Source organism: Ramlibacter albus, assembly GCF_014297445.1.
GTDB lineage: Bacteria > Pseudomonadota > Gammaproteobacteria > Burkholderiales > Burkholderiaceae_C > Ramlibacter > Ramlibacter albus.
Window position 1 is genome coordinate 55,556 of sequence record NZ_JACORU010000002.1, and the last position, 225,976, is coordinate 281,531.

At 68.1% G+C, this 225,976-nt stretch carries 209 protein-coding genes and 2 tRNA genes (2 of these 211 cut by a window edge); 116 read left to right on the forward strand and 95 right to left on the reverse strand.

Annotated features, from left to right (window positions below; translation table 11 throughout):
* Positions 1–908, reverse strand: the 5' portion of a protein-coding gene (locus tag H8R02_RS07070; protein ID WP_435531264.1) for a DUF1501 domain-containing protein. It extends 247 nt beyond the left edge of the window; only the first 908 of its 1,155 coding nucleotides appear in the window; it begins with the start codon at positions 906–908; its stop codon lies off the left edge, out of view.
* Complete coding sequence (locus tag H8R02_RS07075; protein WP_187080681.1) at positions 905–2,284, reverse strand: DUF1800 domain-containing protein; 1,380 nt, start codon at positions 2,282–2,284, stop codon at positions 905–907. Before H8R02_RS07075 ends, H8R02_RS07070 begins: the two co-directional genes overlap by 4 nt.
* Positions 2,285–2,361: 77 nt before the next feature.
* Between H8R02_RS07075 and H8R02_RS07080 the strand changes: the two genes are divergently transcribed.
* The 3 genes from H8R02_RS07080 to H8R02_RS07090 are packed head-to-tail and all read left to right on the forward strand — an operon-like array spanning position 2,362 to position 4,881.
* Positions 2,362–3,063: an SIMPL domain-containing protein gene (locus tag H8R02_RS07080; protein WP_187080682.1), complete on the forward strand. Its 702-nt coding sequence runs from the start codon at positions 2,362–2,364 to the stop codon at positions 3,061–3,063.
* Between the two features lie 46 nt (positions 3,064–3,109).
* Positions 3,110–4,069 carry a diacylglycerol/lipid kinase family protein gene (locus tag H8R02_RS07085; protein ID WP_187080683.1) on the forward strand — a complete coding sequence of 320 codons (960 nt, stop codon included), beginning with the start codon at positions 3,110–3,112 and terminating at the stop codon, positions 4,067–4,069.
* Positions 4,066–4,881: a metallophosphoesterase family protein gene (locus H8R02_RS07090; protein ID WP_187080684.1), complete on the forward strand. Its 816-nt coding sequence runs from the start codon at positions 4,066–4,068 to the stop codon at positions 4,879–4,881. The genes H8R02_RS07085 and H8R02_RS07090 overlap by 4 nt, the downstream gene beginning before the upstream one ends.
* Here the strand turns inward: H8R02_RS07090 and H8R02_RS07095 are convergent, their stop codons facing one another.
* The gene (locus H8R02_RS07095; protein WP_187080685.1) at positions 4,882–5,652 is read right to left on the reverse strand and encodes a 3-hydroxybutyrate dehydrogenase; all 771 of its coding nucleotides are present in this window, start codon (positions 5,650–5,652) and stop codon (positions 4,882–4,884) included. It abuts the gene before it with no gap.
* A gap of 82 nt (positions 5,653–5,734) precedes the next feature.
* On the opposite strand from H8R02_RS07095, the gene H8R02_RS07100 reads away from it, so the two are divergent.
* Positions 5,735–6,673 carry an alpha/beta fold hydrolase gene (locus H8R02_RS07100; RefSeq protein WP_187080686.1) on the forward strand — a complete coding sequence of 313 codons (939 nt, stop codon included), beginning with the start codon at positions 5,735–5,737 and terminating at the stop codon, positions 6,671–6,673.
* Positions 6,645–8,849: a RelA/SpoT family protein gene (locus H8R02_RS07105; RefSeq protein ID WP_187080687.1), complete on the forward strand. Its 2,205-nt coding sequence runs from the start codon at positions 6,645–6,647 to the stop codon at positions 8,847–8,849. The genes H8R02_RS07100 and H8R02_RS07105 overlap by 29 nt, the downstream gene beginning before the upstream one ends.
* Before the next feature lie 7 nt (positions 8,850–8,856).
* On the opposite strand, the gene H8R02_RS07110 is transcribed toward H8R02_RS07105, so the two are convergent.
* Genes H8R02_RS07110 through H8R02_RS07150 form a run of 9 tightly spaced genes read right to left on the reverse strand, consistent with a single transcriptional unit; the run spans position 8,857 to position 18,707 of the window.
* The gene (locus H8R02_RS07110) at positions 8,857–10,239 is read right to left on the reverse strand and encodes a DUF3131 domain-containing protein (protein WP_187080688.1); all 1,383 of its coding nucleotides are present in this window, start codon (positions 10,237–10,239) and stop codon (positions 8,857–8,859) included.
* Positions 10,233–11,618, reverse strand: a complete 1,386-nt coding sequence (locus H8R02_RS07115) for a DUF3131 domain-containing protein (RefSeq protein ID WP_222622391.1) — start codon at positions 11,616–11,618, stop codon at positions 10,233–10,235. The genes H8R02_RS07110 and H8R02_RS07115 overlap by 7 nt, the downstream gene beginning before the upstream one ends.
* Positions 11,615–12,955, reverse strand: coding sequence for a DUF3131 domain-containing protein (locus H8R02_RS07120; protein WP_187080689.1), 1,341 nt, complete (start codon positions 12,953–12,955; stop codon positions 11,615–11,617). Before H8R02_RS07120 ends, H8R02_RS07115 begins: the two co-directional genes overlap by 4 nt.
* A complete protein-coding gene (locus tag H8R02_RS07125; RefSeq protein WP_187080690.1) occupies positions 12,952–14,754 on the reverse strand; it encodes a glycosyltransferase family 2 protein in 1,803 nt (600 codons plus the stop codon). Before H8R02_RS07125 ends, H8R02_RS07120 begins: the two co-directional genes overlap by 4 nt.
* On the reverse strand, positions 14,751–15,170 hold the full coding sequence (locus tag H8R02_RS07130) for an ATP-binding protein (protein ID WP_187080691.1): 420 nt from the start codon (positions 15,168–15,170) through the stop codon (positions 14,751–14,753). The genes H8R02_RS07125 and H8R02_RS07130 overlap by 4 nt, the downstream gene beginning before the upstream one ends.
* A 20-nt stretch (positions 15,171–15,190) precedes the next feature.
* A complete protein-coding gene (locus tag H8R02_RS07135; protein ID WP_187080692.1) occupies positions 15,191–15,529 on the reverse strand; it encodes an STAS domain-containing protein in 339 nt (112 codons plus the stop codon).
* A 42-nt stretch (positions 15,530–15,571) separates the two neighbouring features.
* Positions 15,572–16,540 carry a hypothetical protein gene (locus H8R02_RS07140; protein WP_187080693.1) on the reverse strand — a complete coding sequence of 323 codons (969 nt, stop codon included), beginning with the start codon at positions 16,538–16,540 and terminating at the stop codon, positions 15,572–15,574.
* Positions 16,541–16,545: 5 nt separating this feature from the next.
* Positions 16,546–17,508 carry a glycoside hydrolase family 16 protein gene (locus tag H8R02_RS07145; protein WP_187080694.1) on the reverse strand — a complete coding sequence of 321 codons (963 nt, stop codon included), beginning with the start codon at positions 17,506–17,508 and terminating at the stop codon, positions 16,546–16,548.
* Positions 17,509–17,510: 2 nt separating this feature from the next.
* Complete coding sequence (locus H8R02_RS07150; RefSeq protein WP_187080695.1) at positions 17,511–18,707, reverse strand: PP2C family protein-serine/threonine phosphatase; 1,197 nt, start codon at positions 18,705–18,707, stop codon at positions 17,511–17,513.
* Positions 18,708–18,759: 52 nt separating this feature from the next.
* Between H8R02_RS07150 and H8R02_RS07155 the strand changes: the two genes are divergently transcribed.
* From H8R02_RS07155 to H8R02_RS07185, 7 genes are all read left to right on the forward strand, one after another.
* Positions 18,760–18,836, forward strand: a tRNA-Val gene (locus H8R02_RS07155).
* 78 nt (positions 18,837–18,914) lie between these two features.
* Positions 18,915–19,166: a type II toxin-antitoxin system ParD family antitoxin gene (locus tag H8R02_RS07160; RefSeq protein ID WP_187080696.1), complete on the forward strand. Its 252-nt coding sequence runs from the start codon at positions 18,915–18,917 to the stop codon at positions 19,164–19,166.
* Complete coding sequence (locus H8R02_RS07165) at positions 19,163–19,480, forward strand: type II toxin-antitoxin system RelE/ParE family toxin (RefSeq protein ID WP_187080697.1); 318 nt, start codon at positions 19,163–19,165, stop codon at positions 19,478–19,480. The genes H8R02_RS07160 and H8R02_RS07165 overlap by 4 nt, the downstream gene beginning before the upstream one ends.
* A gap of 75 nt (positions 19,481–19,555) precedes the next feature.
* Entirely contained in the window at positions 19,556–20,110 is a 555-nt protein-coding gene (gene phaR, locus H8R02_RS07170; protein WP_187080698.1) for a polyhydroxyalkanoate synthesis repressor PhaR, read from the forward strand.
* Between the two features lie 76 nt (positions 20,111–20,186).
* The gene (locus H8R02_RS07175; RefSeq protein ID WP_187080699.1) at positions 20,187–21,344 is read left to right on the forward strand and encodes an ATP phosphoribosyltransferase regulatory subunit; all 1,158 of its coding nucleotides are present in this window, start codon (positions 20,187–20,189) and stop codon (positions 21,342–21,344) included.
* 34 nt (positions 21,345–21,378) lie between these two features.
* Positions 21,379–22,710 carry an adenylosuccinate synthase gene (locus tag H8R02_RS07180; RefSeq protein WP_187080700.1) on the forward strand — a complete coding sequence of 444 codons (1,332 nt, stop codon included), beginning with the start codon at positions 21,379–21,381 and terminating at the stop codon, positions 22,708–22,710.
* A gap of 11 nt (positions 22,711–22,721) precedes the next feature.
* On the forward strand, positions 22,722–23,246 hold the full coding sequence (locus H8R02_RS07185; RefSeq protein WP_187080701.1) for a phosphoribosyltransferase: 525 nt from the start codon (positions 22,722–22,724) through the stop codon (positions 23,244–23,246).
* Between the two features lie 8 nt (positions 23,247–23,254).
* Here the strand turns inward: H8R02_RS07185 and H8R02_RS07190 are convergent, their stop codons facing one another.
* Both H8R02_RS07190 and H8R02_RS07195 read right to left on the reverse strand, forming a co-directional pair.
* Positions 23,255–23,554 carry a hypothetical protein gene (locus H8R02_RS07190; RefSeq protein WP_187080702.1) on the reverse strand — a complete coding sequence of 100 codons (300 nt, stop codon included), beginning with the start codon at positions 23,552–23,554 and terminating at the stop codon, positions 23,255–23,257.
* Between the two features lie 10 nt (positions 23,555–23,564).
* Positions 23,565–24,656 carry an ATP-binding protein gene (locus H8R02_RS07195; RefSeq protein WP_187080703.1) on the reverse strand — a complete coding sequence of 364 codons (1,092 nt, stop codon included), beginning with the start codon at positions 24,654–24,656 and terminating at the stop codon, positions 23,565–23,567.
* Between the two features lie 142 nt (positions 24,657–24,798).
* On the opposite strand from H8R02_RS07195, the gene H8R02_RS07200 reads away from it, so the two are divergent.
* Together H8R02_RS07200 and H8R02_RS07205 are read left to right on the forward strand one after the other, a co-directional pair.
* Complete coding sequence (locus H8R02_RS07200; RefSeq protein ID WP_187080704.1) at positions 24,799–25,830, forward strand: ADP-ribosylglycohydrolase family protein; 1,032 nt, start codon at positions 24,799–24,801, stop codon at positions 25,828–25,830.
* Between the two features lie 31 nt (positions 25,831–25,861).
* Positions 25,862–27,040, forward strand: coding sequence for a PLP-dependent transferase (locus H8R02_RS07205; protein ID WP_187080705.1), 1,179 nt, complete (start codon positions 25,862–25,864; stop codon positions 27,038–27,040).
* Here H8R02_RS07205 and mnmH read toward each other — a convergent pair.
* On the reverse strand, positions 26,996–28,057 hold the full coding sequence (gene mnmH, locus H8R02_RS07210; protein ID WP_187080706.1) for a tRNA 2-selenouridine(34) synthase MnmH: 1,062 nt from the start codon (positions 28,055–28,057) through the stop codon (positions 26,996–26,998). The genes H8R02_RS07205 and mnmH overlap by 45 nt on opposite strands.
* Entirely contained in the window at positions 28,054–28,695 is a 642-nt protein-coding gene (locus tag H8R02_RS07215; protein ID WP_187080707.1) for an arylesterase, read from the reverse strand. The genes mnmH and H8R02_RS07215 overlap by 4 nt, the downstream gene beginning before the upstream one ends.
* On the opposite strand from H8R02_RS07215, the gene H8R02_RS07220 reads away from it, so the two are divergent.
* A complete protein-coding gene (locus H8R02_RS07220; protein WP_187080708.1) occupies positions 28,694–29,377 on the forward strand; it encodes an ABC transporter ATP-binding protein in 684 nt (227 codons plus the stop codon). The two genes, H8R02_RS07215 and H8R02_RS07220, sit on opposite strands and share 2 nt — an antisense overlap.
* On the opposite strand, the gene exaC is transcribed toward H8R02_RS07220, so the two are convergent.
* Positions 29,374–30,894, reverse strand: a complete 1,521-nt coding sequence (exaC, locus tag H8R02_RS07225) for an acetaldehyde dehydrogenase ExaC (RefSeq protein ID WP_187080709.1) — start codon at positions 30,892–30,894, stop codon at positions 29,374–29,376. The two genes, H8R02_RS07220 and exaC, sit on opposite strands and share 4 nt — an antisense overlap.
* A 181-nt stretch (positions 30,895–31,075) precedes the next feature.
* Between exaC and H8R02_RS07230 the strand changes: the two genes are divergently transcribed.
* Positions 31,076–32,995: a sigma-54-dependent Fis family transcriptional regulator gene (locus tag H8R02_RS07230; protein ID WP_187080710.1), complete on the forward strand. Its 1,920-nt coding sequence runs from the start codon at positions 31,076–31,078 to the stop codon at positions 32,993–32,995.
* Here H8R02_RS07230 and H8R02_RS07235 read toward each other — a convergent pair.
* Complete coding sequence (locus H8R02_RS07235; protein ID WP_187080711.1) at positions 32,992–35,187, reverse strand: protein kinase domain-containing protein; 2,196 nt, start codon at positions 35,185–35,187, stop codon at positions 32,992–32,994. The genes H8R02_RS07230 and H8R02_RS07235 overlap by 4 nt on opposite strands.
* A 13-nt stretch (positions 35,188–35,200) precedes the next feature.
* The gene (locus tag H8R02_RS07240; protein ID WP_187080712.1) at positions 35,201–36,076 is read right to left on the reverse strand and encodes a c-type heme family protein; all 876 of its coding nucleotides are present in this window, start codon (positions 36,074–36,076) and stop codon (positions 35,201–35,203) included.
* Positions 36,077–36,148: 72 nt separating this feature from the next.
* On the opposite strand from H8R02_RS07240, the gene rlmB reads away from it, so the two are divergent.
* From rlmB to H8R02_RS07255, 3 genes are read left to right on the forward strand one after another with little or no spacing between them, the layout of a single operon-like run.
* Complete coding sequence (rlmB, locus tag H8R02_RS07245; protein WP_187080713.1) at positions 36,149–36,889, forward strand: 23S rRNA (guanosine(2251)-2'-O)-methyltransferase RlmB; 741 nt, start codon at positions 36,149–36,151, stop codon at positions 36,887–36,889.
* Positions 36,890–36,893: 4 nt separating this feature from the next.
* Complete coding sequence (locus H8R02_RS07250; RefSeq protein WP_187080714.1) at positions 36,894–37,628, forward strand: SIR2 family NAD-dependent protein deacylase; 735 nt, start codon at positions 36,894–36,896, stop codon at positions 37,626–37,628.
* A complete protein-coding gene (locus H8R02_RS07255) occupies positions 37,625–37,957 on the forward strand; it encodes a hypothetical protein (RefSeq protein WP_187080715.1) in 333 nt (110 codons plus the stop codon). Before H8R02_RS07250 ends, H8R02_RS07255 begins: the two co-directional genes overlap by 4 nt.
* A gap of 4 nt (positions 37,958–37,961) precedes the next feature.
* Here H8R02_RS07255 and H8R02_RS07260 read toward each other — a convergent pair whose 3' ends face one another.
* Genes H8R02_RS07260 through H8R02_RS07285 form a run of 6 tightly spaced genes read right to left on the reverse strand, consistent with a single transcriptional unit; the run spans position 37,962 to position 44,298 of the window.
* On the reverse strand, positions 37,962–38,522 hold the full coding sequence (locus H8R02_RS07260; RefSeq protein ID WP_187080716.1) for a chromate transporter: 561 nt from the start codon (positions 38,520–38,522) through the stop codon (positions 37,962–37,964).
* Positions 38,519–39,100 carry a chromate transporter gene (locus H8R02_RS07265; protein ID WP_187080717.1) on the reverse strand — a complete coding sequence of 194 codons (582 nt, stop codon included), beginning with the start codon at positions 39,098–39,100 and terminating at the stop codon, positions 38,519–38,521. The genes H8R02_RS07260 and H8R02_RS07265 overlap by 4 nt, the downstream gene beginning before the upstream one ends.
* Positions 39,101–39,107: 7 nt before the next feature.
* Positions 39,108–40,037: a DMT family transporter gene (locus H8R02_RS07270; RefSeq protein WP_255429245.1), complete on the reverse strand. Its 930-nt coding sequence runs from the start codon at positions 40,035–40,037 to the stop codon at positions 39,108–39,110.
* The gene (locus tag H8R02_RS30325) at positions 39,989–40,915 is read right to left on the reverse strand and encodes a bifunctional helix-turn-helix transcriptional regulator/GNAT family N-acetyltransferase (RefSeq protein ID WP_187080718.1); all 927 of its coding nucleotides are present in this window, start codon (positions 40,913–40,915) and stop codon (positions 39,989–39,991) included. The genes H8R02_RS07270 and H8R02_RS30325 overlap by 49 nt, the downstream gene beginning before the upstream one ends.
* Positions 40,916–40,954: 39 nt before the next feature.
* Positions 40,955–43,096: a 3-hydroxyacyl-CoA dehydrogenase NAD-binding domain-containing protein gene (locus H8R02_RS07280; RefSeq protein ID WP_187080720.1), complete on the reverse strand. Its 2,142-nt coding sequence runs from the start codon at positions 43,094–43,096 to the stop codon at positions 40,955–40,957.
* Positions 43,093–44,298 carry an acetyl-CoA C-acetyltransferase gene (locus H8R02_RS07285; RefSeq protein ID WP_187080721.1) on the reverse strand — a complete coding sequence of 402 codons (1,206 nt, stop codon included), beginning with the start codon at positions 44,296–44,298 and terminating at the stop codon, positions 43,093–43,095. The genes H8R02_RS07280 and H8R02_RS07285 overlap by 4 nt, the downstream gene beginning before the upstream one ends.
* Positions 44,299–44,354: 56 nt before the next feature.
* On the opposite strand from H8R02_RS07285, the gene H8R02_RS07290 reads away from it, so the two are divergent.
* Together H8R02_RS07290 and H8R02_RS07295 are read left to right on the forward strand one after the other, a co-directional pair.
* Positions 44,355–45,440 carry a dipeptidase gene (locus H8R02_RS07290; RefSeq protein ID WP_187080722.1) on the forward strand — a complete coding sequence of 362 codons (1,086 nt, stop codon included), beginning with the start codon at positions 44,355–44,357 and terminating at the stop codon, positions 45,438–45,440.
* Positions 45,437–46,591 carry an acyl-CoA dehydrogenase family protein gene (locus tag H8R02_RS07295; protein WP_187080723.1) on the forward strand — a complete coding sequence of 385 codons (1,155 nt, stop codon included), beginning with the start codon at positions 45,437–45,439 and terminating at the stop codon, positions 46,589–46,591. The genes H8R02_RS07290 and H8R02_RS07295 overlap by 4 nt, the downstream gene beginning before the upstream one ends.
* A 3-nt stretch (positions 46,592–46,594) precedes the next feature.
* Here H8R02_RS07295 and H8R02_RS07300 read toward each other — a convergent pair whose 3' ends face one another.
* The 3 genes from H8R02_RS07300 to H8R02_RS07310 are packed head-to-tail and all read right to left on the reverse strand — an operon-like array spanning position 46,595 to position 47,581.
* Positions 46,595–46,939: a type II toxin-antitoxin system PemK/MazF family toxin gene (locus H8R02_RS07300; protein ID WP_187080724.1), complete on the reverse strand. Its 345-nt coding sequence runs from the start codon at positions 46,937–46,939 to the stop codon at positions 46,595–46,597.
* Positions 46,936–47,178, reverse strand: coding sequence for an AbrB/MazE/SpoVT family DNA-binding domain-containing protein (locus H8R02_RS07305; protein ID WP_187080725.1), 243 nt, complete (start codon positions 47,176–47,178; stop codon positions 46,936–46,938). The genes H8R02_RS07300 and H8R02_RS07305 overlap by 4 nt, the downstream gene beginning before the upstream one ends.
* Before the next feature lie 37 nt (positions 47,179–47,215).
* Positions 47,216–47,581, reverse strand: a complete 366-nt coding sequence (locus tag H8R02_RS07310; RefSeq protein ID WP_187080726.1) for a hypothetical protein — start codon at positions 47,579–47,581, stop codon at positions 47,216–47,218.
* A gap of 154 nt (positions 47,582–47,735) precedes the next feature.
* On the opposite strand from H8R02_RS07310, the gene H8R02_RS07315 reads away from it, so the two are divergent.
* The 3 genes from H8R02_RS07315 to H8R02_RS07325 all read left to right on the forward strand — a co-directional run bounded on the left by H8R02_RS07315 (position 47,736) and on the right by H8R02_RS07325 (position 52,567).
* Positions 47,736–48,137 (forward strand): VOC family protein, encoded by a 402-nt coding sequence (locus H8R02_RS07315; RefSeq protein WP_187080727.1) that lies wholly within the window; start codon positions 47,736–47,738, stop codon positions 48,135–48,137.
* An 83-nt stretch (positions 48,138–48,220) separates the two neighbouring features.
* Positions 48,221–49,405, forward strand: coding sequence for an efflux RND transporter periplasmic adaptor subunit (locus H8R02_RS07320; RefSeq protein WP_187080728.1), 1,185 nt, complete (start codon positions 48,221–48,223; stop codon positions 49,403–49,405).
* A gap of 9 nt (positions 49,406–49,414) precedes the next feature.
* Positions 49,415–52,567, forward strand: coding sequence for an efflux RND transporter permease subunit (locus H8R02_RS07325; protein WP_187080730.1), 3,153 nt, complete (start codon positions 49,415–49,417; stop codon positions 52,565–52,567).
* A gap of 2 nt (positions 52,568–52,569) precedes the next feature.
* Here the strand turns inward: H8R02_RS07325 and H8R02_RS07330 are convergent, their stop codons facing one another.
* Positions 52,570–52,974, reverse strand: coding sequence for a J domain-containing protein (locus H8R02_RS07330; RefSeq protein ID WP_187080732.1), 405 nt, complete (start codon positions 52,972–52,974; stop codon positions 52,570–52,572).
* Between the two features lie 73 nt (positions 52,975–53,047).
* Positions 53,048–53,380, reverse strand: a complete 333-nt coding sequence (locus tag H8R02_RS07335; protein ID WP_187080733.1) for a hypothetical protein — start codon at positions 53,378–53,380, stop codon at positions 53,048–53,050.
* 147 nt (positions 53,381–53,527) lie between these two features.
* Here H8R02_RS07335 and H8R02_RS07340 point away from each other — a divergent pair, with 147 nt between their 5' ends.
* From H8R02_RS07340 to H8R02_RS07370, 7 genes are all read left to right on the forward strand, one after another.
* Positions 53,528–54,484, forward strand: a complete 957-nt coding sequence (locus H8R02_RS07340) for a Bug family tripartite tricarboxylate transporter substrate binding protein (RefSeq protein WP_187080735.1) — start codon at positions 53,528–53,530, stop codon at positions 54,482–54,484.
* Positions 54,481–56,223 (forward strand): L-arabinonate dehydratase, encoded by a 1,743-nt coding sequence (gene araD / locus H8R02_RS07345; protein ID WP_187080736.1) that lies wholly within the window; start codon positions 54,481–54,483, stop codon positions 56,221–56,223. The genes H8R02_RS07340 and araD overlap by 4 nt, the downstream gene beginning before the upstream one ends.
* Before the next feature lie 10 nt (positions 56,224–56,233).
* Positions 56,234–57,208, forward strand: a complete 975-nt coding sequence (locus H8R02_RS07350; protein WP_187080737.1) for a Bug family tripartite tricarboxylate transporter substrate binding protein — start codon at positions 56,234–56,236, stop codon at positions 57,206–57,208.
* A gap of 4 nt (positions 57,209–57,212) precedes the next feature.
* The gene (locus tag H8R02_RS07355; protein WP_187081106.1) at positions 57,213–57,923 is read left to right on the forward strand and encodes a ribonuclease activity regulator RraA; all 711 of its coding nucleotides are present in this window, start codon (positions 57,213–57,215) and stop codon (positions 57,921–57,923) included.
* 92 nt (positions 57,924–58,015) lie between these two features.
* Positions 58,016–59,158: a hypothetical protein gene (locus tag H8R02_RS07360; protein WP_187080738.1), complete on the forward strand. Its 1,143-nt coding sequence runs from the start codon at positions 58,016–58,018 to the stop codon at positions 59,156–59,158.
* A 59-nt stretch (positions 59,159–59,217) separates the two neighbouring features.
* Positions 59,218–59,634 carry a hypothetical protein gene (locus tag H8R02_RS07365; RefSeq protein ID WP_187080739.1) on the forward strand — a complete coding sequence of 139 codons (417 nt, stop codon included), beginning with the start codon at positions 59,218–59,220 and terminating at the stop codon, positions 59,632–59,634.
* Between the two features lie 244 nt (positions 59,635–59,878).
* Positions 59,879–62,041 carry an AAA family ATPase gene (locus H8R02_RS07370; RefSeq protein ID WP_187080740.1) on the forward strand — a complete coding sequence of 721 codons (2,163 nt, stop codon included), beginning with the start codon at positions 59,879–59,881 and terminating at the stop codon, positions 62,039–62,041.
* 6 nt (positions 62,042–62,047) lie between these two features.
* Here the strand turns inward: H8R02_RS07370 and H8R02_RS07375 are convergent, their stop codons facing one another.
* Both H8R02_RS07375 and H8R02_RS07380 read right to left on the reverse strand, forming a co-directional pair.
* A complete protein-coding gene (locus H8R02_RS07375) occupies positions 62,048–62,584 on the reverse strand; it encodes a DUF2059 domain-containing protein (RefSeq protein ID WP_187080741.1) in 537 nt (178 codons plus the stop codon).
* Between the two features lie 84 nt (positions 62,585–62,668).
* Entirely contained in the window at positions 62,669–62,884 is a 216-nt protein-coding gene (locus H8R02_RS07380; protein WP_187080742.1) for a hypothetical protein, read from the reverse strand.
* Positions 62,885–63,105: 221 nt separating this feature from the next.
* On the opposite strand from H8R02_RS07380, the gene H8R02_RS07385 reads away from it, so the two are divergent.
* Positions 63,106–63,285 (forward strand): DUF3606 domain-containing protein, encoded by a 180-nt coding sequence (locus H8R02_RS07385; RefSeq protein WP_187080743.1) that lies wholly within the window; start codon positions 63,106–63,108, stop codon positions 63,283–63,285.
* Between the two features lie 85 nt (positions 63,286–63,370).
* Positions 63,371–63,610, forward strand: a complete 240-nt coding sequence (locus tag H8R02_RS07390) for a hypothetical protein (protein ID WP_187080744.1) — start codon at positions 63,371–63,373, stop codon at positions 63,608–63,610.
* 52 nt (positions 63,611–63,662) lie between these two features.
* On the opposite strand, the gene H8R02_RS07395 is transcribed toward H8R02_RS07390, so the two are convergent.
* Positions 63,663–63,989 (reverse strand): hypothetical protein, encoded by a 327-nt coding sequence (locus H8R02_RS07395; RefSeq protein WP_187080745.1) that lies wholly within the window; start codon positions 63,987–63,989, stop codon positions 63,663–63,665.
* A gap of 61 nt (positions 63,990–64,050) precedes the next feature.
* Positions 64,051–64,353, reverse strand: a complete 303-nt coding sequence (locus tag H8R02_RS07400) for a DUF2917 domain-containing protein (RefSeq protein WP_187080746.1) — start codon at positions 64,351–64,353, stop codon at positions 64,051–64,053.
* A gap of 65 nt (positions 64,354–64,418) precedes the next feature.
* Between H8R02_RS07400 and H8R02_RS07405 the strand changes: the two genes are divergently transcribed.
* Positions 64,419–65,441 carry a LysR substrate-binding domain-containing protein gene (locus H8R02_RS07405; RefSeq protein WP_187080747.1) on the forward strand — a complete coding sequence of 341 codons (1,023 nt, stop codon included), beginning with the start codon at positions 64,419–64,421 and terminating at the stop codon, positions 65,439–65,441.
* Here the strand turns inward: H8R02_RS07405 and H8R02_RS07410 are convergent.
* Positions 65,383–66,114 (reverse strand): hypothetical protein, encoded by a 732-nt coding sequence (locus H8R02_RS07410; RefSeq protein ID WP_187080748.1) that lies wholly within the window; start codon positions 66,112–66,114, stop codon positions 65,383–65,385. The genes H8R02_RS07405 and H8R02_RS07410 overlap by 59 nt on opposite strands.
* On the reverse strand, positions 66,111–67,076 hold the full coding sequence (ku, locus tag H8R02_RS07415; RefSeq protein ID WP_187080749.1) for a non-homologous end joining protein Ku: 966 nt from the start codon (positions 67,074–67,076) through the stop codon (positions 66,111–66,113). Before ku ends, H8R02_RS07410 begins: the two co-directional genes overlap by 4 nt.
* Positions 67,077–67,233: 157 nt before the next feature.
* Between ku and H8R02_RS07420 the strand changes: the two genes are divergently transcribed.
* A complete protein-coding gene (locus H8R02_RS07420; protein ID WP_187080750.1) occupies positions 67,234–67,599 on the forward strand; it encodes a VOC family protein in 366 nt (121 codons plus the stop codon).
* Here the strand turns inward: H8R02_RS07420 and H8R02_RS07425 are convergent.
* Both H8R02_RS07425 and H8R02_RS07430 read right to left on the reverse strand, forming a co-directional pair.
* The gene (locus tag H8R02_RS07425; RefSeq protein ID WP_187080751.1) at positions 67,596–67,769 is read right to left on the reverse strand and encodes a hypothetical protein; all 174 of its coding nucleotides are present in this window, start codon (positions 67,767–67,769) and stop codon (positions 67,596–67,598) included. The genes H8R02_RS07420 and H8R02_RS07425 overlap by 4 nt on opposite strands.
* A 42-nt stretch (positions 67,770–67,811) precedes the next feature.
* Positions 67,812–68,258, reverse strand: a complete 447-nt coding sequence (locus tag H8R02_RS07430; protein ID WP_187080752.1) for a hypothetical protein — start codon at positions 68,256–68,258, stop codon at positions 67,812–67,814.
* 84 nt (positions 68,259–68,342) lie between these two features.
* Here H8R02_RS07430 and H8R02_RS07435 point away from each other — a divergent pair, with 84 nt between their 5' ends.
* Positions 68,343–68,582 carry a hypothetical protein gene (locus tag H8R02_RS07435; protein ID WP_187080753.1) on the forward strand — a complete coding sequence of 80 codons (240 nt, stop codon included), beginning with the start codon at positions 68,343–68,345 and terminating at the stop codon, positions 68,580–68,582.
* Positions 68,583–68,594: 12 nt separating this feature from the next.
* Positions 68,595–69,434 carry an exodeoxyribonuclease III gene (xth, locus tag H8R02_RS07440; RefSeq protein WP_187080754.1) on the forward strand — a complete coding sequence of 280 codons (840 nt, stop codon included), beginning with the start codon at positions 68,595–68,597 and terminating at the stop codon, positions 69,432–69,434.
* Here the strand turns inward: xth and H8R02_RS07445 are convergent.
* The gene (locus tag H8R02_RS07445; protein WP_187080755.1) at positions 69,370–70,521 is read right to left on the reverse strand and encodes an aromatic ring-hydroxylating oxygenase subunit alpha; all 1,152 of its coding nucleotides are present in this window, start codon (positions 70,519–70,521) and stop codon (positions 69,370–69,372) included. The genes xth and H8R02_RS07445 overlap by 65 nt on opposite strands.
* Before the next feature lie 155 nt (positions 70,522–70,676).
* Between H8R02_RS07445 and H8R02_RS07450 the strand changes: the two genes are divergently transcribed.
* Complete coding sequence (locus H8R02_RS07450; RefSeq protein ID WP_187080756.1) at positions 70,677–71,333, forward strand: nucleotidyl cyclase domain-containing protein; 657 nt, start codon at positions 70,677–70,679, stop codon at positions 71,331–71,333.
* Here H8R02_RS07450 and H8R02_RS07455 read toward each other — a convergent pair.
* Positions 71,330–71,863 (reverse strand): DUF924 family protein, encoded by a 534-nt coding sequence (locus H8R02_RS07455; protein ID WP_187080757.1) that lies wholly within the window; start codon positions 71,861–71,863, stop codon positions 71,330–71,332. The genes H8R02_RS07450 and H8R02_RS07455 overlap by 4 nt on opposite strands.
* Before the next feature lie 67 nt (positions 71,864–71,930).
* Positions 71,931–72,104, reverse strand: coding sequence for a hypothetical protein (locus H8R02_RS07460; protein ID WP_187080758.1), 174 nt, complete (start codon positions 72,102–72,104; stop codon positions 71,931–71,933).
* Between the two features lie 181 nt (positions 72,105–72,285).
* On the opposite strand from H8R02_RS07460, the gene H8R02_RS07465 reads away from it, so the two are divergent.
* Genes H8R02_RS07465 through H8R02_RS07475 form a run of 3 tightly spaced genes read left to right on the forward strand, consistent with a single transcriptional unit; the run spans position 72,286 to position 75,237 of the window.
* Positions 72,286–73,263, forward strand: a complete 978-nt coding sequence (locus tag H8R02_RS07465; protein WP_187080759.1) for a tripartite tricarboxylate transporter substrate binding protein — start codon at positions 72,286–72,288, stop codon at positions 73,261–73,263.
* A gap of 1 nt (position 73,264) precedes the next feature.
* The gene (locus tag H8R02_RS07470; RefSeq protein ID WP_187080760.1) at positions 73,265–73,735 is read left to right on the forward strand and encodes a tripartite tricarboxylate transporter TctB family protein; all 471 of its coding nucleotides are present in this window, start codon (positions 73,265–73,267) and stop codon (positions 73,733–73,735) included.
* 2 nt (positions 73,736–73,737) lie between these two features.
* Positions 73,738–75,237, forward strand: coding sequence for a tripartite tricarboxylate transporter permease (locus H8R02_RS07475; protein ID WP_187080761.1), 1,500 nt, complete (start codon positions 73,738–73,740; stop codon positions 75,235–75,237).
* Here the strand turns inward: H8R02_RS07475 and H8R02_RS07480 are convergent.
* Positions 75,234–76,133 carry a crotonase/enoyl-CoA hydratase family protein gene (locus tag H8R02_RS07480; RefSeq protein WP_187080762.1) on the reverse strand — a complete coding sequence of 300 codons (900 nt, stop codon included), beginning with the start codon at positions 76,131–76,133 and terminating at the stop codon, positions 75,234–75,236. The two genes, H8R02_RS07475 and H8R02_RS07480, sit on opposite strands and share 4 nt — an antisense overlap.
* 81 nt (positions 76,134–76,214) lie before the next feature.
* Between H8R02_RS07480 and H8R02_RS07485 the strand changes: the two genes are divergently transcribed.
* From H8R02_RS07485 to H8R02_RS07500, 4 genes are all read left to right on the forward strand, one after another.
* Positions 76,215–76,499 (forward strand): hypothetical protein, encoded by a 285-nt coding sequence (locus tag H8R02_RS07485; RefSeq protein WP_187080763.1) that lies wholly within the window; start codon positions 76,215–76,217, stop codon positions 76,497–76,499.
* 67 nt (positions 76,500–76,566) lie between these two features.
* Positions 76,567–77,025: a CHRD domain-containing protein gene (locus H8R02_RS07490; protein ID WP_187080764.1), complete on the forward strand. Its 459-nt coding sequence runs from the start codon at positions 76,567–76,569 to the stop codon at positions 77,023–77,025.
* A 115-nt stretch (positions 77,026–77,140) separates the two neighbouring features.
* Positions 77,141–79,300 carry a YgiQ family radical SAM protein gene (locus H8R02_RS07495; RefSeq protein WP_255429221.1) on the forward strand — a complete coding sequence of 720 codons (2,160 nt, stop codon included), beginning with the start codon at positions 77,141–77,143 and terminating at the stop codon, positions 79,298–79,300.
* Positions 79,301–79,432: 132 nt separating this feature from the next.
* Positions 79,433–80,251: a beta/gamma crystallin-related protein gene (locus H8R02_RS07500; protein ID WP_187080766.1), complete on the forward strand. Its 819-nt coding sequence runs from the start codon at positions 79,433–79,435 to the stop codon at positions 80,249–80,251.
* 7 nt (positions 80,252–80,258) lie between these two features.
* On the opposite strand, the gene H8R02_RS07505 is transcribed toward H8R02_RS07500, so the two are convergent.
* The gene (locus H8R02_RS07505; RefSeq protein ID WP_187080767.1) at positions 80,259–81,155 is read right to left on the reverse strand and encodes a CoA transferase; all 897 of its coding nucleotides are present in this window, start codon (positions 81,153–81,155) and stop codon (positions 80,259–80,261) included.
* Between the two features lie 92 nt (positions 81,156–81,247).
* Here H8R02_RS07505 and H8R02_RS07510 point away from each other — a divergent pair, with 92 nt between their 5' ends.
* Positions 81,248–82,222, forward strand: coding sequence for a tripartite tricarboxylate transporter substrate-binding protein (locus H8R02_RS07510; protein ID WP_187080768.1), 975 nt, complete (start codon positions 81,248–81,250; stop codon positions 82,220–82,222).
* Here H8R02_RS07510 and pobA read toward each other — a convergent pair.
* A complete protein-coding gene (gene pobA, locus H8R02_RS07515; protein WP_187080769.1) occupies positions 82,219–83,394 on the reverse strand; it encodes a 4-hydroxybenzoate 3-monooxygenase in 1,176 nt (391 codons plus the stop codon). The genes H8R02_RS07510 and pobA overlap by 4 nt on opposite strands.
* Before the next feature lie 115 nt (positions 83,395–83,509).
* On the opposite strand from pobA, the gene H8R02_RS07520 reads away from it, so the two are divergent.
* The 6 genes from H8R02_RS07520 (at position 83,510) to H8R02_RS07545 (ending at position 88,684) form a co-directional block, all read left to right on the forward strand.
* Complete coding sequence (locus tag H8R02_RS07520) at positions 83,510–84,268, forward strand: IclR family transcriptional regulator domain-containing protein (RefSeq protein ID WP_187080770.1); 759 nt, start codon at positions 83,510–83,512, stop codon at positions 84,266–84,268.
* An 85-nt stretch (positions 84,269–84,353) separates the two neighbouring features.
* Positions 84,354–85,343, forward strand: a complete 990-nt coding sequence (locus H8R02_RS07525) for a sulfate ABC transporter substrate-binding protein (protein ID WP_187080771.1) — start codon at positions 84,354–84,356, stop codon at positions 85,341–85,343.
* Complete coding sequence (gene cysT, locus H8R02_RS07530) at positions 85,340–86,170, forward strand: sulfate ABC transporter permease subunit CysT (RefSeq protein WP_187080772.1); 831 nt, start codon at positions 85,340–85,342, stop codon at positions 86,168–86,170. The genes H8R02_RS07525 and cysT overlap by 4 nt, the downstream gene beginning before the upstream one ends.
* Positions 86,167–87,060 (forward strand): sulfate ABC transporter permease subunit CysW, encoded by an 894-nt coding sequence (cysW, locus tag H8R02_RS07535; protein WP_187080773.1) that lies wholly within the window; start codon positions 86,167–86,169, stop codon positions 87,058–87,060. Before cysT ends, cysW begins: the two co-directional genes overlap by 4 nt.
* Entirely contained in the window at positions 87,057–88,151 is a 1,095-nt protein-coding gene (locus H8R02_RS07540) for a sulfate/molybdate ABC transporter ATP-binding protein (protein ID WP_187080774.1), read from the forward strand. The genes cysW and H8R02_RS07540 overlap by 4 nt, the downstream gene beginning before the upstream one ends.
* 2 nt (positions 88,152–88,153) lie before the next feature.
* The gene (locus tag H8R02_RS07545) at positions 88,154–88,684 is read left to right on the forward strand and encodes a disulfide bond formation protein B (RefSeq protein WP_187080775.1); all 531 of its coding nucleotides are present in this window, start codon (positions 88,154–88,156) and stop codon (positions 88,682–88,684) included.
* Here the strand turns inward: H8R02_RS07545 and argA are convergent.
* The gene (gene argA, locus H8R02_RS07550) at positions 88,671–90,017 is read right to left on the reverse strand and encodes an amino-acid N-acetyltransferase (protein WP_187080776.1); all 1,347 of its coding nucleotides are present in this window, start codon (positions 90,015–90,017) and stop codon (positions 88,671–88,673) included. The genes H8R02_RS07545 and argA overlap by 14 nt on opposite strands.
* Positions 90,018–90,043: 26 nt before the next feature.
* Between argA and H8R02_RS07555 the strand changes: the two genes are divergently transcribed.
* Positions 90,044–91,261: a diguanylate cyclase domain-containing protein gene (locus H8R02_RS07555; RefSeq protein ID WP_187080777.1), complete on the forward strand. Its 1,218-nt coding sequence runs from the start codon at positions 90,044–90,046 to the stop codon at positions 91,259–91,261.
* Between the two features lie 37 nt (positions 91,262–91,298).
* On the opposite strand, the gene H8R02_RS07560 is transcribed toward H8R02_RS07555, so the two are convergent.
* Positions 91,299–93,017 (reverse strand): hypothetical protein, encoded by a 1,719-nt coding sequence (locus tag H8R02_RS07560; protein ID WP_187080778.1) that lies wholly within the window; start codon positions 93,015–93,017, stop codon positions 91,299–91,301.
* A 90-nt stretch (positions 93,018–93,107) separates the two neighbouring features.
* Positions 93,108–94,916 (reverse strand): hypothetical protein, encoded by a 1,809-nt coding sequence (locus H8R02_RS07565; RefSeq protein WP_187080779.1) that lies wholly within the window; start codon positions 94,914–94,916, stop codon positions 93,108–93,110.
* Positions 94,917–95,111: 195 nt separating this feature from the next.
* Here H8R02_RS07565 and hrpA point away from each other — a divergent pair, with 195 nt between their 5' ends.
* The 3 genes from hrpA to H8R02_RS07580 all read left to right on the forward strand — a co-directional run bounded on the left by hrpA (position 95,112) and on the right by H8R02_RS07580 (position 101,227).
* The gene (gene hrpA / locus H8R02_RS07570; protein ID WP_435531268.1) at positions 95,112–98,951 is read left to right on the forward strand and encodes an ATP-dependent RNA helicase HrpA; all 3,840 of its coding nucleotides are present in this window, start codon (positions 95,112–95,114) and stop codon (positions 98,949–98,951) included.
* A gap of 49 nt (positions 98,952–99,000) precedes the next feature.
* On the forward strand, positions 99,001–99,687 hold the full coding sequence (locus H8R02_RS07575; RefSeq protein WP_187080781.1) for a Rieske (2Fe-2S) protein: 687 nt from the start codon (positions 99,001–99,003) through the stop codon (positions 99,685–99,687).
* 67 nt (positions 99,688–99,754) lie between these two features.
* Positions 99,755–101,227, forward strand: coding sequence for an ATP-binding protein (locus H8R02_RS07580; RefSeq protein ID WP_187080782.1), 1,473 nt, complete (start codon positions 99,755–99,757; stop codon positions 101,225–101,227).
* Position 101,228: 1 nt separating this feature from the next.
* On the opposite strand, the gene H8R02_RS07585 is transcribed toward H8R02_RS07580, so the two are convergent.
* Positions 101,229–102,392 carry a pyridoxal phosphate-dependent aminotransferase gene (locus H8R02_RS07585; RefSeq protein WP_222622393.1) on the reverse strand — a complete coding sequence of 388 codons (1,164 nt, stop codon included), beginning with the start codon at positions 102,390–102,392 and terminating at the stop codon, positions 101,229–101,231.
* 13 nt (positions 102,393–102,405) lie between these two features.
* Positions 102,406–103,350: a CysB family HTH-type transcriptional regulator gene (locus H8R02_RS07590; protein WP_187080783.1), complete on the reverse strand. Its 945-nt coding sequence runs from the start codon at positions 103,348–103,350 to the stop codon at positions 102,406–102,408.
* Positions 103,351–103,476: 126 nt separating this feature from the next.
* On the opposite strand from H8R02_RS07590, the gene H8R02_RS07595 reads away from it, so the two are divergent.
* From H8R02_RS07595 to H8R02_RS07605, 3 genes are read left to right on the forward strand one after another with little or no spacing between them, the layout of a single operon-like run.
* Positions 103,477–103,893: a type III secretion system chaperone family protein gene (locus tag H8R02_RS07595; RefSeq protein WP_187080784.1), complete on the forward strand. Its 417-nt coding sequence runs from the start codon at positions 103,477–103,479 to the stop codon at positions 103,891–103,893.
* Positions 103,890–104,291 (forward strand): type III secretion system chaperone family protein, encoded by a 402-nt coding sequence (locus tag H8R02_RS07600; RefSeq protein ID WP_187080785.1) that lies wholly within the window; start codon positions 103,890–103,892, stop codon positions 104,289–104,291. The genes H8R02_RS07595 and H8R02_RS07600 overlap by 4 nt, the downstream gene beginning before the upstream one ends.
* Before the next feature lie 18 nt (positions 104,292–104,309).
* Positions 104,310–105,578, forward strand: coding sequence for a hypothetical protein (locus H8R02_RS07605; protein WP_187080786.1), 1,269 nt, complete (start codon positions 104,310–104,312; stop codon positions 105,576–105,578).
* Positions 105,579–105,601: 23 nt separating this feature from the next.
* On the opposite strand, the gene H8R02_RS07610 is transcribed toward H8R02_RS07605, so the two are convergent.
* Genes H8R02_RS07610 through lptF form a run of 3 tightly spaced genes read right to left on the reverse strand, consistent with a single transcriptional unit; the run spans position 105,602 to position 108,146 of the window.
* The gene (locus H8R02_RS07610; RefSeq protein WP_187080787.1) at positions 105,602–105,955 is read right to left on the reverse strand and encodes a sirohydrochlorin chelatase; all 354 of its coding nucleotides are present in this window, start codon (positions 105,953–105,955) and stop codon (positions 105,602–105,604) included.
* The gene (gene lptG, locus H8R02_RS07615) at positions 105,952–107,052 is read right to left on the reverse strand and encodes an LPS export ABC transporter permease LptG (protein WP_187080788.1); all 1,101 of its coding nucleotides are present in this window, start codon (positions 107,050–107,052) and stop codon (positions 105,952–105,954) included. The genes H8R02_RS07610 and lptG overlap by 4 nt, the downstream gene beginning before the upstream one ends.
* On the reverse strand, positions 107,049–108,146 hold the full coding sequence (gene lptF / locus H8R02_RS07620; RefSeq protein ID WP_187080789.1) for an LPS export ABC transporter permease LptF: 1,098 nt from the start codon (positions 108,144–108,146) through the stop codon (positions 107,049–107,051). Before lptF ends, lptG begins: the two co-directional genes overlap by 4 nt.
* A gap of 30 nt (positions 108,147–108,176) precedes the next feature.
* Between lptF and H8R02_RS07625 the strand changes: the two genes are divergently transcribed.
* From H8R02_RS07625 to H8R02_RS07660, 8 genes are all read left to right on the forward strand, one after another.
* The gene (locus H8R02_RS07625) at positions 108,177–109,670 is read left to right on the forward strand and encodes a leucyl aminopeptidase (RefSeq protein ID WP_187080790.1); all 1,494 of its coding nucleotides are present in this window, start codon (positions 108,177–108,179) and stop codon (positions 109,668–109,670) included.
* The gene (locus tag H8R02_RS07630) at positions 109,670–110,107 is read left to right on the forward strand and encodes a DNA polymerase III subunit chi (RefSeq protein WP_187080791.1); all 438 of its coding nucleotides are present in this window, start codon (positions 109,670–109,672) and stop codon (positions 110,105–110,107) included. The genes H8R02_RS07625 and H8R02_RS07630 overlap by 1 nt, the downstream gene beginning before the upstream one ends.
* Positions 110,107–110,421, forward strand: coding sequence for a hypothetical protein (locus H8R02_RS07635; RefSeq protein WP_187080792.1), 315 nt, complete (start codon positions 110,107–110,109; stop codon positions 110,419–110,421). Before H8R02_RS07630 ends, H8R02_RS07635 begins: the two co-directional genes overlap by 1 nt.
* A 124-nt stretch (positions 110,422–110,545) precedes the next feature.
* Complete coding sequence (locus H8R02_RS07640) at positions 110,546–111,676, forward strand: branched-chain amino acid ABC transporter substrate-binding protein (RefSeq protein WP_187080793.1); 1,131 nt, start codon at positions 110,546–110,548, stop codon at positions 111,674–111,676.
* 159 nt (positions 111,677–111,835) lie between these two features.
* Positions 111,836–118,444, forward strand: coding sequence for a hybrid sensor histidine kinase/response regulator (locus tag H8R02_RS07645; protein ID WP_187080794.1), 6,609 nt, complete (start codon positions 111,836–111,838; stop codon positions 118,442–118,444).
* An 8-nt stretch (positions 118,445–118,452) separates the two neighbouring features.
* A complete protein-coding gene (locus H8R02_RS07650) occupies positions 118,453–120,516 on the forward strand; it encodes a hybrid sensor histidine kinase/response regulator (protein WP_187080795.1) in 2,064 nt (687 codons plus the stop codon).
* A 47-nt stretch (positions 120,517–120,563) separates the two neighbouring features.
* Entirely contained in the window at positions 120,564–121,706 is a 1,143-nt protein-coding gene (locus H8R02_RS07655; RefSeq protein ID WP_187080796.1) for a pre-peptidase C-terminal domain-containing protein, read from the forward strand.
* Positions 121,707–121,736: 30 nt separating this feature from the next.
* Positions 121,737–121,827: transfer RNA gene (locus tag H8R02_RS07660), tRNA-Ser, on the forward strand.
* A gap of 35 nt (positions 121,828–121,862) precedes the next feature.
* Here the strand turns inward: H8R02_RS07660 and H8R02_RS07665 are convergent.
* Entirely contained in the window at positions 121,863–123,665 is a 1,803-nt protein-coding gene (locus H8R02_RS07665) for an acyltransferase family protein (protein WP_187080797.1), read from the reverse strand.
* 205 nt (positions 123,666–123,870) lie between these two features.
* Between H8R02_RS07665 and H8R02_RS07670 the strand changes: the two genes are divergently transcribed.
* The 6 genes from H8R02_RS07670 (at position 123,871) to H8R02_RS07695 (ending at position 130,716) form a co-directional block, all read left to right on the forward strand.
* Positions 123,871–124,731 carry a MotA/TolQ/ExbB proton channel family protein gene (locus H8R02_RS07670; RefSeq protein WP_435531265.1) on the forward strand — a complete coding sequence of 287 codons (861 nt, stop codon included), beginning with the start codon at positions 123,871–123,873 and terminating at the stop codon, positions 124,729–124,731.
* 27 nt (positions 124,732–124,758) lie between these two features.
* Positions 124,759–125,190 (forward strand): ExbD/TolR family protein, encoded by a 432-nt coding sequence (locus H8R02_RS07675; RefSeq protein ID WP_187080798.1) that lies wholly within the window; start codon positions 124,759–124,761, stop codon positions 125,188–125,190.
* 12 nt (positions 125,191–125,202) lie between these two features.
* A complete protein-coding gene (locus H8R02_RS07680; RefSeq protein WP_187080799.1) occupies positions 125,203–125,625 on the forward strand; it encodes an ExbD/TolR family protein in 423 nt (140 codons plus the stop codon).
* Positions 125,622–126,272: an energy transducer TonB gene (locus H8R02_RS07685; RefSeq protein ID WP_255429224.1), complete on the forward strand. Its 651-nt coding sequence runs from the start codon at positions 125,622–125,624 to the stop codon at positions 126,270–126,272. The genes H8R02_RS07680 and H8R02_RS07685 overlap by 4 nt, the downstream gene beginning before the upstream one ends.
* A gap of 209 nt (positions 126,273–126,481) precedes the next feature.
* Complete coding sequence (locus H8R02_RS07690; protein ID WP_187080800.1) at positions 126,482–129,418, forward strand: TonB-dependent receptor; 2,937 nt, start codon at positions 126,482–126,484, stop codon at positions 129,416–129,418.
* 113 nt (positions 129,419–129,531) lie between these two features.
* The gene (locus tag H8R02_RS07695; protein ID WP_187080801.1) at positions 129,532–130,716 is read left to right on the forward strand and encodes a hypothetical protein; all 1,185 of its coding nucleotides are present in this window, start codon (positions 129,532–129,534) and stop codon (positions 130,714–130,716) included.
* Here H8R02_RS07695 and H8R02_RS07700 read toward each other — a convergent pair.
* From H8R02_RS07700 to H8R02_RS07740, 9 genes are all read right to left on the reverse strand, one after another.
* Positions 130,713–132,005: an MFS transporter gene (locus H8R02_RS07700; protein WP_187080802.1), complete on the reverse strand. Its 1,293-nt coding sequence runs from the start codon at positions 132,003–132,005 to the stop codon at positions 130,713–130,715. The two genes, H8R02_RS07695 and H8R02_RS07700, sit on opposite strands and share 4 nt — an antisense overlap.
* Positions 131,987–132,979 (reverse strand): oligopeptide/dipeptide ABC transporter ATP-binding protein, encoded by a 993-nt coding sequence (locus H8R02_RS07705; protein ID WP_187080803.1) that lies wholly within the window; start codon positions 132,977–132,979, stop codon positions 131,987–131,989. Before H8R02_RS07705 ends, H8R02_RS07700 begins: the two co-directional genes overlap by 19 nt.
* Positions 132,979–133,974, reverse strand: coding sequence for an oligopeptide/dipeptide ABC transporter ATP-binding protein (locus tag H8R02_RS07710; RefSeq protein ID WP_187080804.1), 996 nt, complete (start codon positions 133,972–133,974; stop codon positions 132,979–132,981). Before H8R02_RS07710 ends, H8R02_RS07705 begins: the two co-directional genes overlap by 1 nt.
* The gene (locus H8R02_RS07715) at positions 133,974–134,867 is read right to left on the reverse strand and encodes an ABC transporter permease (protein ID WP_187080805.1); all 894 of its coding nucleotides are present in this window, start codon (positions 134,865–134,867) and stop codon (positions 133,974–133,976) included. Before H8R02_RS07715 ends, H8R02_RS07710 begins: the two co-directional genes overlap by 1 nt.
* Complete coding sequence (gene oppB / locus H8R02_RS07720) at positions 134,836–135,756, reverse strand: oligopeptide ABC transporter permease OppB (protein ID WP_187080806.1); 921 nt, start codon at positions 135,754–135,756, stop codon at positions 134,836–134,838. Before oppB ends, H8R02_RS07715 begins: the two co-directional genes overlap by 32 nt.
* Before the next feature lie 76 nt (positions 135,757–135,832).
* Positions 135,833–137,440: a peptide ABC transporter substrate-binding protein gene (locus H8R02_RS07725; RefSeq protein WP_187080807.1), complete on the reverse strand. Its 1,608-nt coding sequence runs from the start codon at positions 137,438–137,440 to the stop codon at positions 135,833–135,835.
* Positions 137,441–137,445: 5 nt separating this feature from the next.
* The gene (locus tag H8R02_RS07730; protein WP_187080808.1) at positions 137,446–139,233 is read right to left on the reverse strand and encodes an ABC transporter substrate-binding protein; all 1,788 of its coding nucleotides are present in this window, start codon (positions 139,231–139,233) and stop codon (positions 137,446–137,448) included.
* Positions 139,230–141,032, reverse strand: a complete 1,803-nt coding sequence (locus H8R02_RS07735) for an ABC transporter substrate-binding protein (protein ID WP_187080809.1) — start codon at positions 141,030–141,032, stop codon at positions 139,230–139,232. Before H8R02_RS07735 ends, H8R02_RS07730 begins: the two co-directional genes overlap by 4 nt.
* A gap of 4 nt (positions 141,033–141,036) precedes the next feature.
* On the reverse strand, positions 141,037–142,866 hold the full coding sequence (locus H8R02_RS07740) for an ABC transporter substrate-binding protein (protein WP_187080810.1): 1,830 nt from the start codon (positions 142,864–142,866) through the stop codon (positions 141,037–141,039).
* A gap of 125 nt (positions 142,867–142,991) precedes the next feature.
* Between H8R02_RS07740 and H8R02_RS07745 the strand changes: the two genes are divergently transcribed.
* The 5 genes from H8R02_RS07745 (at position 142,992) to H8R02_RS07765 (ending at position 149,110) form a co-directional block, all read left to right on the forward strand.
* Positions 142,992–143,930 (forward strand): ABC transporter permease, encoded by a 939-nt coding sequence (locus H8R02_RS07745; protein ID WP_187080811.1) that lies wholly within the window; start codon positions 142,992–142,994, stop codon positions 143,928–143,930.
* Between the two features lie 47 nt (positions 143,931–143,977).
* Positions 143,978–145,033 (forward strand): ABC transporter permease, encoded by a 1,056-nt coding sequence (locus H8R02_RS07750; protein WP_187081110.1) that lies wholly within the window; start codon positions 143,978–143,980, stop codon positions 145,031–145,033.
* A 12-nt stretch (positions 145,034–145,045) separates the two neighbouring features.
* Positions 145,046–146,725, forward strand: a complete 1,680-nt coding sequence (locus tag H8R02_RS07755; RefSeq protein WP_187080812.1) for an ABC transporter ATP-binding protein — start codon at positions 145,046–145,048, stop codon at positions 146,723–146,725.
* Positions 146,722–148,560, forward strand: coding sequence for a S8 family serine peptidase (locus H8R02_RS07760; protein ID WP_187080813.1), 1,839 nt, complete (start codon positions 146,722–146,724; stop codon positions 148,558–148,560). The genes H8R02_RS07755 and H8R02_RS07760 overlap by 4 nt, the downstream gene beginning before the upstream one ends.
* Positions 148,561–148,654: 94 nt before the next feature.
* Positions 148,655–149,110, forward strand: a complete 456-nt coding sequence (locus tag H8R02_RS07765) for a hypothetical protein (protein ID WP_187080814.1) — start codon at positions 148,655–148,657, stop codon at positions 149,108–149,110.
* Here H8R02_RS07765 and H8R02_RS07770 read toward each other — a convergent pair whose 3' ends face one another.
* Positions 149,111–150,028: an SPFH domain-containing protein gene (locus tag H8R02_RS07770; protein WP_187080815.1), complete on the reverse strand. Its 918-nt coding sequence runs from the start codon at positions 150,026–150,028 to the stop codon at positions 149,111–149,113.
* A 14-nt stretch (positions 150,029–150,042) separates the two neighbouring features.
* Positions 150,043–150,468, reverse strand: a complete 426-nt coding sequence (locus tag H8R02_RS07775) for an NfeD family protein (RefSeq protein ID WP_187080816.1) — start codon at positions 150,466–150,468, stop codon at positions 150,043–150,045.
* Between the two features lie 106 nt (positions 150,469–150,574).
* Here H8R02_RS07775 and H8R02_RS07780 point away from each other — a divergent pair, with 106 nt between their 5' ends.
* The 6 genes from H8R02_RS07780 to H8R02_RS07805 all read left to right on the forward strand — a co-directional run bounded on the left by H8R02_RS07780 (position 150,575) and on the right by H8R02_RS07805 (position 156,658).
* Positions 150,575–151,594, forward strand: coding sequence for a MerR family transcriptional regulator (locus H8R02_RS07780; protein WP_187080817.1), 1,020 nt, complete (start codon positions 150,575–150,577; stop codon positions 151,592–151,594).
* 50 nt (positions 151,595–151,644) lie between these two features.
* On the forward strand, positions 151,645–151,983 hold the full coding sequence (locus H8R02_RS07785; protein WP_187080818.1) for a hypothetical protein: 339 nt from the start codon (positions 151,645–151,647) through the stop codon (positions 151,981–151,983).
* A 36-nt stretch (positions 151,984–152,019) separates the two neighbouring features.
* Positions 152,020–154,284 carry an arginine/lysine/ornithine decarboxylase gene (locus H8R02_RS07790; RefSeq protein WP_187080819.1) on the forward strand — a complete coding sequence of 755 codons (2,265 nt, stop codon included), beginning with the start codon at positions 152,020–152,022 and terminating at the stop codon, positions 154,282–154,284.
* Between the two features lie 123 nt (positions 154,285–154,407).
* A complete protein-coding gene (locus H8R02_RS07795; RefSeq protein WP_187080820.1) occupies positions 154,408–154,632 on the forward strand; it encodes a hypothetical protein in 225 nt (74 codons plus the stop codon).
* Complete coding sequence (locus H8R02_RS07800) at positions 154,629–155,867, forward strand: sensor histidine kinase (protein ID WP_187080821.1); 1,239 nt, start codon at positions 154,629–154,631, stop codon at positions 155,865–155,867. Before H8R02_RS07795 ends, H8R02_RS07800 begins: the two co-directional genes overlap by 4 nt.
* Positions 155,864–156,658, forward strand: coding sequence for a LytR/AlgR family response regulator transcription factor (locus H8R02_RS07805; protein WP_187080822.1), 795 nt, complete (start codon positions 155,864–155,866; stop codon positions 156,656–156,658). Before H8R02_RS07800 ends, H8R02_RS07805 begins: the two co-directional genes overlap by 4 nt.
* Here the strand turns inward: H8R02_RS07805 and fabI are convergent.
* On the reverse strand, positions 156,655–157,443 hold the full coding sequence (fabI, locus tag H8R02_RS07810; protein ID WP_187080823.1) for an enoyl-ACP reductase FabI: 789 nt from the start codon (positions 157,441–157,443) through the stop codon (positions 156,655–156,657). The two genes, H8R02_RS07805 and fabI, sit on opposite strands and share 4 nt — an antisense overlap.
* Positions 157,444–157,481: 38 nt before the next feature.
* On the opposite strand from fabI, the gene H8R02_RS07815 reads away from it, so the two are divergent.
* From H8R02_RS07815 to typA, 10 genes are all read left to right on the forward strand, one after another.
* Positions 157,482–159,299, forward strand: coding sequence for an extracellular solute-binding protein (locus H8R02_RS07815; RefSeq protein ID WP_187080824.1), 1,818 nt, complete (start codon positions 157,482–157,484; stop codon positions 159,297–159,299).
* Between the two features lie 7 nt (positions 159,300–159,306).
* Positions 159,307–160,335 carry an ABC transporter permease subunit gene (locus H8R02_RS07820; protein ID WP_187080825.1) on the forward strand — a complete coding sequence of 343 codons (1,029 nt, stop codon included), beginning with the start codon at positions 159,307–159,309 and terminating at the stop codon, positions 160,333–160,335.
* Positions 160,319–161,359: an ABC transporter permease gene (locus H8R02_RS07825; protein WP_435531266.1), complete on the forward strand. Its 1,041-nt coding sequence runs from the start codon at positions 160,319–160,321 to the stop codon at positions 161,357–161,359. Before H8R02_RS07820 ends, H8R02_RS07825 begins: the two co-directional genes overlap by 17 nt.
* A complete protein-coding gene (locus H8R02_RS07830) occupies positions 161,356–162,951 on the forward strand; it encodes an ABC transporter ATP-binding protein (RefSeq protein WP_187080827.1) in 1,596 nt (531 codons plus the stop codon). Before H8R02_RS07825 ends, H8R02_RS07830 begins: the two co-directional genes overlap by 4 nt.
* Positions 162,952–163,066: 115 nt before the next feature.
* Positions 163,067–163,612, forward strand: a complete 546-nt coding sequence (gene rimP, locus H8R02_RS07835) for a ribosome maturation factor RimP (protein ID WP_187080828.1) — start codon at positions 163,067–163,069, stop codon at positions 163,610–163,612.
* A gap of 1 nt (position 163,613) precedes the next feature.
* Positions 163,614–165,110 carry a transcription termination factor NusA gene (nusA, locus tag H8R02_RS07840; protein WP_187080829.1) on the forward strand — a complete coding sequence of 499 codons (1,497 nt, stop codon included), beginning with the start codon at positions 163,614–163,616 and terminating at the stop codon, positions 165,108–165,110.
* A 20-nt stretch (positions 165,111–165,130) separates the two neighbouring features.
* On the forward strand, positions 165,131–168,031 hold the full coding sequence (gene infB, locus H8R02_RS07845; RefSeq protein ID WP_187080830.1) for a translation initiation factor IF-2: 2,901 nt from the start codon (positions 165,131–165,133) through the stop codon (positions 168,029–168,031).
* Positions 168,032–168,034: 3 nt separating this feature from the next.
* On the forward strand, positions 168,035–168,403 hold the full coding sequence (gene rbfA / locus H8R02_RS07850; RefSeq protein ID WP_187080831.1) for a 30S ribosome-binding factor RbfA: 369 nt from the start codon (positions 168,035–168,037) through the stop codon (positions 168,401–168,403).
* A gap of 3 nt (positions 168,404–168,406) precedes the next feature.
* The gene (gene truB / locus H8R02_RS07855) at positions 168,407–169,336 is read left to right on the forward strand and encodes a tRNA pseudouridine(55) synthase TruB (RefSeq protein WP_187080832.1); all 930 of its coding nucleotides are present in this window, start codon (positions 168,407–168,409) and stop codon (positions 169,334–169,336) included.
* Positions 169,333–171,174 (forward strand): translational GTPase TypA, encoded by a 1,842-nt coding sequence (gene typA, locus H8R02_RS07860; protein WP_187080833.1) that lies wholly within the window; start codon positions 169,333–169,335, stop codon positions 171,172–171,174. Before truB ends, typA begins: the two co-directional genes overlap by 4 nt.
* Positions 171,175–171,189: 15 nt before the next feature.
* Here the strand turns inward: typA and H8R02_RS07865 are convergent, their stop codons facing one another.
* Complete coding sequence (locus tag H8R02_RS07865; RefSeq protein ID WP_187080834.1) at positions 171,190–172,308, reverse strand: hypothetical protein; 1,119 nt, start codon at positions 172,306–172,308, stop codon at positions 171,190–171,192.
* Positions 172,309–172,443: 135 nt separating this feature from the next.
* Between H8R02_RS07865 and H8R02_RS07870 the strand changes: the two genes are divergently transcribed.
* On the forward strand, positions 172,444–173,319 hold the full coding sequence (locus tag H8R02_RS07870; RefSeq protein WP_354004882.1) for a DMT family transporter: 876 nt from the start codon (positions 172,444–172,446) through the stop codon (positions 173,317–173,319).
* Here H8R02_RS07870 and smpB read toward each other — a convergent pair.
* Positions 173,316–173,789 carry an SsrA-binding protein SmpB gene (gene smpB, locus H8R02_RS07875; protein WP_187080835.1) on the reverse strand — a complete coding sequence of 158 codons (474 nt, stop codon included), beginning with the start codon at positions 173,787–173,789 and terminating at the stop codon, positions 173,316–173,318. The genes H8R02_RS07870 and smpB overlap by 4 nt on opposite strands.
* 27 nt (positions 173,790–173,816) lie before the next feature.
* Here smpB and H8R02_RS07880 point away from each other — a divergent pair, with 27 nt between their 5' ends.
* On the forward strand, positions 173,817–174,257 hold the full coding sequence (locus tag H8R02_RS07880; RefSeq protein WP_187080836.1) for a type II toxin-antitoxin system RatA family toxin: 441 nt from the start codon (positions 173,817–173,819) through the stop codon (positions 174,255–174,257).
* Entirely contained in the window at positions 174,254–174,583 is a 330-nt protein-coding gene (locus H8R02_RS07885; protein ID WP_187080837.1) for an RnfH family protein, read from the forward strand. The genes H8R02_RS07880 and H8R02_RS07885 overlap by 4 nt, the downstream gene beginning before the upstream one ends.
* Positions 174,584–174,596: 13 nt before the next feature.
* Here H8R02_RS07885 and H8R02_RS07890 read toward each other — a convergent pair whose 3' ends face one another.
* Positions 174,597–175,121 carry a DUF4124 domain-containing protein gene (locus H8R02_RS07890; RefSeq protein WP_187080838.1) on the reverse strand — a complete coding sequence of 175 codons (525 nt, stop codon included), beginning with the start codon at positions 175,119–175,121 and terminating at the stop codon, positions 174,597–174,599.
* A gap of 89 nt (positions 175,122–175,210) precedes the next feature.
* Between H8R02_RS07890 and guaB the strand changes: the two genes are divergently transcribed.
* The 9 genes from guaB (at position 175,211) to H8R02_RS07935 (ending at position 183,217) form a co-directional block, all read left to right on the forward strand.
* Complete coding sequence (gene guaB, locus H8R02_RS07895) at positions 175,211–176,680, forward strand: IMP dehydrogenase (protein WP_187080839.1); 1,470 nt, start codon at positions 175,211–175,213, stop codon at positions 176,678–176,680.
* A 76-nt stretch (positions 176,681–176,756) separates the two neighbouring features.
* Positions 176,757–177,029 carry a type II toxin-antitoxin system Phd/YefM family antitoxin gene (locus H8R02_RS07900; RefSeq protein WP_187080840.1) on the forward strand — a complete coding sequence of 91 codons (273 nt, stop codon included), beginning with the start codon at positions 176,757–176,759 and terminating at the stop codon, positions 177,027–177,029.
* Entirely contained in the window at positions 177,029–177,454 is a 426-nt protein-coding gene (locus H8R02_RS07905; RefSeq protein ID WP_187080841.1) for a type II toxin-antitoxin system VapC family toxin, read from the forward strand. Before H8R02_RS07900 ends, H8R02_RS07905 begins: the two co-directional genes overlap by 1 nt.
* A gap of 7 nt (positions 177,455–177,461) precedes the next feature.
* The gene (gene guaA / locus H8R02_RS07910; RefSeq protein ID WP_187080842.1) at positions 177,462–179,075 is read left to right on the forward strand and encodes a glutamine-hydrolyzing GMP synthase; all 1,614 of its coding nucleotides are present in this window, start codon (positions 177,462–177,464) and stop codon (positions 179,073–179,075) included.
* A 25-nt stretch (positions 179,076–179,100) separates the two neighbouring features.
* Entirely contained in the window at positions 179,101–180,024 is a 924-nt protein-coding gene (locus H8R02_RS07915) for an adenylate/guanylate cyclase domain-containing protein (protein ID WP_187080843.1), read from the forward strand.
* A gap of 65 nt (positions 180,025–180,089) precedes the next feature.
* Entirely contained in the window at positions 180,090–180,713 is a 624-nt protein-coding gene (locus H8R02_RS07920) for an FMN-binding negative transcriptional regulator (protein ID WP_187080844.1), read from the forward strand.
* Positions 180,710–180,928 (forward strand): hypothetical protein, encoded by a 219-nt coding sequence (locus H8R02_RS07925; protein ID WP_187080845.1) that lies wholly within the window; start codon positions 180,710–180,712, stop codon positions 180,926–180,928. Before H8R02_RS07920 ends, H8R02_RS07925 begins: the two co-directional genes overlap by 4 nt.
* Positions 180,929–180,932: 4 nt before the next feature.
* Positions 180,933–182,306: a tRNA adenosine(34) deaminase TadA gene (gene tadA, locus H8R02_RS07930; protein ID WP_187080846.1), complete on the forward strand. Its 1,374-nt coding sequence runs from the start codon at positions 180,933–180,935 to the stop codon at positions 182,304–182,306.
* Positions 182,303–183,217, forward strand: a complete 915-nt coding sequence (locus H8R02_RS07935) for an LD-carboxypeptidase (RefSeq protein ID WP_187080847.1) — start codon at positions 182,303–182,305, stop codon at positions 183,215–183,217. Before tadA ends, H8R02_RS07935 begins: the two co-directional genes overlap by 4 nt.
* A 4-nt stretch (positions 183,218–183,221) precedes the next feature.
* Here the strand turns inward: H8R02_RS07935 and H8R02_RS07940 are convergent, their stop codons facing one another.
* The 5 genes from H8R02_RS07940 to H8R02_RS07960 form a co-directional block, all read right to left on the reverse strand.
* The gene (locus H8R02_RS07940; RefSeq protein WP_187080848.1) at positions 183,222–183,560 is read right to left on the reverse strand and encodes a hypothetical protein; all 339 of its coding nucleotides are present in this window, start codon (positions 183,558–183,560) and stop codon (positions 183,222–183,224) included.
* Between the two features lie 225 nt (positions 183,561–183,785).
* A complete protein-coding gene (locus tag H8R02_RS07945; protein ID WP_187080849.1) occupies positions 183,786–186,740 on the reverse strand; it encodes an ATP-binding protein in 2,955 nt (984 codons plus the stop codon).
* Between the two features lie 58 nt (positions 186,741–186,798).
* On the reverse strand, positions 186,799–188,331 hold the full coding sequence (locus H8R02_RS07950) for an indolepyruvate oxidoreductase subunit beta family protein (protein ID WP_187080850.1): 1,533 nt from the start codon (positions 188,329–188,331) through the stop codon (positions 186,799–186,801).
* Between the two features lie 2 nt (positions 188,332–188,333).
* Positions 188,334–190,472, reverse strand: a complete 2,139-nt coding sequence (locus tag H8R02_RS07955; RefSeq protein WP_187080851.1) for a thiamine pyrophosphate-dependent enzyme — start codon at positions 190,470–190,472, stop codon at positions 188,334–188,336.
* 58 nt (positions 190,473–190,530) lie between these two features.
* Positions 190,531–191,682: an MFS transporter gene (locus H8R02_RS07960; RefSeq protein WP_354004883.1), complete on the reverse strand. Its 1,152-nt coding sequence runs from the start codon at positions 191,680–191,682 to the stop codon at positions 190,531–190,533.
* A gap of 133 nt (positions 191,683–191,815) precedes the next feature.
* Between H8R02_RS07960 and H8R02_RS07965 the strand changes: the two genes are divergently transcribed.
* The 4 genes from H8R02_RS07965 (at position 191,816) to H8R02_RS07980 (ending at position 196,487) form a co-directional block, all read left to right on the forward strand.
* Entirely contained in the window at positions 191,816–192,961 is a 1,146-nt protein-coding gene (locus H8R02_RS07965) for an ABC transporter substrate-binding protein (RefSeq protein WP_255429227.1), read from the forward strand.
* 88 nt (positions 192,962–193,049) lie between these two features.
* The gene (locus H8R02_RS07970) at positions 193,050–193,529 is read left to right on the forward strand and encodes a CesT family type III secretion system chaperone (protein ID WP_187080853.1); all 480 of its coding nucleotides are present in this window, start codon (positions 193,050–193,052) and stop codon (positions 193,527–193,529) included.
* Positions 193,530–193,743: 214 nt separating this feature from the next.
* A complete protein-coding gene (locus H8R02_RS07975) occupies positions 193,744–195,933 on the forward strand; it encodes a regulator of G-protein signaling domain-containing protein (protein ID WP_187080854.1) in 2,190 nt (729 codons plus the stop codon).
* 197 nt (positions 195,934–196,130) lie between these two features.
* Entirely contained in the window at positions 196,131–196,487 is a 357-nt protein-coding gene (locus H8R02_RS07980) for a hypothetical protein (RefSeq protein ID WP_187080855.1), read from the forward strand.
* Positions 196,488–196,532: 45 nt separating this feature from the next.
* On the opposite strand, the gene H8R02_RS07985 is transcribed toward H8R02_RS07980, so the two are convergent.
* From H8R02_RS07985 to mltG, 6 genes are read right to left on the reverse strand one after another with little or no spacing between them, the layout of a single operon-like run.
* On the reverse strand, positions 196,533–197,183 hold the full coding sequence (locus tag H8R02_RS07985; protein WP_187080856.1) for an ankyrin repeat domain-containing protein: 651 nt from the start codon (positions 197,181–197,183) through the stop codon (positions 196,533–196,535).
* Positions 197,180–197,998, reverse strand: coding sequence for a TatD family hydrolase (locus tag H8R02_RS07990; protein ID WP_187080857.1), 819 nt, complete (start codon positions 197,996–197,998; stop codon positions 197,180–197,182). Before H8R02_RS07990 ends, H8R02_RS07985 begins: the two co-directional genes overlap by 4 nt.
* Positions 197,999–198,001: 3 nt before the next feature.
* On the reverse strand, positions 198,002–198,364 hold the full coding sequence (locus H8R02_RS07995; RefSeq protein WP_187080858.1) for a PilZ domain-containing protein: 363 nt from the start codon (positions 198,362–198,364) through the stop codon (positions 198,002–198,004).
* On the reverse strand, positions 198,361–199,386 hold the full coding sequence (locus tag H8R02_RS08000; RefSeq protein WP_187080859.1) for a DNA polymerase III delta subunit-related protein: 1,026 nt from the start codon (positions 199,384–199,386) through the stop codon (positions 198,361–198,363). Before H8R02_RS08000 ends, H8R02_RS07995 begins: the two co-directional genes overlap by 4 nt.
* Positions 199,383–200,024 (reverse strand): dTMP kinase, encoded by a 642-nt coding sequence (tmk, locus tag H8R02_RS08005; RefSeq protein WP_187080860.1) that lies wholly within the window; start codon positions 200,022–200,024, stop codon positions 199,383–199,385. Before tmk ends, H8R02_RS08000 begins: the two co-directional genes overlap by 4 nt.
* A complete protein-coding gene (gene mltG, locus H8R02_RS08010; protein ID WP_187080861.1) occupies positions 200,021–201,016 on the reverse strand; it encodes an endolytic transglycosylase MltG in 996 nt (331 codons plus the stop codon). Before mltG ends, tmk begins: the two co-directional genes overlap by 4 nt.
* A gap of 49 nt (positions 201,017–201,065) precedes the next feature.
* On the opposite strand from mltG, the gene ygfZ reads away from it, so the two are divergent.
* Complete coding sequence (ygfZ, locus tag H8R02_RS08015; RefSeq protein WP_187080862.1) at positions 201,066–201,983, forward strand: CAF17-like 4Fe-4S cluster assembly/insertion protein YgfZ; 918 nt, start codon at positions 201,066–201,068, stop codon at positions 201,981–201,983.
* Here ygfZ and H8R02_RS08020 read toward each other — a convergent pair.
* The 3 genes from H8R02_RS08020 to H8R02_RS08030 are packed head-to-tail and all read right to left on the reverse strand — an operon-like array spanning position 201,959 to position 205,941.
* Entirely contained in the window at positions 201,959–204,163 is a 2,205-nt protein-coding gene (locus H8R02_RS08020) for an O-antigen ligase family protein (protein ID WP_187080863.1), read from the reverse strand. The genes ygfZ and H8R02_RS08020 overlap by 25 nt on opposite strands.
* Before the next feature lie 3 nt (positions 204,164–204,166).
* A complete protein-coding gene (locus H8R02_RS08025) occupies positions 204,167–205,036 on the reverse strand; it encodes a YbgC/FadM family acyl-CoA thioesterase (RefSeq protein WP_187080864.1) in 870 nt (289 codons plus the stop codon).
* On the reverse strand, positions 205,033–205,941 hold the full coding sequence (locus H8R02_RS08030; protein WP_187081113.1) for an alpha/beta hydrolase: 909 nt from the start codon (positions 205,939–205,941) through the stop codon (positions 205,033–205,035). Before H8R02_RS08030 ends, H8R02_RS08025 begins: the two co-directional genes overlap by 4 nt.
* Positions 205,942–206,027: 86 nt before the next feature.
* On the opposite strand from H8R02_RS08030, the gene gbd reads away from it, so the two are divergent.
* On the forward strand, positions 206,028–207,164 hold the full coding sequence (gene gbd, locus H8R02_RS08035) for a 4-hydroxybutyrate dehydrogenase (protein ID WP_187080865.1): 1,137 nt from the start codon (positions 206,028–206,030) through the stop codon (positions 207,162–207,164).
* Between the two features lie 11 nt (positions 207,165–207,175).
* Here the strand turns inward: gbd and H8R02_RS08040 are convergent, their stop codons facing one another.
* The 3 genes from H8R02_RS08040 to H8R02_RS08050 form a co-directional block, all read right to left on the reverse strand.
* A complete protein-coding gene (locus H8R02_RS08040; RefSeq protein ID WP_187080866.1) occupies positions 207,176–208,240 on the reverse strand; it encodes an acyltransferase family protein in 1,065 nt (354 codons plus the stop codon).
* Positions 208,237–209,316: a patatin-like phospholipase domain-containing protein gene (locus H8R02_RS08045; RefSeq protein ID WP_187080867.1), complete on the reverse strand. Its 1,080-nt coding sequence runs from the start codon at positions 209,314–209,316 to the stop codon at positions 208,237–208,239. The genes H8R02_RS08040 and H8R02_RS08045 overlap by 4 nt, the downstream gene beginning before the upstream one ends.
* A 116-nt stretch (positions 209,317–209,432) precedes the next feature.
* Positions 209,433–211,763: a Tex family protein gene (locus tag H8R02_RS08050; protein ID WP_187080868.1), complete on the reverse strand. Its 2,331-nt coding sequence runs from the start codon at positions 211,761–211,763 to the stop codon at positions 209,433–209,435.
* A gap of 117 nt (positions 211,764–211,880) precedes the next feature.
* On the opposite strand from H8R02_RS08050, the gene H8R02_RS08055 reads away from it, so the two are divergent.
* Together H8R02_RS08055 and H8R02_RS08060 are read left to right on the forward strand one after the other, a co-directional pair.
* Complete coding sequence (locus tag H8R02_RS08055; protein ID WP_187080869.1) at positions 211,881–212,477, forward strand: hypothetical protein; 597 nt, start codon at positions 211,881–211,883, stop codon at positions 212,475–212,477.
* Between the two features lie 145 nt (positions 212,478–212,622).
* The gene (locus tag H8R02_RS08060) at positions 212,623–213,357 is read left to right on the forward strand and encodes a DUF1223 domain-containing protein (RefSeq protein WP_187080870.1); all 735 of its coding nucleotides are present in this window, start codon (positions 212,623–212,625) and stop codon (positions 213,355–213,357) included.
* Here the strand turns inward: H8R02_RS08060 and H8R02_RS08065 are convergent.
* From H8R02_RS08065 to H8R02_RS08080, 4 genes are read right to left on the reverse strand one after another with little or no spacing between them, the layout of a single operon-like run.
* The gene (locus H8R02_RS08065) at positions 213,338–213,724 is read right to left on the reverse strand and encodes a hypothetical protein (RefSeq protein ID WP_187080871.1); all 387 of its coding nucleotides are present in this window, start codon (positions 213,722–213,724) and stop codon (positions 213,338–213,340) included. The genes H8R02_RS08060 and H8R02_RS08065 overlap by 20 nt on opposite strands.
* A 48-nt stretch (positions 213,725–213,772) precedes the next feature.
* Positions 213,773–214,321 carry a methylated-DNA--[protein]-cysteine S-methyltransferase gene (locus H8R02_RS08070; protein ID WP_187080872.1) on the reverse strand — a complete coding sequence of 183 codons (549 nt, stop codon included), beginning with the start codon at positions 214,319–214,321 and terminating at the stop codon, positions 213,773–213,775.
* Position 214,322: 1 nt separating this feature from the next.
* Complete coding sequence (locus H8R02_RS08075) at positions 214,323–215,276, reverse strand: glutathione S-transferase family protein (RefSeq protein WP_187080873.1); 954 nt, start codon at positions 215,274–215,276, stop codon at positions 214,323–214,325.
* 7 nt (positions 215,277–215,283) lie between these two features.
* Positions 215,284–216,921, reverse strand: a complete 1,638-nt coding sequence (locus tag H8R02_RS08080; RefSeq protein ID WP_187080874.1) for an isovaleryl-CoA dehydrogenase — start codon at positions 216,919–216,921, stop codon at positions 215,284–215,286.
* A 67-nt stretch (positions 216,922–216,988) separates the two neighbouring features.
* Here H8R02_RS08080 and H8R02_RS08085 point away from each other — a divergent pair, with 67 nt between their 5' ends.
* Both H8R02_RS08085 and H8R02_RS08090 read left to right on the forward strand, forming a co-directional pair.
* Entirely contained in the window at positions 216,989–217,945 is a 957-nt protein-coding gene (locus H8R02_RS08085) for a hypothetical protein (RefSeq protein WP_187080875.1), read from the forward strand.
* A gap of 98 nt (positions 217,946–218,043) precedes the next feature.
* A complete protein-coding gene (locus H8R02_RS08090; protein WP_187080876.1) occupies positions 218,044–219,597 on the forward strand; it encodes a hypothetical protein in 1,554 nt (517 codons plus the stop codon).
* 3 nt (positions 219,598–219,600) lie between these two features.
* Here H8R02_RS08090 and H8R02_RS08095 read toward each other — a convergent pair whose 3' ends face one another.
* The 6 genes in view from H8R02_RS08095 to H8R02_RS08120 are tightly spaced (at most 14 nt apart) and all read right to left on the reverse strand, a layout consistent with a single transcriptional unit that may run on beyond the window.
* Complete coding sequence (locus H8R02_RS08095; RefSeq protein WP_187080877.1) at positions 219,601–220,614, reverse strand: NADP-dependent oxidoreductase; 1,014 nt, start codon at positions 220,612–220,614, stop codon at positions 219,601–219,603.
* 11 nt (positions 220,615–220,625) lie between these two features.
* Entirely contained in the window at positions 220,626–221,036 is a 411-nt protein-coding gene (locus tag H8R02_RS08100) for a PaaI family thioesterase (protein WP_187080878.1), read from the reverse strand.
* The gene (locus H8R02_RS08105; RefSeq protein WP_187080879.1) at positions 221,037–221,825 is read right to left on the reverse strand and encodes an SDR family oxidoreductase; all 789 of its coding nucleotides are present in this window, start codon (positions 221,823–221,825) and stop codon (positions 221,037–221,039) included.
* Positions 221,826–221,839: 14 nt separating this feature from the next.
* Positions 221,840–223,618 (reverse strand): acyl-CoA dehydrogenase, encoded by a 1,779-nt coding sequence (locus H8R02_RS08110; protein WP_187080880.1) that lies wholly within the window; start codon positions 223,616–223,618, stop codon positions 221,840–221,842.
* 4 nt (positions 223,619–223,622) lie between these two features.
* The gene (locus H8R02_RS08115; RefSeq protein WP_187080881.1) at positions 223,623–224,798 is read right to left on the reverse strand and encodes an acetyl-CoA C-acyltransferase; all 1,176 of its coding nucleotides are present in this window, start codon (positions 224,796–224,798) and stop codon (positions 223,623–223,625) included.
* Positions 224,795–225,976: the 3' portion of a M20 family peptidase gene (locus tag H8R02_RS08120; RefSeq protein ID WP_187080882.1), read on the reverse strand. The gene runs 300 nt beyond the window's last position; the window shows 1,182 of its 1,482 coding nt (coding positions 301–1,482); its start codon lies beyond the right edge, outside the window; the stop codon is at positions 224,795–224,797. The genes H8R02_RS08115 and H8R02_RS08120 overlap by 4 nt, the downstream gene beginning before the upstream one ends.

Sequence of the window (225,976 nt, forward strand, 5' to 3'; positions counted from 1 at the left end):
TGGTCCGTTCCGCCGGTGCCGTTGGCGGCCACCGTGCGGCCGAACTCCGTCGCGATGAGCAACGTGGTCTGCGCCCACGCCGCGCCGAGGTTCTCGCGCAAGGCCGCGACGAGGTTGTCGAGGCCGCGCAGCTGCGCCGCGAGCCGGCCGTTCTGGCCGGTGTGCGTGTCCCAGCCGTTCGTTTCGATCATCGCCAGGCGCGGGCCGTCCGGCCGCGCGAGGAAGCTCGCGGCCATGCGGCCGAGCGCCGCGGCATCCTGCCGGGCGCCGCCACCGCCGGCCATGCCCCCCGCCATCTCGCGCGCTTCGAGTGCCGACGACCACAGCGCATGCAGCTGCGCGTCCTTCGCATAGAGCTGGTCGACACGTGTCAGCAGGTCGTCGCTGGCCCGCGGCAGCGCCGTGGGCGCGTACGTCGTGACCTCGAGCGAGCCGCGCAGCGCCATCGGCACCGCGGGCGAGAAGGCGATGGGCTGCTTGCCGCCGCGCGGCAGCATGCCCACGAGGCGGTTCATCCAGCCGTCCTTCAATTGATAAGGGGCGCTGCCGCCTGTTTCCAGCACGTTCTGCCCGTCGAAGTGCGAGCGGTCGCGGTAGGGTGATGCAACGGCGTGGAAGAAACTCGCCTGGCCCGCGCCGTAGAGCCTGTGCAACTCGACGAGCGACGGGTGCAGCGCGAAGCTGCCATCGAGCTTGAGCGCCGCGGCCGGGTCGATCGCAAGCGCGCCGCGCGCCCTTGAATAGGCGGGTTCGGCGTACGGCACGACGGTGTTGAGCCCGTCCGCGCCCCCGCGCTGGATGATGAAGACGAAACGCCTTTCGGTGGCGGCCTGCGCGAACAGCACGCGAGGCGCCGCGAAGATGGCCGCCGTGCCCAGGAAGCTGCGTCGGTCGAGGCTCATGCTCATCTCCTCAGGAACTCGGGGGACACCAGCAGCAGCGCGGTCGCGGTGCTTGCGCTTTCCGCGCGGGCGATGGCGCCGGCGGTGGCTTCGCTCAGCGTGCCGGGCAGCACGCGGGGCGCGAGCGCGCGCGCATCGACGGCGTCGCCGGCTTGCGACGCGACGCGCTGCGCCACTTCCACGCGCCGCAGCAGCGCGTCCGGCGCGGCCCATGTTGCGGCGATGTCGGCGTAGCCGGCGGGCGAACCGGGCCGCCAGACCGGCTGGCCGAGCTGGTTCATCAGGGTGGTGGCCTGCATCGGCGTGAGCTCCTGCCGGCCGAGCGCGCGCAGGCTGGAGACGCCCCAGTCCCACGGCGACTTGAATTTCGCGGCGGTGGCCTGCCAGGCTTCGCGCGCAGTCACAAGCTCGCGATAGACACTGGGCAGGTCGCCGCCCGTGCGCGCGAAGGTATCGGCCAGCCGCTGCACCAGCGCGGGCGGCGGCTCGTCGGCGACGAAGTGCCGCGCCAGCTTGCTCGCGACGTGGCGCGCCGTGGCCTGCGAGGTGACGAGGTCGTGCAGGATCGCGCGCGCCTGCTGCTCGCCGCCCTCGGCATAGGTGCGGCCCAGCACCGTGCGCGCGCCGGGTTCGTGCAGGGCAGGCACGAAGCGGAAGGTGGGCGTGCCGGCCGCGCCCGGGAAACCGTCGCCCGGCAGCGTCCAGCCGGTGAGCGCGCGCGCGAACTCGGTCACGTCCTGCTGCGTGTAGCCGCTGCGAACGCCCATCGTGTGCAGCTCGAGGATCTCGCGCGCGAGGTTCTCGTTGAGGCCGCGGCGGTTCTGCTGGCCCTCGGCACCGCCGCCGCCGCCGCGCATCGCAAAGAAGCTCGTGGGCCCGACCGACTGCGCCTGGTCGAGGAACAGCAGCATCGCCGGGTGCTGCACGACGGCAAGCAGCATGTCCTCGAAGCGGCCCAGCACGTGCGGGCGGATCGCGTCCGCCTCGAAGCTGCCGGCCATGCCGATGACCGCGAGCTTGTCGACGGACACCGCGAAGTGGTTGGACCAGAAGTGCACGAGCCGCTCGACGAAAGGCGCGCTCGCCTGCAGCGCGCTCGTCGCGCGCGCGCCCACGGCGGACACGTACTCGTCGCGTCCCTGGCGCACGTACGCCTCGCGGATGCCGGCGCGCTCGCCCGGCGGCGCGCGGCGCACGGCGCGCTGCTGTGCGAGCCACACCTCCACGAGCGCGGGCGTGCGGGCGCGCGCCTGCCACGGTGCGGGCAGGGCCTCGTAGCGGTCGAACTGCGAAAGCAGCCAGCGCTGCGGGTCGGCCGGCGGCGGCTCGTCGGGCCGCGCGCCCAGGCCGAAGCGGTTCAGGGCGATTGCTGAGGCACTCATGGTGCGTGCTTTGTAACTCTTTCCGTGCGGGTTCAGTTGAAGACTTTGTTTCGCATGGGTAAAGCCGCTTGGCTAGGATGGCACCCATGAACTTGAAGAACCTCCTTGCCGCGCTCGTGCTCGCGCCGGCAGCCGCACTGGCCCAGGTGCCGCCCCCGCAGAACGTGCTCCAGCTTTCAGCCACCGGCACCGTGGAAGTGCAGCAGGACCTGCTCTCGATGACGCTCAGCGTCACGCGCGAGGGCGCGGACCCCACCGCGGTGCAGAACCAGCTGAAGACCGCGCTCGATGCGGCGTTGAACGAGGCGCGCAAGACGGCGCAGCCCGGGCAGATGGACGTGCGCACCGGCAACTTCTCGCTTTATCCGCGCCATGGCCGCGACGGCCGCATCGCGGCATGGAACGGCACCGCCGAACTCGTCCTCGAAGGCCGCGACTTCCCGCGCATCACGCAGGCCGCGGGGCGCATCAACACGATGACGCTGGCGGGCGTGGGCTTCAGCCTCAGCCGCGAGCAGCGCGCGCGCGTGGAAACCGAAGCGCAGGCGCAGGCCATCGAGCGCTTCAAGGCGCGCGCCGCGGAGCTGGCCAAGGGCTTCGGTTTCAGCGGCTACACGCTGCGCGAAGTGGCGGTGAACAGCAACGACATGGGCTTCCCGCGGCCGATGCGCGGCGCCGTGATGTCGATGGAGGCGAAGGCCGCCGATGCGCCTGTGCCGGTGGAGCCGGGCAAGAGTTCCGTCGTCGTCACCGTCTCGGGTTCCGTACAGCTGCGGTAGGCCCCCTCCGACAGGGTGCGGCGCCCCCGGCCCGGATACTGGCCCGATGCTTGCGCCAGCACCCAGGACAGCCATTGCCGAAAGCGCGGAGGAGCCCGTGCGCTCCTACTTCGTCGTGCTCAATCGCGGCTCGGGCCGCAAGAAGGACGAGGAAGCGCGCGAGGCCATCGAACGCGTGTTCAGCGAAGCCGGCCGAGAGGTGCACTTCGTCTGCATCGACCCCGGCGAAGTGGCCGCGGAATGCCAGAAGGCCGCGCGGCTGGCGAGCGAAGCGGGCGGAGCCCTTGTCGCGGTCGGCGGCGACGGAACGCAGAACGCGGCCGCCCAGGCGGCGCTGGCGCATGCCTGCCCTTTGGGCGTGATCGCGACCGGCACCTTCAACCTCTTCGCGCGCGACAACGGCCTGCCGCTCGAACCCGCCGAGGCTGCGAAGGCATTGCTGCGGGCCGAGGTGGAGCCCGTGCAGGTGGGCCTGCTCAACGAACGCGTGTTCCTGGTCAACGGCAGCATCGGGCTCTACCCGCAGCTGCTGCAGGACCGCGAGGTGATGAAGGAGCGGCTGGGCCGCCGGCGCTGGGTGGCGGTGCTCTCCGGCCTGAAGACGCTGCTCGGTTGGCGCCGGCACCTGGACATCGAGCTGGAGCTCGACGGGCGCCTCACGTCCCTGCACACGCCCACGCTGTTCGTCGGCAACAACCGGCTGCAGCTGGAGCAGGCGGGTGTGTCGCCCGAGCTCGCGTCCCACGTGGGGGAAGGGCGGCTCGTCGCGATGGTCGCGCGGCCGGCGGGCCGCTGGGCCAAGCTGCGGTGGATCGCGCGCGCGGTGTTCGGCCAGTTGGCGGACAGCCCGGAAGTGGATGTGCATGCGCTGCGCTCGCTCACCGTGGCCGCGCCGCGCCATGGCACGCTGCATGCCGCCACGGACGGTGAGACAGTGCAGATGGTGCCGCCACTGCGCTTCTCCGTTTCGCCCCGGCCCTTGCTGCTGCTCAAGCCGGTGGAATGAGCACGGTCCTCCACATTTCGGACACGCATTTCGGCACCGAGGACCCGCCGGTGGTCGAGGCCTTGCGCGCGCTCGTGCGCGAGCAGAAGTTCGATGCGCTCATCCTCTCCGGCGACATCACGCAGCGGGCGCGCAGCGCGCAGTTCGCCGCGGCGCGCGAGTTCTGCGACTCGCTCGGCATCGCGAAGCGGCTCACGCTGCCGGGCAACCATGACATCCCGCTGTACAACGTGCTCGCGCGCGTGGCGGCGCCGTATCGCGGCTACATGGCGGCTTTCGGCGAGGAGCTCAACCCGGTTCTGGAACTGCCCGATGCGATCTTCATCGGCGTGAACACCACCCGGCCCGAGCGTCACAAGGACGGCGAGGTGTCACGCGAGCAGATCGAGCGCGTGGCGAACATGCTGCGCAAGGTGCCGCGCGACCACCTGCGCGTGGTGGTGACGCACCAGCCCGCGTGCGTGATGCGGCCGGAGGACGAGAAGGATCGGCTGCACGGCGGTGGCGACGCTGTGAAGGCGTGGTCCGAGGCCGGGGCCGACCTGGTGCTGGGCGGGCACATCCACCTGCCGTACGTGAGCGACGTGTGCGCGGTGGTGAAGGAGACGAAGCGGCCGATGTACTGCATCCAGGCCGGCACCGCGCTGTCCCTGCGGGTGCGGCACAACTCGCCGAATTCGGTGAACGTGATCCGCTGGGTGTCACCGGCGCCGGACATCCCGCGGGTGTGCAAGGTGGAGCGGTGGGACTATGACCTTGCCGACGGGCGGTTCGAGCTCACGCACCCCTACGAGCTGAAGCTCGACGATTGATTACTGCGCCGCCCAGCCCCCATCCATGTTCCACGCCACGCCGCGCGTGTTGTTCGCGGCGGGTGAGCAGAAGAACACGGCGAGGCCGCCCAGTTCCTCCGGCGTCGTGAACTGCAGCGACGGCTCCTTCTCGGCCAGCAGCAGCTTCTTCGCCTCTTCGTTCGACAGGTTCATCGCCTCGGCTTTGGCATCGACCTGCTTCTGCACCAGCGGCGTCAGCACCCAGCCGGGGCAGATCGCGTTGCAGGTGACGCCGGTCGTGGCCAGTTCGAGAGCCGTGACCTTCGTCAGGCCGACGAGGCCATGCTTCGCAGCGACGTAGGCCGACTTCTGTGCGGAGGCGACGAGCCCATGCACCGAAGCCACGTTGATGATCCGCCCCCAGCCCGCCGCCTTCATCGCCGGAATCGCCAGCCGGCTCGCATGGAAGGCCGACGAGAGGTTGATCGCGATGATCGCGTCCCACTTCTCCGGCGGAAAATCCTCCACCGGCGCCACGTGCTGGATGCCGGCGTTGTTGACCAGGATGTCCACGCGCCCGAACTCGGCGGCGGCGTACTTCATCATGGCCTCGATCTCGGCCGGCTTGCTCATGTCGGCACCGTGGTAGCCCACCTTCACGCCCAGCTTCGCCACTTCGGCCCTGGGGCCTTCCACGTCGCCGAAGCCGTTGAGGACGATGCTCGCGCCTTGCTGGGCCAGCGCCTTGGCGATGCCGAGGCCGATGCCGCTGGTGGAGCCGGTGACGAGTGCTGTCTTGCCCTTGAGCATGGGTGTTCTCCGGAGGATCGATTGGTTTAGGATGGTGCTCATCCGAAAACGAACGAAGCAGTATCCGCCACTCGATATTGCCATGGCCGCACCTACGCTGAACTACGTAACCTGCCGCGACGCGGCCGGCAGCCACCGCATGGCTTACTGGCAGTGGGGCGACGAAGCCGCGCCCCACGTCGTCGTGTGCGTGCACGGCCTGTCGCGCCAGGGCCGCGATTTCGACGTGCTGGCGCAGGGCCTGCTGGCCCGCTCGAAGGCGCCGCTGCGCATCGCCTGCCCGGACGTGGTGGGGCGGGGCCGCAGCGACCGGCTGGCCGACCCCGCGGGCTACCAGGTGCCGACCTATGTGGCCGACATGCTGCAGATGATCGGGCAGCTTCACGCGCAAGCGCCCATCGCCACGCTCGACTGGGTGGGCACCAGCATGGGCGGGCTGATCGGCATGGGCATCTGCGGCACGCCCAACCTGCCGCTGCCGGTACCCGTGCGCAAGCTGGTGCTCAATGATGTGGGCCCGGTGATCCAATGGCAGGCCCTCCAGCGCATCGGCACCTACCTCGGCAACACGGGCCGCTTCGAGAGCGTGCAGCAGGCCGCGGACGCGATGTGGGCCATCTCGCAAAGCTTCGGCCCGCACACGCCCGAGCAGTGGCTGGCGCTGTCTCAGGCCATGGTGAAGCCGCATGCCGAAGGCGGCTTCACGCTGCATTACGACCCCAACATCGCGGTGCCCTTCCGCTCGCTGACCGAAGAGGCCGCGGCGCAGGGGCAGGCCGCGCTCTGGGCGGCCTACGACAACATCAAGGCCGACACGCTGCTGCTTCGCGGCGCGCAGTCGGACCTGCTGTCGCCGGAGACGGCGCGGCAGATGACCGAGCGGGGGCCTAAAGCCCGACTCGTCGAATTTGAAGGCGTGGGCCATGCCCCCACCTTGATCGCAGATGAACAGGTCGAGGCCGTGGCCTCGTTCCTCCTGGACAACGCAACCGATGAAAAGCCACGCCGCGGAACAGGTTGAAGTCGCCGTCCCCGAGCTGGTGGCGGCCGCCGAGCAGCAGCTGCCCCAGCAGGCGAACGCGCTTTCCCGCGCACGCACCTTCGCGGAACCCTTCATTGCCCACGAGGCGCTGGACACCGGCGAGAACACGCTGGCGCATGCCGATGCCGTGGCCGGCATCCTCAAGGGCATGGGCGGCTCCGAGGCGATGCAGGCCGCGAGCTACCTCGTCTATGCCGCGCCGCACCTGGCCAAGCCGCAGGAGGTGATCGCCAAGGCGTTCGGCGAAAGCTACGCGGCGCTCGCCATCGAGACCGTGAAGCTCGTGCGCGTGCAGGCGCAGGCGCGCGACGCGGAGGAGACGGCGCACATCGCGCTGGACGTGCGCACCCAGACCGAGAACGTGCGCAAGATGCTGCTCGCGTTCTCGCGCGATTTGCGCGTGGTGATGCTGCGGCTTGCGTCGCGCCTGCAGACGCTGCGCTACTACGCCGCGACCAAGAAGCCGTGCCCGCCCAGCGTGGCGCGCGAGTCGCTGCACGTGTTCGCGCCGCTGGCCAACCGGCTGGGCATCTGGCAGATGAAGTGGGAGATGGAGGACCTGGCCTTCCGCTTCCTCGAGCCGGACACCTACAAGCAGGTGGCGAAGCTGCTCGACGAGAAGCGCATGGAGCGCGAGAACTACGTCGAGCACCTGCGCACCTTCGTCGAGCAGGAACTGAAGGCGCAGGGCATCCGCGCCGAGGTGCACGGGCGGCCCAAGCACATCTACAGCATCGTGCGCAAGATGCGCGGCAAGTCGCTCGACTTCGCGCACGTGTTCGACGTGCGGGCGCTGCGCGTGATCGTGCCCGAGGTGAAGGACTGCTATGCGGCGCTGTCGTGGGTGCACTCGCAGTTCTCGCCGATGGTGGAGGAGTTCGACGACTACATCGCGAAACCCAAGGCCAACGGCTACCAGAGCCTGCACACCATCGTGCGCGACGACGAGGGCCGGCCCATCGAGATCCAGATCCGCACCCGCGCGATGCACGAGCATGCCGAGCACGGCGTGGCCGCGCACTGGGCGTACAAGGAGGCGGGCACCAAGGGCTATGGCGGCGTGGCGGCGAGCGGCGAGTACGACGCGAAGATCGCGGTGCTGCGCCAGCTGCTGGCTTGGGAGCGCGACCTCACCGGCGCGGGCCCGGGCGAGGGCCTGTTCGAGGACCGCATCTACGTGCTGACGCCGCAGGCGTCGATCGTGGAGCTGCCGCAGGGCGCGACGCCGGTCGATTTCGCGTACTCCGTGCACACCAGCCTCGGCCATCGCTGCCGCGGTGCGCGCGTGGACGGCGCGATGGTGCCGCTGAACACGCCGCTGCACAACGGCCAGACGGTGGAGATCGTCGCGGTGAAGGAAGGCGGGCCGTCCCGCGACTGGCTGAACAACGAGCTCGGCTTCCTGGCCAGCAACCGCGCGAAGGCCAAGGTGCGCGCGTGGTTCAACGAGCAGGCGAAGCACGAGACCGTGGCGCGTGGCCGCGAGATGGTCGAGAAGCTGCTGCAGCGCGAAGGCAAGACGGCGATCAAGCTGGAGGACCTGGCGGAGAAGCTGGGGTTCAAGGCGGCCGAGGACTTGTTCTATGTGGTGGGCAAGGACGAGTTCTCGCTGAAGAACATCGAGACCGTCTTGCACCCCCCGGTGGAGCAGCTGCCGCAGGACGAGTTCCTGCTGAAGAAGCCGCGTGCACCGGAGAAGTCGCCCAAGGGCGGCGTGCTGGTCGTAGGCATCGATTCGCTCATGACGCAGCTGGCCAAGTGCTGCAAGCCCGCGCCGCCGGACGCGATCAGCGGCTTCGTCACGCGCGGCAAGGGCGTGAGCATCCACCGGCGCGACTGCGCGAATTTCCGCGAGATGGCGGCCCGAGCGCAGGAGCGCGTGATCGAGGTGGAGTGGGGCAAGCCGCAGAAGGACGGCGGGGCGGTCTACCCGGTCGACGTGTCCGTCGAGGCCGCGGACCGGCAGGGGCTGCTGCGCGACATCTCCGAAGTGTTCGCCAAGGAGAAGATGAATGTCATCGGCGTGCAGACGCAGTCCGTCAAGGGGACGGCGTGGATGACGTTCACGGTGGAGGTGGCCGACTCGGCGAAGCTGGCGAAGGTGCTCGGGATCGTGGGGGAAGTGCAGGGTGTGCGGTCGGCTCGCAGGCGTTGAGGGGCTGTCATGCCCGGCATGACACTCGTTCTTTCGGCCAACACTTGTTCAACTTGGCATAGGGGTCGCTCGACTGCACCCGAAACGGGCCGTCCGCCTGCACCGGTTTCCACAATGGCGCGCCGGTCGCCTTGAACAGCAACGCCTCGAGGATGGCAGCGTTGGTCGAGAGCGTGAGGAACGGGTGCGGCGCGCCCGTCTCGAAGCGGCCTTCGTACCACCCGCGGTCCGGGTCGTAGAGGAACTTCACGCCGTCGATCAAGCGGTCGCCGTACTCGCCGCCCCACAGTGCCCACATGCCGAACGCGGCACGGGTGTTGACGAGGGCGAGCCGCTCGAAGTGGCGCCCGTCGGAGGCGATGGTGTTGAAGGGATAGCCGGAGGCGTAGACCGAGTCGAGGACGACATAAGGCTGGTCCGGCGTCTGGTAATCGCTGCGCGCCGTGAGCACCTTCTCGCGCCGCCAGCGCTCTTCCTGCACCTTGAACAAGGTCTCGGCCAAGGGCTTGAGCGCGGCGCCGCCGGGCTGCTGCCAGCCGAGCTCCACGCCCATCAGCACGAACGGCATCGTGAGCAGCGGCGCCTGCGCGCCGGTCGTGCGCGGGTCGCGCGCATCGTGGCGCACCGGCATGCCGTAGATGTTGAAGACCTCCGTGGCGGGCAGCGACGTCGAGCGCGCCGCATCGAAGCCCCACGCGGCGAAGCCCGCGCCGGCGAGCTGCTCGTAGCCCAGCCGCCCCTCGGCGTATTTCTGCGTCTGGCCGCCGCTGCGCGACGAGCCGAACAGCCGCCCACAGTCGTCGATGACATCGCAGAACGCGAACCGCAGCACGACCTTGTCCGCATACTCCGCGAACTGCGGGTGCCGCTGCGCCACGATCTTCAGCCACAGCATCAAACGGCCCGTGTCGACCGCCGACCAGCCGATGTCCTCCGGCTGGTTGCCGAAGTTCACCATCTTGCCGGTGAACGCGTTGTAGGCCTTGTTGGGCAGCACGCCGCCGGAAAGCTCCATGGTCGCCGCGAAGCCGAGCAGCCGCGACATGCGCAGGTCGAACTCGCGCGCCTCGATGATGCGCAGCTCGCGCGCGGCGACGGTGGCCGCGATCGCGTCGGCGAGGTTCCACGCGGTGAAAACCACGGAGCGGTCGACGCCGTTCACCAACCCGGTTTTCTCGTCGGTATTGTTCTCCACATAACGCCACGCCGTGCGCGCCCATTGCAGCTCGCGCGAGATCGAACTGCCGGCGCGGCGGAAACTGATCGCGGCATCGGCGTCGAGGGGCGACAACGTGTCGGAGGTGGCTCCCGTGCCGCGGGGCAGCACCACCCCGCAGCCGGACACAGCGGACGCGACAGCGGACGCCAGCAACGTGCGGCGGCTCAGCACGGCCGCGCTTCCAGCCCGGTTGGCGTCGGCTTGCGGCAGCGGTCCCACAAACTCTCGTGCGCGGGGCCCCACCGCAGCAGCTTGCCCTGTGCCTTGAACAGCAGCGTGGCCAGCATGATCCCGTTGTTGTTGGCGGTGAAGGCCTTGATCGGCCCCTTGCCGCTTTCGAGCACGCCCTCGTAGAAACCACGGTTCGGGTCGCGCTGGTTCACGATGGCGTTGAACAGGCGGTCGGTGTAGTCCGACTTCCACAACGCCCACATGCCGAGCGCGGCCTTCAGCGAAACGGCCGCGAACTCCGGCACGTACTTGCCCGCCTCGGTGATCGTGTTCCACGCATACCCGTCGGTGAACACGGTGTCGTAGACGAAATACGGGTCCTGCTCCAGTTGGTGCTCCGACCGCGCGGTGAGGATGCCGGTGGCACGGAAGCGGTTCTCCTGCGCCTGGTAGACGCGGTGCGCGAAGCCGGCCATCCACGGGTGGCTGTGCTTCGCGTCGTCGGTGCCGCGGTCGTTCGCGAGGTCCCAGTTGAACTCGATGCCGTCGAGCACGTAGCTTTCGGACACCACGTAGTTGTGCTGGTAGTACTTGCGCGGGTCGCGCGCGTCGTACGGGACTTCCACGCAGTAGATCGGCAGCGTCGAATACGGCTCCGCGCGCGAGGCGAGCTCCGTGTTCACGCCCCACAGCTCGAACCCCTTGGCCGAGTACTCCTCGTAGCCGAGCCGGCCTTCCTGCACGTACTCCGTCTTGCGGTCCTTGCCCACGAGCGCGCCGAACATCATGCCGGTGCGGTCGACGACGTTGTCGAACTTCCAGCGCAGCACGAACTTGTCGATGCCATCGGCATGCTGCGGGTAGCGCTCCTTGACGATCTTCAGCCACACGAGCAGGCGGCCGAGGTCCAGCGCCGAGAAGCCGATCTCGCCCGGCTTGTTGCCGTAGTCCACCTTCTCCAGCGTCTTCGTGTGGTAGACCTTGTTGGGTAATTCGCCGCGAAAGAACGAAAGCGAGCCGAGTGCCTCCACGAGCTTGCCCAGGCGCTGGTCGGCCTGCTGCGCGTTGATGATGCCCAGCTGGTGCGCGGCGACGATCGCACCGACGTACGAGGCCGTGTCCCACATCGTCGACGAGGGGTAGTTGTCGACTGCATTGGCCAGGCCGGAGGGCTGTGTGTTGTTCTCGAAGTACTTCCACGCGATGCGCGCCATCTGCATCTCGGTGTCGGTGAGCGGGCCGATGCGGCGCTCGTAGCGCGCCGCGGGCACGTCGCCGGGCTTGCAGTCGGCCTGGCCGAGGGCTTGCTGCGCGCAGGCCCACGCGGGCAGGGCGACGAGCACCGCGAGGGCGAAAGAACGAAGACTGCTTCTCATCATCTCGGGCTCAGCAACGTGCCGCGGGTGGTGTAGGCCAGGCTTTCGAGGATGACTGCGTTGGTGTTCGCCGCGATCGCCTTGTTCGGCTGCCCGCCTTGCTCGTACAGCCCGGCGTACCAGCCTTTGGCCGGGTCGTTGAGCGGCGCGACCGCGGCCACGAGCTTCTGCGTGTACTCGTTGCGGTAGAGGGCGTGCCACGCGAACGCCGCCTTGGTCGACACGTTGCGCAGCGCCGCCGCCTCCTCGCCCTTGTCGCTGGCGGCTACCCAGTTGCGGCCGTTCGAGTGCACCGCGTTGTAGACGAACCAGGGCGCGCGGTCGACGTGGTCCTCGGTTACGGCCGTGAGCTGCTGCGTCTTGCGCCAGCGAGCCTCCTGCGCGCGGTACACGCGCCACGCGGCCTCGCGCCCGCTGCCGGTGAAGCCCAGCTCCAGGCCGGTGAGCATGAAGGGCTCGCTCACCACGAAGTTCTGCGCGCCGAACTTCGCCGGCTCGCGCGCATCGACGGGTACCTGCACGCCTTCGACGTCCACCAGCTTCAGGTGCGGCCGCCAGTCGAGCGCCTGCTCCACGTCCAGCCCGAGCAGGTAGAACGTGCGCGCGGCGTATTGCTCGTAGCCGAGGCGGCCCTCCTGGAGCGACTGCGGCGCCTGCCCGTCGGTGCCGGCCTGCATGCCGAACAACTGGCCGCCACGCGCGAGCTGGCCGGTCTTCCAGCGCGCGATCACGGCGCGCGCCTGCGGGGTGTGCTGCGGATGCCGCCACGCGATGGTCGTGAGCGGCACCATGAGCCGCCCCACGTCGATGGCCGACCAGCCCACGCCGTTGGGCGAGGGCTTGTTGTTGTAGTCGGTCATCTCCAGCGTGCGGATGTCGTAGCTCTTGTTCGGCAGGCTGGCCGCATACAGCGGCAGCTTCGCGAGCGAGGCGAGGGCGCGCGACATGCGCTCGTCGAACCGGGCCTTGTCGACGAGGCCCAGTTCGTGCGCCGAGAGCAGCGCCATCAACGCGGAACCCGCGTCCCACATCGTCGTGCCGGCGAAGCCGTCGACCGCACCTGTGAGGCCGGTGGTCTTGTCCGTGTTGTTCTCGAAATAGGTCCAGGCGGTCTTCGCGTAGCGCAGCTCGTCGGCCGTGAGCGGGCGCGGCGCCGGGTCCGCCGGAACGTCCTTGCTCGACGCGAGAGTGGGCAGCGGTGGTGCGGCCGTCTTCGCGATCAGCTCCTTGCCGCTCTCCTTCTCGATCCACCACACCGCGCCGAAGGCCACCACGATGGCCAGCATCCACACGATGGAGCTGCGGGCCTTGGCCCAGTTGCTGTCTTGCGCATCCGTCATGCAGGCAATCCCTCAGGCTCCCACACCGCCGCGCGCACGAGCGGCAGCATGGCAAATACGTTGTTCAAACCCCAGGCCACGTTCACCACGAGGTTGGGCAGTTCGTGTTCCGCGCCCTGCACGAAGACGCGGAAGGCGGCGTACGCCAGCCCCGCGAGCGTGAGCACGATGATGGCCACCTGCGGCATCACGAGGTTCAGGAAGTTGCCCTCCTGCCGGTCCTTGGGCGTGACGTGGAACTTGATCTTCTCGCCGCGCAGCACCGTCCACAGCGCGCGGAAATTCACCGGGAAGAACGACAGGTACGAGGACTTGCCGTCCCAGGTGCGGATGCCCCAGGTGCCCACGAGGAACGCGAGCTCCGTCATCAGGATGAAGGGCAGGGCGTGCAGGTAGAACGCGGTGGAATACGCCGAGAGCGGCGCGATGCCGCTGAACAGGTAGATGATCGGCGCGACGAGGAACACGATGTTCCACAGGCACCCCAGGTACGACCAGATCGTGGTGAGGTACATCGCGCGCTGCGCCAGGCTCATGCGGCCCTTGAACAGCGGGTTGTCGTGGAACGCGATGTCCAGCGTGCCGCCCGCGTACTTGAAGCGCTGAATCATCCACGTCAGCAGGTCCTGCGGCGACAGCATCCTGCTTTCCACCTGCGGGTGCAGCACGCTCTTCCAGCGCCGCGCCTCGTCGCTGTGCAGCACGATGGAGGTGTAGATGTCCTCGGACACATGGAACTTGTAGGGCGTGAGTTCCTTCTCCAGCACCACCTGCGTGCGCATCGCGTCGGCGAAGTCGCCGCGCAGCTGCTCGTCCTCGATCTCGCGCGAATAGCGGTCCACTTCCTTGTCCACGGCCAGCCCGAAGCTGCGCAGCGCCGCCTGCATCACGGCCTCGCGGCGGTGAACCGAGCCGGCCCCGCAGCAGAACGAGGCCGAGCACCAGTTGCGGCGGCGCATGATGACGTCGTAGAACATCTGCGGGTCGTTGACGAACGGGTCCTGGCCGATGCGTACGGGGCCGATCACGCGCTCGACGCCTCGGCCCAGGACACGGCCGAAGCCGCCGAGCCGCGAGCCGAGCACTACGGGCAGGCGCCGGCCTTCGGGGATGTCGTAGAACCACTGCGGCGTCTGCACCCACGCGACGTCCTTGTCGCGGAAATAACCCAGCGTGTGCTCGAGGTAGGTCGGGAACAGGCGCGTGTCCGCATCGCAGATCACGATGAAGTCGCCGCTGGTGAGCTCCATGGCGTTGCGCAGGTTGCCGGCCTTGAAGCCGACGTTGTTGCTGCGGGTGATGTAGTTGACGCCTTCCTCGTCGGCCACCGCCTTCATGGTCGGCCGGCGCCCGTCGTCGAGCACGTGCACGCGCAGGTCGACGGGGTGCGGGTAGGTGAGCTTCTTCGCATCGCGGATCGAGATGCGCACCAGCTCCTCTTCCTCGTTGTAGGTGGTGATGAACACGTCCACCGACACCGGCCGCTCGGGCGCGCCGGGCTCGTCCACGCATTCGGCGATGGAGCGGGGCGGCTCTCGCATCGGGAAGTCGCGCACCTGCCAGAGATTGAAGGTGAAGAGCACGAGGCCGATGTAGGCCAGCGTCTCCGCGAGGGCGAGCGGGATCGCGAACCACAGCGCATCGGGGTTGAGCGAATCGGTCCAGCGCCAGCGGATGTAGTTGGCGCCCAGCACGAGCGCGACGATGACGAGGAACTGCCAGGCGAGCTCCAGGCGTGGCGACCACGGAAGTGGAGGGGGCGGCCGGCGATCTTCGAAAGCCTCGAAATAAAAACTCAACGCTTCTTCTCCCGCAAAACCTTGCGCAGGTGCATCACGTTGCGGCCCGACGCGCTGCGGTATTCCAGCGTGTCGAACGCGGCGCGCACGAGCGCCAGGCCCATGCCGCTCTCCGGCAGCGAGCCGACATCGGTCTCGTCGAAGTCGAACACCGACTCGGGCGGCTCCTGCAGCTTGTGCGGCGGGATGGGCCGGCCGTCGTCGATGATCACCACGTCCACCGCGTCGGCGCTGTGCCGGAAGCTCAGCTCCACGTCATGGCCTTCGTGCCCGCCGTGCCCGTGCTTGACGATGTTGGTCAGCGCCTCGGCCAGGCCCACTTCCATCAGGTCGCGCTGTTCGTCGCCCAGCGTGGCAGGCAGGCTCTCGCGCACCAGCGCCGCGAGGCGGCCCGCTTCCTGCAAGGTGAGGGCCACCCGCAGCCGCCGCACCATGCTCAGGCGCCCAGCCGCGCCACGGCCTCGGCGCGCGTGCCCGCGATGGTGAACACCTTGTCCATGCGCGTGAGCTTGAACAGGTTGAGCACCGGCCCCTTCACGTTGCACACCGCGACGGCGCCGCGGCCGCCCAGCGACTTGAGGATGGAGACGAGGGCGCCCAGGCCGCTCGAATCCACGAACTCGACCTGCTCCAGGTCCACCACGAGGCGGGTGGCGCCGGCCTGCACCCGCGCCACCACGTCCTGCTTGAAAGCGGGGGCGACGGCGGCGTCGAGCCGACGCAGCGTCGGCACGATGACGGTCGCGTTGTCCTGTTCGATCACCTGCATGTCCATGCGGCCACCTTCTTCTCGTTCGCCCATCATTCCAACACAACACTAGAAACTTGTGGTCCACCCCAGCAGCAGGCTGCCGCTGCGCAGCCGGCCTTCGCCGGGCGCCGCGTCGCGGCCGGGCCACCGGTTGCCGGAGTAGTTGGCGTACTCCACCACGAAGCCGGGCCACTGCGGCGGCGCATAGCCGAGGCCGTAGGTGAAATCGGGGTCCCACGGCTGCTGCTCGCTGCGCCGCCACGCCAGCGCCGTGAAGTGGCCGAACCAGCCGCTGGGGTGCGTGTATCGGCAGCCCAGGGCGATGGAAGGACGGCCGTCGCGGGGCGCGCCGGTCGCGGCCTCGTTGTAGTGCCCGGTCCACTGCAGGTTGGCGCTGCACAGCGCAGTGTCTCCGTCGCCCGCGAGCAGGAGCGGTTGCACCGCCTCGGGCAAGGCGAACTTGTAGCCCGCCGAGAGCTGCCCCTCGTTGAAGTTCAGGCGCAGCGGGTGCAGGCGCGTGCCGGTGTAGTTGCTGTACACGAGGCTGAAAGTACCCGGCTCGTAGCGCTCGTAGCCGAATGCGTACGCCACGTCCGGGTGCCAGGGCTGGCGGCCACCGGAGAGGTCGCGGAAGAACCGGCCCTGCGCGAACCATCCCGGGTACGCGGCCGAACGCCAGGTGAGCTCCGCCTGCAGCGTCGCGCCGCGGGAGCTGCGCGAGCCCTGGCGGCCGATGCCCACGCCACGTGCGGCGGCGTCGAGCGGAAGCTCGAGTGCGAGGCGCAGCGTGAGAGGGGCGCCGCTGCCGGCTGCCCGCGCAGGAGCGTTCGGGCCGCTCGGGATGTACGCGGGGTCGATCACGGCGGGCGGTTCGACAAAGGTGCCGCCGCGCTGCGCGGCCGGCAGCGGCGCGTCCGTTTGCGCCAGCGCGGGCGCCCCGGGCGCGGCGAAACAGGCGACGACGCAGGCGCGCAATGCAGCGCAGCGCGAAGTGCTGAAGCCGCCGTGCGATGGGCTGCCGGTTCTCGCCGGCACCCGCATCACCGGCCCCACCTCGGCGCCGGTGCGGGTGCGTCCGACAGCGCCGGCGGGCCGCTGCCCGGCACGCCCGCGCCGCCGGGATCGGCATCCGTTTGCGCTGTGAGGGCCGCGGGTGCCGAGGGGCCGGGCGCGCGCAGGCGTGAAGGGATCGTCGGCGGCTCGATCGCCGCCAGGCTCTCGGGCTCCCAGCGCCAGACGCGGACCGAGGCGATGTCCAGCCGCGCGGGCAGCTTGCTGTCGTCGATGGGCCCGCCCCAGCTGCCGCCGAGCGCGAGGTTGATGCGCAGGTGCATGGGTTTTCGCAAGGGGTCGTGCCCCGGGCGCGCCGCGTCGGAGGGGTCGAAGGAGAAGACGGGCCGGCCGTCCACGGTGACGGCGATGCGCTGCGGCGTCCACTCCAGCACGTGCGTGTGCCAGTTGTTCTCGAACTTCGGCAGCAGGAGGCTCGAGTTGCGGTGCTGCCGCGTGCGCGGCTCGCTGCCCCAGTGCACGCCGGCGAAGGTGGTGTCCGGGTGCTTGCCGACGGCTTCGAAGAGATCGATCTCGCCATACACGCCCGCGCTTTCGTGTAGCAGCCAGATCGCCGGCCACACCCCCGCACCCGAAGGCCCGCGGGCCACGACCTCGACGCGGCCGAAGTGCAGGGGCTGCTTCGCCGCGAGCGAGCCGGACGTGTACTGCGCCGTGCGCTTCTCGGTGCGCCACGAGCGGCTGCCGGGCTTGTACGCGGCATTCGGCACTTCCTGCCTGCGCGCTTCGATCGTGAGCATGCCGTTCGCGACCCGCACGTTGTCCGGCAGGTAGTACTGCGCTTCGCGGTTGCGGTGCATGCCTGTCTCTATGGACCAGTACGAGGTGTCCAGCGGTGCGCCGGAAGCGAAGTTCTCCTCGTGCACGAGCCGCCACTGGGCCGCGCAGGGCAGCACCGCCATGGCCGTGACCGCCGCCATCCACTTCGCCATCTTCAGCCCACGTCCACCAGCAGGCACGTCACGTCGTCGTCGAAGGCCGGCGCGCCGCGCCAGGCCTGCAGCGTGGTGCGCAGCAATTGCGACACTTCGCCGGCGGGCCGCCCCTGCGCGGCGGCCAGCAGTTCCTTCAGGCGCTGCTCGCCGAAAAGCTCGCCCTGTGCATTGGTGCATTCGGTGATGCCGTCGGAATAGATCGCGAGGCGCGCGCCCGGCGCGAGCTTCACCGGCAGGGACTCGTAGCCGGGGTCCGGCAGCATGCCGATGGGCACCCCGCCTTCGCCGATCGCGCGAAACGCCGCGCCGGGTGCCGCGGCATGCAAGGGCGCCGGGTGGCCCGCCTGCACCAGCGCTGCATCGCCCGTCTGCATGTCCGCGATCCCGAAGGCCAGCGTGAGGTACAGGCTCGTGTCCTTCATGGCGAGGAAACGGCGGTTGAACTCCGTGACGATGGACTTCGCCACCGCTTCCGGCGCCGCGCCGGCGGCCAGCAGGTGCCCATGTTCCTGCGAAACCGTGTGCACGAGGTTCTGCGCGTTGAAGGCAAGCATCGCGGCGGCCACGCCGTGTCCGCTGACGTCCACCACATGGAACGCGACGTGACCCGTGCCGATGCGGAACCAGTCGAACATGTCGCCGCCCACGAAACTCGATGGCACCAGCAGGCCTTCGAAGCGCAGGTTGCCGAATGCCGCGGGCAACGGCAGTTGCCCGACCTGCAGCTCGCGCGCGAGATCGAGTTCGCGGCTGAGTTGCGCGTACGCCTTGGCGAGGCTTTCGTTGCGCGCGGCCAGGCCCGCTTCCAATGCCAGCACGCGTTCGGCCGCATGCAGGCGCGCGCCGAGTTCGGGCAGGCTCACCGGCTTGCCGACGAAATCGTCCACGCCGGCTTCCATTGCGGCGACGAGGGACTCCTGCTGGCTCGCGGACGTGAGCATGATGCAGTACACGTACGACTTCGAAGGCCGTGCGCGGATCGCGCGGGCGAGGGCAAGGCCGTCCATCACGGGCATCACGCGGTCGGTGACCACGAGGTTGATCGTGTCGTCGCGGTCGAGCGCTTCGAGTGCCGCCTTGCCGTCCGGCACCGTGGCCACGCGCCAGCCGCGCGAGTCGAGGAAGCGCGAGAGGATGGCGAGGATCAGCGGGTCGTCGTCGACCACGAGCGCGTTGACCTGGACCGATTGCGGCATCGTGCGAATCCTGCCACAACGAAGCCTGCTACAATCGCGGGCTCAACACCCCAGGCGCGTAGCTCAGCTGGTTAGAGCACCACCTTGACATGGTGGGGGTCGTTGGTTCGAGTCCAATCGCGCCTACCAATCTCCTGTTTGCCCGCCTCCCCGCGCGCATTCCCGCCCGAGATTGACAACTATTGATAACCGCCCGATCATGGCGTCATGAGCACGACGACCATGAGCTTCGCACTGCCGGACGAGCTGCGCAGCTACATCGAGAAGCGTGTGCGGTCCGGCGAATACGGCAACACCAGCGAGTACATCCGCGATCTCGTTCGCCGCGACCAGGAAGAGCAGGCCAGGAAGCGCCTTCGCGACCTCATCGAAGAGGGTTTGCGATCGGGCGCCGGACGTGCACTCACACCCAAGGTAGCTGCGGAGTTGAAGAAGCGAGCCTTGGGCCCGCGCCATTGAAGCCCGCGCTCCTCCGGCCGCAGGCCGAGGACGATCTCGTGGAGATCGCGCAGTACTACGCGCGCGAAGGCGGTACGCAGCTGGGCGAGCGATTGATCGACGCCGCGATCGCGGCGCTCAAGCCGCTCGAACGGATGCCGCAGCTCGGTTCACCGCGGCTGGGCATCGCCTGCGAGATCCCGGGGCTGCGGGCCTGGCGGGTGTCGGGCTTTCCCCTCCAGTGGTTCTACTTCGAGGCCGCCGAGTCGCTGGACGTGGTGAGGCTGCTCGGAGACAGGCAGGACATCATCGCCATCCTCTCCGGCGCAGAGTGAGCGCGACGGTACGTATTCCTGCTGTAGGGAAAACCTTGGGCCCCCTCAAGGCCCCGCTCCCTAGAATCTGCTGCAATGCAAGATGAGGCGGCCCGCCCGCAGGCCGTGCAGGAGATCCCGGTGACCACCAAGAAAAGCAACGGCACGGCCAAGCCGGCCCAGCGCGTGATCAAGAAGTACCCCAACCGGCGCCTCTACGACACCGACACCTCCACCTACATCACGCTGGCCGACGTCAAGCAGCTCGTGATGGACGCCGAGCCGTTCACCGTGCGCGACGCCAAGACCAACGAGGACCTCACGCGCAGCATCCTGCTGCAGATCATCCTGGAGGAGGAGGCGGGCGGCGCGCCGATGTTCAGCGAGGCGGCGCTGGCCAACATCATCCGCTTCTACGGCCATGCGATGCAGGGCTTCATGGGCAGCTACCTCGAGAAGAACGTGCAGGCCTTCACCGACCTGCAGGCCAAGATGGCCGAGCAGAGCAAGACGATGACGCCCGAGATGTGGTCGCAGTTCATGAACGTGCCCAACCCGCTGATGCAGGGCATGACCGCGTTCGAGAAGATGCAGGAGCAGATGCAGAAGAACACCGAGCAGCTGCTCGGCGCCTTCGGCCTGAAGCGCTGACGGCGGCGCTCGGCCGGCCTGCGGGTTTGTACCGAGCCCAGCCGGTACAATCCCTCTTTTAACAGCCCCCCTTCCCATGTCCGCCTGGGTCCTGCCGGATCACATCGCCGACGTCCTGCCGTCCGAGGCACGGCACATCGAGGAGCTCCGCCGCACGCTGCTGGACACCGCCCGCGGCTACGGCTACGAGCTGGTGATGCCGCCGCTGCTGGAACACCTCGAGTCCCTCCTCACCGGCACCGGCGAGGCGCTGGACCTGCAGACCTTCAAGCTCGTCGACCAGCTCTCGGGCCGCATGATGGGCCTGCGGGCGGACACCACCCCGCAGGTCGCCCGCATCGACGCGCACCTGCTCAATCGCCAGGGCGTCACGCGCCTTTGCTACTGCGGCCCCGTGCTGCACACCCGCCCCGACCGCCCGCATGCCACGCGCGAGCCGCTGCAGTTCGGCGCCGAGATCTACGGCCACGCCGGGCTGGAGGCCGACCTCGAGGCGCTGCTGCTGGCGCTGGATTCGCTCAAGGCCGCGCGGGTCGACAAGGTCACCGTGGACATGGCGGATGCGCGCATCGTGCGCGCGCTGTTCGCCGGGGTGCCTGCGGACGCCGCGCACCTCGCGCGCGTGCACGCGGCGCTGGCGAGCAAGGACGCCACCGAGCTCGCCTCGCTCACGAAGGACTTCCCGAGCGCCGCGCGTGAAGGGCTCGGCGCATTGATCAACCTGTACGGCGACGCCAAGGTGCTCGCCGAAGCCGCGAAAGTACTGCCCGCGAGCAAGCCGGTTGCCACCGCGCTGGAGCAGCTGCAATGGCTCGCGGCGCATGTCGAAGGCGCGGCGGTGAGCTTCGACCTTGCCGACCTGCGCGGCTACGCGTATTACAGCGGCATCCGCTACGGCATCTACACACCCGGCGCGAGCGACGCGCTCGTGCGCGGCGGCCGCTACGACGAGGTGGGCGCCGTGTTCGGCCGCAACCGCCCCGCCGTCGGCTTCAGCCTCGACCTGAAGGAACTGGTGGGCGTGGTCGCCAAGCCGCCGCTCACCGCCGCCATCCGCGCACCCTGGCTCGACGACGCCAACGCTGCCGAACTGCGCGCCGCCGTCGCGTCGCTGCGCCGAGAAGGCGAAACCGTGGTCTGCGTGCTGCCCGGCCACGAAAGCGAAGTGGACGAGTTCCACTGCGACCGCGAGCTCGTGCGCGAGGCCGGCCGCTGGGTCGTCCGCGCCCTCTGAACCGAATTCCCTAGTTTTTTCCGAAGAGCAAGTCATGACGCATACGAGTGGCCGCAACGTGGTCGTGGTCGGCACCCAGTGGGGCGACGAAGGCAAGGGCAAGCTGGTGGACTGGCTGACCGAGATGGCGCAGGGCGTGGTGCGCTTCCAGGGCGGCCACAACGCCGGCCACACGCTGGTGATCAACGGCGTCAAGACGGCGCTGCACCTCATCCCCAGCGGCATCATGCGGCCGCACGTCAAGTGCTACATCGGCAACGGCGTGGTGCTGTCGCCCGCCAAGCTGCTCGAGGAGATCGAGGGGCTGGAGAAGGCCGGCGTGGAGGTGCGCTCGCGCCTGCGCATCAGCGAGGCCTGCCCGCTGATCCTGCCCTTCCACTCCGCATTGGACCTCGCGCGCGAGACGCGGCGCGAGCAGGGCGGCACCGAGAAGATCGGCACCACCGGCCGCGGCATCGGCCCGGCCTATGAGGACAAGATCGCCCGCCGCGCGCTGCGCGTGCAGGACATGAAGGACCCCAAGCGCTTCGCGACCAAGCTCACGGAGCTGCTGGACCTGCACAACTTCGTGCTCACGAAGTACCTCAATGCGCAAGCGGTCGACGGCCAGGCGGTGCTGGATGAAGCCCTGAAGCACGCCGAGCTGCTCAAGCCGATGATGGCCGACGTCTCGCGCGAGCTGAACGAGGCCCACTTTCACGGCGACAACCTGCTGTTCGAAGGCGCGCAGGGCACGCTGCTGGACGTGGACCACGGCACCTACCCGTACGTCACCTCGAGCAACTGCGTGGCGGGCAATGCGTCCGCCGGCGCGGGCGTGGGCCCGGGCATGCTGCACTACATCCTGGGCATCACCAAGGCGTACTGCACGCGCGTGGGTGGCGGTCCGTTCCCCACGGAGCTCGATTGGCAGACGCCCGGCACGGTGGGCTACCACCTGTCCACGGTGGGCGCGGAGAAGGGCGTCACGACCGGGCGTTCGCGCCGCTGCGGCTGGTTCGACGCGGCGCTGCTCAAGCGCAGCGCGCAGGTCAACGGGCTCACCGGCCTGTGCATCACCAAGCTGGACGTGCTGGACGGACTCAAGGAACTGGAGCTGTGCGTGGGCTACGAGCTCGACGGCCACTACACGGACATCCTGCCGCTGGGCGCCGACGAGATCTCGCGCTGCGTGCCGGTGTACGAGACGATGGAGGGCTGGAGCGAGTCCACGGTGGGCATCACCGAGTACGACAAGCTGCCGGTGAATGCGCGGCTGTACCTGCAGCGCATCGAACAGGTGACGGGCGTTCCCATCGATATCATCTCGACCAGCCCCGACCGGGACCACACGATCAAGAAGCGCCACCCCTACCTGGCGGCCTGAGGAGAACACGGATGTTGACGGAAGACGGCAAGCACCTCTACGTGAGCTACGACGAGTACCACAACCTGATCGAGAAGCTCGCGATCAAGGTGCACCAGTCGGATTGGGAGTTCGACACCATCCTGTGCCTGGCGCGCGGCGGCATGCGGCCGGGGGACATCCTCTCGCGCATCTTCGACAAGCCGCTGGCGATCATGTCCACCAGCTCCTACCGCGCCGAGGCCGGCACGGTGCAGGGCCACCTGGACATCGCGCGCTACATCACCACGCCCAAGGGCGAGATCGCGGGCAAGGTGCTGCTGGTCGACGACCTGGCGGACTCGGGCCATACGCTGCACAAGGTGGTGGACCTGCTGCGCAACTCGTACAAGCCGATCAGCGAGCTGCGCAGCGCGGTGATCTGGACCAAGGGGCTTTCCACCTTCACGCCGGACTACTCCGTCGAGTTCCTTCCCACCAACCCGTGGATCCACCAGCCCTTCGAGCACTACGACGCGATGCGCCCGGGCAAGCTGCTGGAGAAGTGGAAGGTCTGAGGCTTCCTTCAGCGGCGCAGGTTGGCCGCGACGCCCCATAGCGTCACCATCAGCGCCGGAAAGGCGAAGAAGAGCAGCCAGTTGACCACCCACGAGTAGCGCGTGGTCGACGGGTCGTTGGCGCGGATCTTCTCGTATTCGCTGCGGCTCGCCGCCTCCCACGCGAACGCCACGAGCAGCGCGGCCGCGACGCCCGTCAGCAGCCAGCCCCACCACTTGCCGGCACCCGCACCGATCGCCAGCGCGAGGATGGGGTGCACCACCATCGAGAAGCCGTAGGGGTAGGAGAAGCCGTGGCCGTTGGGCATGTGGCGCAGCCTAACTGATCCTGCTTTTCAGCCAACCTGCGAATATCGGGTCGACGATGACGTAGCTGCCCCGATGGGGGTTCGCCAGTATGTCGCCCGGCAATCTCGTGAGGGCCTTGCGTACGCCGGCCGGCGTCACGGACGTGCCGAGCTGCTCGACAACCGTCCTGATCATCGACTGGCCAGTCAACTCCGTTGCACCGTTGGCGATATGCGCCAACAGGATGCGCTGCAAAGGCGTCATCGCCGAATATCGCTGCTCGAGCTGGTCGGTCGGGTACCGGGCCTTCAGGAAGGACGGCACCGCGCCAACCACGTCGCGGACGTTGTATGTGGCGACGTGGCCGACGAAGGCTTCGAGGTCCGCGGGGCGATGGTCCATCATGCCGAAGGCTTCCACGAACTCGTCGACCTTGAGCTTGTGGCCCCGCGATCGCGGCTCGTTGGCACGGTGCACGACGTACTCGACGTAGTCGCGCCCCAGGACAGGAAAGTCCTGTCGCTCGGCCAGCCCGAAACTCGGTCTGCCGTGGGCGGCGAAGAGGCGCGCCAGCCCCTCGCGAGACGAACCCGTCATCAGCATCAGGACGCGCCCATCGGCCTTGTGCTTGTTCGCGACCGCCCGCACTGCCTTCATCGTGGCGTCTCCGTCCTTGCTCTGCGCGAGCTCCTGGACCTCGTCCAGGAGAAGGAGGACGCGCTGGACGCCCGGCTGGCGCAGGAGGTCGGCCATGAGGTGTTGAAGCTGCTGGCCCGGGTCGGAGCTGGTTGGCGCCTGTGCAGCAGCCTCGAAGTCGACGCCCACCCCCAGCGCTTTCACCCCGCGCAAGCGCTCCTGCGAGCGGCGCGACTTGAGTGCATACGCGGCTTCGCGCAGTGCTCCGTTGATGGCTTCGAGTTTGTCGACGGCCGCCATGAGGTCGATGTAGACCGGCTGGATCTTGCGTGAGCTCGCCAGCGCGGACAGGTCGCCGGTAATGAAGGTGGTCTTGCCGATCTGCCGCGGACCGAAGAGGCTCAGCGCACCATGAGGCCGGTCGAGCAGCAGTTGGAGATAGTGCGTCGCGAGCTCCCTGCGAGGATAGAGATGGTGGTCGGCCATCGCCGGATTCAACCGGATTTAACCGCTAGAGTTAAATGAGACTGAAGTCTGAAAACCCGGGGAAATCCGCGATCCGCGCCCGGCGAACTGCGGTGCGCCCTCATTGACTCACGTCGGCGGGCACGGCATCCTAGCCCGCACCATGGACGCCCGCGCCGCCACCGGTTGCCTGCTCGGCACCGCCGTGGGCGACTCGCTGGGGTTGCCGTATGAAGGCCTGAGCGCGCGGCGTGCGGCGCGCATGTTCGGCGACCCGATGCGCCATCACCTGCTGCCGGGGCACGGCATGGTTTCCGATGACACCGAGCACGCGTGCTTCACGGCGCGTGCGCTGCTGCTCGCAGGCGACGACGTGGACAAGTTCGGGCGCTTGCTGGCCGCATCGCTGCGCTGGTGGTTCCTCGGCCTGCCGGCGGGGATCGGGCTCGCGACGCTGCGGGCGATCGTCAAGTCCTGCATCGGTTTCCCGCCGGACAAGAGCGGCGTGTTCTCCGCCGGCAACGGCCCGGCGATGCGCAGCGCGATCATCGGCGTGGCCTGGGGGCACGACCCCGAGAAGATGAAGGCGTTCGTGCGCCGCTCCACGTGCATCACGCACACCGACCCCAAGGCCTGCGACGGCGCGCTCGCGGTCGCGCTCGCGGCGCACTGGGCGGAGACCTGCGCGCCGATGTCGCCGGAAGCGTTCATCAACAAGCTCGCCGCGCTCGGGGTTGGCGAAGAGACGGTGACGCTCGCGCGCCATGCAGCCAAGGCCTCGGCGGCCAAGGAGGCCGTGGGCATCTTCGCCGCCGCGCTGGGCTCGCGCGGCGGCATCAGCGGCTACATGCTGCACACGGTGCCCTGCGTGCTGCACGTCTGGTTCCGCCACCCGGACGACATCTCCGCAGGGCTGCGCGAGATCATCGGCGCCGGCGGCGACACAGACACGACCGCCGCGATCTACGGCGGCATCGTCGGCGCGCGGGTGGGCAAGCAGGGCATCCCGGCCGATGCCTTGCGTGGCATCGCCGACTGGCCGCGCAGCGTCACGTGGGTCGAGAGGCTGGGTGACGCACTGGCCACGCAGGGCAAGTGCCCCGGCTACTTCGTGCCGGGCATCCCGGTGCGCAACGCGCTCTTCATGGCAATCGTCCTGGCCCACGGCTTCCGGCGGCTTGTCCCGCCGTACTGACGGGCTGCGGCGGCGCGCTAGGATCGGCGTCATGAGCAGTCCCCCCAAGTCCACCGACCTGATCCACCACCCGTACCAGCCGCCCGCCGGCTTCGAAGCGCCGCAGGTGGGGGTGTTCAAGGCGTCCACCGTCATCTTCCCCAACGTGGCCGCGCTGCGCGCGCGCGACTGGCGCAGCAAGTCCGGCTACACGTACGGGCTGCACGGCACGCCCACGACCTTCCACCTCGAGGAGCGGATCGCCACGCTCGAAGGCGGCACGGACTGCCTGCTGGTGCCCAGCGGGCTCGCGGCCGTGGCCGCGGTCGGCATGGCGCTGCTCAGGACGGGCGACGAGGTGCTGGTCCCGTCCAACGTCTACGGCCCGAACAAGGCCTTGTGCGAAGGCGAGTTCGCCGGCTGGGGCATCACGCACCAGCTCTACGACCCGATGAACCCGGCCGACCTGGCTTCGCGCATCAGCGCGAAGACGAAGCTCGTGTGGCTCGAAGCCCCCGGCTCGGTGAGCATGGAGTTCCCCGACCTGCCCGCACTGGCGCGCATCTGCCGCGACAAGGGCGTGATTTGCGCGCACGACAACACCTGGAGCGCGGGGCTGGCGTTCAGCAGCTTCGACGCGGGGGCGGACATCTCCATGCACGCGCTGACCAAGTACCCCAGCGGCGGCGGCGACGTGCTGATGGGCGCCATCGTCACGCGCGACCACGACCTGCACATCCGCATCAAGCTTTCGCACATGCGCCTGGGCTGGGGTGTGGGTGTCAACGACGCCGAGGCCGTGCTGCGTTCGCTGCCGAGCCTGCAAGTGCGCTACCGCGCCCACGACCGCGCGGCGCGCGAGCTCGCGCGCTGGCTGGGCACGCGCGGCGAAATCGCGCAGGTGCTGCATCCTGCGTTCGACGGCTCGCCGGGCCACGAGAACTGGAAGGCGCTGTGCGGCGAACGCGACCTCGCGGCAGGCCTGTTCTCGGTGGTGTTCGACGGGCGCTATTCGCAGAAGCAGGTGGACGCGTTCTGCGACTCGCTGAAGCTGTTCAAGATCGGCCACTCCTGGGGCGGCCCGATGAGCCTCGTCGCGACCTACGACATGCCTGCCATCCGCAAGAACTGGCCGCACCAGGGCACGCTCGTGCGCTTCTCCATCGGCCTGGAAGACGTGGCGGACCTACGCGCGGACCTGGAGCAGGCGCTCGGCCAGCTCGCGCATTGACCCGGTCGAGCCGTCGCGCGGCGCGATGGCCTCGGCCGTGGCGTACTGCTTGAAGTTGCGCTGGATCGACGCCGAGTAGCCCGGGTCGTAGTGCTTCACGAGCAGCTCGCGCACGACGGGCTCGATCTCGCCCTCGCGCACCTGCGCTTGCCACGCCTCCACCTGCGCCTTGCCGCGCAGCTGCGTCAGCGCTTCGAGCCGCTCGCAGAAGAACCCCGGGTCTCGCACGAAGAAGGCGTAGTCCTGCATCAGCAGCTTCACGCGCTCGTCCTCGGAGAGCTCCAGCTTCAGGCAGGGGCTGGCGCGCATCGCCTCGATCAGCGCTTCGGGCACCGTGACGTTGCCGACCTTCTTGCTTTCGCTCTCGACGAAGACCGGCCGCGAGGTGTCGAAGGTGCGCAGTTTCTCCCACACCAGCGTGTCGAAGCGCTTCTGCGTGGGCTGCGGCTCGCCGGGGATCACGCCCAGCACCGAGCTGCGGTGGCTGGCCAGGCCCTCCAGGTCCAGCACCTGCGCGCCGGCCTCCTGCAATGCATGCAGGAAGCGCGTCTTGCCCACGCCGGTGGGCCCGCACACCACGCGGTACTGCAGGCTGCGTGCGAGCTCGGGCAACTGCGCCAGCACCTCGCTGCGGAAGGCCTTGTAGCCGCCCTCGACGAGGTGCACGCGAAAACCGATCTGGTCCAGCACCAGCGCGAGCGAGCCGCTGCGCTTGCCGCCGCGCCAGCAGTACACCAGCGGCGTCCAGCCCTTGGGCTTGTCCTGCACGTGCGCCGCGATGTGGCGCGCGATGTTGGCCGCGACGAGGCCTGCGCCTTTCTTGCGCGCCTCGAAGGGGCTGACCTGCTTGTAGATCGTGCCGACGACGGCGCGCTCCTCGTTGTTCAGGGACGGCCAGTTCCGCGCGCCGGGCAGGCGGTCCTCGGCGTACTCGTCCTCGCTGCGCGCGTCGATGACGGCGTCGAACCCACCGAGGCGCGCAATGGCATCGGCTGCGGAAATCACTTGCACGGTCACTTGAGGAGCTTCTTCAGTTCGGGCCAGACGTTGTCCAGCATGCGCGGCTGCGCTTCCTCGCGCGGGTGGATGCGGTCGGCCTGGAACCACTTCAGCGGGTCCGCGCCGTCCACCATGCCTTGCAGGAGGAAGGGTACGACGGCGGCCTTGCGCTCCTTCGCCACCTTCTCGAACAGGCCGGCGAAGCGGTTGGCGTAATCGGTGCCGTAATTGGGCGGCACCTGCATGCCCACGAGCATCACCTTGGCCCCGGCTTTCTGCGCGGCCTCCGTCATGGCGCCGAGGTTCTCTTCCGTGCTCTTGAGCGGCAGGCCGCGCAACGCGTCGTTGGCGCCCAGCTCGAGGATGACGTGCGTGGGCTTGTGCTGCTGCAGCAGTGGCGCGAAGCGCGAGCGCCCGCCCGACGTGGTGTCGCCGCTGATGCTGGCGTTGACGATCCGGGCCTTAACCTTCTCGGCCGCCAGGCGCTTTTCGAGCAGGGCCACCCAGCCGCTGCCCCGCCGCAGGCCATACTCGGCGCTGATCGAGTCGCCCACGACCAGGATCACCGGCTCGCCGGCGGCACCGGCCGCGCCGAAATAACTCGCAGCTAAGGCGGCCGCGATAAAGTCACGCCGCGTCCAACCCAGGCCATCCATGTCAGAACCCATCATCTCCGTCGAGCATGTTTTCAAGTCGGTGACGGATTCCACCGGCACCCTCGACATTCTCCGCGATATCGATTTCTCGCTGGCCCCGCGGGAGACCGCGGCCATCGTGGGCGCCTCGGGCTCGGGCAAGAGCACGCTGCTGTCGATCATCGCCGGGCTGGACACGCCCACGCGCGGCACGGTGCGGCTGGCCGGGCAGGACCTCTTCGCCATCGACGAGGACGAGCGCGCGGCGCTGCGGGCGCGGCAGGTGGGTTTCGTGTTCCAGAGTTTCCAGCTCATGGGCAACTACACCGCGCTGGAGAACGTGATGCTGCCGCTGGAGATGGCCGGCCGGCGTGACGCCGCCAAGGCGGCCACCGAGATGCTCGGTCGCGTGGGCCTGTCGGAGCGCCTGGGCCACTACCCCCGGACGCTCTCCGGCGGCGAGCAGCAGCGCGTGGCGCTGGCCCGCGCCTTCGTCGTGCACCCGGCCGTGCTGCTGGCCGACGAGCCCACCGGCAGCCTCGACTTCGCCACCGGCGAGACGGTGATGCAGCTCATGTTCGACCTGAACCGGGAGCAGGGCACCACGCTCGTGCTGGTGACGCACGACCGTGGCATTGCCCAGCGCTGCGAGCGGCGCATCACGATCGACGCCGGCCGGATCGCGGCCGACGCCGAAGCCTAGAAGAACCCCAGCGCCTTCGGGCTGTAGCTCACCAGCAGGTTCTTGGTCTGCTGGTAGTGCTCCAGCATCACCTTGTGCGTCTCGCGGCCGATGCCCGATTCCTTGTAGCCGCCGAAAGCCGCATGCGCGGGGTAGGCGTGGTAGCAGTTGGTCCACACGCGCCCGGCCTGGATGGCGCCGCCCATGCGGTAGGCGCGGCTGCCGTCGCGCGTCCACACGCCGGCGCCCAGGCCGTACTGCGTGTCGTTGGCGATCTGCAGCGCCTCGGCCTCGTCCTTGAAGGTGGTCACGGCGAGCACCGGGCCGAAGATCTCCTCCTGGAAGATGCGCATCTTGTTGTGCCCCTTGAACAGCGTCGGCTGGATGTAATAGCCCTCGGCCAGCGCGCCGGGCAGCCGGGCGCGGCCGCCGCCGGTGAGGACCTGCGCGCCTTCCTCGCGACCGAGGTCCAGGTAGGCCTGGATCTTCTGCATCTGCGCGAGCGACGCCTGCGCGCCCATCATCGTGGCGGTGTCCAGCGGGTCGCCCTGTTTGATGGCCTGCACGCGCTTGATCGCACGCTCCATGAAGCGCTCGTAGATCGACTCCTGCACCAGCGCGCGCGACGGGCAGGTGCACACCTCGCCCTGGTTGAAGGCGAAGAGCACCATGCCTTCGAGCGCCTTGTCGAGGAACTCGTCGTCCTGCGCCATCACGTCGTCGAAGAAGACGTTGGGCGACTTGCCGCCCAGCTCCAGCGTGGCCGGGATCAGGTTGGCGGCCGCCGCCTGCGCGATCAGCTTGCCGGTGGCGGTGCTGCCGGTGAAGGCGAGCTTGGCGATGCGCTTGCTCGTGGCCAGCGGCATGCCGGCCTCCTTGCCGAAGCCGTTGACCACGTTCACCACGCCGGCGGGCAGCAGGTCGGCGATCAGCTCCACCAGCACCAAGATGGAGATGGGCGTCGACTCGGCCGGCTTGAGCACCACGCAGTTGCCGGCGGCCAGCGCGGGCGCGAGTTTCCACGCCGCCATCAGGATCGGGAAGTTCCACGGGATGATCTGCCCCACGACGCCCAGCGGCTCGTGGAAGTGGTAGGCGATGGTGTCGCTGTCGATCTCGGACAGCGCGCCTTCCTGCGAGCGCAGGCACCCCGCGAAATAGCGGAAGTGGTCCGATGCGAGCGGGATGTCCGCGTTGAGCGTCTCGCGGATCGGCTTGCCGTTGTCCACGGTCTCGGCATAGGCCAGCTTCTCGAGGTTGGCGTCGATGCGGTCCGCGATCTTCAGCAGCAGGTTCGCGCGCACGGCGGCGGGCGTCTTGCCCCACGCCGGCGCGGCGGCATGCGCCGCGTCGAGGGCGCGCTCCACGTCGGCCTCGGTCGAGCGCGCGGCCTGCGTGTACGGCATGCCGTTGATGGGCGTGAGCACGTCGAAGTACTGGCCGCCCACGGGCGGCACGAACCGGCCGCCGATGAAGTTGTCGTAGCGGGCCTTGAAGGCAAGGGGCGCGCCGGCGGCGCCGGGCTTGGCGTAGATCATCGCGTGTCTCCTGTGAGGGTTGATGGGCGAGCCTGCTTTGCACCGGGCGTGCCACGCCGCCGTTCGGCCGCGAAGTCGCGGTAAGCGCGCGGAAAGCCATGGGGTTTTCAATGGGCCATGTGCCGTGCGGGGCGTGACACCACGCTGCGCGCTGTACCGAAACGGAACAACAGGAGACAGGATGGCCCCGAATCCCGCGCAAACCCGCCGATCCAGCGGCCGCGACCTGCGCGAGGCGCGGCGCGAGCTTCTCCATCGCGGCAGCGTGCCCGCCGGCCTGCTGCAGCCGCAGGTGGCCCGCTCGTGGGCGCGCAGCTGGCAGGCAGGGCTGCAGCCTTGCGGGCGCATGCCGGGCGCCCCCCACGCGTCGGGCGCGCAGCTGGCGCGCGCACTCGACGAGCAGCGCGAGCTGGTCGCGCATGCGCAGCCGGTGATGCAGTTCCTGGCGGAGCAGGTCGAAGGCAGCGACAGCATCGTGCTGCTGGCCGGCGCCGACGGGCTGCTGCTGCAGGCGCAGGGCGACATGCACTTCGCCTCGCGCGCGGAGCGCGTGGCGCTGCGACCGGGCGCCGTGTGGCGCGAGCAGTACCGCGGCACCAACGCGATCGGCACCGCGCTTGCCGAGGGGCAGGCGGTCGTGGTGCACGGGGCCGAGCACTACCTCGAGCGCAATGCCTTCCTCACCTGCGCCGCCGCCCCGATCTTCAGCGCCACGGGGTCGCTGCTGGGCGTGCTGGACGTGTCCGGGGACCACCGCGGCTTCCACCGGCACACGCTCGCGCTGGTGCGCTCGGCGGCCCGCATGATCGAGCATCGGCTGTTCGACACGCGCCACGAGCCCGGGCGGTGGGGCGGCTTGCGCTTGCGGCTGCACCGGCAGGCCGAGGGGCTGGGCACGATCACCGAGGCGATGCTGGCGCTGCGCGGCGACGGCGTCGTGGCCGGCGCGAATGCGGCGGCCCTCGCCTTGCTGGGGCTGCAGTGGCAGGACATCGGGCGCCTGCATGTGGACGACGTGCTGGCCGACCCACTGGAGCGGCTGCTGCACTGGTGCGTGCAGTCGCCCGGCCTTGCGCGAGTGGTCCACACGCGGCGCGGCGAGGCCCTGTGGCTGCAGGTCGAAGGCAGCCGCATGGTGCAAGGCCCGCGTCCGGCGCCTTCGGTCCCGCTGGAGCAGGACGCACTCGCCGCGCTCGACACCGGCGACGCCGCGATGCACTCGGCGATCGCGCGCGCCCGCAAGCTGCTGGGCAAGCCGATCCCGCTGCTGCTGCAAGGCGAGTCCGGCGCGGGCAAGGAAGTGTTCGCGCGCGCGATGCATGCAAGCGGCCCGCGCGCGGCCAAGGCCTTCGTGGCCGTGAACTGCGCGGCGTTGCCCGAAACGCTGATCGAGGCGGAGCTGTTCGGCTACGAGCGCGGCGCGTTCACCGGCGCCCTGCGCGAAGGCTCGCCGGGGCGCATCCGCGAGGCGCACGGCGGCACGCTCTTCCTCGACGAGATCGGCGACATGCCGCTGGCGCTGCAGGCGAGGCTGCTGCGCGTGCTGCAGGACGGCCAGGTCGTCCCGCTGGGCGGCGGCCGGCCGGTGCCGGTGGACTTCGCGCTCGTTTGCGCGACGCATCGCGACCTGCCGGGCGAGATGGCCGCGGGGCGCTTCCGCGAGGACCTGTTCTACCGGCTCAACGGCTTCGCGCTGCGCCTGCCCGCCTTGCGCGAGCGCAGCGACCGCGCGGAACTCGTCGCCCGCGAGTTGCGGCGGCTCGTGCCGGCGCGCACGCTCGCCGTCGCGCCCGACCTGCTGCAGGCGCTGCTCGCGTACCGCTGGCCGGGCAACATGCGGCAGCTGGCGAGTACGCTGCGCACGGCCTGCGCGCTGCTCGACCCGCTGGACGAGGAGATCGGCTGGGAGCACCTGGCCGACGACCTGTCGCAGGCGCTGCGGGGCGCGCCGCAGGCGCCGCGCGAAGACCTGCGCAGCATCTCGCTCGCGGCAGTGGACCGCGCGCTGGCCGACAGCCGCGGCAACCATTCCGAAGCTGCGCGGCGGCTCGGCGTGAGCCGCAATACGCTCTACCGGAAGCTGAAGCTCAAGGCAGCCTAGAAACTGCGCTTGTGGAAGATCCGCCTGGCGCTTTCGAGGAAAGCTTCGCGCTGCTCGAGGCTGTCCACGTTCTCGCACAGCGCGTTGACGAATTCCTTCAGGCTCCTGGCGCGCCCGAGTTCCTTCTTCACGATCATCTTCGCCAGCGGGCCGATGGATTTGGACAGCGCCTGCTCCAGCGCGGTCTGCTCCTCCGGCGTCACCTCCACCGCCACGCGCGTGACGGTGCCCGGCCGCGACATCGGCTGGCTCATGGGCTGGCTGAGGGGTTGCGCGCGCGAGGGCGCCGCCGGGGCCGCGCTGGGGCGGCTGGGGGCCGTAGGTGCCGCCGCGCTGCGCGGGCGGGTGAACGGCACGCTCATCGGCTTGCTGTTGTGCGCTCCGCTCGTGCCCGTACTGCCGTGGCTGCCGGATATGGGGATCGGCGCGCCTGCGATGAACAGCTCTCGCGCACGCGGGTCCTGGATGGACGGCGCGAGCGCCTCGCGCAGCGCCTGGCCGCTGCGCGCCAGCGGAAACGCCTTGCGCATCAGCACCTTGGCGAGCGGCCCGATGTGGCGTGCAAGCTCCGTCTCGATCTCGTGCGCCTCGTCGTCGCCGACGGGGCGCCCCGCCGGGACCGTGAGCGTCTTCTCCGGGGCGTCTTCCTCCTTCGCGGCCTTCTGCGCCGGCTCGACGGAATACACCTCGTGGGGCCGGCCATGCTTGTCGAGGTACTCGCCAAGGTAAACGAACATCCCCGACGTGTCGTCGGTGATGCGCGAGACCACGTCGTAATACGCCCGCGAGACCAGCACCTGGTTGGGCTGCGCGAAGTCCATCACGCGCTGCGCCACGTTGATGCCGTCGCCGATGACGTTCAGGCGGTCGTTGATGTCCTGGATGATGCGCACCGGGCCCATGTGCAGGCCGATGCGCGCCGACAGCTGCGTGCCGTAGCGCTGGCCGAGCAGGTCGCGCAGCAGCAGCGCGGAGTGCAGCGCCTCCTCGGGGTCGCCCATGAAGCAGATGGCCGCGCCGTCGCCGGTGTCGATGGCGATGCGCGATTCCTCCGGGACACCGCGCAGCGCCTTGGTGACCAGGTCGGTGAACAGCTTCTTCAGCCGCACCTGGTCGTCCACCGACTTGATGGAGTAGCCCACGAGGTCGAGGAAGAGGATGGTGCCCAGCAGGTTGCGCTTCTGGCCCGCGCTCGGGGTGGAGGGAGCGCCCGACGGCGACGCGCCCTGGGCGAACCCCGCCATCGGCGCCGCGCTCGTGCGCTGCGTGCGCGGGTCGCCCTCCGGATGTTCCGCGCCGCGGATGGCCTGCCGGAACTCGGCCACGGTCTGCGGGCGCTTGGACTCGTCGGGCGTCATCGCCCATTCGATCGCGCGCAGCAGCGGCCCGCCGAAGACGCGCGCCTCGGCCAGCTGCGACGCGGGCTCCATGCCGTCCTTCTGCACGCGCGAGGCGGACTCCATCGGCTTCTTGCCGGTGACCATCCAGTACATGACCGCGCCGAGCGAATAGATGTCGGTCCACGGCCCCTGGTTGCCCTGCGAGTGGTATTGCTCGAAGGGTGCGAAGCCGGGCGACACGATGTTGGTCATGTCGCGGTTGGTCTGCACGCGGCGCGCGGAACCGAAGTCCAGCAGCACGGGGCCGCCGTCGGCCCGCACGTAGATGTTGTCCGGCTTGATGTCCCGGTGCAGGAAGCCCGCCTTGTGCACCTGCTCCAGGCCGTCCAGCAGCGGGTAGATGATGGAGAGCACCGCCTTCTGCGACAGCGGCGCGTTCTGCGGCACCCAGCGCTTGAGCGCCTGGCCCGACTCGTACTCCATGACGATGTAGGCGGTGCCGTTCTCGCGGAAGTAGCGCAGCACGCGCACGATGTGCGGGTGGCGGAACGTGGCGAGCGCGCGCGCCTCGTCGAGGAAGCGCTCCAGGCCCCATTCGTAGGTGGCCTTGACGTCGGCGTCCTGCGAGCGCACCTGCACCGAGTTGTCGGGGTTGCGCTGGGCCATGTCGGCCGGGAAGTACTCCTTCACGGCCACCGGCAGGTCGAGGTTGATGTCCCGCGCCAGGTAGGTCAGGCCGAAGCCGCCGCCGCCGAGGGTGCGGTCGATCTCGTACTCGTTGATGCGGCAGCCTGCGGGCAGGGCGGCTGCGTCACTCCATCCCGCCGCCGGGGGTGGGGCGCCGTTGGTCATCGTCGGGATGAGGTCATTCGGCGCCGATCATCTGCATCGCCTTTTCCAGGCTGCGGCGCATGCGGTTGAACGAGCTGCCCAGGACGGCCACTTCGTCCTTGCCCTTCTCGGTGAACTCCGGCACGCCGAAGTCGCCGGTGCTGATCTTGTTGGCGTCCTCGGACATGCGGCGGATGGGCCGCACGATCAGCCACGAGAGCATCACGTTGAGAACGACGAACACGACGCCGAACACCGCGGCCAGCGAGGCCATGAAGGTGGTGAAGGCGCGGTCCGCGTTGCGCAGCGGCACCTCCATGGGAACCGACACGACCTGCGCCCCGACGGTCTCGTTGTGCTTCCAGCCGAAGCCGTTGGCCTCGCCGTAGACCTTGAGCATCGACGGGGGCGCGGCCGAAGGCGTGCTGTGGCACTGCAGGCAGGCGGGGTTGCCGATGTTGATGGGGTGGGCGATGAAGAGGCTGCGGCCGCTGGCTGTCTGGCGCTCCGCGACGATCTCCTTCAGGTTCGTATCGTTGCGGAACTGGTTGACCACGTCGGCTTCCCAATCGGCCGTGCGGTTGCGCGGGTTGGTGGGGTTGAGCGTGGCCTCCTTGTAGCTGTATTCCTTGTATTTCTTGCGCAGCGTGCTCACGGCCTCGGTCGCGGCGTAGGCGGGCACGGTCTGGGGCAGGAACACTTCGTCCAGCTGCTTGATCAGGTGCGGCCGCACCTGGTCCACGGTGTAGGTGCGCACGGCGATGGCCGCTTCGAGCATGAGGCGGGCGTCCCGGATGACCTCCTCGCGCGCGTTCTGCTGCAGCAGCTGGCGCGAAACGAACCCCGCCGCGGCGAACCCGGCCAGGAAGACGACAACGAGAACCAGGTTGAATTTGAGTCGGAGTCCCATACCGCTTGCTCTCCAATTATGTAGACCATTTTATACATCTGGTCACCAAAAACGCCACCGGATAATCCTGTGATGTCTTCCCCCAAAGTGCTGTTCGGCTTTCACGCCGTGGGCGTGCGCGTCAAGACAGCGCCGCAATCGATCGTCGAGATATACGTGGACCCGTCCCGAAAGGATGCACGCATGCGGCAGTTCGTGCAACGGGCGGGCGAGGCCGGGCTGCGCATCGTGGAAGCCGACGGCATGCGGCTCGCGCGGCTGGCGGGCAATGCCGGGCACCAGGGCGTGGTGGCGCGGGTCAACCCGCTCGCGCAGGCGCGCTCGCTCGACGATTTGCTCGACGGCGTCGAGGGCCCGCCCCTGCTGCTGGTGCTCGACGGCGTCACCGACCCGCACAACCTCGGTGCGTGCCTGCGGGTGGCCGATGGCGCGGGCGTGCATGCGGTGATCGCGCCGAAGGACCACGCGGCCGGCATCAACGCGACGGTCGCGAAGGTGGCGAGCGGCGCAGCCGAAACCGTGCCGTATTTCATGGTGACGAATCTTTCGCGCACCATGGGTGAACTCAAGGAACGCAACATCTGGTGCATCGGCCTGGCCGACGACGCGCCGAAGACGCTTTACCAGACGGACCTGAAGGGCCCCGCCGCGCTGGTGATGGGCGCCGAGGGTACGGGCATGCGGCAGCTGACGCGCAAGACCTGCGACGCGCTGGCGAGCATTCCGATGCTGGGTGCGGTGGAAAGCCTGAACGTGTCCGTTGCCAGCGGCATCTGCCTGTACGAGGCCGTGCGGCAGCGCACGAGCGCATGAGCGCATGAGCGGCGACGTCGAACAGGTCGCGGGCTGGGTGCGGGATGCGCGGCAAATCGCGCTGCTTAGCGGCGCGGGGATGAGCGCGGAGTCGGGCGTGCCGACGTTCCGCGACGCGCAGACCGGCCTGTGGGCGAAATTCCGGCCGGAGGAGTTGGCCACGGAGGATGCGTTCCGCGCCAACCCGCAGATGGTGTGGGACTGGTACGCGGTACGCCGCGAGATGATCGCGAAAGTCGAGCCGAATGCGGGCCACCTCGCCGTCGCGGCCTTCCAGCGCAGGCACCCGAACCGCCTCACGGTCGTCACGCAGAACGTCGACGGCCTGCACCAGCGCGCCGGTTCGCCGGGCGTGCTTGCGTTGCACGGCAATATCGCGCAGGACAAGTGGCTCGATGCGCCCGGCGATTGCTGTACCCACATGGAGCCGGTAGCCGGCCGGCCACCGCGCTGTGCGAAGTGCGGCAACATGCGGCGCCCCGCTGTGGTCTGGTTCGGCGAGATGCTGCCGGCCCGCGAACTGCAGGCCGCCGAAGAAGCCGCGCGACGCTGCGACTTGATGCTGGTGGTGGGCACGTCGGGTGCGGTGTACCCGGCGGCGGGGCTGGCCCGCATCGCGCGGGGCAAGGTCGTCGTCGTCAACCCGCACGCGAGCGAACTGGACGACGCGGCGGACGTGGTGCTGCGCGGCACCGCGGCGGCTTTGCTGCCGCAATTGCTTGAGGAGGGACCCGGATGAAGAAGACGCTCTGTGCAATGGCGGCGCTGCTCGCCCTGGGCTCCTGCACGCAGGAGCAGCAGAACAAGCTCAGCCGCGACATCCAGAACTGGACCGGCACCAACGGCGTGCTGGAGGTCTACGCCGGCGACAAGGTGGTGCGCCGGTGGCTGAAGGTGGACAAGCTCTCCACCGCGCTCGGCACCGAGGACCACGCCGCGCGGCCTTACCGCTACGGGTGGGGCGTGCTCGACGAGAACCTGAACATGCAGGTGGACCCCGGCGAGAAGAAGGTGTACTTCGAAGTGTCCGGCTTCTCGAACTACGTGTTCTTCGAGAACCCCCGCTAGGGCGTCAGACCAGCCCGAACCAGCCGAGCACGGCGCCCGCGCCGAGCAGCCAGAGCAGGTGCACCTTGGTGCGCCACACGATCATCGCGCTCGCGAACGCGACGAGCCACAGCGGCCAGTCGCGCACGTCGGGTGTCTTGCCAGTGGCGAGGATGTAGCCGGTGGCCATCATCAGCGCGACCACCACCGGCGCCATGCCTTGCTTGAATGCACGCACGGCGCGGTGCTCGCGGTTCTCGTGGCCCCAGCTGGCCGCGAGGTAGGCGAGCACGCTGCTGGGCACCATGATGCCGGTCATCGTGACCAGCAGCCCGAAGAAGGCGGTGGCGTAGCCGCCCGCGTTGAGGCCGACATTCCAGCCCATCAGGCCGACGAAGAGCACGTTGGGTCCCGGCGCGGCCTGCGCGATTGCGATGGAGGCGTTGAACTGCGCGTCGTCGATCCAGTGGCGCTCCTGCACGAGGAAACGGTTCATGTCCGGTGCGACCGTGATCGCGCCGCCGACGGTGAGCAGCGACAGCACGAGGAAGTGCGCGAGCAGCGACAACCAGTCGGCTGCGGTCATGGCTTGAGCTTCCTCCACGTCAGCACGCAGCCGATGCCGCCCAGGCCGAGCAGCACGCCCAGCAGCGGCAGGCGCAGCAGCGCGATGGAGACGAAGGTGGCCACGGCGAGCACGGCGGCCGCGGGCACGCCCAACGGGTGCTTCTTCAGCGCGGGCACGAGCTTCAGGCCCGTGGCCGTGATGAGTCCCGCGGCGACCGCGCCCATGCCGCGCAGCGCGCCGGCCGCGTGCGGGTTGCTCGCCACCTGCGAGTAAAGCACGGCCAGCGCCAGCACCACCATCAACGGCACGGTGAGGATGCCGCCCAGCCCGGCAAGCGCGCCGCGCCAGCCGAAGTAGCGGTGGCCGAGCATGATGGCGAGGTTGATCACGTTCGGGCCCGGCATGATCTGCGCCACGGCCCATTCCTCCACGAACTCCTCGCGGGTCATCCAGCGCTTCTTCTCGACCAGTTCGCGCTGCACGACCGCCAGCACGCCGCCGAACCCCTGCAGGGCCAGCACGGTGAACGCGATGAAGAGTTCCCTGGGGGACCCGGGGCGGGGACGTTCCGCGGCGTCCGGCGTGGCACTGCTCATGCCCCGATTATCCCGGGGCGGCGCGCGGTTGCCGTGTGGCCAGCCACAATCCCATGGCGATGAGGGCCAACGCGGCATACGTGGCCGGGTGCAGCGGCTCGCCGAGCGTGGCTGCGCCCAGGAGGGCCGCGGTGACCGGGTTGAGGGCGAGGAAGACGGTCACGCGCGTGGGCGACTCGTGCTTGAGCGCGTAGAGCCACCAGTAATAGCCGATGGCGCTGGCGAAGCCGATGAAGGCGACCGCGGCCCAGGCGGCAGCGCCGAGCGTGGTCACTCGTTGCGGCCATTGCTCCGGGATGGCGGCGAAGAGCAGGAAGGCCACCGAGGCGAACATCGCGTACGTCGACACCGGCAACGTCGGGTAGCGCTGGAGGTAAGGGCGGTACAGCACGCTGCAGGTCGCTCCGACGAACGCCGATGCGAGCACTGCCAGCTCGCCCCACCAGTGGCCGCTGCCTGCCGCATGCAGCTTGGGCCAGAGCGACAGCGCCACCCCTGCGATCGACAGGAGCACGCCGACCACCAGCCGCGACGTCACCACTTCGCGCCCGAGCACGGCCGCGATCAGCAGCGTGAGCAGCGGGAACAGGCTGAAGATCAGCGCGGCCTGCGCGGCGCCGATGTGCAGCAGGCCCCAGTTCATGAAGGCGATGAGGATGGCGAACTGGCCGATGCCGAGGCCGGCCATCGCGAACAGGTCGCGGCCGCTCGGGCGCACGGGCGCGGCACGCCACGCCGTCCATGCGAACGGCAGCAGCATGAGCACGCCGATCGCGTAGCGCAGCAGCGCGAGCGTCAGCGGCGGCACCTGCGCAACGACGAAGCGCGTGGCGACGATGGCCGCCCCGACGAGGACACTCGCGGCCGCCGCGGCCCAGAGGGCGCGGTTCAGAGCTTCAACTCCCAGGTCTCGTTCACGAGCGGATGGCGCGGGCAGTAGTCGGTCGGCGTCGTCTCGGTCTCCTTCAGCACGAACCCGCGCGACTGGTAGATGGCCCGCGCCGCCAGGAGGTGCCCGTTGGTCCACAGCACGAGCTTGCGGTAGCCCTTGCCGCGCGCGAATGCGATGCATTCGTCGACCAGCTTGCCGCCGAGGCCGAGCCCGCGTGCTTCGGGCACGAGGATCAGCAGGCGCAGCTTGGCCACGGTGGCGGACTTGCGCACGCAGAACACCGAGCCTGCGCGCTCACCGTCCACCTCCGCAATCCAGCCGCGCTCCCACTCGGGGTCGAAGTCGCGGATGAATTTCGCGGCGATGTCGGCGACCAGCGCCTCGAAGGCGTTCGTGAAGCCGTATTCGCGCGCGTAGAGCTCGCCGTGCTGCATCACCACCCAGCCCATGTCGCCGGGCTGGATGCCGCGCAGCGTGACCTGCCGCTCGCGCTTCGTCGCGGGGTCGAGCAACTGGTGCAGCGTGTCCATCGCCGACAGCAGCTTCGGCCGTTCTTTCGCGGGCAGGGAGGCGAGCAGCTCCGCCGCCTCCTCGCGCGACTTCTGCTGCAGCGGCGCGAAGGCCGCGTAGCCGGCCTCGGTCAGTTTCAGCAGCGACTGGCGCCCGTCGTGCGCCGCGGTCTCCCGCTCCACCCAGCCTTCGTGCGTGAAGCGCCGCAGGATGCGGCTGAGATACCCCGCATCGAGCCCCAGCTCGCGCACGAGGTCGGTCGCCGTGAGGTGCGGGCGGTGGGCAAGCTCGTAGAGGATGCGCACCTCGGTGAGCGAGAAGTCGCTGCCGAGGTAGCGGTCGAGCACGCCGATGCGGCGCGTGTAGAAGCGGTTGAAGGCGCGGACCGCCTTCACCTGGGCGACGTTCACCATCCGGCGAGTGTCCGCCGGATACTTGCCTAAGTCAACTAATCAGTACCTGGGCTCGTGCCGCCGGATCGCGTCCTTCACCTGCGGCGCGACGACGAACCCCGGCCCGTACTTCGAGGCCAGCACCTCGCAGCGGTGAAGGAAGCGGTCGATGCCTTGCCCGTAGATGAACTGCAGCGCGCCCCCGGTCCAGCCCGGGAAGCCGATGCCGAAGATCGAACCGATGTTCGCGTCGTGCACCGTGGTGAGCACGTTCTCGGAGAGACAGCGCGCTGTCTCCACCGACTGGCGATAGAGCAACCGGTCCTTCAGGTCCTGCATGTCCCACTGCACGCCGTCCTTGCCGAACAGCTGCGCGAGCTTCGGCCACAGCGTCTTCTTGCCGCCTTGCGGGTAGTCGTAGAACCCGCCGCCGGCCGCGCGGCCGTTGCGGTCGAACTCCTTGACCATGCGCTCGACGAGCAGTTCGCCCGCCGACGCGATGTAGGTGTCGCCTTGCGCGCGCCAGTCGGCACGGGTCTGGTCCAGCACGTGCACCGACAGCGACAACGCGGTTTCGTCCAGCACGGCGAGTGGCCCTACGGGCATACCCGCCTGGATGCCTGCCTGCTCCACCACGGCGGCCGGGATGCCTTCACCCACCATCGCCGCGCCTTCCATGACGAAGGTGCCGAAGACGCGGCTGGTGAAGAAGCCGCGCGAGTCGTTGACGACGATGGGGATTTTGCCGATGGCCTGCACGTAGTCGAACGCGCGGGCGATGGTCTCGTCATCCGTCTGCTTGCCGCGGATGATCTCCACCAGCTTCATCTTGTCGACGGGGCTGAAGAAATGGATGCCGACGAATTTCTCCGGCTTCGCCGAAGCCTGCGCGAGCCCGGTGATCGGCAGCGTGGAGGTGTTGCTTGCGAAGAAGCCGCCGGGCGCGAGCATGGGCTCGGCTTCCTTCGTCACCTTTGCCTTGAGCTCGCGGTTCTCGAACACGGCTTCGATGATCAGGTCGCAGCCCTGCAGGTCCTTCACGGATTCGGTCGCCGTGATGCGCGAGAGCAGCGCCTTCTGCTCGACTTCGGCCATGCGGCCCTTGTCGACGCGCGGCTGCGTGATCTTCACGCTGTAGGCCTTGCCGGCCTCGGCCTTTTCGAGCGAGACGTCCTTGAGCACCGTCGCCACGCCGCGGCTCGCCTGCGCGTACGCAATGCCGCCGCCCATCATGCCGGCGCCGAGGATGCCCACCTTCTGCGGCTTGAAGCGCGGCACGTCCTTCGGCCGCGACTGGCCCGACTTGATCGCGTTCATGTTGAAGAAGAACGTGTTGATCATGTTCTTCGCAACCGGGCTGGCGATCAGCCTCGCGATGTGGCGGCTTTCGATCCGTGTGGCCGTGTCGTAGTCGACCTGCGCGCCTTCGACCATCGCGGCCAGCGCGGCTTCGGGGGCAGGGTAGAGGCCGCGCGTCTTCTGGCGCAGCATCGCGGGCGCCACGCTCAGCGCACCGGCGACCTTGGGGTTGGACGGGGTGCCGCCGGGCATCTTGTAGTCCTTCGCGTCCCACGGCTGCTGCGCGGTGGGGTTCGCTTCGATCCATGCGAGCGCCGCGGGGCGCAGCGAAGCGGCGTCGGGCACCAGCTCGTGGATGACGCCCAGCTCCAGCCCTTCGCGCGGCGAGAAGAGCTTCGCTTCCATGATGTACGGCTGCGCACCCATCAGCCCGAGCAGCCGCACCATCTTCGTGATGCCCGTCGCGCCGGGGATCAGGCCCAGGTTGACCTCGGGCGTGCCGAACTGGATCTTGGGGTCGTCCACCGCGATGCGGTGGTGCGCCACGAGCGCCACTTCCCAGCCGCCGCCGAGCGCATGGCCATTGAGGCACGCGACCACGGGCTTGCCCAGCGTCTCGAGCGTGCGGAAGTTCTTCTTCATCCGCTCGAGGCGCTGGAACATGAGCGGGCCGTCCTCGGGCTTCAGGCGCATCGTGCCCTTCAGGTCGGCGCCCGCAAAGAAGAGGGACTTGGCCGATGCCAGCACGAGCCCCTTGATCGCATCCTTGTCCTTGAGCACCTGCTGAACGGTGGCCGTGAGGTCCTCCTGCCACTGGTCGCACATGGTGTTGACGGGCGAGCCCTCCTCGTCGAGGAGGAGCGTGGCGATGCCGTCTTTCAGTTCGTACTTGATCGTCTTCACACGCGCTCCACGATCGTTGCGATGCCCATGCCGCCACCGACGCACAGCGTGGCCATGCCGTAGCGCAGCTTGCGGCGGTGCAGTTCGTCGACGAGCGTGTTGAGGATCATCGCGCCGGTGGCGCCGAGCGGGTGGCCCATCGCGATGGCGCCGCCGTTGACGTTGACCTTCTCGTGCGGCACGCCCATCTCCTTCATGAAGCGCATCGGCACCGCGGCAAACGCCTCGTTCACTTCGAACAGGTCGATCTGGTCGATGGTCATGCCGGCCTTCGCCAAGGCCTTGCGCGCCGCGGGCATCGGGCCGGTGAGCATGATGGTGGGGTCGGCACCCGAGAGCGCCGCCGCGACGATGCGCGCCCGCGGCTTCAAGCCGTGCGACTTGCCGGCCGCTTCGCTGCCGACCAGGATCGCCGCCGCGCCGTCGACGATGCCCGACGAATTGCCGGCGTGATGCACATGGTTGATGCGCTCGACATGCGGGTAGCGGCTGATCGCCACCTGGTCGAAGCCCATCGCACCCAGCTGCTCGAACGCGGGCTTGAGCGACGCGAGGCCTTCCATCGTGGTGTGCGGCTTGATGAATTCGTCGTGGTCCAGGATCACCTGGTCGAGGAAGTCCTTCACCGGCACCACGGAGCCGGCGAAGAAGCCGCCTTCGCGCGCCTTGGCGGCGCGCTTCTGCGACTCCAGTGCGTAGGCGTCGACGTCGTCGCGATCGAAACCTTCCAGCGTGGCGATGAGGTCCGCGCCGATGCCCTGCGGGACGAAGGCCGTCGCGGCGTTCGTCTCCGGGTCCTGCGCCCACGCACCGCCGTCGGAGCCGATCGGCACGCGGCTCATGCTCTCCACGCCGCCGGCCACCACGAGGTCCTCCCAGCCGGAGCGCACCTTCTGCGCCGCCATGTTCACCGCTTCGAGGCCGGAGGCGCAGAAACGATTGAGCTGCACGCCGGCGCAGCGCCAGTCCCAGCCCGCCTTGAGCGCGGCCACTTTTGCGATCACCGAGCCCTGCTCGCCGATGGGCGACACCACGCCCATCACGACGTCGTCGACGGCGCCGGTGTCGAAGTCGTTGCGCCGCTGCAGCTCGCCCAGCACGCCGGCGAGCAGGTTCACGGGCTTGACTTCGTGCAGGCTGCCGTCCTTCTTGCCCTTGCCGCGGGGCGTGCGGATGGCGTCGTAGATGAACGCTTCGGACATGGTGGTCTCCTTTGCGGTGCAGTATAGTGATTTCACCAAGCACACGCTCTGTAAAAATGGCGACACCGATCTCCCGCCGGCAGGTCCTTGCCTTCAGCGCCGCATTCGCGGCCGGCGGCGCTTTCGCGCAGCAGCCGGCCGACGTGCGCAAGCCGTACCTCGCGGACATGCACTCGCACTACGGCATGTTCCTGCCGCGCCTGTTCGGGCTGGACCTCGCGAAGCACATGCGCGAGACGGGCACGACGCTGCTCGCGTGGTCCGCCACCGACGACAACCGCTGGATCGGGCTCGGCCCGCTGGGCTGGAAGCAGGTGCGCGAGCCGAAACCGGGCGAGCTGTGGGACCACTTCCGCGCGCGCCTCGCGGGCTACGAGGCGAAGCTGGCCGAGTGGCAGGTCCCCAAGGCCCTCACGCCGGCCGACATCGACGCGGCGCTCGCCGGCGAGCCGCGAGTGCTGCTCGCGACCGAAGCGGCGAACTTCCTCGAAGGCCGGCCGGAGCGGGTGGCGCAGGCGCATGCCTGGGGCATCCGGCACATGCAGATGGTGCATTACATCCAGAGCCCGCTCGGCGACTACCAGACGGCGCAGCCGCAGCACGGCGGCATCACCGAGCTGGGGCGGCAGGTGGTCCGCGAGTGCCGGCGCCATGGCATCGTCGTGGACCTTGCGCATGCCACGCCGGCGTTCATCGACGGCGCGCTCGATGCCGCCGCCGACGTGCAGGTGGTGTGGTCGCACTCGTGGATCCACCGGCAGGACGGCATGCCGTGGAACACGCCGGGCTACCTTGCGCGGTCGCTGCCGCTCGCGTCGGCCCGCAAGATCGCGGCGCGGGGCGGCGCGATCGGGCTGTGGGCGCTGCGCGTCAGCGGCGACCCGATGTACGGGCCGCGCAACGTGGCCACGTTTGCCGACGAGATGATGCGCATGTGCGACCTCGTCGGCCCTGCGCACGTGGCCTTCGGCACCGACATGGAGGGAGTCGGCACGCAGCCGATCCTGAACAGCTACGTCGACCTGCACGACGTCGCGGACAACCTTTCCCGGCGCGGCGTGGCCGAGGCGACGCTGCACGGCATCTTCATCGGCAATTACGCGCGCATCGTCAAGGCGGCGATGCAAGGAGCCAAGGCATGATCGAACGCACCCTCTTCAGCCCCGACCACGAGGCCTTCCGCGACGCCTTCCGCAAGTTCTGCGACAAGGAGATCGCGCCGCACCACGAGGCGTGGGAGGAGCAGGGCTACGTGGACCGCGAGGTGTGGCGCAAGGCCGGCGCCAACGGCTACCTGTGCATGACGATGCCGGAGGCATACGGCGGCTCCGGCGTCGACAAGCTCTACTCGGTGGTGCAGATGGAGGAGCTTTCGCGCGGCGGCTTCAGCGGTATCGGCTTCGGGCTGCACAGCGAGATCGTGGCGCCGTACATCCTGCACTACGGCACCGAGGCGCAGAAGCAGAAGTACCTGCCCCTGCTCGCGAGCGGCGAGATGGTCGGCGCCATCGCGATGAGCGAGCCCGCCGCCGGCAGCGACCTGCAGGGCGTGAAGACGACGGCTCTCGTGCAGCCCGACGGCAGCTATCTGCTCAACGGCAGCAAGACCTTCATCACCAACGGCTGGCACGCGGACCTCGTGATCGTCGTCGCCAAGACGAAACCCGATGCGGGCGCCAAGGGCACGAGCCTGCTGCTCGTCGAGCGCGGCATGAAGGGCTTCGAGAAGGGCAAGCGCCTGAAGAAGCTCGGGCTGAAGGCGCAGGACACGTCGGAGCTGTTCTTCGACAACGTGCGCGTGCCCGCTGAAAACCTGCTCGGCCCGGAGAACGGCGGCTTCGTCTGCCTGATGGAGCAGCTGCCCTGGGAGCGCATGCAGATCGCGCTGGGCGCGGTTGCCGCGGCGCAGGCGGCCATCGACTGGACGCTGCAGTACGTGAAGGACCGCAAGGTCTTCGGCCAGCCGGTCGGCGCCTTCCAGAACACCCGCTACAAGCTCGCCGAACTGCAGACCGAGGTGCAGGTGGCACGCGTGTTCGTCGACAAGTGCCTCGAGCTGGTGGTGCAGGACAAGCTGGACACGGCGACCGCGAGCATGGCGAAGTACTGGTGCAGCGACCTGCAGTGCAAGGTGATGGACGAGTGCGTCCAGCTGCACGGTGGCTACGGCTACATGTGGGAGTACCCCGTGACCCGCGCCTATGCCGACGCGCGCGTGCAGCGGATCTACGGCGGCACCAACGAGATCATGAAGGAGGTGATCTCGCGGGCGATGGGGTTGCCGGGGCGGTGACGCTCAGTCGGCCAGCACGCTTTGCAGGCACATGAGGACTTCCTGCACGATGACTGCAGGTGCGCGCTCGACGAGGCTCGCGCGGCGAGCCGCCCAATCGAGTGACTTGATCTGGTGGGCATGGACCTGCCCATCCGTGCGCAGCCCGAGCCCCATGAGGGACACGAGAAAGCCGCCGCTGCGGGCCGCGGCCGCCTCGCCGCCGGAAATCGGGCAGACCATCGCGAGCTTGAAGCGGGCGTTGAACGCGCGAGGGGAGACGACGAGGCAGAAGTGATTGCCTTTCATCTCCCGGCCGCTCGCCGGGTCGAAAGCAAGGTGAAGGATGTCGCCTCGCTCCGGCGTCACAGCTCGGCCCCCGCGGGCCCGAGTTCATCCCAGCCTTTCGCGCGCCGGGGGCCTCGCGGGGTTGCCTTCAACAGTTCTTCCAGCGACTTGCGCGGCCGATCCGGCCGGATTTTCAACTCGTCGCCGACGATCTCGATGGCGAGCCGGGACCCGGCGTCGAGATGGTTCTGCTCCACGTAAGAAAGGGGAATCGTCATGATGTACGAGCCGCCGGAGCGGCGCAGGGAAGCGTGCAGCATGTCGTACTCCAGTGTTTTACTGGAATATAACATGCGGTCAAGTCGAGGCGAGCACCGCCAGCGCCGCCTTCAGCCGGTCCACCTCCGGGTGCCGGCGGTCCGGGTAGGCCAGCGCCACCTCGAACAGCCGGTGGTCGCTGCAGCGGCTGATGCCCACGGCATGCAGCTGGCGCGGCGGGCTGAACAGGCCGCCCGGGTTCTGCTCGTGCAGCCGTTGCCACCAGGTGGCGCCGTGCTCGAGACCCGCCGCCACGCGGTGCAGCCCGGGGCGCAGCACCTGCAGAATGTGGTCGATGGCTTCGTCGTAGGGGTTGCTGTGCAGGCGGTACTGCACGAGGCGTTCGAGCGCATCGAGGGCGTCGTGCGCGGCGGCGCGGGCGGCTTGGGTCGGGTCGAAGTTCATGGGCAGCAGGTCGGGGCGGGTGCCGCATGGTTCTCCCCGGGCCCGCTGCTGTCAGCTATACGGAAGTCGCGGCAGCTCGTCCGAGGCCGGGCAATTGACAGCGGCGCGCGCGGCATGCAGATTCAGCTGCCGCATGAACCCCAAGGAGAAACGCATGGACCCCGTCGTTCACTTCGAATTCCCCTACGACGACCGCGAGCGCATCAAGCGCTTCTACACGCAGGCGTTCGGCTGGGAGATGCAGCAGCTCGGCGAGGAGATGGGCCACTACGTCCTGGCCACCACCGCCAAGCCGGGCGGCCCTTCGCGGCCCGATGCGGCCAACGGCGCCATCAGCGGCGGCTTCTTCCAGCGGCAGAAGGACTGGCCGGACCAGGTGCCCTCGGTCGTCATCGCGGTGCAGGACATCCAGGCGGCGATGAAGAAGGTGAAGGGCGCCGGCGGCGAACTGCTCGGTGAGCCCATGACGATCCCGGGTGTGGGGGAGTACGTGTCGTTCCGCGACACCGAGAAGAACCGCGTGAGCATGATGCAATTCCTGAAGCCATCCTCCTGACAGCGGTTGTCCATCCTGTAGCACGTGGGTATTCCCGCGCGACTAAGATCGCGCGTCATCCCACGAGGGTGCAGAGGGTACAAATGGACAACAAGATCTGGGGAATCGCCGTTGCGGCCACTTTGGTGCTCGCCGGCTGCGGAGAAAGCAAGAGCGCAGGAGGCGGCCATGGCATGTTCGGCGGGCCGTCGCCGGTGGACACGGTGACGGTGCAGGCGCAGGACCTCCCCGTCACGTTCGAGTACACGGGCCAGACGCAGGGCTCGCGCGAAGTGGAGGTGCGGGCGCGCGTCACGGGCATCATCCTCAAGCGCAATTACACGGAAGGTGGGCCGGTGAAGGCGGGCCAGTCGCTCTTCACCCTCGACCCCGTGCCGTTCCAGACGGCGCTGGCGCGCGCCGAGGCGGACCATGCGTCCTCGCAGGCCAAGCTGGCGAACGCGAAGCGGCTGCTCGATCGCTTGAAGCCGCTCGCCGAAAGCGGGATGGTGAGCAAGCGCGATTACGACGATGCGGTCGCGGGGCATGACGTCGCGATAGCCGAGAGCAAGGCGTCCGCCGCGCGCGTGCAGGAAGCCAAGCTCAATCTCGGCTACACGCAGGTGCTGGCGCCGGTGGGCGGCATCGCGGGCGGTGCGGCAAAGTCGGAGGGCAGCCTGGTCTCGGGCCCCGACGTGCTGCTCACGACCATCGTGCAGACCAACACGGTGAAGGCTGTGTTCGGTATTCCCGACGCGGAGCACGCGCGCCTGCAAGCCGACCTGCAAGGCCGCAAGCTGGTGCTGCCGCCCAACGGCTTCGGCGTGGAAGTGATGGCCGCCGACGGCACGCAACTGGCAAGCGGCGGGCACATGCGCTTTTCCGAGCCGCTGGTGGATGCGGCAACCGGCACGATCAAGTCGCAGGCCGAGCTGCCGAACAAGGACGGGCGCCTGAAGCCCGGCCAGTTCGTGCGCGTGCGCCTCACCGGCGCGACACGGCCCGCGGTCATCCAGGTGCCGCAGCGCGCAGTGATGGAAGGCCCGCAGGGCAAGTTCGTCTACGTGGTCGCGCCGAGCGACAAGCCCGAGATGAAGGGCGCCGAGGTCGCCACGCCGCGCCCGGTGGAAGCGGGCGAATGGGTGGACGGGCCCGGCGGCAAGGGCTGGCTCATCCGCAAGGGCCTCAATGGCGGCGAGCGCGTGATTGTCGACGGCCTGATGAAGATCGGCCCCGGCGCGCCGGTGACCACCGCGAAAGCCGCGGCTTCGGCACCCGTCAAGCAATAAGGAGCGGCGATGTTCTCCCGCTTCTTCATCGACCGCCCGATCTTCGCGGCGGTGCTCTCCATGTTCATCGTGCTCGCCGGCCTGGCCGCGATGCGCACGCTGCCGATCGCGCAGTACCCCGAAATCGCGCCGCCGGTGGTGCAGGTGCAGGCCATCTACCCCGGTGCGAGCGCGCAGGTGCTGGAGCAGACGGTGGCCGCGCCGATCGAGAACGCCATCAACGGCGTCGAGCGCATGCTGTACATGGCCTCCACGTCGGCCGGCAATGGCGTGGTGCAGATCCAGGTGACGTTCGAGATCGGCACCGACATCAACCGCGCCGCGCTCGAAGTGAACAACCGCGTGAAGCAGGCCGAAGCGCGGCTGCCGCAGGAGGTGCGGAGGCAGGGCGTGACGGTGGAGAAGGGCTCCTCGTCCTTCCTGCAGGTGCTGGCCTTCTTCTCGCCCGACGGCCGCTACGACGACATCTACACGTCCAACTACGTCACGCTGAACGTGCTGGACAACCTGAAGCGCGTGCCCGGCACCACCAACGTGCAGATCTTCGGCGCGAAGGACTACGCCATGCGCGTCTGGCTCAAGCCGGACAAGCTGGCGCAGATGCGCCTGACCACCGCCGACGTCGCGCGCGCAATCAACGAGCAGAACGCGCAGTTCGCGGCCGGCAAGGTGGGCCAGTCGCCCACGGGTGGGCCCCAGGAGCTGGTCTATACCATCACGACGCAGGGGCGCCTGTCGGAAGCGGCGCAGTTCGAGGAGATCATCGTCCGCTCCAACCCGGACGGCTCCGCCGTGCGCCTGCGCGACGTCGCGCGCGTGGAGCTGGGCGGCAAGGACTACGACTTCATCGGCCGCATCAACGGCAAGCCGGCCACGCTGGTGGGCATCTTCCTGCAGCCGGGCGCGAACGCGCTGGAGGTGGCGGGCGACGTCAAGAAGACGATGCAGGGCATCGAAAAGCGCTTCCCGGCGGGGCTGACGTATTCGATCCCCTACGACACGACGCGCTTCGTGGAGGTGTCGATCCGCGAGGTGCTGATCACGCTGGCCGAGGCGATGGTGCTCGTGTTCCTGGTCGTGTTCGTGTTCCTGCAGAACTGGAGGGCCACGCTGATCCCGACGCTGGCCGTGCCGGTGTCGCTGATCGGGACCTTCGCGGGCCTCTTCCTGCTCGGGTACTCGATCAACACGCTCACGCTGTTCGGCATGGTGCTGGCCATCGGCATCGTGGTGGACGATGCCATCGTGGTGCTGGAGAACGTCGAGCGGATCATGCACGAGGAGCATCTACCCGCGCGCGAAGCGGCGGTGCAGGCGATGCAGGAGGTGACCAGCCCCATCATCGCCATCGTGCTGGTGCTGTGCGCGGTGTTCGTGCCGATCGCCTTCCTCGGCGGGTTGACGGGCGAGCTCTATCGCCAGTTCGCGATCACGATCTCCATTGCGGTGATCATCTCCGGCGTCGTCGCGCTCACGCTCACGCCGGCGCTGTGCGTGCTGATCCTCAAGAAGGAGCACAAGGGCGACGGCCACCTCTTCGAGTTCTTCAACCGCGGCTTCGACAACGTGCGCGGGCGCTACACCACCGGCGTCGGGTTCCTGATCCGCCGCGGCGGCATCTCGCTGGCGCTGTTCGTAGGGATGGTGCTCGTCACCATCGGCCTGTGGCGCGCGACGCCGGGCTCGCTCGTTCCGGACGAGGACCAGGGCTTCTACATTGCGGCCGTGATCCTGCCCGACGGCGCGTCGCTGCAGCGCACGGACAAGGTGGTCAACCAGGTGCTGGAGGTCATCAAGTCCAACCCGAACAACCTCGACGCGGTTGCTTTTGCCGGCTTCGACTTCCTCGGCGGCGGTTTCCGCAACAACGCGGCCACCATCTTCGTCACGCAGAAGCACTGGGACGAGCGCAAGGTGCCCGTGCAGGCACTCGTGGGCGAGCTGTTCGGCAAGACGGGCCACATCAAGGAGGCGCTGGTGCTGGCCTTCGCGCCGCCGCCGATCTTCGGGCTGGGCATGGCGGGCGGCTTCGAGCTGTACATCCAGAACCGCGGCGACGGCGGGCCGGCGAAGCTGGCCGAGGTGATGCAGAAGTTCCAGGGCGCGGTGATGCAATCCAAGCAGCTCGCGGGCGTGCAGTCGCTGTGGCGCGCCGCCACCCCGCAGCTGTATGTGGACGTGGACCGCTCGCGCGCCAAGGCGCTGGGCGTGCCCGTGGACACGGTGTTCGACACGCTCGCGGCCACGCTGGGCTCCTACTACGTGAACGACTTCAACAAGTACGGCCGCACGTGGCAGGTGCTGATGTCGGCCGACCCGGCTTACCGCAAGCAACCGGACGACGTGGGCCGCATGTGGGTGCGTTCGGACAAGGGTGAGATGGTGCCGGTGTCGTCGCTGGCGACGGTGCGGTACTCGTCGGGGCCGGAGAGCCTGGACCGCTTCAACAACCTGCCGGCCGTCAAGCTGTTCGGGCAGGCCGCGCCCGGTGTGAGTTCGGGGCAGGCGATCGCCGAGGCCGAGCGCATCCTGGCCGAGGTGCTGCCGCCGGACTTCACATACGACTGGGGCGGCGCCTCGTTCCAGGAGAAGCGCTCGGGCGGCGCGTCCATCGTGGCGCTCGGGTTGGGGGCATTGATGGTGTTCCTGATCCTGTCGGCGCAATACGAGAAGTGGTCGTTGCCGCTGTCGGTGCTGCTCGCGCTGCCGTTCGGCACCTTCGGCGCGCTGGCGGCCGTGTGGCTGCGCGGCATGACGAACGACGTGTATTTCCAGATCGGGCTGGTGACGCTGCTCGGCCTGGCCGCGAAGAACGCGATCCTGATCGTCGAATACGCCTCGCTCAAGGTGGCCGAGGGCATGAGCGCGTCGGCGGCGGCGCTGGAGGCCGCGCGCCTCAGGTTCCGGCCGATCGTGATGACTTCGCTGGCCTTCATCCTAGGCGTGGCCCCGCTGGCCTTTTCGTCAGGTGCAGGTGCCGGCGCGCGTGTGTCCGTGGGCACGGGCGTGATGGGTGGCATGCTGGCCGCAACCTTCCTGGCGATCTTCTTCGTGCCGTGGTTCTTCCGCGTGCTGGTGGACAAGCGTTTGCGGGAGAAGCGGTCGACGCAGGAGCTGAGGGAAGAGGCGCGGCTGGCGCACGCCGCGGCAGGCGCGGAATAGCTTCAGCGCGAGGCTTGGACGGTGGTGATCCTGGCTGGGACGGCCGCCTTGGCCGACCCCACGGTCGTCGCCAGCCACGCACACAGCGTGAACGAAATCGTCGCGAACAGCAGGTACCAGGGCCAGCTGCGCTGCCACTTCGTCTGCTGCTTCACCGGCTCCAGCGGCGCCGGCCGGCTTTGCGACTGGCGAATCCACCGGTCGTGCTCGGCGCGCTGCTGCGCATCCGACAGCACTTCATAGGCCTTGTTGACGGCCGCCATGGCCCGGCCCGCATTGGCGTTGCCGGGCATCTTGTCGGGGTGGTACTGCTGCGCGAGCTTGCGGTAGGCACGACGAATGCCGTCGGGCGACGCGGTGCGGTCGACCCTCAGGACGTCGTAGTAGGTGGCTAGCTGCTCGGCCATCGCTACAAATTCTATAGCTGGGCTGCCCGAACCGTGCCTCCCGGGCCCGCGGTTTGTGGGCCCCACGCTACACCTAGACCGTAGCGGCGCGCCGGGCGATCTGCCGCGCGAGCGGGAACACCACCTCGTGCGACTCGTTGAACATCGCGAAGCCGAGCAGGGCGCGCTCGCGGCTCGGGATGCGTTCGATCTGCGCTTCGGCCGCGAGCCGCGCATAGGCGAGGGCGGCGACCTCGGTGTCGTGGTCTTCGCCCGCGAAGAGCTTGAACAACGGGTTCGCGTCCCAGTAGCTGTCGGGGCGCTCCACGCAAACTTTCGCGTAGCTGCAGAAGCGCTCGCCGTCCGCCACGGGTATCGCGTAGGCCGTGATGTAGAACCCGTCGACCGGGCCCCAGACCTTCTCCATGACCAGCTCCCTGTTGCCGTTTGCATCGAGTGTGAGCGCTTGGCGCTGGGGCAGGGCGTGACAAAGTCGCACGTGTCCTGCCACCGACACGTAACCGGGGCGGCTTCCTACATAGGATACTGGCAGGCCAAAAAAAAGGAGACCGGGATGAGACGTACCCTCCTCGCCGCGTTCGCGCTGTTCGCCGCGGCCGCATTCGCCCAGACGGATTACCCCAGCAAGCCTGTGAAGCTGATCGTTGCATTCCCGCCCGGAGGCACGAGCGACGTGATGGCGCGCATGCTCTCCGACGAGCTCGGCAAGCAGTTCAGGCAGCCCGTGGTCGTGGAGAACATCGGCGGGGCCGGCGGCGTGATCGGCATGGACCGCGCGCTCAAGCTGCCGGCCGATGGCTACACGCTCATCCAGACGGGCGTGGGGCAGAACGCGGTGGCGCACGGCATCAACTCGAAGGTGCCGTACGATTCGGTGAAGGACTTCATCCACATCACGCAGGTGCACAGCGGCCCGAACGTGCTGGTGGTGCACCCCTCCACCCCCTTCAAGTCGCTGCAGGAACTGGTGGGCTTCGCGAAGGCCAATCCCGGCAAGCTGAGCTACGGCTACACGCCCGCCGCTTCCGGCCACATGGCCATGGAGCTGTTCAAGCAGACCGCGAAGCTCTTCATGGTCGGAATCCCGTACCGCGGCGGCGGCCCGATGATGACGGACATGCTCGGTGGCACCATCCCGCTGATGTTCATCAACCAGGACGTCGCGCTGCAGCACGTCAAGGCCGGCAAGCTGCGCGCGCTGGCGGTGACGAGCATGGAGCGCAACCCGCTGTACCCCGACGTGCCGACGTTCAACGAGTCCGGCTTCAAGGGGTTCGAGGCGCTGTCGTGGTCGGGCCTGTCGGTGGCCAAGGGCACGCCCGCGCCTGTCGTCGCGAAGATCGAAGCGGCCGTGACGGCCGTGATGACCTCGCCGCAGGTGAAGCAGCGCTTCGACTCGCAGGGCTTCATCGTGCCGCCGCAGGGCCAGGCGCACTACACGAAATTCGTCGAGGCCGAGCGGGACCGCTGGGTCAAAGTCATCAAGGCTGCTGGGATCAAGGAAGAATGAAGAAACCCTACGAAGAACTTCGGTCCGCGCGCTGGTTCGCGCCGGACGACCTGCGCTCGTTCGGGCACCGCTCGCGCGCGCTCCAGATGGGCTACGACCATGCCGACTGGCAGGGCAAGCCGGTCGTCGCCATCGTCAACACGTGGAGCGACATCAACCAGTGCCACTCGCACTTCAAGCAGCGGGTGGAGGAGGTCAAGCGCGGCGTGCTGCAGGCCGGCGGTTTCCCGATCGAGCTGCCGGCGATCTCGCTGTCGGAGCCCTTCGTCAAGCCGACGACCATGCTCTACCGCAACCTGCTCGCGATCGAGACCGAGGAGCTGCTGCGCAGCCACCCGGTCGACGGCGCGGTGCTCATGGGCGGCTGCGACAAGACGACGCCCGGGTTGCTGATGGGTGCGATCAGCATGGGCATCCCGTGCATCTACCTGCCGGCGGGGCCGATGCTGCGCGGCAACTGGAAGGGCAACGTGCTCGGCTCGGGCTCCGACTCCTGGAAGTACTGGGACGAGCGCCGCGCCGGCAACATCTCGCAGGCGGAGTGGGAAGAGATCGAAGGCGGCATCGCGCGCAGCGCCGGCACCTGCATGGTGATGGGCACCGCGGCCACGATGATGGGCATCGCCGAAGCGCTGGGCACCACGCTGCCGGGCGCGTCGAGCATCCCCGCGGTCGATGCCAACCACCAGCGCATGGCCACGCAGTGCGGCCGCCGCATCGTCGACATGGTGTGGGAAGACCTCACGCCCGCGAAGCTGTTCACCCGCAAGCATTTCGAGAACGCGATCACGGTGGCGATGGCCGAGGGTTGCTCGACCAACGCGATCATCCATCTCGTGGCGATGTCGCGCCGCGCGGGCCCGGAATGCGAGATCACGCTCGACGACTTCGACCGCTTCTCGCGCAAGGTACCGGTGATCGCGAACGTGCGGCCGAGCGGCGACAAGTACCTGATGGAGGACTTCTACTACGCGGGCGGCATGCGCGGGCTGATGTCGCGGCTGCGTGACGGCGGCCTCTTGCACCTCGATGCGATGACCGTGAACGGCCGCACCATCGGCGAGAACCTCGAGGGCGCCGCGGTCTACAACGACGACGTCATCCGGCCGCTGTCGAACCCGATCTACAACGAAGGCGCACTGGCGGTGCTGAAGGGCAACCTCGCGCCGGACGGCTGCGTGATCAAGCCCAGTGCGTGCAGCCCGGAGCTGCTCAAGCACACCGGGCCGGCGCTGGTGTTCGACGACTACCCGGCGCTGAAAAAGGCGACGGACGACCCGGACCTGGACGTGACTAAGGACCATGTCCTCATCCTGCGCAATGCCGGCCCGCAAGGCGGCCCCGGCATGCCGGAATGGGGCATGGTGCCGATCCCGACCAAGCTGGTGAAGCAGGGCGTGCGCGACATGATGCGCATCAGCGATGCGCGCATGAGCGGCACGAGCTACGGCGCGTGCGTGCTGCACGTCTCGCCGGAGGCGTACATCGGCGGCAACCTCGCGCTCGTGCAAACGGGCGACACGATCACGGTCGACGTGCCCGCGCGCTCGATCCACCTGCACGTGAGCGACGAGGAGCTCGCGCGCCGCCGTGCGGCCTGGAAGCAGCCGCCCAAGCGCTTCGAGCGCGGCTACGGTGTCATGTTCAGCCGCCACATCATGCAGGCCGACAAGGGCTGCGACTTCGATTACCTCGAGACCTCCTACGGCGGTCCGACGGACGAACCCGCGATATTCTGAGGAGTTCCACATGAAGTTCACTCGCCGCGCCGCGGCGCTTGCCGTCGCCGGGCTCGCCGCCGGCACTGCTTTCGCGCAGACACCGGCCTGGCCCGCCAAGCCGGTCACCATCGTCGTGCCCTTCGCGCCCGGCGGCGGCACCGACATCGGCACGCGCATCGTTGCGCAGAAGCTCACCCAGATGTGGGGGCAGTCGGTCGTCGTCGACAACAAGGGCGGGGCGGGCGGCAACGTCGGCCTCGAGATCGTCTCGCGCGCGAAGCCGGACGGCTACACGCTGATGACCGGCAACGTCGGCACGCAGTCGATCAACCCGACGCTGTACAAGAAGCTCAGCTACAACCCGGACACGTCGTTCACGCCCATCGGCCTGTTCGCCGAACTGCCGTTCGTGCTGGCGGCCACGCCCTCCCTACCCGCGAATACGATCAAGGAACTTGTCGCCACCGCCAAAGCCGCACCCGACAAGCTGACCTACGCCAGCTCCGGCGCCGGCGGCTCGCCGCATCTCTCCGCCGAAACCTTCAAGATCGCGACCGGCACGAAGATACTGCACGTGCCGTACAAGGGCGGTGGCGCGGCGATGACGGACCTCATGTCCGGCAACGTGCACATGATGTTCGCCTCGGTGCTGGAGCTGTCGGGGCACATCAAGGCCGGCAAGCTGAAGGCGCTGGCGATCACCAGCAAGCAGCGCGTGCCGGCGCTGCCCGACGTGCCCACGCTGGAAGAAGCGGGTGTGAGCGGCGCCGAGTCGGGCTCGTGGCTCGGCCTGCTGGCGCCGGCCGGCACGCCGCAGCCGATCATCGACAAGATCTCGAAGGACCTGCAGGTGGTGCTGGCGATGCCCGACGTGAAGGACCAGCTGATGGCGCAAGGCGCCGTCGCGAAGGGCGGCACGCCCGCGGACTTCGCCAACCTCATTGCCGCCGACCGCAAGAAGTACGCGCGGATCATCACCGAGAACAACCTCACCGCTGACTGACATGCTGAACCCGGAAACGAAGCAGAAGCTGATGGGCGTGAGCACGGCGACGCTGTGCACGGCGCTCTTCAAGCGCGGCCTGCGCAACCAGTTCATCCAGGACGTGCGCCCGCTCAACCCCAACCTGCCCAACATGGTGGGCGAGGCCTTCACGCTGCGCTACATCCCGGCGCGCGAGGACCTGAACCCGATCACTGTGTTCCAGGACCGGGCGCATCCGCAGCGCAAGGCGGTGGAAGAGTGCCCGCCCGGGGCCGTGATGGTGTTCGACAGCCGCAAGGACGCGCGCGCCGCGTCGGCGGGCTCGATCCTCATCACGCGGCTGATGGTGCGAGGCTGCGCGGGCGCGGTCACCGACGGCGGCTTTCGCGATTCGCCCGAGATCGCCGAGATGACGTTTCCGGTGTACCACCACCGCCCGAGTGCGCCCACCAACCTCACGCTGCACCAGGCGCTGGACATCAACGTTCCGATCGGTTGCGGCGATGTGGCCGTGTGGCCCGGCGACGTCGTGGTCGGCGACCGCGAAGGCGTCGTCGTGCTGCCGGCACACCTGGCCGACGAGCTGGCCGACGAGGCCCACGAGATGACCGCTTTCGAGGACTTCGTGGCCGGGGAGGTCCGCAAGGGCCGCAGCATCCTGGGCCTGTACCCTGCGACCGACCCGAAGACGAAGGACGACTTCGCCGCCTGGCGCAAGGCCACCGGGCGCTGAACCGCAACTCGTCGCCGCCTGCCGCAGCCCGTCGCAACACCTACGGCAGTGCCGCGGCTGGCCCGTATAACGGGCACCGACCGGGGGTGCCCATGGAGAAGAAGACCATCCTGCTGCTGGCCGCGCAGTTCGCGTGCGCAGCATCCTTGGCGCAGGCGATCGCGCTGCCGCCGGATTCGCCGCGCTGGCAGCTCGAAGGCAACGCGAAAGTCGCCGAAGCCGGCGGCCGGCCCTGCCTGATGCTCAATGGCGCAGCGGCCGCCGTGAAGGACTTCGAGTTGCGCGACGGGGTGATCGAGGCGGATGTCCACACGTCCGCGCGCCGCGGCTTCTTCGGCTTCCAGTTCCGCATGGACACCAAGGGCGACAACGGCGAATGGGTGTACCTGCGCCAGCACAAGAGCGGCCTGCCCGACGCGATGCAGTACACGCCGGTGCTCGGCAGCGGCCTGAACTGGCAGCTCTACAGTGGGCCCGGCTTCATCGGGCCGGTGGACATCCCGCTGGACACCTGGTTCCGCATGCGGCTCGAAGTGAGCGGCGCGCAGGCCCGGCTGTTCGTCAAGGAAATGGACAAGCCCGTGCTCGTGATGCCCGACCTCAAGAGCGGGCGCGAGCGCGGCGAGGTCGGCCTGGCGGTCCTCACCGGCGCCACCTGCTTCGCCAATGTCGAAATCCGCCCCACGCCGGACACGCCGTGGCAGCGGCGCCTGCCGCCGATGCCGCCGGGAGCGATCGAGCGCTGGGAAATCTCGCCGTCGCTCGATGCGCTGGCGCGCGACCTCGACCAGCCCCTCGCGCGCCCGGAGGCTGCGCGCATGCAATGGCAGGCCGTTCAAGCCGAGCCGCCGGGGCTGGTCGCGCTTTACCGCTACCGGGCCGCGCCGCACCTGCCCGTGAGCTTCGCCAACGACGCCAGCAAGCGCCTCGAGCCGCAGAAGGGCATGCAGGTGGTCTATGCACGAACGACCATCGACGCGCAACGCGCCGAAGTGCGGCGGCTCGACATCGGCTACAGCGACGACGTCCGCGTGTTCCTCAACGGCCGCATCCTCTGGCGCGGGCGCAGCGCGCAGTACTTCCGCGACCCCGGCTTCCTCGGGATCGTGGATGCGGAGAACGATGCGGTGTACCTGCCGCTGCGCAAGGGGCGCAACGAGCTGGTGCTGGCGGTGAGCGAGCTCGGCGGTGGCTGGGGGTTTGTCACACGGCTGGACCCTGCAGCTCATCCATGACGAAGACGAGAAATCGTCTTACGCCGCGTGCCCGCGCCCGGTGGCAATCTCGCCGGGCGATGAACCTGATCGTTTCCACCCGGATCGAGGACCGGCACCTGCGCTTCGAAGTGCAGGGGCAATGGCGGTACAACGACGCGCTGAACCTGGCCTACCAGGTCAAGGCCGCGGCCATGCGGGAGGACGTCGACGACGTGCTGATCGACCTGCGCCGCCTCACGCGCTCGCCCCACGCCCACGGCAAGTTCCTGGTATGCGACCGGCTGCGGCGGGCGCTGCCGCCGTCGATGCGCGTCGCGCTGCTCGCGCCCGTGGAGATGGTGGACCTGGAGGCGCGGCAGGACCCGCTGCAGGCGAAGGTGGTTCTTTTCGCGTCCGAGCGCGCGGCGCTCATGTGGCTGGGCGGAATCCACGCCGCCATAAAAAATCCCTCGGTCTTGCGGGCCGAGGGACAAGCAGCCGGGAAAGAAACTTGAAAAGAAACCCGGCCAATCCGTTGGAGTGTGCCGCGTTCGACAGGTTCCCGTAAGTCCCCGGCGACGAACGTCGCTTCCGCCGATCCCTGAAAACCCTGCGTCAAGGCGCGTGAATTTGTCACGCGCGCCTCTGGGCGGGTGCCTCCAATTGACCACGGAACTCGCGTTGAAAAGCGCGACTCTGTAGGATGCATCCGACACGGCGGCGGCTTTGTTTCCGGCGCCCAGCACCCACAGGAAAACCATGTCCGATCTGTCCACGTCCAAGGACAACGCCGAAGCCGCACCCGCCTCCTCCGCCGCCAACCCCTGGCTGGCGCTGAAGAAGGTCGGCGCGCGCCTGTCCGACTGGTTCAGCATCCAGTCCCTGTTCGTCAAGGCGATGCTGGTTGCCGTGGCCGTCATGATCCCCGCCACCGGCATGTACTCGTTCCGCCTCTACCAGAAGCAGGCCGCCGTCGCCGAACAACTGGCGCAGATGGCGAACACGGACGCCGGCAGCGAAGCGCTGTGGACCCTCAACGACAAGCTGCCGGTGGTGTTCGGCAGCGGCTCGGTGCTCGGCTTCCTCGAGACGAAGCCGGTGGACCGCATCACCGTGGTCTACAAGCCGCTGATGTGGAACATCTCCGAGCGCATCATCCTGATCGAGTCGCAGGGCCGGCAGTACGCCTACTACCCGAGCGATATGGAGACCAAGATCTTCACGGACCGCGCCGTCACCGCGCCCTGGGGCGCCAAGATGGTGTTCGTGCCGCGCCAGGAGCTCTCCGAAAAGAGCCTGCAGATGCTCGAGCGCCTCGACGAGCGCTTCGGCAGCGCCCGCCCGCAAAGCGAGAAGGACGGCTGGAAGGCCGGCGTCTCCGGCGTGCTGTCGGCGGCGCTCACGATCGGCCTGCTCGGCTTCCTCGCGTTCCAGCTCAAGGGCCAGTTCAAGTCGCTGAAGTTCATCGAACCCGCGCAGGTGCAGGGCTCGCTCGACGACCTCGTGGGCATGGACGACATCAAGGCCGAGGTCTTCCAGATCAAGGACCAGTACGAGCGGCGCGCCGAGTACGCGGCGTACGGCATCAGCAAGCCCTTCAACGTGATGTTCAGCGGCCCCGCGGGCACCGGCAAGACCAAGCTGGCGAGCTACCTCGCCAAGGAGCTGGGCCTGCCGATCCTGTTCCACTCCGCGGCCAATCTCGAGACCGGCTACGTCGCCGGCGGCTCCAATACCCTGGGCCGCATCTCCGCGATGGCCAAGCGCCGCAAGAAGTGCATCGTGTTCCTCGACGAGGCGCAAGACCTGTTCATGAAGCGCGGCGGCCACCGCAAGTTCGACGACGACACGCAGAACATGCTGCTGGCCATCCTCGACGGCGTGCGCACCAAGACCGAGGGCGAGATCATCTGGATCGTCGCGTCCAACTTCAACAGCGAATCGATGCAGATGGACGAAGCCATGCTGCGCCGCTTCCAGATGAAGGTGGACTTCCGCCTGCCCAACAAGGAAGAGCGCGAGGCCATCATCCAGCACTACCTCGCGCAGCGTGCCGACAAGGTGGAGCCCGAGCTCGACCTGCGCCACCTCGTGGAAGTGACGGAGGGCCGCAGCCCGGCGGACCTGGAGACCATCGTCAACCAGGCCGGCATCACCGCGGTGCAGTCGGGCGAGCTGATCTCCGACGCCACGCTGTTCCAGGCCGCCGAGCGCGTGCTGGTGGGCAACGTCAACACCAACACCACCAAGGAGCGCGAGCGCGACCGGCGCATCATCGCCATCCACGAGTGGGGCCACTTCCTCGTCGACTTCGAGCAGGAGCGCAGGAAGTGCGGCGGCGACTGGGACCAGATCCTGGCTGACATGAAGACGCTGAAGATCTCGCTGAAGGCCAACCCGCGCAACAACGCGCTGGGCTTCGTGTTCCACAAGCAGGGCGCGAACCTGCTGAAGACCAAGTCCGACATCGAGCACGACGTGCGCGTGCTGCTGGGCGGCATGGCCAACGAGGAGCTGTTCTTCGGCGAGGAGGGCACCACCAACGGCGCCCACAACGACATCACGCGCGTCACCAAGCTGCTGCACCACGCGGTGGCCGAGATGGGCATGTACCGCAAGACGCGCCTGAACTTCGGCGCGCTGGCGGCCGAAGGCAACGCCCGGTCCGTCGACGACGAGACCAAGGCCATCATGGAGATGCAAAGCGAGCGCCTCTACGGCGAGACCAAGGCGACGCTCTCGCGCCTGAAGCCGCTGACCGAGCACCTGGCCGGCAAGCTGATGGAAGCGGGGGAGATGAGCCTGCGCGAAGCGCTGGAGGAGATCCGCAGCTTCGAGGCCGCGATGTTCAGCTTCAACACCAAGGTGGGCCTCAACGGCACTGCGCCGGCCACGATGGACCCCGGGTCCAGCCCGGGGTGACAGCCGTTACTTCGCCGGGGTCACGCCCAGGCGCTTGCTGATCGACTCTTCGAGCGCCTTGACCTTCGGCGTCACCGAGGCACGCGTCTCGGCCACGAGCTTCTCGGTCAGCACCTTCTGCATCTCGCCGCCGACCTGCTGGAACTTCTTGTAGGTGGGCGATTCGATGATGCCGGCGAGCTGCTTGAGCTCGTCCTCGCTGAACTTCTGGTCCAGGACGGTGCCGACGGTGGACGGCGCGAGCTTCACGGCCTGGGCGCGCACGACGGGCACCACTTCCTCGGCGTACTTCTTCAGGTCCGCCTCGATTTCCTTGGCCACGGCCTGCTGCTTGTCCTGCGCGACGCGCTGGGGCAGGGCTTCGGCCGCGCGCATCTGCAGTTCGATGGCGGGTTCTTCGGCGAGCTGCTGCGCCATGGCTTCGATGCCGGGCTGCTGCGCCTTCAGGATGCGGTCGATGAGGGCCTTCTTGGAGGCCGATTGTGCTTGCGCGCCGAAGGAGACGGCCGCGAGCGCCAGGATGAGCAAGGATTTCTTGAGCATCCGGCATCTTAGCCGGTCGGCACAGGGCGCCCGGCGCGTTTACCGCGCGGCAATATGCCGTCCGTCAGGCGGCCCCAGAGGGCCTCAATCGGCGCTGGGGCCGTCGCTGCGCTTGCTCCGGCGGCCGCTGCCGCCCTTGCGAGCCGGCTTGACTTGCGAGCTGTCGGACTGCGGCTGGATGCCGGCCGCCATGGCTTCGAGCTCCTTGCGCTCTTCCTCGGTCTGCCGGTTCTTCCAGGCGTCGTAGGCCTTCTTGCCGAGCGCCGCGGTCGCGGCCATGGTGATCAGTTTGCGCAGCATTGCATGCTCCTGGTTTGCCTGACTGTGACCACGTTACTGCGCAGCTTGCACCGGCGCTGTCGGAGCGGCCCGACAGTGGCCGCAGGAGAGGGATGGCGCGGGCATCGCGCGCCCCTACAGCCGCGCGAATGGCTGTCTCACCGCGCAAGGCCGCGTTTTCCTGCGGCGCCGCGCTGGCGCGGGTCCTAACCTGAAGACATTCCATCAAGGAGGACGACACCATGTCCGAAGACCTGAACAAGCATGGCGCCGAAGAGACCCTGATCCACCTGGAGCCGGACTGGGAGCGCCGCAACTGGTGCAAGTGGCTGGGCTGCAGCGAGGAGCAGCTGGAACACGCCGTGACCTACGTGGGCCACGACCCGGACAACGTGCGGCGCTTCCTGCGCCAGGCGCGCTGAAGCAGCGGGAGGGTAGGCGCGCTCCTGAGCGCGCGCGCGCGCCGCACCGACAGCGGCGCGCACACCCCGGCGGCACACTGGCCGCATGACGGACCCGAGGACACAACGAGAAGCCGACACCGTGGTCCTGCCGCGCGAGACCCACGAGCTCGTGGTGCAGGCCCTCGAGGAGGCCACGCGGGCGCTCGAGGGCACGCACCGGCTGCGCGCCACGCGGCACATCTTCGTCGAGGAAGGCATCCGCATGACCGCGGACAACTCCTTCCAGATCAACCACCGCAACCCCATGCTGCTGATGAAGCTCGCGAGGCGGCTGCTCAAGTGAACTCGCCATGAAAAAACCGGCCCGCGGGCCGGCTTCTCCATGGCGGCGCGGCTTATTTCTTGGCCGCGTCGGCAGGCGCCGCGGCCTGCTTCTCTTCGTTCTTTTCCTTGCCGGTCTTGATGTCGACGCTCGGCACCTTGATCGTTTCTTCCTTGACGCCGACCTTCGGCACCAGGACCTCGGCCTCCTTCGTCTTCACGTCGACGCTGGGCGGGGTGACGTCGTACTTGGGCAGGGTGACGTCGCCTTCCTTGGTCTTCGAGACCTCGTACTTCGGCACTTCGAGGTTGCCCTCCTGCGTCTTCTTGACATCGCAGCCCACCAGGGCCACGGAACCGGCGGCCACGAGGCCGGCAATGACGATGCTGACGTTGCGCATAGCTATCTCCCTTACGGTTTGAACGTGAGGAGATTCTGCGCAGCCCGGCGTGGCCTGCCTGTCAGACCGCGACCTGAGCCGTTGTCCGCACCGCGCCAACCGATGGGGTACGCACGGCCCGTGGATCTGCAGGTTGCAGTGCCACGACGGAGACCTCGAAGGCGTACACCACCGTGCGGCGGCCAGCCGGCGCGCGGAAGGTGTCGCCGGTCTCCAGCACGTAGTCGCGTACGTCGTCGTCCAGGGTGACCCACACGCTGCCGCGGGTGCAGGTGATGAGCGTGTCGACGCTTTCCGTGAGGGCGTGCAGGCCGCGGGGGCCGAAGTTGAGCAGCTGGCGGTTCATGGGGGTGCCTCTTTGCATGCGTGGTGCAAATGACTATGCTCGCCGCTGGCTCACCTGACAAACGCAAATCCGGAATCCTTCGCATGCAAGACAGGAATGTGAAGCTGCCCCGCTCGCAGCGCCTGCCGCTGGAGCTGCTGCCCGCGTTCGAGGCCGCGGCGCGGCGGCTGAGCTTCACCGAGGCGGGGGCGGAGCTGTTCCTGTCGCAGTCGGCGGTCAGCCGGCAGATCCAGCAGCTCGAAGCGGCCCTGGGCACGCCGCTCTTCGAGCGCAGGCACCGCTCCCTCGTGCTGACCGAGGCGGGTGCCGTGATGCAGCGCGCGGTGAACGACAGCCTGGAGCGGCTGAACGACGCGGCGGCGCGCGTGCGCACCGCCACGCCGATGCGGCAGGTGGCGATCACGTGCACGGCGGGCTTTGCGTCGCTGTGGCTCATCCCGCGGCTGGCGCGCTTCACGGCGTCGCATCCGCAGGTGGACGTGCGCATCTCCGCCACGTCGGAGATGCTGGACCTGGAGCGCAGCCACATCGACGTCGCGGTGCGCTTCGTGGCCGCGAGCGTGGGCGTCGGGCCGCAGCTGTTCGAGGAAGAGGTGCAGCCGATGTGCTCGCCGGCGCTGCTGCGCGACCCTCGGCGCCCGCTGAAGACGCCTGCGGACATGGTGCACCACACGCTGCTCGCGGTGGAGATGCCGGGCGGCGAGGCGCTGACGGTCGATTGGGAGCCGTGGTTCCGGCTGATGGGGCTGGAAGGCGTGCAGATGGCGCAGAGCATGCGCTTCACGCAGTACGCCGATGCCGTGGGCGCCGCGGTGGCGGGGCAGGGGATCGTGATCGGTCGGCTGCCGTTGCTGGCGGACCTCGTGAAGGAGGGGCGGCTTGTCGCGCCGTTCCGGGGCGCGGCCTTTTCGCGGCGAGGTTATTTCGTGACGCTCTCGAAGCGTGCGGAGGCGAACGCGGATGCGCGGGACTTCCGGGATTGGCTCGTCGCCGAAGCTGAACAGGCGCGCGCGAAAGCCGCCGGCGCCGCCGCGCCTGCGAAGGCTTCTACCGCGCTGCCACGTCCTGCGGCGCGGACCAGCCGCGCCCGGCCTCGTAGCGCGTGACCTGCGCGCTCGTGCCGCCGAAACCGCTGGGCCATTGCAAGGTCACGTTGCCTTCGTTGTCCATCACCAGTTTCGGCCGGACGGCGGAGTTCAGGCGCCGCGGCAGCACGCCGGGGATGACTTCCGGCGGGCTCCAGCCGCTCGCCGGCTGCCAGCGCGCGTAACGCAGGCTCTGGATCTCGCCCAGCGTGTGGCGCCACACCGCCATCGCCTCGCCATTGGCGTTGGCGGCCAGCTCGAGGTCGCTCGGCTCCCCGCGGATCGTGTCGACGTCCTGCGGCGCGCCCCAGCCTGCGCCGGGCGCATAGCGAGAGCCTCGCAGGTGCCCGTCCTGGGTCCATACGGCCAGGGCGGCGCCGCCGGGCAATGCGGCCACTTCCACTTCGGCGCCCGCGGGTGCCGGTGTGCGCGGGAACCCGTTCGCACTCAGCGCCGTGCCGGAGCCGGGGAGCGAGAGCACGGACGAGGGTTGCGGAGTCGGCGTCGTTCCCCCGTACGAGCCGAGCACGGCCGTGTTGTTGGCGGTCGAGGCCATCGCCGGTGCGGGCGTGGTTTGCTCAAGGTCGCCGGGATGCGTGGCGAGTGCGTCGTAGTAACGCCAGCCGACGGCAAACGCCGTCACCGTCAACGCCGTGGCGGCGAAGTAGGCCAGGTTGCGGGAGATCCGCTTCATCGTGCGCGCCTCGCGGGTGCCTTGACGCTCGTGCGAGAGGTGGCCGGCGCCTTGCGGGCCGCGGCCTTGCGCACGGGCGCTTCGGCTTCGTCATTGGCAGCCGTTTCGCGGCGCGCCGCGGACTTCTTCGCCGCCGGCGCAGGCGCCGCAGCAGCGGACTTGCCGCGCAGGCTGCGCTTGAGCAGCTCGGTGAGGTCGATGACCTCCGCGCTCGCCGCACCCACTTCCTCGCCCGGCAGTGGCACCACCTGCTTCAAGCCGCCTTCGCGTGCCTTCTGGTCCACCAGCGCCATCAGCTTCTCGCGGAACTCGTCGTGGAAGAGGTCCGGCTGCCAGTCGCCGGCCATCGCTTCGACGAGTTGCTCCGCCATCTTCAGTTCCGCCGCGCTCACCGTGACGTCTTCACCGGGCCACGTGAGGCCGGCGGTGTCGCGCACTTCGTCTTCCCAGCGCAGCAGGTTCAGCACGAGGCCGTTGCCCGAAGGCATCAGCGCGGCGAGGTGCTGCTTGGTGGAAATGACGACCTTGGCGATGCCGGCCTTGCCCGAGCGGCGCAGCGTCTCGCGCAGCAGCGCGAAAGGCTTCTGCCCCGCGCGCCCCGCGGGCGCCACGTAATACGGCTTGTGCATGAAGACCGTGGGGATCTGCTCCGCGTCCACGAACGCTTCGATGTCGATCGTCTGCGTGGACTTCGGCAGCGCCGCCTTGATCTCGTCGGGCGAGAGCACGACGTACTGGTCCTTCTCCACCTCGAAGCCCTTGACGATCTCTTCCTTCTGCATCGACTCGCCGGTGGACTTGTCGACCTGCCGGTTGCCCACGCGCGTCATCGTCTCCTTGTTCAGGAGGTTGAACTTCATGCGGTTCTCCGCGGTCGCGGAGTGGAGGGTGACGGGGATGTGCACGAGGCCGAAGCTGATCGCGCCTTTCCAGAGCGTGCGTGAGCTGGTGGGGGCTGCCATGGCCTCACCGTAGGGCAGGGGCCGTCGACAAGGTGTAGGACGTGCAAGACAGCACGTGAAAGCGCTCGCAAGGGGTATCCCCGCGTAACGAGCGGTGTCGTCCTACTTGCCGTGCGGGCGCGCCCCGCGATAGTCGCGCCACAGGGAGAAACCACACATGCTGAAGTCCGCGCCGTTCTATGCCACCGTACCCGTGAGCAACCTGGAGCGGGCGCGCCGCTTCTACGAAGACACGCTGGACCTCGGCCCCGCGACGCCCGTGGGCCCCGCGCTGAGCTTCCCGTGCGGCAAGGGCACGACCTGCCTCATGCTGCAGTCGGCCGCGGCCGGCACAGGCTCATGCGCATTCTGGCAAGTCGATGACCTCGATGAGGTCGTGACCTGGCTGCACAGCCGCGGGCTGCAAGTGGAGCGGGAAGGATCGACCGCCTGGTTTCGCGACAGCGAAGGCAACAGGATGGCCGTGATGGGCCATCCGGCGCGCGCCGCGAGCGTTCGCGAGAAGGAACTGGTGGCGGCTTAATGCCCGCCCTTGTGGGCGCGCTTGCCGGGGTTCTTCTTGGTGCGGGTGGCGACGCCACGCGCGCGGCTGATCTTCTGGCCGCCGCCCTGGCGGGCGATCGTGTAGCCCTCCTGGGTGCGGGAGACGGCGGCGCGCTTGCGGTCGGCTTCGGTGACGAGTTTGTTGCCCATGTTCAGGTTCCTTTTGTCCTTGACTGGGCGCAATCATAGTCGCTAGGGGCAACCGGCCGCGCCCGGCGCGATGCCGCACAGCCCGTACGGCGCCATCAGGTTGGGCGTGACGTGCTGCAGGCGATTGCCGTTGTTGACCCAGCAGCCCGCCGCGTCGCACGACGAGATCGTCGGCCCGCGTTCGATCGGGACCGGGGGCGGCAGCGTCGGGATCGGCGGCAGGGGCGCACGCGGTTTCACTTCGATGACCGGTGGCGGCACGCGAATGGGCGCCTGCACCGAACGCGACGGACGCGCGGATGCGGCGGGCACTCCGAAGCAGGCGTTCGAAGCGGCGCGTCGCACGGTCTCGACATTCGGGGAATTCGCGGCGCGCGCCGATTCGAGCTGCGCGAGTGCGGCCGTGCACTCGGGCGACTTCAACGGGTCCTGCGCATTCGCGATCGATGCGAAGGCGAGCAGCGAGAGCAGGGCGATGCGCGGCAACATGGCTGGTTGGAGTCTCGGCCGTGGGGCAGGTTCGCGCGGCGGCGTCCGACATCCCCGCGCACAGTGTCTGCCTAAGCTGGCCGCATGAGCAACCGGAAAGACACGAGCCCCACGCGCGCGCAGCTGGGCGATTTCCAGACGCGCTCCGCGCCGGCCAAGCCCGACCATGGCGAGAACAGCGCGAGCGCGATCATCGAAGCGCCGCTGAAGCCCAGGCGCGGCCGCCTCGATGCACACGACTTCCCCGACGGTGGTGGCAGCGGCGGCGCCGAGGCGTTCAGCCGCAAGCGGCTGGCAAAGGCAAGGCGGGGCCAGGGGGCGTAGCATGCCCCAGCCATGAAGATCGCCACCTTCAACGTCAACGGCATCAAGACACGCCTGCCCAACCTGCTGGAGTGGCTGGCGCGCGAGCAGCCCGACGTCGCGTGCCTGCAGGAGCTCAAGGCGCTCGACGAAGGCTTTCCCGCCGCGGAGATTCGCGACGCGGGCTACCACGCCGTGTGGAAGGGCCAGCGCTCCTGGAACGGCGTGGCGATCCTGTCGAAGGATGAGCCGATCGTGGTGCGCCGCGAACTGCCGGGCGACCCGTCGGACGACCACAGCCGCTGGATCGAAGCGGCCGTGAATGGCGTGCACGTGTGCTGCCTCTACCTGCCCAACGGCAACCCGCAGCCCGGCCCCAAGTTCGACTACAAGCTCAAGTGGTTCGAGCGGTTGATCGAGCATACGCACCCGCTGGTGGACTCGGACCATCCCGTCGTCATCGCGGGCGACTACAACGTCGTGCCCACCGACTTCGACATCTACAACCCGCGCTCCTGGCTCAAGGACGCGCTGCTGCAGCCCGAAACCCGCGAGTGCTATGCGCGGCTGCTGTCGCAAGGCTGGGTGGACGCCATCCGCAAGCTGCACCCCGAGGAAGCGATCTTCACGTTCTGGGACTACTTCCGAAAGCACTGGGAGCGCAACGCCGGCCTGCGCATCGACCACCTGCTGCTCAATCGCCGGCTCGCGCCCGCGCTCAAGGCCGCGGGCGTGGACACTTGGGTGCGCGGCCAGCCGCACGCGAGCGACCATGCGCCGACGTGGGTGCAGCTCGATTTGAAGAAGGTCAAAGCCGCGACGCCACCGCGTCGTGGAACCAGGCCACGGCCTGCTCCATCCGCCCGACGGTGAGGTGCGCGTTCGCGCCGGTGCGCAGGCCCTTCTGGATGTTCACGGCGCAGTGGATGTCTTCCTTCTGGAACACGCCCTGCTCGATGAGCGAGAAGGTCTTTTCCCAGTGCGGTGTCCAGTCCGGCGTGCTCTTGTCCTTCGGCACCAGCATGCGGTGCGTCCAGCGCAGCGTCTCGGGCCCGGTGGGGTAGAGCGTGATCAGGCTCAGGTAGTCCGGGTGGAAGATCGTGATCGTGTTCGGGAAGATCACGTGGCTGGGCGTCGCGAGGCGGCGCACTTCGTCCGTGGTGGACGGCATCGGCCCTTTCGCATCCACCCGCTCCTGCGCCGTGCGCCGCGCGACCAGCGACGAAATGTGCGGGCCATGACGCTCGGCGGCGGTGATGCCGTCGGTGAAGAAAGGCGCGATCGTGTCCCGGTGCAGCACGCGGATGTGGTACGGCTCGAGGAAAGCGTCGACGATCAGTTTCCAGTTGGCCGCGTATTCGGCGTCGATGGTGCGGAACAGCTGCAGCGACTCGATCTCGTGGAACGGCAGTTCGTCGTTGAGGCCGCCGAGGAAATCATCGAGGTCGATGGCCGCGCCCGGTGAAGGCACCACCCACACGAGCCCGTGTCGCTCGGCACAAGGCAGGGCTACGAGGTCGCGTTCGCCTTGAGCGCACGGCCCGAACGCTTCCGCGTGGAGCATGTGGCGCAAAGTGCCGTCGAGGCGATAGGTCCAGCCGTGGTACGGGCAACTGATGGCCGGCTTGTCCTGCGCCTGCGCATGCTGGACGAGCCGCATGCCGCGGTGCCGGCACACGTTGAGGAAGGCGCGTGCGCGGCCGTCGGCATCGCGCGTGAGCAGCATCGGCACGCCGTACGCATCGTGCGCCAGCGCCTGGCCCGGCGCGAGCTCGCTCGAGTGCGCCGCGATGAGCGGCAGCTTGCGGAACAGCTGTTCCACCTCCGCATCGCGGATGCCGCTGTCGTAGTAGCGCTCCACCGGGATGTGCCGCACCTCGTCGCCCCAGCACGGGCTGCGGTCCGCGCACTGGCGGCGGATGCTTTCGAGCTGCGAGGCAAGCGCGGAGGGCAAGGCCATGGCCGCCTTGTAGCGCGAAGCCGCGCAGGGCGCTGTCACCTGCAAACGGCTGAGCCTAGGCAATTTCCCTAAGGACCGGGTCGCAATTGCCTATCGCTTCCCTGCATCCGGGTGGTCTCATCACGTCACCCATAAAAACCGGAGGAGTAGACCGGATGACGACCGCCCGCACGGAAACCGACTCGGCACGGCGCGAAGCGCTGGCCGAGAAGCTGTCGCCGCACCTCACGCCCGAAAAGTGGCGCGCGGTGTTCCATGGCACGGACCCGATCACGTTCGACGAAGCCGTGGTCACGACGCTGTACGCGGAAACGACGCTGATGCCCGGTTGGGGCGACCCCGAGCGCGATGGCTTCGTCGCGGAAGTGGAGCGCCTGGCCGCGCGGCACGGCGGCGAGGTGGACCTGTTCGTCTGGGGCGCGTCGGTCGTCGTGCTCCAGGAGCCGCACGCCGCCGTGCGCATGGCGCTGGACCTGCAGCGCGGCGCGACCGCGTCGAACCTGCGCATCGGCGTCCACACGGGCGAGGCGGTGATCGCGAGCTTTGCCTGCAACGGCATCGCCTGCCGCACGCTCATCGGCGCGCAGGTCGGACGCGCCGCGAAGGTGGCGGCGAGCGCAGCCAAGGGCAGCATCGTCATCTCCCCCGACACCTACGTGCTCGTGCACAAGGAGCTCCATGACGAGGCCGCCGGCTGCCTGCTCACCGAGGAGTTCTTCCACGACTCGCGCATGGCGCAGGCGCTGATCACGCCGGCGCCCGCACGCGGCGCCGCGGACCTGAGCACCTTCGCGGGGCTGGGCCTGACCTAACCGGCGAAGCCGCCTTCCTGCAGGAAGGTCTCCTCTTCGGGCGTGTTCGCGCGCCCGAGGATCGCGTTGCGGTGCGGGAAGCGGCCGAAGCGCTCGATGATGGCGCGGTGGTGCTTCGCGTAGCGCAGCGGCTCGCCACCCACGGCTTCGTTCAGCTGCACGCTCAGGTCGTGGTCCGCCAGCGACTCCGAATGCATGAAGGGCAGGTAGAGGAAGCCGCGCAGCTGCTGCTCGACCTGCTTGTCGAACCCCGCAGCGACCGCAGCACGCGCAACTTCGCGCGCCTTCGCGTCGGTCGCGTACATGCGCGGGGTCGCGCGAAAGCAGTTGCGCGGGAACTGGTCCAGCAGGATGAGGAGGGCGAGGGCGCCTTCGGCGCTCGACTGCCACGCATCGAGTTCACCTCGCGCGGGCGCTTCATGCGCCGAAAGGAAACGCGAGCGGAACTCGGTGTCGAAAGCATCGTCCTTGCGGAACCAGCGTTCGCGGCCGGCGGCGCGCCAGAAGTCGAGGACGTCGGTGGGGCTCATCGGCGCGATTGTGTGGGCAAAAAGAAAAGCGGGGCCGCAGCCCCGCTGTTTTCGAGTGCACGAACGATCAGCGACGGTCCTGGCGCTGCTGGTCTTGCTGGCGCTGCTGGTCCTGCTGCGAGCCGGACTGCTGCGAGCCGCTCTGCTGCGAGCCGCCTTGCTGGGAGCCGCCACCCTGCTGGCGCTGCTGCTCCTGCTGGCGATCCTGTTGTTGTTGACGGTTCTGGTCCTGCTGTGCCATGAGGTCTCCTTTGGGTTGCATTGGCCCGCCCGATGCGGGCCACACAACCAATCTAGGGACGCCGGCTGCCACGTCATGTCGGACAACAGCCCCCAGGCTGTAGGCGGGTTCCCCCTAGTCCCTGCCGAGCCACGCACAGGTAAATTGGCTGAGTTGTCTGACAACTCAGCAGGAGACAGAGATGCCGTTTCGTCGCACGCTCATCAAGTCCGCCGTGGCCGCGCTCGCGCTGGCCGGCGCCGCATTCGGGGCCCTGGCGCAGAACTATCCCGCGCGGCCCATCACGCTGATCGTGCCGTGGGGCGCGGGCGGCGGGACCGATGCGACGGCGCGCATCATCGGCAGCCTGCTCGAAAAGGAAATGGGCCAGCCCGTGAACGTGGTCAACCGCACCGGCGGCAACGGCGTGGTGGGCCACGCGGCCATCGCTTCCGCCGCGCCGGACGGCTACACGATCGGCATGGCCACGGTGGAGATCGCGATGATGCACTGGCAGGGCCTCACGGAGCTCACGGGTGCGTCGTACACGCCGATCGGCCTGGTGAACGCGGACCCGGCGGGCATCCAGGTGCGCGCCGACGCGCCGTACAAGAACGTGCAGGAGCTGCTGGCCGCGATCAAGGCGAACCCCGGCAAGCTCAAGGCCTCGGGCACGGGGCAGGGCGGCATCTGGCACCTGGCCATCGCGGGCCTGCTGCGTGACCAGAAGATCGACCCCGCAGCCGTCCCCTGGGTACCGAGCAACGGCGCCGCGCCCGGCCTGCAGGACATGGTGGCCGGCGGCGTGGAGATCGCGCCGGTGTCGCTGCCCGAAGCGCGCTCGCTCATCGACGCGGGCAAGGTCAAGAGCCTCGCGGTCATGGCAGACAAGCCCGCGTCGCTGTACCCCAACGTGCCGACGCTGAAGGCCGCCACCGGCAGCGACTGGCAGATGGCCGCGTGGCGCGGCATCGTCGCGCCGAAGGGCATCCCCGCCGACGTGCGCGACAAGCTCGCCGGTGCGATCCGCAAGATCGCCGCGAGCAAGGAGTACAACGACTTCATGGCCAGCCGCGGCTTCGGCGTGATCTACGCGGGGCCCGACGACTTCGCGAAGTTCATGGCCAAGGCCGACGCCGACCTCGGCGCGACGATGAAGGCCGTGGGCATCGCGAAGTAAGGTGAAACTCAACGACGCGGTTTTCGGGCTGCTCGTCTTCGCGCTCGGCGCCGCCGTGCTGCTGGGCGTGCAGGGCTTCCCCAAGATCCCCGGCCAGCCGGTCGGCCCTGCGCTGTTCCCGGGGCTGATCGCCGTCGGCCTTTGCGTGACGGGCCTCGTGCTCGTGGTGCAGGGCTGGCGCGGGCGCGTCACGCAGCCCTGGCTGCAATGGGACGACTGGGTGCGCTCGCCGCGCCACGTGCTCGGCTTCGCGGCCGTGATCGTCGGCACCGCGTTCTACATCCTCGCCGCGAACAAGCTCGGCTTCCTGCCTTGCGCCGTGTTCGTGCTCACGGGCCTCTTCTGCATCCTGCGCATGCCCGTCGGCCGCTCCGTGCTGGTGGCGGTGATCGCAGCACTCGCCATCCACTTCGCCTTCTACAAGCTGCTGCGCGTGCCGCTGCCTTGGGGCGTGCTGCCCATCCTGTACTAGCCATGTGGAACGCCGTCCTGCAGGCCTTTGCGATGGTGTTCGAGCCGTACACCATCTTCGTGATGATCGGCGCGTCGCTGTTCGGGCTGTTCGTGGGCGCGGTTCCGGGTCTCACGGCGACGATGGCGACGGCGCTGCTCGTTCCGGTCACATTCTTCATGCCGCCGATCCCCGCGATCGCGGCGATGGTGACGGCGACCGCGATGGCGATCTTCTCGGGCGACATCCCCGGCTGCCTGCTGCGAATCCCGGGTACGCCCGCGTCCGCCGCGTACACCGACGAGGCGTACGCGATGACGCGCAAGGGCGACGCGGAGCTCGCGCTGGGGGCAGGGCTCGTGTTCTCCGCAGTTGGCGGCCTGTTCGGCACGGTGGTGCTGATCGTCGCGGCCCCGGCGCTGGCGGAGTTCGCGCTCAACTTCAGCTCGTTCGAGTATTTCTGGCTGGTGCTGCTCGGCCTGACGTGCGCGGTGTTCATCACGTCCGACCAGCCGCTCAAGGGCATCGTCACGCTGTTCCTCGGGCTCCTCGTGGCGTGCGTGGGCCTGGGCAATCCCGCGGGCTATCCGCGCTTCACCTTCGGCAACGCGGAGATGACCGGCGGCATCGGCATGATCCCGATGATGGTGGGCATGTTCGCGGTGTCCGAGGTGCTGCGCTACATGGTGGACACGACCCCGAAGGCCGAACTGGTGGTCGAGAGAGTCGGCAACGTGATGCGGGGCCAGTGGGAGCTGGCGAAGAAATACCCGGTGCAGATCCTGCGAGGCAGCGCGTTGGGCACGGCGGTCGGGGCGCTTCCCGGGGCCGGCGCCGACATCGCGGCGTGGATGTCGTACGCGATGAGCAAGAAATTCTCGAAGGAGCCGGAGAAGTTCGGCACAGGGCACGTGGAGGGCATCGTCGAGTCCGGCTCGGCCAACAACAGCGCGCTGGCCGGCGCGTGGATCCCGGCGCTGGTGTTCGGCATCCCGGGCGACTCGATCACCGCCATCGTGATCGGCGTGCTCTACATGAAGAACATGAACCCCGGGCCGACTCTGTTCACCACGAACCCGCAGAACATCTACGCGGTGTTCCTGCTGTTCATCGTCGCCAACATCATCATGGTCCCGCTGGGCATCCTGTGCATCAAGGTCGCCAAGCGCATCCTGCAGGTGCCGCGCGAGATCCTGATGCCGGTGATCCTGCTGTTCTGCATCGTCGGCACCTTCGCCATCAACAACACGGTGTTCGACGTGGCGATCATGCTCGTGGCCGGCATCGTGGCCTACGTGCTCGAAGCCAATCGCTTCCCCATCGCGCCGGCCATCCTCGGCGTCGTGCTCGGCGGCATGCTGGAGGAGAACTTCATCACCTCGATGATCAAGTCCAACGGCAGCCTCACCGCGTTCTTCTCGCGCCCCATCGCTCTCGTGCTGGCCGTGATCACCATCGTGGTCTGGCTCGCGCCCGTCGTCATGCGGTTCGTGCGCAAGCCCCCCGCACCCGCCGCCGCTTAATTGGGGTCAGATTCCAATTTCCGCACGAGTTCGCGAGCTTCGTCACCCTCCGGGATCGGCCGGCCGCTGTCGCGCCACTGCACGGCGGCCTTGAAGCCCTCGGCCTGCGCATAGCGGCGGAACCACATCCCCTCGGGGTTGTGGCGGGTGATGCCGTCGAAGATCGTCGCCACCTGCTGGCTCTGCTCGAGGCCCATCGCGAGCATCACCTGGTTGACGACGATCTTGTGCATGGCGAGGTGCCCGCGCGGCACGCCCGCGATGCGCTCGGCGAGCTTCATCGTCGCGGCTTCCAGTTCACTCGCGGGCACCGCCTCGTTGGCGAGCCCCCAGTCGGCGGCCTTGCGCCCATCGATCGTGTCGCCGGTGAACATCAGCTGCTTGGCTCGCGTCGGCCCGAGCCGGTAGGTCCACATCGCGGTGGTGGGGCAGCCCCACACGCGCGTGGGCATGTAGCCGATGCGCGCGTCCTCGGCCATCACGAGCAGGTCGCAGCACAGCGCGATGTCACTGCCGCCCGCCACCGCGTGGCCGTGCACCTTGGCGATCGTCGGCTTCATGCTGCGCCACAGCGCCATGAAGTCCTCGGTGTTGCGCTTCATGTACGCGTAGTCGACCATCGGGTCCCAGGGCTGGCTTTCCTGCTGGCACGGGTGGTCGATCTTCCCTTCGCCGAACTGCGACAGGTCGTAGCCCCCGCAGAAGCCTTTGCCCGCGCCTTCGACCACGATCACGTGGATCGAGTCCTCCGCGTTGGCCCACTCGACCGCGGCGCGGATCTCGCGCGGCATCGCATCGTTGATCGCGTTCAGCCGCTCCGGCCGGTTGAGCAGCAGCCGCGCCACGCGCGGGTTGGACGCATCGGGGCCGATGCGCAGCGTGCTGAACTCGGGCATCGCTCGTCTCCTCGTCAATGGATGTGCAGGCAGTGTAGGGGTCCTACATGCGTGCGCGTGTCGCGTGCGTAGACTGGTTGCATGAGCACATCGACGAGCATCGGCCCCGGTCCCGGCAAGGGCGGCAACGAAGACCACGGCAACGCCGACGGCCTGGGCAACAAGACGCTGGGCGAGCACGCGATGCCAGAGCCCGAGGTCGGCAATGAAGTGACCGACGACGCCGCGCCGGACGTGCCCGCGGGCTCACCCGGCGCGAAGCCGAAGCCCGGCATCGCGAAGGGGCCGAACTCGTACCCCGACGGCCCCAATGTCGAGGCGAGCCCCTGGGAGCTGGACGCGGCGCGCGGCAAGCTGCCCGAGTAAACACGGACGCCACGCGCTCGCGCCGCGCGGCATGATCGGGGTTCCGACAAACCACAAGGAGCCAACGATGCCCACTCGTCGCAGTTCACTCATCCTTGCAGCCACGCTCGCCGCCGCGGCGCTCGCCGGCTGCGGTTCGATGCAGTCGAGCCAGCCCGCCGCTTCATCCTGGATGAACCTCACTGCCCAGCTGACCGGCGCGCAGGAAGTGCCGCCCAAGCAAGTCGCCGGCACCGGCACGGCCGACGTGCAGTTCGACCGCGACACCGGCACGCTGCGCTACACCGTCACGTACAGCGGCCTCACGGGCCCGCTCACCGGCGCGCACATCCACGGCCCTGCCGCGATGGGCGCCAATGCAGGCATCGTGGTGCCGTTCGCCAACGGCGCGTCGCCGATCCGCGGCGAAGCCAAGCTCACGCCCGCGCAAGCCGGCGACCTGATGGCCGGCCTCTACTACGTTAACCTGCACACCGCCGCCAATCCCGGTGGAGAAATAAGGGGACAGCTCGCGATCAAGCGCTGAAGAGCGGTGGAACTTTAGAATGCGGGGCCGGTCCAATCCGGCCCCTCGCTTTTTCCCCAGCCGCCGCCCGGCCGTCCGAAGGCGGCGCATCGAAGGGCGCAGCCCGGAGATTTATTTGACTTACGCCCCCATCGACGTGTCGCAATTCGCGCGTGCCGCGAAGCCGCTGACCAGTTACCGCAAGTACTGGGCGCACCGCTTCGGCCCCGCGCCCTTCCTGCCGATGAGCCGGAAGGAAATGGACCAGCTCGGCTGGGACAGCTGCGACATCGTCCTGGTGACGGGCGACGCGTACGTCGACCACCCGAGCTTCGGCATGGCCGTGATCGGCCGCGTGCTCGAGGCGCAGGGCTTCCGTGTGGGCATCATCGCGCAGCCGGATTGGCAGAGCGCCGAGCCGTTCAAGGCCTTGGGCAAGCCCAACCTGTTCTGGGGCGTGACCGCCGGGAACATGGATTCGATGATCAACCGCTACACGGCAGACCGCAAGACGCGCAGCGACGACGCGTACACGCCCGGCGACGTGGCAGGCAAGCGGCCCGACCGCGCGGCCATCGTGTACAGCCAGCGCTGCCGCGAGGCGTTCAAGGACGTGCCGGTCATCCTCGGCGGCATCGAGGGTAGTTTGCGGCGGATCGCGCACTACGACTACTGGTCCGACAAGGTGCGCCACAGCATCGCGCTCGATGCGAAGTGCGACCTGCTGCTGTACGGCAATGCCGAGCGCGCGATCGTGGAGATCGCGCATCGGCTGGCGGCGAAGGAGCCGGTGCACCAGATCACCGACGTGCGCGGCACCGTGTTCATGCGGCGCGAGACACCGGAAGGCTGGATCGAAGTCGACTCGACCGAGGTCGACCAGCCGGGGCGCGTGGAGGAGCATGTCAGCCCTTACGCGATGATCTCCGAGAAGACGTGCGACGACGGCACCGCGGACGCGCCGAAGACCGTGCAGTTCGCGCCTAACCCGCGCATCAAGCTCAAGCGCGACACGACCGTCATCCGCCTGCCGTCGTACGAGCAGGTCAAGAGCGACCCCGTGCTCTACGCGCACGCCAACCGCGTGCTGCACCTCGAAACCAACCCCGGCAACGCCCGCGCGCTCGTGCAGGCGCACGGCGAGCGCGACGTGTGGCTCAACCCGCCGCCCATTCCGCTCACCACGGCGGAGATGGACCACGTGTTCGACCTGCCGTACGCCCGCGCCCCGCACCCTTCCTACGGCAACGCGAAGATCCCCGCGTGGGAGATGATCCGCTTCTCGGTGAACATCATGCGCGGCTGCTTCGGCGGCTGCACGTTCTGCTCGATCACCGAGCACGAGGGCCGCATCATCCAGAGCCGCAGCGAGGACTCGGTGATCCGCGAGATCGAGGAGATCCGCGACAAGGTCGAAGGCTTCACCGGCGTCATCTCCGACCTCGGCGGCCCCACGGCCAACATGTACCGCATCGGCTGCAAGTCGCCCGAGATCGAGGCGGCGTGCCGCAAGCCCAGCTGCGTGTACCCGGGCATCTGCTCCAACCTCAACACCGACCACAGCGCGCTGGTGCACATGTACCGCCGCGCCCGCGCCCTCAAGGGCGTGAAGAAGATCCTCATCGGCAGCGGCCTGCGCTACGACCTCGCCGTGCAATCGCCCGAGTACGTGAAGGAGCTCGTGCAGCACCACGTGGGCGGCTACCTGAAGATCGCCCCCGAGCACACCGAGAACGGCCCGCTGTCGAAGATGATGAAGCCGGGCATCGGCAGCTACGACAAGTTCAAGGCGATGTTCGAGAAGTACTCGAAGGAGGCGGGCAAGGAGCAGTATCTCATCCCGTACTTCATCGCCGCGCACCCCGGCACGAGCGACGAGGACATGATGAACCTCGCCGTGTGGCTGAAGAAGAACGGCTTCCGCGCCGACCAGGTGCAGACGTTCTACCCCAGCCCCATGGCCACGGCCACGGCGATGTACCACACGACGAAGAACCCGCTGCGCAAGGTGGGCCGCGCAAGCGAAACCGTGGACATCGTCAAGGGCGAGCGGCGCCGCCGGCTGCACAAGGCCTTCCTGCGCTACCACGACCCCAACAACTGGCCGCTGCTGCGCGACGCGCTCAAGAGCATGGGCCGGGCGGATCTCATCGGTAACGGAAAGCATCACCTCATCCCGACTTTCCAGCCCCTCACCGACGGCGGCTATGCGAGCCCGCGGCGCAAGAACTCCACGCCGCGCAAGGGGACGGTGCTCACGCAGCACACGGGGCTGCCGCCGCGCGCCAAGCGCTAAGCACAGCCGTTTCCGACGTAACTGCAGGGCTTGCGCCTACACATGGCGCAACACGTCTTTACCTAAGCTGAGTACGCGGCTGCCATCGTGCGGCCGTTGACCACTGGGACAGCTAGAAAAGGAGCCCTGACCATGAAACTCGTCGCCCGCGCGGCCATCGCTGCCGCTACCGTCGTCGTCGCATCCCAGGCGATGGCATCCATCACGTTCTACGAAGGCGAGGGCTTCCGCGGCCGCGCCGCCACGGTGGACAACGCCGTGCCCAACCTGCGCGAAATCCGCTTCAACGACCGCGCCGGCTCGGTCATCGTCGACCGCGGGCGCTGGGAGGTGTGCGAGCACGCCAACTTCCAGGGCCGCTGCGCACTGCTGCGCCGGGGCAACTACGACTCGCTGCGCAGCACCGGCCTGGAGTGGCAGATCTCGTCGGTGCGCCCGGCGGGCCAACGCCGCTATGACTTCGAACCGCAGGCATCGGTCGCGCCGGTGTACCAGTACCGGCAGCGCCCGGGCGAGCGCACGTACGAAGTGCCCGTCGCCTGGTCGCGCGCCGTGGTGACGCAGCAAGGCAGCCAGCAGCGCTGCTGGGTCGAGAAGCAGCAGGTGCCGGTGGCCGCGCAGTCCAGCAGCAACGCGGGCGGCGCCATCATCGGCGGCATCGTCGGCGGCATCCTGGGCCACCAGGTCGGCAAGGGTTCGGGCCGCGATGCGGCAACCGTCGCCGGTGCCGTCACGGGCGCGGTGGTCGGCAACAACGTCGCCGGCGGCGGCAGCAGCCAGCCGGGCTATGCCACGCAGGACGTGCAACGCTGCGAGAACGTGCCGACGACCGCTGCGCCGGCGTACTACGAGGTGGCGTACAACTTCCGTGGGGCGGAGCACCGCATCCAGATGGCCGCGCCTCCCGGCAACACGATCATCGTGAACGAGCGCGGCGAACCGCGGATGTAACGCAGTTTTAATCTCGCATCGTGTGGATCGGCAGGTCGCGTTCGCGCGCCAGCCGGTCCAGTTCGTCGCAAGTATTCGCGGCGAAGAAAGCCTTGATCGCTTCGTGCGTCGACGGCTCGAACATCGTCTGGCGCGCGTCCTTCATCTCCACGCCCGCCGCTGCACACAAGCCGGCAGCAAAGTGCGGCTCCAGCGCCGCGACGGCCGCGCGCCCGTCCTTGCACTTGTAGACGCGATAGCCTGCGTGCGCACCGCCGACGGAGCCCGTCGGCTGCGTGAGACCCCAGCGGCGCGGCGTCGCGAGATAACCCGCAGCCTCCGACAGCGCCACTTCGATGTACACGCCTTGCGGATGCGGGTCGCCGCTGCCGCCATACGGCTCGAGCCGGCGCACGGCCGCCTGCAGGACGGCTTCGCTCGCCATGAGCGAGCCACCCATGTCCGCATACAGCGTCGCGGGCAACTCCATCCCCGGCACGAGCCCGTTGTCGGCGAGGTAGGTGAGGTCGTGCCCGGGCTCCTCGGCCCGCTCGCCCGGCGCGCCGACGATGGCCACCTGGCTGAGCACCGGGTAGCGCGAATGCAGCGAGTTCCAGTCGAGGCCGAGCTTCGCCAGTGCCGAAGGACGGAACGACGTGAGCAGCACGTCGGCCTTCGCGAGTTCGGCGTGCACCGCGCGTTGGCCTTCCCCGGTCTTCAGGTCCGCCTGCACGACCTTCACGCCTTCGTGCATCTCCGCATACGCCACCTTGTTGTACCAACCCATCGGGTCGCCGGCCGGCGGCTCGATCTTGATGCAGGTGGCGCCCATGCGCCTGCACCGCATCAGGGCGGCGGGGCCGGGCAGGTTGAGCGCGAGGCTGACGATGCGAATCCGTTCGAGCGGTCGAAAGTTCGTTGACATGGTTCAAAGACTAGCAGAGGTGCCGGGTACATCCCGATTCGCGGGCGACAGGCCCACGCTAGGCTGCACCGGCAATTTCGCTGGAGAAAACAATGCAAGCCAAACGAATCCTTTTCGCCGCCTTCGCCCTCGGTGCCGCCTCGCTCTCGTTCGCGCAGGCCAACTGGCCCACCAAGCCCATCACGCTCGTCGTGCCGTTCGCGGCCGGCGGCCCGACGGACGTCGTCGCGCGCACGCTGGGCGCGTCGATGACGAAGTCCCTCGGCCAGACGATCGTCGTCGAGAACAAGCTCGGCGCCGGCGGCACGGTGGCGGCCGCGGCGGTCGCGCGCGGCAACCCCGACGGCTACACCTTCTTCATCCACCACAACGGCATGGCCACGGCGCCCGCGCTGTACCGCAAGCTGTCGTACGACCCGCTGAAGGACTTCGAGTACGTGAGCCAGGCCGTCGACGTGCCGATGACGCTGCTCGCCCGCAAGGACTTCCCGGCCAACAACTTCCAGGAGCTGCAGGCCTACCTGAAGGCCAACGCCAGCAAGATCAACCTCGCCAATGCCGGCCTCGGGGCCGTCTCGCAGCTGTGCGGCCTGATGCTGCAGCACGCCCTCGGCGTCAAGTTCACCGAGGTCCCGTTCCAGGGCACGGCGCCCGCGATGAACGCGCTGCTGGGCGGGCAGGTCGACATCCTGTGCGACCAGACCACGCAGACCATCCCGCAGATCAAGGCGGGCAGCGTCAAGTTCTACGGCGTGACCACGAAGAACCGCATCAAGGTGATGCCCGATGCGCCCACGCTGCACGAGCAGGGGCTGAAGGACTTCGAAGTCGTCGTGTGGCACGGCATCTACGCGCCCAAGGGCACGCCCAAGCCGATCCTCGACAAGATGAACGGCGCCATCCGCGCCGCGCTGAAGGACCCGGCGGTCGTGCAGAAGATGACCGAGCTGGGCGCCGAGATCGTGCCGGACAGCAAGCTCACCTCGGAAGGCCTGCACAGCTGGCTGCAGTCCGAGATCAACAAGTGGGGCCCGGCCATCAAGGCCAGCGGCAAGTTCGCCGATTAAAGCGGCAGGCCGACGTAGTTCTCGGCGAGGGCGGTGGACGCCGCCCTCGAGCCCACCAGGTACTCCAGCTCGGCCTCCTGCAGCTTCTGGCCGATCGCCCCTTCGCCGGGGAATTTGTGCAGCAGCTGCGTCATCCACCACGAGAAGCGTTCGGCCTTCCAGATGCGCTTGAGCGCGCGCTCGGAGTAGTGGTCGATGCCTTCGCTGCTGCGGTCCCTGTAGAACTCGACCAGGCCGCGCGAGAGGTACTTCACGTCGGACGCCGCCAGGTTCAGGCCCTTCGCGCCGGTGGGCGGCACGATGTGCGCCGCGTCGCCGGCGAGGAACAGGCGGCCGAAGCGCATCGGCTCGGCGACGAAGCTGCGCAGCGGCGCAATGCTCTTTTCCAGTGACGGGCCCCGCACGAGGCGCTCGCGCGCCTCGGGGTCCAGGCGCAGCGCCAGCTCGTCGTAGAAGGCGTCGTCCGACCAGTTCTCCACCTTGTCCGTCAGCGGCACCTGAACGTAGTAGCGGCTGCGCGTGGGGCTGCGCATCGAACACAGGGCGAAGCCGCGGTCCGTGTTGGCGTAGATCAGCTCGTGGAAGACCGGCGGTACGTCGGCCAGCAGGCCCAGCCAGCCGAAGGGGTAGACCTTCTCGTATTCGGTGATCGCGCCGCGCGGCACGCTCGCGCGGCTCACGCCATGGAAGCCGTCGCAGCCCGCGATGAAGTCGCACTCGATCTCGTGGGCGGCGCCGTCCTTCATGTAGCGCACGCGGGGGCGCTCGCCGTCGAAATCGTGCAGCGACACGGTGTCGCCCACTTCGTAGATCGTCTGCAGGCCTTCGGCCGCGCGCGCGGCCATGAGGTCGCGCGTCACCTCGGTCTGGCCGTACACCACGACGGTCTTGCCGCCCGTGAGGACGGGGAAGTCGATGCGGTGCCGCTCGCCCTTGAAGAGCAGCTCGATGCCTTCGTGCACGAGGCCTTCCTTGTGCATGCGCGCGCCGACGCCGCATTCGTCCATCAGGTCCACGGCGATCTGCTCCAGCACGCCGGCGCGGATGCGCCCCAGCACGTACTCGCCGCTTTGCCGCTCGATGACGACGTTGTCGATGCCGGCCTTGTAGAGCAGCTGGCCGAGCAGCAGGCCCGACGGGCCCGCGCCGATGATGGCAACCTGGGTGCGCATGATGCAGTCTCCTTGGAGCGGAGCTTAGGTTCGCACGCGGCCCGGCGCCATGCCGTGCATGCGGGCAGTGTGCGATGATCGCCCGTGCTGCGCGATGATCGCGCAGCGCCGAACCATGACGATCGCCCGCGCCGATTTCATCGAAGGCATGGCCAAGGGGCTGGCCGTGCTGGAAAGCTTCGACACCGAGCGGCAGCGCCTCAACGCCACGCTGGCGTCGCAGCGCGCCGGCATCACGCGCGCCGCGGCGCGCAGGCACCTGCTGACGCTCGCGCACCTCGGCTACCTGGAAACGGACGGCAGCTGGTTCTGGCTGGCGCCCAAGGTGCTGCGCTTCTCGGGGAGCTACCTCGCATCGGCGCGGTTGCCGCGCATGGTGCAGCCGACGCTGAACCGGCTCGCCGCGCAGACCGGCGAGTCGTTCTCGGTCGTGGTGCTCGACGGCGAGCAAGTCGTGATCGTCGCGCGCAGCGGCACGACCCGGCTGCTGGCGTACGGCCTGCACCTCGGCGCACGCTTGCCGGCCCACGCCACCTCGACAGGGCGGGTGCTGCTCGCCTCGAAGACCAAGGCCGCGCTCAACGCATGGCTGAAGGGCAGGGAGCTTGCACGCCTCACGGCGCACACGGTCGCCGAGCCCAAGGCCTTCCGCGCCGTCATCGACGATGTCAGGAGCAAGGACTACTGCATCGCCAGCGAAGAGCACGAGCTGGGCGTCCACGCCCTGGCCGTCCCGCTACGCACGCTGCAGGGCGACACGGTCGCGGCGCTCAATGTCGTCGTGCCCACGGCCCGGTTCGACCCGCGCACGGTCGAGCGCGACCTGCTTGCCTTGCTGCTGGACGCCGCCCGTGAGCTTCGGCCGCTGCTGTAGACATAAACAAACAACGATTTATTCGTTTGGGTTTTGAGGGAGCGTCCTCACAATTTCATTCCGCCATAAAGGCCATGATCCCGGAATGAAATACAAGCTCCTCCTCGCCTCCCTCGCGCTCGCTGCCAGCGGCGCCGCCTCCTCGCAGACGCTGTTGAACGTTTCGTACGACGTCGCGCGCGAGTTCTACAAGGACATCAACGCCGCCTTCGTGCCCTGGTACAAGAAGAGCGCGGGCAAGGACGTGAAGATCGAGCAGTCCCACGCCGGCTCCAGCGCGCAGGCGCGCGCGGTGGCCGACGGCCTCGACGCCGACGTGGTGACGATGAACACCACCACCGACATCGACTTCCTCGCCGACAAGGGCCTCGTCGCCAAGGACTGGCGCCAGCGCTTCCCGAACAACGCGGCGCCGACGACGTCCACCATGCTGTTCCTCACGCGCAACGGTAACCCGAAGGGCATCAAGGACTGGGACGACCTCGTCAAGCCCGGCGTGCAGGTCGTGGTGGTGAACCCCAAGACCGGCGGCAACGGCCGCTATGCCTACCTCGCCGCATGGGGCTACATCAAGAAGAAGGGCGGCACCGACGCGCAGGCCGCCGAGTTCGTGGGCAAGCTGTACAAGAACGTGCCCGTGCTGGCGCGCGGCGGCCGCGACGCGACCACGGCGTTCCTGCAGCGAAACATCGGTGACGTGCTGGTGACATTCGAGTCGGAGGTGGAGTCGGTCAACCAGGAGTTCGGCGCGAACAAGGTCGACGTGGTTTACCCGTCGGTGAGCATCGTGGCGAACAACCCCGTCGCCGTGGTCGAGCGCACCGTCGCCAAGAAGGGCACCGCCGACCTCGCGAAGGCCTACCTGAACTTCCTCTATACGCCCGAAGCGCAGGAGATCGCCGCGAAGCACCACATCCGCCCGAGCAATGCCGACGTGCTGAAGAAGCACGCCGCCACATTCAAGCCGATCAAGCTGTTCACGGTGCAGGAGCTGGGCTATCCATCGCTCGCCGAAGCGCAGAAGGTGCACTTCAACGACGGCGGGCAGTTCGACAAGATCTACACGGTCAAATGAAAGGCGGCAGCCGCAGGGTGCTGCCCGGCTTCAACCTCACGCTCGGGTACACGCTGCTGTACCTGGGCCTCGTCGTCCTGATCCCGCTCTCGGCGCTGGTCCTCAAGACCTTCACCATGAGCTGGGACCAGTTCTGGGTGGCCGTCACCTCGCCGCGCGTGCTGGCCTCGTACCGGCTCACGTTCGGCGCTTCGTTCATCGCGGCCTGCGTGAACGTGGTGTTCGGGCTGCTGGTGGCGTGGGTGCTGGTGCGCTACAGCTTCCCGGGCAAGCGCATCGTCGACGCGCTGGTGGACCTGCCGTTCGCGCTGCCCACCGCCGTGGCGGGCATCTCGCTGACGGCGCTTCTCGCGGGCAACGGCTGGATCGGCCAGTACCTCGAGCCCATGGGCATCAAGCTGGCCTTCAACCCCAACGGCGTGGTGATCGCGCTGATCTTCATCGGGCTGCCCTTCGTGGTGCGCACGGTGCAGCCGGTGCTGGAGGAGAGCGAGCGTGAGCTGGAAGAGGCCGCGATGTGCCTGGGCGCCACGCGGCTGCAGACCTTCACCAAGGTGATCTTTCCCTCGATCGCACCCGCGCTGCTCACCGGCTTCGCAATGGCTTTCGCGCGTGCGATCGGCGAGTACGGGTCGGTGATCTTCATCGCGGGCAACATGCCCATGGTTTCGGAGATCACGCCGCTGATCATCATCGGCAAGCTGGAGCAGTATGACTACACGGGCGCGACGGCTGTTGCAGTGGTGATGCTGTTCTTCTCGTTCGTGCTGCTGCTGGTGATCAACGCACTGCAGGCGTGGCAGCGCAAGCGGTCGGGGGCGCTATGACCGATCTCTCGCGCAAGCGCGTCAGCACCACCGAAGCGCCCTGGGTCCGTTACACGCTGATCGGCATTGCGCTGGTGTTCCTGCTGCTGTTCCTCCTCCTCCCGCTCGCGGCGGTGGCCACCGAGGCGCTGCGCAAGGGCTTCGACGCGTACTGGCAGGCGCTGAAGGAGCCCGATGCGTGGTCCGCGATCCGCCTGACGCTCATCACCGCGGCCATCGCCGTGCCGCTGAACCTCGTGTTCGGCATCGCGGCCGCATGGGCCATCGCCAAGTACGACTTCCGGGGCAAGGCCTTCCTCACCACGCTCGTGGACCTGCCGTTCTCCGTGTCGCCGGTGGTCGCGGGCCTGATCTACGTGCTGGTGTTCGGCGCGCAAGGGTGGTTCGGGCCGTGGCTGGCGGAGCACGACATCAAGATCGTGTTCGCCGTGCCGGGCATCGTGCTCGCCACGATCTTCGTCACGTTCCCCTTCATTGCCCGCGAGTTGATCCCGCTGATGCAGGCGCAGGGCACGGAAGAAGAGCAGGCCGCGATCGTGCTGGGGGCGAGCGGCTGGCAGACCTTCTGGCACGTCACGCTGCCCAACATCAAGTGGGGCCTGATCTACGGCGTGATCCTGTGCAACGCGCGCGCCATGGGCGAGTTCGGTGCGGTGTCGGTGGTGTCCGGGCACATCCGGGGCCAGACCAACACGATGCCGCTGCACGTGGAGATCCTCTACAACGAGTACCAGTCGGTCGCAGCGTTCGCCGTCGCCTCGCTGCTGGCGCTGCTGGCGCTCGTCACCCTCGTCATCAAGTCCGTCGCGGAGTGGCAGCACGAACGCGAGATGGCCGCGGCGGCCGCGATGCCGCCCGAATACGTTCCCCCGAAGGCTGCAACATCATGAGCATCGAGATCCGCAACGTCAGCAAGCGCTTCGGCGACTTCCACGCCCTGAAGGACGTGTCGCTCGACATCGATTCGGGCGAACTCATCGCGCTGCTCGGGCCCTCGGGCTGCGGCAAGACCACGCTGCTGCGCATCATCGCGGGCCTGGAGACGGCCGACGCCGGCAGCATCCACTTCGCGGGCGAGGACGCCACCGACCTGCACGTGCGCGAGCGGCAGGTGGGCTTCGTGTTCCAGCACTACGCGTTGTTCCGCCACATGACGGTGTTCGAGAACGTCGCGTTCGGCCTGCGCGTGAAGCCGCGCGGCCAGCGGCCGAGCGAGGTCGTCATCAAGAAAAAGGTGCACGACCTGCTGAACCTCGTGCAGCTCGATTGGCTCGCGGACCGCTTCCCGGCGCAGCTCTCCGGCGGCCAGCGCCAGCGCATCGCGCTCGCGCGTGCACTCGCGGTGGAGCCCAAGGTGCTGCTGCTCGACGAGCCGTTCGGCGCTCTCGACGCGAAGGTGCGCAAGGAACTGCGCCGCTGGCTGCGCCGGCTGCACGACGAGTTGCACGTCACCAGCATCTTCGTGACGCACGACCAGGAAGAAGCGCTCGAAGTCGCCGACCGCGTGGTGCTGATGAATAGCGGCAAGGTGGAGCAGGTGGGCTCGCCCCAGGAGGTGTGGGACCACCCGGCCAGCCCCTTCGTGTACGGCTTCCTCGGCGACGTGAACCTGTTCCACGGCCGCGCCCACCAGGGCGAGGTGCACATCGGCGAATTGCAGATCGACAGCCCCGAGCATGCGCAAGCCCAGAACGCAAAGGCGCTCGCTTATGTGCGCCCGCACGACCTCGACGTGCGGCGGCACACCCCGGGCGCGGAAGGCATCGTGACCCGGCTGGCCCGGGCCATCGTCGTCGGGCCCATCGCGCGGCTGGAACTTATTCCCACCGATGAGTCAAATCCATCGGAAAATGCCGCTCCCGAGTCCCTCATCGAGGCGCAGATCCCTGCGCAGCAGTTCCATGAGCTCGGGTTGAAGGAGGGCGAGACGCTGGTGGTGACACCGAAGCGCGCCCGTGTGTTCGTCGAGGCTTGGGAATAAGAATGATCCTGGAATGGTTTGAGAGGGCTCCCCGCCGCGTACTGGCGGCAACCAGTGCCGCGTGCATCGCGATGCTGGCGTTCGGCGTGTACCTGCAGCAGGTGGTGGGGCTGGACCCATGCCCCATGTGCATCGTGCAGCGCTACGCCTTCATCCTCGTGGCCCTCGTGGCCGGCATCGGCGCCTGCTTCAAGGGGCGCGGCGCGCACGTCACCACCGGCGTGCTGATGGTGCTGTTCTCCGGGTTCGGCGCGTTCGTTGCGGCCCGTCAAAGTTTCCTGCAGTGGTACCCGCCGGAGGTGGTCTCCTGCGGCCGCGACTTCTACGGGATGATCGAGAACTTCCCGCTGCGCCGCGCCATCCCCATGATCTTCCGCGGCACGGGCGACTGCACCAAGGTCGACTGGACCTTCCTGGGCGGCTCCATCGCCAACTGGGCTTTCCTGGTGTTCTGCGCGACGGCCGTCGTCGGCGTCCTGATCGTCGTCAAGCGCTGGGGCGCGCGCGCGCCGGCGCTGGCTACAGCTTCTTGACGAACACCATCGACTTGCGGTCCCAGTTGTACTTGCGCTTGCGGGCCTCGGGCAGCCAGTCCGGGTCCACCTGAACGAACCCGCGCTTGAGGAACCAGTGCATGGTGCGGGTGGTGAGCACGAAGATGCTCTCCAGCCCCATCGAGCGGGCGCGCTGCTCCACGCGCTTGAGCACCTTCTCGCCGTCGCCCTGGCCCTGGCTTTGCGGCGACACCGTCAGCGCCGCCATCTCGCCGGTCTTCGCCTCGGGGTAGGGGTAGAGCGCCGCGCACGCGAAGATCACGCCGTCGTGCTCGATGATGGTGTAGTTGGCGATGTCGCGCTCGATCTCGGTGCGGTCGCGCTTGACGAGCGTGCCGTCCTTCTCGAACGGCTCGATCAGCTGCAGGATGCCGCCCACGTCGTCGGCCGTCGCCTCGCGCAGCTCCTCCAGCTTCTCGTCCACCACCATCGTGCCGATGCCGTCGTGCACGTAGATTTCCAGCAGGATCGCGCCGTCCACCGAGAAAGGGATGATGTGGCTGCGCTCCACGCCGGCCTTGCACGCCTTCACGCAGTGCTGCAGGTAGAAGGCGGTGTCGGTCGGCTTTTCCGCAGGGGGGAGGCTTCGTAGCAGCTGTTCCGCGGCGGCGAGCGGCAGCTCGGTGTCGATCGGGTTGTCCTCGCTTTCGGGTTCCAGCGGTTGGACGCGGATGCCCGGGACCTCCGCGAGGAAGATCAGCTTGTCCGCCTGCAGCGCGATGGCCACGCTGGTGGCGACTTCCTCCATCGCAAGGTTGAACGCCTCACCCGTCGGCGAGAAGCCGAAGGGCGAGATCAGCACCATGGCGCCGTGGTCCAGGGTGCGGCTGATACCGCCCACGTCCACCTTGCGCACCACGCCGGAATGCTTGAAGTCCACGCCGTCGACGATGCCGACCGGGCGCGCGGTGATGAAGTTGCCGGAGATCACGCGCACGGTGGAGCCGGCCATCGGCGTGTTCGGCAAGCCCTGGCTGAAGGCCGCCTCGATCTCGAAGCGCAACTGGCCGGCGGCCTCCTGCGCGGAGTCGAGCGCCACTTCGTCCGTGATGCGCATGCCGTGCGAGTACTTCGCGGCGTGGCCCTTGGCCTTGAGCTGCTCGTTGACCTGCGGGCGGAAGCCGTGCACCAGCACGATCTTCACGCCCATGCTCTGGATCAGTGCGAGGTCCTGCGCGATGTGCTGCAGCTTGCCCGCCGCGATCGCCTCGCCCGCGATGCCGACCACGAAGGTCTTGCCGCGGTGCATGTGGATGTACGGCGCGACGGAGCGGAACCAGGGGACGAAGGTGAAATTGAAGATGGCGGACATCGCGCGCGAAGTGTATCGTGCGCGCCATGGACGTGATTGCGGCGGGGTTCTGGGGGGCGTTCTTCGGGGCAGCCGTGCTCATGTTCGGCGCGTCCCTCTACGCCTTCGCCCGCTCCTTGCGCCGCGTGGCGCTGATGGCGGCGCTGTCCTCCGTGGTCTCCGCGCTCTTCGTCGTCGCTTACCTGGGCTGGCTGCCGGTGGGCGATGCCGATGCACAGGCGCGCCTGCTGGCTCACGTGGCGATGCTCTCGGCGGTGGTGCTGGCGCTGATGCTGCTCTCGATGCTCGGGTGGCTGCGCAGGCGCGAGCTGGCGCGGCCGGCGGTGGCCGCCCTGGTCGCCACGGGCGTGCTGGTGGCGGTGATTGGCTGGTTCCTCGAGCCGGTGCACGCGCTCGTGCTCAGTTCGGCCGTGGCCTTTCTCGTCGGCGCCACCATGCTGGGCATCGCGCTGCGCAGTGCCCTCAACGGCGACTCGCTGGGCTGGGCCGCCGTGGCCGGCGTGTGGTTCATGCTGCTCGCGGTGATCGGGCTCACCTGGATCGCCGTCGACCGCAACGTCGCCTGGCCGGTGCACGCGGTGAGCGCCACAGCCGGCGTGGCCTACCTCGCCGTGATGGCCGCGGCACTGTGGACGCGCTACTCGTACCTGCTGGAGCTGTCCGAGGTGATGGCGCATGGGCCCTCCTACGACCCCGTGACGCGCATGCGTTCGCACAGCGAGACCAGCCAGATGCTCGGCGACATCTTCGTGCGCCGCCCCGGCGAGCGGCAGCCGATCGGCATCGTGGTGGTGTCCATCGCCAACCTCTATGCGCTGGAGAACCTGCATGGCCGTGCGGCTTTCAACCACGCGCTGTTCCTGTGCGCGAGCCGCCTGCGCCGCGTCGTGCCGGCGGGCGTTGCGACCGGGCGGCTCGGCGACGACGGTTTCCTGCTCGTGATGCACGACGTGGCCGACCCCGCGCGGCTCGTCCAGCTCGCGCGGCAGTTGCGCGAACGCCTCTCGCGGCCCGTCATCCTGAGCACCGGCCGCGACCCCGGGGAGCTGGACACCAGCCGCACCGAGTGGCGCGCGGAGGTGGGCGTGGGCCTGCTGACGGTGTACCCGCAGGTGCGGCCGTCGCAGGCGCTCGCGATGGTGCGCGCGATGTCGCGCACGGCGTGGAGCTACGCGAGCCGGATCGCGTGGTTCGACGATGCACGGGGGGAGATCGCGGAGCTGCCGATTGCGGACGCGGCCTGAGTCGCCCCGAAGCTCTCGCCGTCGCCGTGCGTTACTGTCACGGCTCGCAGTCCACGACTGCCCAGTACTGTCCCCCGTCCATGCGTCGACGTTGCAGCCGTTGTGGCATGCCAAGTTCTTCCATCCTGCTTCCCAGGGCAGCCAGGATGCTGGCGGGCTCCTCCTGGCGATGAGCGGCCCAGGCGCACGCCGTCGAAGCCGTGACGGCCCCGTTGGTGTTCATCAGTGCGAGCAGGTCGGCGAGGACGGGGGCCATGGTGCCTTTGAGGACGCCGTGGACGCGCACCTCGACCTGCCCCTTGCTGTCGTCGAGAGGCCCGAGGCTCCATCCCTTGCCGTACACGACGGTCGCGCAGCTGGTGCCGGGCCCCGGGCTGAAACTTGCGGGTCCGCCTTCGGGTGCGTCGTCATTGAACACGTGCTTGTGGACGCAGGCTCCCGATGCATCCACGAACGGGTATTCGAAGCGTGCAGGGCCCAGGTGCGCGACGGTTTTCATTTCCGGGTAGTCTTCTTCGACGTGCGTGTGGTGGTGGACCTGCACAAGCAGCGGGTGGACCCCGGGCGGCGTGAGCGACGACGACCGGCCCGTGGCCTTGCCATGCGAGTACGTGTGGTTGGTATTTCCGGACTGCCTCTCGCGCTCTGCGCCCAGATTGCAGAGAGCCTGCGCAACCATTGCCCTGCGCTTGTCCTTGGCCGCCCCCAGCACCGTGCTCGCTGCAAGAAAGGTCTTGAGCTTGTTCTGGACGTCGCAATCGCGATCGCTCTCGCAGCGGCCCGGGCCGGACGCTTTGTGTTCATCTGCCGGGACCTCGAAGGCTTTCACGGCATCCATCCAGGCCTGGTCTGCCTTGCGCAACTCGGGTGAGTGCAACGCAAGCCGCAGCGACACCCACAAGCCGGCGGAAATCGTTTCGCGTGCCCAGCCTTCGGTGTACAGGTGATAGTGCCCGGCGAGGTCGACGTAGTTCAGGATGATGGCGAGGATGCCGGGGGGAAACGCCGCCGGGTGGATGCGCGTGAGTCGATAGATGAATTCCGCCGGGTGGTCATGACCGTCCAGGCAGACCGGCAACTTCAGCCCGGCCAACGCTTCTTCCAGGCGCCGGCGCAGGCCCGAGACATCCTCGCCGCGGTCTTCGGCCCAATGCGCCAACTCGTCGTGCGTCACGTGCTTGACCGTCAGCAGCGCGAGCAGGTCCGCAAGGGCGCCGTCGATACTGCCGCTGGCGACGCCGTCGATGCGCACCTCGACCGCGCCTTCGGGGCCGTTGCGAGGCCCGAGTGTCAAACCCGTCCGCCCGGGTTCGCCAAGGGGGTGCTCGCCGGCGGGGGCCTCAAGGGGGGGAGCATGAAAGACGACTTCGGGCTCGCACGGCGGGTGCGTGGGGCCTGCAGCCGCCGCAGGCGCCTGATACCGTCGGCCTCGAGCCAGCAAGTCCCGCTGCGACTCGTCGAGGTGCTGCAGCACCTTGGAGTCGAATTCACGGTCCCCGCCGCTCGCGACTGCCATCTCGCGGGCATATCGCTCCTCGAATGCCACGATTTCCTTCAGCAATTCGCGCGCTTCGGCGAGTTCGGCGGCCGCGGCGACAGCCGCGGGGGAGCGTGGCGGCAGCGGGTCCGTACAGACGTGGATGCGGGGATCGGGCGCCTCGTCCGCACTTGCCACCGGCACTTGCAAGTACACAGCGGACGCATGCGTCGTGGTAGTGGTCGTGGTGCGGGTTTCGGTCGATTTTCCGGGGACCATGCGGGCAGCCTTGAAGTGAAACGGACCGCGTTTGAGTAACGCGGACGCAGTCCCCGGTTCCGGGCTCGCAAGGCAGGCCGACCCTGCTGCCTAGCGCGACTTGCTCTCGCCGGCGCTCGCGTGCGCCAGGAGCAACGCCCCGTGATGGAGCACGCGCATGCGCAGCGCGTTCATGACGGGGCGGCCCACCGCCCCCGCGAACTCACCCATGCCGAGCTGCTGCAGCCACGGTGCCACACGCTCGGGCTGTGCGAACGAGGGCGGCCAGCGAATGCCTGCCTCGTCGATCGCGTCGAGCAGCTGCCGTTGAACCGCGAGTGCCCCACCGCCCTCGCGCACCATGCCCTCGACGGCGGCGCGCTGCCACTCGAGGTCCGCCGCGGCCAGCAGGTCCGCAACGACGTACGGTGGCGTGTTGTCGATCCGGCCGGCCCAGCGCTGGGGATCGAGCAGGCTGGTGAGCAGGCTGTTGCTCTCCCACGGTGAGGCGTTTTCGTTCCAGACCTGCTCGTCGCGCGGGTCGCGCCGGATGAAAGCCGCCAGCAGCGGTGCCGCGGGCGGGGCTGCCGGGTGGGCCGGCTGCAACGCGGCGATCGGCTCGAGCCAGAGGCAGCCGGTGCCGCCATCCGACCGGCCGACGCGCAGCTGCACCGGCAGGCGCTTTTCGGCAAGCAACGTGCGCAGCTTCAGGACCATCGAGCCGGGCGTGCCCGCAAGGGCCCGCGCGTCCATCCAGGTCTCCAGCCTGTCGAACGAGATGCGGCCTTCGCCCTGCAGCAGGCCGAGCACGCCGGCGAGGCCGGCGTCGATGGCGCCGCGGTCGACGCCGCCGACGAACACGGAGGTGGAGGCGCCGCGCACCTCCAGGTGCCAGCCGCCGTCGCCCTCGTGCCGCAAGGCCGGCGCCGAGCCGGTGCCGCTGCTGGACGCCGACGCGCCGCCCGCCAGGTCGGCGTTGAACTCGTGCGTGTGGAAGTGGCCCGAGGGCCCGAAGCGCTGGGTGTAGACCCGGCGGGCGCCACCCCAATGCTCGACGGTGCGCGTGTACTGTGCGCCCGTCGCGGGTTCGACGTGCGTGTGCGTGTGGCGCTGCGGCTGCAAACCCGTGCCCGCGCGCGGTGCCGGCGTGGAGGAGTAGCTGTTCTCTCCGCCATAGGAGAACGAGTGGCCGGGATCGGCGCGGCCTTGCGCGCGCAGGCAGGCCAACGCGCCCGTCGCGGGGCCTTCCGCGCCTTTCGCATCCATGCAGGCCTGCCCGAACGCGCTGGCCGCCGCTTGCCAGCCCTCGTACCTGGCCCACAACTGCGACCTGAGCGCGTCGGACGTGTCCCGAGCCTGCAGCCGTGGGTCGAGGCGACGGCTGACCTTGCCCAACCGGGCGGCCTGCGCGGCGCGCGCAAGCCACACGCGCCGGGGTTTCGGCGGGGCCGGTTGAGCGGCCAATTGCGCGGCCCACGCGTCCTGGGCTGCGTTCAAGGCCTTGAGAAGGGTTTCCGCCTTGTCGCGGGCCCAGGACTCGGCGCCGAGCAATTGGGACCAGCGTTCGACCTGTGGGAAGTAGTGCAGCGGCGCGGCGCCACGCGCCCAGTCCTGGCTGAACGCAACCGCAGCCTCCCGGTCGGGCAGGCAGGCCAGGATGATCGCGAGCACGGGAGGCGGGAACAGCGAATGCTCGCCGTCTGCCCGTGGCTGCACGTGGACGACGACTTCGGGTTCCGCGGTTGGGACGCGCGGCGGCTCGGCTGCGGTGCACGCATACGTCGCGGGCCGCTTGTCTTCCGTCGAGGTCTCGGGCTCGGCGCGTCCTGCTGCGGCCGCGTGCGCGGCGGTGGTGTTGGTGTTGGTGTTGGTGTTGGTGTTGGTGTTGGTGAGCCTGTGGGTGCCGGCGGCGTGTTTCAATCGAACGCTCCTGGAATGGGGAGGAAGGGCCCCACCGGTGGGTGCCGCGCACGGTGCGGCGAGTTCCGGGCGCGGACGATACGCAACGGTGAGCGCAACGCGGCCGGCCTCGGCCTTCGCGGGATAATCCCGCCCTTGTCCCTGAAGATTTCTTTCCCCGATTCCCTGCCGGTCTCCGCGAAGCGCGACGAGATCATGGCCGCGATGGCCGAGCACCAGGTGGTGATCGTCTGCGGCGAGACCGGCTCCGGCAAAACCACCCAGCTGCCGAAGATCGCGCTCGCGATGGGCCGCGGCAAGCTGGACGCACCCGACGGCCGCGGCAAGCTCATCGGCCACACCCAGCCGCGCCGTATCGCCGCGACCAGCGTGGCCAAACGCATCGCCGAGGAACTGCAGACGCCGCTGGGCGAAGTCGTCGGCTACAAGGTCCGCTTCAACGACCGCCTTTCCAAGGGTGCCTCCGTCAAGCTGATGACCGACGGCATCCTGCTGGCCGAGACGCAGTCCGACCCGCTTCTCAATGCCTACGACACGATCATCATCGACGAGGCGCACGAGCGCAGCCTGAACATCGACTTCCTGCTCGGCTACCTGCGGCAGCTGCTGCCGCGCAGGCCGGACCTGAAGATCGTGGTGACGTCGGCGACGATCGATGCGGAGCGGTTCGCGCAGCACTTCGGTTCCACCAGGGGCCCTGCGCCGGTGATCTACGTCTCCGGGCGCATGTACCCGGTGGAGCAGCGGTGGCATCCCTTCGAGGAATCGCGCGAGTTCGACCTGAACGATGCCATTGCCGACGGTGTCGACGAGCTGTGGAAGGGCAACGCGCCCGGCGACATCCTGGTCTTCCTGCCCGGCGAGCGCGAGATCCGCGAGGCGGCCGACCACCTGCGCAAGCACCTCTCGCACAGCCCGCTCACGCGCAACGCCGAGGTGCTGCCGCTCTTCGCGCGGCTGTCGCAGGCGGAGCAGGACCGCGTGTTCGACAACCACTTCGGGCGGCGCATCGTGCTCGCGACGAACGTGGCGGAGACCTCGCTCACCGTGCCCGGGATCCGCTACGTGATCGACGCGGGCACCGCGCGCGTGAAGCGCTACAGTTTCAGGAGCAAGGTGGAACAGCTGCTCGTGGAGCCGGTCAGCCAGGCCGCCGCCAACCAGCGGGCAGGGCGATGCGGCCGCGTTGCCAACGGCATCTGCATCCGCCTGTACGACCAGAAGGACTTCGCGGGCCGGCCACGCTTCACCGACCCCGAGATCCTGCGCTCCTCGCTCGCGGGCGTCATCCTGCGCATGAAGTCGCTGCACCTCGGCGCGGTGGAGGACTTCCCCTTCATCGACCCGCCATCACGGCGAGCCATCGCCGACGGCTACCAGCTGCTCAACGAACTCGGCGCCGTGGACGACGCGAACGAGCTCACACCCATGGGCGGCGAGCTCGCCCGCCTGCCGCTCGACCCGCGCGTGGGCCGCATCATCCTCGAAGGCCGCGAGCGCCATGCGCTCGAGGAAGTGCTGGTGATCGCCTCCGCCCTGTCGGTGCAGGACGTGCGCGACCGCCCGATGGAGATGCAGGCGCAGGCCGACCAGCAGCACGCCAAGTTCGACGACGAGAAGAGCGAGTTCTCGGGCTACCTCAGGTTGTGGCAGTGGCTGGACGAAGCGAAGGGCGGGCACGGCACGTCGCGCGCGCAGCGTGCGACAACTCCTGTGACGTCACCTGTGGTGCGGGCCGAAGGCCCACACCACAAGCTCTCGAACCGGCAATACGAGCAGCTGCTGCGCGCCAACTTCATCAACGTGCGCCGCGTGCGCGAATGGCGCGACATCCACACGCAGCTGCACACGGTGGTCGCCGAGCACAAGTGGCGGATGAACACGCAGCCTGCGTCGTACGAGGAGCTGCACAAGGCGATGCTGTCCGGGCTGCTGGGCAACATCGGCGTGAAGATCGAGGACGCGGACGAATACCTCGGCGCGCGCGGCATCAAGTTCTACCGCCACCCCGGCGCGCACCTGAAGAAGCGGCCGGGCAAGTGGATCGTGTGCGCGGAGCTGGTGGAGACCACGCGCCTCTTCGGCCGCGGCATCGCCAACATCGAGCCGCACTGGATCGAGCAGGTGGCGGGGCACCTGCTGAAGAAGCAGTTGCTCGACCCGCACTGGGAGAAGAAGCAGGCGGAGGTGATGGCGCTGGAGCGCGCCACGCTCTACGGGCTCGTCATCTACAGCGGCCGCCGCGTGCCTTACGCGCGCGCCGACATGCAGGGCGCGCGCGACATCTTCATCCGCGAGGGCCTCGTCGAAGGGCAGTGGGAAACGCGATTGCCCTTCCTCGCCGCGAACCTGAAGCTGGTGAAGCAGGTGCAGGACCTCGAACACAAGTCGCGCCGGCAGGACGTGCTGGTGGACGAGGAGCTGATCTTCGCGTTCTACGACCAGCAGCTGCCCAAGGACGTGTACAGCGGCACGACCTTCGAGCGCTGGTACCGCGAGGCGAGCCGCGGCAAGCCCGACCTGCTCAAGCTCACGCGCGACGAGCTGATGCGGCACGAGGCCGCGGGCATCACGACGCAGGCCTTCCCGAAGGTGGTGAAGCTGGGTGGCGTTGACTGCACGGCGACGTACCTCCATGAACCCGGCGATGCACGCGACGGCGTCACGGTGACCGTGCCGCTCTTCGTGCTCAACCAGGTAAACGAGGAGCGCGCCGAGTGGCTCGTGCCGGGCATGCTGAAGGACAAGGTGCAGGCCTTGCTCAAGAGCCTGCCGCAGAAGCCGCGTTCGCGCTTCGTGCCGCTGCCGGAATCGGCGGCGCGCATCGCATCGGACCTGTCCGGCGAGGACAAGTGGGCGCGCGGCTCGCTCACCGACGCGTTGCTGAAAGTCGTGCGCGACGAGACGAGCCTCGACGTCAAGCGCGCGGACTTCAAGCTGGACATGGTCCCGGCGCACCTGTTCATGAACTTCCGCGTCGTCGACGAACACGGCCGGCAGCTTGGCATGGGCCGCAACCTCGGCGCGCTGAAGGCGGAGCTCGGTGCGCAGGCGCGCGGGGCGTTCCAGGCGCTGGCGGGCCTCACGGTCAAACCCGCAGCCGTGGCGGCAGAACCGTCATTCCCGCGGAGGCGGGAATCCAAAGCTTCCAACGCCTTGGATTCCCGCCTGCGCGGGAATGACGGGGAACAGAGGCACACGGCCTGGACCTTCGGCGAACTCCCCGAGCTGATGGAAGTTCGCAAGGGCGGCACCTCGCTCGTCGGCTTCCCGGCGCTCATCGACCAGGGCGACGCCGTCACGATCGAAGTCTTCGACGAACCCGAAGTCGCCGCCGCGAAGCACCGCGCAGGCCTGCGGCGCCTCTTCGCGCTGCAGGTCCGCGACGCGCTCAAGTACCTCGAGAAGAACATCCCCGACCTGCAGAAGATGGCCGTGGCCTACATGCCGCTGGGCACGCAGGAGGAACTGCGCGACCAGGTCATCGACGTCGCCATCGACCGCGCCTTCCTGATGGACCCGTTGCCCGCTGACGAAGCCGCGTTCAAGCGCCGTCTCGAAGAAGGTCGCGGGCGCCTCACCCTCATCGCCAACGAAGTCGCGCGGCTGGCCGCCACGATCCTCACCGACTACGCCACCGCCGCGCGCAAGATCAAGGACACGAAGAACGCGCCCGAGGCCACCGCGGACGCGTTGCAGCAGCTGCAGCGGCTCATGCCCAAGCGCTTCGTCGCCGCCACGCCGTGGCCGCGCCTGCAGCACTTCCCGCGTTACCTCAAGGCGATCGTGCTGCGCCTGGACAAGCTGCGCGCCGACCCCGCGCGCGACGCCCAGCGCCTGGCCGAACTCAGGCCGCAGGAGCAGCGCTACTGGCGCCTCGTCGCCGAGCGCAAGGGCGCTGTGGACGAAAGGATGCAGGAGCTGCGCTGGCTGCTGGAGGAGCTGCGCGTGAGCTTTTTCGCACAGGAACTGCGCACGCCGCAGCCGGTGAGTATCAAAAGGCTAGAAAAGGTGTGGGCTCAGCTAAATAGTTGACGGTAGAAGGCCCAATGCAAGGGGAGGGCGCGCGGATTAACTTGGATGCGTGGATCGAAGAAGTTTCATCGGCTCCTGCGCGCTTGTTTCCGCGGCCAGCTTCGACGCGCTGGCCGGCAACGGCAAGGTCAAGTCGTACGCGCGCGCGGTGCTCGTCGACGAACGCGGCGACCCGATCAAGGCCGCCAGCCTGAAGCCGCACACCAACTACGTCTTCCACTACCCGTTCGAGGCCACGCCCGCTTTCCTGCTGGACCTGGGCAAGCCCGCGTTGCCGCAAGCCCTGAGCACCAAGGACCGCGTGGCCTATGCGTGGCCGGGCGGCGTCGGCAGGCAAAAGAGCGTCGTCGCGTATTCGGCGATCTGCGCGCACCAGCTCGTGTACCCGACGAAGGACGTGAGCTTCATCAGCTTCCGCAAGAAGCGCGCGCAGCGCGGCGTGCAGGACGAGTTGATCCACTGCTGCGCGGACCACAGCCAGTACGACCCGGCCAAGGGTGCCGAAGTGCTGTCCGGGCCCGCGCCGCAGCCGCTCGCGGCGGTGCTGCTGGAGCACGACGCGAAGACCGATTCGCTCACCGCCTATGCGACGATGGGCGGCGAACTGTTCGACGATTTCTTCAAGAAGTACGAGGCCAAACTGAGCCTCGAAGCGCCGAACGCGAAGAACGCGGTGGCCGGCAGGAGCACGGTGCGCGAGCTCGAGAAGTTCTGCCGCAATTCGATCCAGTGCTAGGCCGCTTGACAGGCGGGTGAGTCGCGGAAGAATGGACGCACCGCCGTCGGCGGGCGGGGCCCCTTGGATGACAACTCGCGTGGATGCGGCCACCTTCGAGCGCCTCGGTGGCGAGGAGCGGGTGCTCGCGCGGCTGTCAGGTGTGGACGGCGTCGTCCGCAGTGTTCCTGAGGGCGAGTCGCTGATGTGCGCGCTGGGCGTGGGGCCGTTGGCCGTCGCGGACGTGCTTTCGCTGGCGGCGGGGCTTGCGCGCGTCCTGGCTGCGGTGCACGCTCGCGGCGTGCTGCACGCAAACGTGCATCCGGGCAGCGTCCACCTCGCGGCAGGCGACGCGGCCAGGCCCCTTCTGGGCGACTTCAGCCTGGCGAGCACTTTTGGCGAAGGCCAGCCGCGTTTCACGCACCACCGCGAGATCCGCGGCGAGCTCGCCTACCTCGCGCCGGAGCTCACCGGCCGCAGCGGCCGCGGCGCGGACCTGCGCTCGGACCTCTATTCGCTCGGCGCGACGATCTACCACGCCGCCACGGGGCAGCCACCCTTCGCCGCGGCCGACCCGCTCGCGCTGATCCACGACCACATGGCGCGCGTGCCGCGGGCACCGAACGCGTTGCGCCCCGCGCTGCCACAGGCGCTGTCCGACCTCGTCATGCGATTGCTGGAAAAGGAACCCGAGCGCCGCTACGACCGCCTGGAGCAGCGCGTGCGCGAGCAGACGCGCGAAATCCTCGAAGCGGCACATCGCGCCGGCATGGCGCAGATCGCGACCAACGTGCTGCACAACGTGGGCAACGTCCTGAACAGCGTCAACACGTCGGCGCACATGCTGCGCGCGCAGGTGAGCGAGTCGCGCGCGGCGCGCGTGGCCGACCTCGCGGCCCTGCTGGAGGAGAACGCGGACGACCTGCCGGCCTTCTTCACCCATGCGGGCAAGGGCAGGGTGCTGCCGCGCTACCTGCGCGAGCTGGCCGACGCGCTCGCCGAGGAGCGCGAGCAGTTGCTGGGCGAGCTGCAGCGGCTGGACGCGAGCGTGGACCACATCAAGAACGTGGTCGCCATGCAGCAGTCGTATGCGGGCACCAGCGGCGTGCTGGAGCCGGCCACCCTGGCCGAAGTCGCAGACGACGCGCTGCGCATGCACGAGGACGCGCTCGCACGCCACCAGGTGGCTGTGACGCGCGACTACGGGCCCACCCAGGCCGTGCCGCTGGACCGCACCCGGGTGATGCAGATCCTGCTGAACCTGCTGGAAAACGCGCGCCATGCGATGGAGCACGTGCAGGGCGAGCGGGCGCTGCGGCTGGTTGTGCGGCAGGACGCGCAGGGCGCCACCGTGGAAGTCACGGACACGGGCTGCGGCATCGCACCGCAGGACCTGGCCCACATGTTCGCGCACGGTTTCACCACCAAGCCCGGCGGCCACGGCTTCGGCCTGCACAGCTGCGCGGTGGCGGCGCGCGAGATGGGCGGCACGCTGCGCGCGCGCAGCGACGGGCCGGGCGCGGGGGCCACCTTCACGCTGCAGTTGCCGCTGCAGGCGTGAACTACAGCTTCGCCAGCCGCTCCAGCGCCGTGCGCAGCGTCTCGTCCTTCTTCGCGTAGCAGAAGCGCACCACGCGCTGGTCGAAGCCGTTGCCGTAGAACACCGACAGCGGGATCGCCGCCACGCCGATCTCGGACGTGAGCCACTTGCAGAACTCTTCTTCGGACAAGTCGCTCACCTTCGAGATGTCCACGCACTGGAAATAACTGCCCTCGCTGGGCAGCAGCTCGAAGCGCGTGCGCGCGAGGCCTGCGCGGAACAGGTCGCGCTTGTGCTGGTAGAAGGCGGGCAGCCGCAGGTAAGGCTGCGGGTCGGCCATGTACGACGCGAGCCCGTGCTGCACCGGCGTGTTGACGGTGAACACGTTGAACTGGTGCACCTTGCGGAACTCCACGCTCAGCGGCGCGGGGGCGGCGACGTAGCCCACCTTCCAGCCGGTGACGTGGTAGGTCTTGCCGAAGCTCGACACGATGAACGAACGCGCGGCGAGCCCCGGGAAGCGCGCGGCGCTCTGGTGCTGCTGGCCGTCGTAGACCATGTGCTCGTACACCTCGTCGCTGATGACGAAGATGTCCGTGGGGGCGAGCAGCTCCTCCAGTTGCCGCATCTCGTCGGCCGTCCACACCGTGGCGCTGGGGTTGTGCGGCGAGTTGACCAGGATGGCGCGAGTGCGCGGCGTGATGGCCGCCGCGATCTTCGCGAAGTCGGGACGGAAGGTGTGCGGCACCAGCGGCACGCGCACCACCTTGCCGCCGGCGAGGTCGATATTGGGGACGTAGCTGTCGTAGCAGGGCTCCAGCACGATCACCTCGTCACCGGGGCGCACGATGGCGAGGATGGCCGTGATGATCGCCTGCGTCGCGCCGGCGGTGATCGTGATCTCCGACACCGGGTCGTACTTGCGCCCGTACATTGCCTCGATCTTGTTCGCCACCGCTTCGCGGAGCTGGGGGATGCCCGTCATCGGCGGGTACTGGTTCAGGCCCTTCTGCATGGCCTCGGTCACCGCGTTCACCAGCCTGGGGTCGCAGTCGAAATCGGGAAAGCCCTGCCCGAGGTTCACGGCGCCTTTCTCGGTGGCCAGGGCCGACATCACGGTGAAGATGGTCGTGCCGACGGCGGGCAGCTTGGTTTCGACGGGGGGCGTGCGGGCGATCGTGCTCATGGAAAGGTACTGCTCAGAGGTCGTAGTCGTGGCCGTGGCCGCTCATGGCCTTGGCGATCAGGTTGCGGTCGAGGCGGTCGGAGAGGAGCTCGGCGAAACGATAGACGAAGTTGCGCAGGTACGCCCCACGCTTGAACGCCACGCGCGCGTGGTTGGTGCCGAGCAGTGTGCCGAGCGGGCGCACCGCGAGGTCGGAATTGTTGTCGCCGTCGCGCACGGCCATCTCGGCAACGATGCCGATGCCAAGGCCCAGGCGCACGTAGGTCTTGATCACGTCGGAGTCGATCGCCTCCAGCGCGATGCGCGGCGTGAGCTTGCGCTGCGCGAACGCCGTGTCGATGCGCGTGCGGCCGGTGAACGAGGGGTGGTAGGTCACCAGCGGCTCCGCCGCGATGTCCTCCAGCGTGACGCGTTCCTTCTTCGCGAGCGGGTGCGCGAGCGGCAGCACCAGCACGTGCTGCCATTCGTAGGCGGGCAGGGTGACGAGGTCCGGGTAGTCCGATAGCGATTCGGTGGCCATGCCGATCTCGGCCACTTCGTCGATCAGCATGCGCGCCACCTGGTCGGGCGAGCCCTGGTGCAGGCTCACGCTCACCTTGGGGTACTGCTCGCGCAGCTTCGCCACCGGGATCGGCAGCACGTAACGCGCCTGCGTGTGCGTGGTGGCGATGGACAGCGTGCCGCTGTCCTGCGCGCTGAACTGCTCGCCGATGCGCTTCAAGTTGCCCACCTCGCGCATGATGAGCTCGATGCTCTTGAGCACGTGCTGGCCGGGCTCGGTCACGCGCTTCAGGCGCTTGCCGTGCCGCGCGAAGATCTCCACGCCCAGCTCTTCCTCCAGCTCGATGATGGCCTTGGACACGCCCGGCTGCGACGTGTGCAGCGCCTTGGCGGCTTCCGTGAGGTTCAGGTTGCGGCGCACCGCCTCCTGGACGAAACGGAACTGGTGGAGGTTCATATTCGATTTCTTCTAACGGGAGAAATCATTATGCAACAGCAGTGAAGCCGATCCACAGGTCTGGTCGAGGAACAGAGCCCTGGCCGGGCGGCACGCATGGGATATCCATCGACTGCGAGGTGCCCCATGACGGACGAAAGATTCAAGGCTCTCTTGCTGGAGCTCGCCCACCTGGGCGGCCTGGCTGACCCGTCGCAGCTTGTCGACACCGGCCGCGTGAAGGTGGGCGAGGTGGACGTCACGATCGAAAACGGAAGTTCCGCAGCCGGGGACGTCATGAGGTTCCATGTCCACGTGGGCGACTTGAGTGCACGAGGCGCGCCCGATGCCAAGGCTCTGCTGAAAGCCAACTACACCGCAAGCTACGCCGGCAGCCGCTTCTTCGGCACTGTGCCGCTCACAAGCGAAGCGGCGGCCACGCTCGACGCGCCGCAGGCGTCCGGGATGTCGGCGCAAGAGCTCTGGGCGCATCTTTCGCAAGCCGCCATCGAAGGCAAGCGCCTCTGGGACGAGGCCTGCAGCCAACACGGAGGCCACGCATGACGAGCGAACAATTCCACAGCCTGCTTGGCGAGTTGGCCCGGGTGTGCGGCCATGCGGACCCGGAGGCTTTCCTGGTGCACCGGCAGTTGTGCATCGAAGGCAGGCAGGTGGTCCTCGAACACAACCCACGCCACGGCGAGGACCTGCTGCAGGTGCGCATGACGGTCGGCGACCTGCCGGCGGGCGCGGCGCATCTGGCGGGCGCCATGCTCGACGCCAACTTCATGGGCCGCGGCAGTTGCGTGCTCAGCCTTCACCCGGACGCGGACGTCGTGGTCGCCACCACCTTGCTTCGCCTGTCGAGCACGCCGACCGCGCAGGACCTGTGGCAGGAACTGCAGCAGATGGCCCGGGCGTGCGAGGCGTTCTGGGATTCGATCGCAACCGCCAACGCTTGAGAAAGAAAGGGATATCCCATGCCCGGCCCTTCAGGTCTTCCTCCGCACCACCCCCGCGCAACTGCGCCTTTCCGCGGCGCGCAATCCGACGAAACGAAGGGGCCGTTTCTCCCGCGCACGCCGCTGGGAGTCACGCTGCACCCGCCGCAGGAACGTGCCGGGTCCACCCCGGCCCATCGCTTGCCACTGACGCCGGCCGGCCGGCCGTGTCACCCGGCGGCCGCCGTCGAGCTGCCGATCAACAGCTTGCCCGTACCGCTTCAAGAGATCGTCCTGAAGTACATCGGCCTGTCCAAGGACACGAAAGGTGGGCAGACGCCTGCCAGGGAGACGGTGTTCTTCCTGCTGGACCCGGCGCAGGGGTGGGACATCGCCACGTGGTTCCATGAGCAGTTGCCCGAGGGCGTGCGTCTGGCGAGTTGGCAAGAGCTCGAGAGGGCCGCGGAGGCGGTGGCACATGCAAAGGGCGCGGTTGTGGGTGCAGAGGAAGACGTTGCTGATGCCGGCCGTTTTTGCCGCGAGATGGGCGCACCCATGGGATGTTTCGGGGGACTTGCATTTGCGGGCCTCTCCATTTCCGGAGTCGCCTTGATGGCCACAGGGAGCCTCAAGGTTGGCGGCGGCCTCCTGGGGGGCGCGGGAGCCGTGGCCACTGCCCTTTCCTTGACCTGCACCTGTTGCTGCGCTCCCTGCCGGCTTTACTCGGCAGATGTCCGCCTGGAGAAAGCCGAAGACGAGCTGGACGGGTTGACCCGTCGCTACGCCGACGAGGTCGACAGCTTGTTCGCGAAGGAAGACGCCGTCGATGCCAAGACCCTGAAGGCCACGACGGCCATCTACGAAGAAATGCGTCCACGGCGCCCCGGCCCATCGAGCGGCGATCCTGCCAAGGTGCGCGTGCACCTTCCGCAGGACCCGCCGGCGCATTCGGCTTCGAGCGCCAGTTCCGGCACCGGATCGAGCCCGGGTTACGCGGCCAGCGGCCTGGGTGCCAGGTATCACACCGAAAGGGCGACCGACCTCGAGGGTCGCCAGACGGCGAGAGTCATCAGCCGGGATGGAACGATCTGGGAGAAGATCCCAGTCTCCGTGGCCAAGCAGCTCGACAGGCTGCTGACCCCTGGCCGAATCACCGCGCAGCAGCTTCTGGGCGAGTCGTCGTTGCACCCGAACCAACGCTTCACCGAGTTGGAAGTGTTTCGGCTTTACCTGGCCAACGCCGGTGTGCCGTTGAAGCTTGTGTCCGAGGGTGACCTGTACTGGCTGGAGGAGACTCGGCCCGCGTGAGGGCGGGCGAGTCGCCGGGGCGCTCAGGCGCCCGCGATGCTCGCAAGGAGTTCCAGCACGCGGGGGTCTTCGCCGACGGCAGGGCGCACATGCACCTGCAGGCCGGGCCGCAGGCGCTGAAGGTCTTGCACGAGGCGCGGCAGGTCTTCGCGCGCATGCCGCCCCATGCCGAGGAACATCGGCACGATCGTCAGTTGCGTTGCCCCTCCCTCCGCGAGCTCTGCGGCGGCCGTCGCGAGGTCCGGAGGCTGCAACTCCAGGAAAGCGCAGCGCACGGGCAGGCCCTGCGCAGCGACGCGCTCGGCCACCGCATCCATCGGCGCGCGCCACAGCGGGTCGCGCGACCCATGCCCGAACAGGATCACCGCTCGCGTCATCGCCTGAGCACCAGCCACCCGAACGCGCCCAGCGAGAACCCGGTGTAGATCAACCCCGGCGCCGCCGCCGTGATCCACGGCACCCAGCTGCGCAAATTGCCGATGTAGCCGAACACGTTGTTCAGCATGAAGAAGCTGATGCCCACGAGCACGCCGCCGAACACGTAGGTCGTGATGCCGCCGCTGCGAAAGTGCAGGTACGCGAAGGGCAGGGCCAGCACCACCATCACCAGGCACGACAGCGGGTAGAACACCTTGCGCCAGAACTCGATCTCGTAGCGCTGCGACGTCTGGCTGTTGGCCTCGAGGTGGCGGATGTACTCGAAGAGCGCCAGCGTGCTCATGCGGTCCGGCTTGAGCAGCGCCACCGACACCATCTCCTGCGAGATCTCGGTGGGCCAGTGCAGGCGCGGGTTGAGCGTGCGCTCCACCTTGGCCTGCGTCGAATTGGCCTCGGGGAATTCGGTGCGCTCGGCGCCCTCCAGCAGCCAGCCGCCCTCGACGAAGCGGCCCTTCTGCGCCTGCGTGACGGAGACGAGGAAGCCGCGCGAATCGGTCTCGAAGATGCGGATGGCGCGCATGTTGCCGTCCGGGTCCATGACGCCCACGTTGACGCTGTACGAGTTGTAGCGCTGCCGCTCCTTCAGCCACGCGCCGGTCTGCCCGACCGAGATGCCGCCTTCGAAGCGCGCCTTCAGCAGGCGCCCCGCGCGGTCGGCAACGGGCGCGAGGTAGTCGCCGCAGGCAAAAGTGAGCAGCGTGAACAGCAGGCCCAGCACCATCAGCGTCCGCAGCGCGCGCCACGGCCCGAGGCCGCTCGTGCGCAGGATGGTGTACTCCGAGCTTTGCGCGAGCCGCGCCATCACGAAGATGGTGCCGATCAGCACCGCGATGGGCAGCAGCTCGTACAGGTGGCTGGGGATCATCAGGCTCACGTACACCAGCGCCTGCGTGAGGTGGTAGGGTGTCGTGCCCTTGCCGACGTCGGGCAGCTCCTCGACGAAGTCGAAGAAGAAGAACAGCGACAGGAAGCCCAGCGCCACGAACAGCACCGAGAGCACCACCTCGCGGAAGATCAGCCGGCGGATCGTCCTCATGCCGCTGCACGGCGCCGCCGCAGCATCGCGCGCAGGCTCCAGTTGTTGTGCTGCTTGCCCAGCCAGAACGCCGCGGCGAGGAACACCGCGCCGTGCAGCGCCAGCATGAAGCCGGTGATGCCGGCGCGCCCATTGGCGATCCACGACTGCCCGAGGTTCAGCAGGTTGTAGTACACGACGAAGGCGAAGAGGGCGAACACCAGGTTGCCGCTGCGGCCCACGCGCGGGTTCACGTTGGACACGGTGATGGCCAGCACCACGAAGTTGACGGCGGCCAGCGCGAGGCCCAGGCGCCAGGCCAGCTCGCCGAGGTTCGGCCGCGTGGGTTGCATGACCAGCGCCAGCGTGGACAGGCTCTTGGCCGGCCGGTCGTCGCTGGGCATCAGCGCCGCCGAATTGACGCGGCTGCCGTGCTCCTCGAACTCGCTGATGCGAAGCGTGCGGTCCGCCAAACTCGTCTCCAGCCGCTGGCCGTTGGAGAGCATCAGGAACTGGTCGTCGCCCACCATGTCCACGCGGCCGCTGCGCGCGGAGGTGACCGTCTCCTTGCCGTGTTCGACGGTGCTGATGAAGATGTTGCGGCCCGACTTGTTGTCCGGGGTGTCCTTCTCGAGGAAGAAGACGCGGCGGCCGCTGGCCGACTCCTGGAACTGACCGGGCGCCACGCGTTCGAGGTCGCCACGGCGGCCATAGCGGTCCTTCAGGTCGCGCGTCTGCTGGTTGGCCCAGGGCCAGATGATGAGGGCCAGGATGGCGATGACCACCAGCACCGGCCACGCGAACTGGAACAGCGGCTTGATGAAGGCCGAGAGCCCGCGGCCCGCGGAGAACCAGATCACCATCTCGCTGTCTCGGTACATGCGCGAGAGCGTGCCGACGATGGCGGTGAAGAGGCTGAGCGTGAGCACGAGCGGCAGGTAGCCGAGCATCGTGTAGCCCATCACCATCATGATCTCCTGCGGGTTCACGCTGCCGCGGCTGGCCTGCGACAGCGTGCGCACGAGCGTCATCGTCATCACGATCGTCACCAGCACGACCAGCGTCGCCCCGAAGCTGCGGGCCAGCTCCTTGCGGACGGACGAATGGAATAACATCGGGCGCTTCTATAAAGACAAGCCCGGATTATGGACTTCGAACTCAAGACCCTGAGCCCCGCGCAAGCGGCGGCGCAGAAGTGCGACGTGTTGCTGGTGCTCGTGCCCGAAGGCGCGAAGCAGGGCAAGGACCCCGTGGGCAAGCTCGTCGGCGCGGCCGTGTCCGCGCGCGACCTCGAGCCCAAGCCCGGCAAGATGCTGCACGCGTACCGCGCCGAGGGCATCGCCGCGACCAAGGTGATCCTCGCGAGCGTGGGCGATGGTTCCGGCAAGAAGGTGCAGTCGGCGGTGCAGTCCGCCGTGGGCTCGCTCAAGGGCACGAGCGCGAAGAAGCTGGTGATCCTGCTGCCCGAGGGCGCGGAAGAAGACGCGGTGCGCGCCGCGGTGTGCGGCACGGCCGACAGCAGCTACGTGTATGTCGCGACCAAGTCCAAGCCCGAAGCCCGCGAGCTCAGGAGCGTGACGATCGGCGTCGCGAACGCGGGCCCGCTGCAAGCGGCTTTCGAGCGCGCGCGTGGTGCCGCTGCCGGCATCGAGTTCGCACGCGAGCTCGCGAACCTGCCGCCCAATTACGCCACGCCCACGCGCCTCGGCGAAGAGGCGAAGAAGCTCGCCAAGAGCAACGGCATCACCGCCGAAGTACTGGGCCCCAAGGAAGTGGCCAAGCTGGGCATGGGCTCCTTCATGGGCGTGGCCAAGGGCTCGGCCGAGCCGCTGCGCTTCATCGTCCTGAAGTACAACGGCGGCCCGAAGGACCAGGCACCCGTGGTGCTGGTCGGCAAGGGCATCACCTTCGACACGGGCGGCATCTCGATCAAGCCCGCGCCGGAGATGGACGAGATGAAGTTCGACATGGGCGGCGCGGCCAGCGTGCTGGGCACGTTCCGGGCGCTGGCGGAGATCAGGCCCAAGGTCAACGTGGTCGGCCTCATCCCCAGCTGCGAGAACATGCCCGACGGCGCGGCGTACAAGCCGGGCGACATCCTCACCAGCATGAGCGGCCAGACCATCGAGGTGCTGAACACCGACGCGGAAGGCCGCCTCATCCTGTGCGACGCGCTCACGTATGCCGAGCGCTTCAAGCCCAAGGCCGTGATCGACATCGCGACGCTCACCGGCGCGTGCGTGATCGCGCTGGGCAACGTCCGCAGCGGCATGTTCGCCACGGACGACAACCTGGCCGTGGCGCTGACCGTCGCGGGCGAGCAGGCGCTGGACCCGTGCTGGCGCATGCCGCTGGACGACGAGTACGGCGAGGGCCTGAAGACCAACTTCGCGGACGTCGCCAACGTGGGCGGCCGCGCGGGCGGGGCCATCACCGCGGCCAAGTTCCTGCAACGCTTCGCGGCCAACTACCCGTGGGCCCACCTGGACATCGCGGGCACCGCGTGGAAGGGCGGCCCCGCCAAGGGCGCCACGGGCCGCCCCGTGGGCCTGCTTCTCGAATACATCATGGCGCAGGAAGAAGAGGGCGGCTCGGTCTCCAGGCCCGCGAAGAAGGCCAAGGCCGCTGCGAAAGGCTGATGACCGAGGTCACGTTCCACTACAACGTGGCGGACAAGGTGGGCCACGTCTGCAAGCTCGTGCAGCTGATGGCGGGCAAGGGCAACCGCGTCGTCGTCACCGGCGATTCCGAGGCGCTGCGCCGCCTGGATGTCGCGTTGTGGACTTTCGAGGCCCTGGAGTTCATCCCGCACTGCTACACGCGCGACGCGGCGGACGAGGTTGTCGCGAAATCGCCTGTCGTGCTGGCCGACTCCGCGCGGGGCACGCCGCACCACCAGGTGCTGCTCAACGTCGGCCCCGGCGTGCCGGAAGGCTTCGAGCGCTTCGAGCGGCTGGTCGAGGTGGTGACCCAGGACGAGCAGGACCGCCTGGACGGCCGCGCGCGCACCCGGCACTACAAGGACCGCGGCTATTCGGTGCGGCACTACAACGTCGTCACCAAGGAGATGCGCTAGTGGCGACCGGCCGCAACCCGCCCCGTTTCGTGCCCACCCTGACCGAGGTGGTGCATGCACCGCCCGCGGCCACGCCCGCGCCCCTGGGCGTGCAGGGCATGACCGAGGAGCAATGGGTCCACCGCATCATGCAGCGCGTGGACCAGACGCTGGACCGCCGGCTGCGCGAGGCGGTGGCCGCCGTCATCGTGGACCAGACGCGCAACCTCGCGCCGCTGCTGCGGGCCGAGGTGGAGTCCGTCGTGCGCGAGGCGGTGGCCGACGCGCTGGCCGGCGAGATGAATGCGGCTTCCTTGCGCTCGCCCAAACCCTGATCGGGTTGACCGGGTTGAAACCTAGATTCTTACCCTGATGGATGCGGCCCGCTTTTTGCGATATCGTTCGCGCCCGTTGAGCCACTCGATAACTCAACCTATTTCCAATCCTCTGGAGGTTCACATGCAAATGAAATTGACGGTCGCAGCGGCGATCGCCGCCATCAGCGGCGTCGCCATGGCGCAGGACATGGTGGTCAAGATCGGCCACGTCGCTCCTGTCTCGGGTGCCCAGGCCCACTACGGCAAGGACAACGAGAATGGCGCCCGCATGGCGATCGAAGACCTCAACGCCAAGGGTGTCACCATCGGCGGCAAGAAGGTCAAGCTGGAGCTCGTCGCCGAAGACGACGCCGCGGATCCGAAGCAGGGCGCGGCGGCCGCGCAGAAGCTGTGCGACGCCAAGGTCGCCGGCGTCGTCGGCCACCTGAACTCGGGCACCACGATCCCCGCCTCCAAGATCTACAACGACTGCGGCATCCCGCACATCACGCCGTCGGCCACCAACCCCAACCTGACCAAGCCGGGCTACAAGACCACCTTCCGCCTGCTGGCCAACGACAACGCGCTGGGCGCCGGCCTGGCCCTGTACGCCGCCGACAAGCTCAAGCTGAAGAAGGTCGCCATCATCGACGACCGCTCGGCCTACGGCCAGGGCGTCGCCGAGGTGTTCAAGAAGACCGCGCAGTCCAAGGGCCTGCAGGTCGTCGACGAGCAGTTCACCAACGACAAGGCCACCGACTTCATGTCGATCCTGACGGCCATCAAGGCCAAGGCCCCCGACGCCATCTTCTACGGCGGCATGGACCCGCAAGCCGGCCCGATGCTGCGCCAGATGGAGCAGCTGGGCCTCGCGAACGTGAAGTACTTCGGCGGCGACGGCATCTGCACGGCGGAACTGGCCAAGCTCTCCGGCGGCGCCAAGACGCTGGGCAACGTGGTCTGCGCCGAAGGCGGCGCCTCGCTGGACAAGATGCCCGGCGGCAAGGCCTGGAAGGAGCGCTACGACAAGAAGTACCCCAACCAGTTCCAGGTCTACAGCCCGTACGTCTATGACGCCGTGCATGTGCTGGTGGACGCCATGGTGCGCGCCAAGTCGACCGACCCCAAGGTCTACACCGCTGAAATCGGCAAGTCCAACTACAAGGGCGTGACGACCACGGTGCAGTTCGAGCCCAATGGCGAGCTGAAGAACCCCGCCATCTCCCTGTACCAGTACAAGGACGGCAAGAAGGTCGTGCTGGACACGAAGTAACCCGTTCCACGCGAATGCAGGAAGCCGCCCCCGGGCGGCTTTTTGTTTTGCTTGCTGTCGCGTAGGAGCCGGAGGCCTGCACTTGTCGGCCACGTCCTACAGCCACCGCCACCCGTGGTTCAGCAGACTGTAGGGTCTGGTTACGCACGGGGATATCAAATGGAAGTAGTAGCGAAACTGCCGACGGCGGAGCACCGCGACGCGGACCTCAAACTGGTGCTCAAGGCCCTGTCGGCCTTCCGGCGCGGTGAGGCCGGCGTGACGCTGCCGTCCGAATGGGACGGGGTGATGGGCAAGATCGCGGCGGAGTTCAACGACCTGTCCGCGCAGACGGCGCGTACGAGCCACAGGCTCAAGCAGATCGAAGGCGCGGCCCATGGCGGCGCGCGTGTGAACCGCCGGGTGGCCGACGACAAGCTCACCGGTTTCTGGCAGGACAACGTGGCGTCCATCAACGCCCTGCTGGACGAAGTGGAGCTCGGCTCCGAGCGCACGCGCACCATGCTGGGCGCGCTGACGGACCTGCGCAAGGGCAACCCCAAGGCGGAGATGCCGCACGACTGGCCCGGCTCCTACGGCAAGGTGGCCGATGCCTTCAATGATGTCGTCGCCGAGAACGTGCGCATGTCGCACGAGCTCGCGCGCCTGTCGCGCGTGGTGGGCAAGGAGGGCAAACTCAAGGAGCGTGCCGTGCTGGCGAACGCGACGGGCTTCTGGCGCGATTCGGCCGACTCGATCAACTCGCTGATCGGCGACCTGGTGCACCCGACGTCCGAAGTGGCGCGGGTGATCGGTGCCGTGGCGCAGGGCGACCTGTCCAAGTCGATGGCGCTGGAGGCCGAGGGCCGCGCGCTGGAAGGCGAGTTCCTGCGCACCGCCATGACCATCAACAAGATGGTGCAGCAGCTGGGCACGTTCGCGGCCGAAGTGACGCGCGTGGCGCGTGAGGTGGGTACCGAAGGCAAGCTGGGCGGCCAGGCCGACGTGCAGGGCGTGGCCGGCACGTGGAAGGACCTGACCGATTCCGTGAACTCGATGGCCGGCAACCTCACGGCCCAGGTGCGGAACATCGCGGACGTGACGAAGGCCGTGGCCGCGGGTGACCTGTCCAAGAAGATCACCGTGGACGTGAAGGGTGAGATCCTGGAGCTGAAGAACACCATCAACACGATGGTGGACCAGCTGCGTTCGTTCGCTTCGGAAGTGACGCGTGTGGCGCGCGAAGTGGGTACCGAAGGCAAGCTGGGCGGCCAGGCCGACGTGCAAGGCGTGGCCGGCACGTGGAAGGATTTGACCGAGTCCGTGAACTTCATGGCCGGCAACCTCACCTCGCAGGTGCGGAACATCGCGGACGTGACGAAGGCCGTGGCCGCCGGTGACCTCTCCAAGAAGATCACCGTGGACGTGAAGGGCGAAATCCTGGAGCTGAAGAACACCATCAACACCATGGTGGACCAGCTGCGTTCGTTCGCTTCGGAAGTGACGCGCGTGGCGCGGGAAGTGGGTACCGAAGGCAAGCTGGGCGGCCAGGCCGACGTGCAGGGCGTGGCCGGCACGTGGAAGGACCTGACCGACTCGGTGAACTCGATGGCCGGCAACCTCACGGCCCAGGTGCGGAACATCGCGGACGTGACGAAGGCCGTGGCGGCCGGTGACCTCTCGAAGAAGATCACGGTGGACGTGAAGGGCGAGATTCTCGAGCTGAAGAACACCATCAATACGATGGTGGACCAGCTGCGCTCGTTCGCTTCGGAAGTGACGCGCGTGGCGCGCGAAGTGGGCACCGAAGGCAAGCTGGGCGGCCAGGCCGACGTGCAAGGCGTGGCCGGCACGTGGAAGGACTTGACCGACTCCGTGAACTCGATGGCTTCGAACCTCACCTCCCAGGTGCGAAACATCGCCGAGGTGACGACGGCCGTGGCCGCGGGTGACCTCTCCAAGAAGATCACCGTGGACGTGAAGGGTGAAATTCTCGAACTGAAGAACACCATCAACACGATGGTGGACCAGCTCTCGTCCTTCGCTTCGGAAGTGACGCGCGTGGCGCGTGAAGTGGGCACGGAAGGCAAGCTGGGGGGCCAGGCGGATGTGCAGGGCGTGGCCGGCACGTGGAAGGACTTGACCGACTCCGTGAACTTCATGGCCGGTAACCTGACGTCGCAGGTGCGAAACATCGCGGACGTGACGAAGGCCGTGGCCGCCGGTGACCTGTCCAAGAAGATCACCGTGGACGTGAAGGGCGAGATCTCCGAGCTGAAGAACACCATCAACATCATGGTGGACCAGCTCTCCTCCTTCGCTTCGGAAGTGACGCGCGTGGCGCGGGAAGTGGGTACCGAGGGCAAGCTGGGCGGCCAGGCCGACGTGCAGGGCGTGGCCGGCACGTGGAAGGACCTGACCGACTCCGTGAACTCGATGGCCGGCAACCTCACGGCCCAGGTGCGGAACATCGCCGAGGTGACGACGGCCGTGGCGGCCGGTGACCTCTCCAAGAAGATCACCGTGGACGTGAAGGGCGAAATCCTGGAGCTGAAGAACACCATCAACACGATGGTGGACCAGCTGCGTTCGTTCGCCTCCGAAGTGACGCGCGTGGCGCGCGAAGTGGGTACGGAAGGCAAGCTGGGCGGCCAGGCCGACGTGCAAGGCGTGGCCGGCACGTGGAAGGACCTCACGGACAACGTGAACTTCATGGCCGGTAACCTCACTTCTCAGGTGCGGAACATCGCGGACGTGACGAAGGCCGTGGCGGCCGGTGACCTTTCCAAGAAGATCACCGTGGACGTGAAGGGCGAAATCCTGGAGCTGAAGAACACCATCAATACGATGGTGGACCAGCTGCGGTCCTTTGCCTCGGAAGTGACGCGCGTGGCGCGCGAAGTGGGTACCGAAGGCAAGCTGGGCGGCCAGGCCGACGTGCAGGGCGTGGCCGGCACGTGGAAGGACTTGACCGACTCGGTGAACTCGATGGCATCGAACCTGACCTCCCAGGTGCGAAACATCGCGGAAGTGACAACGGCCGTGGCCGCCGGTGACCTTTCCAAGAAGATCACCGTGGACGTGAAAGGTGAGATCCTGGAGCTGAAGAACACCATCAACACGATGGTGGACCAGCTTCGAAGCTTCGCTTCAGAAGTGACGCGCGTGGCACGCGAGGTGGGTACCGAAGGCAAGCTGGGCGGCCAGGCCTATGTGCAAGGTGTCGCCGGCACGTGGAAGGACCTCACGGACAACGTGAACTTCATGGCCGGTAACCTGACGTCGCAGGTGCGGAACATCGCAGACGTGACGAAGGCCGTGGCGGCGGGTGACCTCTCCAAGAAGATCACCGTGGACGTGAAGGGCGAAATCCTGGAGCTGAAGAACACCATCAACACCATGGTGGACCAGCTCTCGTCGTTCGCTTCGGAAGTGACCCGTGTGGCGCGCGAAGTGGGTACCGAAGGCAAGCTGGGCGGCCAGGCCTATGTGCAAGGTGTTGCCGGCACGTGGAAGGACCTCACCGACAACGTGAACTTCATGGCCGGCAACCTGACCTCGCAGGTGCGCGGTATCGCGAAGGTGGTGACGGCCGTGGCCAACGGTGACCTCGCGCAGAAACTGACCGTGGAGGCCAAGGGCGAGATCGCGGCCCTTGCCGACACGATCAACTCGATGACGGACACGCTCGCAACCTTCGCGGACCAGGTGACCACCGTGGCCCGCGAGGTGGGCGTGGAAGGCAAGCTGGGCGGCCAGGCCAAGGTGCCGGGCGCGTCGGGCACGTGGAAGGGCCTCACGGAGAACGTGAACCAGCTCGCGGCCAACCTCACCACGCAGGTTCGCGCCATTGCCGAAGTGGCAACGGCCGTGACGCAGGGCGACCTGACGCGCTCCATCACGGTGGAAGCGCAGGGCGAAGTGGCCGCGCTGAAGGACACGATCAACGAGATGATCCGCAACCTGCGCGACACGACGCAGGTGAACACCGAGCAGGACTGGCTGAAGACCAACCTCGCGAAGTTCTCGCGGATGCTGCAGGGCCAGCGCGACCTCGTCGCGGTGGGCCAGCTGATCCTGTCCGAGCTCGCGCCCGTGGTGGGCGCGCAGCAGGCGGAGTTCTACGTGCTGCGCTACACGCAGGAGCAGCCGCGCCTGCGCCTGATGGCCAGCTACGCAAGCGACGGCCACGGCTCCTACGGCAAGGAAGTGGACCTGGGGCAGGGCCTCGTCGGCCAGGCGGCGTTCGACAAGAAGAAGCTGATGCTGACGTCGAACATCCCGGACACGCTGAAGATCGCCTCGGGCCTGACCGAAGTGGCGCCGCTGAACGTGCTGGTGCTGCCCATCATCTTCGAGGGCCAGGTGCGCGGCGTGATCGAGCTGGCCTCGGTCGAGCGCTTCAACCCGACCCACCAGGCCTTCCTCGACCAGCTGACCGAATCGATCGGCATCGTGATCAACACGATCGAGGCGAACATGCGCACGGAAGACCTGCTGTCGCAGTCGCAAAGCCTCGCGCAGGAGCTGCAGAGCCGCCAGCAGGAGCTGCAGCAGACCAACGAGGAGCTGCAGGAAAAGGCCCGGCTGCTCGCCCACCAGAACCAGGAGGTGGAGCGCAAGAACGCGGAAGTGGAACAGGCGCGGCAGGAGCTGGAGAACAAGGCCAAGCAGCTCGCGCTGACGTCCAAGTACAAGTCCGAGTTCCTGGCCAACATGTCGCACGAGCTGCGCACGCCGCTGAACTCGCTGCTGATCCTGTCGGACCAGCTGTCGAAGAACCCCGAGGGCAACCTCTCGCCCAAGCAGGTGGAGTTCGCCAAGACCATCCACTCGTCCGGCAACGACCTGCTGATGCTGATCAACGACATCCTCGACCTGTCGAAGATCGAGTCGGGCACGGTGGTGGTGGACGTGAGCGACCTGCGCCTGTCGGACCTGCAGCTGTTCGTGGAGCGCACGTTCCGCCACGTCGCGGAAGCGAAGTCGGTCGACTTCCTCATCCGCACCGGCCTGAACCTGCCGACGTCGATGGTGACGGACGTCAAGCGCCTGCAGCAGATCCTGAAGAACCTGCTGTCCAACGCCTTCAAGTTCACGCACCAGGGCCACGTGACGCTGACGATCGAGGAGGTCTTCGGCGGCTGGACGCCCGACAACGACGAGCTCAACCGCGCGCAGCAGGTCATCGCCTTCAGCGTGAGCGACACCGGCATCGGCATCTCCTCGGACAAGCAGCAGATCATCTTCGAGGCGTTCCAGCAGGCCGACGGCTCCACCAGCCGCAAGTACGGCGGCACGGGCCTGGGCCTGGCGATCTCGCGCGAACTCTCGAAGCTGCTCGGTGGCGAGATCAAGCTCACCTCGGCGCCGGGGCAGGGCTCGACCTTCACGCTGTACCTGCCGCTGGCCTACATGGCCACGCGCAGCTCGCGCCGGGGCACGTCGCAGGCCGAACATCGCGGCGACGCGACGCTGCCGCCCGTGGCACGCCGCCAGCAGCCGCCGCAGGCCCAGCTTCCCGCACCCGAGGTGCAGGAAGAAGAGCAGGTGGAAGGCGACGAAAGCTCCGCCGCGCTCAACCCCGCCAACGACGACCGCGACAGCATCCAGCAGGGTGACCTGGTGCTGCTGATCGTGGAGAACGACCTCGCGTTCGCGAAGTTCCTGCTCGACGCCGCGCGCGCCAAGGGCTTCAAGGGCGTGGTCACCGAGATGGGTGCCGGCGCCCTCACGCTGGCCGGCCAGCACAAGCCCTCGGCCGTGACGCTCGACATGTACCTGCCCGACATGGCCGGCTGGCGCGTGCTCGACCGCCTGAAGCACGACCCCGCGCTGCGCCACGTGCCGGTGACGGTGATCTCCACCGACGATTCGAAGGAGCGCGCGTTCAAGTCCGGGGCCATCTCGTTCCTCGAGAAGCCGATCCGCAGCAAGGAAGTGCTCGACGGCATGCTCGACAAGCTGCACGAGTACGTGTCGCGGCCCACGCGCAGCCTGCTCGTCGCGCTGGACGACAAGGCCGCGCGCGACGAGCTGATGGCGCAGGTGGAAGGCGAGCAGGTCGACGCGACCGTGGTCGAGGACGGCAAGCAGCTGGCCAAGGTGCTGCAGAAGCAGCGCTTCGACTGCGTCGTGCTGGAGGACGGTTTCGCCGGCATGGACGCGCCGCAGCTGCGCAAGGCGCTCGCTTCGCAAGCCGGCGGCCTGGGCCCCGTGCCGCTCATCCTGTATCGCGGCCAGCAGAGCACGGGCCACAGCTCGTGGCATTCGGACGAGTACACGACGGTGCAGGAAGTGCACACGGCGCCGCGCCTCTTCGACCTCGCGCTGATGGGCTTGCACCACAGCCTGTCGCGCCTCCCGGAAGCGAAGCGCTCGGTGATCGACGGCGTCTACGAGTCGAGCAAGCCGCTGGCCGGCAAGCGCGTGCTCATCGTGGACGACGACATGCGCAACATCTTCGCGCTGGCCACCGTGCTGGAAGAGCACGGCATGGACATCGTCTGGGCGGACAATGGGCGCGAGGCGATCAACCGCGTCGCCAACGACCCCAACATCCAGGTGGTGCTGATGGACATCATGATGCCGGAGATGGACGGCATGGCCACGATGAAGGAGATCCGCAAGCTGCCGCAGGGCAAGAACCTGCCGATGATCGCCGTGACGGCCAAGGCCATGAAGGGCGACCGCGAGAAATGCATCGAGGCGGGCGCGTGGGACTACCTGTCCAAGCCCGTGAACACGCCGGACCTGCTGACCGTGCTGCGGGCCTGGCTGCACCAATGAAGCGCTGAATGTCGGAAAAAGACAGCGACCTGCTGGAGCAGGCCAACATCCTGATCGTCGACGACCTGCCGGAAAAGCACGTCGTCTTCCGCACGATCCTGGACGAGCTCGGGCAGAACATCGTCAGCGCGCGGTCGGGCCAGGAGGCGCTCAAGTGCATCCTGGAGATGGAGTTCGCCGTCATCCTGCTGGACGTCAACATGCCCGACATCGACGGGCTGGAGACGGCCGGGCTGATCCGGCAGTACAAGAAGTCCTCGCAGACGCCGATCGTGTTCATCACCGCGTACGTCGACGAGCTGCAGGCGCGGCGCGGCTACGCGCTCGGTGCCGTGGACTACATCCCGTCGCCCGTGGTGCCCGAGGTGCTGCGCTCGAAGGTGAGGGTGTTCGTCGAGCTGTTCCGCATGAACCGGCAGCTGCAGCGGCAGGCGGCGCAGCGCGAGCAGCTCGCGCGCTCCGAGACGGCGCGGCAGGCGGCCGAGGATGCGATCCACCGCGCGGACTACCTCTCCGAGGCGAGCCGCGTGCTGTCGAAGTCGCTCAACCTCGACGACACCATCTCCGCCGTGCTCGATCTGTGCGTGCCGATGCTCGGCGAGCGCGCGATCGTGGGCCTGGCCGACAAGGAAGGCGGCGTGCGGCGCCTGGAGATGCTGCCGCCGCCCAAAGCCGACGATACCGAGGCGTTCAGCGCCGAGCTGCGCGCGGCCGCCGACGACGCCATCCGCCATCGCCAGTTCCGCTTCTGGCAGAACGGCAAGCGCGCGGCCGCCATCGTGCCGCTCATGGCGGGCGACGAGGTGCGCGGCGCGCTCGCGCTGCTGGGCGAGGCGCAGTTCTTCGACCCGCCGCGCGTGTCGCTGATCCGCGAGCTGGCCAGCCGCGCCGCGAGCGCCATGGAAAACGCGCGCCTGTACTCCGCGGTGCAGGAGGCCGACCGGCGCAAGAACGAGTTCCTCGCGATGCTCGCGCACGAGCTGCGCAACCCGCTCGCGCCGATCCGCAACGCGGTGCACATCATGCAGAGCACCGAGCAGCTGCCGCCCAAGCTGGCATGGGCGCGCGACGTGATCGGCCGCCAGGCCGACCACATGGCGCGGCTGATCGACGACCTGCTGGACGTGTCGCGCATCGTGCAGGGCAAGGTGGCCGTCAAGCCCGAGCCGCTGCCGCTGGCCGAGCTGCTGGAGCGCGCGGTCGAGGCCAGCGCGCCGCGCGTGAACGCGCGCGAGCAGGCGTTGCAGCTGGAGCTGCCGCGCGAGAACGTGGTCGTCGACGGCGACTCGGTGCGGCTCGCGCAGGTGCTGTCGAACCTGCTCAACAACGCTTCGAAGTTCTCGCCGACGCGCACGCGCATCCACCTGGGCGCGACGTACCATGACGGCGGCGTGCAGATCTCGGTGAAGGACGAGGGCGCCGGCATCGACGGCGAGTTCCTGCCGCACATCTTCGAGCTGTTCGCGCAGGCGGACCAGTCGCTCGACCGCTCGCAGGGCGGGCTGGGCATCGGCCTCACGCTCGTCAAGCACCTCGTGGAGCTGCACGGCGGGCGCGTGTCCGCGCACAGCGAAGGGCTGGGCAAGGGCACCGAAGTGCTCGTGTGGCTGCCCGCACGGCTGGGCGAGGCACCCGTGCAGGAGCAGCCACCCGCAGCCGTGGGACGCGGGCGCGCGGAGGGCATGCCGTCGCGCATCCTCGTCGTGGACGACCTCGTGGCCTCGGCCGAGACGCTGATGGCGCTGCTGGAAATGGAAGGCTTCGAGGTGAAGGTAGCCAACGAAGGCATGACTGCGCTGAAGATCGCGCGCGAGTTCCGGCCCGAGGTGGTGCTGCTGGACATCGGCCTGCCGGGCATGAACGGCTTCGAGGTGGCCAACCGGCTGCGCGCGCAACCCGAGAGCCGCGACGCGCTGCTGATCGCGCTGACGGGCTATGGCGAGGCCGAGAGCCGCAACCGCTCCGCGGCCGCCGGCTTCGACTTCCACATGGTCAAGCCGGCCGACGTGAACCTGCTGCTGGCAATGATCGCAAACCCCAGCGAGGCCCGCCGGGCGAGTGCTGCTGCCTGAAGATACACTGCTTACGGTTTCGTACTAACCAGTGAGGCAGTGAGAACATGGCAGACGACTATTCCTTCGACACCAGCACCACCGGCTCGATCGTCGCGAACACGCGCATCGGCGGCGGCACGATCGAGGTTCCCGGCGACAAGGACATGTTCAGCGTGTCGCTCACGGCCGGCACGACCTACACGTTCAACCTGGTGCGCTTCGGCGTCAGCTGGCTGAACGACCCTTACCTGCAGCTGTACAACCCGCAGCTCACGCTGGTGGCGCAGGACGACGACAGCGGCAACAACCTGCAGGCGCGCATCGTCTACACGCCCACCACGAGCGGCACGTACTACCTCGGCGTGATGGACGCTGCCTCCGGCACGGGGCAATACCAGATCGGCGCGACGTCCTCGACGAGCATCACGGGCTCCGTCTCGCTCGGTGCGCTGCGCACGCAGGTGTCGGAGGGGGACTCGGTCACCTTCATCGTCTCGGCCCCCATCTCGCTGGCCGGCAACACATATGGGTACGTGCTGCAGGGCGTGAGCGCCACGGACATCACGTCGACCACCATGAACGGGCAGTTCACCATCGGCAGCGACGGCCGCGCGCGGATCACCACCACTCTGGTCAACGACAACCTCACCGAAGGCACCGAGACGCTCACCATCGGCACCGACATCGGCCAGAACCTGTCCGTGACCGTGCTCGACACGTCGCGCCCGATGGTCAACGTGTCCGCCACCGCGCGCAACGTGCTGGGCGTGTACAGCGCCTTCTACGGCAACGCGCCGACATCGGCGACGTATGCGACCGAGCTGGGCGTCTACAACTCCGGCGGCTCGTCCAACTACGCGGCCGACGTGGCGGCGCGTTTCGCGACCACGCCCAACCAGTCGCTGGCCGGCACGGTGCTGGCGAACCTCGGCGTCACCGCGGCCACCACCGGCGGCTACACGCCCTCGGACAGCTTCACGCTGGTGCGCGACGCGCTCACCGTGTATTTCACGGCTTTCCCGAGCGCGAAGGGGCAGGTCGTGCTGAACCTGGTGAACCTGCTCGCGAACCTGGAGCGCGATACGGTGTGGGGGCAGGCCGCGATCAACTTCAACAACACGCTGGCCGCCCGCTACTCGGCCTTGCCTGTGCTGGCGGACACCCCGGCCGAGCTGGTGGGCGTGGCGCACGCGGGCTTCGACGCGTAGGGCGCTGCTACAATGGCGGGCTTGCTTCCCGGAGAGGTGGATGAGCGGTTTAAGTCGCACGCCTGGAAAGCGTGTGAGGGTTAATAGCCCTCCGCGGGTTCGAATCCCGCCCTCTCCGCCAGCACCCAAGTGACGGCCCGCCTCCGGCGGGCCCTTTCATTTGTCGGCCGCCCCCTTCAACCCGCGCAGCAGCGGGTGCTCGAAGATCACCTTCCCCACGAATGCCGCGCCGGGGCGCGTCAGGTGGCTGCCGTCCTGCGAGATGAACTTTCCGTCCGGCGTGAAGACGGGAACGCGCCCATTACCGTCCTGCAGCATGCCGAGCACGTCCACGAAAACATCGGGCGGCAATTCCCTCGCCACCTGCTCGTTGTATAGCCGCACGTCCTGCAGGACCCGTGCGCGGTACCCTTTGCGTTCGTGCGGCGGCAGCCGCATGACGCCGTTCATGTTCCAGCCGAAGTTCTTCGTTCCCACGACGACGACGTGCCCTGCGCCCACGCTGCGGACCACCCGCAGGTCCTGCGCCAGGCACGTGCTCGCGCGCGACGCGAAGATGAGGTAGTCCGCACGCGCCACAAGTGCGCGCAGACGCGGCGGGATGTCCGCCGCCGAGTCGAGGCACTCCGGCAACTCGTTGGAATACACGAGGTCGCTGCCCGCGAAGTAGCCGTTCTCCACGCCCGCGTTGATGAAGTCGCGAGCGAAACTATGCCCGCTGACGAGCACCTTCTGCGCGCCGGTGTCCGCGAATCGGTCCGCCTGGAAGGCGTAGGCCCGCTCGTTGTAGGCTGCGTTCAGCCGCCGTCCCCCTTCGGGCACCGCGAGTTCGTTCCAACGCTCGGGAAAGCCCGAACGCACATGGATCCAGTAGCCGATGCCCGCCGTCACCAGGCTCGCGGCGAACGCGAGCCCGAACAACGCCGTGCGCCCGATGCGTCCGCGGCGCACCGGAAGCTCCACGAATTTCCAGGTTGCGATCGCAAGCACCGAGGCGAGGGCGATCATCGCCGCGTAGACGGCGGCTGGAGGCTCCTCGACGCTGTACAGCCGCGCGAAGGCGAACAGCGGCTGGTGCCACAGGTACAGGCTGTAGCTCACCAGGCCCACGCCCACAAGCGGCCGCCATGCCAGCGCGCGGCCGACGCCCTTTGCGGGGTCTGCGAACGCGATGATCATCAAGGTGCCCGCCACCGGCGCCAGTGCGGGTACGCCCGGCACGGCAGAGGTCCTGTCCAGCGTGATGAATGCGCCAACCAGCAGCAGGAGGCCAACGGCTGCGCCGGCCTCGCGGACACGGCCCGGCAGGGCAGGCGCAGGCCGGCCCTGAAGAACGCAGGCCAGTGCCGCGCCCGAAAGGAGTTCCCAGCCGCGAGCGAGCAGGCCGAAGTACGCCGCAACGGGGTTCGCGGCCACCTGCCACTGGGCCCACCCGAGACTTGCCGCCGCGAGGGCGGCGAGTGCAGCGGGCAGGTAACGGGTTCCCGGCCTGGCCAGGACCATCAGCAGGAGGGGAAACACCAGGTAGAACTGTTCCTCGAGGCCCAGGCTCCACGTATGCAGCAAGGGCTTGAACTCCGCCGCCAGCGCGAAGTAACCGGAGGTGAGCGTGAGCAGCACGTTGTTGGCGAACAGGCTGGTCGCCACCAGGCTCTGGCCATAGTTCTCGAGGTCGTCTGGCAGCATCAGCGCCGGCGCCAGGGGCAGCGTGGCGGCGAGGACGAGGAAGAGCGCCGGGAAGATCCTGCGCACCCGCCGCTCGTAGAAACCCGGGAGGCTGAAGCGGCCCTGAGCGCGCTCGCGCAGGATGATGCCCGTGATCAGGTAGCCGCTGATGACGAAGAACACGTCGACGCCGGCATAACCGCCGGGAAACAGCGGGAACGCGGCATGGAAGAAGATCACGGGGACGACGGCGACCGCGCGCAGGCCATCGATATCCGGGCGGTAGGTCAGCATTGGAACCGCGTTTAGCAAACACCCGCCGGGCCGCCACTAGGGCATGCCCTGACATGGAAAACGATAGTCGGCCGGTCCCGGGCCGTACCCGGCGTCCCCCGTCCCCTATACTTCCGCCCGCTTGACCTCGCGCGCAGCGTCACGAACCCGCGGACGCTCGCGGTGCGTTGCGTCGCACTCCCTTCTTCACCCAGAGGATTGCATTTTGTTGAAACTTGACCTGCGGGCCTTCACGGCCGCCGCTTCCCTGTTTGCGGCTCTCTCCTTCCCCACCCCCGTTCTCTCCCAGGCACCCGCAGCGTCCGCAGCAGCGCCCGCCGCCACCGGCTCCGCACCCGCCGCAGTAGCCCCCGCGGCTGCCGCGCCCGCGGCCAAGCCGGCCGCCGCCAACGGCGAGAAGCCCCTGGACAACCCCTACGGCATCGAAGCCCTGTGGAAGGGCTCCGACATCGTCGCGCGCACCGTGCTCGTCATCCTGGGCATCATGTCCGCGGGCAGCTGGTACATCCTCGTGACCAAGCTGCTCGAGCAGAACAAGATGCAGCGCCACGCCCGCACCGTGGACAACAAGTTCTGGCAGGCCACCACCGTCACCGAAGGCGCCGGCTCGCTCGAGAAGAACAGCGCCTACCGCTTCATCGCCGAGTCCGGCGCCGCCGCCACGCGCGACCACGGCGGCCTGAAGGCGCACATCCCGATGAACGACTGGATCCCGATGAGCGTCACCGCCGCCGTGGACCGCGTGCACGCCTCCATGCAGAAGGGCCTCGCGTTCCTCGCCACCGTGGGCTCCACCTCGCCCTTCGTCGGCCTCTTCGGCACGGTGTGGGGCATCTATCACGCACTGACGGCCATCGGCATCTCCGGCCAGGCATCCATCGACAAGGTGGCCGGCCCCGTGGGCGAGGCGCTGATCATGACGGCCATCGGCCTGGCAGTGGCCATCCCCGCGGTGCTCGCCTACAACTGGCTCGCGCGCCGCAACAAGGCCGTGATGGACGAAGTGCGCGAGTTCAGCGACGAACTCAACGCCGTGATCCTGGGCTCCAACGGCAAAGCGGCTTAAGCGCAAGCCGCCCGAGGGAGATTCCCCATGGCCATGGCCGTCGGCCCCCAGGATGAAGGCGACGACGCCGTCATCTCCGCCATCAACACCACGCCCCTCGTGGACGTGATGCTGGTGCTGCTGATCATCTTCCTGATCACGATTCCCGTCGTCACGACGTCGATCCCGGTGGCGCTGCCCAAGGAACGCGTCGAGGTGCGGGAGACCAAGCCCGAGAACGTCATCATCTCGGTGGACCCGCAGGGCAACGTCTTCTGGTACGACCAGAAGATGGCCACCCCGCGCGACCTCATCGACCGCCTCAAGAAGGTGTCCACCATGAAGCCGCAGCCGGAAGTGCAGATCCGCGGCGACTTCAGCGCCAAGTACAACGGCGTGGGCAAGGTGCTCTATGCCTGCCAGGTGGCGGGCATCACCAAGGTCGCGTTCATCACCGAGCCGCCGCCCCTGGGCGGCTGAAGGATTCCTGCCATGGCTTTGAGAAAACGACGCTTCGGGCAGGGCGACGACGAGGTGATGATGGACATCAACACCACGCCGCTGATCGACGTGATGCTGGTGCTGCTGGTGATGCTGATCATCACCATCCCCATCCAGCTGCACGCCGTGAACCTGGAAATGCCGGTGGGCACGCCGCCGACCAACCAGGAGCCCGAGAAGATCCAGATCGACATCGACGAGAAGAGCACCGTCTACTGGCAGGGCCTGCCGGTCGACGCGGCCACCCTCGAGACCAACATGGACGCCATCGCGCAGCGCAACCCGCAGCCCGTCGTCGCCGTGCGGCCGAACAAGGAGGCGTCCTACGCCGTGTTCGCCAACGTGCTGGCCACGAGCAAGCGCAAGGGCCTGTCCAAGATGACCGTCCTCGGTGCGGAGCAGTTCGTCCAATGACCGCCACCTCCATGCACCGCAAGAAGTACCCGGGCACGGACCCGGGTCGCAAGACGACCGGCATCATCGTCGTCATCGCGTTCCACCTGATCGTGCTGTGGGCGCTGATCACCGGCACGGCCCGCAAGGGGCTCGAGTTGATCAAGAAGCCGATGGAAGCGGCCGTGATCCAGGAAGTGATCATCCCGCCGCCGCCTCCGCCGCCGCCCCCGCCGCCCAAGGAGATCGTGAAGGCGCCGCCGAAGGTGGAGGCACCGCCGCCGCCTTTCGTGCCGCCGCCCGAAGTGGCGCCGCCACCCAGCAACGCGCCGGCGATCCAGTCCGTGCAGACGCCGCCCACGGCGCCCGCCGTGATCGCGCCGCCTGTGGCACCTGCGCCGCCCGCACCTCCGGCACCGCCCGCACGCATCAACGCCGCGGCCGCCTGCCAGATCGTCGCGCCGCAGATGCCGCGCCAGGCGATCCGCGAAGGCACCACCGGCACGGTCGTCGCATCCGCCGTCATTCGCGGCGGCAAGGTCACGGACATCCAGCTGTCCGGGCCGCGCGTTTTCCATTCCGCAATACGCGATGCCATGTCGCAATACACCTGCAACGCCACCGAGGGACAGGCCGTCACGCAGGAGTTCGTATTCAAGCTCGAATAAGAGGCAAAACAGGGAGCGGTACGCTGACGTTTTCTGGCAACAAACCGCGGTAAAGCGGGCAACTGCCAAGTGACCGTCGCGAACTTGTATGTAAGAGTGACCGGCTGGTACGGCGACATGCGCAGAACATGCGTTCGTCGCCACCACCATGCGTGATGAGGGGCCACCGCTCTGAGTCTTTCGGGTAATTGGTTTTGGAGAAGAGATTCATGAAAGAAATGAGGAAATTCCGGCAGACCGACGTGTCTCGCGCCGTCCTCGTGGCGCTGTGCGGCACGGCGTCGCTGTTCGCGGCACCGCAGGTGTTCGCGCAGCAGCAAGGGCAGTCGCTGCAACGCGTCGAGGTCACGGGCACGAACATCCGCCGCACCGACACGGAGACGCCGTCGCCCGTGCAGGTGATCACCCGCGAGGAGATCGAGAACTCGGGCAAGGCGAACGTCGCCGAATACCTGCAGACCCTCACGGCCGACGCGCAAGGCTCCGTGCCGTTCACGTACGGCCGCGGCTTCTCCGGCGCCACGTCCGCCGGCATCTCGCTGCGCGGCCTGGGTGCCAACGCCACCCTGGTGCTGATCAACGGCCGCCGTGCCGCCGCCGCGGTGCTGGCCGACGACGCGCAGCGCACGTACGTCGACCTGAACACCATCCCCCTCGACGCGGTCGAGCGCGTCGAAGTGCTGAAGGACGGTGCGTCCGCCATCTACGGCTCCGACGCCGTGGCCGGCGTGGTGAACATCATCCTGCGCAAGAACTTCCAGGGCACGCAGATCAAGGCGCAGTACGGCGCCTCGCAGAAGGGCGACGGCGACGAGCCGAAGATCAGCCTGATGCACGGCCGCGGCGACATGGACAAGGACGGCTGGAACTGGCTGGTCAACCTGGACGCCAGCAAGAAGGACGCCATCTACTACCGTGACCGCGTGGGCCGCGGCATGGTGGGCGTGTCCGCCATCGGCAACCCCAAGTACACCGACGGGTTCGACCCCAACGGCTCCAGCAACAACCTGGCCCGCATCGGCGGCAACGGCTGGATCGCGAACACCGCGTCCGGCGCGCGCGTGAACAACTCGGTCACGCAGTCGATCATCGGCTCCGTGCGCAACCCCACGACGCTGGATTACTACAGCCGTGGCGAGGCGCCGACGGCCGCCAACGGCTTCACGCGTGCCCAGCCCGGCGCGCAGGCCTTCTGCAACCAGATGGCCAACCTGCCGCAGAACAACCCGATGGGCGGCTGCGTCACGGACATCTGGCAGCAAGTGGGCCAGGTCCAGCCGGACTTCAAGAACTACAACCTGTTCACGCGCTTCGCCAAGCAGATCAACGCCGAGACGGAACTGGCCGTCGAGTTGAGCTACTACCACGCCGAGTCGCGCATCCAGAACACCGGCACCACGCCCAGCAGCGCCGTGAACACGCCTTCCGGCGTGCCCATCTCGCAGGCCGCCACGCTGATCGGCGCGGCGCACCCGGACAACCCGTACTTCGGCACGGCCGCGCGCATCTCCTACAACCCGTCGCTGGAGCCCGGCTTCGGCCCGCTGGTGACGTCGTCGGAGAGCAGCACGTTCCGCGCGCTGGCCTCGCTGAAGGGCCGCGTCTGGAACTGGGACTACGACACGGGCCTGTTCTACTCGGAGGCCAAGCAGACCGACACCGCCGAGAAGCGGATCAACGTCGCCGTCAAGAACGCGCTGCTGAACCCGACCACGGCCAACGTGGACGCCGCGCGCGCCGCCAGCGCCGCCTACGCCGCGCTGCCCGCGGGCACGGTGTGGCGCATCGGCGAGAACGCCGGCCTGAACTCCCCGGCGCTGTACCAGGCGCTGCTGCAGGACCAGACGCGTGACGGCGTCTCGCGCATGTACGGCATCGACGGCAAGCTCACGCGCGAGTTCGGCATGCTCGGCGGCGGCCCGATCGGCGTCGCGGTCGGCGCGGAATACCGCCACGAGATGTCCAACCTGCCGTTCTACACGGGCCTGGGCAACTACATCGGCCTGTCCCTCACCAAGTACGGCGGCGAGCGCGACATCTGGGCGGTGTACACGGAAGGCAACTTCCCGGTCACCAAGCGCATCGAGCTGAACGCCGCCCTGCGTTACGACCACTACTCCGACGCCGGCAGCTCCGTCACGCCGAAGGTCGGCGGCAAGGTCAAGGCGCTGGACAACCTGGCGCTGCGTGCCACGTACGCCAAGGGCTTCCGCGCCCCGTCCTTCACCGAGAACGGCATCCAGTCGATCGCCGCGTTCGGTGGCGCCACCGTCAACGACAACGCGCGTTGCGCGGGCACCGGCGTGCCGTCGTCCAACTGCCTTGGCGTGGCCCCCACGTTCGTGCAGCAGGGCAACCCCAGCCTCGAGGCCGAGAAGTCCACGAACTGGACGGTCGGCGGCGTGTGGGACATCACCCCGAAGTCGAGCGTCACGCTGGACTGGTGGGAGATCAAGCGCACGGGCCTGCCCGTCATCGAAGACCCGCAGCAGGCCATCAACAACGGCCAGCTGACGCGTGACCCCTCGACCAAGGTGACGGCGGCCGACCCCGGCGGCATCCTGGTGGGCTTCGTGCGCTTCCAGAACACGTCGCAGTCCCTCACGCGCGGCATCGACCTCGACGCCAAGCACCGCTGGGACCTCGGCCAGGGCTGGGGCCGCCTGAACTTCGGCCTGACCTGGACGCACCTGCTCAAGCAGCGCGTGACCGACGCCAACGGCACCGTGCACGAGTACGCCGGCACGCACGGCGACTGCCACATCACCAACTGCATCGGCTCGCCCCGCGACCGCATCCAGTTCACGACCGCCTGGGACATGGGCCGCTGGCGCCTGGCCGGTGTCGTGAACTACCGCGGCAGCTTCAACGGCATCGACGAGGAAGGCCAGCCCTGCTGGTCCGCCGCGATCGCCGGTGGCCGCTCGATCCCGGCCGGTTGCAAGGTGGCTTCGTTCTGGACGCTGGACATCTCCGGCAACTACAAGATCAACGACCGCTTCGAGGTCTACGGTTCCATCCAGAACCTGACCGACAAGAAGCCGCCGTACGATCCGGAGACCTACGGCGCCATCGGCTACAACCCGCTCGACTACTCGGGCGCGATCGGCCGCTTCTTCCGCATCGGCGTGAAGGCCAAGTTCTGATCCGCAAGGTTCGGCAACTTCGAAAAGGGCTGCTTCGGCAGCCCTTTTTCCTTGGGGCAAGACGAAGGTCGCGTTGACGCTGCGGGGGTGCCGTGCCCAGTATGGACAGCACCATGACCATCGGGCTGCTCAACTGGGCCGACGCGGAGAACGACCCGTTCACCGCGTTCAACGCGGCGCTGAAGCTCGAGTTCGAAGCGTGCGGGCGCGACGTCGTGGTGATCCCGCTGGGGGCCACGTTCCGCACCGCGCTGGAAACGGCCATGGCCCGGGGCCTGGACTACGTTCTCGCATGGCAGGGTGTCGGCTCCGCGTTTGCACGCAAAACCGGCGGTCCCTGCATCTGGGACGAGCTGGAACTGCCCCTGTTCTGCATCCACGGCGACCACCCCTGCCACATGCCGCCCAACCATGCCGCGCAGTCCACGCACGTGCGTCACTGGTACGGAGCCGCGTCGTTCGCGCGCTATGCGAACCGGCATTTCCCGCGCACCCACCGCGCGGAAACGATCGACCCCGTCGTCGTGTACCGCAAGGCGAGGTTCCTGCCGCCGGAGGGCGACTGGTTCGTGTTCCCGAAGAACCTCGACGACGTCGAGCTCACGCTGCAGCAGTGGCGCGAGCGCTTTCCCAGGCCGCTGTACACGCTGCTGGCGGACTGCGTGGAAGCGATCCGCGCGGCGCTTCGCACCGGCCGGCCCACCGACCATCACGAGGTCATCGACCACGTGCTCGCCGAGCGCGACATCGGTGCGCTGGTCGCGCGCATCCCGGGCGTCGACGCCACGTCCATGGCGCACAGCCTCCACGACGAGCTGGACAAGACCTACCGCAACGTCCTTTCGGAACACGTGCTCGACGAGCTCGCCGACGTCCCGCTGCGGGTGTACGGCCGCGGCTGGGAGCGGCACGCGGCGCGCGGCAACCCGCGGCACCAGTTCCACCCCGCGGGCAAGGCCGCGGACAACGAGCACCTCTACTACTCGGGCTGGGGCATCGTCGACGTCGCGCCCGCGTTCGACTCGGTGCACGACCGCACGCTGCGCGCCATCGCCTGCCGCACGTCGTTCCTCGCGGCGTGCTCATGGCCCTGGCCGGCGGGCGTGCGCAGGCTCTCGGAAGGCCTGCTCTTCAACGGCGCCCTTGGCAACCTGCGGCAGCTCGCCGAGGAAGTCATCGCCGACCCGCAGCGCCACCACGCGCGCTGCGTGGCGTTCGGGCGCAGCCACCAGGAGTGGCGGTCGCACGGGGACTGGCTGCGCACCTTCGACGAGGCGCTGGCCACGGTCGAAGCCTAGGCCGCCTGCAGTTCGTGCGGTTTGGCGGGCAGCTCGCGCAGGTGGCGCAGCGAGCTGAGCGCATAGGCGGCGACCGCGAGCGAGAGCGAACCGACTCCGCCCGCCGCGAGCGCCCAACGCAAGCCGAAGTGCTCGCCGAGCCATCCACCGATTAGGGCGCCGGGCGCGGCCGGGATCAGGATCAGCCACCGCATCGTGCTGGTCATTCGCCCGAGCAGGTGCTGCGGGGTGACGGCCTGGCGCAGCGCGAGGAAGTTGATGAAGATGAGCACGGCGCCCATGCCGAAACAAAGCAGCATGGTCACGAAGGCCATCGTGCCCCAGAACTTCGACTGGATCGCGGCGAGCTGCAGCCAGCCGATGCCGCAGATGGCAAAGCCGAGGAGCAAGGTGTTGCCGACGCCGATGCGCCTCGCGACTTTCGGGCCAAAGGCGCCGGCCGCAACGGTACCCACACCCAGCCCGATGTAGCAGAGGCCGACTTCCTTCTCGTTGAGGCCGAGCTCGCGCGTCGCATACAGGATCTGCACGACCATCGCGCCGTGATGGCACAGCTGCCACGTGCCCACGAGCGCGGCCATCACCCACAGCAGGCGCACGCCGGCGACGAAGCGCACGCCTTCCTTCAGCGATGGCCAGAAGGGCGCGCGCACGATCGCATGCGGCGGCTCCTCGATCTTCAGGCCGCGCAGGATCCACACGCTGGCGCCGAGCAGGAAGGCATCGGCCAGCAGTGCGAGCGGCGCGCCGACGAGGCGGATCAATGCGCCCGCGGCACCGGGGCCAGTCACGTCGGCGATCGCACCTGCGAGCGCGTTCTTCGCGTGCGCATCGACGAGCCGCGCTCTCGGCACCACCTGCGTCAGCACGATCTGCGCCGCGGTGCCCGCCGTCACGAACACGCAGCCGATGACGAACGCCACGAAGTACAGGTACGGCATGTTCAGCGCACCCAGCCACCACACGAGCGGCACCGTCGCGAGGATGCACGCCACCAATGCCTCACCCGCGATGTACACCGGCAGCTTCTTCACGCGGTCGAGCCACACACCCGAGGGCAGCGAGAACAGCACGAAGGGCGCGATCTCCATCGCGGTGAGCAGGCCCATCTGCGTGGGCGTGGCCTGCAGCATCACGGCGGCCGTGAGCGGCAGCGCCAGCATGGTGATCTGCGCGCCGAACGAGCTGATCAGGATCGACAGCCACAGGCGCCGATAGGTACGGTCGCGCAGCAGGTCGTCCTGCGGCAGCGAGAAGACGTTCGCCAGTTTTACGTGTAGAGCAGGCAAGCCGCCTCGCTCCTTTCGTCCACGCGCACGAGCGGCGGCACCTCCACCGGGCAGCGGTCGAACGCCTTGGGGCAGCGCGAACGGAACACGCAGCCCGAAGGCGGGTTGATCGGGGAGGGGATCTCGCCCTGCAGCAGCTGGATGACCTTGGCGCGTTCGAGCTTCGGGTCGGGGATCGGCACCGCCGACTGCAGCGCCTGCGTGTACGGGTGCTTGGGCGCGGCGTAGAGCGCTTCCTTCTCGGACAGCTCCATCACGCGGCCCAGGTACATCACCAGCACGCGCTGGCTGACATGGCGGACCACGGCGAGGTCGTGCGCGATGAAGACGAGCGACAGGCCCATCTCGCGCTGCAGTTCCTTCAGCAGGTTGATGATCTGCGCCTGGATCGACACGTCGAGCGCGGACACGGGCTCGTCGCAGATGATCAGTTTCGGCCGCAGCACGAGCGCGCGCGCGATGCCGATGCGCTGGCACTGGCCGCCGGAGAACTCGTGCGGGTAGCGGTAGAGGTGCTCGTCGTTCATGCCGACGCGCTTGAGCACGGCCTTCACGCGCGCGAGGACCTCGTCGTTCGGCAGGCCGGGCTCGTGCGTGCGCAGCGGCTCCGCGACGACCTGCAGGATGTTCATGCGCGGGTCGAGCGAGGCCAGCGGGTCCTGGAAGACCATCTGCACGTCGCGGCGCATCTTCTGCCAGGCGGCGGCGGAGGCGCCGCGCATCTCGTTGCCGTTGAACTTGATGGAGCCCGACTGCGCCGGCACGAGGTTGAGCAGCGCACGCGCGAGCGTGGACTTGCCGCAGCCGGACTCGCCGACGATGCCCAGCGTCTCGCCGGGCATGAGGTCGAAGCTCACGCCGGCGACGGCCTGCAGCAGTTTGCCGGGGGACCAGGGCGCCTTGCTTTCGCCGCGGACCTTGAAGCCCACGCGCAGGTCGTTGACCGAGAGGAGAGGTTGGCGATCGGCCTGCATCAACGTACTCCAGCCATGTGGACCGCGATGTCGTCGGCCGTCTTGTGGCACGCACGCAGCACGCCCGGGTCGTTGGCCGCCACGAGCGGCGGCCGGTCGGTCCTGCACTGCTCCATCGCAAACGTGCAGCGCTCGCTGAACGGGCAGCCCTGCGGCATGCGCAGCATGTTCGGCGGCGTGCCCGGGATGGCGGTGAGCGTTTCGCCCGTGTGGTCCAGCCGCGGCACGGCGCCGAGCAGGCCGATGGTGTAGGGATGGGTCGGCTTGTAGAAGATCTTCTCGGCGCTGCCTTGCTCCATCACACGGCCGCCGTAGAGGACCATCACGTCGTCGCAAAGTCCCGCCACCACGCCGAGGTCGTGCGTGATGAGGATGATGGCGGTGCCGAACTCCTTCTGCAGGTCGCGCAGCAGCGCCATCGTCTGCGCCTGCACCGTCACGTCGAGCGCGGTGGTCGGCTCGTCGGCGATCAGGAGGTCCGGCTGGCACAGCAGGGCCATCGCGATCATGATGCGCTGGCGCATGCCGCCGGAGAACTCGTGCGGGTACATGCGGATGCGGCGCGCGGCGTCGGGGATGCGCACCTGCTCCAGCGTGTTGATGGCGAGCGAAAGCGCGCTCTTGCGCGAGAGGCCCTTGTGGAACTCCAGCACCTCGGTCATCTGCCGCTCCACCGTGAGATACGGGTTGAGCGACGTCATCGGGTCCTGGAAGATCATGGCGATGCGGTCGCCGCGGATCTCGTTCAGGCGCTTCGGCTTCATCGCCAGCAGGTCTTCGCCGCGGTACGTGGCGCTGCCGGTGGCGCGCCCGTTGGCGGCGAGCAGGCCCATCAGCGCGAGCATGCTCTGGCTCTTGCCGGAGCCGCTTTCGCCGACGATGCCCAGCGTCTGGCCGGGGCGGACGCTGAAGCTCAGGCCGTTGACGGCGTTGACTTCGCCGTCGGGTGTGTTGAAGCGCACGCCGAGGTCGCGCACGTCGAGAAGGGCGCTCATCAGCGTTCCTTGGGGTCCAGCGCGTCCCGCAGGCCGTCGCCGATGAAGTTGAAGCAGTACAGCGTCACCGACAGCAGCACGCCCGGGAAGAGCAGCAGCCATGGCGCCACTTCCATCACCTTGGTGCCGTCGTGGATCAGCACGCCCCAGCTGGTCATGGGCTCCTGGATGCCGAGGCCGAGGAACGAGAGCACGGACTCGGTGAGGATCACGCCGGGGATGGTCACGGTGGTGTAGATCGCAACGATGCCCAGCAGGTTGGGCACGATATGCGTGGAGATGATCCTGCGCGTTGGCACGCCGATGGCGCGCGCCGCCTCGACGAATTCGCGCGAACGCAGGGACAGTGTCTGGCCGCGGACCACGCGCGCGGTGTCCATCCACGAGAACGCCGTGATGGCAAGCACCACGAGGTAGAACTCGCGCCCGAGCAGCGTGACCAGCAGGATCGCGATCAGCAGGTAGGGGATGGCGTACATCATGTCGACGAAGCGCATCATGAAGCTGTCGACGCGGCCGCCGATGAAGCCGGCGGTGGCGCCCCACACGATGCCGAGCGCGACCGAAGCCAGCGTCGCGAGCAGGCCCACCATCAGCGAGATGCGCCCGCCGATCAGGCAGCGCACCAGCAGGTCGCGGCCCGATTCGTCGGTGCCCCACCAGTGCGCGTTCTTCAGCGTCGGGGGAAGCGTCATCGCGTCCCAGTCGGCGGTGTCGAAGCCGTGCGGCAGCACCCAGGGGCCGATGATGCAGGCCAGCGCAATGATGGCGAGGATGATCACGGAAGCCACGGCCGCGCGGTTGCGAATGAAGCGCCGCTTCGCGTCGCTCCACGGGCTGCGGCCAGGAACCGCCGGCAGCTCAATAGCGGATTTTGGGATCGAGAGCTGCATATGCCAAATCCACCAGCAGGTTCAAAGCCACCGCGATCACGGTGATCAGGACGACGAGTCCAAGGACGAGCGTGTAGTCGCGGTTGCCGGCACCGTTCACAATCAATTTGCCGATGCCCGGCAGCGAAAACACCGTCTCGGTCACGAGCGCCGCCGTGATCGAGGAAATCGCAAGAGGCCCCAGCACCGACACCACCGGCAGCAGCGCCGGCTTGATCGCATGCCGCATCACCACCACACGCGTCGGCAGGCCCTTCGCGCGGGCCGTGCGGATGAAGTTGCTGTGCATCACCTCGATCAGGCTGCCGCGCATCACGCGCCCGATGGTCGCGATGTTGATGAACGTGAGCAGCGCCACGGGCAGCACCATGTACGCGGGCGCGAATTCTTCCCAGCCGCCCGCCGGCAGCCACTTCAGCCAGACAGCGAACACGAGGATCAGCACCGGCCCGATCACGAACGACGGCACCACGCTGCCCAGGTTGGAGACGAGCATCAGCCCGTAGTCCGCCACGCTGTTCTGCCGCAGCGCCGCGAAGATGCCCAGCGCCACTCCCAGCACGATCGAGATCAGGAGCGACGTGCCGCCGATCGCGAGCGACACGGGCAGCGCCTTCGCCACGAGCTCATTGACCGACCAATCCGCGTACCGGAACGACGCACCCAGGTCGCCGTGCAGCAGGCCGTTCAGGTAAATGAGGTACTGCTTCCAAAGCGGCTGGTCCAGCCCGTACTTGGCGTTCAGGTTGGCCAGCACGGCCTCGGAGACGACGCGTTCGCTGTCGAACGGCCCGCCCGGCGCGAGGTGCAGCAGCATGTAGGCCGCCGTGATGACAGCCAGCAGGGTGGGCACCGTGATGAGTACCCGGCGTAAGGTATACGACCACATTTCGTGGAGAGTCCCCATGCAAACAGCCCCGCGGGGTAACGCGGGGCTGCGGATGACGCGGGCGTTCGGCCCGGCGTCAGTGCTTGATGATGTACAGGTCCTTGCTGCGGAAGCGGTCTTGCGCGTTCTGCAGCGAATACCCGCCGACGTACGATTTTACCAGCCGGGGCAGCGAGTACTGCACCAGCGGGATCATGGGGTAGTCGTCCATGATCATCTTCGTGGCCCTGGTCAGCATCTCCTTGCGCTTGGCCGGGTCGTCGCTGTGCTCCGCCTCCTTGATGATCTTCTCGGCGTCGCGGTTGCAGTTGTGGTTGTTGTTCTGGTCCGAATCGCAGCGCACGAGCGCCAGGAAGTTGGTGGCGTCGTTGTAGTCGGCGATGAAGCCGTTGCGCGCGATCTGGAACTGGCCGTCGTGGCGGCGCTTGAGCAGCACCTTGAACTCCATCGCTTCCAGCTCGATGTTCAGGCCCAGCTTGGTCTTCCACTCGCTCTGCGCGAAGATCGCCATCTTCTTGTGGTACTCGCTGTTGTTGTACGCGAAGGCGTACTTGGTGCCGGGCGCGACGCCCGCTTCCTTCAGCAGCTTCTTCGCCTCCTCGACCTTTTTGGCCATCGGCCACTTCGCCCAGTCGTACTCCACCATGTCGGCGCCTTCCATGCCCTTGACGATCAGGCCGTAGGACGGCGTCTGGCCGTCGGCGGTGATCTTCTGGGCGAGGATGTCGCGGTCCAGCACCATGGAGAGCGCCTTGCGAACGCGCACGTCCTTGAACGCGGCGTCCTTGTTCTGGTAGGAGTAGTAGCGCAGGCCCAGCATCGGCGCGTTGCGGATCTCCTTGGGGTATTGCTGCTTCAGCTTCTCGTAGGTGCCCGGGGGCAGCTGGTACACCCACTCGTTCTGGCCGGCCTCGTAGAGCTTGATGTCGGCGAAGCCGTCCTCCACCGGCAGGTACGTGACGCGCGTGAGCTGCACGTTCTTCGCGTCCCAGTACTGCGGGTTCTTCTCCAGCACCACCTTGTTGTTCGGCTGCCATTCCTTCAGCACGTACGCGCCGTTGCCCACCAGGTTGCCGGGCTTGGTCCAGTCCTTGCCGTGCTTCTCGACGCTGGCCTTGTGCACCGCGCCGAGGTTGTTGTTCGACATCAGCGCGGGCAGGAAGCTCACCGGGTAGGGCGTCTTCACTTCGAGCGTGAACTTGTCGATGGCCTTCACGCCCGCTTCGGTGTTGGGCTTCTTGCCGGCGGCGATCTCGGCGCCGTTGAGCAGGAACACGCCGTACGTGGACGAGTAGTTGGACGCGGTCTTCGGGTCGAGGAAGCGGCGGATGCCGTAGACGAAGTCTTCGGCCGTCACGGGGTCGCCGTTGGACCACTTCGCGTTCTGGCGCAGCTTGAAGACCCACGTGGTGGCATTGGTCTGCTTCCAGCTCTCGGCGACGCCGGGCACCGTCTTGCCGTCCGCGTCCACCGCGGTGAGCGCCTCGAACAGGTCGCGCGTGATGTTGTTGGCGCCGACGGACTCGGCCACCGCCGGGTCCAGCGTCTCCGGCTCGCTGCCGTTGTTGCGGATCAGCGTCTGCGTGGCGTGCAGCTGCGTGCCGGGCGGCACGACGGCGGCCTGCAACGGCAGCGCGAAAGCCAAGGCAAGCGCCACAGCAAGGTGGGAGGCGGTCTTCTTCATGGTTGTCATTTCTTCGTCGGGAGCTTGGTGGTGTCGATGTCGACGTATTGCCAGAATTCTCGCGCGTTGGGATGGCGCTTGTAGCCGATGAGCCAAGGCTGCATCAGGTCGGTGCCGATGCGATGCACGCGCACCTTGATCGGCATGTAGGCAATGAGGATGCGCTGGGCTTCCTTGATCAGCGCGTCGCGTTCGGCGCCGTCGGGCATCAGCTGGATGCGCTCGTACAGCTCGTCGAACTTCTTGTTGGAAAAGCGCGAGTGGTTCTGCCCGCCCACCTGCTTGCTGTAGCCCATGGCCAGCACCGGGCCGCTGTTGGGCGAGCTCGCCGACAGGCCGTAACCCCACATCATCAGCTTGCCCGCGCGCGAGCTGCGCAGCTGCTCGGGCCACTTGCCGATGCGCAGCTCCAGCTTGATGCCGATCGCGTCGAGGTTCTTCTTCATCACCTCGTCGCGCTCGCGGTAGTCCGCGGCCGAGAGCGTGTCGTAGACGAGCACGAGGGGTTTGCCGTCCGGCAGGTCGCGCCAGCCGTCGCCGTCCTTGTCGACATAGCCGAACATGTCCAGCAGCGCGATGGCCTTGGCCTTGTCGAAGGTGCCCATCTCGGAGCGGAAGTCGGGGTCGAAGCTCGCCGTGTTGGGCATCACGAACCCTTGCGCGATCATGGCCTGGCCGCGCATCGCCAGGCGCGCTTCCTCGTCCGCGTTCATCGCCAGCGCGACCGCGCGGCGCAGCGCCACCTTCTCCGGTGTGTAGCCGCCGACCACCGGGTGCGTCATGCTGAAATACAGCAAGCGGATGTCCGACAGCGGCACGCGCTCCATCTGGATGCCCAGCTTCGCGAGGTTCGGCGCGATCCTGTTGTTCGGGATGGCGTGCGTCGCGAAGTTCTCGGGCAGGCGCTCCATCAGCTCGTGTTCCCGGTTCAGGAACGACAGCCAGCGCGGCTGCGGGTCGTCGATGATCGAGATCTCCACGCGGTCGATCATGGGCAGGCGCTTGCCCTTCATCATCGCGGCGATCCGCACCGACTCCGGGTCCTTCGGGTTCGGCTCGGCGTCGTAGTACACCTCCCGGTAGCCCGGGTTGCGCACCAGCACGATCTTCGACGAGCGGCGCCACTCCTTGAGCATGAAGGGCCCGGTGCCCACCGGGTGCTCCATGATCTTGTCGCCGTACTTCTCCACCACTTCGCGCGCCACGATGCCGCCGATGCCGGGGTCGGCCAACGTCATCACGAAGCGCGGTCGCGGCTCGGCCAGCTTGAACTGCACCGTGTAGCGGTCCAGCGCCCGCAGGCCGGGGATCTCGCTGTTGTAGTCGAACGGTGCGTCCTTCGCCTTGGTGCGCAGGTCCGCCAGGCCGAGGATGCCGTCCTCCGCCCAGCTGCTCACCTGCGGGCTGCGGACAGCGGGGTCCATCACCCGCTTGATCGTGTAGACGACGTCCTGCGCGGTCACTTCGCGCTTCCTGCCGCCGAACGCCGGGTCGTCGGCGAAGTAGATGCCCCTGCGCATGCGCACGGTGAAGGTCTTGTAGTCCGGCGAGACCTCGGGCAGGGCCTCGGCAAGGACCGGCCGCACTTTCGCGGGCCGCGCGAGGTAGTCGTAGCCGTACAGCGCGTCGAAGATGTTCGCGGTGATGATGCGGGAATACAAGTCCGACAGCTGCGGCGGATCGAACCCCGTCTCGGCGATGGGGAAGGCGTAGCGCAGGACTTTTTCCTGCGCGTGCGCGGCGGGCGCGATGAAAGCCAGCGCGCAAATGGCGATGAAGAGGAGGCGTCTCATTGCTTGGCGTGCGGCAGCTTCGACTCGTCGATGTCGACGAACTGCCAGAAGTCGTTGGAGGCCGGATGGCGCTTGTAACCCACCAGCCAGGGCTGCATCAGGTCCGTGCCAATGCGGTGCACGCGCGTCTTGTAGGGCATGTAGGCGATGAGGATGCGCTCGGCATCGCGGATCACCTTGTCGCGCTCGGGCCCGTCGGGCATCAGGCCCTGCTTCTCGTACAGCGAGTCGAACTTCGCGTTGCGAAAACGCGCGAGATTGCCCTGGCCGACGGAGCCGCTGTAACCGCGGTCCAGCACCTGCGCGCTGTCGGGCGTGCTGGCCTGCAGGCCCACGCTCCACATCATCAGCTTGCCCGCGCGCGCGGCGCGCAATTGCTCGGGCCACTTGCCGACCCGCATGTTGATACGGATGCCCACCGCATCGAGGTTCTTCTTCAGGACCTCGTCGAGCTCGCGATAGTCGGCGCGGGCGAGCGTGTCGTACTGCAGCACCAGCGGGCTGCCGTCGGGCAGGTCGCGCCAGCCGTCACCGTCCTTGTCGACGTAGCCGAACATGTCGAGCAGCGCCGTCGCCTTGGCCCGGTCGAACGTGCCCATCTCGGAGCGGAAGTTCGGGTCCCAGCTCTTCGTGTTGGGCATGACGTAACCCTGCGCCACCAGCGCCTGGCCGCGGCGCGGCAGCCGGACTTCTTCCTCGTTGTTCGTGGCCAGCGCGACGGCCCTTCGCAGCGCCACCTTCTCGGGCGTGTAGCCGCCGACCACCGCGTTGTCCATGTTGAACATGATCATCGTGATGTCCGACAGCTGCACGCGCTCCATGTGGATGCCGCGCTTGGCCAGGTTGGGCGCAAGCTTGTTGTTCGGGATGGCGTGGGTGGCGAAGTTCTGCGGCAACCGCTCCATGAAGTCGTGCTCGCCGTTGAGGAAGGCCAGCCAGCGCGGCTGCGGCTCGTCGATGATGGAGATGATGACCTTGTCGATGAGCGGCAGGCGCTTGCCCCTGAGCATCTTCGCGATGGCTTGCGACGAAGCATCGCCCGCCGGCGGCTCGCCCTCGAAGTACACCTCGCGGTACGTCGGGTTGCGCACCAGGGTGATTTCCGATGACCGGCGCCAGGCGTGCAGCTTGAACGGGCCGGTGCCCACCGGGTGCTCCATGATCGCGTCGCCGTACTTCTCCACGACCTCGCGCGCCACGGCGCCAACCAGGTCGCTGCCGGCCAGGTTGTAGATGAAGCGAGGCTTCGGGTCGGCCAGCTTGAACTGGATGGTGTACCTGTCGAGCGCACGCAGGCCTTCGATCTCGCTGTCGTAATCGAATCTGCCTTCTTTCTGCGCGCGCTTGTTCAGCGCATCGAGGCCAAGGATCTTCTCTTCCTGCAGCGTGCTGAGCGACGGGCTCTTGTTCCTCGGGTCGAAGAAGCGCTTGTAGGTGTAGACGAAGTCCTGCGCCACCACCTCGCGCTTGCGGCCGCCGAATGCAGGGTCGTCCGCGAAGTAGATGCCGTGCCGCAGTTTCACCGTCCACGTGCGGAAGTCCGCCGATACCACGGGCATGCCGTCGGCAAGCTGCGGCACCACCTTCGCCGGGCGGGCGAGGTAGTCGTAGGTGTAGAGCGATTCGAAGATGTGGCCGGTGACGATGCGCGAATACAGGTCCGACAGCTGCGGCGGATCGAAACCCGTTTCGGCCACCTGGAACGCGTAGCGCAGCACCTTTTCCGCATGCGCGGCGGGCACGGCGACGAACAGCGCGCACGCGGCCGCGAGCGCCCATCTTTGGAGTCTGGAGGCCATGACGCTAGTGGTTGCCGGAGCCGGACTTCGCCTGCTGCGCGGCGTCGATGTCGATGAACTGCCAGAAGTCGCGGCGGAACGGGTGGCGCTTGTAGCCCGCCACCCACGGCTGCCACATGTCGGTGAGGATGCGGTGCACCTTCAGCTTGTACGGCATGTAGGCCACGAGGATCTTCTGCGCCTCGTCGATGACGGCGCGGCGCTCGGGCCCGTCGGGCATGTTCAGCTGCTTCAGGTACAGCTCGTCGAAGCGCGCGTTCGCGAAGCGCGCATGGTTCTGCTGGCCCGCCTGCTTGCTGTAGCCGAACGAAAGCACCGTCCCGCTGTCGGGCGTGGTGGCCGAATTGCCGTAGCCCCACATCATCAGCTTGCCGGCACGCGAGTTGCGCAGCTGCTCGGGCCACTGGCCGATGCGGTGCACGAGCTTGATGCCCACCGCATCGAGGTTCTTCTTCATGATCTCGTCGAGCTCGCGGTAGTCGGCGCGCGAGAGCGTGTCGTACTCCAGCACCAGCGGCTTGCCGTCGGGCATGTCGCGCCAGCCGTCGCCGTCCTTGTCGACGTAGCCGAACATGTCCAGCAGGGCCATGGCGCGCGCGCGGTCGTGCGTGCCCATTTCGGAGCGGTACTTCGGGTCGTACAGCGTGGTGTTGGGCATGACGAAGCCCTGGGCAACGATGGCCTGGCCGCGGCGCGGCAGGCGGATCTCTTCCTCGCTGTTCAGGGCCAGCGCGATCGCGCGGCGCAGCGCCACCTTCTCCGGCGTGTAGCCGCCGGTGACGGGGTGCGTCATGCTCATGTACGACACGGTGAAGTCGCTGGCCAGCGACTGCTCCATGCCGATGCCCTTCTTGGCGAGGTTGGGCGCGATCCGGTTGTTGGGGATGGCCGTGGTCGCGAAGTTGATCGGCAGCCGCTCCATGAAATCGTGCTCGCCGTTGAGGAAGGCCAGCCAGCGCGGCTGCGGCTCTTCGATGATCGAGACGATGACCTTGTCGATCAGCGGCAGGCGCTTGCCCTTGAGCTTGGCGGCGATGGCGCGGCCCGATTCGTCCACGCCAACGCTGTCGAAGCGCTTCTCGCGGAAGTTCGGGTTGCGCACCAGCACGGTCTGCGAGGCGCGGCGCCACTCCTCGAGCATGAAGGGGCCCGTCCCGACCGGGTGCTCCATGATCTTGTCGCCGTACTTCTCCACCACCTCGCGCGCCATCAACCCCAGGTGCGCGGGGTCGGCGAGGTTGTAGATGAACCGGGGGCGCGGCTCGGCCAGCTTGAACTGCACCGTGTACTTGTCCAGGGCGCGGATGCCGTCGACCTCGGTGTCGTAGTCGAACTTGCCCGACGCCTCCGCCTTCTTGCGGATTTCGTCCATCCCGAGGACTTTTTCCTCGGCCATGCTGGTGAACTTCGGGCTCTTGTTCTTCGGGTCGTAGAAGCGTTTCCACGAATACACCACGTCCGCAGCCGTCACTTCGCGGCGCTTGCCGCCGAACGCGGGGTCGTCGTTGAAGTAGATGCCGGGCCGCAGGCGGAACGTGAAGGTGCGGAAGTCCGCGGAAGCCTCCGGCAATGCCTCGGCGAGGTTGGGCACCACCTTGGCCGGGCGCGCCAGGTAGTCGTACTCGTACGGCGCCTCCAGGACATGGGCGATGACGTACGCCGAATAGAGGTCGTTGGTCTGCGCCGGGTCGAACCCGGTCTCGGACACCTGGAATGCGTAGCGCAGCACCTTCTCGGGTGCGGGCGTGGGGGAGGGTGCCTGGGCGCCTGTGGGGTAGGCGGCGCCCATTGCCAGGCACAGGCTGATGGCCTGCGCCCAGGTGCGGGTCTTCATGCTTGGAAACACCTATACGGGATCGCGAACCCGCAAGCATAATGCGCGCCCAGACCCGCGGTACGAGCGGTTTCCCCTAAATCCGGGCCCGCCACAAGCGGCAAGCCGGAAAATCGAACGAAAGAATGTTGTCCTACGTCCTGAGGCGCGTCCTCCAGATGATCCCTACCCTGGCCGGGGTCATCCTCCTCGTCTTCTTCCTCTTCAAGTACTTCGGCGACGACCCGGCGGAGATCCTGGGCGGCCTGCAGGCCACGCAGGAGCAGATCGACTCGATCCGGCGCCAGCTCGGCCTGGACAAGCCGGTCGTCGAGCAGTTGTGGCTGTTCGTCCTGAAAGTCGTCACCTTCGACTGGGGCGCCAGCTGGGCCACCAAGGAGACGGTGGCCAACATCTTCGCCACCCGCCTGCCGGCCACGCTGACGATCATGGTGCCGATCCTGGTGCTGGAGGTCGGGCTGGCCATCGTGGCGGGCATGGCCGTCGCCTATGTGCGCGGCAGCCTCACGGACCGGGCCGTGATGATCATCAGCACCATCGCGCTGTCGATCAGCTTCCTCGTCTACATCATCATCGGCCAGTACCTGTTCGCTTTCCGGCTCGGGTGGTTCCCGGTGCAGGGCTGGACGGCCAGCACGCTGACCAACTTGATGGTGTACGCGCCGCTGCCGGTGCTGCTGGCGGTGCTGGTGAGCCTGGCGCCGCACACGCGCCTGTACCGCAGCTTCTTCCTCGACGAGATCGGCCACGACTACGTGCGCACGGCGCGCGCCAAGGGCGTGAGCGAGAACACCATCCTGTTCAAGCACGTGCTGCGCAACGCGATGATCCCGATCCTCACGAACGTGGCCACGCAGCTGCCGGGCGTGTTCATCGGCTCGTTCCTCATCGAGGTGTTCTTCTCCATCCCGGGCCTCGGACGTGAGGTCTATGCCGCCGTGGGCCGCGGCGACTTCCCCGTGATCCAGGCCGTGACGATCTACCTGGCCGCGCTGACCATGGTGATCAACCTCATGACCGATGTGCTCTACAAGTTCGTCGATCCGCGAGTGGTGCTGAAATGAACGTGGCGACGACCAACCTTCCCGCCGCCGAGGCGGAAAACTTCGAGATGCCCACGGCGGAAGTGGCCGTGGCGCTGCCCAAGTCGCCCAACGTCTGGGCGCAGGCCTGGAACCGGCTGCGCGACGACCGCGTGGGCATGGTGTCCCTGTGCATCGTGGGCGTGTTCCTGGTGATGGTGCTGCTCGCGCAGGTGGGCCTGCTGGCCGGCCAGTGGCAGCGCGAAGTGGGCGAGCCGTTCGCGCCGCCGACCTTCGTCGGTGCCGATGCGAAGGAGGCCGCCAAGGCCGAAGGCCCGAAGCTGCCGAACGTGGACCTGTCCGACGTCGACCCGCTCGCGCCCTACTACAAGGACTGGAACGAGCGCGCCTCGCGTGTGAAGACCGTCGACACCGTCAAGGCCGCGACGCTGCCTTTCGGCGGCGACCGCATCGGCCGCGACGTGCTGGAAAAGGCGGTGAAGGGCGCGCAGGTGTCGATCATGGTCGGCATCGCGGCCGCCTTCCTCGCCACCATCATCGGGACGCTGCTGGGCGCGCTCGCCGGCTACTTCGGCGGCAAGGTCGGCGACTTCCTCGAGTGGGTCTACAACGTCTTCACGTCCATCCCCTACATCCTGCTGATCTTCGCGCTGGCGGCGGTGTTCAAGTACGGGCCGATGGGGAAGGTATTCTCGAGCTCGATCGCGCCGGTGGTCATCATCCTCGGCATCGTGGGCTGGACCGGCATCTACCGGCTGGTACGCGCGGAGTACATCAAGCACCGCAACCGCGAGTACGTGCGCGCGGCCGAGGCGATCGGCGCCACCCACATGTCGCGCATGTTCGTGCACATCCTGCCGAACGTGAGCCACGTGGTGCTGGTGCAGCTGTCGCTGCACGTGGTGAGCTTCATCAAAGCCGAGGTGATCCTGTCCTTCCTGGGCCTGGGCGTGCCGATCGACATGGTCAGCTGGGGCACGATGCTGGCCGAGTCGCAGACCGAGCTGGTGCTGGGCAAGTGGTGGCAGCTCGTGGCGGCCACGGCCTTCATGGCCACTTTCGTGACGGCGTTCGCGCTGTTGACCGATGCGCTGCGTGACGCGCTCGACCCCAAGCTGCGCTAGGACGGACGCACCATGAGCAATTTGATTGAAGTGCGCGACCTGCGCGTGTCCTTCCGCGTGGGCAAGGACGAAGTGTTCGACGCCGTCAAGGGCGTCTCGTTCGACATCCCGGAGAACACCACCGTCGCATTGGTGGGCGAGTCGGGCTCCGGCAAGAGCGTGAGCGCGATGAGCATCGTGCGCCTTCTGCCGGACAACGCCATCATCCCGGCCGAAAGCCGCGTGATGTACGGCGGCCACGACCTGCTGAAACTGCCCGTGGAGCGCATGCGCGAGCTGCGCGGCAAGGACATGTCGGTGGTGTTCCAGGAGCCGATGAGTTCCTTGAACCCTGTGTTCACCGTCGGTGAGCAGATCGCCGAAGTGCTGCGCATCCACATGAACATGACGCCGCGCCAGGCGCTCGCGCGCGCCGAGGAACTGCTCGCCGAAGTGGGCATCCCCGAGCCGAAGGCACGCGTCAACGCGTATCCGCACGAGCTCTCCGGTGGCCAGCAGCAGCGCGTGATGATCGCCATGGCGATCGCGTGCGAGCCCAAGCTGCTGATCGCCGACGAGCCGACCACGGCGCTCGACGTGACGGTGCAGCGCCAGGTCGTCGACCTGATGGCGAAGCTGCAGGAAAAGCACCGAATGAGCATGCTGTTCATCAGCCACGACCTCGGGCTGGTGGGCGAGATCGCGAAGCATGTCATCGTGATGCGCAACGGCATCGTGCGCGAGGCCGGCGACACCGGCCAGATCTTCAGCGCGCCGCAGGACTCGTACACGCGTGCGTTGCTCGCGTGCCGCCCCCGCCTCGACGCGCGCCCGCGCCGGCTTCCGGTGATCGACGACATCGTGAACAACAGGCCGCTTGCCACGACCGAGCGGGAGCCCAAGCCGATCGACGGGCCGCCGCTGATCGAGGTGTCGGGCCTGCGCAAGGTCTACAAGCTCAAGACGGGCCTCTTCGCGCGCAAGGAAGTGCCGGCCGTGGAGCAGGCCGACTTCGTGCTGCACAAGGGCCGCACGCTGGGCGTGGTGGGCGAGTCGGGCTCGGGCAAGACGACCGTGGGGATGATGCTCACGCGCCTGACGGACCCGAGCGCCGGGCGCATCCTGTTCGAAGGCACCGACCTCGCCACGCTCAACCCCAAGCAGCTGCGCGACTGGCGCCGCCGCATCCAGATCATCTTCCAGAACCCGTACGCCAGCCTGAACCCGCGCTTCACGGTCGGCCAGATCCTGATGGAGCCGATGCGCATCCACGGCATCGGCAAGGACGACAACGACCGCGCGCGCACGGCGCTGGGCTGGCTGGAGAAGGTGGGCCTGCCCGCCACCGCGTTCGGCAAGTACCCGCACGAGTTCTCCGGCGGCCAGCGCCAGCGCATCGCGATCGCGCGCTGCCTGACGATGAAGCCCGAGGTGGTGATATGCGACGAGAGCGTGAGCGCGCTCGACGTGAGCGTGCAGGCCACGGTCCTGAACCTGCTGCTGGACCTGCAGGAGGAATTCGGCCTGACGTACGTCTTCATCAGCCACGACCTGGCGGTGGTGAAGTACATGGCCGACGAGATCCTCGTGATGAACAAGGGCCAGATCGTCGAGCGGGGGACCGCCGAAGAGATCTACGCGCGGCCCACGAATCCCTACACGCAGCAGCTGCTGGCGGCCATCCCGCGCGGCTACGAGAGGAAGGCGGCATGAAGGCACGCGTCGCACTCGTTGCGTTGTGCGCGGCACTCGTGGCGGGCTCCGCGCTCGCGCAGCAGCAGCCGCTCAAGCGGGTGGAGCGCGCGGACGACTTGCCGCGCTTCACGTACACGGTGCAGGGCGAGCTGGAAGCGATCGTGCGCGATCCGCAGAAGTTCGCAGCCTTCGCCGCGCCGCTCAAGCGCGACATCGAAGGCGTGCTGGCCACGCACGACATCGCCGAGAAGGCAACGCAGCGTTCGCTGCTCGGGCTGCTCGGCTTGTTGGCCATGCTGGAGAACCGCTACGACGACGCGCTGAAGCTGTCGGAACAGGTGAGGGCGCTGCAGGAGCGGCCCGCGGACAAGCTGCTCTCGGGCATGACCACCCGTGCGATCGTCGCCGCGCAGCGCAAGACGGGCACCACGCAAGGCCCGGCGTATGCCGTGGAAGTGGCACGCCTCGTGCGCGAGGAGCTGGACAAGCTGCCTTACGCCACGATCCGCAACGAGATCCAGCAGGCCAAGGCCGGTGTGGAAACCGCGAGCGAGACCGGCGCCCTCGGCCGCGTGCGCGAAGTGGTTCAACCCGTGGTCACGCGCAGCGGCTCGCTCAGCTCCGACCTCGCGCCCGCCCTCGTCGGTGCGCGCTATGCGCTCGTTTACGCGCTGCCGCTGAAGGCCGCGCTCACCGAGGCGTACGCCGCCTACCTTGCCGCCAACCGGCAAGACAAGCCCGACATCTGGGCCGCGCGCGACGTCGCGCTGCCGCCCGGCCGCGACTTCAAGCCGGTGACGGTGGTCGTGTGGGACAGCGGCGTCGACACGAATATCTTCGCCGACCGCCTGCTGCGCCAGGGCGACAAGCCCGCGCTGCTGGCCTTCGACGTGCGCCAGCGGCCTTCGACCGAGCCGCTGCTCGTTTTCCCCGCAGCACTGAAAGAGCGCCTGCCGGTACTGCAGGCGCGCAGCAAGGGCTTCTCCGACCTCGTCTCCAACGTCGACAGCAAGGAAGCCGCCGAAGTGAAGGCGCTGCTGTCCAATCTCGCGCCCGACCAGTACAAGCAGACCGTCGAGGAGATCCGCCTCAACGGCAACTACCAGCACGGCACGCACGTGGCCGGCATCGCCATGGCCGGCAACCCGTACGCGCGGCTGGCCATCGCTCGCATCGAGTTCCAGCACACGCTGCGGCCGGACCCTTGCCCGAGCGAGGAGCTGGAGCTGCAGTCCGAGCGCAACCTGCGCGCCTACGGCGACTTCATCCGCAGCACCGGTGCCCGCGTGGTCAACATGAGCTGGGGCGGCAACCCCCGTGCCTACGAGGTCGCGCTGGAGCAGTGCGGCATGGGCAAGGACGTGGCCGAGCGCCGTGCATTGGCGCGCCGCTGGTTCGAAGCCAAGCGCAAGACGCTCACCGAGGTGATGGCCTCGCTGCCGGACGTGCTGTTCGTCGCGTCCGCCGGCAACTCGGCAAACGACCCGACCTTCAACGACAGCTACCCCTCCGGCATCGAGTTGCCGAACCTCGTGGTGGTGGGCGCCGTCGACAAGGCAGGGGACGAGGCTTCGTTCACCAGCTATGGCCGCACCGTGGTGCTGCACGCCAACGGCTACCAGGTGGAGAGCTACGTGCCGGGCGGCTCGCGCCTGTCGATCTCGGGCACCTCGATGTCCGCGCCGCAGGTGACCAACCTCGCCGCGAAGATCCTCGCGGTGAAACCGGGGTTGAAGCCGAAGGATGTGGTGGACGTGATGCGCGCCACGGCCGAGCGCAGCGACGACGGGCGCCGCACCTTGGTGCATCCGGCGAAGGCGCTGGCCGCCGTGGGATACACCGGCGGTCGTTGAGGCCACCCCGGCTGGCGTGGGGATGTGACTTTCCGTAACGATCTGGGTGGTTTGTGACGAGGGCTTCCTAGAATGGGCCGCAGAAGTGCCCGTCATGCCCACCGCGCCTCCCCCCGCCGAACAGCAGTCGCTGCCGGCATCCGTCCTCTCCGCGCTGCGCCGCAATTCGAAATTCGGCTCGCGCACCCAGGCGCCCGACACCCAGCCACCGAGCACGCGGCCGAACCCGCGCACCGGCATCCCCGACCCGATCCGCGCGGAGTTCTGGGCGGCGTACTGCTACCTCTTCCCGCCGCATGCGCTGGTCAACCAGAACGAGTCCGGCTCGCTGGTGATCTCGTGGTCGATGACGGGCGACCCGCACGCGACGTCCAAGTACGCCGCGCCCGTGATGCTGCGCTTCGAGCCGGACCTCATCGCCATGATGAAGCACGCGCCGCCGGACCAACGCAAGCGGATCATCTCCCAGCAGGAGGCGGTGCTGCGCGGCGGGCTGATCGGCTACGACCCGTACAACTCGGCGCAGGCGCGGATCATCGTGCTGGGGTGATCAGGCCGGCTTGCCCGCCTGCACCATCTTCATGGCCGACGCGATGAGCGTCGACACCTGGCTCATCTCGCTCGGCACGATGAGGGTGGTGGTCGCATCGGCCGCGACCTTGCTGTAGGCGTCCACGGCGCGCTCGGCCACCTTCAGCTGCACGGCCTGTTCGCCGCCCGGCTGGCGGATCGCGTCGGCGACCTGGCGGATGGCGGATGCGGTCGCCTCGGCGACCGCCAGGATCGCCGCGGCCTCCCCCTGCGCCTTGTTGATCTCGGCCTGCTTCTCCCCCTCCGAGCGCGCGATGAAAGCCTCGCGCTCGCCCGTGGCGATGTTGATCTGCTCCTGCCGCCGGCCTTCGGACGCCGCGATCAGGGCGCGCTTCTCGCGCTCGGCGGTGATCTGCCGCTGCATCGCGTGCAGGATCTCCTTGGGCGGCGTGAGGTCCTTGATCTCGTAGCGCAGCACCTTCACGCCCCAGTTGAGCGCCGCCTCGTCGATCGCCGCGACCACTTGGGCGTTGATCATGTCCCGCTCCTCGAAGGTCTTGTCCAGCTCCAGCTTGCCGATCACGCTGCGCAGGGAAGTCTGGGCAAGCTGGGTGACGGCGACGATGTAGTTGGACGAGCCGTAGCTCGCGCGCATCGGGTCGGTGACCTGGAAATACAGGATGCCGTCCACCTGCAGCTGGGTGTTGTCTCGCGTGATGCAGACCTGGCTGGGCACATCCAGCGGGATCTCCTTGAGGCTGTGCTTGTACGCCACCTTGTCGACGAAGGGGACCAGGAAGTTCAGCCCCGGGGTGAGCGCCGCGTGGAACTTGCCCAGGCGCTCGACGACCCAGGCATGCTGCTGCGGCACGACCTTGACGGCGCGGAAGATGAAGATCAGGGCGATGACGACAAGGAGGATGGCGAACTCGGTCATGGGTTGTTCTCCGTTCAGATCTTCTCGACAACGAGGCGGCTGCCCACCACCTCGCGCACGCGGTGCGGGCCGGGCAGGTGGGGCGGGGTGCCGGCGTCCGAGACGGTCCAGCTCGCACCCCGGTACTTGACCACCGCGGTCCCGTCCGGCCGCCAGCCGTCCACCTGCACGGTTTCTCCGATGTCGAGGTTGACGTCCTTGTTGGCCTCGGCCCTGGGGCGGGCGTCGCGCTTACCGCGCACGACGTGCCAGCCCGCGACAGCGCCGCCGCCGACCAGGGCCGCCACGATCATCTGCGCGGGCGGGGCCAGTCCGACATGCGCGGCCAAGGCGCCCGCGGCCAGGCCGACGGCCACCATCAACAGGTAGAAAGTTCCTGTCGCCAGCTCCACGGCGACTGCGGCGGCGGCAGCGAGCCACCAGAGGGTGGGTTCGGACATGAGACCTCCTCGTCGTTTTTTCGCATTCTGACTGTCTAAATCACTTGGACAGTAGTTGACAGTCTGTCTAACTCTGTCTAATCTTCATTTAGACACTTAGACAGACATGCTCACCAGCAAGGAAGTCCTCGAGCGAACCGGCATCTCGCGTGCCACGCTCAACAACTACATCGCCGGCGGGCTCGTGCCGCGGCCGGAGGTGCTGCCGCCCGGGCCCGAAGACGGGGCGGCGCCCCGCATCGGCTACTTCCCGGACGACACCATCGAGCGCATCGAGGCGATCCAGCGCCTCAAGCGCGAAGGGTGGTCGATCGCGCGGATCGTCGAGCACCTGCAGAACCCACAGGCGCCGACGCCTGCGCCCGTGACGCGTGGGCCCTCGGCCGACACCGGTCCCGGGCTGTCCCTGTTCCAGCCGGCGCCACTGGCGGCCGCGCCGTTGGCCCCCGCGGTCCCCGCCCGCCGCGCCCCCTCGCTCGCGCCGCTGGCCGTGCTGGTCTCTTCGCTGCAGGACGCCCCGGGCCTGTGGCTGCAGCTGAGCGCCGAGGAGTACTTCGAGCTGGTCGACGAGGTCTGGAACGAGCTCGACGCCATCTTCCGCGGCCACGGCGGCATGCCCGCCCGGCACCCGGACGAAGGCATGACGAGTTGCTTCCTGGCGCAGCGTGACCACCGCTACCTGTGGAACGCGCTCGCGGCCGCGCACGAAGCGCGCGAGGCGATGCAGCGCCTGTCCCTGCGCTGGCGCGAGCGCAAGGCCTGGCCGGTGGAGCTGTTCATGAACAGCGGCCTCGACGCCGGCGAAGGCTGGCTCGGCGAGCTGGGTGGCGGCGGCTTGCGGGTGCTGGGCGAAGCGGCCCAGCGCGCGGAGCAGCTCTCCAGGCTGGGATCGGCCGGCTCGATCCTGGCCACGCGCGACCTGCTGGGGCGCCTGCCCCCGCACGACCGCGCCCGCATCACCTTCGGCGTGCCGCGCACCGGCGGCGAGCCGCACGTCCTTTCCACCTTTTCGCGGCTGTCGGCGCTCGGGCTGCCGGCCGCCGTGCCGGCCGCCCTGGCCGACCTGTCCGTCGCGCAGGTCCTCGATGTCCGCGACGAAACGACGAGCACGGGAGGCCATCCATGACGGGAAGTTTTCGCATGACGTGGTTCCACTCGAGCTTGAGGAGCAGTCTCATGTCCTTGTTCAGTACCAGCAGCGCCCCGGCGTTGAGCCGCGAAGAGGCGCGCGAGCGGATGGAGGAAATCCGCAGGACCATGACCGACCTGGCATCGTCGTGCGGCGGGCGGGCCTCGGCCGGGCTCGCCATGCGCGTGCACTACGCGGCCGACGTGCAGGCGCTGTGGTTCATGCGCAGCGAGCTGATGGGCCTGCTGGCCATCAGCCGCGGCGAAGGCGCCGCGCGCGAGGCGATCGAGAAGCTCGGCGCGATGTTCAACGGGCTGCTGCCGGAAGGGCTGCGGCCGCGCACCACCTCGCTGGGCCACGGGCCGGACGACTTGCCCCTGCGCTGACGAACGGAGGCGGCCGGGCGCATACACTTGCGCGCCATGAAGTTTCGCTTTCCCATCGTCATCATCGACGAAGACTACCGCTCCGAGAACACCTCGGGCCTGGGCATCCGCGCGCTCGCGCAGGCCATCGAGGCCGAGGGCTTCGAGGTGCTGGGCGCCACGAGCTACGGCGACCTGTCGCAGTTCGCGCAGCAGCAAAGCCGCGCCAGCGCCTTCATCCTGTCGATCGACGACGAGGAGTTCACGCCGGGCCCGGACCTGGACCCCGCCGTGCTGAACCTGCGCAACTTCATCGCCGAAGTGCGGTTCAAGAACGCCGACGTGCCGATCTACATCTACGGCGAGACCAAGACCTCGCGCCACCTGCCGAACGACGTGCTGCGGGAGCTGCACGGCTTCATCCACATGTACGAGGACACGCCGGAGTTCATGGCGCGGCACATCATCCGGGAAGCCAAGTCGTACCTCGAAGGCATCCAGCCGCCGTTCTTCAAGGCGCTGCTCGATTACGCCGAGGACGGCTCGTACTCGTGGCACTGCCCCGGCCATTCGGGCGGCGTGGCGTTCCTCAAGAGCCCGGTGGGGCAGATGTTCCACCAGTTCTTCGGCGAGAACATGCTGCGCGCCGACGTGTGCAACGCCGTCGATGAACTCGGCCAGTTGCTGGACCACACGGGCCCGGTGGCCGCGAGCGAGCGCAACGCGGCGCGCATCTTCAACGCCGACCACTGCTTCTTCGTCACCAACGGCACGTCCACGTCCAACAAGATGGTGTGGCACCACGAAGTGGCGCCGGGCGACGTGGTGGTGGTGGACCGCAACTGCCACAAGTCCATCCTGCACTCGATCATCATGACCGGGGCGATCCCCGTGTTCCTGAAGCCGACGCGCAACCACTTCGGCATCATCGGGCCGATCCCGCAAAGCGAGTTCTCGCAGGAGGCGATCAAGGCCAAGATGCGCGCCAACCCGCTGCTGGCGGGTGTGGACCCCGAGGTGGTCAAGCCGCGCATCGTGACCCTCACGCAGAGCACCTACGACGGCGTCCTCTACAACACCGAGACGATCAAGAAGCAGCTCGATGGCTATGTCGAGGCGCTGCACTTCGACGAGGCCTGGCTGCCGCATGCGGCCTTCCACCCGTTCTACGGCAGCTTCCACGCCATGGGCAAGAAGCGCGCGCGGCCCAAGCACTCGCTGGTCTACGCCACGCAGTCCATCCACAAGCTGCTGGCCGGCATCAGCCAGGCCAGCCACGTGCTGGTGCAGGACGCCGAGGACAACAAGCTGGACCGGCACCTGTTCAACGAGTCGTTCCTGATGCACACGTCCACCAGCCCGCAGTACTCGATCATCGCGAGCTGCGACGTGGCGGCCGCGATGATGGAGCCGCCCGGCGGCACCGCGCTGGTGGAAGAGTCGATCATGGAGGCGCTGGACTTCCGCCGTGCGATGCGCAAGGTCGACGCCGAGTACGGCAAGGACTGGTGGTTCAAGGTCTGGGGCCCGGACAAGCTGGCCGAGGAGGGCATCGGCCGCGCGGACGACTGGATCATCAAGGGCGAATCGCGCTCGGCCAAGTGGCACGGCTTCGGCAACCTGGCCGAGGGCTTCAACATGCTGGACCCGATCAAGTCCACCGTGGTCACGCCCGGGCTGGACCTGAACGGCAAGTTCGCGAAGACCGGCATCCCGGCCTCCATCGTCACGAAGTTCCTGGCGGAGCACGGCGTGATCGTGGAGAAGACGGGGCTGTACAGCTTCTTCATCATGTTCACCATCGGCATCACCAAGGGCCGCTGGAACACGCTGCTCACGGCCTTGCAGCAGTTCAAGGACGACTACGCCAAGAACCAGCCGATGTGGCGGATCCTGCCGGAGTTCTGCCAGAAGTTCCCGCGCTACGAACGCATGGGGCTGGCGGACCTGTGCCAGTACGTGCACGAGCTGTACGCGAAGTACGACATCGCGCGGCTGTCCACGGACATCTACCTGTCGGACCTGCAGCCGGCCATGAAGCCGAGCGACGCCTTCGCGTACATCGCTCACCGCAAGACCGAGCGGGTGGAGATCGACGACCTCGAGGGCCGGGTGACCACGAGCCTGGTGACGCCGTACCCGCCGGGCATCCCGCTGCTGATCCCGGGCGAGGTGTTCAACAAGCGGATCGTGGAGTACCTGAAGTTCTCGCGGGCGTTCAACGCCGAGTGCCCGGGTTTCGAGACGGACATCCACGGGCTGGTGGAGGAAACGGGCGCGGACGGCAAGATCCGGTACTTCGCGGACTGCGTGAAGGGCTGAGGCGGCTGCCGTTCATTCCGGCTGGATGCAGTTCATCGCGCGGTTTTGCGGGCTGTCGCAGCCCGGCTGCGGTGCGGCGGCCCGGTCCCTAGAGTTCGTTCCATCGCACAAGGAATGAACGACATGACCGCCACGCAAACCACCCTCCGCTTCGTCCTGGCCGCCGCCGCGGCCACCGCTTATGCCGCCATCATCGCCACGGCCGGCCCGGGCAACGGCTACCAAGCCCCTCGGCAAGTGGAAGTCGTGGCGCTGCCGACGATCGTGGTGACGGCCCAGCGCGCCGCGCAGCCGGCTGCGGTCGCCGTGAATGCCGCCACCGTGAAAACCGTTAACCTCTCCCAATGAGCTTTCCCGACAGCCAGGCGTCGAACCGCGGCCCGCTGCTGGACTGGCTGGTTCGCCTGAACAACCAGGTGGCCGGCTGGGCCGCGCAGGCATCCTGGGGCCGGCTCGTGTTCCTGTTCCTCGTGGTGCTGGTGGCTTTCGCCATCCTCGGCAGCATGCTCAGCCTGCACCACGACAAGGTGAAGGTGCCGGTGCCGGCCAAGCATGGCGAGACCGTGACGGTGGTGGTGGACGGCAAGACGATCCGGATCGGGCCGGACGGCATTCACGCCGTCAAGCCGCCCACGCAGCCCGGCTCGCCCGCGACGCCGGCGTCCGCCGCGCCGCCCGACGCGCGCCCGGATGCGAACCCCAACCCCAATCCCAACCCGCGGGCGGACGATGACGACGAGGACGAGAAGCCCGATATCCGCCTCGTGAACCGCAAGGTGGTCACCTGGCGCGGCGTGATCGGCGACCTGTTCAGCGCGGCGCTGGTCCTCGTCTTCGCCTACCTCGTGGCCGCGAAGATCGTCGTGCGCAAGGTGGCGCAGGCGGACGCGAAGGTGCAGAAGGCGGTCGACACCGCCGAACGCGAGACCATGGAGCGCCAGCTGGCGCAGGCGAAGCTGCAGGTGTTGCAGGCCCAGGTGGAGCCGCACTTCCTGTTCAACACGCTGGCCGCGGTGGACTACCTGATCGAGACGGACCCGGCGCGCGCCAGCCAGATGCAGAAACAGCTCATCACGTACCTGCGCGGGGCGCTGCCCCAGATGCGGCAGGAGTCGTCCACGCTGGGGCGGGAGATGCGGCTGATCCGCAGCTACCTCGAGCTGATCAAGATGCGCGTCGAGGAGCGGCTGGAGGTGTCGGTGGACGTGCCGGACGGGCTGGAGAGCGCCGAGTTCCCGCCCATGATGCTGCAGTCGCTGGTGGAAAACGCCATCAAGCACGGCATCGAGCCCAAGCCCGAAGGCGGCAAGGTGGCCGTCTCCGCCAAGGTCGCCAACGGGCTGCTGTGGGTCGAGGTGAAGGACACCGGCGTGGGCATCGACAAGATCGACGGCCTGGACGCGCCCCCCAAGGGCACCGGCATCGGGCTGCAGAACATCCGCGAGCGGCTGGCCGTGCTGTACCGCGGGAAGGCGCGCTTCACGCTGGTGTCGGACGACGGCGAGGGCACGACGGTGCGCATCGGCGTGCCGTATAAAGCGGCCGTGGAAGACGAACCTGCTGCGGAAGGGAAACCGGCTTGAGTTTGCGTGCGGTGATTGCGGATGACGAGCGCCTCTTGCGAGAGCAGCTCAAGACGCGCCTCGCGTCCGTGTGGCCGGACCTGCAGATCGTGGCCGAAGCCGCGAACGGCGCCGAGGCGCTGGAGCTGGCGGACCAGCACCGGCCCGACGTCGTGTTCCTCGACATCCGCATGCCCGGCATGACGGGCATCGAGGCGGCGCGCGAGATCGTCGCGCTGCCGGACTGGCGCGGCGAGATCGTCTTCGTGACCGCGTATGACGAGTACGCCATCGCGGCCTTCGAACAGGGCGCCCTGGACTACCTGCTCAAGCCCGTGGAAGCCCAGCGCCTCGCGCAGACCGCGCAACGCTTGCAGGCGCGCGTTGCCGCGCACCAGGCGAAGCCCGCCGATGACGCGGCCGTCGACGAACTGCTCGCGAAGCTGATGAAGATGCAGCAAGGCCTGGAAGGCGGGGCCCGGCGCGAGCCGCTGCGCTGGATCCAGGCGGCGAGCGGGTCGACCACGAGGTTGATCGACGTCAACGATGTGCTCTTCTTTCGCTCCGACGAGAAGTACACGCGGGTGCAGACGAAGGAGCTGGAGGCTTTCATCCGCACGCCGATCCGCGAGCTCGTGCCGCAGCTCGACGCCCAGCAGTTCTGGCAGATCCACCGCTCGACGGTGGTGAACCTCGCGGCGATCGCTTCAGTCGTGCGCGACGACACGGGCCGCCAGCGCGTGCACATCAACGGCCACCCCGAAGTGCTCGAGGTCAGCCGCAGCTTCGCGCACCTTTTCCGTGGGGCTTAGGGCTGGTCGTCGACGGCGATTGCCGTCTGGCTGAAACCACCGTCGACATAAGTGATCTCGGCCGTGACCCCGGAGGCAAGGTCGCTCAGCAGGAACGCAGCCACGTTGCCCACGTCCTGGATCGTCACGTTGCGGCGCAGCGGGGCGGCGCTCGCAACGATCGACAGCAGCTTGCCGAAGTCCTTGATGCCGCTGGCCGCCAGCGTCTTGATCGGGCCGGCACTGATGCCGTTAACGCGGATGCCCTTGGGACCCAACGAACCGGCAAGGTAGCGCACCGACGCCTCGAGCGAAGCCTTGGCCAGGCCCATCGTGTTGTAGTTGGGCACGAGGCGCATGGCGCCCAGGTACGTCAGCGTGAGCAGCGCAGCCTTCTCGTTGAGGTAGGGCAACGATGCCTTGGCCATGGCCGGGAAGCTGTACGCGCTGATGTCGTGCGCGATGCGGAAGTTCTCGCGCGACAGACCCTCCAGGAAGTCGCCAGCAATCGCCTCGCGCGGTGCGAAGCCGATGCTGTGCACGAACCCGTCGAACTTGGGCCACGTGGCCGAGAGGTCACGGAAGAGCTTCTCGATCTGCGCATCGTCACCCACGTCGCAGTCGAACACGAGGTTGGAGCCGAAGTCGGCGGCGAATTCCGTGATGCGGTCCTTGAAGCGCTCGCCCACGTAGCTGAACGCCAGCTCGGCGCCTTGCTCCTTGCAGGCCTGCGCGATGCCGTAGGCGATGGAGCGGTTGGAAAGCACGCCCGTGATCAGGAATTTCTTGCCGGTGAGGAAGCCCATGGTCTCTTTGCTCTGGAAAAACTCGGCAGAATTGTCGCATGCGGGCAATGCTGTCGTTGGTCATGTCGTTGGCATGCGGTGTGTGCGCCGCGGCGCCGGCCTATGGCGTTTGGGACGAGTTCAAGTACAAGCCGGGCTTCACGCACTTCGAGTACGTGAACCCCAATGCGCCCAAGGGCGGCGAGCTTCGCCTCATCTCGGCGTCCCGCGTGTCCAACTTCGACAAGTACAACCCGTTCACGTTGAAAGGCCGCGAGCCGACGTTCCTGGCGGACCTGCTGTTCGAAAGCCTGCTCACCGGCTCGATGGATGAGGTGGGCGTGGCCTACGGCCTGCTGGCCGAGGACGTGCAGGTCGCGCCGGATCGCCGCTCCGCCACCTTCCGCATCAACCCGGCCGCGCGGTTCCACAACGGCGACCCGGTGCGCGCCTCCGACGTGAAGCACAGCTACGAGACGCTCATCTCCAAGTACGCGGCGCCGGGCTTCGCCACGCTCTACGCGGACGTGGCCGGCTGCGACGTGGTGGACGAGCGCACCGTGCGCTTCCGCTTCAAGGTGCCCGACCGCCAGTTGCCGCTGGTGGTGGGCGGCATCCCCGTGTTCAGCGCGAAGTGGGGTGCCGGCAAGACCTTCGACAACGTGATCACGGACATCCCCATCGCGACGGGGCCGTACCGGCTCGGGCCGATGGAGCTCGGCAAGGACGTGACCTACGTCCGCGACCCCGGCTACTGGGCGAAGGACCTGGCGGTGCGCCGCGGCATGGCCAACTTCGACCGCATCACCATCCGCATCTATCGCGACAACACGGCGCAGCTGGAGGCGTTGAAGGCGGGCGAGTTCGACCTCATGGAGTTCTACTCGGCGGGCGACTGGACGCGCAGGCTCAATGGCAAGCGCATCGAAAGCGGCGAGGTCATCAAGTCGCCTTTTCGCCACCGGCGGCCCGACGGCTTCCAGAGCTACCTGTTCAACACGCGGCTGGACAAGTTCAAGGACCGCCGGGTGCGCATGGCCATCGAGCTGGCCATGGACTACGAGTGGATGAACCGGATGCTCTTTCGCGGCTCGTACACCCGCGTCAAGGGCCTGTTCGGCAACACCGACTGCGAGGCCAACGGCCTGCCGTCGCCGGCCGAGGTGGCGCTGATGGCGCCTTACCGCGCCGAGCTGCACCCGGACACCTTCGGGCCGATGGCCGTGCCGCCCAACACCGACCCGCCGGGGTCGCTGCGCGAGAACCTGCGCAAGGCCCGTGCGCTGCTGGAGCAGGCGGGCTGGAAGCTCAAGGACGGGCAGCTGCGCAACGCGAAAGGCGAGCCGCTCACCATCGAGTACCTCGAGACCAGCGAAGGGAAGGGCGCCTCGCTCACCGCAGGCTGGCGGCGCTCGCTGGAAAAGCTCGGCATCGAAATGGTGGTGCGCGACGTCGACTTCGCGCTGTACCAGGAGCGGCTCGACAATTTCCAGTTCGAGATGATCAGCATCAACTTTCCCGGCACGCACTTCCCGGGTGCCGAGTACGGGCAGATCTTCGGCAGCAAGGCCGCCGACACGGTGGGCTCCAGCAACTGGGTCGGCGTGAAGAGCCCGGCGATCGACGCGCTCATCGCCAAGGTGACCGGCGCCAATTCACGCGACGAATTCCTCGCCGCCTGCCGCGCGCTGGACCGCGTGGTGGCGCATGGCCACTACATGGTGCCGGCGTGGACGAACCGCGAGAACCGCGTGGCCTACAACCACTGGCGGCTCGAGCGGCCGGCCATGGTGCCGCCGTATCCGCCCGAAGGCATCGCCTACATGGACTGGCCGATCTTCACCTGGTGGACGCGCAACCCGCCGCGCACACACTGACCCCGCCATGTTCGCCTACATCGTCAAGCGCCTGCTCCTCATGCTGCCCACGCTGCTGGGGGTGCTGTTCATCACCTTCGTCGTGACGCAGTTCGTGCCCGGTGGGCCGGTGGAACAGTACATCGCCGAGTCGCGCCGCGGGGCGGGCGCGGGGGCCGGTGGCGAGGTCGGCGGCTACAGGGGCGGGCAGGGCGTCGACGCGAAGAAGATCGCGGAGATCAAGAAGCTGTATGGCTTCGACAAGCCGGCGCCCGAGCGCTTCCTCAAGATGGTCGGCGACTTCGCCACCTTCGACCTCGGTCGCAGCTTCTTCCAGAACAAGTCGGTGTGGCAGCTGATCGTCGAGAAGCTGCCGGTGTCGGTGAGCCTGGGGCTGTGGACCTTCTTCATCAGCTACTTCGTGGCCGTGCCGCTCGGTGTGGCCAAGGCGGTGCGCGCCGGCACGCGCTTCGATTTCGTCACGACGCTCATCGTGCTGCTCGGCTACGCCATCCCCGGCTTCGTGCTGGGCGTGCTGCTGCTCGTGGTGTTCGGCGGCCAGCTGCAGTGGTTCCCATTGCGCGGCCTCACGTCCGCCAACTGGAGCGAGCTGGGCTGGGGCGCGCGCATCGCGGACTACCTCTGGCACATCACGTTGCCCGTATTCGCCATGGTGATCGGCAGCTTCGCCGTGACGACGATGCTCACCAAGAACTCCTTCCTCGAGGAAATCCGCAAGCAATACGTGCTGACCGCGCGCGCCAAGGGGCTCGCGGAGCGGCGCGTGCTTTGGAAGCACGTGTTCCGCAACGCGCTGATCCCGATCGTGACGGGCTTCCCCTCGGCCTTCATCGGCGCCTTCTTCGCCGGCTCGCTGCTGATCGAGACGCTGTTCTCGCTCGACGGCCTGGGCCTGCTCAGCTACGAAAGCGTGATCCGCCGCGACTACCCCGTCGTGATGGGCACGCTCTACTTCTTCACGCTGATCGGCCTGGTGACCAAGCTGATCAGCGACCTCGCCTATGTCTGGGTGGATCCACGTGTCAAGTTCGATTGAGCACCTGAGCCCCGGCCGCCGCGCGTGGGGGCGCTTCCGGCGCAACAAGCTGGGGTTCTACAGCCTCGTGGCGTTCACGGTGCTGTTCGTCCTGAGCCTGGGCGCCGAGCTGATCTCCAACGACAAGCCGTACGTGGTGCACTACAACGGCAGCTACTACTTTCCGCTGTTCAAGTCGTACCCCGAGAAGACGTTCGGCGGCGACTTCGAGACGCCCACGGACTACCTCGACCCGTACATCCGCGGCAAATTCCACGAGGGCGGCAACTGGGCGATCTGGGCGCCGAACCCGTACGGGCCGGAGACGCTGAACTACTACGCGAAACTGCCGAACCCCGCGCCGCCGTCGGTCGACAACTGGCTGGGCACCGACGAGCGCGGGCGCGACCTGCTCGCGGCGCTGATCTACGGCTTCCGCGTGAGCGCGCTCTTCGGGCTTGCCCTGACGGTGATCGGCGTCGTCGTCGGCATCGCGGCGGGCGCGGTGCAGGGCTACTTCGGCGGGCGAACCGACCTGGCGCTGCAGCGCTTCACCGAGATCTGGGGCTCGATGCCGGAGCTGTACCTGCTGATCATCTTCAGCTCCATCTTCACGCCGAGCGTGCCGCTCCTGATCGTGCTGCTGAGCCTGTTCACGTGGATGGGGCTGTCGCAGTACATGCGCGCCGAGTTCCTGCGCAACCGGCAGATGGACTACGTGCGAGGCGCACGCGCGCTGGGCGTCGGCAACTGGCGGATCATCCGCCGCCACATCCTGCCCAACAGCATGACGCCCGTGGTCACGTTCCTGCCGTTCGAGATGAGCGCCGCGATCCTCGCATTGACGGCCCTGGACTTCCTGGGCCTGGGCGTGCCGCCGGGCACGCCGTCGCTGGGCGAACTGCTCAACCAGGGCAAGGCGAACCTGGATGCGTGGTGGATCGTGGTGAGCACGTTCGTCATGCTCGTCGTGACCCTGCTGCTGCTCACGTTCATGGGCGATGCACTGCGCGATGCACTCGACCCGCGGAAAGCTGATCAATGAGCGAGAAGCTGCTTGAAGTTCGCGGCCTGCGCGTGGCTTTCGCCGGCAAGGAGGTCGTGCACGGCGTCGACTTCAGCATCGCGCCGCACGAGAAGTTCGCGCTCGTGGGCGAGTCGGGTTCCGGCAAGACCGTGACGGCGTTGAGCCTGCTGCGCCTGGTACCCAATGCCACGGTGAAGGGCAGTGCGGTCTTCCAGGACGGTGAGCCGGTCGACCTGCTCAAGCTGGACGAGAAGCGCTTGCTGGACGTACGCGGCCGCGACATCGCGATGATCTTCCAGGAGCCGATGACGGCGCTGAACCCGCTGTACACCGTCGGCGACCAGGTGGCGGAAGTGCTGGAGGTCAAGCAGGGCCTGACCAAGCGGCAGGCGTGGGAGGGCGCGGTGGAGGCGCTCGCCGCGACGGGCATCCCCGACCCGCAGCGCCGCGCGCAGTCCTTCCCGCACCAGCTCTCCGGCGGGCAGCGCCAGCGCGCGATGATCGCCATGGCGCTCGCATGCCGGCCCAAGCTGCTGCTCGCGGACGAGCCCACGACGGCCCTCGACGTCACGCTGCGCCTGCAGATCCTCGACCTGCTCGCGGACCTGCAGCGGCAGACCGGCATGGCCATCCTGCTGATCACGCACGACCTCAACCTCGTGCGCCGCTTCGCCGACCGCATCGCGGTGATGGAGAACGGCTACCTCGTCGAGCAGGGCCCGGTTGCCGACGTCTTCGCGAACCCGCAGCATGCCTACACGCGCAAGCTCATCGACAGCCGGCCCGAGCGCGACGTGGAAGAGGGGCCGGTGGCCGCACCGCCTGTCATGAAGGCCGAGGCGATGCGTGTTTCCTACCCCATCGGCCTCCCCGGCATTCGCGGCTGGTTCCGCAAGGGCGAGTTCGTCGCGGTGAAGGGCGCCGCATTCAGCGTGCCGCCCGGCCGCACGCTGGGCGTGGTGGGCGAGTCCGGCTCGGGCAAGTCGACGCTGGCCCTGGCCGGGCTCGGCCTCATCCCGCACCAGGGCGAGCTGGACGTGGTGGGCAGCCGCTGGGGCACCGACACGGCGGGCAACAAGGCCATGCGCCGGCTGGTGCAGGTCGTGTTCCAGGACCCGTTCTCGTCGCTGTCGCCGCGCATGACGGTGGACGAGATCGTGGGCGAGGGACTTCTCGTTCACGAACCCGGGCTCTCGGAAGCCGCCCGCAGGGAGCGCGTCGTGCAAGTGCTGGCCGAAGTCGGCCTCACCGAAGCCCAGTTCCCCGGCCTGCTCGGCCGCTACCCGCACGAGTTCTCCGGCGGCCAACGGCAGAGGCTGGCAATTGCCCGGGCTCTCATCGTCCAGCCGCAGGTGCTCGTGCTGGACGAGCCGACCAGCGCGCTGGACGTGACGATCCAGAAACAGGTCTTGAAACTGCTGCAAAGGCTCCAACGTGAGAAAGGCCTGAGCTACCTGCTGATCACCCACGACGTGGACGTCATCCGTGCCATGGCCCACGAAGTGCTCGTCATGAAGGACGGCGAAGTGCTGGAGGCCGGCCCGGTGGAGCAGGTGCTCGAAGCCCCGAAAACCGACTACACCCGCACGCTCATCGCCGCGGCAGCCTAGGTTTTTCCCGATACACCGCGTTGCAAGGGCCCTTTTTGAGGGGTACAATACTTGCTTCACGACCAAACGGGCGGGTACCAACCGCCCGTTTTTTTTGGTTGATCGCCTCAAGCCCGTGGCCCTGCAAGACATCGTCGAACAAACCGTGACCGGTCTCGGTTACGAACTCGTGGAGATCGAACGCTCTGCAGGGGGCACTTTGCGCGTGACGATCGACATGCCGTGGGACGAAGGCGGCGAAGAGAAATACGTCAATGTCGAGGACTGCGAGCGCGTCACGCGCCAGCTGCAGTACACGCTGGAAGTCGAAGGCGTGGACTACAAGCGCCTCGAGGTGTCGTCGCCGGGCATCGACCGGCCGCTCAAGGGTGAGAAGGACTTCGAGCGCTTCGAGGGCGAGCTGGTCGACATCACGCTGAAGGCGCCGCTCGTGGCCAACCGCCGCAAGTACCGCGGCACGCTGGAGCGCACCGACGCCGGCTGGCAGGTCGTGTGGAGCGACGAGCCGCCGCCGCAGCCGGGCGTGCGGGTCTCGAAGAAGAAGAAGGAGCCCGTGCCGCTGCAGGCGCTCGGGTTCACGCTGGACGAGCTGAAGGAAGCCCGCCTGGCGCCGATCGTAGATTTCAAAGGTCGAAAGACCAAGTCAGTTGCTGGAGAGTGAGATGAACCGCGAACTGTTGATGCTGGTGGATGCGATTTCCCGCGAGAAGAACGTCGAGCGCGACGTGGTCTTCGGCGCCGTGGAAGCCGCGCTCGCGCAAGCGACGAAGAAGCTGTACCAGGGCGAGGTCGACATCCGCGTGGCCATCGACCGCGAAAGCGGCGACTACGAAACCTTCCGCCGCTGGCTGGTCGTGCCCGACGAGGCCGGCCTGCAGAATCCCGACGCCGAGGAGCTGCTGATGGACGCACGCGACCGCGTGCCGGACGTCGAAGAAGGCGAATACATCGAAGAAGGCGTGGAGTCGCTGCCCATCGGCCGCATCGGCGCCATGGCCGCCAAGCAGGTCATCCTGCAGAAGATCCGAGACGCCGAGCGCGAGATGCTGCTGAACGACTTCATGTCGCGCGGCGACAAGATCTTCGTGGGCACCGTCAAGCGCATGGACAAGGGCGACATCATCGTCGAGAGCGGCCGCGTCGAGGGGCGCCTGCGCCGCAGCGAGATGATCCCCAAGGAGAACCTGCGCAACGGCGACCGCGTCCGCGCCATGATCATGGAAGTGGACCTCACGCTGCGCGGCGCGCCGATCATCCTGTCGCGCGCGGCCCCCGAGTTCATGATCGAGCTGTTCCGCCAGGAAGTGCCCGAGATCGAACAGGGTTTGCTCGAGATCAAGAGCTGCGCCCGCGACCCCGGCTCGCGCGCCAAGATCGCCGTCATCTCCCACGACAAGCGCGTCGACCCCATCGGCACCTGCGTGGGCGTGCGCGGCTCGCGCGTCAATGCCGTCACCAACGAACTCGCCGGCGAGCGTGTCGACATCGTGCTGTGGTCCGAGGACCCGGCGCAGTTCGTGATCGGCGCGTTGGCACCCGCCAACGTCACCTCCATCGTCGTGGACGAAGAAAAGCACGCGATGGACGTGGTGGTGGACGAGGAGAACCTCGCCATCGCCATCGGCCGCGGCGGCCAGAACGTTCGCCTGGCTTCCGAGCTCACGGGCTGGAAGATCAACATCATGGACGCCAACGAGTCGGCCCAGAAGACGGCCGAGGAGCAGAGCAAGCTGCGCGGCCTGTTCATGGAGAAGCTGGACGTCGACGAGGAGATCGCCGACATCCTGATCTCCGAGGGCTTCACCAGCCTGGAGGAAGTGGCCTACGTGCCCATCCAGGAGATGCTGGAGATCGAGGCCTTCGACGAGGACACCGTCAACGAGCTGCGCGCCCGCGCCAAGGACGCGCTGCTGACGATGGAAATCGCGCGCGAGGAGAGCGTCGAGGAAGTCTCGCAGGACCTGCGCGACCTCGAAGGCCTCACGCCGCAGCTGATTGCACGGCTCGCCGATGCCGGCGTGCACACCCGCGACGAGCTGGCCGACCTGGCCCTCGACGAATTGACCGAGATCACGGGCCAGACGGCTGAAGAAGCCAAGGCCCTGATCATGAAGGCGCGCGAACACTGGTTCACCGGTGCAGCGGCCACGCAGGAATAAGCGGGAGGACGACGAAACACATGTCCAGTACCACCGTCGCCGAGTTCGCCACCGAACTCAAGAAATCCACCGAGCAGCTTCTCGAGCAGCTCAAGAGCGCCGGCGTGGCCAAGTCCTCGCCGAGCGACTCGCTCACGGACGCCGACAAGCAGAAGCTGCTGGGTTACCTGCAGCAGGCCCACGGCACCGCCACGCCCGAGCGCAAGAAGATCACCCTGGTCAAGAAGTCCACCAGCGAGATCAAGCAGGCCGACGCCACCGGCAAGGCCCGCACGATCCAGGTGGAAGTGCGCAAGAAGCGCACCTTCGTCAAGCGCGACGAGGGCAGCGACACCGCTGTCGTCGAGGCGCCCGAAGTCGCCGCGCCCGCACCCGGCCCCGATGAAGCCGAGCTCGCCCGCCGCGAGGAAGAAGCGCGCCGCCAGGCCGAGCTGATCCGCCGCCAGGAGGAAGAGCTCGTCGCCAAGCGCCGCGAGCGCGAGGAAGCCGAGGCCCGCGAGCGCGAAGCCGAAGCCAAGCGCGAGGCCGAGCGTGCCGCCGCGGCAGCCGCGGCCGCGGCAGCAGCCGCGACGCCGGCGGAGCAAGCCGCCCCGGTGAGCGCGAAGGCCGTGGCCGACGAAGCCGCGCAGGCTGTCGCCAAGGCGCAGCAGGACGCGCGCGACAAGGCCGCCGCGGACGCCAAGGCGGCCGCCGAAGCCAAGGCCGCCGCCGCCGCGAAGACGCGCGAGGAGGAAGAAGCCCGCGCCCGCGACCTGCAGGAGCGCCGCCGCAAGGCCGAGGCCGAAGCCGCCGCCATCCGCTCGATGATGGCCGCGCCCAAGAAGGTGCTGGTCGCCAAGAAGCCGGAAGAAGCCAAGCCCGTCGCCAAGGCGGCGGAGCCTGCCAAGCCCGGCGTCAAGGGCACGCTGCACAAGCCGCCCGCGCAGGCACCGCGCCCCGGCGTGCCCGCGGCCGCCCCGGCACCCGGCGGCCCCGGTGGCAAGGAAGTCAAGTCGGCCAAGCTGTCCTCCAGCTGGGCGGGCGACCCTGCCAAGAAGAAAGAGATCAAGACCCGCGGCGATGCGTCCGGCGGGGTCGGCCGCAACAACTGGCGCGGTGGCCCGCGCGGCCGCAAGGACCACCGCGACCGCGACGACTCGCCGCAGGCGCAGCCGCAGGAAGCCCGCATCATAGAAGTGCACGTGCCGGAGACGATCACCGTCGCCGAGCTCGCGCACAAGATGGCCGTGAAGGCGTCCGAGGTCATCAAGGCGCTGATGAAGATGGGCCAGCTGGTCACCATCAACCAGTCGCTCGACCAGGACACCGCGATGATCGTCGTCGAGGAAATGGGCCACAAGGCCGTCACGGCGGCGCTGGACGACCCCGAGGCGTTCACCGAGGAGGAAGTGTCCGGCCAGAGCGCCGAGGCGCTGCCGCGCGCGCCCGTGGTCACCGTCATGGGCCACGTCGACCACGGCAAGACCTCGCTGCTGGACTACATCCGCCGCGCCAAGGTGGCGGCGGGCGAGGCCGGCGGCATCACGCAGCACATCGGCGCGTACCACGTGGAAACGCCGCGTGGCGTCATCTCGTTCCTGGACACGCCGGGCCACGAGGCGTTCACCGCCATGCGCGCCCGCGGCGCGCAGGCGACGGACATCGTGATCCTGGTGGTGGCCGCGGACGACGGTGTCATGCCGCAGACGCGCGAGGCCGTGAAGCACGCGAAGGCAGCCGGCGTGCCGATCGTGGTCGCCGTGAACAAGATCGACAAGCCCGAAGCCAACCCCGAGCGGGTGAAGCAGGAGCTGGTGGTCGAGGAAGTCGTGCCGGAAGAGTACGGCGGCGACGCGCCCTTCGTGAACGTCTCGGCTCGCACCGGCGAGGGCATCGACGAGCTGCTGGAGCAGGTGCTGCTGCAGGCCGAAGTGCTGGAGCTGAAGGCGCCGGTGGATGCGATGGCCAAGGGCCTCGTGATCGAAGCGCAGCTGGACAAGGGCCGCGGCCCGGTCGCCACCGTGCTGGTTCAGTCCGGCACGCTGAAGGTCGGCGACGTCGTGCTTGCAGGCCAGACCTACGGCCGCGTGCGCGCCATGCTCGACGAGAACGGCAAGACGATCAAGGACGCGGGTCCCTCCATCCCGGTGGAGATCCAGGGCCTGACCGAGGTGCCGCAGGCGGGCGACGAGTTCATGGTGATGGCCGACGAGCGCCGCGCGCGCGAGATCGCCACCTACCGTGCCGGCAAGTTCCGCAACACGAAGCTGGCCAAGCAGCAGGCCGCCAAGCTGGAGAACATGTTCTCGGACATGACCGCCGGCGAAGTCAAGACGCTGCCGGTCATCATCAAGGCGGACGTGCAGGGCTCGCAGGAGGCGCTGGCGCAGTCGCTGCTGAAGCTGTCGACCGACGAGGTGAAGGTGCAGATGGTCTATGCGGCCGTCGGCGGCATCAGCGAGTCGGACGTCAACCTCGCGATCGCTTCCAAGGCGGTGATCATCGGCTTCAACACGCGTGCCGACGCCGGCGCGCGCAAGCTGGCCGAGCACAACGGCATCGACATCCGCTACTACAACATCATCTACGACGCCGTGGACGAGTTGAAGGCGGCGATGTCCGGGATGCTCGCGCCCGAGAAGAAGGAAGAGGTCATCGGCTCCGCGGAGATCCGCACGGTGTTCGTGGCTTCCAAGATCGGCACGGTCGCGGGCTGCATGGTCACCAGCGGCATGGTCACGCGCAGCAGCCACTTCCGCCTGCTGCGCGACAACGTGGTCATCTACACGGGCGAGCTGGAATCGCTCAAGCGGATGAAGGACGACGTGCGCGAGGTCAAGGAAGGCTTCGAGTGCGGCATCAAGCTGAAGAACTACAACGACATCAAGGAAGGCGACCAGCTCGAATTCTTCGAAGTCAAGGAAGTGGCTCGTACGCTCTGACGCATGGCTACCAAGCGAGGCTCCAAGCCCAACCGGGCATTCCAGGTCGCGGACCAGATCCAGCGCGACCTGGCGGAGCTCATTCGCGAGGTGAAGGACCCGCGGCTGGGGATGATCACGATCAATGCCGTGGAGGTGACGCCCGACTACGCGCACGCGAAGGTCTTCTTCAGCGTGCTCGTGGGCGAGCCGCAGGAGTGCGAGGAGGCGCTGAACCACGCCGCGGGGTTCCTGCGCAACGGCCTCTTCAAGCGCCTGCACATCCACACGGTGCCCACGCTGCATTTCCAGTTCGACCGCACCACCGAGCGCGCGGCCGACATGAACGCCCTGATCGCCAAGGCGGTTTCTTCCCGCTCCAAGGACGAGTAGCCCGTGAACGCGCCACGCACCAGGGTGCAGCGGCGCCCTGTGCATGGGGTGTTGCTGCTCGACAAACCGCTCGGCCTTTCCAGCAACGACGCGTTGCAGAAGGCCAAGTGGCTGTTGCGCGCTGAAAAGGCGGGCCACACCGGCACGCTGGACCCGATGGCCACGGGCGTGCTGCCGCTTTGCTTCGGCGCCGCGACCAAGTTCAGCCAGCTGCACCTGGATGCGGACAAGACTTATGAGGCCGTTGCCAAGTTGGGCGTGAAGACGTCCACCGGCGATGCCGAAGGCGAGGTGATCGAGCGGCGCGATGTGCCCGCGCAGATCGACCTTGCGGCGCTCGCGGTGGAATTCACCGGCGAGATGAAGCAGGTGCCACCGATGCACAGCGCCTTGAAGAAGGACGGCAAGGCACTGTACGAGTACGCGCGCGCCGGCGTCGAGGTCGAGCGCGAAGCACGCGACATCACCGTGCATTCGCTCGCGATCGCGCAAATCGGCGCCGACGAGCTGAAGTTCGTGGCGCAGGTGAGCAAGGGCACCTACATCCGCACGCTCGGTGAAGACATCGGCGAGGCGATCGGTTGCGGTGCGCACCTCGTCTCGCTGCGGCGCGTCGCCACCGGCCCTTTCAAGATCGACCAGTGCGTGACGCTGGCGCAGCTGGAAGCGATGAACGAAGAAGAGCGCCTCGCGAAGCTGCTGCCCGTGGAGGCGCTGCTGCCCGACCACGAACGCGTCACGCTGCCGCCGGAAGACGCGGGCCGGTTCCTCAGCGGCATGCGCCGCCGCGGCAACTGGGCCGACCACGAGCAGGTGGCCGTGTTCGGCCCCGACACCATCCTCGGCACGGCCCACGTCAAGGCCGGCGAACTGATCCCGGGGCGGCTGCTCGCCCCCACCGAAATCGAGCAGATTCTAGGAACGAGAACATGACGAACCGCCAGATCCGAAACATCGCCATCATCGCGCACGTGGACCACGGCAAGACCACGCTGGTGGACCAGCTGCTGCGCCAGAGCGGCACCTTCCGCGAGAACGAGAAGGTGGCCGAGCGCGTGATGGACAGCAACGACCTCGAGCGCGAGCGCGGCATCACCATCCTGGCCAAGAACTGCGCCGTGTCGTGGAAGGGCACGCACATCAACATCGTGGACACGCCCGGCCACGCCGACTTCGGCGGCGAGGTGGAGCGCGCGCTGTCGATGGTGGACGGCGTGGTGCTGCTGATCGACGCCGTGGAAGGCCCGATGCCGCAGACGCGATTCGTCACCAAGAAGGCGCTGGCGCTGGGCCTGAAGCCGATCGTGGTGGTGAACAAGGTGGACCGCCCGGGCTCGCGCCCCGACTACGTGATCAACGCCGCCTTCGACCTGTTCGACAAGCTCGGCGCCACCGAGGACCAGCTCGACTTCCCGGTCGTCTATGCCTCCGGCCTGAACGGCTGGGCGTCGCTGGAAGAGGGCACGCCCGGCGAGCAGTGGGGCAAGGACCTCGCGCCGCTCTTCGACACGGTGCTGGAGCACGTGCCGCCGCACGAAGGGGATGCCGACGCGCCGCTGCAGCTGCAGATCTCCAGCATGGACTACTCCAGCTACCTGGGCCGCATCGGCGTGGGCCGCATCAACCAGGGCACGCTCAAGAGCCCGCAGGACGTCGTGATGATGGCCGGCCCGGATTCGACGCCGGTGAAGTGCCGCATCAACAACGTGATGACCTTCGAGGGCCTCGAGCGCCACACCATGCAGCCGGGCGAGACCGCGTCCGCCGGCCACATCGTGCTGATCAGCGGCATCGAGGACATCGGCCTGGGCGTCACCATAACCGACCCGCTCGATCCGCAGCCGCTGCCCATGCTGAAGGTGGACGAGCCGACGCTGACCATGAATTTCCAGGTCAACACCTCGCCGCTCGCCGGCCGCGAAGGCAAGTTCGTGACGAGCCGCCAGGTCCGCGACCGCCTCGACCGCGAGCTGCAGTCCAACATGGCGCTTCGCGTGAAGGACACGGACGAAGAGGGCGTCTTCGAAGTGTCGGGACGCGGTGAACTGCACCTCACGATCCTGCTGGAGAACATGCGCCGCGAAGGCTACGAGCTGGCCGTCGGCAAGCCGCGCGTCGTCTTCAAGGACGTCGGCGGCGAGCGCCACGAGCCGATCGAGCTGCTCACCGTGGACATCGAGGAAGGCCACCAGGGCGGCGTGATGCAGGCACTCGGCGAGCGCAAGGGCGAACTCGTGAACATGGAGCCGGACGGGCGCGGCCGCGTGCGCCTCGAATACCGCATCCCGGCGCGGGGCCTGATTGGCTTCCAGAACGAATTCCTCAACCTCACGCGCGGCACGGGCCTGGCGTCCAACATCTTCGACGGCTACGAGCCGTACAAGGGCGAGATCGCCAGCCGCAAGAACGGCGTGCTGATCTCGATGGACGACGGCGAGATCGTGACCTATGCGCTCGGCAAGCTCGACGACCGCGGCCGCATGTTCGTCAAGGCGGGCGACCCCGTGTACGAGGGCATGATCGTCGGCATCCACAGCCGCGACAACGACCTCGTGGTCAACGCGGTGCGCATGAAGCAGCTGACCAACTTCCGCGTGAGCGGCAAGGAAGACGCGATCAAGATCACGCCGCCGATCCAGCTGACGCTGGAGTACGCCGTGGAGTTCATCGAGGACGACGAGCTGGTGGAGATCACGCCGAAGTCGATCCGCCTGCGCAAGCGCTTCCTCAAGGAGCACGAGCGCAAGCGGGCGCTGCGCGAAGCGGCCTGACCGGCCGCGTCCAGACTATTTGGTGCGCCCGTCCCTGGGGACGCCTGCGGCGTTGTCGCTCCACGGCAGGAAGGCCCCGTATTTCTCGGGGTTCGCGATCGCCATGGTCTGTTTGGCCATGAGGTTCTCGCCTTCTTCACCGCTGGGTGCAGCGTCCTTCGTGTGGCTCGACACCACAAGCGCCGATGCGCGCGCAAGGTCGGCCTTCGTCAGCTCGTCGAACTCTACGCCGGGGATCACCTTGTGCCTGTCGAGGAACTGGTGCAGGGCGATGACCGTCTGCGCGTCCAGCGCGCCGGGCTGGCGAACCGCGTTACGGAGCGCCGGGTTCAGCCAGAGCAACTGGTCGTGAATCGTGCAGAACTGGTGCCCCGCCCGCGGATCGATCTTGATGGCGACGAACGTGCCGCCCGGTGCGACCTCGGCGCCGCCGGGGTGGAACAGCACGACCGTGACCCCTTGCGGAACCACGCCATGCAGGAGCCGCTGGTCGTGGAAGAACTCCTCGCCTTGGTGAAAGTGCGCCTGCTGGGTGTTCCAGCCCGTGGTGCCGCCGTCGGCGGTGCGATGCAGCGGCCGCAGCTGCATGAGGTAGTCGAAGCCCTGGAGCTTGACGCCATTGGCGTCAACATCCATCCCGTTGGCCGCGTACTGCGAGAGTTCCGCGGGTTCCATCGCATGCCCCAAGGGCAGCCGGGGCGTGAGGGCCGTGACGGCCGCCGGTACGTCGTGGATGCGCTCACCGCTGAAGTCCTTGACATCGCGCGCGTTGTCGAAGAGCAGGTTCTGCTCCTGCGCGAATCGCGTCAATTCGTCCGGATTGATCCCGAACGTGACCACGGCTCGCGCCTTGCCTGCGGGGTTTGGCAGGTCCGCTGCCTCGAGCACGGCGTCCGGCGCGGCCTGCCGCTCGCCGGGCGCGAGCTGCGGCACCATCGCGAGCGTGCGGTCGATGACGCTGAACGAACGATCGACGATCGGCGTCCATGCCTTGTCCTCCACCGGCGGCTTTGCGCCATCACGCGGGCCGCGAGGGGTGTCGACGCTCTTCGTGTGGATCGTGACGGCCGCGAGTTTCTGCGCGCCGGCCTTGACGCGACTCGCGATGAGGGCCAGTTTTCCAGTGCTCAACATCGATGCCTCCTTGCCTTGAAGTTGAAAGTTCGCGGATTCTGCGTTGCGGTCCATGCGTGAGGCCTCAGACAAAAGTACAGGTACAGTGCATGCCCAGCGGCCAGCTTCGCTTCGCCGCCTTCAACCAGAACAACAGTGAAACTCACCCACACCCGCGCCGTCTTCCTGATGGTCGCGGTCACCCTCATGTGGTCCATCGCCGGCGTCATCACGCGCCAGCTGGAGCACGCGCGCAGCTTCGAGGTGACGTTCTGGCGCAGCTTCTTCACCATGGTTTCGCTGCTGGTCATCCTGCCGTTCCTGCAGGGGCGAGAGGTGTTCGTGAAGATCCGCCGCGGCCCGTTGGCGCTGTGGGTTTCCGGAGTGTGCTGGAGCGTGATGTTCACAGCCTTCATGGTGGCGCTCACGCTCACGAGCGTGGCCAACGTGCTGGTGACGATGTCGCTCGGGCCGTTCTTCACGGCGATCCTCGCGCGCGTGTTCATCGGGCATCGGATACCGGGGCGCACGTGGGTCGCCATCCTGGTCGCGGGTGCGGGCATTGCCTACATGTACGGCACGCAGCTGGAGGCGGGCGGGCTTGCCGGCACGCTGGTGGCGCTATGCGTACCCGTTGCGGGTGCGGTGAACTGGACGGTCACGCAGCGCTCCCATTCGCAGGGCCAGGACGTCGACCTCGTGCCCGCCGTGCTGGTGGGTGCGGTCATCTCCTCGATCGTGACGCTGCCACTCGCGATGCCGCTGCGCGCGACGATGCACGATGTCGGCCTGCTGGCGTTGCTCGGGCTCGTGCAGCTCGCGATCCCGTGCTGCCTGGCGGTGGCCTGCGCGCGCGTGCTGAAGGCACCGGAGATCGCGCTTCTCGCGCTGCTGGAGGTGATCTTCGGGATCGTGCTCGCGTGGCTGGGCGCCGATGAAGTGCCGAGCCAGACCGTGCTGGTGGGCGGCGCACTCGTGATTGGCGCGCTGGTGGCGAACGAATTGGTCGGCTGGAAGCAGCGCGCGGCTTAACGATTGCGCTGCTTCATCGCGCGCTCCACTTCCCGCTTGCCTTCGCGATCCTTGATCGTGTCCCGCTTGTCGTGCTCCGCCTTGCCCTTGGCCAGGGCGATGTCGCACTTCACGCGCCCGTTCTTCCAGTGCAGGTTCAGCGGCACGAGCGTGTAGCCCTTCTGCTCCACCTTGCCCACGAGGCGCTTGATCTCCTCCTTGTGCAGCAGCAGCTTCTTCGTGCGCGTGGCATCGGCACGCACGTGCGTGGACGTCGTGCGCAGCGGGTTGATCTGCAGCCCGATCATGAACATCTCGCCGTCCTTGATGACGACGTAGCCGTCGGTGAGCTGCACCTTGCCTTCGCGCAGCGCCTTGACTTCCCAGCCTTCGAGCACGACCCCCGCTTCGTACTTCTCCTCGAAGAAGTAGTTGAACGAGGCCTTCTTGTTTTCGGCGATGCGGGAGGGCGTTTCTTTCTTCTGGGCCATGGGGTTCTCTACAATCGATTGTCGCCGATGAAGAACGTTCACAAGTCCGTCCTTATCTGGTACAGCGCGCAGGAGATGTTCGCGCTCGTGACCGATGTGGCGAAGTACCCCGAATTCCTGCCGTGGTGCGACCACGGCTCCGTGCTCCAGTTGCAGCCCGACCGCATGAAGGCGGAGATCGGCATCGCCTTCTCCGGCATCCACCAGACCTTCACCACGCACAACACGCACGTGCCCGGCCGGCAGGTGAAGATGAAGCTGGTCGACGGGCCCTTCCAGGTGCTGGAAGGCCAGTGGGACTTCACGCCGCTGGGCACGCCGGGCCAGCGGGCCTGCAAGGTGGAGCTGGAGCTGCACTACAGCTTCAAGAACGCCGCGCTCGCCGCTCTTGTGGGCCCCGTGTTCGACAAGATCGCCGGCAACCTGGTCGACGCCTTCGTCAAGCGTGCCGAGCACGTCTACGGATGAAGGTCGTCGTGATGTGGTCGCCCGGGCCCCGCGAGGTGCTGGAGTGGCCCGTGGCGCTGCCCGAAGGCGCGACGCTGGGGCAGGCCGTGATGGCCAGCGGCTTGCCGGACCAGCTGCCCGATTTCGAGCCGGACGACGCGCTACTCGGCGTCTGGGGCCGCAAGGCCGCATGGAACCAGCCGCTGCGCGAAGGGGACAGGGTGGAGGTCTACAGGCCGCTGCGCGTGGACCCGAAGGTCGCGCGGCGCGAGCGGTTCACGAAGCAGGGCGCGCGGGCCGCGGGGCTGTTCTCCAAGCGCAGGCCGGGCGGCAAGCCGGGCTACTGACGACTGCCGAGGATTACTGGCGGTCCTGCTTGCAGTCGCTCGCGATGAGCTTGTTGATGCGCTCGGCCTCGGCGGCGCGCTGCTGGTCGTCCAGCGTGTAGCGCTCGCCCTTCTCGTTGAACTTGGTGATGCGCGTGCCCGAATCGAACGCGGCCTTCGACTCCTTGGCGCGCGTGCAGTTCTCGGCCTTCATCTGCGCGAGCTTTTCTTCCTCGGCCTTCTTCTTGGCGGCCTCGGCGCTTTCCTGCTGCTTCTTCTTGTCCTCCAGGGCCTTGTCCTTGCCGGCGAGCTTGGGGGCGCTGCCGGCGGCCGCGGGGGCACTGGCACCGCCCGCTGCAGCGGCCGCGGCGGCAGGCGCCTCGGCCGCGACCGGGCCGCCCTTGGGCTGCTTGAGGATCTTGTTCGCGGGCACGTCCGACGGCGGCGGCCGGTCGCTGAACACCTTGCGGCCGTCCTTGTCGATCCACTGGTACTGCGCCGCGGCTACCAGCGGGAGCAGGCAGGCGGCGACGAGGGCGAGGGTGCTGCGCGCGTTCATCGTGCGAGTGTAGATCACGCCTCAGCATTTGGCCCCTTGCCGAAGCGTGATTTACCCCACGGGTACAATCCATTTTTTGGAGCCCTGACATGCGCCTTTTAGGAAAAGCGCTCACCTTCGACGACGTGTTGCTGGTGCCGGCGTTCTCCCAGGTCCTGCCCAAGGACACGTCCCTCGCCACCCGCCTCTCGCGCAACATCACCCTGAACCTGCCGCTCGTGTCCGCCGCCATGGACACGGTCACCGAGGCGCGCCTGGCGATCGCCATCGCGCAGGAGGGCGGCATCGGCATCATCCACAAGAACCTCACGCCCAAGCAGCAGGCCGCCGAAGTCTCGCGCGTCAAGCGCTACGAGTCGGGCGTGCTGCGCGACCCGGTGGTGATCACGCCCACGCACACCGTGCGGCAGGTCAGCGACCTGTCGGAGCAGCTGGGCATCTCGGGCTTCCCGGTGGTGGACGGCGGCAAGGTGGTGGGCATCGTGACCGGGCGCGACCTGCGCTTCGAGACGCGCTACGACGTGCCGGTGGCGCAGATCATGACGCCGCGCGAGAAGCTGGTGACGGTGCGCGAGGGCACCAGCCTCGAGGAGGCCAAGCAGCTCCTGAACAAGCACAAGCTCGAGCGTGTGCTCGTGGTCAACGACCGCTTCGAGCTCAAGGGCCTCATCACCGTCAAGGACATCACGAAGCAGACGAGCTTCCCGAATGCCGCGCGTGACGCGTCCGGCCGGCTGCGCGTCGGCGCGGCGGTGGGCGTGGGCGAAGGTACCGAGGAGCGAGTCGAGGCGCTGGTAAAGGCGGGCGTGGACGCGATCGTCGTCGACACGGCGCACGGCCACAGCCATGGCGTCATCGAGCGCGTGCGCTGGGTCAAGCGCAACTACCCCGACGTGGAAGTGATCGGCGGCAACATCGCCACCGGCGCCGCGGCTCGCGCGCTGGTGGAAGCCGGCGCGGACGCGGTGAAGGTGGGCATCGGGCCCGGCTCCATCTGCACGACGCGCATCGTCGCGGGTGTGGGCGTGCCGCAGATCACGGCCATCGACAACGTGGCCACGGCGCTGCACGGCACCGGCGTTCCGCTCATTGCCGACGGCGGCATCCGCTACTCGGGCGACATCGCCAAGGCGATCGCGGCCGGCGCCAACTGCGTGATGATGGGCGGCATGTTCGCCGGCACCGAAGAGGCGCCCGGCGAGATCGTGCTGTACCAGGGCCGCAGCTACAAGAGCTATCGCGGCATGGGGTCCATCGGCGCCATGCAGCAGGGCAGCGCGGACCGGTACTTCCAGGAAGCGACCACGACGAACCCCAACGCGGACAAGCTCGTGCCCGAAGGCATCGAGGGCCGCGTGCCGTACAAGGGCTCGATGGTCGCCATCGTCTACCAGCTGGCCGGCGGCGTGCGGGCGTCCATGGGGTATTGCGGCTGCGCGAGCATCGACGAGCTGCGCAGCAAGGCGGAATTCGTGGAGATCACATCGGCCGGCATGCGCGAGAGCCACGTGCACGACGTGCAGATCACCAAGGAAGCGCCGAACTACCGCGCGGACTGAAATTCTGGCCATATTTGCAGAAGTTGGCCCGTCTTGCTAAGATAGGCCAACTTTTTCATTTCTGGCCAGATCCACCATGCAGACCGTACCCGTCCACCAGGCGAAAGACCGGTTTTCCGCGCTGCTGCAGGCGGTGGAAGACGGCGAGGAGATCGTCATCACCCGCCACGGCAAGAAGATCGCCCGGATCGTGAAGGAAACCGAGGCTGCGCCTTCGGAGGCCGAGCGCGAGCGGCGGCGCCGTGAAGCCATCGAGCAGCTCGAGGCGTACCAGAGAAGTGCCAAGGTCCAGCCGGCCGTCGACGGCTACAGCGACTGGAAGAGCCTGCGGGACGCCGGGCGCAAGTAATGGTCAAGGCGACCGTGATCGACGCTTCGGCGGCGGCGGCCTGGGTAATCCCCGACGAGGCCAACGACGCGGCCAAGCAGCTTTTTGCGCACGCGTGCCTGGACGACTCCGGCTTCAGTGCACCCACGCTCTGGCAATGGGAGATGGGCAACATGCTGCTGCAGGCGCAGCGCCGCCAACGCATCGCGGCCGGCGCGCCCGAACTCGCGTTGCAGACGCTGGCGCTCGTGCAGATGCAGTTCGACCCGGCTCCGGACCTGCACCGGCAGTCGCAGATCATGCGGCTCGCCCAGACCCACCAGCTCACCTACTATGACGCCACCTACCTGGAGCTGGTCCTTCGTCTCAACGGCCAGCTCGCGTCGCGCGACGACAAGCTGGTCGCCGCCGCACGCACCTGCGGCATCGTCTGCCTGAGTTTCTGACCCCGACATGCAACACGACAAGATCCTCATCCTCGACTTCGGCTCGCAGGTCACGCAGCTGATCGCCCGCCGCGTGCGCGAAGCGCATGTCTATTCCGAAGTGCACCCGTGCGACGTCACCGACGACTGGGTGCGTGCCTACGCGGCCGACGGCAAGCTGAAGGGCGTCATCCTCTCGGGCAGCCACGCGAGCGTGTACGAGGAGACCACCGACAAGGCGCCGCAGGCGGTGTTCGAGCTGGGCGTGCCGGTGCTGGGTATCTGCTACGGCATGCAGACCATGGCGCACCAGCTGGGCGGCAAGGTGGAGGGCGGGCACAAGCGCGAGTTCGGCTTCGCGGCCGTGCGCGCGCGGGGCCACACCGAACTGCTGCGCGACATCCAGGACTACGCCACGCCCGAGGGCCACGGCATGCTCAACGTGTGGATGTCGCACGGCGACAAGGTCGTGGAGATGCCGCCCGGCTTCAAGCTGATGGCGTCCACCGAGAGCTGCCCGATCGCGGGCATGGCCGACGAGGCGCGCAAGTTCTACGCGATCCAGTTCCATGCCGAGGTCACGCACACGGTGCAGGGGCGCGCGATCCTCGAGCGCTTCGTGCTGGGCATCTGCAAGGCGCAGCCGGACTGGGTGATGCGCGACCACATCGCCGAGGCGGTGGAGGCCATTCGAAAGCAGGTGGGCGGCGAGGAAGTGATCCTGGGCCTGTCCGGCGGCGTCGATTCCTCCGTGGCTGCGGCCCTGATCCACCGCGCGATCGGCGACCAGCTCACCTGCGTGTTCGTGGACCATGGCCTGCTGCGCCTGAACGAGGGCGACATGGTGATGGACATGTTCGCGGGCAAGCTGCACGCGAAGGTGGTGCGCGTCGACGCGAGCGACCTGTTCCTGGGCAAGCTCGCTGGCGTGAGCGACCCGGAGGCCAAGCGCAAGATCATCGGCGGCCTCTTCGTCGACGTGTTCAAGGCCGAGGCCGCGAAGGTCAAGGAAACGCATTCGCGCACCGTGGCGTGGCTGGCGCAGGGCACGATCTACCCCGACGTCATCGAGTCGGGCGGCGCCAAGAGCAAGAAGGCCGTCACGATCAAGAGCCACCACAACGTGGGCGGCCTGCCCGAGCAGCTGGGCCTGAAGCTGCTGGAGCCGCTGCGCGACCTGTTCAAGGACGAAGTGCGCGAACTGGGCGTGGCCCTCGGCCTGCCGCCGGAGATGGTGTACCGCCATCCCTTCCCGGGCCCGGGCCTCGGCGTGCGAATCCTCGGTGAAGTGAAGCGCGAATACGCCGACCTGCTGCGCCGCGCCGACGACATCTTCATCCAGGAGCTGCGCAATTTCCGCGACGAGGCCACCGGCAAGAGCTGGTACGACCTCACGAGCCAGGCCTTCACCGTCTTCCTGCCGGTCAAGAGCGTCGGCGTGATGGGCGACGGCCGCACCTACGACTACGTCGTGGCCCTGCGCGCGGTGCAGACCAGCGACTTCATGACCGCCGACTGGGCCGAGCTGCCGTATGCGCTGCTCAAGAAGGTCTCCAGCCGCATCATCAACGAGGTGCGCGGCATCAACCGCGTCACGTATGACGTGAGCAGCAAGCCCCCCGCAACCATCGAGTGGGAGTGATCCCGGCGATGTGCAAAATGGGGGGATGGAAGGGACCGTCCTCTTTGCCGACCTGACCGGCAGCACCAGCGTGTTCGAGGCCATGGGCAACGAACGCGCGACGAAGCTGGTCACCAAGATCACGGACTGGATCAGCAAGGTCTGCCAGGCTTGCGGTGGCCGCGTGGTCAAGACGCTCGGCGACGGTGTGCTGGTCGTCTTCCCGCAGCCGGCGCAGGGCGTGCGCGCGGCGATCGAACTCCAGCGCCACCACCACAAGCGCCTCACGATGTGGCCGCCGCACGCCCGCATGGAGCTGCAGATCGGCGTGGCTACGGGCGAAATCGTGGAGGTGGAGGGCGATTGCTTCGGCGATGCCGTCAACGTCGCGGCGCGGCTTTCCGACTTGTCGGGCGCCGAGCAGATCTGGGCCACCGAGTCCACCGTCCGGGACCTCGAGCCACCGCCCGGCACCCGCTTCATCAGCCTGGGCAACGTGCCGATCCGCGGCAAGGCCGACACGCCCATCATCTACCGCGTGGAGTGGATGGAAGACACGCAGACGCGCCACCTCACGGTGCCGGGCAACCTCGCCATGATCAAGCCGCGCGCGCCGGCGGCCGCGACGGGGGCTGTGCTGAAGCTCGCGTGGCTCGACGTGCGACAGGAGTTCGATTCCTCGCGCATGCCCGTGCACATCGGCCGGGTCGACGAGGCCGAATTCGTGGTGGCGGACCAGCGCGTGTCGCGGCTGCATGCCCGCATCGACTGGCGCGGTGGCCATTTCACGCTCACCGATTTGAGCAGCTACGGAACCTGGGTGCGCCTCGGCGCGGGGGGCACCGAAGTCGCGCTGCGGCGAAACGACTGCGTCCTGAGCGGCACCGGCGACATCGCGCTCGGCGCAGGTTTCGACGACTTCACGGCGCCGACGCTTTCCTTCGAGGTCGCCGGCCCCGCATCGCAGTGATGAGGAATCCGCACCGATAGCTTGCGCGGCCGCCGCTACATTGGCAGCCGAGGAGAACCGCCCGCATGTACCAGCCGCCGCAATTCAAGTCGACCGACCGCGCCATCGCCGCGGAGATCGTCCGCCGCTATCCGTTCGCCACGCTCGTGTCCAACGACGACGAGGGCTTCCCGTACGTCACGCACCTGCCGCTGCACCTGGAAGAGCGGGGCGCCGGCTTCGTGCTGCTCGGCCACTGCGCCAAGCCCAACCCGCACTGGCGCTACCTGCAGCAGCGGCCGAAGGCGCTCGTCCTCTTCAACGGGCCGCACGCCTACCAGTCGCCGAAGATCTACGACGACAGGCAGCGCGTGCCCAGCTGGAACTACCTCGTCGTCCACTGCACGGTGCAGGCTCGGCTCGTGGAAGACCCGCTCGCGAAAGACCGGCTGCTCAAGAAGCTGATCGGCGACCACGAACCCGCCTACGCCGAGCAGTGGCGCAGCCTGGGCGAGGAGTTCGCGCACAAGATGCTGGCCGGCATCGTGGGCTTCGAGCTGGAAGTCGCCGACTGGGCCTGCAAGCTCAAGCTGAACCAGCACCGGCCCGAATCGCATGCGAAACTGCATGCCGGCTACGCGCACGGCAACGAGGACGAGCGCGCACTGGCCGGCTGGATGGAGCGCCTCGGGATGAAGGTGGTGACATGAAAGCGGTTTTCGGCGTGTTGAGCCTGCTGGTGGTGCTCGCCATCGTGGGCGTGCTGGCGAAGAAGCAGATGTCGTCGTTGCCGGCGCCGCCGGCTGCGCCCGGTGCGGCAGCCGGTGCGCCCCCGGCCACGCCGAAGGAGCAGGTCCAGCAATTCAAGCAGGCGGTCGACGCCGCTGTGGTGCCGCCCCGGCCGATGCCGGACGAGCCGAAGTAAGCCTGTGACTGACGACGTCTACATGCGCCTCGCCCTCGAGGAGGCGCGCGGCGCGGGCGCCCGGGGCGAAGTGCCGGTGGGCGCCGTCGTGGTGCGCGGCGGCGAGGTCATCGCGCGCGGCGCGAACCGGCCGGTCGCCTCGCACGACCCGACCGCGCATGCCGAGATCGTCGCGCTGCGCGAAGCGGCCCGGGCGCTAGGCAATTACCGCCTCGACGACTGCGAGCTTTTCGTGACGCTGGAGCCGTGCGCCATGTGCAGTGGCGCGATGCTGCATTCGCGGCTTTCGCGCGTCGTCTATGGCGCTGCGGATCCGAAGACCGGCGCCGCGGGCTCGGTGATCGACGTGTTCGCCTCGCGGCAGCTCAATCACCAGACGAGTGTCGAAGGCGGGGTGCTGGCGGCCGAATGCGGCGAGCTGCTGGCCGGCTTTTTCCGCACGCGCCGCCAGGAGAGCCGCATGGCCGCCACCCCCCTGCGCGACGACGCGCTGCGCACGCCCGAAGAGCGCTTCCGCGACCTTCCGGGCTATCCGTGGGCGCCCAACTACATCGCGGACCTGCCGTCGCTGGCCGGCCTGCGCATGCACTACCTCGACGAAGGCCCGCGCGATGCGCCGCGCACGTGGCTGTGCCTGCACGGCAACCCGTCGTGGAGCTACCTCTATCGCCGGATGATCCCGGTGTTCCTCGAGAACGGCGAGCGCGTCGTCGCGCCGGACCTGATCGGCTTCGGCAAGAGCGACAAGCCCAAGAAGGACGCCGCGCATTCGTTCAGCTGGCACCGGCAGGTGCTGCTGGAGTTCGTCGAACGCCTGGACCTGCAAAACATCGTGCTCGTCGTGCAGGACTGGGGTGGCCTGCTCGGACTGACGCTGCCCATGGAGGCGCCGCAGCGCTACCGCGGCCTGCTGGTGATGAACACCGCGCTCGGCACGGGCGACGCGCCGCTCACGCCCGGCTTCCTCGCGTGGCGCGAGATGTGCGCGAAGAACCCGGAGTTCGACGTGGCCCGCCTCTTCGCACGCGGCAACCCGCACATGAGCGCCGAGGAGTGCGCCGCGTACAACGCACCTTTCCCGGACCGCGGCCATCGTGCGGCGTTGCGCATGTTCCCGCCGATGGTGCCGGACTCCCCGGATGCGGATGGCGCCGCCACTTCGCGCAAGGCTCGCGACTTCTGGCGCGAGCAGTGGACCGGCCAGGCGATGATGGCCGTCGGCGTGCAGGACCCCGTGCTCGGCCCCCCCGCGATGCAGGCTCTGCGCTCGGTGATCCGCGGCTGCCCCGAGCCGATGCTCATCGAGCAGGGCGGCCACTTCGTGCAGGAGCATGGCGAGCCTATCGCGCGTGCCGCGGTGGGATACTTCCGCCCGTGACGAAAAGCATCTACATCTACTCGCCTTCGAGCGCCGTGCGCGACAAGGCCGCGGTGCGCCGCGGCATCGCGCGCCTGAAGGCCATGGGCCACGACGTCGAGGTCGACCCGGCCGCTTTCGCGGTCCACATGCGTTTCGCGGGTGACGACGCGACGCGGCTCGCGGCCGTGCAGCGCGCGGCCGACAGCGGCGCGGACGTCGCGATCATCACGCGCGGCGGCTATGGGCTGACGCGCTTGCTGCCGCAGCTGCCGTACAAGGCCATCGCGAAGGCCGCGAAGCGCGGCACCGCCTTCGTCGGCTTGAGCGACTTCACGGCCCTGCAGAACGCCGTGCTGGCCGAGACCGGCGCGGTGACCTGGTCCGGCCCCGCGGTCGGCGAGGACTTCGGCGTCGAAGGCGAGCCGGACGACATCATGGCCGCCTGCTTCGACGACCTCATCACGGAGCAGGGCGAGGGCACGGGCTGGCAACTGCCCCGCGCCGAGGCGCAAACCGAGCCGTTCCAGGCCAAGGGCCTGCTGTGGGGCGGCAACCTGGCCATCATGGCGGCGCTCGCGGGCACGCCGTGGATGCCCAAGGTCAAGGGCGGCATCCTCTTCCTCGAGGACGTGCACGAGCACCCCTACCGCATCGAGCGCATGCTCACGCAGCTGCTCTATTCAGGCGTGCTCGAGAAGCAGAAGGCGGTGCTGCTGGGCCATTTCACCAACTACAAGCCGTACCCGCACGACAAGGGGTTCAGGCTGCAGACGGTGGTCGATTGGCTGCGCTCGAAGATCAAGGCGCCCGTGTTCACGGGGCTGCCTTTCGGGCACGTGCAGACGAAGGTGGTGCTGCCCGTGGGTGCGAAGGTGCAATTGGCCGTGGAGGGCCGTGACGCTTTTGTCGTGTGGGGCCACGCCCACTAGGCAGTCAACCCATCAAGGGGCTGGGCCGCGAGCTCAGGCCGCCGGGCAGCAGGCCTTCGAACATGTCCGTGACGGAGCCCATGCGGCGGCGGGCTTCGGATTCACCGTACAGCGAGGCCAGGGCGCCCATAAGGTCGCCGCGCAGGTACCACAGGGCCTGGATGTCGTTCGCGTAGCGGATGCGGCGCGTGACGTGCGGAAACCTCGGCGCGGATTCACCCAGCAGGCCGAGCATCGCTTCGCGGATGTCCTCGGTGTTGACTTCGAGGACAGACTCGGTCGGCGGCATCGGGTTGCCGAGAAGGCCGTAGATGCTGTTCTTGACGGGTTTGAACCAACGCATTTTGTATTCGCCTGCTGCTTTGCCCTGACAAAGTTTGGCTCATGATGCCAAATCCACAAGACGGCCTTGTGACCGAGTTCACGCAAAACCCTGCACAAACTTCACCAGTTGGTAACGAGTCGTGTGACTGTTTCCGATTGTTCCCGGCAGTAGTCACATCGTTTGAAGGTCGCGTCTGATTGCGTTGTAGGACGAAGGCCGCCCGGCGTCCACGAGACCGAAGGCTCAACGCTGGGCGCGCAGGTCCGCGATGAGGGGCGCATGGGCTAGGGGCGTCTCGCCGACGATGCGGTGTCCGAGTTCCGCCAGGGTCATGGCGGGCACGGGGCCGGGCGCAGGCAGTGCCCACCGGGTGCGGATTGCATCGATCTGCTTGCGGTCCTGCTGCGACGCCGAGCCTTGCCCGCGCGCCAGTTCCAGCACGCGGGCTGCGCAATCCTTCACACCCTGGGCGGCCAGTACCTCGCCGAAGCAGATGACGGCCGCCACCTGCGCCACGGGGCTGCCCACCTGCAGCGTGAGTTCGACCGCGGTACGCAATTCGTCGCGCGCAGCGGCGATGTCCTGCCCGCGGACGGCCAGGCGCGCGTGGTGCAGCAGCATCCAGGATTCGAGCAGCCGCGCGCCCGAGGCCCGCGCGAGCTCGAGGCCCTGGGTGGCGTAGTCGCGCGCCGCGTCGAGGTCGCCCATCTCGATAGCCGCGTCGGCCAGGCCCGTGAGCACGTAGCCGCGCGTGCGGTTCAGGCCGTGGCTGTCGCACAGGGCGAGGGCGGAGCGCAGCGACTGCACGCCGGCCGAAAGGTCGCCCAGGTCGCACTGCATGGAGCCCAGCTGGTACAGGCAAAGCGCCTGGCTCGCGTGGTCGCCGATCTCGCGAAAGCGCTCCAGCGCGCCGAGCAGCAGGCGCAAGGCTTCGGCCGCGTGGTCCTGCCGCTTCTCGATCTGCGCCAGGTTCTGCATCAGCACCGCGGCGTAGCGCGGATTGGGCACCGAAGGCGCGAGCTTCAGGGCCATCTGGTAGTAACGCCGCGCCTCGCCCATCTTCGCCAGGCGCATGCTGCAGGCGCCGAGCGTGTTGAGGCAGCGCAGCCGCGCTTCCGGGTCCGCGACGTTGCGGCTGGCCTGCAGGGCGCGGTGCGCCGCGGCGATGGATTCCGCGAAGCGGTCGAGCCGCTGCAGGCAGTGCGCGAGGCCGCCCAGCACGATGGGTTCGAACCGCGGTTCGGCGGGCGCCGGGTTGGCGCCGAGCGCATCCTCGAACAGCGAGCACACTTCGCGCGTGCTGCCGCGATGGTCCGAATAGGCGCGCAGCGTCGGCGTGGCCCGGACCAGCAGCATCAGTTGCGCGGAGTGCGCCGCCCGGTACCACGCGGTCGTCCAGTTCTCGTAGTCCGCGTCGAGCGCGGCGAGGGCTTCGCGCTCGGCCAGCTCGGTGGGCTTGCGCAGTTGCGCGACGAGCTCGCAGTAGAACGCCGCGTGCGCGGCTTCCACGGTGTCGCGGCGCGCAGGCTCGAGCTTCTGCGCGGCGAGTTGATGCACCACCGGATGCATCACCAGCCGGCGGCCGTCCTTGCGCAGCAGCGACTTGTCGACGAGGGCGGCGAGCACGGGCAGCGACACCCCGGCCACGCCGCGCGCCGCGTCAGCCGCGAAGCCGCCCCGAAAAACGGTGAGTGCCGCGAGCGCTTCGCGTTCGGCGGTGACGAGCATCGCCCACGATTGCTCGAAGACGAGGTCCAGGCTCGCGTGCCGGGCCGGGTGCGCAGCATCACTGGCGCGCAGCAGCTCGGTGCCGCCACGAAGCTCGGCGGCGATGGCTTCGCACGACAGCACGCGGGTCCACGCGGCAGCGAGTTCCAGCGCGAGGGGCAGCCCGTCCACGTGGCGGCAGATCTCGATGATGGATCCGACCTCGTTCGGAACGAACGCCGGGTCCACCCTGCGCGCCGCGCTCACGAACAGCCGCACAGCGTCGAACGACTCCAGCCGGTCCCGGTCTTCCGGGTCCGGGCAGGGCAGGCCGTGGACGGCCACGAGCGCCTCGCCCGGCAAGCCCAGGCGCATGCGCGAGGTGACCAGCACGTGGAGGCCGGGCGCAGCAGCGAGGAGCTCACCCACGAGCGGCGCGGCCGGTGCGAGGTGCTCGAAGTTGTCCAGCACGAGCAGCATGCGGCGCTCGGCGAGCCAGGCTTTCAATTGCTCGGCCGGCTCGGCGCCCGCGGTGCCCATGTCGAGCTGGCGCACGAGCGCGACCGGCACGTCGGCCGGGTGGGTGACTTCTTCCAGCGAGACGAAGGCTGCGCCGTGCTCGAAGTTGCCGGCGAGTTCGGCGATCACACGACGCGCGAGGCGCGTCTTGCCCGCACCGCCGGGGCCGACCAGGCTGGCGAGCCGGCCGGCGCCCGGCGCGAAAGCGGCGGTGACGGCTTGCAACTCGGCCGATCGGCCGACGAACCCGTCTTCGGGCGCTCGGGCAGGGGCTGCTTCCGGAACGCGCGGCGTGCCGAGCGAATCGTGCAGCGCCCTGAGCTCGGCGCTCGCCGCGACACCGAATTCCTGCCGCAACCGGTCGTCGAAATCGCGGAAAGCCCGCCGCGCCGCGGCCACCTGGCCTCCGCTGGCGAGCCAGCCCATGTGCGCACGCAAGGCGTCCTCGTCGGAGGGGTCGGCCGCGAGCATGCGGGCCGAGAGGTCGAGGGCGTCCGCGGCGTCCATCTCGCTTGCCAGCAGTTCGAGCGCCGCGTCGCGCCATGCGGACGTGAGCCGGGCGCGTTCGAAGGCAAGCCACGCCGGCCAGGCGTCGCCGCCGCCTTCGTCGTAGCCTTCGAGGAAGCGATGCGCCTCGAAGCGGGCGGCGTCGGCCAGTCGCTTGTCGCGCAGCGCCTGCTCGAAGTCGGCGACGTCGCTGCCGCCGGTGAAATTCAAGGCGTGCGCCTGCGCGTCGACGGCGGCCGCCCACGGCTGCGACTGCAGGCGGAAGAGCGTCTTGCGCAGGTTCGCGTTCGCGAGCCTGGCGGGCTGGTCGGGCCACAGCAGCGTGGCGGCTTCGGAGCGCGCCACCCAGCCGCGCTTGAGCGCCAGCCACGCGAGCAGCTGGTGGCGGCGTTCGAGCGGCAGGTCCGCGGCGGCGCCATCCACGTCGACGCGAGGCCGCCCGAAGAGGTGCAGATAGATCGCCATCGGCCGTGGGTCCCGCTCGAGCTCCTTGCGCGGGATTATCGGCGGTGGCTCGGCCGGTTCACACGGCCCGGGTGGGTTTGCGCATCCAGCGGATCGGTTGCGGCTTGACCGGCCGCGGGGGTGCTCCGTGCTGCACGAGCGCGGCGTCGAGGGCCTTGCCCGCGTCGTCGGCAAGCGCGGCATCGCGAGCAGCGGCGATGGCATGCGAATCCGCTTGGGGCAGCAGGTGCTCCAGCACGTGCAGCAGGTTCTCCTTGCCGCGCTCGTTGGTGGAGCCATAGCCCTTGATCAAGCGGCCGCATTGAGCGACTTCATTGCCGAGGCGCCAGTCGCGCTTCGTGCCCTCGACCACGCCGCGCAGCCAACGCCCGATCATCTCCTGCTCGGTGCCGAAGCGGCTGCCGCGAACGCGCAGCCACTTGAGCGAAGCGAGCAGGCGCAGGGCGAGCATGCCGCCCACGCTGTGCGTGCCGACCTTCAGCGGCATCGCCCAGGGCTGCTGGCGGCGGCGGTCCCATGCGAGCATCCGCGCGGCGAGCGAGGGCGGCATGAGCGCCGCGAACTCGGGGATGCCGGGCTTGAAGTGGTCGTAGACCTTGAGCAGGTCCTCGTCCGCCGCCTTGGTCTCGCGTTGCACACGCTGCCAGCGGCTGGCGCGGCTCTTGAGGTCCGCCACGCGCACGATGTCGTCGAAAGCCATCCAGAGGGCGAGCCAGCGGGCGGTTTCGCGGCTGGTGCGGAAGGTGCCGCCGGGGTCTGCGGCCCGCTCGGCTTCAATGACTTCGAGCAGGCGCTTCAGATAGAGATCCGCGTATGCGCGATCCTGGTACTCGACGAGCCTTTCGTAGCCAAGCGAGGCGAACTCTCGCACAGGCTCTGGCACCTCCGCGCCCAGCGTCATTGCGGGCTTGACCCGCAATCCATCGTTGCGCGCCACGATGGATGCCGGGTCGAGCCCGGCATGACGCACTTGCGCGAAACCGCGTTCGAAGCCTCTCAGGCTTGCCGCAGCCGAAGCACCCGAAGCGCGAACAACAGCCTCGTACTGCTCCCGCCCAAACGGAAACACCCCGCACCCGGCAATCGCCCCCAGCATCACCGCACTCACGACCGTCCCCGCCTCGCGCGCGGCAGCCGCCATGTCGAAGCTGTGATGCACCCGGCTCAATTCGCGCACCAGCTTCATCAGCGTCTCGACATCGGCGCGACCGTCCGCGAGCTGCATCCGCTCCAGCGTCGTGAGCACGCGACTCGTCGACGTGACCACGACGGTGCGCGAAGGCGAAGCCATGCCGTTGGCCAGCTGGCGCGCCGTCTCCAGCAACTCGGACGACAAGATCGCGTCCAGCGCCCCGGGCACCGGGTTCAGGCTGAACACCGGCCGCCGCCCGCCGAGCTGCGCCATCGGCACGGGGAACACTTCGATGTAATAAGTGGTCGCGCCGGTGCGCTGCGCGACACCGGGAATCGACGTGGCCTGCACCGCGTAGCCGGCATGGCGCGCCGTCTCCACCAGCCACTCGGTGAGCACGCCGCCGCCTTCGCCGCCGAGGGCGCACACGAGCAGGGAAATGGGTTTCGTGGTGTCCATGGTCAGGCGGGCTGCAGCGTGCGCACGATCGCGCTGCGCACGGCGGCGAACAGGCGCTCGTGCCACTTCGGGTTCTGCACGATCTCGGCGCGGTAGAAACTGGGGCAAAGCGTCGCCGCATGCGCGTTGGCACCACACAGGCCGCAGCCGACGCAGCCGTCGATGACCGTGGCGACCGGGTCCACCTTCAGCGGGTCGGGGTTGTCCTTCAGCGTGAGCGTCGGACAGCCGGAAAGGCGGATGCAGGCATGGTCGCCGTTGCACACGTCCTCGTCCACGCCGTACTTCACGCGCACGACGCGCTCGCCCTTCTTCAGCAGGCTCGCGATCCACGGCTTGATCCGGCGCTGGCGCTCCAGCTGGCATTCGCCCTCGGCCACGACAACCTTCAGCCCGTTGAAGTCGCTGGTGAACGCCTCGTTGAGCGTCGCGCGCATCTTCTCCACTTCGTAGGTGTGCACGGTCCGCAGCCACTGCACACCGAGCCCCTTCAGCGTGGACTCGATCGTCTGGTTGGTGTGCGCGAGGCTCTTTGCCTTGTCGCCGGCGTGGGACTTGGCGTCGTCCTGCGGCGTGGAAATGATCTCCTGCGTGCCCGTCGCGGACGTGTAGCCGTTCTTGAAGATCAGCAGCACGGCATCGTCGCCGTTGAACAGCGCCGACTGCACGCCCGTGAGCAGGCCGTTGTGCCAGAAGCCGCCGTCGCCCATGATCGCCAGCGTGCGCCGCTGCATCATCGGCGAGACACCCGCGCGGCTGGCCAGCGACATGCCGTAGCCGAGGATCGAATGGCCCATCGAGAACGGCTCGAAGGTGCCGAAGGCGTGGCAGCCGATGTCGGCGGCGACGTGCACCTGGCCGATGTCCTGCTGCAGCATCTTGAGCGCGGAGAACACCGGCCGCTCGGGGCAGCCGATGCAGAAGCCCGGCGGGCGCGCAGGCAGCGGCGCCGCCGAGAGCAGGGCGGCCGCCTGCTGCCGGCGCGCCGCCAGCTCGGCCAGCCATGCATCGCCTGCGGCAGCTTCCGGCAGGAAAGCCGCGAGGCCCTTGGTGATCACTTCGACGGTGTACTCGCCGCCGGAGGGCAGCATGTCCTTGCCATGGAGCTTCGTCTGGATGTCGCGCCGGCGCAGCAGCGTGGCGATTTCCTGCTCGATGTACTCCGGCTGGCCTTCTTCCACCACCAGCACCTTGCTCTTCCCCACGCAGAAGTCCGCCACCTGCTCCGGCACCAGCGGATAGGTGACGTTGAGCACGAGCAACGGGATCTCGGGCTCGCCGAACGCGTCGGCCAGCCCCAGTTGCTGCAGGCTGCGGATGAGCGCATTGCAGATGCCGCCCTGCACGATGATGCCGACGTCGCCCCGCTGGCCGGGGACGAGTTCGTTCAACCCGTTGTCGACGATGTACTTGCGCGCGGCGGGCAGGCGCTGCTCCGACTTGAGCTTCTCGTGGCGGAAGGTCACCGGCGGGTGCGCGAGCCGCATGTAGTCGAACGCGGCGGGGTCTTCCATCAGTGCACGCGTCGACACCGGCGGCGGCACGTTGTCACTCGCCTCGAAGCTGCCGCGCACGTGGCACGCACGGATGCGCAACTCCAGGATCGCGGGCATGTTCGAAGCCTCGGAGAGCCGGAAGCCGTGCTCCACCATCTTCACCATCACCGGCAGGTCGGGGCGCGGGTCGAGCAGGCACATGCCCGACTTGAGCGCATACGCATGCGTGCGCTCCTGGATCACCGATGCGCCTTCGCCGTAGTCCTCGCCCACGACGATGAGCGCGCCACCTGTCACGCCCGGCGAAGACAGGTTGGACAGCGCGTCGGCCGCCACGTTGGTGCCGACGATCGACTTCCACGTCACCGCACCGCGCAGCGGGTAATGGATCGACGCACCGAGCATCGCCGCGGCCGATGCCTCGTTGGAGCACGCCTCGACGTGCACGCCGAGCTCGTCCATGTAGGGCTTGGCCTGCACCATGACGTCGAGCAGGTGCGACACCGGCGCGCCCTGATAGCCGCCGACGTAGGCCACGCCGGATTGCAGCAGCGCCTTGGTGATCGCGAGGATGCCTTCGCCATGGAAGGTGTCCCCCTTGCCCAGGCGCAGCGACTCGATTTCCTTGCTGAATGAGACTTCCACGGCCGCAGTGTGGCCGCGGCGGCGTCATCCATCAATGCGATGACGGCACTAAGCGCTATTAGCCAGCCGCATGTGGGGCGCGCCGCGCCAGCGCGCGTGCGAAGGCCCAGCCCGCGAGCGGCAGCACCACGATCGGCGGCAGGAGCAGGGCGGCGGCCCCTCCGCGGTCGAAGGCGATGCCGGCCCAGCTGGTACCCAATGCCGCGCCCCCAAACAGGCAGAACGCGAACAGGCCCATGCCGGTGCCGCGCGCGGTGGGCGCCATCTGCGTCCCGTGCGTCTGCAGCGTGTTGTGGTACAGGTAAGTGCCGAAGCCGACGATGAGCGCGACCGGCGCCGCGGTCCAAGCCACCGGTGAGCCCAGCAACGCGAGCAGGCCGGCGGCCATGATGAGGCACCCCCTCACCACCATGCGGCGCTCGCCCCAGCGCGCGACGAAGTGGCGCGCCGTCATCGCATAGACAAGGCCGCCCACGGCATACAGCGCGATCATTGCGGACGCTGCGGACACCGAGATGGCGAACCGCTCGTGCAGCAACGCCGGAAGGTACGCGAGCGGGCCGAGCAGGAAGACGCCTTCGGTAAGCGCCGAGCCCAGCACCCACCAGCTCCAGCGGTTGCCCAGCACCGCGTGCAGCTGGCTGCGCCAGGGGCCGGCAGGCGCCGCCGTAGCGGCGGCGCTGACGTGCCGCAGGCGCACGAGCAGCAGCACGGCCACGACCGCGTAGCCCGCGGACATCATCACGAACGCGCCGCGCCAGCCCACGCCGGCATCCGCGAAGAGGCCGCCGGCGAGCTGCCCGGCCATCATCCCCGAGAGGATCCCCGTGAGCAGGCGCGCGAGCGTGGCCTGCCTGCGTTCATAAGGCACCGCGTCGCCGACCCACGCGAGCGAGAGCGGGATGATGCCGCCCGCCGCCATGCCCCAGCCGATGCGCGCGACCACGAGCGTGTCGAAGCTCGCCGAAGCGGCCGCGATTGCAGCGGTGAATGTCCCGCCGACGAGTGCGCAGGTGATGACGCGCACCTTGCCGAAGCGGTCGCCGAGCGGCCCGAAGACGAGCTGCATCGCGCCGTACGCGATGGAGAACGTGACGACCACCCGGCCGGCCACGCCCGGGCTCACGCCGAAGTCGCGTGCGACACGCGGGATGAGGCCGTCGCAGATGCGAAGGGCGGCGCCGCTGAGGAAGGCGGCGACGGCGAGCACTGCGATCGCGCCGGAAGGGCCTGGTTGTTCTGACTGCGGTGGCACCTTGCCGATATACCACGGCATACCTTGTCCGCGCCGGGGCGCTTCCTAGTATCGATCGCAAGGGATGCCTTCTGAAGGAGAGACCGAGATGACCCTGCGCCCACCCACCCGCCGCAACGCCATGGCCCTGCTGGCGGCCTGCGTTGCCTCACCCGCCCTGCGTGCCGCGGGCCCCACCAGTTCCAGCGAGATCGTGCTCGGCCAGTTCGCGGCCCACAGCGGCCCCGCGGCCGAGCTGGGCCGGCGCATGAAGGTCGGCATCGAAACGTGCTTCTCGGACGTCAATGCGGCCGGCGGCGTGCATGGCCGCACGCTTCGCCTCGTGGCCCGGGACGACGGCTACGAGCCCGAGCGCGCCGCGGCGGCGTGCAAGCAGCTGATTGCCGAGGACCGCGTTTTCGCGCTCATCGGCTCCGTCGGCACGCCGACCAACATCGCGGCCGTGCCCGCGATCAATGCCGAGGGCATCCCCCTGATCGGCCCCTTCACCGGCGCGCAGGCGCTGCGCGAGCCGTTCAACCGGAACATCTTCCACGTGCGCGCGAGCTACTTCGACGAGACCGAGCGCATCGTCGAGCACCTCACCACGCTGGGCAACCGCAAGATCGGCGTCTTCTACCAGAACGACTCGTACGGCATGGCCGGCCTGGCCGGCGTGAAGCGCGCGATGGACAAGCGCGGGCTGCAGCCCGCGATGGCCGCCACGGTGGAGCGCAACACGGTCGACGTGGCTGCCGCGCTCAAGCAGGTGCTCGCGGCGCAGCCCGAAGCGGTGGTGCAGATCAGCGCGTACAAGTCGTGCGCGGCGCTGATCAAGCAGGCGAGGGCGGCCGGCTACGGCGGGCAGTTCTTCAACGTGAGCTTCGTCGGCTCCAAGGCGCTGTCCGACCAGCTGGGCGATTCCGGGCCCGGCGTCGTCATCTCGCAGGTGGTGCCGTTCCCCTACAGCCCCGCGAGTGCGCTCGTTCGCGACTACCAGCTGCACATGGCGAAGGCCGGGCACAAGGAGCTGGACTTCTCGAGCCTCGAGGGCTACATCGCCGCGAAGGTGGTGGTGGAGGGCCTGCGCCGCGCGGGCAAGGCGCCCACGCGCGAGTCGCTGGTGGCCGCGCTGGAGACCTTCCAGCGCTGGGACGCGGGCGGGTTCTACCTGTCGTACAGCGCCGGCAACCATGAGGGTTCGCGGTTCACCGACCTGACCATCATCGGGCGGGAAGGGCGGTTCGTGCGCTGAGCGCGCGACGCTGCTCCTACCTAAGTCGGAAGACGCGCGCAGCGAGCGCGCTGACAATCGCGCCGCCTGAACCACTTGGGAGGATGCGATGGCGGCAGCCAGCTTCGAGGCTTTGTGCGCGGGGTTTTGCGAGATCGCGCGGGTGCCGGTGCCCGTGCTGAGCGCCGACGAGTTCGGCCGCGTCGCGTTCCACGTGGTGCTGCGCGGCGTGACGGTCAACGTGGTGCATTGCGAAAGCGCCAGCGCAGACCACGTTTTCCTCTTCTTCGACCTCGGGGCGCTGCCCGCGTCGGGACCCGGTGGAGTTGGCGCGCTGCAGGCTCTGCTCGACGGCAACTTCATGCTCGCGCACCCCACGCCCGTCTTCGCGCGCAACCCGTCCAACGGCAACGGTGTCGTGAAGCAGGTCTATTCGCTGTTCGAAGCGACACCGTCCGGCCTGCACCAGCTCGTGGGTGAAGGCATCGAGCGTGTCACGCGGTGGCGCGAGCAACTGGCGGATGCGGACACCAGCGCGGCGGCCGATTCGCAACAGGCCTTTTGCGCCGACCTGATGAACCGGGCCTGAGCGCCCTCGCTTTTTTTTTTGATTCACCACAGCTATGACACCTTCCAGCTCTTCAGCCGCGCCTTTCAACTTGCCAGTCGCCCCAACCAGTGTCCCGGCACGCGCCGCGGAAGGTGCGGAAAGTGCCCAAGGCGCCGACAAACCCGAAGGCACGCCGATCGGCGGCCTGAGTGCACCGGGTTCCGTGCCGATTGCGGGCGAGCCTTCGACCCGAATGAAACCGCCGAGACCCGAGCGGCGAGCGCGGCCCGCGCGGCTGTCCACCACTGCCGATCAAGGCGCACCCAACGACGAACCGCGCTCGCTTGGCGGCGAGACGAAGGCCGCAGAGCTATCACCCGTGGCGGCGTCCGCCTCGAGAGGTGACGTCGCTGCGGTTGCCGCGCAGCAGCCGTTCAAACCCGTGACCCTGGAGGCGTTCAAGGAATTCCTCGAAGAGCTGGACCAATTCGCCAAGACTCCCGACGCGGGCAGCGCGAAATTCCTCGTCGATACGGTTGCGACGATCGCTGTGTTCCAGCCGCACCACGCCGCCCTGGAGACCGCGATCAACGAAGCCGGCAACGACCCCACAAGCCTGCGGCTGGCAATCGAGCCATTGCGCAAGGCCGCGACGCCGGTCATGGATTTACTGGCCTTTCGCAGCAAGTTCCTCGATGCGCCATCGTTAGCGGAGAAGGAGCCTCTGGTTTCACAGCTGATGGCCCTCATGGATGCGTGCGTTGCCAAACCTTATCCCAGCGCTTACGAGACGAAGCGCGCCGCGGTCAAGGGCGATGTGACCGCGGCCAAGAGAGTCCAGATCGAGGCCCGCCAGAAGAACGAGACGAAGCTGTATCTCACCGAGGAGCTGGTGAAGGATCTTGCAGAGCTGTGCGAGCTCGCACTCCGGGAAAATCAGCAGCGGTCGGCCGGGCCGTCGTACGAAGGAAAGGACGTCCAGTCTCCAGGCTCTCGCGGCCGTCGGCTCGACCCCGGCGCCAGCGGCACTCGCGCTTCGTCGGTCGAGCGCCGCGGCAGCGGCATCATCACCGCCGCGGCGACCAAACGCCAGAGCTTTTTCGGGCAGGACCCGGTGAACGCCCGCTTCGAACGGGAAGTCGGCATACCCTTGTCCCAGCACTTCGTAGACGCCCACCATGCCGCCCAGGGGACCGACGCCGAACGCCAGTTTCTCTTCCTGATGGCGCTGCACCAATTCCTGGCGAATCCGGACGCCGCCGGCGCCAGAGGCCTGGTGACGATCTTCATCGCCAAGGGAGCGCGACTTGCGCTTGCGATGGAGGAGCAGGTAAGGACGGAACTGCTTCAAAGGGTCAGCGAGGCCGGCGAGGACGCGGTCGAGCTGGTCAAGGCCTTCAAGCCGCTGCGTGCGCCGGTGCAGCAAGCCATCCTGGACGCCGGCCTGCACACGCGCAGCCCCAACGCTGCGTGGGCGGACGCCAAGAAGCCGCACGGCCCGCGCGCCGAGTACGACGACTTCAGCAGGCGGCTGCGCACACCGCTTTGGCGCAACCAGCTGGAGGAGCTGGCAGGGCCGCTTCTATTCGAAGAGAACGTCAAGTTCATGCTGCTCTTCGACCGCTTTTTCGACCCCACAACGACGGACGCCGACCGAGCCGCCCTCTACAAGAGAATCGCCGACACTCACTTCTCGCAGCGCCGGATCACGCTGGCAATCGAGTTCGGCCTGGACCGTGCGAGTGTCGCCCAAGGGGTCTTGAAGGCCGCGCAGCACCGGACCGAAGGGGACGCGATTGCCCTCGACAGTCCGCTGGCCCAGGCGCTGTGGCGCTTCGGGATCGACATTGTCAAGTGCTACATCGACGGCCAGGTTGCAGAGCACCCTGACGCCTTCCAGGAAATCCCGGTGGAGTCGCCCAGCCACGGCAGGGGATCCAGCATCGGCAGGCGCTTCCTGGCGGCTCGCGCAGCCAGGCAAGAGCCGCCCCTGGGACCGCTGCCCGAACGCTTTTCCGCGATTTCTCCGGGATCGCGCTGGTTCAACCACATCCGCGACTTCGCGAAAGAGGGCAAGACCGAACGCGACTTCGAATTCCTCGAGGTGGTCGACAAGTTTCTGAGGCAGCCCGTGCCTGACTCGAACAGCAAGGCCGCGGAAAGAGAAAGGTACAAGGGCGAAGCGAAGATGATCCGTGAAACGTACCTCGTGAAAGGTTCGGCCAAGGAGCTCAACCTGGACGCCATCTTGCGGCAGGCGGTCGACGACGCATGGGCGGCGGCCGCAGGCGCGGAGCCAAAATTCGATGACTTCCGTCGCGAACTGGAAAATGCCAGGGATGTGGTCGTCGGCCTCGTGGACAAGAACCAGTACTACAGGTTCAAGCTCAGCCCACGGCCCGAGCAACTCCTGGCCGCCGATGCCGAAAGGCTGAAGAAGTAGGGCGCCCGTTCGCAACGCGATCGCAGCCACCGCAGCAGCCGGTTGAGGATGTACCCGAAGAAGACGCCAATACGGCGCTTTCCTCCCCGTTTAATATTTGACATAATACACATCGTATCAAGTATGATGCAGTTACGGCGACCCCACGTCCGGCGCGTTTGGCGGTAGAAAAACGACCACCAGCTCAGGGAAACACCATGCGCCTCGCATCCACCGTCTGCATCGCCGCCGCCGCCATCCTGGCCGGCTGCGCCACCCAGCCCAGCGGCCCTGCTGGCAAATACCTTGTCTACAAGGACACCGGCGGCCAGATCGTTCGCGTCTTCGACTATCCGAGCGCCGACTTCTGCGCGCGCGTCGAAAAGATGGCCGCCGGCGCCAAGTGCCAGCCGGACCCGGCCAGCACCGGCATGGGCGCGCAAGCCACGCTGCGGTACAACCCGCCGGGCCAGGTCGTCCAGGCGTACTACGCCGACCTGGCGCGCTGCCAGACCGAGACGCGCCAGCTGGGCGCCGGCGTCGAGGTCGTCACGGCCTGTACCGCCAAGCCCTGACACCGGCCCGCGCCGGGTACTTGAAGTTCCCGGCGCAAGCCCTTGTCACCATTTGCCTTTGTTCGGCTGCCGGGCGCGCGCGGCCGCGGCGATCATGTCCGCCACGTCCTGCCGGCCGGCCCGGTAGGCGAAGTCGATGGCGGACAGCCCGAGCTCGTTCTTGAGCGCCGGGTCCGCACCTTCGTCCAGCAGCAGCTTCACGGCCTCACGCGTGCCGTAATGCGCCGCCATCATGAGCGGCGTCGACTTGTTCGGCGACTCGGCGTCGATGAACGCGTGGTGCTCCAGCAGCAGCCGGATGATCTCCAAGTGCCCGCCGGTGGCGGCGTAATGCAGCGGCGCCCAGCCCGGCTTGTTGACGTCGGCGTCCCGGGCGATCAGCTTCTTCACCAGCGCCGTTTCGCCCTTGAGCGCCGCGATCATGAGCGCGCTTTCGTCCTGCGGCGAACGCCATTCCACCTGCGTCTTCGGGTGCGAGATCAGCACCTCGGCGACCTTGGGCGACGGCTCCTTCACGGCCAGGAACAGGCCGTGGACGCCCTTCGGGTCCAGCGTGTTGGGGTCGAAACCCCGGTTCAGCAGCTCGACCATGGCCGAGGGGTTGTCGTGCTTGATGGCGATGAAGAAATCGTCGTAGCTACCGGCTTGGCTGGCAGAAAACCAAAGCAGGGCAACGAGATAAAGCAGCCTCTTCATGCGATGGATGAAGTCTTGCCGACGCCGAAAAGCCGCTCGAAGTTGGTGCTGGTCACCGCCCCAACCTCTTTCTGCGTCATGCCGCGAACCTCGGCGATCTGCTTCGCGACGTAGGGCACGTAGGCGGGGTTGTTCACCTTGCCGCGGTACGGCACGGGCGCGAGGTAAGGGCTGTCGGTTTCGATCAGCATCCGGTCCAGCGGCACGAACCCGGCCACCTCCCGCAGGTCCGCCGCGTTCTTGAACGTGATGATCCCGGAAAACGAGATGTAGAAGCCCAGGTCCAGCGCCGCCCGCGCCACTTCGGCGGTCTCGGTGAAGCAGTGGAAGACGCCGCCGGCCGAGCCTGGGGAGCCGTCCTCGCCCTCCTCTTTCAGGATAGCGATCGTGTCCGCCGACGCCGCGCGCGTGTGGATGATCAGCGGCTTGCGCACCTGCTGCGCCGCGCGGATGTGCGTGCGAAAGCGCTCGCGCTGCCAGTCCAGGTCGCCGATGCTGCGGCCGCCCTTGCGCTCTTCCATCTGGTAATAGTCCAGCCCGGTCTCGCCGATGGCCACCACCTTGGGCAGCGCCGACAGAGCCTTGAGCCGCTCGACCGTCGGCTCCTCGATGTCCTCGTTGTCCGGGTGCACGCCGACGCTGGCCCAAAAGTTGTCGTAGCTGGTCGCGAGCTCGTGGACGGCCGGGAATTCCTCCAGCGTCGTCGTGATGCAAAGCGCACGGTCGACCTGCGCCGCGGCCATGGCCGCGCGGATGTCGGCCAGCCTCGAAGAGAGCTCCGGGAAGCTCAGGTGGCAATGGGAATCGACGTACAAGGCCTAGATCGTCTGCGTGGGGCGCTCGGAGGCGAGGTGGCCGCCGAGGATTTCCTCGATCTTCGCCTTGAGCAGCTTGGACTTCTCGTCCGAGGGGAAGCGGATGCCGACGCCTTGCGTGCGGTTCGCCGCGGCGCGCGGCGGGGTCACCCACGCCACCTTGCCGGCCACCGGGTAGCGCTGCGGGTCGTCCGGCAGCGACAGCAGCACGTAGACGTCGTCGCCCAGCCGGTAGTCCCGCGTGGTCGGGATGAACACGCCACCGTCCGCGAACAACGGGATGTAGGCGGCATACAGCGCGGCCTTTTCCTTGATCGCCAGCTGGATGACGCTCGGGCGCGGGGTGGTGGGTGACGGGTTGCTCATGGCGACGGCTGGAGCCGCGAGTTTACCGGCGCGGCCAGTGCGGCGCGAGCGCGGCTGACCAGGGATTCGAGTAACAGTCCCGCGTTGAAGGGGTGTTCGGCCGTCCGCGCTTCCTGCGCCAGTTCGCGCGACCAGGCGGTGAGGGCGGCGACCGACCCCGCCTTGGGCAGGTCACCACGCTCGAAGAAGCGCGGCTCGGCGCCACACGCCACGGCCAGCAGGTCGTGGCAGAGCTTCTGAAGCGCGTCGATCGCCTCGGCGGGCGACCAGTCGCCCAGCACGGCCACCTCGCCGCGTGCGACGGCCTTGGGCAGTTGCGCCCAGGTCTTGGGGTCGCGCCCCGCGGCTTTCAGGCGCAGGGCGTCTTCGGGGCGGCCGCCCGCGGCGCGCAGCAGGCCCGGAGCTGCGGTGGCGGCAACGCCCTGCTCCTGCAGCCACGCCTGCGCATCGGCGCCCTGCGGCCACACCATCGTGTGCGCCAGGCAGCGGCTGCGGATCGTCGGCAGCAACTGGTGCGACGCCTCGCTCGCGAGAACGAATCGCACGTCGCCCGGCGGCTCCTCCAGCGTCTTGAGCAGGGTGTTCGCCGTGATGTGATTCATGCGCTCGGCCGGATACACCAGCACTGCCTTGCCGCGCCCGCGCGCGCTGGTGCGCTGCGCGAACTCGACCGCGTCGCGCATCGCCTCGACGCGGATTTCCTTGCTGGGCTTGCGCTTCTTGTCGTCGATGTCTTTCTGCGACTTCTCGTCGAGCGGCCAGCCGAGCTCGAGCAGCACGGTTTCCGGCATCAGCACGGCGAGGTCGGCATGCGTGCGGACCTCGACCGCGTGGCAGCTCTCGCACTGGCCGCAGGCGCCGTCGGCGGTGGGGCGCTCGCACAGCCATGCCTGCGCAAGCGAAAGGCCGAGCGTGTACTGGCCGAGGCCGGAGGCGCCATGCAGCAGCCACGCGTGCCCGCGCTGCGCGAGCAACGTGCGCAGCTGCGCGGCGATCCAGGGGGCTTGGGCTGCGGCGCTCATGCGATCCATCCGCGGCTCTTCACGGCGGCTTCGACCGCCCGCCAGACTTCGTCGCGCGGCCGATCGGCGTCGATCCGCGCAAATCGCGCCGGTTGCTCCGCGCACCGCCGCGCGTACCCCGCAGCCACGCGAGCAAAGAACTCCGCCGGCTGCGACTCGAACTTGTCCGGCACGCGCGCGCCCGCGAGCCGCCGGGCCGCCACTTCGGGCGCCAGGTCGAACCAGATCGTGAGATCGGGCTGGCGCACGCCGCCGGGCACGGCCGGCACCGTTTGCACCCAGCGCTCCAGCTCACCGAGCACCTGCAGGTCGAACCCACGTCCGCCGCCCTGGTACGCAAACGTGGCATCGGTGAACCGGTCGCACAGGACAACGTCGCCGCGCGCCAATGCCGGCTCGATCACCTGCAGCAGGTGGTCGCGCCGAGCCGCGAACATCACCAGCGCCTCGGTCAGCGGGTCCATCGGGTCGTTCAGCGCCAGCGCCCGCAGCTTCTCCGCGAGAGGCGTGCCGCCGGGCTCGCGCGTGAGCACAACGGTGCGGCCGGCCGCACGCAGCGCCGCCGCGAGCGCGTCGATGTGCGTCGACTTGCCCGCCCCGTCGATGCCTTCGAAGCTGATGAAGATACCCTGCCTCATTGCCCGCGCTGGTACTTGTTGACGGCCCGATTGTGCTCGTCGAGGTTCTCGCTGAAATGGCTGGTGCCGTCGCCCTTCGCGACGAAGTACAGGAACTTGCCCGGCGCGGGATGCAACGCCGCGTGCAAGGATGCCTTGCCCGGCATCGCAATCGGCGTCGGCGGCAGGCCGGGCCGCGTGTACGTGTTGAAGGGCGTGTCGGTCTGCAGGTGCACCTTCTTCAGGTTGCCGTCGAACTTGTCGCCCAGGCCGTAGATCACGGTCGGGTCGGTCTGCAGCGGCATGCCCACTTTGAGGCGGTTGTTGAAGACGCTGGCCACCAGCGTGCGGTCCGCTGCCTTGCCCGTCTCCTTCTCGACGATGCTGGCCAGGATCAGCGCCTCGTCCGGCGTCTTGGCCACGGCGTCCGGCGCGCGCTGCGCCCACGCTTCGGCCAGGCGCTTGTCCATGGCACGCAACGCGCGCTTGAGCACCGCGACGTCGCTCGAACCCTTCGAGTAGGTGTAGGTGTCCGGGAAGAAGCGCCCCTCGGGCGCCACGCCGGGGCGGCCCAGCAGCGCCATGACGGCCGCGTCGTCCAGCGACTTCGTTTCCGGCTTGAGCTGCTCGGCCGAGGCCAGCGCCGCGCGCACCTGCCGCCAGTTCCAGCCTTCCACGAAGGTCACGGCGCGCAGGCTTTCCTCGCCACGCGCGAGCTTGTCCAGCAGGCGCTCGGGCGTGATGCCGGTCTCCAGCTCGTAGCTGCCCGCCTTGATCTGCCGGCCCTGCCCCGAGATGCGGAACCAGTAGTAGAGCAGTTGCGGCTGCACGTCCACGCCCGCGTCCCTGACCGCCTGCGCCACGTTGCGCGGCAGCGTGCCGGGCTCGATGGAAAGGTCCACGGTGGGCGCGGGCAGCGCCAGCGGGTGGTGCACCCACCACCACGCCCAGCCGCCGGCGCCGAGCACGCCCAGCGCAGCCGCGAAGAAAAGCCAACCCAGGAAGCGACGCACCGGACCCTACGCGATATATGCAATTGAACGGCCCATGATAATTGAGGCCATGTCCGCACTCCTCAACGGCATCGCCCCCGTCCCGCACCTGGGCGTGATCGCCGCCCGCGGCGAAGAGGCCGCCAGGTTCCTGCACGCGCAGCTGACCAACGACTTCGCCTTGCAGCGCGACAGCGAAGCACGGCTGGCGGCCTTCTGCACGGCCAAGGGCCGCATGCTGGCCAGCTTCATCGGCATCCGGCGTTCGGACGGCGAGGTCCTGCTGGTGTGCAACCGCGAGGTGCTGCCGGCTGCGCTCAAGCGTTTGTCGATGTTCGTGCTGCGTTCGAAGGTGAAGCTCAGCGATGCGACCGGCGAGTTCGAGCTGCGCGGCATCGCGGGCGACACGCTCAAGGCGCTGGCGGGCGGGCCCGTGGAGCCGTGGCAGAAATTCGATCGCGGCGCGGCGTCCATCGCCGTGCTCTACCCCGCCGACGGCCAGCCACGCGCGCTGTGGGTCGCACCGGCGGGCGAGCCGCCGCCCGAAGGCCCTGCGCTTTCCACCGAACTCTGGCGCTGGGGCGAGGTGCGCAGCGGCGTCGCCGACATCACGCCGCCCATCGTCGAAGCCTTCGTGCCGCAGATGCTCAACTACGAGTCCGTCGGCGGCGTGAACTTCAAGAAGGGCTGCTACCCCGGCCAGGAGGTCGTCGCGCGCAGCCAGTTCCGCGGCACGCTCAAGCGGCGCGCGTACATCGTGCATTCGACGGCGGCGCTCGCCACCGGGCAGGAAGTGTTCCACGAGTCCGACCGCGAGCAGCCCACCGGCGTCGTCGCCGAGGCCGCGCCCGCGCCGGGCGGCGGCTGGGACGCGGTCGTGTCGATGCAGGTTTCGTCTGCCGAAGGCGGGCGGCTCACGGCCGGCGGCCCCGACGGCGCGCCGCTGGAGCTGCAGCCCCTGCCCTACTTGCTGCTCGCCGACGTCTGAGCCGCCTGCGCCTGCGAGCGCAGCTGCGGTGGCACCTTCGTCAATACGGCGGCGCGCTCTTCGAGGGTCGTGGTGGCCTGCACCGCGAGGCGGTAATAGCCCAGCGCCTTGGCCGGGTCCTTCACGTCGTCGAGGTACATCTGCCCGAGCTGCAGCAGCCCTTGCAGCTTCGTGACCGGGTTCTCCTTCATCCGCAGCTGGATCGCGCGTTCGGCCAGCGCATAGTCCTTCGCGCGCACGGCAAGCGTGAAGGCCGCGTTCTGCAGGTCGTAGTCGGAGATGCCTTCCTCGATGGAACGCTTGCAAAGCTGGTACGCCTGCGCCTCCTTGCCCTGCCTGGCGAGCAGGATCACCTCCAGCGAGCGCACGGCCGGCGCGTCGGGCTGCAGCTTCTTCGCGCGCTCCAGGTACTCGACGGCCTTGTCCAGCTGGCCCAGCACCGAATAGCCGCGCCCCACGTTCGTGATGATGGCGGTGACATAGGGCCGCGACTTGAGCACGCTTTCCCAGATGACGACGGCATTGCGCCAGTCTTCCCACTTGGCGAGTTCGTCCGCGACGATCGGCGTGAGTTTGCGGTAGTGCGGGTTGAGCTGCACGCCCTCGCTGGTGAGCTGCAGCAGCCGCGCCTTGGTCTCGTCCCAGCGCGACGCGTTGACGTCGCCCGAGGCGCTGATCGTCATGGCGAGCCGCGCCGCCTGCACGATCTTGCGCTCGCTCGTCGCCGCGCGGTCGGTGATGAACGCCGCCAGTGCGAGGCAGGCGAACGTCACGCCCATCGCAAGGTAGCCGTCGTCGCGATGCCAGGGAACGTCCTGCACGGAGGTGCGGCCTTGCAGCCCGAGACGCGCGTCCGACGCGGCGAGCAAGCCGAGGCACAGGGCGAACAGCGCGCCGGTGACGGCCATGCGCCACGGGAAGCCGATGCTGCTGCAGACGAAGAGCGCGAAGACCGCCGCCAGTGCCATCGCTCGCAGCGGTCCTTCCTCGTCCCCAGCCAGTTGCCACGTCCGCCGCGTTGCCTGCAGCAGGTAAGCCGCCAGCAGCAGCAGGAAGGCCCAGCCCACCAGGCCGTACTCCGCAACGAGTTGCAGGAACTCGTTGTGCACGTAGTAGTCGGTCTCCAGCTGCGCGCCCTTTTCCTGGAAGCGCGGCACCTGCACTTCCCACGCGCCGGCACCGACGCCGGTGACCGGCTCGGCCGCGATCACGCGCGCGGTGGCCTTCCACATCAGCATGCGCAGGCCCAGCGAGTGGTCGTCCGGGCGGATCGTGCCCGTGCGGCCGATACCGCGTGCGAGCGCGGTCGTACCGCGTTCCTCGTCGAGGATCTTCTTGTTGCCCGACGGCACCAGCCCGAGGCCGACCACGACGATGAGGAAGGAGGCGATGGCGAGCAGCCGCTGCCCCTGCGACCACGCCCGTAGTTGCAGTTGCGTACGGAAGCGCCACGCAATCAAGGGGAGCACGGCCAGCAGCAGCAGCCAAGTGGCGAGCAGCGCGGCGCGCGTGCCCGTCATCAGGATGGCCAATACGGTGAAACCCGTCGTTGCGGACAGCAGCGCAATCGAAACCGACGACCGCGCACGAGCCAGCAGCCACGCGCCGAACGGCAGCGTGCACACCGCGAACTCCGCGAAGAAGTTGCGGTTGACGAAGGTCGAGCCCGGGTTCGGCCCTTGCGGGAACAACTGCAGGTCCGCCCAGAACTGCAGCGCCGTCCAGAGCGATGCAACCACGCCCCCGAGGTGGATGCCCCACGCGAGCACCGGCGCGTTCTCGCGCGTGAGCGTGTTCAGCGCGAGCCACGCAATGAGCGCGAAGACGAACCACCGCACCGCCTCCACCCCCGCCAGGTAGGTATGCGACCAGGCCATGCTGCCCAGCGCATAGGCGCACAGCAGCAGCGGCAGCCACAGCAGGGCATGCCAGCGCAGCGGCGCATCGCTCTTGCGGATCCTGAAGAAGAACAGCATCGCGGTCAGCAGCGCGCCGAAGGACACGACGATCGACTTGAGGGTGTCCTGCAGCATCTCCTCCACCGGCGAGCCGAGCGCGGGTGCGAGGATCATCATGGCGGCCAGCAGCCACAGGGCGCTGCTTGCCGCCACCGCATTCAAATCGGGGGTTGCCGCAGGCGCGGCCGTCGCCGCCGGTGCGGCGTGTTTCTTCTTCGCCATCGTTCAGTGCGCCAGCGGCAGGTCGCCGTGCATCTCGACGTGCGGGATGCCGGCTTCCTCGAAAGGCTGGCCGTGCACGCGGAAGCCGAGCTTGGCGTAGAACTTCTCGGCGGTGCGCTGCGCGTGCAGCACGATGAGCTTGTCGCCGGCGGCGTGCGCCTCCTGCGCCAGCGCCTTGAGAACCGCCTCGCCAAAACCGCACCCGCGCAGCACCTTGTCGACCGCCATGCGGCCGATCTTCACCTTGCCGTCGCCCTGGCGCAGCAGCCGGCCGGTGGCCACCGCGCGGCCGAGGCGGTTGTACGCGACGGCATGCACGGCGTCCTTGTCGGCCTCATCCCATTCGAGGTCGGCCGGGATGCGCTGCTCGTTGACGAACACCTCGGTGCGGATACGTTGCGCGTCCGGCCCCAGCTCGCTCCAGCGGCCGGTCTTCACCTCGATCATCGGCTCGCCGGCTTCGAAGCCCGTGAGCATCTCGCGCAGCTTCGCGGGCACGGGCTTCGACGTCTGCGTCTCGGGATTGGCGAACACGTAGATCAGCTCGCAGGTAATCAACAGTTCCTCACCGCGGAAGATGGCGCCCAGGAACTGGATGGACGAATTGCCGATGCGGCCGCACTTCATGCCCACGTCCAACATGTCGTCCATGCGCGCGGAGGCGTTGAACTCCACCGTCGCCTTCTTGACGTACAGGTCGCCGTCCAGCTGGTGCATCGACTCCTCGTACGGCATCGCCAGGGCACGCCAGTAGTCCGCCACCGCCGTGTCGAAGTACATCAGGTAGTGGGCGTTGAAGACGATCTTCTGCATGTCCACCTCGGCCCAGCGCACGCGCAGGCGGTGGAAGAAACGGAAATCCTGTCTTTTCATTCGAAAGCCTTCGCGAGGGCGGCCGCCGCATCCGCGTGCGCCTGGCGCGCCTCGCGCAGCGCCCGCCCCATCTTGATGAATTCATGCGTGACGCCGCGGTAGATCTCCAGGTCCACCGCCACGCCTGCCGCCCGCAGTTTATCCGCGTAGGCGATGCCGTCGTCCACGAGCGGGTCGCACTCGGCCAGGCCGAACCACGCGGGCGCCACGTCGTCCACGTCCGGCGCGTTGAGCGGCGCGAAGCGCCAGTCCGCGCGGTCGGCGTCGTCGATGTAGTTGCGGAAGAAGTATTCGATGTGCGCCTGCTCGAGGATCAGGCCGTGGCCGTAGCGCAGGTGCGAGGGCGCCTCCTGGCGTGCGGCGCAGCCGGGGTAGAACAGCAGTTGCAGCTTCAGCGGCAGGCGCGCGTCGCGTGCGAGGATCGCGCAGACCGCGGCGAGCGTGCCGCCGGCGCTGTCGCCGCCGACGGCGAGCCGCGACGCATCGACGCGCAGTTCGCCCGCGCTCCCAGCCACCCATTGCAGGGCCGCCCACGAATCGTCCACGGCAACCGGAAAGCGCTGCTCCGGTGCGAGCCGGTACCCCACCGACACCACCGCGCAGCCGGCCAGCCGCGCCAGTTCCCGGCACAGGGTGTCGTGCGAGTCGACGCTGCCGATGGTGAAGCCGCCGCCGTGGAAATACACGAGGGCCGGCAAGGTCTCGTCGGACGGTGCATAGAGGCGCGCCGGAATGGCCGCGCCACCGCTGACAGGCACCTGCAGCTCTTCCACGCGCGCCAACTGCGCCTTCGGCACCTCGAGGATGCCCGCCCCCTGCTCGTACGCGGCCCGAGCCTGTTGTGGTGAAAGCGTGTGCATCGGAGCGGCCGACACGCGCGACATGCGCTCGAGGATGGACCGCATGGGCACGGTGAGCTGCGGGTATTCGGGCAGGAACACGGGTTCGGGGTTTGGCTTAAAGTCGGGCGTTCGATCGTACAGGTGCAATCATGGCCTTCATTTATTACGTCACCCAGGTGCAGTTCGACTTCGGCGCGGTCAAGCTGCTCAAGCAGGAATGCGAGCGCGTCGGCATCACCAGGCCGCTGATCGTCACCGACCCCGGCGTCAAGGCCGCGGGCGTGCTGCAGAAGGCGATCGACGCGATCCCCGGCCTGCCGTACGCAGTGTTCGACCAGACGCCGTCGAACCCCACCGAGGCGGCGGTGCGCGCGGCCGCGGAGATCTACAAGGCCAGCAACTGCGACGGCCTCATCGCGGTGGGTGGCGGCTCGGCCATCGACTGCGCCAAGGGCGTGGCGATCGCGGCCACGCACGAAGGCCCGCTCACCCACTACGCCACCATCGAGGGCGGCTCGCCGCGCATCACGGACAAGGCCGCGCCGCTGATCGCGGTGCCCACCACCAGCGGCACGGGCAGCGAAGTGGCCCGCGGCGCCATCATCATCGTGGACGATCACCGCAAGCTCGGCTTCCACTCCTGGCACCTCGTGCCCAAGACCGCCATCTGCGACCCCGAGCTCACGCTGGGCCTGCCGCCCAAGCTGACCGCCGCTACGGGCATGGACGCCATTGCGCACTGCATGGAGACATTCATGGCGGCTGCGTTCAACCCGCCCGCCGACGGCATCGCGCTCGACGGCCTGCAGCGCGGCTGGGCGCACATCGAGCGCGCCACGCGCGACGGCAGCGACCGCGAGGCGCGGTTCAACCTGATGAGCGCGTCGATGCAGGGCGCGATGGCTTTCCAGAAGGGCCTGGGCTGCGTGCATTCGCTCAGCCACAGCCTGGGTGGGGTCGACCCGCGGCTGCACCACGGCACGCTCAATGCGATGTTCCTGCCGGCCGTCGTCAACTTCAATGCATCGGCCGAGTCGGTGCGCAAGGACCAGCGGCTGGAGCGCATGGCGCATGCGATGGGCTTGAAGTCGACCTCCGACATTCCCGAGGCGATCAAGGACATGAATGCGCGTCTCGGTTTGCCCTCGGGGCTGGGCGAGATGGGCGTGCAGCGCGAGTGGTTCGACAAGATCATCAAGGGCGCGCTGGCGGACCATTGCCACAAGACGAATCCGCGCGAGGCGAGCGCGCGGGATTACGAGGAGATGCTGGCGGTGTCGCTGTGATGGATTGCGGGTCAAGCCCGCAATGACAGCCGTCGCGCCCAGCGGCGGAACGGGCGTTCGACCCAGCGCTCGCTGAACGTGGCGAGCATGCACGTGATCGCAAGCACGCCGACGAGCAGCGCCACGCGCCGCCCGGTTTCCATGCCGGGCGCCGCAGGCAGCCAGAACCACAGGAACGACCACATCACGATCGGGTGCAGCAGGTAGCAGCCGTACGTGACGTCGCCCAGCCAGGCCGCGAGATCGCGCATGGAACCGGGCACCCTCACCTGCCCGCTGAAGAACACCACTGCGAAGCACGCGGTGAACAGAAGCGCCCCACGCACGCCGAGCAGCTCGTCACCGGCCTGGTGCGGCATGAGCAGGAAGAGCAGCACGCCCATCCCCAGCCACGTCGCCAGTCCCACGCCGATCGGAAGCCCCAGGTCCCGCTCGCGCCGCAGGTGGCCGATGATGCAGCCGCCGAAAAAGTACGCGGCGAAACCGGGCACCTGGTGGTAATCCACAACGCCGTCGGTCCAGCCCTTCGCGCCCACGGTCCCGTAGATCCACGCCCACTGCAGCAGCACGAGCGCGGCGAAGAGTGCGTTGCGCCACAACGCGTTGGGCAGCACGCGCGTGATGAGCGGGAAGAACAGGTAGAACACGAACTCGATGCCGAGCGACCAGCCGCCGATCAGGATGGCGGTGAGCGCCGGGTCCCACAGCCCGAACGCGAAGGTGGCATTGAGCGCCAGCCGTTCGGGAATCGCACCCGGCCAACCGCCTGTGTGCCACGCCAGCATCGCGAGGTACAGCGGGCACAGCAGCAGGTACAGCGGCGCGAGGCGCATCCACCGCGCGAAGAGGAAGCTCGCCATGTTGCGCGCGCCGCGCACGCGCGCCGCGTCGTAGTTGTAGGCGAGGCTCGCGCCCGAGAGCACGAAGAACAGGTAGACGCCGTAAGTGCCCAGCGCCGGCAGCTCCACGATCTTCAGCCAGTAAAGCAGGTGGTAGCTTGCGACCGTCAGCGCGCACAGCCCGCGCAGCAGGTCCCACCCGAGCACGCGCGCGTCGGCGCCGCCCTCGATGCTCACAAGGGACCCACGTGCTTCAGGTCCGGCTGCTCCAGCCACGCGGCGAATTCATCGGCGAGCTGCCGGGACGCGCCCACTGCTTCGTTCCACACTTTCATGCGAGCCTGCAGGTCGGTGCCATAGCGCGGGAAATCGGTGCGGTCCGGCAGCTTCGCGTTCGGCAGCTTCAGCACCCATTCGGGGTTCGGCGCGAGGACGATCGTGTTGTCCAGGAAGCTCGTGGGCCTATGGCGCCACTTGAAGCCCTTGTCCAGCCAGCCGGGCACCACCGCCTTCTGGAAATGCGGGTACAGCACGATGTCCGCGCCGTGCAGCGCGCGGTAGTTCAGGTGCAGGTGGTAGTCGGTGATGCCGCCGTCCCAGTACGCGCCCGGGGGCGCGCCGGGGATGTCGTGGATGGCCTTGAGCACGAAGGGGATCGAGCAGCTGGCCTGCAGGGCCGCGTTGAAGTTCTCTTCGGAAAGCGGCACCTGCCGCGTGCGGTAGTCGTGCGTGGCGAAAGGCAGGTCGGTGACGCCGGGTGCGGAAAACACCACGCGCTCCAGCCATGCGCCCATTGCCTTGCGGTGCACCGTGTTGCTCAGGAACGCGCCGAGATAACCCAGCGGCGTGCCGAGCTTGTGCTCGCGGCGCAGTACGTGCCGGCCGCGCGAGGTGACGATATGGAGTTTGTAGCGCGGGTGCTGCAGCACCTGCGCGATGCGGCCCCCGTAGAAGGATGCGAGGTTCTCGCCGAACTTCTCGCTCACGTGTTCGGCCGTCGGTGCCTTGCGGCCGGGGGGCAACTCGTAGTCCTGCGCGATGTAGTCGCGCTCCAGGCGTTCGAAGGCGGTGACGGCTTCATCGAGGCATGCGGTCGCCATGCGCCACGCGCCGATGGACGCGCCGACGAGATGCACGGGCTGCTGCGATCGCGTGAGCCACTCGCCGAAGATGAAGCGGTCGAGCGGGCCGAGGATGAGGCCCTTGGGACCGCCTGCGGCGCCCGGGACGACGCCGATGTCCTGCGGGCGCAGGCCCTGCTGCTCGATGTGCTTGCGCGCGAGCGGGCCGGCGTAAATGCGAAGCGCTTGCATGGCCGCGATTGTGTCATTGCGCGACGCGCTGTCACCCCGGACTTGATCCGGGGCCCATCGCCGCGCGGTGACACGCACCGATGGATTGCGGGTCAAGCCCCCAATGACAATACCTGCTACTTGCGAAGGCCTTGCAGTTTCGCGAACGCGCCCTGCATCGCCGAGCCCAGCTGCTCCTGCCGCGGCGCGCGCTGCCCACGCGCCATGCCCTCGAACCGGTTGCTGCCGCCGCCTTGCCGCGGCGCCTCGCCCAGCTTCATGGTCAGGCTGATGCGCTTGCGGGCCGCATCGACCTCCAGCACCTTCACCTTCACGATGTCGCCGGTCTTCACCACCTCGCGCGCGTCCTTGACGAACTTGTGCGAGAGCTGGCTCACGTGCACGAGGCCGTCCTGGTGGACACCGAGGTCGACGAACGCGCCGAAGGCTGCGACGTTGCTCACGGTGCCTTCCAGCTCCATGCCGGGCTGCAGGTCCTTGATGTCGTCCACACCTTCGTTGAAGCGCGCCACCTTGAAGTCCGGCCGCGGGTCGCGCCCCGGCTTTTCCAGCTCGCCGAGGATGTCCTTCACGGTGATCACGCCGAACCTCTCGTTGGCGAAGAGCTCGGGCTTGAGCGTCTTGAGGATTTCCGCGCGGCCCATCAGCTCCTGCACCGGCTTCTTCGCCTGTGCAAGGATCTTCTCGACGACGGGATAGGTTTCCGGGTGCACGCCCGTCATGTCCAGCGGGTTGTCACCGCCGCGGATGCGCAGGAAGCCCGCGCTCTGCTCGAAGGTCTTGGGCCCGAGGCCGCTCACCTCCAGCAGCTGTTGCCGGCTCCTGAACGCGCCGTGCGATTCACGCCAGCGCACCACCGCCTTCGCCACCGCGCCGGACAGGCCCGACACGCGCGACAGCAGCGGCACGCTGGCCGTGTTCAGGTCCACGCCGACGGAGTTCACGCAGTCTTCCACCACCGCGTCCAGTGCGCGTGCCAGTTCGCTCTGGTTCACGTCGTGCTGGTACTGGCCCACGCCGATGGACTTCGGCTCGATCTTCACCAGCTCGGCCAGCGGGTCCTGCAGGCGCCGCGCGATGCTCGCCGCCCCGCGCAGGCTCACGTCCACGTCGGGCATCTCCTGCGCGGCGAATTCGCTGGCGGAGTAGACCGAGGCGCCCGCTTCGCTGACGACGACCTTGTCGATCTTCGCGCCTTCGCCGTGCGAGGCGAAAAGCTTGATGAGGTCCGCGGCCAGCTTGTCCGTCTCGCGCGACGCCGTGCCGTTGCCGATGGCGATCAGGTTCACGCCGTGCTTGCGCGTGAGCAGCGCCAGCGTGTGCAGCGAACCATCCCAGTCGCGGCGCGGCTCGTGCGGGTAGACGGTCGCGGTCTCCACCAGCTTGCCGGTGGCATCCACCACGGCCACCTTCACGCCGGTGCGGATGCCGGGGTCCAGTCCCATCACCACGCGCGGACCGGCAGGCGCGGCGAGCAGCAGGTCGCGCAGGTTGTCCGCGAACACCTTGATCGCCACCTTCTCCGCTTCTTCACGAAGGCGCGCGAACAGGTCGCGCTCGGTGGAAAGCTGCAGCTTCACGCGCCACGTCCACGCCACGCATTTGCGGATCAAATCGTCGGCCGCGCGCGCCTTGTGGCTCCAGCCGAGGTGCAGCGCGATCTTGCCTTCGGCGATCGACGGCTTGCCAGGCTCCGGCTCCTCCGGCAGCGCGAGCTTCGCGTCGAGGATTTCAAGCGCACGCCCACGGAACACGGCCAGGGCACGATGCGAAGGCACGCGCCCGATCGGCTCGTCGTAGTCGAAGTAGTCGCGGAACTTCGCGACGTCCGCGTTGTTCTCGTCCTTGCCTGCAGCCAGCTTGGACTTCAGCAGCCCTTCGCTCCACAGCCACTCGCGCAGCTGCTGCACCAGCGCGGCGTCTTCGGCCCAGCGTTCGGAGAGGATGTCGCGCACGCCGTCGAGCACGGCGCCAACGGTGGTGAAATCCTCGCCGCCCTCGCCCTTCTCCTTCTTGACGAAGGCCGCGGCTTCCGCCTGCGGGTCCAGCGTCGGGTCCGCGAACAGCTTGTCCGCAAGCGGCTCGATGCCGAACTCGCGCGCGATCTGCCCCTTGGTGCGGCGCTTCGGCTTGTACGGCAGGTAGAGGTCTTCCAGCTCCTGCTTGGTCGGCGCGGCCTCGATGGCGGCGCGCAGCTCGCGCGTGAGCTTGCCCTGTTCCTCGATGCTCTTGAGCACCGCTTCGCGGCGCTCCTCGAGCTCGCGCAGGTAGCCCAGGCGGTATTCCAGCTCGCGCAGCTGGGTGTCGTCGAGGCCGCCGGTGGCCTCCTTGCGGTAGCGGGCGACAAATGGCACCGTGGCGCCGCCATCGAGCAGCTCGACCGCGGCGCGCACCTGCTGCTCCTGCACGCGGAGTTCGGCAGCGATCTGCCTCAGGATCTTCAACATATCTGTAACAACCAAAAGGGGAACTCTCCCGAGGGAGCGCGCGAGTTTGCCACACGGCGCGGACAGCGAGACGGCATGTGCGCCGACAAGGTGCCAGCGCGGCCATACCAACAATCCATGAGCAACACCGCTGGGGAGAATTTCATGCGCGCCCGTTTCACGCTCATCGTCCTGGTCCTGCTGGCTGCGGCCGGTTTCGTCGCCCTCAACATGGGCGAGTTCTCGCGCAGCACGCCGCTGAATTTCGGCATCGCCACCGTCGATGCATCGCTCGGCTGGGTGATGCTCGGCTTCGTGGTGCTCATCCTGCTCGCATCGATGCTGACCGGCGCCATCGCCGAGACGCGCAACTTCGTCGACTTCCGCGCGCAGGCCAAGGAGATCGAGCGGCACCGCGAGCTCGCCGACCGCGCCGAGGCTTCGCGCTTCACCGAGCTGCGCACGTACCTCGACGCGCAACTGAAGGAGATGCGCCAGCGCGACGCCATCGCCGCCACCGAGCTGGAGAAGGCACGCCTCGAACACCAGCGCGAGCTGCGCGCGCAGCTCGACGCGATGAACCGGGTGCTGGCCACGCGCCTGGGCGAGCTGGAGCGCCGCCTGGACGGCCGGCCGGTGAGCGTGCCGCCCTCGACGCTCGCCGCGGAGGACATCCCGGTCGTGGACGAGCGCCCGACGCTCGGCGACCGCATGCGCGCCGCGATGCGCCGCTGAGGATGGGCGTGCCGGGCTGGACGCAGCCGGCCCGCCCGGCTCGATCCGGGGACATCCAGGCTGGCGTGTCGCCCTGCCCGCCGTAAGAACGGCGGCACCCATGCGACTCACGAGGCGTACCATCAGCTTCGGAAGGAGCCGCATCATGCCCTCTTCGCCACTGTGCGCCGCCGCGCTCGCCTCGCTCGCCTGCGCCGGCGGCGCCCTCGCCGCGCCGAACACGTGCGAGGCGGTCTCCGGCGCGCAAGTCACGCCCGTCCTCGAGCTCTACACCTCCGAAGGCTGCAGCTCCTGCCCCCCGGCCGACCGCTGGCTCTCGCAGCTCAAAACCGCCGCCGCGCAGGGCCGGGTCGTGGCGCAAGCGTTCCACGTGGGCTACTGGGACTACATCGGGTGGGTGGACCGTTTCGCCGCGCCGTCGCACACCGCACGCCAGCGCGAGGTCGCCGCGAAGAACGGCCAGCGCGGCATCTACACGCCGCAGCTGGTGCGCAATGGGCAGGACTGGCGCGATTACTCGAGTGCGCTCGCGGGCCGCGGCGAGCCTTCGCAAGTGGCGATCCGCCTCGCACGGACGGATGGCGACGCATTCGAAGCCAGCGTCACTCCCTCGAATGCGCAGGCGAACTGGGCCGCGTACTGGACGGTCACCGAACACGGCCACAGCAGCAAGGTGAAAGCCGGCGAGAACGCCGGCGAATACCTGCAGCACGACTTCGTGGTGCGCCAGTACGTGCCGGTGGGGCAATACCAGGGCGTGCAGCAACTGAAGCTGCGCGCCGTCGCAGCCGAAGGCCAGCGCGCGCGGCAGGTGAACCTGGTGGTGTTCGAGCCGAAGAGCGGCAAGCCGCTGCAGGCGCTCAGCCTGGGTTGCTCGTGACCTCGGCCGCGTAGCACTCGATCACGCGCCGCAGCGCCTGCGGCATTGCGATGGCGCCGCGCAGCAGTTCCTCAAGCGCGGCCTCCACTTCGGCCATCGCGCCCCGCGAGAAGCGCAGCGTCTCGACGGCATGCGCCATCTCGTTCAGCGCGGACGCCTTGCCGCGGCGCGCGGCGCTCGTGACGGCCGCGGCGAGCCGGCTGACGCCGGGCACGTCGGCCCCGGCGACGAGGTCGGGCCGGTCCCAAAGTGCGAGCACGATGATGTTGCGGTGGGAGGCCGGCGCGAGCCAGTCCTTGTCGACGGCAGCGACGACGCGATCGATGAGGCCGTCGACGTTGACGGTTTCAGGAGAGATGGGGGACATGCGCCGATGCTAGGCGCGCCTTGTGCCATCGCGCCCCATGCAGAAGTCTCAGTCGAACAGCCCTGGCTCCTTGCCGAACTGCGCCTTCTCGATCTCCAGCATCCTCAGCTTCGTCGCGGCGCCGCCCGTTGCGGAAAAGCCACCCGAGCGGCCGCCGGCCGCCAGCACGCGATGGCAGGGGATCACCGGCGCAAAGGGGTTGTGCCCCAGTGCCTGCCCGACCGCGCGCGACGCCCCGGGCTCACCGATGGCGCGGGCCACGTCGCCGTAGGTCAGCACGCGGCCAGGCGGGATCGCGCGGGCCACCGCATAGACGCGCTGGTTGAACGCGGGGACGCCGTCCATGTCCAGCGGGATATCCGCCAGGCTGTCGTGCGCGCCTTCGAGCAGCGCCTGGATGCGGCGCACGGCGACCTGTACGAAGGCCGGGCCCGCGCCCTCCACCGCTTCCGGGAAACGCCGCTGCATCCTCGCGAGCGTCTGCTGCGGCGTCCCTTCCGGCAGCTGCACGCCCACCAGGGCCTTCGCGCTCCACGCGATGCCGCACGGGCCGATGGCCGTGTCGAACAGCCGCAAGCCGAGCGCGGGTGCCGTCATGTCACGCAGCGTCCGCCTTCCTCAGCACGTACCCGATGCGCGGGAAGTGCACGTGCACGACGCCCGTGAGCTCATGCTCCCGCTCGATCGAGTAGTGCGTGCGCGTGGCCGCGATCAGCTTGCCTTGCGTCGGCTCGGGCCCGAAGGCCTCGGCGGTGATCGTCACCTGCTCGCCCAGCGCGATGCCGTGGTCGTCCTGGAACGCGCTGTCCACCAGCAGCTTGCCGCTCGGGGGCAGCGGGTCGACGGCCTTGGCGACCTCCAGGGCCGCCGTCGAATCGAACGTCGTCATCTGCCCGTGGCCCAGCGCCTCCATGCGGTTCATCCATTCGCCCACCGCGGGCGTGGCGTTCAGGATGTCCGCCAGGACCGGCACCTGCGTGCGCGTGTACCAGATGCCGTGGTAGGCCGCGAAGTCGGCCACGCAGGGCTCGGCGCCGAAGAGGAAGTCGTGCTCGTCGGCCATGTTGGCGATGCGGCGCAGGTAGGAGCGGTAGGCCGAGGTTGCGTCCCCGGGCCGCAGGCGCGTCATGTTGGCGCTCATCGCCTTGCGGTCTTCCGCGAACGCCTTCGCCGCTTCGGGCGGCGCCTTCGCGAAGACGTGCTGCGCGCCCTTCGGCTGCAGGTTGTAGCCCATCGCGGCCCAGAAGAGCGTGGTGTCCGCCCATTGCGCGAAGATGCGGCAAACGCCCTTGAGGTGCGGCGGGTACAGCGTGGGCTCGGGGCGCAGGTGTTCCAGCACGTCGCAGATGAGCGCGGTGTCGCAGTACACGTCCGCCCCGACCTGCAGCACCGGCGTCTTGCGGTAGCCGCCCGTGAGGGCCACGACATCCGGCTTGGGCAGGATCGGCGGGATCATCACCGAGCGCCAGGGCAGCTTCTTGAAGCCGAGGATCAGGCGCACCTTCTCGGAGAACGGGGAGCTCGCGTAGTGGTGGAGGATGAGGTCGTTCATCGGGCGTCTAGTGCGGCTGCGCGCGTTGGATGATCGTGTCGAACCCGGCCGTGGCCGGCAGCGAACCGAAAGCGTAACCCCAATCGCCACCCAGGCGCGAGTCGCAGAATGCGGAGAAGACCGCCGGCGGCGCGGTCCGGCCAAGAAGCGCCGCCTGCACGGCCAGCGCCACGTCCTGCGCCAGCCGCCGCGCCTCCATCTCCGTCGCCATCGCTTCCACCCGCGCCGGCAGTGCGGCGGCCAGCCTGTCCAGCGCCGCATGCTGCCCCTTCGCGGGCGCCAGCTCGGCGGCCAGCGCCGCCGCCGCGTCGCCCTTGCGCAGCGCCCGCAGCAGGTCCAGCGCCATGATGTTGCCCGCGCCTTCCCAGATGGAGTTGAGCGGCATCTCGCGGTAGATGCGGGCCATGATGCCTTCGCCGCCCTCTTCCACGTAACCGTTGCCGCCCAGGCACTCCATCGCCTCCTGCGCGAACGCGGCGCCGCGCTTGCAGATCCAGAACTTGGCCACGGGCGTGAGCAGGCGCGCCATCGCGGCTTCGTGCGGGTCGTCCTTGCGGTCGAAGGCACGTGCAAGGCGGATGGAGAGCGCGGTGGCGGCTTCGGACTCGAGCGCAAGGTCCGCGAGCACGTTGCGCATCAGGGGCTGGTCGATGAGCTTCTTGCCGAAGGCCATGCGCTGTTGCGTGTGGTTCAGCGCGATGGAAAGCGCCTGTCGCATCAGGCCGCTGGTGCCCAGTGCGCAGTCCAGGCGCGTCATGGTGCCCATCTCCAGGATCTGCGGCACGCCGCGGCCCTCGTCGCCCACCAGCCATGCGGCCGCCTCTTCGAACTCCACTTCGGAGCTGGCGTTGGCCTTGTTGCCCAGCTTGTCCTTCAGGCGCTGGATGCGGACCGCGTTGAGCGAGCCGTCAGGCAGCACGCGCGGCAGGAACAGGCACGACAGGCCCGCGGCCGTCTGCGCGAGGATGAGGAAGGCGTCGCACATCGGCGCGGAGAAGAACCACTTGTGGCCGGTGACGCGGTAGCGCGCGCCCCAACCGTCGTTGCCGTCCGGCACGGCCTGCGTCGTGTTCGCGCGCACGTCCGAACCGCCCTGCTTCTCGGTCATGCCCATGCCCATCGTGAGGCCGGGCTTGTCCTTCCACAGTTTCAGGGCGGGGTCGTACTCGCGGCTCGCGAGCTTCGGGCTCCAGTCGCGGTAGATTGCCGCGTTGCCGCGCAGCGCGGGCGTTACCGCGTAAGTCATCGAGATGGGACACAGGATGGAGGGCTCCAGCTCGGTGAACAGCATGAAGCCGGCTGCGCGCAGGACGTGGGCCGACCCGCCACCAGCCCACGGGGCGCCGTGCAGGCCCGCGGCGACCGCGGCTTTCATCAGCTCGTGGTAGCTGGGGTGGAACTCCACCTGGTCGATGCGGTGGCCGAAGCGGTCGTGCGTGCGCAGCTGCGGCGTGTGCACGTTGGCCAGGCGGGCGTGCTGCTGCATCTCGTGCGAGCCCAGCAGCGCACCGAGGCGGGCAAGCGGGGCAATGTCGAGTTGCGGCGCGTTGTGTTCCAACGCGGCCCGCAACGCACGGTTCGTCTCGAAGACGTTGTAGTCGGCCAGCGGCTCGGGCTGGTTGAGCACTTCGTGGGTCGGGTGCATGGCGGTCTCCTCGCGCCGACTTTACGCCGGGCGGGGAACGATGCACCAGCCCGGGCCACCCAGAACCATGTCCCCGCACAAACTTGCCCCGCAGCCCTTCGTCTCTTCAGCGGAATCCAAGGTCCACATCCATCTTCCCGAACCGGCCGGCACGGGCGCGCTCGCCGGCCAGAGCCGCGTGCAGCCGCCCGGCGCCGTGCGCATGGCGGCGCCGGTCGCATTGATCGCCCGCCACGATGTGCGCGACGCGCTACTGAACGGCCGGAACCTCACGGTCGCCCTGCAGGTCGACGGTGAACAGCTCCAGGTGCGCGTGACGAACCGCCAGCTCGACATCCTGCGCGAGCGCGCGGACCTGGCGCCGGTTTACCGCGAGGACTTCGTCACGGCGTGCGAGGCCACCACCATCCGCTGGCAGGGCCCTTTCAGTGCCGAGGTCGCGGCGGCGCTTGCGATCGTCACGCACGACGGCAAGCGCGAGCACACGGAGGTCCACCACAAGCCGCCGAGCGCGCCCCTGCTGCGGCTGCTGGTCAGGGGCGGCCTGTTCGCGCCCGAGTTCGCGGACGGGATGGCACAGGCTCAGGCTCGGGCTCGGGTGGAAGCGCAGGCGCAGGAGCAGGTCCAGCCAACGGAGGTCCTGCACGCCGCGGCCGGCGCGGAGCCCGTGAGCGCCCGAGACGCGTTCACCGGCATCGCCGCATGCGCGCTGGCTGCACCGGGCATCTACTTCGATGCCAGGTTCGGGCGCCACGTCTTGCGCGCCGTGTATGTCCCGGCAACGCAGGAACTGCAATTCTCGCGCGGCATCCCGCCGCAGCACACCGAGGTCGCCGTGTGCAATTTCAGGCTGTCGCGCCGCGGCCTCGATCATGACCTCGTCGGGGTTTACCGCACAGGGTCCGACTCCGGCAGGGGGCTGCTGCGAATCGTGCGGTTGTTCGGCGTGCTGCGGCCGGACGCGCCCCCGCAGGTGAAGGCCATGGTGCTCGGGGCGACCGCGGCGGGTGCGACAGCGCAGTGACGGATCAGGGCTCACGCCAGCTTCACCACCTGCTTTCTCCCGCATAAGCCGCGCACCGACGCGGAACCACCGGCTAGGCATGGCCACCCATTCGAACCATGCAAGCCCCGACCACGAATACCTCCCGCCCCAAAGCCCCCGACCCACGTGGCGAATCCAAGGGACCGCCCGACGTGAAGGCAAGCGCGCTCGCCGGCCGCGTTCAAACCGACGATGCGCCGCTGGCGATGGCGGGGCAAGCCTCGCCCGGCCCCGCGGCCGGCGAGGGGCCGCCGCACATCGAGGACCGGCAACTGGCGGCCGCCCAGGGCGCCGCGCCGCGCACCACCTGTTGCAGCAACCCGGCGGCAACGCTCGCGGCGGCGCCACCCGTGATGTTCTGGGGCGGCCTCGGCGTGGCTGCGGGTGCCGCTGTCGGGTTCCCCTTCGGGCTGTCCTTGCCGCTGGCCGCGGTCGGCGGGTCGGCCGGCGCTTTGATCGGCTGGCGGGCAGGCGCCACCGTCGACCACGCGTACCAGGCCCTCGCGTCGGGGTTGATCGAGTACGACACCATCGAAGCGGATCGCGAGATGATGCAGTGGCCGTACCGCCCGCTCGACGCCCGCCAGGTCGAGCATCAGCTGACGACACTCTTTCGAACGGGCCTTTGCGACTGGAAGACCGGTCACCCGGAAAGGCAGGTCCAGGCCTGGCGCGACCGCACGACGCACCAGTCCGTCTGGTCGCACGACCTCTGGCGCAGCACGCAGGCAGGCGGTGAGCCGGCGCGCGCGGCGCTTGCGGTGGCCGAAGGGCTGATCGACGCGAGTCACGAGCCGGGCGCTACTTTCTGGCCGGCCGTGGCGCTTGTCGTCCTGAACGTCCACGTGGAAACCTTGGGGAAGCACGCCTTCTTCACGAGGGCGGAACTCACGAAGCTCGCGCATGGGCTTGCCGTGGCGTTGCGGCAGAACTCGTTCACGGGGCACCTTCTCGAAGGCTTCAACGACTCCTCCGACGTGGAAGTGCTCTGCGAGGCGCTGCAGGGCAGCGACCGGCCCGTGCAGCAGCGCATGGCGGCGGCGCTGCGCATCCTGTGCGCCAATACGGTCCGTTACGAAGCCTTCCTGGGCTCCGAGATGGCCGACTGCCAGGACTGCGAAGGCCTCGACATCCAGATGCTCATCGAATACCGCGAATCCCGCGCGAAGCTCAACCGGCCGTGGTACGAAGTTGCCGAGCCGGCGCAGGAGCAGGCGTTGGTATTCGAAGGCGCTGCAGCAGCCGCCGCCGCTGTCACGTGGCACATGCAGGAGCGGGCCAACCGGGGGCCCCAGCGGCGCCCGCAGCCGCGCGTGGAGACTTCCGCTGAAGCCACCCGCCGGGCGGTCATCGCCGACCGCAAGGAGCAGCAGGCATCAGCCGTCGCCCCGGTGCCGCGCCGCGACGGCGTCGCAGCTTCCGGGCCCAGCTCCCACCATGATGCATCGCGCAACAAGCGCCTGCCGAGGGAGGTGCAGGCCCTGTTCCTCAAGCTGGGGAGCAAGGGCAAGGGCCGCAAATACAGGCACATCGAAGCGGTCCGATGGCGGCAAGCCCAGGACCGCAAGAACGCGGGCTCGGCGGGCGACCCCACGTCCGTGCGGATCGTCCAGCGGTTGCCGCAGGCCTGACGCTCAGGCCAGCTTCACCACCTGCTTGCCGAAGTTCTTCCCCTTCAGCATGCCGAGGAATGCCTCGGGCGCCGCTTCGAGGCCCTCGGCGACCGACTCGCGCGGGCGGAACTTGCCGCTGCCCACCAGCATGCCCAGCTCCTTGAGCGCCTCGGGCCACACGTCCATGTGCTCGCTGACGATGAAGCCTTCGAGCTTCACGCGGTTCGTCAGCAGCAGCTGCGGGTAGGACATCGGCACCGGCTTGCCGTTGTAGCCAGCGATCATGCCGCACAGCGCGATGCGCGCGAACGAGTTGAGGCGCAGCATCACTGCGTCCATCACCATGCCGCCGACGTTCTCGAAATAGCCGTCGATGCCGTTCGGGCAAGCGTCCTTCAATGCCTTCGACAGCGAGGCGGCGTCCTCGTGCTGCTTGTAGTCGACGCACGCATCGAAGCCGATCTCCTTGACCGCGTAGTCGCACTTGTCCTTGCCGCCGGCGATGCCCACGGCGCGCAAGCCGCGCGCCTTCGCGAGCGCACCGAACGCGCTGCCCACCGCGCCGCTCGCCGCGCTCACCACGACCGTCTCGCCGGCCTTGGGCGCGATGATGCGGTTCAGGCCATACCAGGCCGTCACGCCCGGCATGCCCACAGCGCCGAGGTAGTGCGAGATCGGCACGTGCGTGGTGTCCACCTTCTGCAGGTAGCCCTTCTCGGCATCGACCACGGCGTATTCCTGCCAGCCGCCCATGCCGACCACCTTGTCGCCGACCTTGTACTTCGGCGACTTGCTCTCGACGACCTCGCCGACGGTGCCGCCCTGCATCACCTTGCCCAGCTCCTGCGGCTGCGCGTAGCTCTTGGCGTCGTTCATGCGGCCACGCATGTAAGGGTCGAGGCTCATGTAGTGGTGCTTCACGAGCACCTCGCCGTCCTTCAGCGCGGGCGTCTCCGTCGTCACGAGCTTGAAGTTGGAGACGCTGGCTTCGCCCTGCGGGCGGTTGTCCAGCAGGATCTGCTTGTTCTGGGGCATGGTGGCCTCCTTCAGTCGGTGGAAATGCGGTCGGTCCGGCGAGCGACGTACTTGAACGTGCCGGTGGCATGGGCGCACACGTCGCCGTTGGCGTCGTGGATCGCACCCTCGCAGAAAGCCATGCTGCGGGTGCGGTGCATCACGCGGCCCCTGCCCGTGAGCTGGCCCACGGCCGGGCGCATGAAGGTCGTCTTCATCTCGATGGTGACCACGCCCATGGACTCCTCGACGCTGCGCGCCGCGGTGGCCATGATCACGTCGAGGAAGGTCATCACCCCGCCGCCGTGCGTGACCTCGAAGCTGTTCATGTGCTCGGGCTTCGGGGCCCATTCGAGGTGCGAGTGGCCGTCCTTCATCTCCACCATCTCGAAGCCGAGGTGGTGAACGAAGGGGATGGTGACGCCGAAGGTTTTCGAAGCCATTCAACCCCCGGTGATCACGCTGACGCCGCCGTCCACCGCGACCCACTGGCCGGTGATGTGCTTGCCCGCGTCGGACGCGAAGAGCAGGGTGAGGCCCTTGAGGTCCTCGTCGTCGCCGAGGCGGTTGAGCGGCGCATGCGACGCGAACTCGTCCCCGTGCTCGCTGAGCACGCCCTTGGTCATCTTGCTCGGGAAGAAGCCGGGGCAGATGGCGTTGACGTTGATGCCGTGGCGGCCCCATTCACAAGCCAGCGCCTGCGTGAAGGTGACCACCGCGCCCTTCGAGGTATTGTACGCCACCATGCGCAGCTCGGGCGGGTTGCCGCCCAGGCCCGCGATGGACGAGATGTTGATGATGCGGCCGCGCTTGCGCGGGATCATGCTCGCGCGCGCGACGTGCTGCGCCAGCAGGAAATAGCCGCGCACGTTCAGGTTCATCACCTTGTCCCATGCCTCGACCGGGTGCTCCTCGGCGGGCGCGCCCCAGGTGGCGCCGGCGTTGTTGACGAGGATGTCGATGTCGCCCATGCGGGCCATCGTCTCGTCGGCAAGGCGGTGGATGTCGGCCTCCTTCGCGCAGTCGGCGGCGATCCACCGCGCGTCGATGTTGGCGGCCTGCAGTTCGGCCACGGCTTCCTCGAGCTCGCCTTCCTTGCGGGCGGAGAGCATCACTTTGGCGCCGGCCTCGCCGAGCGCGTGCGCCATCTGCAGGCCGAGGCCGCGCGAGCCGCCGGTGATGAGGGCCGTGCGGCCCTCGAGGTCGAAGAGTTGCTGGATCGTCCTTGTCATCGCTCGATTCTCTGTCAGAACGCGTCCTCGGGCATGTCCGCGCACGTGGGGTCGCGCGTTTCGACGACGCGCAGCCACGCGCCGAGCTTGGGCAGCTCGTAGTGGAAGAAATAGCGCGCGGCACGCGCCCTGCCCTCGTCGGGCTTGTCTTCGGCCAGCACCACGTCCAGCCACAGCCAGGCGATGACGAGATGCCCGAACGATTGCATGTACGGCACGGCGTTCGCGAGCGCGTCGGCCGGGTTGCCGGTGGCCCAGGCCGCCTTCGTTGCGGCGCCTACCTTTTGCAGCGCCGTCGCGAGTGCGTTGGCGTGCTCGGCGAGCTCTGGCTTCTGGATCGCGCGCTCGATGGTCGCGTTGATGCGCCCGGCGAGCAGCTGCAGGCCCTTGCCGCCTTCCATCACGACCTTGCGGCCGAGCAGATCCGTGGCCTGGATACCGTGCGTGCCCTCGTGGATCATGTTCAGGCGCTGGTCGCGCCAGTACTGCTCGACGGGGAAGTCGCGCGTGTAGCCGTAGCCGCCGTGGACCTGGATCGCCAGCGAGTTGGCTTCGAGGCAGTTCTCGCTGGGCCAGCTCTTGGCGATGGGCGTCAGCACTTCGAGCAGCAGGCGGGCTTCTTCCTTCGAGGCTTCGTCGCCGGTGTGCTGCTCGTCGACCAGGCGCGCGCAATACAGCTCCAGGGCGAGCGAGCCTTCGCAGTACGACTTCTGCGCGAGCAGCATGCGCTTGACGTCGGCATGCTCGATGATGCGCACCTGCGGTTGGCCGGGGTCCTTGCCTGCGGGCCCCACCGGGCGGCCCTGCGGCCGGTTCTTCGCGTACTCGAGCGAAGCGTAGTAGCCCGCGAAGCCAAGCATCACTGCGGCGAGCCCGACGCCGATGCGCGCCTCGTTCATCATGTGGAACATGCAGCGCAGGCCTTCGCCCGGCCGCCCCACGAGGTAGCCGACGGCGCCTTCGCGTTCGCCGAAATTCAGCAGCGTGTTGGTCGTGCCGCGCCAGCCCAGCTTGTGGTTCAGGCCCGCGAGCGCGACGTCGTTGCGCTTGCCGGTGAGGTTGCCTTCGGTGTCCACCAGCTTCTTGGGCACGATGAAGAGCGAGATGCCCTTCGTACCGGGCACGAGCTTGCCGTCCGGACCCGGGATCTTCGCCAGCACGAGGTGGATGATGTTCTCGGTGAGCTCGTGTTCGCCCGCCGAGATCCACATCTTGTTGCCTTTGAGGCGATAGCGCGGCCCGAGCGGGTCGTTCTCGTCTTCGAGCGTGGCGCGCGTGGCGACGTCGGAGAGCGACGAGCCCGCCTGCGGCTCCGACAGGCACATCGTGCCCGACCAGCGCCCGCTGAATTCGTTCAGCGCGAACACCTTCTTCTGCAGCTCGGTGCCGTGCGCCATCAGCAGGTTGGCATTGCCCACGGTGAGCATGCCGCTGCCCATCGAAGCCGAGGCGAGCGCGAAGAACGAGCTGGCGGCAGCCTCCACGGTGTACGGCAATTGCATGCCGCCGATTTCGTAGTCCTGCGCGGCGCTGAGCATGCCCGACTCGACGAAGGCCTTGTGCGCCTCGTGGGTCGCACGCGGCAGGATCACCTTCTCGCCGTCGAAGCGCGGCTCCTCGGTGTCGACGAGGCGGTTGAACGGCGCGTACTTCTCGCGCGCGATCTTCTCGCAGGTGTCGAGCACCGCGTCGAAGGTCTCGCGCGAGTGGTCGGCGAAGCGGGGGCGCTGCGCGAGTTGCCCGACCTTCAGCCAGTCGTACAGCAGGAAGTCGAGGGTCGGGCGATAAGGCATTGCGTTACAGGACTTCGAACACGCCCGCCGCGCCCATGCCGCCGCCGATGCACATCGTCACGACGACCTTCTTCGCACCGCGGCGCTTGCCTTCGATCAGCGCATGGCCCGTCAGGCGCTGGCCCGACACGCCGTACGGGTGGCCGACGGCGATGGCGCCGCCGTTGACGTTCAGGCGGTCGTCCGGGATGCCCAGCTTGTCGCGGCAATACATGACCTGCACGGCGAACGCCTCGTTCAGCTCCCACAGGTCGATGTCGGACACCTTCAGGCCCAACTTCTTCAGCACCTTGGGCACGGCGAACACGGGCCCGATGCCCATTTCGTCGGGCTCGCAGCCGGCCACCGCAAAGCCCAGGAAGCGGCCCATGGGCTTGAGGTTGTTCTTGCCGGCGTACTCCTCGCTCACGACCACGCACGCGCCGGCCCCGTCGGAGAACTGGCTGGCGTTGCCGGCCGTGATCACGCCACCCGGCAGCGCCGGCTTGATGCCGCTGATGCCTTCCTTGGTCGTGCCTTCGCGCAGGCCTTCGTCCTTGCTGACGGTCACTTCCTTCGTGATGAGGCCCATCACCGCGTCCGCGACACCGGCCTTCACCGTGATCGGCGCGATCTCGTCGTTGAACTTGCCTTCGGCCTGCGCGGCGCAGGCACGCTGCTGGCTGCGGGCGCCATAGAAGTCCATGTCGTCGCGGCTGATGTTGTAGCGCTTGGCCACCTGTTCGGCCGTCTGCAGCATCGACCAGTAGATCTCCGGCTTCTTCTCGGCCAGCGCCAGGTCGCGCAGCATGTGCTGGTTCATCTCCTGCTGCACGCACGAGATGCTCTCGACGCCGCCGGCCACGAACACGTCGCCCTCGCCCGCGATCACGCGCTGCGAGGCCATCGCAATGGTCTGCAGGCCCGACGAGCAGAAGCGGTTGACGGTAGCGCCCGACACGGTGATCGGCAGGTCCGCCATCAGCGCGATCTGGCGCGCGATGTTGGCGCCGGTCGCGCCTTCGGGGTTGGCGCAGCCCATGAGCACGTCCTCGATGGCGGCGGGGTCGACACCCGCGCGCTGCACCGCGTGCTTGACGGCGTGGCCGCCCAGCGTCGCGCCATGGGTCATGTTGAACGCGCCCTTCCAGCTCTTGGTGAGCGGCGTGCGGGCGGTGGAGACGATCAGGGCGTTGGTCATGGCGAGGGCCTTTCTTGCGAAGCGTTGCGGATGAGCTGGTGGTAGAAGCGCACGAGCTCGGCGAGGTTGGCCACGCCGATGCGCTCGTCGATGCCGTGCAGCCGCGGCAGGTCTTCCGAGGTGACGCGCACCGGGGAGAAGCGGTAGACCTGGTCGGCCACGGGGGTGAAGTGATGCGAGTCGGTGCCGGTGAGCACGAGGCCCGGCGTGACGACGATGCCCGGGAACTGCGCGCGCAGCGTACGCGCGATCAGCTGGTAGCCGCCGGCGTCGGTGCGCGACACCGGCGATGGGTCGGAGCCGCCTTCGGCCAGCGCGGCCTGCACGCCCTCGCCCCCCTTGCTGCGCACGTGCTGCAGCACCGTTTGCGCCGTGTCGCCCGGAACCATGCGGAAATTGACCGTGGCCTCGGCATTGCCGGGCAGCACGTTGTCCTTGTTGCCGCCGCCGACGATGGTGAGCGCGGTCGTCGTGCGCAGCAGCGCGTTGGTGGCGCGCGACTGCTCCAGCTTCGGCCGCACCAGCGGCTCGAAGAGCCACAGGTTCGACAGCGCCACGCGCTGGAAGCCGCCGAACTCGGGCGCGAGCGTCTCGAACATCTCGCGCGCGACGCCATGGAAAGACGCGGGCGGCTGCTCGGTGTCCAGCCGGTGCAGCACGGCGGCGAGCTGGCCGATGGCGCTCGTGCCGGGCGCCGGCGGCATCGATGAGTGCCCTGGTTGGCCGGCGGCCTTGAGGGTGACGGTCGCGTAGCCCTTTTCGGCCAGGCCGATCACGGCCACCGGCTTGTCGATGCCGGCGATGATGCCGTTCGTGATGACGGAACCTTCGTCCAGCACGAAGTCGAAGCGCAGCTTGCGCTCCTGGAACAGCTTGACGATCTGCTGCGCGCCGTTGGGGCCGTTGACCTCTTCATCATGGCCGAACGCGAAATACACCGTCTGCTTCGGCTGGAAACCGCCGGCCAGCAGCAGCTCAGCGGCTTCGAGCTGCGCGATCACGCGGCTCTTGTCGTCCCATGCGCCGCGACCCCAGATGTAGCCGTCCTTCACCTCGCCCGCAAACGGGTCCGCCTTCCAGCGCGACTCGGTACCCGGCGACACCGGCACCACGTCCTGGTGCGCCATCAGCAGGATCGGCTTGGCCTTTGCGTCGCTGCCTTGCCACGTGTAGACGAG

Coding starts and splice junctions, on each gene's coding strand:
- H8R02_RS07590 (WP_187080783.1), bottom strand. CDS start 103,350: ATGAACCTCCACCAGTTCCGTTTCGTCCAGGAGGCGGTGCGCCGCAAC.
- H8R02_RS07795 (WP_187080820.1), top strand. CDS start 154,408: ATGACCGCCACGCAAACCACCCTCCGCTTCGTCCTGGCCGCCGCCGCG.
- H8R02_RS07205 (WP_187080705.1), top strand. CDS start 25,862: ATGAGCAGTCCCCCCAAGTCCACCGACCTGATCCACCACCCGTACCAG.
- H8R02_RS07340 (WP_187080735.1), top strand. CDS start 53,528: ATGAGACGTACCCTCCTCGCCGCGTTCGCGCTGTTCGCCGCGGCCGCA.
- H8R02_RS07560 (WP_187080778.1), bottom strand. CDS start 93,017: ATGGTCCCCGGAAAATCGACCGAAACCCGCACCACGACCACTACCACG.
- H8R02_RS07385 (WP_187080743.1), top strand. CDS start 63,106: ATGTCCGAAGACCTGAACAAGCATGGCGCCGAAGAGACCCTGATCCAC.
- H8R02_RS08075 (WP_187080873.1), bottom strand. CDS start 215,276: ATGAACGACCTCATCCTCCACCACTACGCGAGCTCCCCGTTCTCCGAG.
- H8R02_RS07450 (WP_187080756.1), top strand. CDS start 70,677: ATGACGACCGCCCGCACGGAAACCGACTCGGCACGGCGCGAAGCGCTG.
- exaC (WP_187080709.1), bottom strand. CDS start 30,894: ATGATCTACGCCAAGCCCGGCGCCGCCGGCGCGCCCCTTGCCTTCAAG.
- H8R02_RS07160 (WP_187080696.1), top strand. CDS start 18,915: ATGAGCACGACGACCATGAGCTTCGCACTGCCGGACGAGCTGCGCAGC.
- guaB (WP_187080839.1), top strand. CDS start 175,211: ATGCGCCTTTTAGGAAAAGCGCTCACCTTCGACGACGTGTTGCTGGTG.
- H8R02_RS07215 (WP_187080707.1), bottom strand. CDS start 28,695: ATGGATGGCCTGGGTTGGACGCGGCGTGACTTTATCGCGGCCGCCTTA.
- H8R02_RS07815 (WP_187080824.1), top strand. CDS start 157,482: ATGCGGGCAATGCTGTCGTTGGTCATGTCGTTGGCATGCGGTGTGTGC.
- H8R02_RS07540 (WP_187080774.1), top strand. CDS start 87,057: ATGAGCATCGAGATCCGCAACGTCAGCAAGCGCTTCGGCGACTTCCAC.
- H8R02_RS07240 (WP_187080712.1), bottom strand. CDS start 36,076: ATGGGACTCCGACTCAAATTCAACCTGGTTCTCGTTGTCGTCTTCCTG.
- H8R02_RS07295 (WP_187080723.1), top strand. CDS start 45,437: ATGATCGAACGCACCCTCTTCAGCCCCGACCACGAGGCCTTCCGCGAC.
- H8R02_RS30325 (WP_187080718.1), bottom strand. CDS start 40,915: ATGGTGAACGTCGCCCAGGTGAAGGCGGTCCGCGCCTTCAACCGCTTC.
- H8R02_RS07200 (WP_187080704.1), top strand. CDS start 24,799: ATGGACGCCCGCGCCGCCACCGGTTGCCTGCTCGGCACCGCCGTGGGC.
- H8R02_RS07680 (WP_187080799.1), top strand. CDS start 125,203: ATGGCTTTGAGAAAACGACGCTTCGGGCAGGGCGACGACGAGGTGATG.
- H8R02_RS07455 (WP_187080757.1), bottom strand. CDS start 71,863: ATGAGCCCCACCGACGTCCTCGACTTCTGGCGCGCCGCCGGCCGCGAA.
- H8R02_RS07380 (WP_187080742.1), bottom strand. CDS start 62,884: ATGCTGCGCAAACTGATCACCATGGCCGCGACCGCGGCGCTCGGCAAG.
- H8R02_RS07595 (WP_187080784.1), top strand. CDS start 103,477: ATGACGGACGAAAGATTCAAGGCTCTCTTGCTGGAGCTCGCCCACCTG.
- H8R02_RS07250 (WP_187080714.1), top strand. CDS start 36,894: ATGAGCGGCGACGTCGAACAGGTCGCGGGCTGGGTGCGGGATGCGCGG.
- H8R02_RS07605 (WP_187080786.1), top strand. CDS start 104,310: ATGCCCGGCCCTTCAGGTCTTCCTCCGCACCACCCCCGCGCAACTGCG.
- H8R02_RS07695 (WP_187080801.1), top strand. CDS start 129,532: ATGACCATCGGGCTGCTCAACTGGGCCGACGCGGAGAACGACCCGTTC.
- H8R02_RS07465 (WP_187080759.1), top strand. CDS start 72,286: ATGCCGTTTCGTCGCACGCTCATCAAGTCCGCCGTGGCCGCGCTCGCG.
- H8R02_RS07315 (WP_187080727.1), top strand. CDS start 47,736: ATGGACCCCGTCGTTCACTTCGAATTCCCCTACGACGACCGCGAGCGC.
- rlmB (WP_187080713.1), top strand. CDS start 36,149: ATGTCTTCCCCCAAAGTGCTGTTCGGCTTTCACGCCGTGGGCGTGCGC.
- H8R02_RS07770 (WP_187080815.1), bottom strand. CDS start 150,028: ATGACCGAGTTCGCCATCCTCCTTGTCGTCATCGCCCTGATCTTCATC.
- argA (WP_187080776.1), bottom strand. CDS start 90,017: ATGTCCGCCATCTTCAATTTCACCTTCGTCCCCTGGTTCCGCTCCGTC.
- smpB (WP_187080835.1), bottom strand. CDS start 173,789: ATGGCCCAGAAGAAAGAAACGCCCTCCCGCATCGCCGAAAACAAGAAG.
- H8R02_RS08060 (WP_187080870.1), top strand. CDS start 212,623: ATGCCCTCTTCGCCACTGTGCGCCGCCGCGCTCGCCTCGCTCGCCTGC.
- gbd (WP_187080865.1), top strand. CDS start 206,028: ATGGCCTTCATTTATTACGTCACCCAGGTGCAGTTCGACTTCGGCGCG.
- H8R02_RS08065 (WP_187080871.1), bottom strand. CDS start 213,724: ATGTCCCCCATCTCTCCTGAAACCGTCAACGTCGACGGCCTCATCGAT.
- H8R02_RS07105 (WP_187080687.1), top strand. CDS start 6,645: ATGAAAAGCCACGCCGCGGAACAGGTTGAAGTCGCCGTCCCCGAGCTG.
- tmk (WP_187080860.1), bottom strand. CDS start 200,024: ATGAGGCAGGGTATCTTCATCAGCTTCGAAGGCATCGACGGGGCGGGC.
- H8R02_RS07785 (WP_187080818.1), top strand. CDS start 151,645: ATGTCCTTGTTCAGTACCAGCAGCGCCCCGGCGTTGAGCCGCGAAGAG.
- H8R02_RS07925 (WP_187080845.1), top strand. CDS start 180,710: ATGAAAGCGGTTTTCGGCGTGTTGAGCCTGCTGGTGGTGCTCGCCATC.
- H8R02_RS07740 (WP_187080810.1), bottom strand. CDS start 142,866: ATGAAGACCCGCACCTGGGCGCAGGCCATCAGCCTGTGCCTGGCAATG.
- H8R02_RS07745 (WP_187080811.1), top strand. CDS start 142,992: ATGTTGTCCTACGTCCTGAGGCGCGTCCTCCAGATGATCCCTACCCTG.
- H8R02_RS08105 (WP_187080879.1), bottom strand. CDS start 221,825: ATGACAAGGACGATCCAGCAACTCTTCGACCTCGAGGGCCGCACGGCC.
- H8R02_RS07135 (WP_187080692.1), bottom strand. CDS start 15,529: ATGGACATGCAGGTGATCGAACAGGACAACGCGACCGTCATCGTGCCG.
- H8R02_RS07665 (WP_187080797.1), bottom strand. CDS start 123,665: ATGCTGACCTACCGCCCGGATATCGATGGCCTGCGCGCGGTCGCCGTC.
- H8R02_RS07445 (WP_187080755.1), bottom strand. CDS start 70,521: ATGGCCTTGCCCTCCGCGCTTGCCTCGCAGCTCGAAAGCATCCGCCGC.
- H8R02_RS08000 (WP_187080859.1), bottom strand. CDS start 199,386: ATGAGCGCCGCAGCCCAAGCCCCCTGGATCGCCGCGCAGCTGCGCACG.
- H8R02_RS07390 (WP_187080744.1), top strand. CDS start 63,371: ATGACGGACCCGAGGACACAACGAGAAGCCGACACCGTGGTCCTGCCG.
- H8R02_RS07365 (WP_187080739.1), top strand. CDS start 59,218: ATGAACCTGATCGTTTCCACCCGGATCGAGGACCGGCACCTGCGCTTC.
- H8R02_RS07730 (WP_187080808.1), bottom strand. CDS start 139,233: ATGAGACGCCTCCTCTTCATCGCCATTTGCGCGCTGGCTTTCATCGCG.
- H8R02_RS07195 (WP_187080703.1), bottom strand. CDS start 24,656: ATGGCCGACCACCATCTCTATCCTCGCAGGGAGCTCGCGACGCACTAT.
- H8R02_RS07305 (WP_187080725.1), bottom strand. CDS start 47,178: ATGCTGCACGCTTCCCTGCGCCGCTCCGGCGGCTCGTACATCATGACG.
- H8R02_RS07230 (WP_187080710.1), top strand. CDS start 31,076: ATGGCCCCGAATCCCGCGCAAACCCGCCGATCCAGCGGCCGCGACCTG.
- H8R02_RS07505 (WP_187080767.1), bottom strand. CDS start 81,155: ATGTCAACGAACTTTCGACCGCTCGAACGGATTCGCATCGTCAGCCTC.
- H8R02_RS07890 (WP_187080838.1), bottom strand. CDS start 175,121: ATGAACGCGCGCAGCACCCTCGCCCTCGTCGCCGCCTGCCTGCTCCCG.
- H8R02_RS07650 (WP_187080795.1), top strand. CDS start 118,453: ATGTCGGAAAAAGACAGCGACCTGCTGGAGCAGGCCAACATCCTGATC.
- H8R02_RS07675 (WP_187080798.1), top strand. CDS start 124,759: ATGGCCATGGCCGTCGGCCCCCAGGATGAAGGCGACGACGCCGTCATC.
- H8R02_RS07395 (WP_187080745.1), bottom strand. CDS start 63,989: ATGCGCAACGTCAGCATCGTCATTGCCGGCCTCGTGGCCGCCGGTTCC.
- H8R02_RS07555 (WP_187080777.1), top strand. CDS start 90,044: ATGGACGTGATTGCGGCGGGGTTCTGGGGGGCGTTCTTCGGGGCAGCC.
- H8R02_RS07715 (WP_187080805.1), bottom strand. CDS start 134,867: ATGCAGCTCTCGATCCCAAAATCCGCTATTGAGCTGCCGGCGGTTCCT.
- lptG (WP_187080788.1), bottom strand. CDS start 107,052: ATGAGGACGATCCGCCGGCTGATCTTCCGCGAGGTGGTGCTCTCGGTG.
- H8R02_RS07080 (WP_187080682.1), top strand. CDS start 2,362: ATGGCACCCATGAACTTGAAGAACCTCCTTGCCGCGCTCGTGCTCGCG.
- H8R02_RS08055 (WP_187080869.1), top strand. CDS start 211,881: ATGAGCAACACCGCTGGGGAGAATTTCATGCGCGCCCGTTTCACGCTC.
- H8R02_RS07950 (WP_187080850.1), bottom strand. CDS start 188,331: ATGGACACCACGAAACCCATTTCCCTGCTCGTGTGCGCCCTCGGCGGC.
- H8R02_RS07580 (WP_187080782.1), top strand. CDS start 99,755: ATGACAACTCGCGTGGATGCGGCCACCTTCGAGCGCCTCGGTGGCGAG.
- H8R02_RS08025 (WP_187080864.1), bottom strand. CDS start 205,036: ATGAAAAGACAGGATTTCCGTTTCTTCCACCGCCTGCGCGTGCGCTGG.
- H8R02_RS07145 (WP_187080694.1), bottom strand. CDS start 17,508: ATGGCGAAGTGGATGGCGGCGGTCACGGCCATGGCGGTGCTGCCCTGC.
- H8R02_RS07610 (WP_187080787.1), bottom strand. CDS start 105,955: ATGACGCGAGCGGTGATCCTGTTCGGGCATGGGTCGCGCGACCCGCTG.
- H8R02_RS08100 (WP_187080878.1), bottom strand. CDS start 221,036: ATGGCTTCGAAAACCTTCGGCGTCACCATCCCCTTCGTTCACCACCTC.
- H8R02_RS07335 (WP_187080733.1), bottom strand. CDS start 53,380: ATGGAGAAGGTCTGGGGCCCGGTCGACGGGTTCTACATCACGGCCTAC.
- rbfA (WP_187080831.1), top strand. CDS start 168,035: ATGGCTACCAAGCGAGGCTCCAAGCCCAACCGGGCATTCCAGGTCGCG.
- H8R02_RS07120 (WP_187080689.1), bottom strand. CDS start 12,955: ATGACGGATGCGCAAGACAGCAACTGGGCCAAGGCCCGCAGCTCCATC.
- H8R02_RS07405 (WP_187080747.1), top strand. CDS start 64,419: ATGCAAGACAGGAATGTGAAGCTGCCCCGCTCGCAGCGCCTGCCGCTG.
- H8R02_RS07220 (WP_187080708.1), top strand. CDS start 28,694: ATGTCAGAACCCATCATCTCCGTCGAGCATGTTTTCAAGTCGGTGACG.
- H8R02_RS07290 (WP_187080722.1), top strand. CDS start 44,355: ATGGCGACACCGATCTCCCGCCGGCAGGTCCTTGCCTTCAGCGCCGCA.
- lptF (WP_187080789.1), bottom strand. CDS start 108,146: ATGTTATTCCATTCGTCCGTCCGCAAGGAGCTGGCCCGCAGCTTCGGG.
- xth (WP_187080754.1), top strand. CDS start 68,595: ATGAAGATCGCCACCTTCAACGTCAACGGCATCAAGACACGCCTGCCC.
- H8R02_RS07150 (WP_187080695.1), bottom strand. CDS start 18,707: ATGCCGCAATCGGTCCAGGTCAACGCGCTCGTGGTCGACGACGACCCG.
- H8R02_RS08110 (WP_187080880.1), bottom strand. CDS start 223,618: ATGCCTTATCGCCCGACCCTCGACTTCCTGCTGTACGACTGGCTGAAG.
- H8R02_RS07755 (WP_187080812.1), top strand. CDS start 145,046: ATGAGCAATTTGATTGAAGTGCGCGACCTGCGCGTGTCCTTCCGCGTG.
- H8R02_RS07705 (WP_187080803.1), bottom strand. CDS start 132,979: ATGCAGGCCGATCGCCAACCTCTCCTCTCGGTCAACGACCTGCGCGTG.
- H8R02_RS07100 (WP_187080686.1), top strand. CDS start 5,735: ATGGCCGCACCTACGCTGAACTACGTAACCTGCCGCGACGCGGCCGGC.
- H8R02_RS07765 (WP_187080814.1), top strand. CDS start 148,655: ATGCCCACCGCGCCTCCCCCCGCCGAACAGCAGTCGCTGCCGGCATCC.
- H8R02_RS07185 (WP_187080701.1), top strand. CDS start 22,722: ATGTTGACGGAAGACGGCAAGCACCTCTACGTGAGCTACGACGAGTAC.
- H8R02_RS07790 (WP_187080819.1), top strand. CDS start 152,020: ATGAAGTTTCGCTTTCCCATCGTCATCATCGACGAAGACTACCGCTCC.
- H8R02_RS07510 (WP_187080768.1), top strand. CDS start 81,248: ATGCAAGCCAAACGAATCCTTTTCGCCGCCTTCGCCCTCGGTGCCGCC.
- infB (WP_187080830.1), top strand. CDS start 165,131: ATGTCCAGTACCACCGTCGCCGAGTTCGCCACCGAACTCAAGAAATCC.
- H8R02_RS08095 (WP_187080877.1), bottom strand. CDS start 220,614: ATGCCCCAGAACAAGCAGATCCTGCTGGACAACCGCCCGCAGGGCGAA.
- H8R02_RS08030 (WP_187081113.1), bottom strand. CDS start 205,941: ATGCGGTCCATCCTCGAGCGCATGTCGCGCGTGTCGGCCGCTCCGATG.
- H8R02_RS07630 (WP_187080791.1), top strand. CDS start 109,670: ATGACCGAGGTCACGTTCCACTACAACGTGGCGGACAAGGTGGGCCAC.
- araD (WP_187080736.1), top strand. CDS start 54,481: ATGAAGAAACCCTACGAAGAACTTCGGTCCGCGCGCTGGTTCGCGCCG.
- ygfZ (WP_187080862.1), top strand. CDS start 201,066: ATGTCCGCACTCCTCAACGGCATCGCCCCCGTCCCGCACCTGGGCGTG.
- H8R02_RS07865 (WP_187080834.1), bottom strand. CDS start 172,308: ATGTTGAGCACTGGAAAACTGGCCCTCATCGCGAGTCGCGTCAAGGCC.
- H8R02_RS07420 (WP_187080750.1), top strand. CDS start 67,234: ATGCTGAAGTCCGCGCCGTTCTATGCCACCGTACCCGTGAGCAACCTG.
- fabI (WP_187080823.1), bottom strand. CDS start 157,443: ATGGGCTTCCTCACCGGCAAGAAATTCCTGATCACGGGCGTGCTTTCC.
- H8R02_RS07985 (WP_187080856.1), bottom strand. CDS start 197,183: ATGAAGAGGCTGCTTTATCTCGTTGCCCTGCTTTGGTTTTCTGCCAGC.
- H8R02_RS07175 (WP_187080699.1), top strand. CDS start 20,187: ATGTCCGCCTGGGTCCTGCCGGATCACATCGCCGACGTCCTGCCGTCC.
- H8R02_RS07115 (WP_222622391.1), bottom strand. CDS start 11,618: ATGATGAGAAGCAGTCTTCGTTCTTTCGCCCTCGCGGTGCTCGTCGCC.
- H8R02_RS07995 (WP_187080858.1), bottom strand. CDS start 198,364: ATGAGCAACCCGTCACCCACCACCCCGCGCCCGAGCGTCATCCAGCTG.
- H8R02_RS07970 (WP_187080853.1), top strand. CDS start 193,050: ATGGCGGCAGCCAGCTTCGAGGCTTTGTGCGCGGGGTTTTGCGAGATC.
- H8R02_RS07725 (WP_187080807.1), bottom strand. CDS start 137,440: ATGAAGAAGACCGCCTCCCACCTTGCTGTGGCGCTTGCCTTGGCTTTC.
- H8R02_RS07410 (WP_187080748.1), bottom strand. CDS start 66,114: ATGAAGCGGATCTCCCGCAACCTGGCCTACTTCGCCGCCACGGCGTTG.
- H8R02_RS07710 (WP_187080804.1), bottom strand. CDS start 133,974: ATGAGCGCCCTTCTCGACGTGCGCGACCTCGGCGTGCGCTTCAACACA.
- H8R02_RS07520 (WP_187080770.1), top strand. CDS start 83,510: ATGACGATCGCCCGCGCCGATTTCATCGAAGGCATGGCCAAGGGGCTG.
- H8R02_RS07320 (WP_187080728.1), top strand. CDS start 48,221: ATGGACAACAAGATCTGGGGAATCGCCGTTGCGGCCACTTTGGTGCTC.
- H8R02_RS07525 (WP_187080771.1), top strand. CDS start 84,354: ATGAAATACAAGCTCCTCCTCGCCTCCCTCGCGCTCGCTGCCAGCGGC.
- H8R02_RS07255 (WP_187080715.1), top strand. CDS start 37,625: ATGAAGAAGACGCTCTGTGCAATGGCGGCGCTGCTCGCCCTGGGCTCC.
- H8R02_RS07260 (WP_187080716.1), bottom strand. CDS start 38,522: ATGACCGCAGCCGACTGGTTGTCGCTGCTCGCGCACTTCCTCGTGCTG.
- H8R02_RS08070 (WP_187080872.1), bottom strand. CDS start 214,321: ATGACGGCACCCGCGCTCGGCTTGCGGCTGTTCGACACGGCCATCGGC.
- H8R02_RS07880 (WP_187080836.1), top strand. CDS start 173,817: ATGAAGAACGTTCACAAGTCCGTCCTTATCTGGTACAGCGCGCAGGAG.
- H8R02_RS07905 (WP_187080841.1), top strand. CDS start 177,029: ATGGTCAAGGCGACCGTGATCGACGCTTCGGCGGCGGCGGCCTGGGTA.
- H8R02_RS07800 (WP_187080821.1), top strand. CDS start 154,629: ATGAGCTTTCCCGACAGCCAGGCGTCGAACCGCGGCCCGCTGCTGGAC.
- H8R02_RS07600 (WP_187080785.1), top strand. CDS start 103,890: ATGACGAGCGAACAATTCCACAGCCTGCTTGGCGAGTTGGCCCGGGTG.
- H8R02_RS07645 (WP_187080794.1), top strand. CDS start 111,836: ATGGAAGTAGTAGCGAAACTGCCGACGGCGGAGCACCGCGACGCGGAC.
- H8R02_RS07915 (WP_187080843.1), top strand. CDS start 179,101: ATGGAAGGGACCGTCCTCTTTGCCGACCTGACCGGCAGCACCAGCGTG.
- H8R02_RS07235 (WP_187080711.1), bottom strand. CDS start 35,187: ATGACCAACGGCGCCCCACCCCCGGCGGCGGGATGGAGTGACGCAGCC.
- H8R02_RS08090 (WP_187080876.1), top strand. CDS start 218,044: ATGCAAGCCCCGACCACGAATACCTCCCGCCCCAAAGCCCCCGACCCA.
- H8R02_RS07775 (WP_187080816.1), bottom strand. CDS start 150,468: ATGTCCGAACCCACCCTCTGGTGGCTCGCTGCCGCCGCCGCAGTCGCC.
- H8R02_RS07375 (WP_187080741.1), bottom strand. CDS start 62,584: ATGCTCAAGAAATCCTTGCTCATCCTGGCGCTCGCGGCCGTCTCCTTC.
- H8R02_RS07085 (WP_187080683.1), top strand. CDS start 3,110: ATGCTTGCGCCAGCACCCAGGACAGCCATTGCCGAAAGCGCGGAGGAG.
- H8R02_RS07920 (WP_187080844.1), top strand. CDS start 180,090: ATGTACCAGCCGCCGCAATTCAAGTCGACCGACCGCGCCATCGCCGCG.
- H8R02_RS07545 (WP_187080775.1), top strand. CDS start 88,154: ATGATCCTGGAATGGTTTGAGAGGGCTCCCCGCCGCGTACTGGCGGCA.
- H8R02_RS07885 (WP_187080837.1), top strand. CDS start 174,254: ATGAAGGTCGTCGTGATGTGGTCGCCCGGGCCCCGCGAGGTGCTGGAG.
- H8R02_RS07965 (WP_255429227.1), top strand. CDS start 191,816: ATGACCCTGCGCCCACCCACCCGCCGCAACGCCATGGCCCTGCTGGCG.
- H8R02_RS07485 (WP_187080763.1), top strand. CDS start 76,215: ATGAGCACATCGACGAGCATCGGCCCCGGTCCCGGCAAGGGCGGCAAC.
- H8R02_RS07480 (WP_187080762.1), bottom strand. CDS start 76,133: ATGCCCGAGTTCAGCACGCTGCGCATCGGCCCCGATGCGTCCAACCCG.
- H8R02_RS07400 (WP_187080746.1), bottom strand. CDS start 64,353: ATGCAAAGAGGCACCCCCATGAACCGCCAGCTGCTCAACTTCGGCCCC.
- H8R02_RS07685 (WP_255429224.1), top strand. CDS start 125,622: ATGACCGCCACCTCCATGCACCGCAAGAAGTACCCGGGCACGGACCCG.
- H8R02_RS07430 (WP_187080752.1), bottom strand. CDS start 68,258: ATGTTGCCGCGCATCGCCCTGCTCTCGCTGCTCGCCTTCGCATCGATC.
- H8R02_RS08080 (WP_187080874.1), bottom strand. CDS start 216,921: ATGCACCCGACCCACGAAGTGCTCAACCAGCCCGAGCCGCTGGCCGAC.
- H8R02_RS07190 (WP_187080702.1), bottom strand. CDS start 23,554: ATGCCCAACGGCCACGGCTTCTCCTACCCCTACGGCTTCTCGATGGTG.
- H8R02_RS07310 (WP_187080726.1), bottom strand. CDS start 47,581: ATGAACTTCGACCCGACCCAAGCCGCCCGCGCCGCCGCGCACGACGCC.
- H8R02_RS07750 (WP_187081110.1), top strand. CDS start 143,978: ATGCCCACGGCGGAAGTGGCCGTGGCGCTGCCCAAGTCGCCCAACGTC.
- H8R02_RS07640 (WP_187080793.1), top strand. CDS start 110,546: ATGCAAATGAAATTGACGGTCGCAGCGGCGATCGCCGCCATCAGCGGC.
- cysW (WP_187080773.1), top strand. CDS start 86,167: ATGACCGATCTCTCGCGCAAGCGCGTCAGCACCACCGAAGCGCCCTGG.
- ku (WP_187080749.1), bottom strand. CDS start 67,076: ATGGCAGCCCCCACCAGCTCACGCACGCTCTGGAAAGGCGCGATCAGC.
- H8R02_RS07425 (WP_187080751.1), bottom strand. CDS start 67,769: ATGGGCAACAAACTCGTCACCGAAGCCGACCGCAAGCGCGCCGCCGTC.
- H8R02_RS07760 (WP_187080813.1), top strand. CDS start 146,722: ATGAAGGCACGCGTCGCACTCGTTGCGTTGTGCGCGGCACTCGTGGCG.
- H8R02_RS07490 (WP_187080764.1), top strand. CDS start 76,567: ATGCCCACTCGTCGCAGTTCACTCATCCTTGCAGCCACGCTCGCCGCC.
- H8R02_RS07325 (WP_187080730.1), top strand. CDS start 49,415: ATGTTCTCCCGCTTCTTCATCGACCGCCCGATCTTCGCGGCGGTGCTC.
- H8R02_RS07475 (WP_187080761.1), top strand. CDS start 73,738: ATGTGGAACGCCGTCCTGCAGGCCTTTGCGATGGTGTTCGAGCCGTAC.
- typA (WP_187080833.1), top strand. CDS start 169,333: ATGACGAACCGCCAGATCCGAAACATCGCCATCATCGCGCACGTGGAC.
- H8R02_RS07285 (WP_187080721.1), bottom strand. CDS start 44,298: ATGTCCGAAGCGTTCATCTACGACGCCATCCGCACGCCCCGCGGCAAG.
- phaR (WP_187080698.1), top strand. CDS start 19,556: ATGCAAGATGAGGCGGCCCGCCCGCAGGCCGTGCAGGAGATCCCGGTG.
- oppB (WP_187080806.1), bottom strand. CDS start 135,756: ATGTGGTCGTATACCTTACGCCGGGTACTCATCACGGTGCCCACCCTG.
- H8R02_RS08115 (WP_187080881.1), bottom strand. CDS start 224,798: ATGACCAACGCCCTGATCGTCTCCACCGCCCGCACGCCGCTCACCAAG.
- H8R02_RS07945 (WP_187080849.1), bottom strand. CDS start 186,740: ATGGCGATCTATCTGCACCTCTTCGGGCGGCCTCGCGTCGACGTGGAT.
- H8R02_RS07820 (WP_187080825.1), top strand. CDS start 159,307: ATGTTCGCCTACATCGTCAAGCGCCTGCTCCTCATGCTGCCCACGCTG.
- nusA (WP_187080829.1), top strand. CDS start 163,614: ATGAACCGCGAACTGTTGATGCTGGTGGATGCGATTTCCCGCGAGAAG.
- H8R02_RS08050 (WP_187080868.1), bottom strand. CDS start 211,763: ATGTTGAAGATCCTGAGGCAGATCGCTGCCGAACTCCGCGTGCAGGAG.
- H8R02_RS07830 (WP_187080827.1), top strand. CDS start 161,356: ATGAGCGAGAAGCTGCTTGAAGTTCGCGGCCTGCGCGTGGCTTTCGCC.
- H8R02_RS07075 (WP_187080681.1), bottom strand. CDS start 2,284: ATGAGTGCCTCAGCAATCGCCCTGAACCGCTTCGGCCTGGGCGCGCGG.
- H8R02_RS07975 (WP_187080854.1), top strand. CDS start 193,744: ATGAAACCGCCGAGACCCGAGCGGCGAGCGCGGCCCGCGCGGCTGTCC.
- H8R02_RS07360 (WP_187080738.1), top strand. CDS start 58,016: ATGGAGAAGAAGACCATCCTGCTGCTGGCCGCGCAGTTCGCGTGCGCA.
- H8R02_RS07180 (WP_187080700.1), top strand. CDS start 21,379: ATGACGCATACGAGTGGCCGCAACGTGGTCGTGGTCGGCACCCAGTGG.
- H8R02_RS08045 (WP_187080867.1), bottom strand. CDS start 209,316: ATGCAAGCGCTTCGCATTTACGCCGGCCCGCTCGCGCGCAAGCACATC.
- H8R02_RS07980 (WP_187080855.1), top strand. CDS start 196,131: ATGCGCCTCGCATCCACCGTCTGCATCGCCGCCGCCGCCATCCTGGCC.
- H8R02_RS07435 (WP_187080753.1), top strand. CDS start 68,343: ATGAGCAACCGGAAAGACACGAGCCCCACGCGCGCGCAGCTGGGCGAT.
- H8R02_RS08020 (WP_187080863.1), bottom strand. CDS start 204,163: ATGGCGAAGAAGAAACACGCCGCACCGGCGGCGACGGCCGCGCCTGCG.
- H8R02_RS07330 (WP_187080732.1), bottom strand. CDS start 52,974: ATGGCCGAGCAGCTAGCCACCTACTACGACGTCCTGAGGGTCGACCGC.
- H8R02_RS07265 (WP_187080717.1), bottom strand. CDS start 39,100: ATGAGCAGTGCCACGCCGGACGCCGCGGAACGTCCCCGCCCCGGGTCC.
- hrpA (WP_435531268.1), top strand. CDS start 95,112: ATGGCCGCGATGGCCGAGCACCAGGTGGTGATCGTCTGCGGCGAGACC.
- H8R02_RS07900 (WP_187080840.1), top strand. CDS start 176,757: ATGCAGACCGTACCCGTCCACCAGGCGAAAGACCGGTTTTCCGCGCTG.
- H8R02_RS07655 (WP_187080796.1), top strand. CDS start 120,564: ATGGCAGACGACTATTCCTTCGACACCAGCACCACCGGCTCGATCGTC.
- H8R02_RS07500 (WP_187080766.1), top strand. CDS start 79,433: ATGAAACTCGTCGCCCGCGCGGCCATCGCTGCCGCTACCGTCGTCGTC.
- H8R02_RS07460 (WP_187080758.1), bottom strand. CDS start 72,104: ATGGCACAGCAGGACCAGAACCGTCAACAACAACAGGATCGCCAGCAG.
- H8R02_RS07735 (WP_187080809.1), bottom strand. CDS start 141,032: ATGGCCTCCAGACTCCAAAGATGGGCGCTCGCGGCCGCGTGCGCGCTG.
- H8R02_RS07350 (WP_187080737.1), top strand. CDS start 56,234: ATGAAGTTCACTCGCCGCGCCGCGGCGCTTGCCGTCGCCGGGCTCGCC.
- cysT (WP_187080772.1), top strand. CDS start 85,340: ATGAAAGGCGGCAGCCGCAGGGTGCTGCCCGGCTTCAACCTCACGCTC.
- H8R02_RS07585 (WP_222622393.1), bottom strand. CDS start 102,392: ATGAGCACGATCGCCCGCACGCCCCCCGTCGAAACCAAGCTGCCCGCC.
- H8R02_RS07095 (WP_187080685.1), bottom strand. CDS start 5,652: ATGCTCAAGGGCAAGACAGCACTCGTCACCGGCTCCACCAGCGGCATC.
- H8R02_RS07690 (WP_187080800.1), top strand. CDS start 126,482: ATGAAAGAAATGAGGAAATTCCGGCAGACCGACGTGTCTCGCGCCGTC.
- H8R02_RS07780 (WP_187080817.1), top strand. CDS start 150,575: ATGCTCACCAGCAAGGAAGTCCTCGAGCGAACCGGCATCTCGCGTGCC.
- H8R02_RS07370 (WP_187080740.1), top strand. CDS start 59,879: ATGTCCGATCTGTCCACGTCCAAGGACAACGCCGAAGCCGCACCCGCC.
- H8R02_RS07625 (WP_187080790.1), top strand. CDS start 108,177: ATGGACTTCGAACTCAAGACCCTGAGCCCCGCGCAAGCGGCGGCGCAG.
- guaA (WP_187080842.1), top strand. CDS start 177,462: ATGCAACACGACAAGATCCTCATCCTCGACTTCGGCTCGCAGGTCACG.
- H8R02_RS08085 (WP_187080875.1), top strand. CDS start 216,989: ATGTCCCCGCACAAACTTGCCCCGCAGCCCTTCGTCTCTTCAGCGGAA.
- H8R02_RS07940 (WP_187080848.1), bottom strand. CDS start 183,560: ATGCGTTGGTTCAAACCCGTCAAGAACAGCATCTACGGCCTTCTCGGC.
- pobA (WP_187080769.1), bottom strand. CDS start 83,394: ATGCGCACCCAGGTTGCCATCATCGGCGCGGGCCCGTCGGGCCTGCTG.
- H8R02_RS07090 (WP_187080684.1), top strand. CDS start 4,066: ATGAGCACGGTCCTCCACATTTCGGACACGCATTTCGGCACCGAGGAC.